This is a genomic window from Vibrio hannami, from assembly GCF_029589055.1.
GTDB classification, from domain to species: domain Bacteria; phylum Pseudomonadota; class Gammaproteobacteria; order Enterobacterales; family Vibrionaceae; genus Vibrio; species Vibrio hannami.
This window is the reverse complement of sequence record NZ_JARQZP010000003.1, coordinates 1,267,437-1,498,122: the sequence shown is the minus strand read 5'-3', so window position 1 is coordinate 1,498,122 and position 230,686 is coordinate 1,267,437. Positions and strand designations below refer to the sequence as shown.

The following is a 230,686-nucleotide window of genomic DNA, read 5'->3' as shown; positions in this document are numbered from 1 at the left end:
AAAGGGTGAGACCCTGGCTGAAATTGCCAGAAGTTACGATGTTGGCTTCTTGTCTCTGATGGCGGCAAATAAAGGAGTGGATCCATTTCTTCCTGATGACGGAACCATTCTTACCATTCCTTCGCAGTTCATTCTTCCAACGGAAGACAGAGAAGGCATCGTCATTAACCTGGCTGAACTTCGGCTTTATTATTTTGATAAGAATGAACCTGTCGTGCATATATTTCCCGTCGGCATCGGACGTATCGGGCGAGATACTCCAGTGATGACAACGTATGTTAACGAGAAAATAGAACATCCGACCTGGACGCCAACCCAGAATATCCGCAACGAATATCTTCAAAAGGGTATCGAGTTGCCTAGGGTAGTACCTGCTGGACCAGAAAATCCTCTGGGAGAGTATGCGATGAGGCTGGCTCATGGTGTTGGTGAGTATTTAATTCACGGAACCAATAAGGATTTTGGCATTGGGCTTAGGGTCAGTTCTGGTTGTATACGTATGGAGCCAGAGGATATCGAGTGGCTTTTTCAGCATGCAAAAAGAGGCGAGAAGGTTAGGGTGGTCAATAACCCAATTAAGATAGCTCTTGAACCTGACAGAACGGTATTTATTGAGGTTCATGAACCACTAACAGACAGCGAAGGTAATAAAGAAGTTTTACAAGCACCACAAGAGCTAGAGTGGTGGATGAGCGAATTTGGCCACCCGATGACAAAAGCCAGAGCAGCAATATTAGTCCAGAGCGGTGTGCCTACTGAGATAGCAAGTCCTGCTTTATAAACCCAGGAAACAAAATAAGCCTTCGGATGAAGGCTTATTTAATCTGTATGAACAGCAATGATTACTTAGTATAAGACTGAGCAATATTGTCGATACGTTCGTTTGCACGGTCAGCTTCAGCTTGAGCTGCCATCGCCGCTTCTTTAGCTTGCTCAGCTGCCATAGCTGCATCTTTGTTTGCTTTTAGTGCATCTACTTCTTTGCTTAGTTCTTCAACTTGTGCACTAAGCGCGCTGATTTGACTTGTTGTTTCTTCTGGAGTTGAGCTACAACCCGCTAATAGTGCAACTGAACTTAGGCCCAAAGTAAGCATTAACTTTTTGTTCATATGAACTCCTTGTTTTAATAACCAGTAACGTCTGGCAACACCACTACTACCTGTATACTCATGGGATTTTAAGGTGATACTTTAAGAACAACACCTTAAGGTCACTTCAGCACATGTGCTAGTGTAGCGCGAAAATCATTAAAGATCAGTTATATCAATAATTGATAACAAAAAAAGTCCCGTTTATTCAAACTTGGGACTTTTGTCTTAAAGTTTTGTATCAATGTTCTCAGAACTAGCTGGAAGCTGTTGCGTCTATCTTAAATTGTCCTTTTGTTCTATTGGCATAAGCAACCAGAGATAACATGACAGGTACTTCTACCAACACACCTACCACTGTTGCCAGAGCTGCGCCCGAGTGAATACCGAATAGGCTTATAGCAACCGCGACCGCAAGTTCGAAGAAGTTAGATGCACCAATCATTGCACCCGGAGCAGCAACGCTGTGTGGCTGTCCCCACTTTTTCATCCAAACATACGCAACAGCGAAAATCAGATAAGTCTGGATAAGTAGCGGTACCGCGATTAAAACGATATCCGATGGATTAGCAACGATCGTTTCTGCCTGGAAACCAAACAGCAGAATGACAGTACCGACCAGACCTATAATAGAGAGTGGCTTCATTTTCGCAGCCAGAGAGTCAATTTTGTTCTGGCTCTTAATCGTATGGCGTGTTACTGCACCTGCGACAAGTGGAATGACAACAAATAATGAAACTGATAGCAGCAGCGTATCCCAAGGTACAGTGATATTGGTTACACCGAGTAGAAACGCAGCGATCGGAGCGAATGCAACTACCATGATTAAGTCGTTAATTGCTACCTGAACCACTGTGTAGTTTGCATCACCTTTGGTTAGCTGGCTCCATACAAATACCATTGCTGTATATGGCGCAACACCCAATAGAATCATACCGGCGATATATTGTTCGCCCATTTCTGGCGAGATCCATGCACCGAAGATGTGGCGCATAAACAGCATCGCGAGGAGTGCCATAGTGAAAGGTTTTATCAGCCAGTTAATCACAATAGTGATCACCAAACCTTTCGGGCGCTTGTGAATTTGGCTGACTGACGCGAAATCAACCTGAAGCATCATCGGATAGATCATCAGCCAGATAAGTACAGCAATAACCATATTTATCTGTGCATATTGAAGATCACCCAGAAAAGTAAATAGCCCCGGGAATGCTAGTCCTCCGGCAATACCAATCGCCATGCCTAGGCCCACCCAGATACTTAAAAAACGTTCGAATATACCCATTTTGTTACCTTAGATTTTTATTATCTTGATTTATTATTTATTGACACACCTGGCCCTGAACATCACAAGACTCATCATCCTGATTGACGCAGCACTCTTCTGTTAAGTAATCGATCAATGAATTCATCTTAGGAATGTTGGCTCTGTAGCGTTGAAAGCGGCCTTCCTGCTCAACAGAAACTAAGTTCGCATGGAGTAATGCTTTTAGGTGAAAGGACACAGAGTTTGGCGCTATGTCTAACTCTCTTGCCAGTTCACCAGCCACTTTGCCCGATTGACCTTCTTTGATCAGACTTCTCCAGATATCCAAACGGACACCAGAGGATAAACAGTCGAAAATTTGTGTTGCGTTATCACGATTCACAATGAGCCTCATTTGTTATTAGTTCAATATTTCAAGAATTATTGAAATGTTGTGGTCGATTATATTCCTAAAAGCGAATATAGCAATAGGCGGGTTAAAAATTGTTCTATTATTTTTTATGTGATCTATATCTATCCGATAGTGTTCAGGTTAAAATACCGCGCTATTTTTTCCCCGATATATACGAATAATTCCTGGAGAGTCCATTGCAATTTAAAGATTTAGGCCTTGATAACCGCTTACTAAAAAACCTTAGTCACTATGATTTTAAGCAGGCAACTGATATCCAGCAACAGGCAATTCCTGTTGCAATGGCGGGGAAAGATCTGCTGGCTTCATCGAAGACGGGTTCTGGTAAGACGCTAGCCTTTGTTCTGCCTATGTTGCATAAGGCGCTAAAAACCAAATCATTTTCAGCGCGTGACCCTCGCGGAATTATTCTTGCGCCGACTCGTGAGTTAGCAAAACAGGTATATGGTGAGCTTAGAACCATGCTTGGTGGCTTGTCTTACACAGCGACGTTGATCCTGGGTGGTGAGAACTTCAATGATCAGGTTAAAGCCCTTCGTCGTTACCCTAAGTTTATTGTTGCTACTCCGGGACGCCTGGCTGACCATCTAGAGCATCGTTCTCTGTTTTTGGACGGCGTAGAAACACTGATTCTTGATGAAGCAGACCGAATGCTGGATCTTGGCTTCGCGCCCGAACTACGTCGTATTTCAAATGCAGCGAAACACAGACGTCGTCAGACTCTGATGTTTTCTGCAACGCTGGATCACGCTGAAGTTAATGACATTGCATCAGAAATGCTGGATGCGCCTAAGCGTATTTCCATCGGCGTTTCCAACGAAGAACACAAAGATATCACTCAGTCTTTTTACCTGTGTGACCATTTGGATCACAAAGAAGCTATCCTGAACCGAATCATTAGCGAAGCCGAGTATCGCCAAATCATTATCTTTACGGCGACTCGAGTCGACACTGAAAGGTTGACGAAAGAGCTAAACGAGAAGAAGCTTAAGGCGGTTGCACTAAGCGGTAACCTAAACCAGACTCAACGTAATACCATTATGAGTCAGTTCGAGCGCGCTGTATTTAAGATTCTGGTAACTACGGATGTTGCCTCTCGCGGTCTGGATATCGCGAACGTTACCCACGTTATTAACTTCGATATGCCAAAGCATACAGAAGAATACGTTCACCGTGTGGGCCGTACGGGGCGTGCTGGCAATAAAGGTACCGCGATTTCTCTAGTCGGCCCTAAAGACTGGGATAGCTTTAAGCGCGTTGAAAACTTCTTGCAACAATCGATAGAGTTCTCGGTTCTTGATGGACTGAAGGGTAAGTTCAAAGGTCTGAAACCGAAAAATCCGGGATTCAAGAAGGGCAAACCAGATTCAAAACGTCGCCAGTCCAACGTTAAGCGTACGCCTAAGAAGCCGGTTAAACGTGACAAGGGTTTCTACCAGAATGTCGCTGTGGGTGATTCAGTGTTTATCCCTAAGAAAAAGAAGCCTGCAAAGCCTGAGTCTGATAGCGAGTAATTGTAATTTGTTGTCTCTCTTCTCTATTTTGTGAGAAGAGAGACCAGCTCATTTCGACTCTGCCCCTCTCTTCACAGAAAATTAACCAAATAAAGTCCAAACTTTCACCTACTTATATCGTACAGTAGGAGATCTCATATGTATCGTCAGCTAACCGAAGAGAAGCGTTTGCAGATCTGGGCGATGCGTAAAGAAGGAAAAAACCAGTCTGAGATAGCCCGCCTGCTCGATATTCATCGTTCCACCATTAGTCGAGAACTAAATCGAAATTCCGGCCCTTATGGCTATGAGCCGCTTCTCGCTCAACAAATGGCCTCCTACAGAAAAAAATTCCATCAGCAAATTGTCGAAAAGCAATATGAAGAACTCGTTGGCGAGTTAGTCCATATGGGGCTTAGCCGAGAGCAGTGTATGGAATTTGTTTTACACCATCATCCTGAACTGACTATTGAGCACCTAAACGAATTACTCGACTCTTTTTCCGTTAAATGACGCTAATCCACCCAATATTGTCTATAAAGTTACGGAAATGTGGTGCAAGTCACGTGTTGCACTTGCCCTCTCAGAGTTGTTTTCCTCGAAAAATGCATTTGTTGCACTTGCTGTTAGAAAACATGAAAAGCATAGGAAAAATGCCCCTTAGTGTGTTGCACTTGCTCTATTTTGGGTTTTATTAAGTTTTGTTGCACTTGCCTATTGGATTGGAATGGTGTGGTTGTAACTTGCTGATATATAAGGTTATTACCCTAATCTTTCAATGTGACACGTGTCACAAAAAAGTTTACTAAAGCTCTTTATATTTAATTCACCACTTAGACAGAGGTAAACAAGCAAGGAGCATCAAATGAAAAAATTTAACCATGTCGGCATTCCTACTACCGCTGAACATGATGGTGAAGTGTATTCGGAGGATATGAAACTCTACCTGACAGACTTTACTGAAAATGAAAATCGCATCGAATGGCTGCGTTTCGCAGAAGATAGCCCTATGCCTGAAGAGTTGAAGAAAACCGCTCACATCGCTTATGAAGTTGATGACTTGGAAGAAGCGATAAAAGGCAAAACGGTTTTGATGGAACCTTTCAATGCTAACGAAAACTTGAAGATTGCTTTCGTTATGGATGATGAAGCACCCATAGAGTTGATGCAGTTCGTATAAAAACAGAGAAAGAAGAACAACTAATAATGGCCAATAACGAACATATAAAGGCCAGACTAATAACGTGGATAGGACCTAAATTATGAAAAAGTTTATCAATAACCCTGAAAACCTGACTGTTGAACTGCTTCAAGGCTATGCAATGACTTACCCACAGAAGGTTAAAGTCATTTCAGAAAAAATTGTTGCCCGTGTAACACCTAAAGATCCAAACAAAGTTGCAATTGTGACCCTCGGTGGCGCTGGTCATGAGCCTGCGTTAAGCGGCTATGTTGGTGAAGGTATGCTTGATTACTCTGTTGTAGGTGACATCTTCGCAGCCCCGGGAGCTCCTAAGGTATTTGAAGCACTAAAAATGGCTGATTGTCCGGCTGGTGTACTTTTCATCGTTCTTAACCATGAAGGCGATGTCATGGCTGCGAATATGGCGATGGAGATGGCGAAGCGTGAAGGCATCAATGTGAAAATGTTGCTGACTCATGAGGATATCAGTGCTGGTCTGGATGCAGATATCAAAGACCGCCGTGGTCTTGCTGGTTGTGTACCGGTTTATAAGATTGCTGGTGGTGCCGCTGAAGCTGGTTTGCCTCTGGATGAAGTCTATCGTATTGCAGATAAGTTTAATCAAAATATGGCAACACTGGCTGTTGCTATGAGCAACGCAACTCATCCTCAATCTGGCATGATCATCGGTGATCTGGCGGCAGATGAGATGGAAATTGGCATGGGTCAGCACGGTGAAGGTGGCGGTGGCCGCATGAAGATCCAAAGTGCAGATGATACCGCTAATATCATGCTGGAGCAGGTTTGCAAAGCTATTGAATTGCAGGCTGGTGATGATGTGATGCTTATGATTAATGGTTCAGGTGCCACTACCTTGATGGAGATGTTCGTTGTTGCCAGAGCGTGTCACTTATCTCTTCAGGAAAAACAGGCAACAGTTGCCCGCTCTAAAGTAGAAGAAATTCTAACCGTTCAAGAAATGGCAGGTTTCCAGATGTGTATCGGCAAGTTCGATAGCGAGACACTCAAATATTGGGACGAGCCATGTAACGCTCCTTACTGGACTCAGCAGTAAGTTGTAGGGCACCACGTCACCTGATGTGGTGCATTTAAATCCCTACCGCAAATAGCCACGCGCACAACCTAGCTTATGCGTGTAGGGATTCTTTTTGCCTAAATTCAGCAAATAGGCAGGTTTGAGATGAAAAAGTCAGGAGATGGATCATGACAATTTTTAATCAGGATTTGTTGTTCGGAATGTTTGAAGCGGCGTCGAAAAACATAGAGGCTCAGGTTCCTCTTCTCAATGAGTTGGACGGAAAAACCGGCGATGGTGACCATGGTACAACCATGTTGCGAGTATGCCATTGCATTGATGCCGCATTGGAAAAAGAGCCAGATGACTGGAATCAGCAGGTCGACGCGTTGGGCTGGGACATCATGAGTCAAGATGGAGGCTCCGCCGGAATGTTGGTGGGAAACCTATTCCTGGGCATCGGTTCTGGATTGATAGAACAAGAGCTGGAACCAAAGCAGGCGGCAGCGGCGATCCGCTGTGGTGTAGATAGAGTTCTGCAGTTTAGTGGTGCTCATCAGGGGGACAAAACTATGTTGGACGCACTGATACCTGCAACTGAAGCTCTGGAAAAAGAAGCAGAAAACGGAGCGGATATAGAGGCCATGTTTGAGTCTGCAGCTAAAGCAGCGCGAGAGGGAGCGGAAGCGACTAAGGCGATGGTGCCTACTCGTGGACGCGCAAAGAACATGGGAGAAAAGGCCGTTGGGTACATAGACCCTGGGGCGACAAGTATGGCGATTCTGTTTGAATCGTTTAATCAGGCTATTCATGAAAAGCATTAAGGAGCAAAACGATGGCAGATAAAGATGGATTAAAGATGGCAAAAGATTACGGCCTGGATAAACCGGTTGAGCATCAGGCTTTTCATGTCAAAGGTATGGATCATGTTGATTGGGGCATGAAAGACAGGCTAAGCCGGATTTTCAATCCGAATACAGGTAAAACCGTCATGTTGGCTTTTGACCATGGTTATATGGCTGGCGCTATGTCAGGTCTGGAAAGAATGGACCTCTCGATTGAACCGCTAGCACCTTATGCCGACGCACTAATGGCAACTCGTGGTGCACTGCGAAGTTGTATCCAACCGATTCACAACAAACCTGTAATCTTGCGGGCAAGTGCGGGTAGCACGGTTCTTAAAGATGATATGAGCCATGAAGTTGTGGGTGTTGATATTGATGATGCGGTTCGAATCAACGCTGCATGTCAGGCCGTTCAGGTATTTGTTGGTGCGGATGGTGAATGTTCCAGCTTGCAGAACCTTGTAAATACTGTTGATGCTGGTGCGCGTCTAGGAATCCCAACCCTGGGTGTAACCGCAGTTGGTAAGCAGATGGAACGGACACCTCGTTACTTCTTACTGGCTACCAGGGTAATTGCTGAGCTAGGGGCTCAAATTGTCAAAACCTATTACTGCGATGACTTCGAAAAAGTGGTTGCAGCTTGTCCGGTACCTATTGTGGTAGCTGGTGGTAAAAAGCTACCTGAGCCAGAAGCGTTTGAGCTTGCCTACAAATCGATACAGTCAGGTGCTGCAGGTGTCGATATGGGACGAAACGTATTCCAGGCAGAAGACCCGGTTGCAATGATTAAGGCTATCCGTGGAGTGGTTCATGAAGGACTGACACCACCACAGGCATTGGACCTATACCAAACAGAGAAAAGCGCTAAAGCTTAAGGAAGGCGAATATGAAATTTTCACAGTTTATTGTTATACCGGTCATCGTTGCATTTCTGGCCTTCACGATTCAGATACTGGATCAGATACTCGCTCCAATGATGCCCGTCGCCGGTAATGTCGGTTTTGGTTGGATAGCTTTCATTGCATGGGCCATGTATTTTATGGCTGGTTGTACAGTAGAAGGCGGTCAGAAAACACTGTTTGGTTACATTGCTGGTATTATCGCCTCCGTTGCTATTATGGAGTTTGGGGCTGCGTATAGTGCTGCGGGATTTTTCGCATTCCCTATCGCTATCTTTATCGTAGTAATACCATGTATCTGCCTTGAAAGGGTTCCTTTGTTTGACTTTGTTCCTGCGTTGTTTGTAGGGGCGGGTACTTTCTTTGGATTTATGTCTTACGTTGATGGGGCAACTTATGTGACAGCGACAGTAACCGAAATGACTTATTGTGCGATTGGTTTAGCATACGGTTGGGTGACTATTCAGTTGAGAAGTCGATACGAACATTACGTAGAAACTCACGATCATTCTCACGATATGCATGCTAGTCACTAGGTTGCAGAATCTAGAGTAAATACTTTGCGCAGGGCCGCTTATGTAGCTGATACATAAGCGGCTTTTTTTCGTTATAAAAGTGTCATACAAGCAAAATTTCGCCTTTAATTTTGACAGAGGCTTGTAATTCTGTAGTTGCTTTGTATATACGCTTTTCTTTAGTTTTCAAGGCTATAGGAAATACCTATATGCGGGATTTAACATATATGCACTGTCATAGAGTGTTCAACATTGTGTAACAATATCGTCATATACGATCCCTAAAGTGGGCACCGTTCAAGTGAAACGGCAAAGAATGCCAGCAAAGGAAAATTGTAATGAAAAAGACAGTATTCGGTGCAATCGCTCTTCTAGGTGCACTAGCAGTAACTCCAGTATCAGCTAAAGAAACAATCTCAGCTGTAGGTTCTTCAAGTGTAACACCTCTAATGGAAGTGTTTGGTGAGACTTACATGAAGTCTAACTCAAACGTTTTTGTTGAAGTGCAGGGCCCAGGTTCTTCTGCAGGTGTTAAAGCTGCGAAGAACGGCAGTGCTGATCTTGGTATGTCTTCTCGTAACCTTAAGGCTGAGGAAAAAGAAGATACACTGGTTGAAATGGTTGTAGCTCGCGATGGTATCGCAGTAGTTGTAAACCCTAAGAACGAACTTAAAGGTCTGACTGCAGAGCAAGTAACTGCAATCTACAAAGGCGAAATCACTAACTGGAAAGATGTTGGTGGCGCAGATAAGCCAATCGTAGCAATCACTCGTGATACAGCGTCTGGTACTCGTGGTGCTTTCGAAGACATCATGAAGCTTAAGCGTAAGATCTCTGGCAAGAAAGTGACAGCTATCTCTGCACGTGCTCAGGTTGCTAACGGTAACGGTGCTCTGAAGACTATGGTTGCTTCTAACCCATACGCTATCGGCTACATCTCTCTTGGTACTGTAGATGAGTCTGTTACAGCGCTTTCAGTTGACGGCACTCCAGCAACTGTAGACAACGTGAAGAACGGTTCTTACAAAGTAGCTCGCCCATTCCTTGTTCTTTACAAAGAAGGCAAGCCATCTGCTGAAACTCAGAAGTTCCTTGACTGGATGCTAACTGCTGACGCTCAGGCTCTTGTAGACGGCAAAGGCTACATCTCTGTTAACTAAGTTAACCCCAACTTTATATTTTGCTCAGCCTACCATTGGGCTGAGCTCTTTACTTTACATCCCTGCTATACATTCCCTGGTATGTGAGTTTAATTATGTCCATCGTAAATAGTGAAATGCCTATGACACGCGAAAAATCAACAGGTCTGCGTCAGCAAAAGCGCGTTGACTGGAAAGAACGCATCTTTCATGGCTTATTTCTTACAAGTGCAGTGATTGGTATCGTTTCGTTGTCGATCATTGCGTACTTTATTGTTAAAGAGAGTATTCCTGCGTTTCAGGAGGCGGGTGTTGCTGGCATCGTTTTAGGCCAGGACTGGATTCCACCTGCGCTTTATGGTGTTTACACCATGATTGTCGCTTCTCTTGTTTCTACCCTTGGTGCTGTATTAGTTGGTGTGCCAATTGGTGTACTAACCGCGATTTTTATCGCAGAGATTGCGCCAAAACAGGTAGCCAATATTATCCGTCCTGCGGTTGAGCTTCTGGCGGGTATTCCTTCTGTGGTATACGGCTTCTTCGGCCTTGTAATTATCGTTCCTCTTATTCAGAACATCTTCAATGTCCCGGCGGGTAACACCATTCTGGCAGGTATTATTGTTCTGGGTGTGATGATTCTTCCGACGGTAATTACAGTATCTGAGACCTCTATTCGTGCAGTACCTCGCACTTATAAAGAAGGCTCTCTGGCACTGGGTGCTTCAAAAATCTATACCATCTTTAAGCTGCTGGTTCCGGCTGCTCGCTCAGGCATCATGACAGGTGTGATTCTGGGTATCGGTCGTGCTCTTGGTGAAACCATGGCCATTATCATGGTAATGGGTAACGCGCCTGCAATGCCGCGAGGTATTCTGGATTCTGCTCGTACCCTTACAGCAAACATCGCGATTGAAATGTCATACGCAAGTGGTGTTCATGCCAATGCACTGTATGCGACAGGCGTAGTTCTGCTGGCCTTTATTATGGTGCTTAACGGTGCTCTGCTTTACCTGAATCGTCAGAAGGCTAAATAAAGATGGATAAAGTAAAACTGAAAAAAGCGCGTCAGAATAAAGACGCCATCTTAAATGTATTTGTATGGGCAGCAGCTGCATTAACAGTAGGCTTCCTGTTCTGGATTATCTGGTACATCCTTTCTAACGGTCTTAAGTTTGTTGACTGGAACTTCATCACCGACAAGTACACAGCGACAGGTGAAGAGAAGGGTATCTTCCCGATGATCATCTCAACCATTTATATGGTTATTGCGTCTATTGCCGTGGCTGCGCCACTTGGCATTATGACGGCAATCTACCTGACAGAATATGCGAAGGTGGGAAGTAAGCTGGTTAAAGTGATTCGTTTCTGTACCGAATCTCTGGCTGGTATCCCTTCGATCATCTTTGGTCTGTTTGGTATGACCTTCTTCGTTGCGATTCTTGGCCTTGGCTTCTCGATTCTTTCTGGTGCACTGACACTGAGTATCCTGATTCTACCGGTAATCATTCGTACAACAGAAGAAGCGTTAATGGCGGTTCCACAGACATACCGTGAAGGTTCATATGGTCTGGGTGCTTCCAAAATTTACACAATCTGGCGTCTTATCCTGCCAAGTGCAATGCCAGGCATCTTAACTTCGGTCATTCTAAGTATTGGTCGTGTAATTGGTGAATCTGCTCCGGTGTTCCTAACTGCGGGTATGGTTGCGCGTATTCCTGAATCTCTGTTGGATTCTGGACGTACGCTTACGGTTCACCTATATAAGCTGACAACCGAGCTATTCACTATCGAAGAGTGGAACCAGGCTTATGGTACAGCGACAGTACTTATTGTAGTGGTGCTACTGATCAACATGGTAACTAAGTTGATTGCCAGCCGCTTTAACACTGCAACTTACTAGGCCTACAGGTCCTAATTACAGACAGAATTTAAGAATTAAGAGATAAATACCATGAGTAATAAATTTAATATTGAAAATCTGGACCTGTTCTATGGTGAGAATCAGGCGCTAAAAGCAATCAATCTTCCAATTCCAACTCAGCAGGTAACAGCACTGATCGGTCCTTCTGGTTGTGGTAAATCGACACTACTTCGTTGTCTTAACCGCATGAACGACCTTATTGAAGGTGTGAAAATCACTGGCGGTCTGACAATGGATGGTGAAGATATCTACGGCAACATCGACGTAGCAGATCTGCGCATCAAAGTTGGTATGGTATTCCAGAAACCAAACCCATTCCCAATGAGCATCTACGAGAACGTAGCATATGGTCTTCGTGCTCAGGGCATCAAAGATAAAAAACACATCGACTCAGTAGTAGAGAACTCGCTACGTGGCGCGGCACTTTGGGACGAAGTGAAGGATCGTTTGAAGTCACACGCATTTGGTCTATCGGGTGGTCAGCAACAGCGTCTGTGTATTGCACGTACGATTGCAATGGAACCGGATGTCATTCTGATGGACGAACCAACTTCGGCACTTGACCCAATTGCGACTCACAAAATTGAAGAGTTGATGGAAGAGCTGAAGAAAAACTACACCATCGTTATCGTTACTCACTCAATGCAGCAGGCGCGTCGTATATCAGACCGTACCGCATTCTTCCTAATGGGAGAACTGGTGGAGCATGATGAAACAGCAAACATCTTTGCTAACCCGCAAGATGACCGCACTAAAGGTTACGTTAATGGTGATTTCGGTTAATTAACCGGAAGAGAGATATTCACTACAATAATAAGTGATGGACCTATTGCCCCTCTGTTTGAGGGGCTTTTTTCTTTTTGGATTTAATTCACAATATATAAACGATCCTTCATTTTTCATTGATATAACAAATGATTAAGGGTAGTTTTGACTCTCCTGGCCGCCTTTTTTGAACCTGGTTTATTATGTGGCTAAGGAGATAATATGGCGAAATATCAATTTTTTGTTGTTTCAGGTGAAGAGAGAACCAAGTTTACTTTTCTTGAAATGGGTACTCAGTCATTTCTCAGGGAAAAAGATCAACTACTGAGATCTGGTTTTGAAGTGGATGGCGATGTTATCTATGCGGATAGTCCAGAAGAAGCGGTTGAACACTTCAAGTCAAACTTCACTTATGTGATGCACGACTACAACAATAACAACCTGCTGACGTCTTTGGTTCAGTACGTTGTTGATATGTTTAGCATCAGAAGGCAAAAAGAAGTTAAGCCCCCAAAGCCCCTGTTCATGGGGCTTTTGTTTTCACAGCATCTGAATCAAATTAACGAATTATCAAAAGGTTGCTCATAAATTTTGATGTGAAGCAGCCATCAATTAGCTATGATAAATCAGCTGATCGGCGTGTAATAGGCTAAAATAAGGCGATAAAACCGGATTAAGTTTGGAGCTGATTACATATGCGGGGACGATGGTATCAAGTGCTTTTGGCTACGACGATAATACACCTTTCTGCGTCCGCAAATGCTCAGTTAACCCACAGATTTATTACCCACTATATTCCTCCCTTTACTTATGAAGAAGAGGGTGAGTTTCATGGTTTCGCAATCGACATAGTAAAAGAAATGATGAGGGAACTTGGGCATCCTGTCGAATTTGAAATGTTTCCTTTTAGCCGGGGTTTACTAAAGGTTCAGACAGCGCCCAATATCGCCTTTTTTATCGTTGCCTGGCGAGAGGAAAGAGACAAAACCATTAAATGGGTTGGCCCGCTGATAACTAGCGGCGTCTATATGTATATTCACAAAGGCAATCCGGCCTCAATCAGGACGCTCGAAGACCTGCATAAGCTACCTTTCATTGGAGTAGGTCGTGGTAATTCTGACCATACTTACCTTGAAGAGCTAGGTTTTACGAACATCTACCCTACAAACGATCACCTTATTTCTTTACAAATGTTGGCCAGCGACAGGCTCGATGGCACGCCTATGAGCGAGTTGGTCATGCCGGAGTTGGCTAAAAAAGCCAAAATTGATGTGACTGAAATAAAGAAAACGGAACTTAAGTTGTATGACTCAACCCTTTATCTTGGTTTTTCTCTAAGCACGTCGGATGAAGAAGTGGAAAGGTGGCAAGCGGCATTAGATAAGATGAAAGCAGATGGGCGATACCAGGAATTGTATCGTAGGTATGTCCATCACTAATTGTGAGCAACTTTAAACTTGTACCAAAACCACTCTGCAACTAGACTAGCGCCCACTCATATCAGCCATTAGAGATAACCATGTCATTTTCTAAACTTGGATTAAGCGACCCTATCGTTAAAGCAGTAACCGAAGCAGGTTACGAGTCTCCGACTAACATCCAGAAAAAGGCGATTCCGGTTGTCTTGAAAGGCGAGGATCTAATTGCTGCTGCTCAGACTGGTACGGGCAAAACCGCTAGCTTTGTTTTGCCAATTCTGGAGATGCTTAGTAAAGGTGAAACCCAACGTAAAAAACGTGTTCGCGCTGTAATTCTTGTTCCTACCAGAGAGTTGGCTATTCAGGTTGAGAAGAGTATTGAGGTATATGGTAAACACCTTGGTCTTAAAGCTATGGCGATATTTGGTGGTGTGGATGATGCGCCGCAAAAAGCGCGCCTGATTGAAGGTATCGATATTCTGGTTGCGACACCTGGGCGTCTGATTGACCTCTATGGGCAGCGCGCTGTTCATTTTGATGAAGCTGAAATTCTGGTTCTGGACGAAGCAGACAGAATGCTGGATATGGGCTTTATCGAAGACATTAATAAGATCATCGCCCGCTTACCTGAAGATATTCAAAACCTGCTATTTTCTGCGACTTTGTCGAATCCGGTTCGAGATCTTGCGAGATCGGCTATCAACGATCCGCATGAGATCAGTATTACCAAACACTCAGCATCTAAAGCCAATATTGAACAGTGGCTGATCACAGTTGATAAAGATATGAAGTCTTCTCTTCTTAGTCATCTGTTAAAAGAGGAACGCTGGGAGCAGGCTCTTATCTTTATAGAAACCAAGCATGGTGCAGCCAAACTGGTCTCTCAGCTCGAGAAGCGTGGTATCGCAGCTGATGCCATTCATGGTGGGCGAAATCAGGCGTCTCGTAACAAAGTTTTGGAATCATTCAAATCTGGTGAACTAAAGTACCTGATTGCAACAGGCGTTGCTGCTCGTGGTATTGATATCGATAACCTGCCGTGTGTGATTAACTACGATTTGCCTTATCCTGCAGATGAATATGTTCACCGAATTGGTCGTACTGGACGCGCTGATGCAGCAGGTGAAGCAGTATCTCTGGTATCTAAAGATAACTTTAAGAATCTGTGTATGATTGAAAGCCGCCTGGGGCATCTTATAGAGCGGCGCACAATTGAAGGATTTACTCCAAAGAAAGAAGTTCCGATTTCAATTCTAAACTATGTACCTAAGCATAAGCGCAAAGAATAAAGGTAATAACCAAATCTATTAACGGCTCGTTAGTTCTTCAGCTTTCTCTTTTGAGCCGTTAATAAGCCCAACCTCTTTTAGGTATCGAAGTTTCATTCTTTCAACTTTAGCAAGTAGCTCGTCTGCTTTCTTTTGAGTTTTGATAACCTTGCGCATGTTGTCACGGCCAGCTTTGTAGTCGTCATAATGATCTTCGTCGTAGCAGTAATCAGCCAGTTTTTCCCATAGCTCTTTGGCCGTTTTAAGCTTTTTCATTGTCGCCAGAATTTTACTTCTGAGTTTATTTAGCGTGAGAACTTCGTTCATAAAGAGCTCTTTTTGCGCAATAAGAGCTTTTTTAGCGTTTTCATTCTTTCCTACCCAGACCTTAAGCAGCGTATCAGAGTCATAATGATCCTGAAGAAACTCATAATCGTTATAGATAACAACGGCTTCGTTTACTAGGCTAACATTGCCGTTGTACCTCTTCTCTTGCTTCTTGTAGTACTCGGTAGAGGTTTCCCAGTTTTTAGTAGTACAGTATCTTGCTGCTACTAATTCTGAATAAAACATAAACAGGCAAGAAATGATAATCAGCAATGATTTATTCATATAGCTACCCGGTTTGTTGAATTGCTTTTATACAGTTCTTACCGGCGTCTTTAGCCAGATAAACAGATTTATCTGCCGCTTTTATTAGCGCACTGGCATCGCTCATAGCAGAATCAAGTTCTGCAACACCTACGCTGATGCTTCCCTCCCAACAAAAACCATCGTATTGAACTTTGATTGCTTGAACCTTTGTCAGAACAACATTCGCAAGCCTGATAGCACTTTTTAAATCCAGCCCGGGACAAATGACAAGGAATTCGTCACCACCAAGTCTGCATACCTCATCCTCTTCCCGGTATCTTGATATAAAAGTTTCTGCAAGTAGTTTTAGAAGATCATCTCCGGCATCATGTCCCACGGTATCATTTACCTGCTTAAAAAGGTCGACATCTAGCAGCATACACGCAAGTGGAGTGTCTTCTTTGATAGCCTGCTGCCAATGGTTATTGATCGATCTCATCGCATAACGACGGTTTGGGAGCTTGGTGAGCGTATCGGTCAGTGATAGCTTTTCTAATTGACGATTAGCGTCAGAAAGTTCTTTGGTACGCTGATCCACCTTATCTTCCAGAGATTGATTCAGCAGAATAAGTTCTCTGTTTCTGTCAGAGACCTGCTCAAACATTCCTTTTAGCGCTTTAAGTAGTGGTCCTACGGCACTATCTTGTTCCCGCTCTTCATCCCGGTAAGCCTGTTCTGGAGATTGGCCGTTACGAATAGCGTTTGCTTGTCTCGCCATATTCTGATCACACCCCAATATATGGTAAACAAGCCAGTTGATGAGAAACTCAAGTAATTGGGCGGAGTGTTCCTCGTTGTGACAATCAAAAGAGTCTGTGAGCTCTTTAAGATCGAGGATAAACTTCTGATGAATGGTAATGTGTTCTTCCAGGTGATCTTCGGAAAGGCCAGCTTTTGCCATCATGTGCTCTTCTTGATCAAAGTGATAAAGCGTATATTCCGTCAGCTCGTTTAAGACTTGCGCGCTTTCTTCTGCAGTGTTTCTTTGCTCCGCAGCCATAGCACTGTATTTGTTTATCAGAGAGACCAGATATTTGTGTTGGTCGTCAACATCTTTAATACCCGTTTCGAAGCTTTTATCCCATTGAAATGATTTCATTTACAAACCTAGCCTTATAATTTTCTCTATATTATAGATTAGTAATATTTATATAAAAGCGAGCTAGTTATCGGGAGCACAAAAAAACGGCTAACATCTGCCAGCCGTTTGATTGATATTTACTCAACAATGGTTAATTGTAGTACTCCAGTTCGCACTCACTTTCTATGGAGGTGCCGGAGTTGCCTTTAAGAATCTCGTCTAATTCATAAAGAGAACCAATTACAGCTCTGCGGCCAGTCTCTTTAACAAATTTTCGAACAGCATCCACTTTTGGCCCCATAGAACCTGCAGGGAAGTCGTATTTACCAAGTTCTTCATGAGAAATGCGCTTAATGCTTCTTTGTTCTGGTGTGCCAAAGTTCTCGCAAACGTCGCCATCTGTAAGAATGATGAACAAATCAGCATCGATCTTCTCTGAAATAAGCTCTGCGGTGTAATCTTTATCTATGACACATTCAACGCCATTTAGCTGGCCGTTATCATCTCGATAGACAGGGATACCACCACCACCGCCAGCGATAACAATACTACCTGTTTCTAAAAGTGCATTGATCTGCGGGATTTCAAATATATCGACAGGCTTAGGAGAAGCTACCACCTGTCTATAGTATTCGCCATCAGGCTTGTATTGCAGGCTTGGTCGCTCAGCCATGATCTTCTTCGCTTCTTCTTCGCTGTATACCGGACCTACAAACTTAGTCAGGTTTTCGAATGCCGGGTCGGCTTTTTGTACCAATGTTTGCGTAATGATGCTGATTGGAGAGCAAGATTCGTCAGCATTTAGCAGCTCTTGCTGCAATAAGCAGCCAATCATGCCGCAGGTCTCTGCGCTTAGTACGTCCATCGGGTATGGCGTGATTTGCGGTTTCACTTCATGGTAAGTCGCGTTTTGCTCCATTAACATGCCAACTTGGGGGCCGTTGCCATGAACGATAACCAGATCATTACCTTCTGCTATTTTTGCAATGCTAGCTGATGCACGAGTGATGTTCTTTAGCTGGTTTTCCAGTGTTTGATCTTCTTTGCGCTGAAGAAGTGCGTTGCCGCCTAAGGCTAATACGATTTTCATAATTACTTTCCTAATATTTCCAACTTAACGCATACTCATTGATAGATACGCATTGGAAGCAATTCACCATTTTAAGACCCCTATACTTAATCAGTTAGAGGACTGATAAACCGTGATCAGCACTGTTTATCGATTTCTTGCGTCAATAAGGTCAGCTATGTGTGTTCCGCTCCACAAATCATGCCGTAAGTAAGGGGTATTTTTCGATATTTGATTTTCTGCTTAGGATTGTATGCAAAAATCTATACGAACCCTGTTTGAGTAAGATTGCAACAGCACTTAATAGTGGAAGTTTTGATGATGCCAGAAAACGATAAATCATTGGTTGAAAACTCAATTGAACTGCTTATCGATATAGAGCTGGAGCTACGGTTCCATAAACCTGATTCTAGTGACAGCCTTTATATCAGGGATTTGGTGATGTGGTTGAAAACAGGCTTGCCCGCATCCCGATTCTTCTATACCAAAGATGGACAAAGTCTTGCTGAAGTTGCCCGTTTTGTGGTGGATTCATCGTATATACCAGATGAAGCTATGGTGCAAAACGCGATTGACGCCACCGGTTTTAGTATCGAAGGTACGGGGGTTTCTTATCCACCAAATTGGTCAGAAGAGCAGTTAAAAGAAAGTGGAATCAATGAACCTGACAGTATGGTCGTTGTAAGCTACTGGGTTGGTGGGTTTTCCGAGGTATTGATGCCGGAAAGTATCTATTTGTCTGCACTCAAACAGTATCTGTATGAAAAGGAGAATCTTGAGTTGGTTAAGATTTTACTGCAATCGCGGGAATTTGATGTTAAAGCCGATACAGTAAGTGAGCAGTTAAACGCGGTGTATAGATATTTGCCTGAACTACAGGTTGAAATGCGTTATTTACTTAATTCAGATAAAAAACATATAGCGGAAAGGTTGTCTGATCTTCAGGTGAGCTTATCCCGGCTGAACCTTCCAGCAGACAGAAAGTTTGGTCATATCGGTTCATTCGAATTATGGTGACACTGTCAATAGATATAGAAAAGGCTGACAACTCGTCAGCCTTTTTAGTGCCTGATAATCAGTATTTAAATCATAAAGATAAACACAACTGATAGTACAGTAATAACGCCAGCTACAAAGTAACAAGCGATTTTACCTGCTGTACCAACATGCAGTTTCAGGTCATGCATACCGTGATGCAGACGGTGCATCGCATGCCACATTGGCAGTGCCAGTGTGCCGATGATAAACAGCGCACCGATAAAGCTGGTGGCAAAGTCCGCCACGCGCTCATAGCTCAGTGCTTCTGCATCAATGATGCCCAGTGGCGCAAGAATACCCAGTACCAATACGGTGATTGGGGTAATCATCGCAAACCAGGTGCCGCCAGCACCGAACAGTCCCCACCATACCGGCTCGTCTGAACGTTTTGGATTTTTATCAACCACAATAGACTCCTTACACGATGATGAGAACAATCAGGGAAATCGCCGCCACAGCGCCCCATTGAGACAAGACAATCAGCTTCTTATCCAGCAGTTTGCCCTTGATGCGGATTGGCATCACCTGAGGCATCATGCTGAAGAAGGTCTGAGCGTGGAACAGGCTACCCAGTAGTGCCAGGATATTGATGATAATCACCAGCGGGTTACCCATGAAAGACAACCATGCTTCCCAGGACTCTGGTCCCTTCACTAAACTGCCCAGACCCCAGGTCAGAAACAGGGTGAAGAAAATCAACGGCAGTACCGTTGCTTCACGCAACATGTACATACGGTAGAACTTGCTCTTCTGCCACCAGGTGGCCTTCATTTCACGAACATAAGGTTTACGGTTACTCATGTCTTACGCCTCCTGTGGTTTCATCATCGCAATGACAAAGTCTTTTGAAGACTCGACCTTGCCCTGGTTCACCGCTGCTGCCGGGTCTACGTTCTTCGGACACACCTCAGAGCAGAAGCCCACAAAGGTACAGCCCCATACGCCGTTTTCACCGTTCAGTAGCTTCATACGCTCGTCTTTACCGTTGTCACGGCTATCAAGGTTGTAGCGGTGCGCAAGGGTAATGGCTGCAGGGCCTAAGAATTCCGGGTTCAGGCCAAACTGAGGGCAGGCTGCGTAACACAGACCACAGTTGATACAGGCAGAGAACTGCTTGTATTTGGCTAGTTGCTCAGGGGTCTGGTTGTTCGGCCCATCTTCTGGTGTACGGTCGTTACCTAAGATGTATGGCTTCAGCGCTTCTAAGCGTTCAATGAACGGCGTCATGTCCACAATCAGGTCTTTCTCAATCGGGAAGTTCGCCAGAGGCTCGATGAGCATGCCATCCGGGTAGTCACGCAAGAAGGTCTTACACGCCAGCTTCGGATAGTTGTTCACCATCATGCCGCAAGAGCCACAAATCGCCATACGGCAAGACCAGCGGAACGACAGGTTTTTATCCAGGTTGTCTTTGATGTAACCCAGTGCATCCAAAAGAGACATGGTCTCATCAAACGGCACTTCAAAGGTTTGTACGTACGGCTCTGCATCTTTCTCAGGGTCATAACGCAGAATGTCGATTTTTTGTACTCGGTTCGCCATTATTTCTGCTCCTCTGGTTCGCCAGCCGCTGCCGCTTCCGCCGCTTCTTTTGCTGCTGCCTCTTCCGCCGCTGCGCCATACAGACGTGCTTTTGGCTGAGACTTAGTGATGATGACATCGCTGTAATCAATCGATGGCGCCGCATCTTCATTGAAGTGCGCCAGTGAGTGCTTCAGGAAGTCCTTATCGTCACGTTCAGTACAACCCTCATCTAAACGCTGGTGCGCCCCACGGGATTCACGACGAAGGATAGCCGAGTGCGCCATCGCTTCCGCCACTTCCAGGCCATAGCCCACTTCAATGGCGTACAGAAGGTCTGTGTTAAACACCTTACCTTTGTCTTTAATGCCGATGTTCTTATAACGCTGCTTCAGCTCAGCCAGTTTGTTGATGGTCTCTTCCAGCAGGTCTTCACGGCGGTAGATACCACAACCTGACTCCATGGTTTTACCCATTTCAGTGCGAATCTCTGCCCAGTTCTCATCGCCTTGCTGATTCAGCAGAGCATTGATGCGCTCTTCTACCGCTTGCACTTGCTTCTCAATCGATGCGTCGTTCCAGCCTTTGAACTCTTCGGCACGTTTCACCGCGTTCTCACCCGCTACGCGGCCAAACACCACAAACTCTGCCAGAGAGTTAGAGCCCAGGCGGTTAGCACCGTGCAGACCAGAGGATGCACATTCACCCACCGCAAACAGACCTTTAATCTTGGTTTCACAGTTCGGGTCACACTCAATGCCGCCCATGGTGTAGTGCACCGTTGGACGAATTGGAATCGGCTCTTTGGCAGGGTCGACGTTCACGTACGCTTTTGCCAGCTCACAGATGAACGGCAGACGCTCTTGCAGGTACTCTTCACCTAGATGCGTCAGGTCAAGATGCACCACATCACCAAGAGGATGCTCAATGGTGTTGCCTTTTTGCTGCTCATGCCAGAATGCCTGAGACACTTTGTCACGAGGGCCCAGTTCCATGTATTTGTTCTTAGGCTCGCCAACCGGGGTCTCCGGTCCCATGCCATAATCCTGGAGGTAACGGTAGCCGTTCTTGTTAACGATGATACCGCCTTCACCACGACAGCCTTCGGTCATCAGGATACCCGTGCCCGGTAGACCCGTTGGGTGATACTGAACGAACTCCATATCACGCAGTGGCACGCCATGACGATACGCCATCGCCATACCATCACCGGTTACGATACCGCCGTTGGTGTTGGTGTTGTACACACGACCTGCGCCGCCCGTTGCCAATACTACCGACTTGGCTTTAATCGTCACCAGCTCGCCTTCGGACATATGAATCGCCACCAGACCCTGCACTTCGTCGTCTTCAACCAGAAGGTCGACCACGAAGTATTCGTCAAAGCGTTTGATGGAATCGTACTTGATAGACGTCTGGAACAGGGTGTGCAGCATGTGGAAGCCAGTCTTATCGGCTGCAAACCAGGTGCGCTCGACCTTCATACCACCAAAACGGCGCACGTTGACGTCACCATTTTCTTTACGGCTCCATGGGCAGCCCCATTGCTCCATCTGAATCATTTCGCGGGTCGCGTTTTCCACGAAATACTCTACGACATTCTGCTCACACAGCCAGTCACCACCGCCAACGGTATCGTTGAAGTGGTTATCTAAGCTGTCTTCATCTTTGATGACCGCTGCTGACCCACCCTCTGCGGCCACGGTGTGTGAACGCATTGGGTAGACTTTAGAAATCAGAGCGACTTCTAAGTCAGGGTTGGCTTCAGCCGCTGCGATTGCAGTACGAAGACCGGCGCCGCCAGCGCCGATGACTGCGATATCTGTGGTTATGGTTTTCACAGCTATCCTCCAGGGTAATTTATAATATTAGAGTTATGAAATAGATATTGAGTTGGGACGAAAGTCTCATCTCAATTCAATATTTATCTCTATCGGAAATTCAGATTGCTCGACCTGATAATATTAGATATTCGAATGGTAGATTATTCTCTTAATCAATTAATAGCGCAGGAACCGTATGGTAACTAAATGAACCTTTTGTACCTTTTGTTCTCAAACTTTTACTCAAGTTTAAATATAATTACCACAATAAAGTTGCGGTCAAACATTGTAAAATGCGAATCTAAGTTAGCTTAATGTCTAAAATGCATGAAATAAATTTTAACTTTGTGATCTTAATTAAAGACTTAAGCTAAATAGTCTGCTTCGAAAGCTGGCAAATGTGGTTTCGCCTATATTAATAGTATGTTGTTCTGGTTGAGCTATGATAGATAACACAAAAGTTCATTCTTTATGTCATAAGAACACAAGTATGCTTGAAACAACAAAAAATTAATGGTTTCATATGCGCCATTGATTTTGCAAGGAATCTATTGGTAGCAAGGAAAGCTTATTCAAGGTTCATTTAGTGATAACTTTGGGGGCTGTCGATGAATAACATTGAAACTAAGTGGTTACGTGATTTTATAACTCTTGCTGAACTAGGGAGTTTCTCACAAGCTGCTTCCGCTAGGAACATTACTCAGCCAGCATTTAGCCGCCGTATAAAATCCCTTGAATCCGAACTGAATCTTGTGCTGATCGACAGAAGCAAGACTCCCATTGAACTGACCACATCCGGCAAACAGTTTAAGACTACCGCAGAATCCATTTTATTTCAGCTAGACGAAGAAGTTGGTCGTTTGTCTGGCAGCTCAGTACGGGGTCGTCATACTGTTAGGTTAAATGCTGCGCATTCCATCGCTATCGGTATATTGCCACAGATACATGAAGGTATTTTTAACCCAGCCTTAAACACAAACCTATCTATAGTTGCAAGTGAAGTGGATACTTCGATCGAGCGGTTGATCGATGGTAAAAGTGACTTTCTCTTCTCTTTTTATGACGACAGACTGCAGGTTGCACCTTATCAGTCCATCTACCTGGGACGCAGTTTTCTTTATTGTGTATCAGTTGCAGATAGTGAAGGTAAGCCGTTATTTGATATCAGCGAAAATGATGATGTTCCTAGCTTGGCCTATACGTCTGATAGCTACATGGGCCGCGCTCTGAACAAGGCGCAGCAAGCATTGACGAAGAATATAGTCTCTACCTCTTCGATGAGCGATCTCAACAAAGAATTTGTTTTGCAAGGAAAGGGAATCAGTTGGCTACCAGATTATACTATAAAAAAAGAGCTGGAATCCGGGCAGCTTGTGATTCTTAAAGAGAAAGAGCCGGTGCCACTTGATCTATATGTGTATCGTTACGTATCAAAACTACATCCGACTTGTGAAGCTATCTGGAGTCAGTTGATTAAAATAAGCCCAATCAAAGAGCTTAGCGGTTTGAACCCGAGGTTTTTTTCATAGGGCTGACAAATGAATTCATAAACTTCATACACTAACTTTGGAGTCATTAAAGAGAATTTAATCACATTTGCAGAAAGTTAGGTGATGCTATTTTGCTATACGGTCATCAAACGAAACATTTCTCAATTTAGAGATAAAAAAGTATTCTGCTTATAAATTATTAGATTGATCAAATTCATTTGACTTTTTAGTTGCTGTTTTGTTAAACGGCAAGAGTGATTATAAATAGATTGTATATCAATTATACCGCTGAATTTTTATTCATTGTGGTTGGGTTATGTTTGTCTTAATAAATGGTTTTTATATTTATAAGAATTATATCTGACTATCAATGCCAAAGTTTAAATTTATAAAATTAACCGTTATTAAGGAAACATAATATGGTAATTGTCGAGTTATTAGTTGTTCTCCTCTTTATATTTTTAGGGGCAAGAATAGGTGGTATAGGCATCGGTTTTGCCGGTGGTGCAGGTGTGATTGCACTAACTATGCTTTTGGGTTTGGATGCCGGTAGTATTCCTGTTGACGTAATCCTGATTATTATGTCGGTTATCACAGCAATTGCAGCAATGCAGGTAGCGGGTGGTATGGATTGGCTGGTTGATCTGGCTGAGCAGTTCCTTCGTAAAAATCCAAAGCGTATTACCTTTTATGCTCCTATCGTGACTTACTTTATGACCATTCTGGCAGGTACAGGGCATACCGCTTTCTCAACACTTCCGGTAATAGCAGAAGTAGCGAAAGAGCAGGGCATTCGCCCATCCCGTCCGCTTTCCATTGCTGTTGTTGCTTCTCAAATCGCAATCACAGCGTCACCAATTTCAGCAGCTGTGGTATTCTTCTCAGGCATTCTTGAGCCACTAGGTGTTGGTTACATCACGCTACTAGCAGTATGTATCCCTACAACGTTTGTTGCTTGTATGATTGGTGCGTTTGTTGCCAATATGATGGGCGGTGAGCTTAAGGATGATCCTGTGTATCAGGAGCGTATGGCAAAAGGCCTTATCAAGCTTCAAGGTAGCGCAAAGAGAAATATTCTTCCTTCTGCAAAAATGTCGGTATACATCTTCCTTGTTGCGATTATCGCTGTTGTGTCATACGCGACAATGATCAGTGGTGCGGTTGGCCTAATTGAGCATCCAACCATCGGTCGTAACCAGGCGATTATGGCAATCATGCTAATGGCTGCAACTGCAATCGTGATGATCACCAAAATTGACGCATCAAAGATTGCGAATGCTGCGACATTTAAATCAGGTATGAGTGCTTGTGTTTGTGTACTAGGTGTAGCCTGGTTAGGTGATACATTTGTATCAAGCCATATCAACGAAATTAAAGAGTTCTCTGCACACATTCTAGAACAACACCCTTGGATGCTGGCGATTACTCTGTTCTTTGCTTCAATGCTTCTATACTCCCAGGGCGCAACAACTTCGGCTCTAATGCCAGCAGCACTTGCGATTGGTGTTGCACCTCTGACAGCGGTTGCTTCATTTGCTGCGGTTAGCGCTCTGTTTGTGCTACCAACCTATCCAACACTGCTAGCAGCGGTTGAAATGGATGATACTGGCTCGACGCGAATCGGTAAGTACGTATTTAACCACCCATTCTTTATTCCGGGTGTTGTTACGATTGCCAGTGCTGTAGCTTTGGGCTTCGCTTTTGGTGGTGTATTAATCTAACTTATTAATATTTAAAATATTATAGTAAAAAGATAGGGAGCGTTGCTCCCTATTTTTTTACGTGACATACCCCAACTTTTTCGAACTTTCCTGTATGCCGAAACTGCATCAATTCATACTTTTCGGCATTGTACTTTTTTTAAATAAATAAGATTATGACTGTGTACTTCAAATGCCAACAAAGGTAGCTGTCATGATTAATAATTCAAATGGTTTTCGTATCGAAGAAGATTTACTAGGGAAATTGGAAGTTCCACAGAATGCTTATTATGGAATTCATTCTCTACGTGCGAAAAATAACTTTTCGATCTCGTCAAAAACTATTTCAGATGTGCCTGAACTTGTTAAAGGTATGATTTACACGAAGAAGGCAGCTGCTCGTGCAAATATGGAATTAGGTACTATTCCAGCCGATGTTGGTGGATATATTATCCAGGCCTGTGACCTTATTCTGGAGACAGGTAAATGCATGGATCAGTTTATCTCTGATGTGTATCAGGGAGGCGCCGGTACTTCTGTTAATATGAATGCAAATGAGGTGGTTGCTAACGTTGCGCTAGAACTTAAAGGCCACCAGAAAGGCGAATATCACATCATTAATCCAAATGATCATGTGAACAAAAGCCAATCTACAAACTGTGCTTATCCAACAGGTTTCCGTGTGGCTGTATACAACAGCATCATGCAAATGATCGCATCAATTGAGCAGCTAAAGGCTTCTTTTGATAAGAAGAGTGTAGAGTACAAAGACACAATCAAGATGGGTCGTACTCAGCTGCAAGATGCGGTACCAATGACCGTAGGTCAGGAGTTTGGCGCTTTCAGTATCTTGTTGAAAGAAGAGATCAAAAACCTAAAATACGCAGCAAACTTACTGTTGGAAGTTAACCTTGGTGCTACTGCTATCGGTACTGGTCTGAACGCTGCAGAAGGGTATCAGCAGCTAGCCGTTAAATATCTTGCTGAAGCGACAGGTCTTGATTGTGTACCTTCTGAAGATCTTATCGAAGCGACTTCTGACTGTGGTGCATACGTTACTGTTCATGGTGCGTTTAAGCGTCTAGCGGTAAAACTTTCTAAAGTATGTAACGATTTACGTCTGCTTTCTTCTGGCCCTCGTGCTGGTTTGAATGAAATCAACCTACCAGAAATGCAGGCTGGCTCATCAATTATGCCAGCAAAAGTTAACCCGGTTATTCCAGAGGTTGTAAATCAGGTCTGTTTTAAAGTTATTGGTAATGACACAACGGTAACTTTTGCCGCTGAAGCAGGTCAGCTTCAATTAAATGTAATGGAGCCTGTAATTGGTCAGGCAATATTTGAGTCGATTGAACTACTAAGTAATGCTTGTATTAATCTTGCTGAAAAATGTATCGATGGAATAACAGTTAACGAAACTGTTTGCGAGGACTTTGTATATAACTCAATCGGTATTGTTACTTACTTAAATCCATTCATTGGTCACCATGAAGGGGATATTGTTGGTAAGATCTGCGCTGAAACGGGTAAAGATGTAAAACAAGTTGTTTTAGAAAGAGGCTTGTTAAATGAAGACCAGGTAAACGAAATATTTTCTTCAAGCAACCTGATGGCACCAAAATATACTGCGGAACTGTTTAAATAACATAGGTACTCAGCGGCGGCTAAGCAATTGAGAAAGGGGGAGATCTGTCGATCTCCCCCTTTTTGTACTCCCTTATATTCCTCCTTCTTTTCCTGTCTACAGGATGAGCAAGGAAGCGTTTACATTGACTAGAATTGTGCCTGTTATGGGACATTATGTCGCAAGGAGGACAATGTGAACCCACGCCAATTAGAGCAGTTACGATTTGATGAAAGCGGTCAAAACCTAATTGTTGGAAAGGAAGATAACTGCCCGATCCCACCTGTTCAGCTTTCCGAGTTAACTGCAGATTCCCCTTTTGTATTAGAAACTTTTAGCAATGGATTAACCGCGGAAGTCTTTCACTTAAGAATCGAAGGAAAGGAGTATACGCTTAAGAAAAGAAGAGCCGTTGCGAAGGTTAACAATCTTGATGGGAGATTTTCGTTTTTAAACGAGGTTCAAAGACGATATGACCTGCAAAAGTTAAAGGATTCCCCGGATACGTCGGAATCATTCGAAAATATAGTGACAACAAATTATGCCGATTATCGATTAGGGATCATTTTGTCTCCCTGGCTGGAAGGTAACCTGCTAAATAAAGTGGACATATCTATCGTATCTCAACTGTTCTCAACCCTGCTTTCATGCGAACAATCGGGATTGTTTGAATGGGATTTGTGTGCCGGTAATATTATTGTTGATGAAAAGCAGCATTTATGGCTGTTTGATTTCGGTTATATGTATCGATTTAATCCTTTGGTTGAATTCAATAGCAACGGTACTAGTGACCCTCTCTTCAATTTCTGTGAACGATTTGAAACGCGCTACCTTTCTGGTTGGTTACTGTCCAATGCGATGGACTATTCTGAACAGATACAAATTTACCGTATGGTTAAACAAGAAGCTTTGAATACGCTGGTACGGAAGAAAGCCTGGTTGTTGTCTCAAGAGGCCAGCGATTTGGTGATTCGCCAGACAGTAAGCCTGATTGAGGAGTATCAACTCGTTCTCAGCAGCGCAGAAGAGTTGGAAACAAGGTTTGTTGTAGAGATGTTTCGTTCTCATGTGCTTGATATTGAAGACGATCTAGACGGAAAATCTTGCACGCCAGTGACAAAACAGAGAGTTAAAGAAGTCATTAAACTTCTTGATAAGCGCTATGACCTACTTAATGAAAGTGGTGCGCTTTTCTACGGTAATAGTGGTAAGAAGCGTTCTGAGTTGATCAGAAAATATATGGAAATAGAACAGCTGGTTATTGAATATCAGGTATAAAAAACGGCTGAGGATGACTCAGCCGTTGTGTATCAAAGTTGTATTATCTGTATAGGCTCTCATTAGCCTTTATGGCGTTTAGCGACCAGAGTAAACTTGTAATCTGTTGATTTAAAATAGTTTCGGCTGTACTCAAATACTGTTCCATCCATCAGATAACTCCGGGTTCTCTTCTCGATGATTGGCTGACTTGGATCAATACCTAAAAGATCAGATACTTTATTAGGCGGCAACACAGGAACGATCTCCTGTTCACTGCGGTCAATAACCATACCTTTTTGATTCTCGATATAGTCGTATTTCGAGTTTCTCATTACCTCGTAAGTCAAATCCGGGAACAGAGCCAGAGGCATCCAGGTTTCTTCAACTGTAATCGGGTTTTCATCTATAAATCGAACGCGTTTTATATAAAAGATGCGTTCGTCTTCGGTCACATTAAGGTGCTCTGCCATGGTGAGACTTGGAAGCGTAATTTCAAACGCCAGTACTTCGCTACGGGTGACGACATTCAGATGGGCCCATTTTTCGTTAAAGCTTGTCTGTTGATAAATATCGTAATTTACCTTACTTGCTTTAACGTAGGTGCCACTTCCCTGTACACTTTCCAGCTCTCCATTTTCGATCAGAAGCTTCAGTGCCTGCCTAACGGTTACACGGCTAACTGAGAACTCTTCTCTAAGTTGAGCTTCTGTTGGTAATGCTTCTCCAACCTTATATTCACCAGTACCAATTTTCTCTCGTATGGCATCGGCGATTTGTCTGTACATAGGGAGTCTGGCCATCTGTACCTCTTTATTCTGGTGTTGTTTCTCAGTTCTTATATTGCTACATGATACAAATTACCAGGTTTAAGACAATAACAATCTGAGTTAAATTTTGTATACCTAATACAAAAGAAATACAAATGTGTATTAAATGAGATATAGATCACAGTAGATTTGTATGGTTTGTGTATTATTAAGCTATAGTTGTACTGAAATAGCGTACAAATTACCAAATACATCAATAGGGGCCCGGTTTATGAATCTTACAACTCTGACAAATCCAGCACTGATTAACCTGCAAACTACTTTCGCAAGCCGTGACGAAGCAATTAAAGCGTTGGCTGAGCAACTAGACCAGCAGGGCAAACTGAATGATAAAGAAGAGTACCTTGCAGCAGTATTTGCTCGTGAAGAACACGGCGCAACTGCGCTTGGTGAAGGTCTTGCAGTACCACACGGTAAAACAGATGCGGTTAAAGAAGCGGCATTTGCAGTTGCAACACTGAAAGAAGATGTTCAGTGGCCAGGCATTGACGAAGACGAGATGGAAGACGTAAACCTGATTTTCCTTATTGCAATTCCAAACGCTGAAGCAGGTTCCACTCACATGCACCTTCTAACGGCTCTGACTTCTACATTAATTGATGATGAAGTTCGTGAAGCGGCGCTTAACGCAACAACTGCAGACGAAATTCTGGCGATTTTTGATGAGCAAAGTGAAGAAGAAGCGCCTGCACCAGCAGTTGAGCCTGTAGCTGAACCTGTTCCGGCAGCGGCTGCACCAGTTGCAAAAGAAGAACCTCAGGGTTTCTTCGGAAAAGTTGCTAGCTGGTTTAAAGGCTAATTAACCCGAATACGAAGAGCCGGTAAGCCGGCTCAACTAACAACAGTCATGTTGGCATACAAATTTTTGGCTATACACAATTTAAATTTCGCTGGCTTTTAGTAGCGATAAACTCAGGTACTTTACAATGACTATATCTCGCGTTCATATCACTCCCCATATGCACTGGGACCGTGAGTGGTATTTCACAACTGAAGAGTCTCGTATCCTTCTTGTTAACAACATGGAAGAGATCATGACTCGTCTAGAGAATGATCCAGAATATAAATACTACGTTCTTGACGGTCAGACAGCAGTTCTTGAAGACTACTTCGCTATCAAGCCAGAAAATCTAGATCGTGTTAAATCACTTGTAGAAGCAGGCAAGCTAATCGTTGGTCCATGGTACTCTCAGACAGATACAATGCAGGTGTCTGGCGAGTCTATCGTACGTAACATGATGTACGGTTTGCGTGATGCTCTGCAGCTAGGTGAACCAATGAAGATTGGTTACCTGCCTGACTCATTCTCGATGAGTTCTCAGCTTCCAATGATCTATAACGGTTTTGGCTTTAACCGAACTATGTTCTGGCGTGGTTGTTCAGAGCGTCACGGCACTGATAAAACTGAGTTCCTATGGCAGTCGAACGATGGAAGTGAAGTAACCGCACAGGTTCTTCCACTTGGTTACGCTATCGGTAAATACCTTCCTCAAGATGAAGAAGGTCTGCGTGGTCGCCTGGACAAATACTTCCCGGTTCTTGAAAACGCATCAGTAACTAAAGATATCCTGCTTCCTAACGGTCACGACCAGATGCCTATTCAGAAAGACATCTTTGAAGTTATGGATAGCCTGCGTGAAATCTACCCAGAGCGTGAGTTTGTAATGAGCCGCTACGAAGAGGTGTTTGAGCGTATCGAAGCAATGCGTGACCAGCTTGACACTATCAAAGGTGAGTTCAACGACGGTAAATACATGCGTGTTCACCGTACCATTTCTTCAACTCGTATGGATATCAAGATTATCCACGCTGAAGTTGAGAACAAGATTGTTAACATCCTTGAGCCGCTTGCATCTATCGCTTACGACCTTGGTTTTGAATACCACCACGGCCTGATTGAGAAAATGTGGAAAGAGAGCATGAAGAACCACGCTCACGACTCTATCGGTTGTTGTTGTTCAGATAAGGTTCACGCTGAAATTCTTGCTCGTTACATCCTCGCCGATGATATGGCAACTAACCTTATCAACTTCTACAAGCGTAAGATTGTTGACCACATGCCAGAGCGTGAAGGCTGTGACAAGCTAGCATTCTTCAACCTGATGCCTTATGCACGTGAAGAAGTAGTGAACACTATGATCACTATCCGTGCGAACGAATTCAAAATCTTTGACGAAGCGGGTAACGATGTTGAGTACTTCATAGAAGACTCTCGCGTTATCGACCCGGGCAAGATTGACCGTCAGATCGTTCACTACGGAAACTACGACCCATTTGTAGAGTACGACATTCAGCTGAAGATCAAAGTACCAGCGATGGGTTACACAACTTTGCATATTCAGTGTAACGAATCAGGTGCTCAGAAAGCAGTCGCTAACGAAGGCAATGTACTTGAAAATGAATTCTACTCTATCACTGTAAACGCGAACGGTACGCTAACGATTCTTGATAAAGAAACCAAGCATGAGTATGACCAGGTTCTGCGTTTGGAAGATGGTTCTGATGACGGTGATGAGTACGATTACTCTCCTTCTCGTAAAGAGTGGTTAATCTACTCTGACGAGTTTGATGTAGAAACAAGCGTTGAACAGCAGGCATTCCAGTCTGTAGCAAATATCGCTTTCCGCATGAATGTTCCGACTGACCTTGAAGCTCGTGAAGAGCGTACCAATCAGGATGGTTTTGTAGATGTTAAAGCTCAGGTAATCCTGCGTGAAGGTTCTCGTCGGATCGACGTGAGTATGGAACTGGACAACCAGGCTGATGATCACCGTGTACGTGTGCTTATCCCGACTCCGTGGGTATCTGAAACGGTCGTTGCTGACAACCAGTTCGGTGTTATCACTCGTCCTACTCAAGACCCGGCAATGGCTCAATGGGAAGAAGAGAAGTGGAAAGAAGCTCCGGTACCTGTATACCAGCTAATGAACTTTGCTGCAGTAGAAAATCAGGCAGGTGGTATAGCACTATTCAGTAACGGTCTACGTGAGTTTGAAGTGATTTCCTCTCAGGGTAACGAGAAGCGCGATACGTTCGCTCTGACTCTGCTACGTGGTGTTGGCGTTCTTGGTAAAGAGAACCTGCTACTTCGCCCTGGTCGTCCTTCAGGTATCAAGATTCCTGCTCCGGATTCTCAGACTCGTGGCAAACTGGCTTGTAACTTCTCTATCTGTGGCTTTGCGGGTGACCATATCTCTGCAGACGTTATGTCTCAGGCTCGTGAGTACGTTACTCCAATCGCTTGTTACAACAAGATTCCTTACAACGCAATGAAGCTGAACGTTGGCGAGCAGAATCTACCAATGACTTACAGCATGCTTAAGGAAGATATGAAGGGCGTGGTACTGAGCGTACTGAAGAAGGCCGAAGATGAAGACGCGCTAATTCTGCGTGTATACAACCCATCTGAAACGGCAATGTCTGAAGGCAGCATCGCATTTGATAAACCTGTTACTGACTGGGTGGAAGTACAGATGGATGAACAGCCTCGTCCGGGCGTTGAAGCGGTTGAAGCTGGTTCGTTTGGTACACTGGCACAATGTCAGGCCAAGACATTCAAAGTTAAGTTTTAAGTAAGTAGCAATAAATAACGATAGTGAGATGTCGATTCCCTCTTTTCTAGCGAAGAGGGTTGGAGCCAAACTCCCCCTTTACAGGCTCCACCTCCCTCAATTTTGAGGGAGGTAAATTTCACCATTGTTATGTTGGGAACATATACAGATTAAGGAACTCATGCTGACATTGTTTGAGAGAAGGTTATCGAGGGGGCATCTGACTGGATTGAAATCAAAGCAGCGTGAGTTCTTTAACTTTTTCTGATGAAAAATATTACCGATTGGTGCTGGTAGATGGAATCCCCTATATCAGCCCACTTATGACATTAGGGCTCGTGCAAACAAGTCTCACCCCCGTAGACACATGTTTCGCATTAATGTCATATGACTGGTAAATTGAGGCACGACCAAACAATCGATCGTCAAACAGCAATTGTGCCTGATACCCATCCGAACGGATGGGTTTTTTTTGGCAATATTTAAGGCAGTCAAGGTTTTGTATGTTGATTGCTGTTTTTTCTAGGTTAGTTCCAAGTCTATTACTAAAATATAAATTACGTAGTTCGTATGTGAGGCAGTAATGAAGGCACTACTCTATTACAATCGCAGGGATATACGATTCGAAGAACTTTCAGTTCCGAAAGTTGAACCACATCAGGTGCTTATAAAGGTCACGGATGCCGGACTAAGTCAGACTCAGGTTAATGAGTTTATCGAAGGACCTTTTATCCTATCTCCTGAGCCAAATGCGCTTACAGGGATGGGGTTACCTTTGATCCCTTGTCAGGAATATGGCGGGGATATTGTTGAAGTCGGTGACCAGGTTTCAAAACAGTGGATAGGTAAAACCGTCGCAGTCTTACCACTTGTATCGTGCGGCATGTGTGAACATTGTGAAGCCGGGAACGTTCATTTTTGTACCCATAAAGCCTATTACGGTCTTGCTGGGGCTCACGGTGGATTTTGCGAATACTCTGCCGTGAATTCAGACAATGTCATTGAGGTTGAAAACAAATCGTTGCTGACCTTTGTTGAGCCACTTCTTGTTGCTGCCCACTCCTACCATCGTTATGGCGAATCCCTGGAAAATAAAAAGGTTCTGGTTCTTGGTGCCGGGGCTGTGGGGCTTTCCTGTGCTGCAGTTTGGCGAAAATTGGGAGCACAGGCTCTGACGATGTATGATCATCTTCCCAATCGACTCGCAAAAGCAGAAAGCCTTGGATTTAATGTCGTCGATACGCAGGCACAACTTGTCAGTGAGTTTGATGTTGTTGTCGATGCAGCAGGAAAAGATCCCCTTCACGAGAGGCAAGCTTTTGAAGAGGCACCAACCTTTTTAAAGCCGGGTGGTACCGTTATTTCTATCGGCACCTACTTCTTTCCTATATCTGTCACGCCTGTTGAGTCTTTGGTTGAAGAAAAGTCTTACGTGCCATCGTATATGTACAATATGGAAGATGTCGAGCTGTTAAAGGATATATTGCCCGATCTTGGCGTAAACTTTGACAGTCTGATTACCAGAGTTCCCTTTGATAAGCTTGTGGAAGAAGGTTATTACCAGGCAGAATTGGACAGAGATACTTTTGTGAGGATAGTAACGAGTGTTGAATAAGCAGAAGACAACGCTACAAGAGCTGATATCAGCGATAGGGGATGCCGGAGGGGTGTCGCTGAGTGATTCTGCTGATAAGTTTCCAGATGGTTATACAGTGTACCCGCTCAGTTCTACAGGGCTGTTTTTTGGTGTTCCGGATACAGCAACACCGAAACAGCAGCTAGAGGTTCGGGAGCAAGTGGTTCAGATGCTGGAAAGCGTAGAACATTTTGATGAGCTTTCCCGTAAATATAAGCTGATAAAAAGAGACTTTCGCAGCATCGCAGAAAGCAGTGGTCAGCAAGATTTCGAAAAGCTGCTTTGTTCCAATCTTATGCACTTTCTTGGCGATACTGAGCAGTATGGCGTGTTAAATGGCGAAGAGGTCGTCATTTCGAAACAGCTAAGTCAACATACCATTCAGATTGCTAGGCTCAAACTGCTTAAGTCCGATGAATATTCGGTAAAGGTCTCTACGGGTGAGTTATATGTATGTCAGTATCAGAATTATATAGTCGTGGTTGAACGAGCTACCCCTCTATCCTGTACAGAAAAAAATCATATCAAACTTACTCTGAGATATATCTCGTTACTGCAGATGCAACACTCGATTGGCCATGCAATGAGTATGCTGGCAGAGCGGAATTCCGACTCGGGTGCAGCGCTGTTACAGGGAACTGAGTACCTACAGGAGTGTATTGATAACCTGGTAAAAGAAGCCAATGTCGATCCACTTACCCTAGCGTATAACCGGCGATACGCTACCAGATATGTAAAAGATCTTTATGCGCGCAACGTCCGCTTTTCTGTGGTGCTTATCGATATAGACCATTTTAAGCAGGTGAACGATACCTGTGGTCATGACATCGGTGACGATGTATTAAGAGAATTGGTGGAACTATTTAAACTCAACTGCAGAGATACCGATGTTGTCTCAAGATGGGGCGGGGAGGAATTTCTTATCGTCTTAAATGAGATGGACCTGGAAAGCAGTGTAAAAAAAGCAGAGTTACTGAGAGAGCAGATAGCGTCGAAAGAATTTAAATCACAGGTTAAGATCACTGCCAGTTTTGGCGTTAGCGTAAGCTCATCCCTGCCTGTAGAAGATCTGAATATGTTAGTCCGGCTGGTGGATAAGGCGCTGTATAAAGCCAAGCAAACAGGGCGGAATAGGGTCGAGTTCCATTCGATACCTTAAATTCGACACCTGAACCTGTTGAAGGTAAAAATAGCCATACAGCTTATGATGTATACTCAAGTAACCTCAAGATGCATTTTCAGCGAGAATTTATTCGCTTTTAATCAAGGCACTGATTTGAAGGTATAGTGGTTCTACATCAAAAATCAGTAACGTAGAGTAGAAGCGAATAAAACTCACCCTTCGGGAGCTCATCAGAAGCGTGATTTCTTCGTCAAATATTTTTGAAAGGGAATGCCATTCCTACAAATATTTTCCTTGAACTAACGCTTCTGATGTAGCTCTGAATCCTGCATCTTGAGGTCACTTGAGTATATGGCTATTTTTTCGATTTTGTCTGAGGGGTTAGCAACCAACAGACATCAGATGGTTGATATCATCTTCGGTATTGAAGAGTGAAGGTGTTTTATCGCTCTGAAATAACTTCATAGGGCTTCCATTTGAGCTGTGGTAGGTGAGTGTATCGCCACTTACCTGCAGCATTGTCCCTTCGCAAATGCCGACGACAAGTTCGTACGGATTCTGAATCAAAAACTCCTCAATTCGTTCGTCGCGTGACTCTCCCATATGGCCGGAAATGGTCGCATCTACGTAGTGCGGATTAATCTGAAACGGAACCAGATTAAGCGCAGTTAAAATCGATGCAGATACGATCGGCATATCATTGGTAGTTCGAATTGTCGGACAGGCAATGTTCGTCCCCGCACTCCAACCAATATAAAGTTTATCTTCAGAAAGGATTGCCTTTCTGAGCGGTCTTACCAACCCAAGGTCATGCAATTGCTTGTTAAGAACCCATGTATTGCCGCCGCTAACAATATACCCATCAGCTTCTTCTATCGCGATAACAGGATCGTCGTGTTGGTGAATCCCCGAGATGGATACACCATAACGGTCAAACTCTTTTTGCAATAGTTTTAGCCTATCGTCATATTCCCCTCTGAGCATGGCATAGGGGATAAAGAGCAGCCGTTTTGCGTCTGTTTTTTTGATAGCAGGAGCGATCCAGTCCGAGCCATATTCCAGTAAAGCCTGGTCTGGGTTTGCTTTGCCGTTACTAAATAGAAGTACGTTCATTCTTGATCCTTACTGCTTAGTTAAATCATCAACTGAGAAGTTGCAAGGACAGTGATCAGGCCACCTGCCATAGGTATAACAGTTCTCTTTGCCAGCTCGATAGGAGATACGTTGGCAACGCTCGCACAAGCGATAATAACGCCAGCTACCGGGGAAGCCGAACGCATTAGACCCGAGGCTAGCTGCATTGGCAGTGCTACTGCTGCTGTGTGAGCACCTACCTGTGCAGCTACATCCGGAGCAAGGTTAGAGAAGCTAAAGAATGAAGCGTTACCTGAACCAGATAGCAGGGTTACGATGGTAATAATACCGACTAACACGAGTACCATTGCCAGGTAACCAAAGCCAAGGTTTGACGCAGAACCAAGTAACATATCGATAAACCCAATAGTACTCAGGCCAGATACAAATACTTTTGCAGAAATGATCAGGCTTACAACGCTCGCAAAAACAGCTCCCATACCATTCAGATAAACTTTAAGGGAGTCTGATACCCACTTGCCATCACGAGTAAAGATGAAGTCACATAACATAGAGATAAACAGCGAGATAAACATTGCAGTGACAACATTAATCTTGATTGAAGCGATACCGAACTTGCTAAATGTGAGTAGAAGGAATAGTGGAAGTACGGGTAAAAAAGCGAACCATTTAGGCACATCGCGCTGTTTTTCTGATTTCAGATTAAACTCATGAGTAACGCCCTTTTCTTGATCTTTTTTATCGAAGTAGCGCTGACTGAAGAAATGTAGCGTTGCAATAACCAACATTGCGATAACAGAAACCATTAGCTGGTAGCTAACAAAATAGGTAGCAACATCAATTCCGGAAACTTCCGCTGCTTTGTTCGCCGCTGAAGAAGCTGGACCTAAATCCAGACAGCCAGTGGTTGCTACTACTGCAGCCGCTGCCGCTGGGTTACAACCCACACCTACCAGAATCGGGTACATTGCAACCAAAAGTAATAAGGCAAGTCCAGTGGCACTAGGCAGGAACACGTTAATCAACTGACCGATGATATAAGCCATTGCCAGTACTAAATAAGGGTTCTGAATATGAGACAGAGGTTTCGTTGCGACCTGAACCATTGCATTAGCAGCGCCAATGTGGCTCATGTACTTGGAAAAGCCACCCACTGCCATGATTATCAGGCCAAGCTTAGCCAGTGTTGAAGATGCGATAACTTTGATCACCTCAAAAAAATCGACAATAACCGAACCGGTAGGTTTGCCTCCTTTGGGCAGGAACTCTTCTGCTCCACCGACCACACCCAGCGCGATCATTGTCAGACCCGCTGCGAGTAGAACGGCTTGAGTGTTATATTTTTTGACTATGAAATATCCAACTAAGAATATTATAGGTATAGCTAAGTATGTGATCATGACTCACCTCTAAAATGAATATTGATAAATTAAATTGATTTTTAAATTATTAATTAATTGTTTTTGAAGATATTAAATTCGTTAAATGTGTTTTCTATTTTGGCAAACCGATCTTCACTATTTATACGGGATGACATTCCCTTTATTAATGCTTCGATTAAAAAGAAACCAGAAGTACGGTTATTAAAGATGCTTTCGCTTTGGCTATCTACGGTAAATAATATGTCAGAATAAGATACTAGAGGGTTAACTTGTTGATCGGTAATCGCAATAATTCGTCCCCCATATTTATTAAACCAACGGGTGCACTGAATCGTGTTATTGGAAAATCGATGATAAGTGATCGTTAGAAGCGTGTCGTTTTCGTTGACATCAACCAGTTGGTGCGGGAGTGTAGAGGTATCGGCCTTAAGCAACTCGACATCTTTTCTTAAATATCTTGCGAGTAAAAAGAAGTAGTTCGCAAGTGCTTCTGCAGAGGCACTTCCCAGTACATACAGCTTTCCTTTCTGGTCTAGAAGGTGGTCTATAGCAGCATTGAAATCCGACTGAGAAAGCAGATTGTATGTGGCTTCAAGGTTTTTTTGTGTTTCTTGAAGATGTTCATTGAGCAACGAATCTGTTTTACCGCCTTTTTCGTTTTCTTTACAGCGCTCGATTGGTATTGCCAGATCGATAACAAGATCATCGGACACTTTTTTCTTAAATTCTAAAAAGCCTGTAAAACCAAGGCGGTTAAGAAAACGACCTAGGGTTGCTTTCCCTATGCCTATTTTTTCGCATAACTCTTCAACTTTAGCGTAGGGTAGTACAGTAAAATTATTTACGAAATAGTTTGCAATGACTTTTTCCGTAGGAGTTAAAGAATTCATTTGCTTTAATTTTGTTATAAATTCATCGCGAGTCATTATATTTACCAACTTTATAGTGCATTTAGATTTTCAAATACATTGGATGAGTGATTCAAGGGAATAAGAATTTCCCAGGTCAAAACTGTGACTGATCGAGGGTATTAAGTATATTTAGATGATGTAAGTTGGTGATTCTATTGGTAACAGAATGTAATATTTATATTTAATTGTCTAAATTTAATATAAATATTTTAATTGAGTTTTTATTGAGAAGATTAAAATGGGTATTACCAGAAATGCTAAAAAGCCACCTGAAAATCAGATGGCTTTGTAAGTCAGAATCGAAGGGAGTTGAGTAGAACTACAAAGATGCCAGGGATGAGGCAGAGTTTTTTTGGCCTCGCTGTTTGCTGGCGTTTATTAATAACTTCAGTACTCGTTTCTCAGACCAGTTGGTTTGCTTATCATCAAACAGCGACTGATGCATAAGGGCTATTTCAGCTTTTATATCATCGGTTAATGCGCCTGATAATTCGGGGTTCTCTGAAAGCCATTTGTTCAGTAGCGCGTTGGTCTTAAAACCATCTCTGCTTTTTATTGCTTCCACAAGCGCATGTAATGAATCACTGTTTTCCGCTAAAAAAGAAACGTCATTGTTAGCCTGCTTCGTGTTTCTTGCTTTGATAAGCAGGGCTAAAGTGATAACCCAAAGCAGAGCAAACAGGCCAGCAATATATGGCCAGTAACCTGCGTCCTTTATGGTTTCAGTTTTGGTTACTACTTTTGCTTCCGGACTTTCGTTTACAGGAGCCGGAGCAACAACAGCCTGGGGTGAGTTTTCGCTTTGAGAGACTTGAAGCATTAAACCAGGGATAACAGAGTGATCCTGCTTTTTATCACTGGTATTCCACCAACTGATTGCTACTTCAGGTAGCGGTATCTCTCCAGCGTTGCGGGCAATAAGAACCTGATTCAGCGTCAAGGTGGCCGTGTCCCCTTGCTGTTTAATCTGAGGAGAATCTTCGTAAACTCGTACGCTTTCAGGGTAATCAACTTTCAAGTTAGGAAGTTGTTCTGTTGCTACGCCTTTGACGGTAAGTTCTATCTGGCGTGTTATCGGTGAACCTGTTACCAGATTTGCAGGGTTTGCAGTTATCTCGCTTCCTGATTCATCCAACCATTTTTGCTTAAGGGTAAGGTTGGAGCTCGGTAGCCAGTTGCCCTGAAAATCGTCTGGTCTATTAAGAACTGAAAGTACCAGAGTTTCAGGTTTGGTGTTGATAGGAATGACTCGTGAGTTGCCCGAGCGTCGGTTGCTGTCAAGAATAGCGCCCTTTAACGATGGTCCGTTGATGACAAACTTACCCGACTGCGTGGCAGTAATTTTATAGTCCTGATCCACGACGATAACTTCCATACCATCGATAACCGCCTGATACTGTTTTTGTTCACCAATCGGTTCCATGTTTATTGCACCGGAGTCAGTCCCCTGTAAAGCGGGAGGCACGATATTGGCACTCTGTATTTGTCGGGAGTCAGCTTTGATGATTAGACGAGTTGTTAGAGTATTTAGCTCACCGGGATAAAGCTCAGACTTCTCCAGTTTTACCTGAACATCAACCAGGTCTTGCTCCGTTTTGGCGCTAGGATCCACTGTTACGGTAATAGAAATAGGTTGGGTTTTCTGCTTACCTACCTGAAATGAAGGGATGGTGAGTATACCGGACCGTAGTGGAGCCAGCGCAAGTGTCCACTCACTTTTTACGGTCTTTTTGCCGTTAGTAATGTTGGTATAAAACCCAAACCTTGGTTTTCCTGTGAAGAAATCATCCTCCAGCACAGAAAAATCGATGTCGTCGGCATCCAAGTTTTCATTGGCAACGATTTTAAGCTGAAAGACTTCTGATTTAGCCAGCTTATTGCTGGAAACACTCGCAGTTGCCGCTATAGAAAGCTGGCTGAAAAAAACAAGGCTCAGGGACAGGAGAGCCCAGATAGTAGATGTAAATGGTTTTCTGTATCGCTTAATCATTACCATGTTTTCCCTGAGTTGTTCGGTGCTTCTTTTTCTCTTGCCTGAAGTAACATCTGCGCTCTTAGCAGGCGGGATGGATCCCGTGCGTTTTCAACCTGTTCCAGTTTTCTCAATTCGGGATCAATTTGTTGGCTATTATCAGCCTGAGCTACTTTTGCTTGCTTATCGCTTTCATTATCGCCCTTATGCTCTTTAGATGATTTCGGTTGAGCATTTTGGGGTTGCGTAGCGTCAGTATCTTTTGATTGCTCAGTGTTTTGGTTATTCGCCGGATCTGTCTTGTTTTCCTCTGAGCCGCTTTTTTCTGATTGGCTTTCATCTGGGCGACTTTCTTCCTGCTGACCTTCACTCTGTTGCTGATTATTTTGAGTGGGTTGCTTACTCTGAGAGTCGTTGGCTTGACTTCCTTTGCCCTTGTCTTCAGATGATTGGTTATCCGATGAATCCTGATTTTGTGATGAGTTATTCTGGTTGTCAGAAGAGCTCTGATTAGAATCCTGCTGTTGCTGTTGCTGTTGCTGTTGCTGTTGCTGTTGCTGTTGCTGTTGCTGTTGCTGTTGCTGTTGCTGTTGCTGTTGCTGTTGCTGTTGCTGTTGCTTTTCGGCTTGTTCTACAACTTGCAGGTTCTTTTTTGCCGATTTATGTTCGGGGTTATTCGCCAGTATCTCCTGATACAGTGATTTTGCTTTCTCTAAATCACCACTCTGAGCATAGGCATTTGCCAGATTGTATTTGGCTGACTCTCCAGCTCCCGACTTTAAGTTCTCAACTGCATTTTTGTAGTCACCAGCCTTATATTGAGAAAGACCTTTCCAGTACTTGTCCACAAAAGCAGTAGCGGCTTCAGCGTAGTTTCCCTGCTCGAAAAGCTGATAGCCTAACTGGTCGTCATTCAACCACGGTGATGCCTGCGCATCATTCGCTACGAATGGTTGAGATAAGGCAAACAGAGCCAGGAAAACAGCGCCTCGCCTGAATAGCATCAGCGCAGGTAGCAGGACAAAAGGAATGAGCCAAAAGCCATTATTTACCCGCTCTTCAAAACTTTGGTCGCCTTTTTTTCAGCGTCGAGATTGATCTTAGAAGTATATTTACCAATAGCTTCAACATCGGAATTGTTGTTTTGAATAGTAGCAAATAGTCCATCGCTGGCTTTGGCGACTTCTTTCATATTGTCGAAGTCTGGTTTTGCCACAACCGGGCTACCGGCATTGTTGGTTAACATAATCCCATCGGCAAGTCTTATTGGTGCACCATCTCTTGTTCCTACACCAAGGATTGAAACCTTCCAGTCACCGCTGTTGATTAGGTTCAGTAGCACATCCTTTTCCTGATCATCGATATCGTCAGTGATAAGGATAATCTCACCTTTACTGAAACCAGATTGCTTGAAGGTATCTATCGCCAGTTTCACCGCAGCATCTGCCTGTGCGCCGGGGTAGGGCATAATTTCCGGAGAGAGGTTAGCGATCAGATTTTTTAGAGTCGCTGAATCTGATGTCAGAGGGCTAATGGTATAGGCGTCACCTGCGTATGCGATAAGCCCTGTGCTACCTTCTTTCCAGAAAGGTAAAAGATCCATTGCCTTGTATCTGACATGAGTCAGACGGTTTGGCTTAATATCATTGGCATACATTGAGCGCGACATATCCAGAACCAGCATGCGTGCGCTGTCCGAACTGTATGAAGGCAAGGGTGCTTTTTCAAAGCTTGGGCCAGCCAAAGCGATGGTCATCAGCAGCCAACAGCTAGCGAGGATATAAGTTACCGACTTTGTCTGCTTACGCTGTTTAAGCCCCAGTTTTACTGCAATATGTGATGCAATGAGTCCGCTTGAGGCTTGTCTTTTAGAGTACCAATAAAGAACACCCGCTAAAGGAACTAATGCCAGTAACCAAAGAGGGTATAGAAACACAAAATCAGCCATGATGACGCCTCATAATGGTAATAGTCACCCATAAAACAAGAGCCATTGCGAGAGGGTATTTAAACCACTCTGACTGTGGTCGCCATACTTCACTTGTGCTACTGATAGGTTCAAGTTTATCAATCGTGTCGTAGATGTTTTGCAGTTCATCCTGATTTCGGGCTCTGAAGTATTGTCCGCCAGTCATTTCTGCAATCTGCGTTAGTGTCTTTTCATCAAGATCTTTGGCTGTATTTACATTGCGGGTAAAGAAAAACTCTTTAACCTGCATCTGTCCCGCGCCAACACCAACCGTATATATAGTGGCGTTATACTTTTTGGCTATCTCTGCTGCTTCAATCGGGTCGAGAACGCCGGCTGTATTAGCGCCGTCACTCAGCAATATCATCACTCGCTGAGGAGCATCACTATCGACAAACGTTTTTGTGGCCAGACCAATCCCTTCACCAATAGCTGTCTGTTCTCCGACCAGACCAAGAACTGTTCTATTTAGTTGAGAAGAGACGGTATTTGTGTCCATAGTAAGTGGTGTCTGAAGATAGGCGTTATCACCAAATAAGATCAGTCCAAGTCGATCGCCTTTACGCCTTTCAAGAAAGTTTGTAAGTACTTGCTTAACTGCGGTTAACCTGTCTATGTAATCGCCGTTCGTTTCCATGTCTGCGATTTGCATTGAGCCTGAAAGATCCACCACTAGCATCAAATCCCGGTGTCTTGGGTGATTTTCGACAGGGTCGCCAAAATATACTGGCCGGGCTGATGCAATAACCAATGCAACCCAAAGTAAAACAGTCAGAACTTTTAAAGCGATATTAGCAGGTGCGGTTGCAGAGCCATTCTCTGGAATAAAGGGCAGATGTATAGCCGCACTTTCGCTCTCGCCTGGCGCAAAAAAGTGTACTAATAGCGGTAGTGGTAATAAAAACAACATCCACCACCATACAAACTCAAAATGAATCAACGTCCCCCCTTTTTGGTGGAAGTGCAGATTGAATCCATAACTGACATTGTTCAACCAGTTGTTCTCGATCAAACTGTGCATTCTTCTCGTAAAGTGCGGCTAACCAGGTATCGACGTGCTCTGAGAAAATAGGCTGTTTAACCTGACTGTCTAAAAACTTCAGCCAACTTGCTCCGGATAAATTGGCGACTTTTGTTCTCGGGTAGTAGCTAAGAACCGCTTGTCTGACGATTTCCATCGCTCCTGAAGGTGATATCGTTGATCGCTCCAGATTAAGCAAGGATAGTGCAGCCTTTTTTGCAGCATGCCTTTTCTTCTGCCATTTCCAGACGCCATAAATGATGAGTATTGTGACGACTATGGAGCCAAGCAGGCTCCACCAACCCCAGGCGAATGGCCAGAAACCGGGAGGTTCTGGAATTTGAAGGGCATCTAAAGGTAATGGGTGATTGGCTGTCGTTGTTTCGGTCATTATTGCTTCCCGGCAATTTGATAAATTAATGGCTCTGCACTAGAGATAGAATAGTAAGGTATTGCCAGAGAACGGCTTACCTTTTTTATAGTTTCCTGTTTGTTTTCAAACAGCTCTTGCAGTTGTTTCTTAGTGGACTTAGCCGAAAAGTTTAACCAGGAAGTATTCTGCCCGTTGGTTACCTTTTCGGTTCCTTTATATTTTGTTTGCCCTCTCTCAAGAGGATCATAGAAATGGATCAGCTGTATTCTGTTATGTTGTCTTAACTGAGATAAGCGAGCGATATCTTGTTCTTCAAACCGGACAAAGTCGCTGAGGAAGATGATCTCACTGCCTTTAGGACAAAGTCGTTTCAGGGCATTAAAGCCCTTGTCCATAGGCTGAGGAGTGACTTCTGGTTTTGTCAGTTCGCTGTTATGCAGCTCAACGAGCTGATGCAGTAGTTGTAATGGCCCCCGGTTTCTGGATGTCGGTTTTATATCAATCAGTGAAGAACCGGTATCAATGACTGCACCAATACGATCTCTCTGTTCGACCGCTATCCAGCCGATCAAGCTTGCCATATGGGCCATTTGGACAGACTTCAGCATCAGAGTGGAACCAAACCGCATGCTATTACTGATGTCGGCATAGATAACAACCGGTGTCTCGCGCTCTTCGGTAAACAGCTTGGTATGTGGTTTTCCGGTACGAGCGGTAACCCGCCAGTCTATAGTGCGTATATCGTCTCCAGCCTGATACTTACGCACTTCAGAAAAGTCCATACCCCGTCCAAGCTGACGGCTCTGATGCTGACCATTTATCTGAGACCATAGGCTTTTTGCTGGTGGAAGCCAGCGTACAGTCTGAGACTTATACTGGAGCAGCTCATTGAGGTTGAGCGTTACGCCATCGCTGTATTTTGGTAGTTGGTGGTTCATAAGCAAATCTGCTACGCAGCGCCAACCAGAGTTATCAGTTGCTGCACGATCTGATTCTTATGGATGCCTTCAGCCTGCGCCTGATAGCTTAAAAGCAGGCGATGCCTCAATACAGGGAAGGCCATCGTCTGCACATCTTCTGGTGTGACGAAATCTCGCCCGTTTAGCCAGGCATGCGCCCTTGCGCAGCGATCAAGTGCTATGGTTGCCCTTGGGCTCACTCCCATTTCCAGCCATTCGGTTAGCTGTGGGCTGTAGTTATCCGGATTACGCGTTGCCATGATAAGACGGACAATGTACTTCTCGATAGATTCAGACATATGTACAGCGAGCGCTGACTGGCGAGCTTCAAATATCTCTGACTGGGAAACGGTTACATGTTCATGAACCTGTTCTCCCATCGCCTCACCACGGTTAAGTCTGAGAATGGCAAGTTCATTTTCTTCGTTGGGATAACTGACATCAAGGTGAAGCAGAAAACGGTCCAGCTGGGCTTCAGGAAGTGGATATGTACCTTCCTGCTCTATCGGGTTCTGGGTTGCCATAACCAGAAAAAGGTCTGGCAATGGGTAGGTTTTCTGGCCCGCAGTGATCTGCTTTTCAGCCATCGCTTCCAGCATTGCAGCCTGAACCTTTGCCGGTGCGCGGTTGATTTCATCTGCTAGGATCAAAGAGTTAAAAATCGGCCCCTGTTGAAAGGTAAACTCGCCTGTTTCCGGACGATAGATATCGGTACCTGTTAGGTCGGCTGGCAACAAGTCTGGGGTAAACTGGATACGATGAAAGTCGCCTTCAATGCAGTCGGACAGAGTTTTTACGGCTCTTGTTTTTGCAAGGCCGGGAGGCCCTTCAACCAGAATATGCCCATCAGCTAATAGTGCTACAAGAAGCTGCTTTACCAGCTCTTCCTGACCAATTACTTGAGATTCCAAATATTGTTGAAGCTTTTTAAAGGTTTGGGAATGCATGAACGAAAATCTCCTTTTTACGCTACTTTGGTCTCTAAATTCGGGAAAAGTTCATTGTTAACTTAATAGAGTTAATATTGGGGCTATGCTTTACGAATCAAGAGCATAAATGTCAGAGTTTTAACAGCTGAGTTTCAGAGAATTATCCAAAATTGACTCTATGCTGGTATACCTGCTCTGAAATGGGTAAAATTTACCGAGTTTATATTGAGTCAGGTAATAATGATGAGCGACTTTGAAAAAGAACTTGAACAGATTTCTCAGGAAGTAGGTAACGAAGAAGAAGTTAAGCTGCCTTCGTTGGAAGAACAGAAAGAGATCGTAGCAGAGCTAAAAAGACTGGAAGCAGAAGGGAAATTGACGCCTGAAGTGATGGAGCAGTATTTTGGTAAGTTCAATCAAAAGAATGAAGTGCCAATTCACTAACCATATGTTAATTATAAAAAAGCACCTGTTTGGTGCTTTTTTTACAACCAAATTCACCTGTTTTGATTAGTCTTAAAAATGAACTAAAATACCGGCTAAATCTTCTCATTTATTAGAACTTACTATTATATCAACTAAATTAACCTTGCTTTACCTAAGAGATTAAATTTCTCTGATATGCTTAAAATATCCACTTCTGGCTGGTTCTATCATGGTTTTTAGGGAAGATGTTGTATATGGGGAATAGAGATAATGCTCAAGAAATAGCAATTATTACTGACTGTAGTATGCAAAGTTCCATGCTAAAAGATGCATTGGAAGAGAACCTACATACCATTATCCATACGTTTTCAATCAATAACCTTTCTGATGAAATGGCGACGCATCGGGAGGCTATACCCGAAACAATAATTATTGATTTGAGCCATTTATCGGCTGAAAAAGAAGTTTACCATACCTGCCGAAACCTCTACTTTAATAGCGCAACTGAAATACTGATTAACTGCCCTGAGGACGTGAAGTGTTCAGACTTGATGGCCTGGTCGAACCTCAACGGTGTCTTCTATGTTACCGACGACATAAACATGTTGCTTCAAGGGGTTAATCAAATCTTGCAGGGAGAGCTTTGGTTTAGTCGTAAGCTGGCGCAAGAGTATATTATGTTTTACCGGCGAAGAAACAAATCCCGACCTTCTCCAGGTTTGAATAAACTTACAAAACGTGAACAACAGATTATCACCTTGCTCGGAAATGGTGATTCAAATACTCAAATAGCAGACAAACTATTTGTCAGTGAAAATACTGTCAAAACCCACCTTCATAACGTGTTTAAAAAGATTAATGCCAGGAACCGCCTTCAAGCTCTTTTGTGGGTAAAAGATAATATAGTAGAGTAAATACTCATATTAACTTTCATTGTTTTGATTCTAAACTTTTTTGCCAAATTAAAGATCTATCTGGTTGAACGTCAAAATATTTATTCCGAGAATTCCCAATTCTAAGATTAAATCCGCTTGCTAATATCTTAATTAATAATCTTATAATTAAGAGTGAGTTTGCTTTAATATATACTCAAGTGACCTCAAGATGCAGGATTCAGAGCTACATCAGAAGCGTTAGTTCAAGGAAAATATTTGTAGGAATGGCATTCCCTTTCAAAAATATTTGACGAAGAAATCACGCTTCTGATGAGCTCCCGAAGGGCGAGTTTTATTCGCTTCTATTCTGCGTTACTGATTTTTGATGTAGAGCCACTATACCTTCAAATCAGTGCCTTGATTAAAAGCGAATAAATTCTCGCTGAAAATGCATCTTGAGGTTACTTGAGTATAGTAAACTGTTTCAGTGACTAAATTTGCCAGCGGGATGTTTATATGATTGAGAACAAAGGCATAGTCATAGATTGCTCTGCGTTAAATCAGCAGGTTCATCTATTTATTACCTCTGAGAATAGTCAAGGTATGCTCAAGATAATGACAGATTCAGGAGGGCGTTTATCTAGCACCGTTACGCTGGGGTCTTCAATAAGTTACAGCATTAATAAGACAGAGTGCCCACTAACCATCGTCTATGATGCTCAGAACGGTCATATGGAGTATACCGTTGGTTCAGACGGTGTTTTAAACTAATAAAAAACCCTCTTATCGTTATGAATAAGAGGGCTTTGATCCTGGTCTTTAGGGATAGAATTAATTCTGCTGATCTTCAAGCATTTGTTCGTAGTTAACACCATTTTCACGGTATAGACGACGACAAGCCGTACCATCACTATGGAATAGGTGACAACGGTGAGCAGCCAGGCCAATCTTGAACTTATCTCCTGGCTCAACACCGATAGTATCTGGCACACGGTAGATAACGTCTGCATCTGCGCCATCAAGGTGTAGGTAAACTTGAGTCTCGTTACCAAGCTTCTCTACGATTTGAACATCACCTTCGATGGTCGCATCTGCTTCTTCTGCACTTAGCAGATGCTCAGGGCGGATACCAAGAGACATGCGATCGCCTTTGTTTACTGTCTTACCTTCAACCTGAATCCAGAACGTTTCTCCGTTAGAAAGCTGAACCAGTACGCGCTCGTCTTCTACATCTTCAATATGAACACTCATAAAGTTCATCTTAGGAGAACCGATGAAGCCAGCAACAAAGCGGTTGATTGGGTAGTGGTATAGCTCAAGTGGGCGACCAACCTGTGATACCCAGCCAGCATCAAGAACAACGATCTTATCGGCCATTGTCATCGCTTCTACCTGATCGTGCGTTACGTAGATCATGGTACAGCCAAGCTGGCGCTGAAGTTTGGTGATTTCACTACGCATGTTCACACGAAGTGCGGCATCAAGGTTAGATAGAGGTTCATCCAGAAGGAATACGTCTGGCTGAGAAACAAGAGTACGGCCGATAGCAACACGCTGACGCTGACCACCAGAAAGTGCTTTTGGCTGACGCTCTAGCAGGTGACCAAGCTGAAGAATTTCTGCAGCGTGAGAAACACGTTTATCGACTTCACCTTTGTCTGCCTTTGCTAGCTTAAGGCCAAATGACATGTTGTCATACAGGTTTAGGTGTGGGTAAAGCGCATATGACTGGAATACCATACCAACGCGACGTTTTGATGGCTCAACATCATTCATTCGCTCTTCGCCGATGTATAGGTCACCAGAAGTAATATCTTCAAGACCTGCGATACAGCGTAGAAGTGTAGATTTACCACAGCCAGATGGACCAACGAAAACAACAAACTCGCCTTCTTTGATCTCAAGATCGACATTCTTTGAAATTAGTACGTCGCCATAAGCTTTACATACATTCTTTAACGTGACGCTCGCCATGTAGCTTGTCCTCGAATTTAATTTTTATAAGTACTTATCACAACATTGTATTGTGACGAGTAATAATAGGAAACAGATAAGGGGATGTTTATTTTTCAAAACTAGATGAGTTCTTTAACACGACATCAAACCTGGAAATTTTGAAAAATAATCAAACTCTCTTTGTAGTGTCCAAAACGGAATAGCAAAAAGAAAATGGGTGATGCCTTTATATCAGGTATCCATCACCCATCAAAGCCAATGGCAGGTCAGTATTCCCCCTCACCAGATTGTCCGCTTCCCCCGTAAACAAATACCATAATGCGAACAATTGATGACTACTAACCCACTCGGCATTGCAAGCCAGCGATTTACAGTACTAGTGAGGCTATTCACATGTATCACGCTGAAAAGGGTTCTTACCATCCACTCTTGGATGACTGCAGTTTCGGGGATCTGTGTCTGTTATACATCCTCCCGAATGAATTATTTGTAGGGGGAGTAGTGGGGGATGAGCCCTTGGGGGAGTAGAATTGCAAAGTAAGATCAAGTTCAAAAAAACTGTGCATTTATCGTGCGGTCGATCACGTTAAATGTATTTTTTGTGATTTTGATCGCTAACACTTGTCGATGGAGATCACGAAACTATTTCATAATAACAGGGGCGTAGAAACTGGGATGATGATAAGCGCTACTATTTTATAGATTATAGTCGTCGAAATATGGCTTACCCGATGGATAGCCCTACATCATCAAATATAAAAAGGATATAAACATGAAAAAAGCCCTAAGCACGATTGCTGTTTGTACTATGGCTGCTCTTGGTTCGCTGAGCGCTAATGCTGCGATCGAAGAAGGTCAACTGACAATCTGGATTAACGGCGACAAAGGCTATAACGGTCTTGCAGAAGTTGGTAAGAAATTCGAAGAAGATACAGGCATCAAAGTGACAGTTGCTCACCCAGACGCACTTCAGGATAAGTTCCCACAAACAGCTGCAACAGGTGACGGTCCGGATATCGTATTCTGGGCGCACGACCGTTTTGGTGGTTATGCAGAAGCGGGTCTGCTTGCAGAAGTTAAACCTTCTAAAGAAGTTAAAGATGGTATCGTAGATTTTGCATGGGACGCGGTTAAGTATGACGGCAAACTGATTGGCTATCCTGTCGCGATTGAAGCTCTATCTCTTATCTACAACAAAGATCTAGTTCCAAACCCACCTAAAAACTGGGAGGAAGTTGAAGCACTAAACGCGAAACTTCAGAAAGATGGCAAGAAAGCAATCATGTGGAACCTGAAAGAACCATACTTCACATGGCCGCTAATGGCTGCTGATGGCGGTTACGCGTTTAAGTACACTGCTAACGGCTATGATGTGAAAGATGCTGGTATCAACAATGCTGGTGTTAAAGGTTCTATGAACTTTGTGAAAGACCTGGTTGAAAAGAAAATTATCTCTCCTGACATGGACTACTCTGTATCTGAGTCTGAGTTCACTAAAGGTAACGTAGCGATGACTATCAATGGTCCTTGGTCTTGGGGTAACGTTGAGAAAGCTGGCATCAACTACGGTGTAACTACTCTGCCTAAGTTCAACGGTCAGTCTTCTAAGCCATTCGTTGGTGTTCTAACTGCTGGTATCAGCACTGCTTCTCCTAACCAGGATCTTGCAGTTGAGTTCATCGAGAACTACCTACTGACTAACGACGGTCTACGTAAAGTAAACGATGACAAGCCACTAGGTGCGGTTGCTCTTAACTCTTTCCAGCGTGAGCTAGATGCGGACAAGCGTATTGCGGCGACAATGGATAACGCGATGAACGGTGAAATCATGCCAAACATTCCTCAGATGGGTGCATTCTGGGGTAGCGCTAAGAACGCAATCGTAAACATCGTTGATGGTCGTCAAACTGTAGATGCAGCTCTTGCAGACGCAGAAAAGCAGATGATTAAGTAATATTTACTCCCTGAGGCTATGCTTGTGAGAGCCTGGCCTCAAACAATTCCTTTTGGGGAGGGGGTAACCCCTCCTTAGTTTTTATTTTCCGCTAGCAGGTTTTTTTATGCAGTCAGTTCAAGGCACAGACGCGTTAGCTACATCTACAATGCCTTCCAGCAAGACCGCTTTTATTAAGTGGGCACTACTGGCAACGGTGGGCATTGTAAATGGCTACGCCACAATTCTAATGTACTCTCGCGGCGAGACAGCGTTCGCGCTTCTAACAATCGTGTTAACCGCTCTGGCACTTTACATTTTTGGAAGTAAGAAGACTTACGCACACCGTTATATCTACCCGGGTATTGCGGGGATGATACTGTTTATCCTTTTCCCGCTTCTATATACAGTGAGTCTGGCATTTACTAACTACAGTGCCAAAAACCAGCTGTCGTTTGACCGTGCTCAATCGGTATTGCTGGACAGAACATTCCAAAGTGGTGAAAGCTACCCGTTTAATCTGTATAAGACGGAAAATGGCCATCGCCTTGTTATAAGCGACGGTGATCAAACGCTTGCAACAGAAGAGTTTATTATGGGCTCTGCAGTTGCTGATCTGGACCTGGTCCCGGTTTCTGAAGTTGCAGGTGAAAAAGAAGCAATTAAGGCGATTATTAAAAATCGTCCAGGCCTAAGCAATATCGACCTGCATAAGCAGGACGGCAAAATCATTCGCATGAGTGGTCTGCGTAAGTTTGCTGCGGTTCAGCCTCTGTATACGCTGCAAGAAGATGGCGAAACACTGGTGAACAATGAAACTGGTGCAGTTCTAAAACCCAATATGGAAGTGGGCTACTACCAGGCGGTAGAAAATGGTGAGTTTGTGGGTAACACCATCTCTCCTGGATTTATCGTTTCAGTAGATACCGCGAACTTTGAACGTGTATGGCAAGACGAAGGTATCAAAGAACCATTTATCGGTATCTTTATCTGGACAATTGTATTCTCTGCACTGACGGTATTGTTCACTCTGGTTATCGGTCTGGTACTAGCGAGTGTGGTTCAGTGGGAAGAGCTAAAAGGTCGCGCGGTTTACCGAGTGTTACTGATTCTTCCATACGCGGTTCCTGCATTCATCTCTATCCTGATCTTTAAAGGTTTGTTCAACCAGAGCTTTGGTGAAATCAACATGGTTCTGGAAGCGTTGTTCGGTATAAGCCCTGCATGGTTCTCTGACCCTGTAATGGCTCGTTCGATGGTGCTTATTGTTAACACCTGGCTTGGCTTCCCTTACATGATGATTCTATGTATGGGTCTACTGAAAGCGATTCCGGATGACCTGTATGAAGCATCTGCAATCGATGGTGCAGGTCCAATCCAGAACTTTATGAAGATTACTGTGCCACTGATGATTAAACCGCTGACTCCGCTATTGATTGCGAGCTTCGCGTTTAACTTCAACAACTTTGTAATGATTTACCTATTGACGAGCGGTGGTCCGAACATGATCGGTACTTCTGAGCCGGCTGGTTACACAGACTTGCTTGTGAGCTATACATACCGTATCGCATTCGAAGGTGGCGGTGGTCAGGACTTCGGTCTGGCAAGTGCAATCGCAACGCTTATCTTCCTATTGGTTGGTGCTCTGGCACTACTAAACCTACGCTTTACTAAGCTAGAGCAGGACTAAGGAGTAATAATTATGGCAATGGTACAAGGTAAAAACCTGAAATACCGTGTATGGGGTACTCATATTGCTCTTTGGGTATTCCTGTCACTAATCATCTTCCCACTGTTGATGATTGTAGCTATCTCATTCCGTGAAGGTAACTTCGCAACAGGTAGCCTGATTCCAGAGAACCCATCTCTGGAGCACTGGAAACTGGCTCTGGGCTTCTCTGTTACTAACGCAGATGGAACAGTAACACCGCCTCCATTCCCAGTACTAACATGGCTATGGAACTCGATTAAAGTAGCGGGTATTTCATCGATATTGATTGTGGCTCTGTCTACGACTTCAGCTTACGCATTTGCTCGTATGAAGTTTGGTGGCAAGAGTACTATCCTGAAAGCGATGATGATCTTCCAGATGTTCCCAGCGGTACTGGCTCTGGTTGCTATGTACGCGCTATTCGACAAGTTAGGTCAGTACATTCCATTCCTGGGTCTGAATACCCACGGAGGTTTGATATTCTCCTACCTTGGTGGTATCGCACTGCACGTATGGACGATTAAGGGTTACTTCGAGACAATCGACAGCTCGCTAGAAGAAGCGGCAGCTCTGGATGGCGCGACACCTTGGCAAGCATTCCGTCTGGTACTGCTTCCGCTATCGGTGCCAATTCTGGCGGTAGTATTTATTCTGGCCTTTATCGGTGTAGTTGGTGAAGTTCCAGTCGCCTCTCTATTGCTATCTGATGTAGACAAGTATACGCTAGCAGTAGGTATGCAGCAGTATCTGTACCCTCAGAACTATTTGTGGGGTGACTTCGCGGCGGCAGCGGTACTATCTGCATTACCAATTACCGCAGTATTCTTATTAGCACAGCGTTGGCTGGTGGGTGGCCTCACCGCTGGTGGTGTGAAAGGATAAAAATAATAAGAGCGGCCAATTGGCCGCTCATTTGTTTTGTTGCCCTTAACTAACTACTGGTTTGGCCGCCGACAGGTTAAGCGACATCAAATAATTAGGTAAGCATAGCTGGCTGTTAGGAATCTAATAGTTTTGTTACCAAAGCCCGGGCATGAAACTCCCGGGCTTTTTATTTATTGGTGATCCGTAATTCCGTATAACGAGGCACGAGTGTAGTACGGAATCTGGTTCTTCGAATGGTGTTAACCGTGAGAAGAGAAGTTAGAACTCTCGATTAGAGGGTGCACAGCCTACATACTGCATTAAGACGTAGATGCTCTCTTCATGCAGGGCTACTTTTCTGAACAAGTCGACAAAAATCTCATCGCCACCAAAGCAAGTTTGGATATAGTGGTTGATCTCTGCGTTCTTATAACCTTCCACATACATCGTTCGTACCCATTGATACTCGACAGCATCTGGATCACTGATGGTTTTTGTATTTAATGTGGTTGGTGTTTGCACTTAATCTACCGTTGGAAATTCTGACAGCGAGCATTAGAGCAAAATTTCATTAAAGAAAGATTACAGAATACGCACTTCTTTACTCAAAGCCCCATTTTTTACGTGCCATTAAAATCAAAAATAAAATCAAGAAAATAAATAGTCGTGGATTATATGTTGTTGAATGTTTGTTGTTTTCTACACGAGATATAAATTTATAATTTTTTACTGCACACTTGTATAATTATGGTCCATTCTGAATACATGAACTCGAAATAGGGTTCTAAATAACAACATCTATCAATTCGACAAAAATGTTTATTCAGGTGAGGCTATTATGAAAAAACTAACAGTCCTGGCTACAGCACTACTGCTATCTGCAACAGCTTACGCATCAAGTGATACTTACTATAACCATACTACGTTGCACGGCGAAGGATACTCTTCTCAGGAGCAAGCGTATAACGCAGGCTTTGATTTGGTGGAAAGCCTTCAGACCATGTCTGACAACCAACTGAAGTGGAATCTTGCCGTAAATAAAGATATGGCACATGATTTCAGCATTGATAATACAGAAGTAACCATCGAAGAGTATGCGAAGAATCGAGGTGAAGTACTTTATCGTGCTAATGTTGATGTGGCTTACCACTATACTGCCGCACGTGATAACGACTAAATCCAGAAAAGTCAGGCTTTGCTGAAAAGAAAGGCCTGACTTTTATTCCTCGGGCCTCCAGATGCTAACAGGCTCCGCGCATCCGGCGCTTACTTGAGCCCAGTCATCAATGTTGAGATTTAACAGAATATTGTGGGCGGTTTTCAGGTTTACTGATGAGTCAGTTAAGTAGCATGCTAGCACTTCCAAAGCAGGGTTGTGTCCTAACAAAGCGATATGCTTTAGGGTTCCGCCACCTTTTAATATTTGAATGAGTTGTTCTGCACTTGCTTCATAAATGCTACTGGTAAGGACAAGTTTATCCCCCAGTTCGGGCCTGTCTCTCAGGATGCATTTAGCGGTAGTATACGCACGAACTGCGGGAGAGCACCATATAGCATCAACATCAGTTGGAAAGCCTTCAGCAAGTCGTTGTCCCTGCCTGTAGCCGCGACGATTCAGAGGCCGTAGGAAGTCATCAAGTTCCGGGTAAGCCCAACTTGATTTTGCATGTCGCAATAAGGTGAGCTTAAGCATGCGCTATCCCCCGTACCCGATAAGCTTATTTGAGCATTTTTACGTGCATCTCCATCTCTTCGCCGATCTCTTTTCGCATGTTCATCAGCTTAATTGCAGATTCGCGCAGCTTGATATCTTCTTCGGTTTCCGGGACCCATTCAGGAACCTTGGTTGGTTTGCCGTTACCATCAACAGCTACCATGATCACGATACAATGAGTAGTAAGAGATTTGTTGAGTTCTTTTGGATCGCTTGCCTGAACATCAATGGCGATATGCATAGAAGAGCTTCCGGTATAGATAACCTTTGCGCTAACCTCTACCAGATTTCCTACATGGATTGGGGCTACAAAACGAATACCTCCGGCATAAGCGGTGATGCAGTATTTCCCACTCCAACCTGCTGAACAGGCGTAAGCAGCTAAGTCTATCCATTTCATTACTGCGCCACCATGGACTTTGCCACCAAAATTCACGTCGCCCGGCTCAGCCAGGAATCTCAAAGTGACATCACGTTGTCTTTCAGACATAGAACTTCCTTTTTCTTTTTTGCAGTGATACAGTTATTTTCTATTAGGTGCCTATCTAATATGGCACAATCAGATTAACTATCCAATAAATTGAGTTATCAGTAACTTATATATTATGCGTATTCTCCATACTTCTGACTGGCATCTGGGACAAAGCTTTTTCACCAAGAGCAGGAAAAACGAACATCAGGCATTTATCTTGTGGCTGTTGGAACTGGTTGAGTCTGAAGAGATAGATGCCGTCATCATTGCTGGAGATGTATTTGATACAGGTACGCCCCCAAGTTACGCCCGCGAAATGTATAACCAGTTTGTGGTTGATCTTAATACGCTTGGCTGCACTCTGGTTGTACTTGGCGGGAACCACGATTCTGTATCTACTCTGAATGAGTCGAAACAACTTCTGTCATGCCTGAATACATACGTAGTCTCAAACAGCTCCGAGAACCTAGATGAGCAACTGATTCAGCTGAAATCAACAGAAGGAGAGATTGGTGCGTTGCTTTGTGCCGTTCCTTTTATCCGAGCCAGAGACGTTTTGCAAAGCTACGCCGGTGACTCGGGGAGTGATAAACAGAAGAAACTGGGAGAAGCGATAAAAGAACACTACCGCAATTTGCATCAACACGCTGAGTCTTACCGAGCAGTAAATAAATTAGAGGTGCCAATTGTTGCAACCGGGCATTTAACTGCCCTTGGAGTAACTAAAGCTGAGTCTGAACGCGACATATATATTGGTACGCTGGAAGGTTTCGCGGCTGATGGATTTCCTCCGGCCGATTATATTGCACTTGGCCATATTCATCGACCACAACTGGTTGCCAAGAAAGAACACATTCGATATAGCGGCTCCCCCATTGCGTTGAGCTTCGATGAGCTTAAGTCTCAAAAACAGGTGGTAATTGTCGAGTTTGAAGGAAGTAGCACTAAATCTATTACCCCTATTGATGTCCCAGTTTTTCAGCCTATGCGGGTATTGAAAGGCAGCCTGGAAGAGATAGATGCTCAGCTAAAAGCGCTTCCTGAAACTGAGCAATCGCAATGGCTTTCTATTGTTGTCCGCGTGCAGGATTTCTTGTCTGATCTTCAGCAAAGGGTGCAGGCGATGACAGAAGGAATGAATGTAGAAGTGATCCAACTACAGAGAGAAAGGGGCGTTCAGAATCACTCGATGAATCGCGAGCAGAATGAAACGCTATCTGAGCTATCTGCTTTTGAAGTGTTCGACAGAAGGCTAGCCATTGAGTTGTTTGAATCTGACGACGAGAAAGAAAGGCAAAAACGGATAACTCAAACCTTTCACGAGATAGTCCATGATGTTGAAGTAGGAGGAGAAGAGTAATGAAGATTCTTAGCCTTCGATTTAAAAATCTTAACTCACTAAAGGGTGAATGGAAGATTGATTTTACTCAGCCTCCGTTCTCAGAGAATGGCCTCTTTGCGATTACAGGGCCTACAGGCGCGGGTAAAACCACTATCCTGGATGCTATCTGTGTAGGCCTTTATCATAAAACGCCACGGCTAGAGAATATTTCGGCGTCTACGAATGAGCTAATGACGCGCGGGACGGCAGATTGTGAATCTGAAGTCGAGTTTGAGGTTAAAGGGAAGGCGTACAGAGCCTTCTGGTATATGCGTCGTTCTCGAGGCAAAGTGGACGGAAACCTGCAAGCGGCGCAGGTTGAACTGGCTGAGGTTGAGTCGGGCAAGGTACTTGCCAATCAGGTTAAGAAAAAATCAGAGTTGGTTGAGAGTATAACAGGGCTGGATTTTAGTCGCTTTACTAAATCGATGTTGTTGTCTCAGGGACAGTTTGCTGCTTTCCTGAATGCAAAAGAGTCTGAACGGGCGGAGCTTTTAGAAGAACTTACGGGTACAGAAATATACAGCCAGATCTCGGCAAAGGTATATGAGAGGTTCACGCAGGCAAAACTGACTATGACTGAACTGGAAGCTAAGGCTCAAGGGGTTCAGTTACTGAGTGAAGAGGCAGTTCAACAACTGGATGAAGAGCGCGGGGCAGTGCGGAAAAGCCAGTCAGACTATAAGAAGCAATCTGAAGAGCTGGCTGCTCATCTTAGCTGGTGGGAAAAAGTGCTTAAGCTACAGAATGACAAACACCACTTCTTACTTGATGCTGAGCAAGCAAAAGCAGATCTTGAAAAAGCACGTCCGGATCTCGATAGACTGGTTAACAGTGAACCAGCAGAAAAACTACGCTCACCTTATCTACTGAAACAGTTAGCGGATACCCAACTGAAATCAGAGCAGGAAAAGCTTGATGAAAAACAAAAGGCATCTGCTGAGCTTCAGGAGCGCTCGGTTGTATTTGAGCAACAGGTAAATAAGTTCGCGGAATCTTATAAAGCTTCCAGGCAAAAACATGATGAATTAGAAGAGCTGCTAAATTCCAAAATCCAGCCACTGGATATTGAGATAAAAGGCCTTCACCAACGTGTCTCTGAGTTAAATGAGCAGCGCAATGGGTTAGAAAAAGATCAAACTCAGAGCCAGTCATTGCATGATGCAAACGATAAACAGTTAAAGAGCACTGAGCAAGAGTTACAAGCAGTTCAGCAGTACCTCAATGACAACAAAGCAGATAGTGCGCTTGCCGGTAGTTTACAGAAGTGGATTGAACAGCAGGCGCAGATCATTAGAGCGCATCAGCAGTCTGATGATATTGAATATCAGGCGCAGAACCAACGTAAGCTACTGGAACAGAAACAGTTGGTCCTGAAAGGTGCTGAGGCAAAATCCAGAGAAGCGGTTCAGCAATTGACTCACAAGCAAGCTGAAGTGGTCACGGTTGAAAATGAGCTAGAGGCACTGAAGGTAAAAGCGTCAGAAAGTCAGGCAGATGATGCGTTTGAGTTGAGTCAGCTGGAAGTGCAGCTTCAATCAATCAACCAGAACCAAGCTTCAGCTCATGAACTTCAACTCATTCAGAATCAATGGTTGGCCAGTCAGCAAGAACTGGCTGAGCAACAGAATCAAAATAAAGCGCTGAATGAACAACAGGTTGCTACGCAAACGGATCACACCCGTTTACGAGAGTCATACAAAAAGCAGAAAGAGTACATAACCGCCTTAGATAAGCTCGTCAGTCAGGAGGCGCTTCTTGTTCAGTATCGTGCAGAGCTTAATACAGGAGAAGCTTGCCCTTTATGTGGTTCTAAAGAGCACCCGCTAATCGAGCAGAGCAACGCAATAAGTGTCTCTGAGGAGTTGGATAACAAGCAACGTGCTGAAACGGAATTAAAACAGATAGAGGCAGAAGGAAAAGAAGCCAAAATCAATTTAGACTCGCTGGCAAACAGGATTAATGAAGCTGAAAAACGTCAGGAACGTCTTAAAAGTGATCTGACCGAGCTTAGTGCTCAGTGGCAGCAGAAATCGCCATCAATACGGTGCTCCTCTGAGATCAGTGATCAGCCGTCATTTGCTCGTTTTGTGCAGCAGTTGGAGCAGCAGAGGATCGATAAAACAGAAACCTTTACTGCGTATCGTGAGTTAAGAGAGAAGCTACAACGCGCCAAGGATGATTTCCAAAACGCCACGCAGATAACTCAACAAGCCGACAGTGAACTGCAGTTACAACGTCAGCAAATCGAGCACGACAGCAAGGCGTTAAAGTTGTTAGAGGAGAGACTGACATCGACGCTAAAGGAGAAACAAGAGTTATCAAATCAGTTAAGGCAGCAGATTGTTGAACAGGGATTTGAACCTTCTGAAGATATAAGGCTTTGGCTGAACAAGAAGCAAGAGCACCTTAAAGCCTGGCAACAGATGGAATCCAAAAAGAACGAGTTGCTTCCGTCTCTTTCGGCTCTGAGCGAGTCGGTAAGTGCTTCGGAGGTTCGCCTTAATGATTTAACGAAACAGCTGGAAGAGATTAACCAGACGTATGAAAAAGCGAATCAATCTCTTACTGCTGCCAGTGATACCAGAACGAGCCTGTTTGGGGACAAGAACCCTCAACAGGAAAGAGAGCGTAGCCAGAAGTACCTGAAAGAGAGTGAAGCAGAACTCAATGAAGCGCAAAAGGCTCTAGTGCAGGTACAGGGTGATATTAAAGCCGTTTCTGGTGAAATAAACGCACTCGAATCGTCGGCTAAAGAGCTAGATACAACAGCCAAAGAACGAAATTCTGAGTGGAACCTAGCACTATCTGAAAGTCAGTTTAACTCGGTGACTGAGTTTGAATCAGCGTTATTGGATCCAGAAGAAAAGCTACAGCTGACAGAGCAGAAGCAAAGGCTGGAATCTTCGATTGAAAAAGCGCAGACACTTGTCGATTCAGCAACTAAAAACCTTGAAACCCTGATGTCATTTTCAGTGGCTGAAGAATACCAACAGAAATCGCTTGAGAAAGTAAAACAGGACGCAGATGAGCTATCAAAGGCTCTGGAAGTGGTTACCAAACGTCTTGGCGAGATAGACAATGAACTTCAATCCGACAAGGCCAGAAGAGAAGGCCAGAAAGCCTTGTTTAAAGAGATTGAAGAGTTTAGGACGGTATACGACGATCTGCAGTACCTGAACTCTTTGATAGGCTCGGCTGATGGTAATAAGTTCCGCAAATTTGCCCAGGGGCTGACGCTAGATAATCTGGTTTATCTTGCCAACAAGCAACTTGGCCGACTTCATGCCAGATATGAGCTTAAACGAAGTGCTGGTGAAGGGTTAGAGCTAGCAGTACTGGATACATGGCAGGGAGACGTTGTACGAGACACCAAAACGCTCTCCGGTGGTGAAAGCTTTCTGGTTAGCCTGGCGTTAGCGCTTGGTTTGTCTGATCTTGTCAGCCATAAAACCAGCATTGATTCTCTGTTCCTTGACGAAGGTTTTGGCACCCTGGATGCAGAGACCCTGGATCTCGCCCTGGATGCTCTTGATAGCCTGAACGCTTCCGGGAAAATGATTGGTGTAATCAGTCATATTGAGGCAATGAAAGAGCGAATTCCGGTACAACTTAAGGTGATGAAAAAGAGTGGTCTTGGAGTGAGCGAGCTGGAAACTCAGTATAGAGTTTGATACTCCGACTAATAATTTTGAATCTGATATGCATTCCCACAGGGGACCGTGGGAACGATCGATACCGCGCTACTAGTTAGTGCATGCCATTCCATCGCTTCAGAATCGCAGTGTATTCATCGGTATGCTTGAATTCAGCTCATCCTTAAAGTTCAAAACACATCTCTTACAAATGCAAGCTTTGCCTTTCATATTATCAGGAATTGTCGACAGTAACTCTTTTGGAAACTTGATTGAAGGGTCACTGCACCAGCAGGTTTGAGTGGTATTTTTAAGGATACATTCAAACAATCATTAGGCTTTCCACAAAGCGGACAAATGTTGGGATCTGGTTTTATATCCGTAATATTCAATAGTTTTACTCCGATATTCTCAAAAGTTATCCAATAACTTCCTGATCTTTTTAGTATTGTACTAGTATAACTCTGATTGGAATATAAGATCCCCGGTAGCAATACCAGAACACAGGACGTTCAAATGGCAGGTAAAGTGAAACGAACCGTTACCATTCGGGTAACCGTAGTATTTATCTTTGTATTGGGAACGCTGATTACAGCGTCTATTGCTATTGGGCTTCAATACTACTTTTCCAGTAAAATCGCGACCGAAGCGGTAACCAGATCGTCAAGTCAGACCGCCATTAATACCCAGGAGAAGCTTTCGCAGATTGATCAAAAAGCCGGGCATACAGTTGAACTATTGTCACGTAATGAGTCGTTGGTTGAAAATGGGCGTATAGACGAAGACGCCACCTTCGAGTTATTTCGCAATTTGCTGACTAATAATAATGGGCTTTACGCCGCGTATATCGGGCTGGAAAACGGCGATTTTTATGAGTTAATCAATCTTGAATCGAGCCCGGTTGTCCGCTCTCAAATTGGGGCATCTCTCAGTGACCGCTTTGCCAAAATAATAATCCGTGATGAACAAGAGCAGCGCGTCAAACAGACAGTTTTTCTTAACGAGTTATTTAATCCTACTTTCTCTAAAAAGGAGCCTACAGAATACAGGGCGACATCACGCCCCTGGTTTCGAAATACTACCCATATAATGGCAAGCAAAACGGAGCCTTACCTGTTCCAGCACCTGCAAGCGCCGGGGCAGACTTACTCCATGAAGCTTGAGAACTCAGATGCGGTTATTGCTGTAGACATCGCTTTATCCACGCTTTCCGGGTTTTTGTCGGAAGAAGTAAACAGGCGTAATGAGCTTTCTAGTGGTGAAGCTTATATCTTCGACCGTGAAGGGACGTTAATCGCCACGAGCATAGCGTCGCAAAGCCGGGGCTGGCGTCATACAGTCCCCTTAAACCTATCCAGAGAACAGCAGAAATATATTAATAGTCTGAACACGATAAGAGTTTCCAATGAGAGAGACTGGGCGCCTATGGATTACTCAATATCTGGTGAACCAAGAGGGTATGTTGTTGAGCTAACCCGCCTTATTGCAGATAAGCTTGGTCTATCTATCGAGTATGTAAATGGGGTGACCTGGTCTTTGCTTGTTGAGCAGTTTCAGGATCGGCATATAGAAATTTTGACTCCGGTTTACCGAACTGCCACCAACGAGAACTGGGGGGTATTTTCCAACCCCTCCTTGATATGACAATGGTGTTGGCGACGAAAGAAGAGGAGAGTGATTTTCAGACGCTCGGTCAACTCAGTGGCAAGATCATTGCGATTCCCGAAGGGTGGTCTGTTATCCCAGAAATTAAAAAAGCATACCCTGATATCCAAGTCCTAGAAGTGAGCTCTATTTACGAAGCTCTACGTGCGGTAGAGCAGAATCGTGCTAAGGGAGCATTGGGTAGCAATACTATCTTCGATTACAACATCAATACCTATCATATCAACGGGCTAAGAGTTCAACCGGAAATCGATATCACACCAGTGCAATTTGATTCCGGCCTTAGGTATGTGTTTCATCCCGAGCAAAAACAGCTAATGGAGTTGTTTAACATCGCTCTGGAAAGTATGTCTGTAGAAGAGCGCTTATCTCTTCATAATAGATGGCTGAATAAGTCTGCAGCAACAGCTGCGAATCACTCAAGAGTGGTGCCCTATAAAGAACTGCTCTTGGGTGATTCTCATGAGTTAGCGTTAAACAAACTGCATCGTATAACCATGCAAGGAACAGAGCGGTTCCTCTACATTGCTCCGGTTAATGGCGATGAAGGGAAATATCTAGCCATTGTACTTAGTGCCGATGAGGTTCTTAGCAGCAGCCGGGAAAAGGTATATATATCCATTTTGATTACCATAGCGGTTATTTTGCTGTTATTGCCGTTTTCCTGGCTTATGGCTAATCCGATTGTTAGACCTATCAGGCAACTGGCGCTAGAGAATCAAAAAATCATGCGCAGACAGTACGACGAAGTCGAGAAAAGAGATTACTTTATTAAGGAAATAGATGAGCTATCGATATCTCTTGTTGATATGTCGGAAGCTATCTCTGAGCATGAGCTAAGACAACAGCGGCTGATGGATTCGTTTGTTGAGTTAATCGCCCAGGCCATTGATGATAAATCGCCATACACAGGAGGTCATTGCCACCGGGTACCGGAGTTAGCGCTTAGGTTAGCGGAACAAGCGAGTGCGATTAAAGATGGTTGGTTTAAAGAGTTCTCCATTGACGATAAAGATAAGTATCGGGAATTTAAGCTTGCAGCCTGGCTACACGACTGCGGAAAAATTACTACGCCTGAGCATGTCGTCGATAAAGGCAGCAAACTTGAGACTAACTATAACCGTATTCATGAAATTCGTACTCGATTCGAAGTGTTGTGGCGTGATGCTCAGATAACCTGTTTGCAAGAGGTGATACAAAACCCAACGAACCGAGCACAACTGGAAGCGGAATTAGAGCACAAGTTTGAACAACTTAAAGCGGATTATGAGTTTGTTGCGACCAGTAATGTTGGTGGAGAGGCAATGGACGATGCCAACATCGCAAGGCTGGAGGAGATAGCTAAGCAAACCTGGGTTCGTCACTTCAATGACCGGTTAGGGCTGTCTCCAGTAGAAGAAAAGCGTATAACACAATCTGCTCAACCTTTGCCAGTGATAGAGAGATTGCTTGCCGACAAGCCAGAGCACCTTATTGCCTGGGAGCGTGAGCCTGATTACGACCCGAGCTATGAAATTAAACTTGAGCCAACTCAGTGGCAAAACAATCAGGGTGAGTTGTACAACCTGAAAACGCGTAAGGGGACACTCAATACGGAAGAGCGTTTCAGGATCAATGAGCATACAGTAAGTACGATAAAGATTCTGGAAGGGCTGCCTTTCCCGCCTGAGTTGGCTAATGTGCCGAGATTTGCATCTACCCACCATGAAACACTTAAGGGCACTGGCTATCCAAGAAAATTAAGTTCTGAAGACCTTTCTATCGGGGAGAGAATACTGGTACTGGCTGATATATTCGAGGCTCTCACAGCTGACGACAGACCTTATAAAAAAGCGAAATCCTTGAGTGTCGCGATAAGTATTCTGCACGAGTTTGTAAAAGATCAGCATATCGACCCTCAGGTATTTAAGCTGTTTTTGACCAGTGGTATTTACCTCGAATATGCGCAAGAGTTTTTACTCCCTGATCAGATAGATGAAGTCGACCTAAACTTGTACTTATAGAAATGATTAAGAGTGAGGAGCTATGGATCTGTTTATTCTTAAAAAATTTATTACTGTATTTGTGATGCCAATAAATTTGGTTATGTTTTTCCTCATCCTGGCGATTGCATTGCACTGGAAGAAACCTAAAGTCAGCTATCGTTGCCTGTTGCTGGCAACCGTCATGCTCCTGTTGGCTACGCTGCCTCCGGTTTCGGATAAATTTATGTATCAGTTGGAAAAGAACTATTCAGCCTATAATAAACATGACGAAAAGTTCGACTACATTGTCGTGTTAGGGTGTCGACATACTGATAATCTCTCTCTTCCTGTAACCAGTCAGCTTGGGGACTGTTCATTAGAGCGAATGGTGGAAGCACTGCGCATCTACAACCTTCATCCAGAAGCCACTATTATAACTTCTGGCTACGCTGAAGACGTAAACAAGAGTAATGCAGTAAAAGTGAAACAAGCTTTAATGCTGCTTGGTGTCCCGGAGAACAAAATAGTTACGGAACCTTCGGGAAGAGATACTGAAGAAGAGGCGTATTACATTACGTCACTGATTGAAGGCAAAAAAGCGATTCTGATCACCAACGCGGATTCTATGCCACGTGCAATGAAGTACTTTATTGCACAAGGCGTCCACCTGAGGCCAGCACCGACAGGCTATTGGATAAAAAATGCAGCAGCAGTAACCGATTGGAAATACTACCTGCCAAGTGGGCAGAAGTTATATCAAACGACGGTGGCCTGGTATGAAAGCCTTGGGTTATTAGTCCAATCGTTCAAGGAGGGCTAATCATATGGAGCCCTGGATGGACAGAAAACTTGCTTCCTTTCGGATAGATATCTTCAAGCAAGAAGGCTCCGAAAAGCCAATAGTTACCTATGAAGGAACAGGGAAAGAGTGGAGAGAGTTCCTGTCTATAAGAGTAACGACTGAATTTGATTACGCGAATGCGGATCTTACAGAAACCTGGAAAGGCCTGTTTGCCTCGAAAGAGTGCAAATTTAGCCAAAACGTTGAATTTCTGGAATGTATTGTTAAATGGGGAGATACCATGTTGATGAGGTGGCCTTATTATGTGGCCATCAAGGTAACTTACAAAGATTCTCCATGCACTTAGGCTACTTATAAAAAATCTAGGTGTTTAGATACTACGGAAAGCAGTAACAATTCTGATATAAATTAGTTCAATATAACGGAAAGCTAAAAAGAAGATAGTGGTATGCCAAGGAAGCTAAAACACGACTACGATTTCGACCCAGGTTACGGTTACACGCTAGGAAGTTTATTGAAAGTTCCTCCAGGTAAAACACCAGCAGGTTTTGTCAGATTCTGGCGCGATAAATACCAGCAAGCTTTACAAGTTAAGCCTTACCTAAACCTGCAGGATACAGGAGTAACGCAGAACAACTGGCGCATTTTCAACTGCTATTATGATTCAACAGATAACACTCGTATTGGTGGGTGGTTGCTTTTACCTGATAGTGGTCGAGTAAATGGCGCTGTTGTTTTTGCTCACGGTTACGGAGGTATTGAGGAACCAGATACCAGCTGGAACCTAGAGAATACAGCTATTTTGTTTCCTTGCAGCAGAGGCATTGGAAGGAGCGAAAAACAACCAATATCAGACGAACCAAAGTGGCATGTTCTGCACGATATTCAGGACAAGGATCGCTACATCATTGGTGGGTGTGTGCAGGATTTATGGTGTGGTGTCTCGGCGCTTCTTAGCCTGTTCCCGCAACTTGGTGCAAGTATAGGACTAGCCGGTAGTAGTTTTGGTGGTGGGCTTGGCGTTTTTGCTACCGCTTTTGATGAGCGAATCTCCAGAGCGCATTTTCATGTGCCTACTTTTGGCAATCTAAACATCAGGATGAAACTTCCGTCACATGGTAGTACAGAGTCACTGCGGGAGTTTAGTGTTGAACACCCGGATTTAATCAAAACAACTCTGCCTTATTTTGATGCCTCGTGCGCAGCAAAATATATCACTAAGCCAAGTCATTGGGGACTGGCGTATTTTGATCCATTTGTTGCGCCTCCGGGGCAGTACAGCATCTATAACAACTGTCAGGGTGATAAGCTGCTTTTTAAGTTGAAAGCAGGGCACTTTGTTTATGTTGGTGAGGGCAAGCAGCGCAGGGAAATGCGCAGAGAAGTGGAAAGCTTCTTTTCTGTTTTAGGAGCGAGCAATGCATCGTGAATACCACAATTGGTGGAGCCCTAATTTAGGCCGTAATATGGAGCTGCTTATATTTGGTCACGCAGGTGCAAAAGTATTGGTGTTTCCAACACGAGGGGCCAGGTTTTATGAGTATGAAAACCTGAGAATCGTAGATTCTATTGCCGACAAAATTAAAGCAGGACATATGCAGCTCTATTGTGTAGACAGCATTGATACCGAAAGCATGTACTGTTATTGGGCGCACCCTCATGGGCGAATTAACCGACACAAACAGTATGAAGAGTACATCCTACAAGAAGTGATGCCATTAATGGCAATGAAAAACGATCACCCCTGTACGATTTCTCACGGTTGTTCCCTTGGTGCTTATCATGCTGCGAATATCTTCTTCAGGCACCCGCATCTATTTGCAAAGCTGGCCGCTTTTTCCGGACGATATGATTTGACCTGGGGGATAGAGTCATTCGGTGATTTGTTTGACGGATTTTATTGTGAAGATATCTACTACCACACACCCACCCATTTTCTTCAGAACCTGAATTGTCCAGACAGGCTACGAAACATCGCTAACAGCGATATTGTTTTTACGATTGGTAAAGAAGATCCATTTCTGCAAAACAACCATTTGATCAGCGAAATTCTGAATCAAAAAGGGATCGGGCACCAGATGCATGAATGGGATGGCAGAGCGCATCGAGGGCGCTACTGGCGGCAAATGGCGCCGCTTTACTTGTAAGCAATAAGAGTGCTTTTCTTAATATATAGAAAAGCACTCTTGTATATCAGGGTTACACATTGAATTGTGCGATCTGAGATTCGAGGGAGGCAACAATATTACTTAGGTTGCTGCTGGTGGATAGGGTATTGTCTGCATGGGTATTTGTGGTCGATGCTTTTTGAGAGATATTACTGATCTTTGCGTTTACATCGTTCACAATTTCTACTTCTTGCTCTACCGACTCGGCTATTTCTATACTCATTTGCGTAATCTGGCCTATAGAGTCGGTAATAGAGGCGAGCACTGCGCGTACTTCAGATATTTGTTCAATGCTTTGGGTACTTCTCGACTGACTACCAGCCATAACCTCTACTGCTTCTTCTACCGTTGAGTGTAGTCTTTGTAACATATTCTGTATGGTTTGGGTCGAATCATGGGTTCTCAATGCCAGGCTTCTCACTTCATCTGCGACGACGGCGAACCCTCGCCCTTGCTCACCAGCACGAGCAGCTTCGATCGCGGCATTGAGTGCGAGTAAGTTCGTTTGCTCAGCTATCTCCTCAATCACGTTTAATACGCTATCGATCTCTTTGCTTTGTCCTTCAAGTTTTTCGACGGTTCCGGATACGGTATTGATGTCTTCAACCAGAGTCTCAATATTTTGAATGGTTCTATTGATGGTTTGGTTACCAGCATCTGTCGTCGCAGTTGCGTTATTAGCTGAATCTTTTGCCTTGTCCGAACTCTCGGAGACTCGATCTACCACGGCTGACAGCTCAACCATATCTAATTCAATGTTGGTCGATTCTGAATTGATGTCAATTACTTCTCTGGTAGTGAGTTCTGCCAAGTTCTGGCTCTCGCTAGAGGCGGAAGAAAGTGATTCTGTTTCTTGTCCAACTTTGATTAAAATCTGTTGTATCTTACTTACAAATATATTGAAGCTACTGGCAAATTTGGACAGTTCATCTTTTCTGCTCTCGTCCAATCTTGCGGTTAAATCACCTTCTCCATTGGCAATATCATCCATAAGTAGATTCAGAGAGTGAATCGGCTTCAATATAGACCGAATGATGAATGAAACGAGTAGAATCAGTACAACCGCAAAGAGTATAACAATAGAGATTAATTGAGTTTCCAGATTGTGAATAGACCCGAGAGACTTTTGGTCAAGCTCCTCTGAAATATTATCTAGCAGCTCTTCTGTATCATGAGCCGATGAGCGCATGACTCCCTCAATCCTTCTGAAGGAGTAAAGCCGAACTCTTTATATTTTGCTCCAACTTTCGCAAAGCTATTCTGGTACTGGTTGAGCAATCCAATGATAAGCTGCTGCTTGTCTGCTGGCAGTGCTATGGACTCTATGGCGCTAATCAGAATATCTGTATTTGATGCATGTTTGCTCAGGTACTTTGGATCGTAACGTTGAAAGAAGTCTTTCTCGTTTCTTCTTAGTGTAAGCATGTGTTTTATCAGTGTGTCATCTGCAACGTCTGTAAGCGCGGATTCAGCGTTATGTATGATATCGCGTAGCTCGCCATGCAATCCGCTTTTATGATCCAGCCCTATTACAGTTAGAATCGAAGTAATATCAATGAAAGACTTAGCGTAAGCTTCTACTTCTCCTCTAACTTCTTGCAACTGTCTTCCGTTGATCCCATGACTACTTAATAGTGATGCCAGCTCTTCTAGTTGGCGGTCAATCTTATCGACACTCTCTTCATGGCGTTTTACATATTTGACATCTTTTCGCATTAAGAAGTCTTTTTCGTGTCTTCTCAGTTCAAGTATCCCACTTTTTACTTCGCTTAAAAGTAAACGGTCGTCTTCCAGACTTTCTATCCGGGTTACACCATAGATACCGATAGCACAGATGGTAGACAGTGTTAAAACTATCAAGAAGATTAAAATTAGTAGTTTCGATTTTATAGATTGCATCATACAGACACCTTAGAAAGCTGTAGATAGATCATTGGAATGAGTCACAAGGGGAATAACGGCAACCAATATGAGAATTAGGTAATATGCTTATTTTGTATGAATCTATCAATATGCATGAGTACGGTATATGAAAATCGTTTTGTATATTTGAATTTTGTGCGTTAGAACAGGCAAGTAAAACTAGTGAGACTATTTTGCAATTTGTTAGTTGCGTGATTGTAACTGGAGTGTTTATTAGCTCTACCTAATTAGTATTATTACGATATCTGTTTACGATGAGAATTGGCTTGCAGAGAGTTTCTGTGTTTCGTGAAAAATAATCAGTTTGAGGCTACATTGAACTAAATAGCTTATTCTTAAAGCAATATTCTTTAAAACAATCTTCTTCAAAGAAAAAGTTCAGGGGGTCACAATGGAGTTCGACTGGGTTGAGTGGTTTGGTTATCTTGCCTCGTTAGTTGTACTGGTCTCTTTGACCATGACATCGATAATTAAGCTTAGGGTGATAAACTTTATTGGTTGTATACTTTTCGCGATGTTCGCTTATTTCATCGATTCTTATCCAACCATGTTTATGAACCTTGGCATTGCTGGAATCAATATCTACTTCCTGTGGCAGATCTATTCAACTAAAGAGCAATTTAAGCTGATAGCGGCATCTGTTCATTCTGAGTACTTTGAACATTTTGTTTCTTCCTACAGTAAAGAGATAGAGCGTCAGACAACAACCGATAAACTCAAAGATGCAGATACGGCATTCTATATGCTGCGAAACAACAGCATTGCCGGGGTATTAGTCGGTAACAAAGATAAAGAGGGAACGCTTTCAGTATTGTTGGATTACGTCACACCGGAATACAGGGACATGAAAATAGCTAATTACTACTTTGAGGCGCATCCAGAAGTAATGAAGCAAAAAGGGATCCGGACACTGGTGGCAAAATCTGACGCTCCGGAACATGTTGATTACCTGAAAAAGGTTGGATTTGAACTCACATCTGATGGAGAATTCCGTAAAAGCTTATAACCTAGAACCGATTACGGAAAAAATACAATGAAAACCGATCAAAGCGCGCATATAGCGATACTGGGCATCTCCGATAAACCGGAACGTTTTGCCTATAAGGCTCACCAGAAATTACTTAACTACGGCTTTGCGAATCAAACAGGGATTTCACCCAAGAAGAACCTGAACCTCACTGATATAGAGTTGGTAACGTCGTTAGAAGAGGTTGAAGGTGATATCCATACCCTTACACTCTACGTTGGTCCGGAACGACAGCAATCGATTGTGGACAACATCATCAATTTAGGACCTAAAAGAATCATCTTTAACCCAGGAACTGAAAACCCTCAGTTAATGGATATGGCAAAAGCGGAAGGGATTGAAGTCGTCCAGAAGTGCACGTTGATTATGCTTGATGCAGATGAGTTTTAGAATATTTTATAAATTAAAAATTATTTGCATATATATCTATGCGATAAATAACGTTATCAAAAATTAGTTTTGTTATAAATTTCTCATTGTTATATAAGACCGCATGTTTGATTAGAATCAAATATGCGGTTTTTCTGTTTCATCTACCTTATTTTTGACTAATAGGTCACAAATATAGCTAGTTTTTCCCAGAAAAGACCGATATTCCGTTTTAAAGGTGGATGATAAAGGAAGTGTATTATAACTTATTGAATTATAGTCTTTTTGTGTTATTTTTGTCGACGTAATCTTGAAGAGTAAGCCAAGCATCTATAACAACAATAGAGATAAAAAAATGACCAGAATCAATATTTGCGATAGTTAGGTTATTTCTGTATTCGAATGGTACTTATATTCTGTTTTATTAACTACCAGACAGTGGCCTGCCGATATTCTATTCAAGTCAACCATTCCTAATTAAATACTAATTAATATATCTGCACATTCTAGATGCACACTTAAAGTATTTAATTAAGGAATACGCTATGAGTAATGAACAACAAGGTAAAATGGGAGTCACCAGTATAGCACTATTTACATTATGTGCTGTGTTGGTGGTAGATACATTAACCGCATCAGCCAGTATAGGGGTGAGCTCTATTGGTTGGTGGGTCGTTATGTTGGTATTTTTTGTAATTCCATACGGTCTTATCACATCTGAACTAAGTACCACTTACCCGGGTGACGGTGGTATTTACGACTGGGTAAAAGAGGCTTTCAACTTTAAATGGGCAGTGCGAACTACCTGGTTCTACTGGATTAACGTTGGGCTTTGGATGCCTGCGGTATACATCATGTTTGCAGGTATGTTTGCCGAACTGTTTATGCCAGATCTTTCTCTATGGGGACAGATCGCCATTTGTGTTGCGCTTACCTGGTTTACCGTCTGGATCTGTAATGTTTCAGCAGATATCGGTGTATGGGTAACCAATGTCGGCGCGATTCTAAAGATCATCGTTATTGGTACGCTTGGTGTTGGTGGCTTTATTTACGCGATGAAGAACGGTGTTGCGAATGAGTTCTCACTCCCTGCAATGGTGCCTTCTCTGGACTCAGCGGTAGCCTTCCTTCCAGCGATCGTGTTCAACCTAATGGGTTTCGAACTGGTTGCAACCATGACCAAAGAGATGAAAGACGTCCGCGATATGCCTAAGGCGGTGTTCCTTTCTATCGGTGTGACTGCATTCCTGTATATCTTCGGTACCGTTGGCATTTTGATGGCACTTCCAGTAGAAAGCATCGGTCTGGTTGCGGGTCTTATCGATACATTTAAAACACTATTTGGTGACGGACCATTTGGTACTGCGATGGTATACCTATTTGGTGTGTTCGCTCTGCTAACGCTTATCGGTAACATGGTGAGCTGGACAATGGGTGCAAGCCGCGCAGCAGCAGAAGCAGCGCAAGAAGGCGAACTACCTGCTCCAGTTGCGAAGATGTCTGAAAGAGGTTCTCCAGTTGGTGCAAACAACATCACAGGTATTGTATCAACGGTTGTGATTGTCTCTTATGCACTGTTTGCGCAAGGTAACGACGATTTGTTCTGGTCTATCTTCGCGTTCTCTAGCTGTATTTTCTTATTGCCTTACCTATTTATGTTCCCTGCGTACCTGAAGCTACGCCTGGTTGATGGTGACCGCGAGCGCCCATTCAAAGTACCTGGCGGTATCGGCGCTCAGTGGGTGATGTCACTGGTTTGTTTCTTCGTGATTTTCCAGGCAGTTGTGTTGTTTATCTTCCCAGAAGCGCTGGATCTGACAGTAGCAGACTGGAACTACACCGGACCTGTGTTAATTGGTGTCATCGTAACCATTCTGATTGGTGAATGGATCCTGATGGGCGCACTAAAAAGGAAGCAAGCTGAACAGCAGCATCAGCATGAACATCAAGAAGCTTAATCGAATTGGAGAAAATAAAATGAAAAAGCTATTAGAAACCACTCCTAAGCAAGATGGATTCAGAATGCCAGGCGAGCATGAGCCACATAGCGAAGTATGGATGGCGTGGCCTGAAAGAACAGACAACTGGCGTGATGGTGCAAAACCGGCTCAACGTGTATTTGTAGAAGTAGCTAAGCAGATAAGCAAAACAACACCAGTTACTATGCTGGTTAATCCAGGCCAGTACGACAACGCAGTATCTCGTCTACCAGACAACATTCGAGTTCTTGAAACGGTGACAGACGATTCATGGATGCGTGATATCGGTGCTAGTTATGTAGTTAACGACAATGGTGAACGCCGTGGTGTTGACTGGAAATTCAACGCATGGGGTGGCTTTGTAGATGGTTTGTACTCACCATGGAACCGTGACGATCAGGTTGCTCAAAAGATGTGTGAAGTCACTGCAGACTCCCGCTATAGAGCACCAATCGTACTTGAAGGTGGTTCTATTCATGTTGATGGTGAAGGAACCCTGTACACAACGGAAGAGTGTCTTCTGCACGAAAGCCGTAATCCGGATTTGAGCAAAGAAGAACTGACAGAAGTCCTTTGTGATCACCTGAATGTGGAGAAGATCATTTGGCTACCTCGTGGTTTATACAATGATGAAACCAACGGACACGTAGACAACATCATCCATGTTGTTAAGCCGGGTGAAGTGGTTCTGACATGGTGTGACGACGAGAACGATCCACAGTATGAGATCAGCCGTGAAGCGTACGACTATCTGACTAGTCAAAAAGACGCAAAAGGTCGTCAGATCAAGGTTCACAAGCTTCCAATGCCAGGACCACTGTTCATGGCAGAAAACGAAGCGGCTGGTATCGATATCGCAGAAGGTATGGAGCGTGAAGCTGGTGAGCGCTTAGCTGCCTCTTATGCAAACTACCTGGTGACCAACAACCAGATTGTATTGCCACTTCTTGATGAGCGTTATGACATCGAAGTGAAATCGATTCTGGAAAGGTTGTACCCGGGGTACGAAGTAAATGGCGTGGATGCTCGCGAGATCCTTCTTGGCGGCGGCAACATTCACTGCATTACCCAGCAAGTGCCTAAAGTCTGATTTAACAACAACTTACTAATATTCAATTAAACCTACAAATCCATTCGCCTTTGATAACTGTTAAGTGCGGGCGAATGGCTAATGCCTAAATTTTATAAGGAACAAAAACATGAAACTGCCATCTTCCAGCGCAACTGAACTTAAAAAGCCTAACATGGAGCACATGGTTTCTATGAAGGACTTCTCTGTAGAAGAGATGGACAACATGATGGAACTGATGACTTACCTGAAAGAAGCGCGCCGCGACAACGCGATTCCTCAGCTATTCAAAGGTAAGTCTGTCGGTATGATTTTCGAAGCTGGCTCAACTCGTACTCGCGTATCGTTTGAAGTTGCAGCAACGCTACTTGGTGGCCACGCACTGTTCTTATCACCAAAAGATATCCATTTGGGTGGTAAAGAATCCATCGATGACACTTCTCGCGTTCTTTCTCGTATGTGTGACGTGATCATGGCTCGCACTAACAGCCCTGAAACTCTGGATGGCCTGTTGGAAATGTCTACTGTACCAGTAATCAACGGCCTGGATACTCGCTTCCACCCGACTCAGATGCTGGCTGACCTGTACACGATTAAAGAGCACATCACAGATGGTCGTAAGCTGTCTGAACTAACGCTTGCATTTATGGGGGACGCAACTGATGTGTGTCGTTCACTGATGCTGACTTGTGCTAAGTACGGCATGGGCTTTAAGCAAATCGGTCCTAAGAAATACCAGATGGAACCAGAGTGGGTAGAGTTGGCGGAGTCTTTCTGTAAGGAATCTGGCGGTCATATCGAGATTACTGACGACGTAGAAAGAATCAGTGAGTGTGATGTGGTTTACGGCGACAGCTTCTACTGGGTAACTCAGATGGATGAGAAAGAAGAGCGTCTTGCTGCCTTTATGCCTGACTACGTGATCACTGAAGAGCTGATGGCGAAGGCTAAGCCTGGCGCAATGCTGCTTCACTGCCTGCCTGCAAATGACAAAGAAGAAGTGACTCGTGGCGCGCTTGAAAGTGAATACTCTGTTGCATTCGATGAAGCAGAAAACCGCCTGACAGCGCAGATGGCTATTCTGGTTTACTTCACTCATAAAGACGCGGTCATCCCTTCTGAAGAGACCATCCGCCGTCATGAAGATAAAATCCAGACTTTCCTAAGTACTCTATAAGTCAACATTCAAACTATTTGCGTCAATCCCTGGCGCAAATAACTTCTTAATTTAATACACGGTCTGATGTACAGGCCTTAAGCCAAACCAGTTTTCCTGTGAAATATCTGGTTTGGCTAACTTTTGTCGTCTGTAAGGAGAAATATCGACATGAGCGGTATCATTAAAGTATCAAGAAACACCGAAAATGCACCGGTAAGTTCCGTCTCTACACAATCAGTGGCGTTTTCCCACTACAACAATATTTCAGCTCAACTACCTGTGGATCCTAAAACCGGTGAACTTGTTACTGGTGGCGTAGAAGCGCAGGCAGCACAGTGCCTGAATAACATCAAAGCGATTGTCGAGAGTATCGATCACGGTATGTATGATGTGGTTCGAGTGAATGTATATCTTAAAAACATCATGGACTACGATGTAGTCAGTGAAGTGTATGCTTCATTCTTCCAGAACTACCTGCCAACTCGCACTGTATTGTCTGTTGCTGCTCTTCCTATGGAAGGCGCATTGGTGCAGATGGATGCGGTTATCTCTAACGGTGAGGGCACACACCCTCAGGAGCCTTGTGACCTGATTAAACTGATACGCAACACTGAAAACGCACCATTAAGCTCATCGTCAACTCAGACCGTGGCGTTCTCACACTACAACCATATCTCTGCACAATTACCAGTCGATCCGAAAACGGGCAATATCGTTGTTGGTGGAGTAAAAGAGCAGGCGGCTCAATGCCTGAAAAATATCAAAGCGATCATGGAAGGTGTTGATGTCCCATTTGATGACATCGTGAAGGTGAATATTCACGTTCGTAATCTGGATGATGTCGAGGCCATTAACGAGGCTTACACCACCTTCTTCCCGGATTCTTCTATCGCAAGAACCGTAGGTTACATGCCGGCACGTTCAGTAGTGGTTGCTGAAGGTTTGCCGATGGATGCGCTTGTACAGATGGATGCAACCGTATCTCATGGCGACGGCACACCACCGCAGGAAGTGGAAGACAGACACGGTATCGTTATCAGGCCAAATAACACAGATAAAGCGCCGATGGATTCGCTATCGACTCAGACAGTCGCTTTCTCGCACTACAACAATATCTCTGCTCAACTTCCTATTGAGCCGACAAACGGCGAAGTGGTTGCTGTTGGTGCGAAAGAGCAGGCGATGCAGTGTTTGAACAATATCAAAGCAATCGTCGAGAGTGTTGACCATGTGATGGATGATATTGTGAAGGTCAATATCCAGTTGAGAGACATGGCAGATCTGGAAGCAGTTAACGAAGTGTATCCCCGCTACTTTGAAGGCGCTCTTCCGGCAAGAACCGTGATTGGCGTATCTGATATTCCGATGAATGCGCTGGTTCAGATGGATGCTATCGTTTCAAATGGTGAAGGCACTCCTCCACAAGCCTAAAACCATTTGTAGTTTCTGATGAAAACCAAAGAGGCAGCGACTTCGCTGCCTCTTTTCAAAAGTGATTTTTTAATAACCGATTAAATATCTCGTTTTTTTACTATCACGAAACAGTTTTTTCGTCGTTAATGCTATTAACACTGATAGCCCTACAACAACGATAACACTGGTGCAATATAGAAGCATATTGTTTTCTCCTATCTTAGGATATATATCTAATATGTTATATATCTTCTCTAGAACAAGTGTTACCCATGGATGAATGAAAAAAATCGCAAAGCTAGTATTGGATATTGTATCTAATAGTTTAGATTCGAATTGATTTTTTTCGAAGAACATATACAAAGCAAATATTAGAAAGAACTTTTGGATATACATCAGGTCCACGCCTGCGTAGACAAAAATTTGCTTATGATAATTACCACTATGCCCAGAGAGGTACTCGATTGTGGATGTTAAGAGAACCATAAAAAATAAAAGACCAACTTTGTTATTTAGGTAGTTTTTCACTTCTGAGGAGTACATAGAAACCAGAGCTCCTATCAAATATACTGGGGTGAAGTATAGTAGGTCTTGCAATGGATTGAGACAATTAATAGCTCTGTGGCTAAAAAGGGATATTATTGACAATAATGAAATGATCAACAGCTGGTATCGTAGATCTAATTTGATGAACTTTATATGAAGCGGAGCAGAAGCAAATAGTAACATGGCGAAAGGTATATACCAGTAAGCACCTAAGAATCCACCTGTTATATAATATTTTATAGTGGTTGCTATATCTGAATCTTCTGGGTTAAATATAATCCCTTTACCATACAATAGATTATACTTTTCAATGGTGAGCGTTCTAATAGGTGCAAAATAGTCTCTAGATAATAAAAATGACATGAATATTGCCATGCTCCCTAGTATCAGATAGGGAATGCCGACATTTTTTACTTTACCAGATATGAACTTTTTGTATTCATATCTTTTATAAAATACATAGTGAAACATAAACCCAGAGATAAAGACAAAAAGTGCAGTACCTCCAGTGATGATATTTTTAATTACGGCTGAGGAATAGCCTGTACTAGTGAAGCCTGTAATATATAAATGACCAGCAACGATCATGATTATGGCCAATCCTCTAAAATTGCCTATTGATTTTAAAAACATGTAAAATTTTCCATAAGTAACGCAAACGTTTAATCCTGTTAATTAAACGCACACATCATATGCATCATAAATCCTTATGAAGTAAGGGGTTAATCAGAGTTTTGTAAAGATACAATCAAGTGCGCATGACTTTGGTTTAAGACTAGCTATCTGTTATAAAAGAACTTTGATCTAATTTGGCGGCCGCTATGCATATCTGTTTCTCTATTACTGCTCATGGGTTTGGTCATGGTGCTATTTCTTGCTCTGTGATTAACCAGTTTATTAACAAGATTCCTGACTGCCGGATAACGGTGTTAAGTAAACTGCCATCCAGTTATCTCCAAGACCGTATTGTCCGCGAGTTTACCCATATCTCTGAAGGGCATGACTTTGGTATGATGATGCATTCTCCTATCGAAGTGGACGTGTCAGCAAGTCACGATAAATATATGCATCTGTTAGAGGACTGGGATAGTTGTGTTGAGCGGGAAAAGCAGTGCCTTGCTGAAATCAAACCGGATCTTCTAATCAGTAATATTTCGCCTATCTCACTGACAGCGGCTATGCAGCTTGGGATAAAAACTGCCTCGGTTGCCCCATTTAACTGGGCGCAGATTTATCAGGCTTACAGCCTGGATGAACAAAACCCTTCCACCCAAAAGCTGCATCAAAAGATGTGCGATGTATATCAAAGAGTGGACTTCGTCTTTAAACCGTTGCCAAGTGTGCCTGATAACAACAATGACGAAATAAATATTGCCAGTATCGCCAGTCATCCTGTGAAACCAGCTGCTGAACTAATAAGCGCGAATCAACTGGATGACAAAAAGCAAATTTTGTTTGCTTTGGGTGGGATTCCTATGCCGATTGAGTTGCCTCAGCTACCTGAGCTAGAGGGCTGGCATTGGCTGGTGGATCAAAAGACGCCAGAAAACCGTACCGATATGCGACATATCGCTGACTTATCGCTCTCTTTTTTACAGCTATTAGCCAGCAGTGATGTGATTATCACAAAACCAGGTTATGGCAGTTATTGTGAAATTGCGGCTTTGGCAAAGCATAAGCAGGTGAGGGTGCTGAGCTTAGTTCGGCCCGACTGGCCGGAAACGCCTTATTTAAATGCGTTTTTAAGAGCACGAGTGCCGTTTATGGAGATAGAGTTAGCAGATTTAGAAGGGGATAAGTTAACAGAACTTATCGATGAGTTACTTCAGTTACCATATCCCGAAGCCATGTCATGTGATGATGGTTCTGAGCAGTTAATGGCTTATCTGCAAAAAGAACTAAGTATATTGACTGAATCGTAATCAGTCCCAAATATAAAAAATCCGACTTTGGCTCTCCAAAATCGGATTTTATTAAGCTTGCGATACGCTATTTTTTATTTTACTTCGTCAGCTGCTGCGAAGATTGCTGGCAGCACCTTGTAGAAGATAGCGATAGCCATGCGTGGTGTTTCAGTTTGAGGGTAACCACCGTTCATTGCTACAACAGTGCCAGTTTTGTGGTCCATTGCTACAACCTGACCGAGGATACCAACCATAGCCATGATCTGACGGCCATTGATGTTAAGAGAGCGGAACTGGTCTTTGTACCAACCTTCAGCAAGAGCAGACTCTTTACCTTTCAGCCATGCAGTACGTACTTCGTCGTTACCTTCCAGGATGCTGTTGATGAACTCAGCAGGAACAACTTGCTCACCTTTGTAGTTTTTACCGCCGTTCATTAGCATGCGACCAACGCGTGCAAGGTCTTTAGTTGCGGCATTTAGGCCGCCAGACGCTACAGGGTTACCAGCGAAGTCAGCCTGGTAGTGTGCGTTTTCTCCCATACCAACTTTACCCCAGATTTGCTTCTCTAGAAGGTCAGCCAGTTTTTCACCAGTTGCTGCTTCTACAACTTTACCCAGAACTTCAGTGTTGATGCACTGGTAAGAGTACTTAGAACCCATTGGTGCAGATACTTCTTTAACCATTGGGAAGTAGTCTTTGATGCCATTCGGGTAAGTTTCAGAGAAGTCACCGTTCCAGCCCTGAGAGTCAGTCATACGAGTATCCCAGGATTTGTGCTTCTGGATCTCCTGGATTACTGAAGTACGCATATCAGCAGTTTCCTGAACGGTCGCACCATCCCATGCCGAGCCTTTTAGCTCAGGAAGGTAGTCAGTGACTTGCTTAGACATGTCCAGTTTGCCTTCAGCCGCAGCGATACCAGCCAGCATAGCCGTAAAAGACTTAGTTACAGACATGTCCAGATGAGTTGAGTGCTCATCCATGTTGTTCCAGTAGTGCTCGTGAAGCATCTGGTCGCCTTTAAGTACAACCATAGAGTGGTTCTTAACACGGTCACGCAGGAAGTCGTTCAGAGACATCTCACCGTCGATAGCAGGAACCATGATCTTATTGAAGTCTAGAGACTTGTCGGTTTTGAACTGCTCAGGAGCTAAACCTGAACGCTCAATCTCGTAAGATGGAGTAAATTTATAAGCATTTGGGAAAGAAGACGCAGCGTATTCAGCAGAGTCCCAAAGTTCAACAGGCATACCAGATGCTGCTGCACCCTCAAGGAATGCTGTGTCAGGCTTGCTGAAAGTCGCTGCGTTAGCTACAAAAGCGCTGCTTAGTAATACTGCTAGAGATAGAGTTTTAAGTTTCATGTTTGTTTCCTAATATCTAATCTTTGTATGACGACCGGGCAGTGGAATGTCATGTGCAATTTGTGTTTCTGATAAAGACTTTAACCAAGGACTAGATAAAGGCATAATTGCTGAGCGTGCGCATTATGCATGCTTATCGGTTTTTGAGAGGGTATATGAGTATTAATTTGGATTACTTATCGGCATTTGTAGAGGTGTACGAATCGGGCAGTTTTGCTCAGGCAGCCAGCTCGTCTAAACGTCATGCATCTACATTTAGTCGTAAAATCAGTGCATTAGAAGATGATTTGGGTTTCGAGTTGTTTGTGCGGCATAGCCGATCACTTGAGCCAACCGTGCAGGCTAAGGCATTGTATGACCATGCAAAAGGTTTTCTTACGGAAGCGAATTTATTTGAAGGAAAAGTTGATAGTATTTATCAGGGGCACCCTGGTGAGACCATCATAATGATTGATACTGCTGTCGTTGGGCTGGGAGTAATGGATGCTATTGGCGACCTGATGAAAGAGATGCCAGCTTTAAAGGTTACGCTTAAAACCGGGGACACAGAGTCTGTGCGAGATGCGCTCAGCAAAAATAAAGCTGATATGGCGTTTGCATTAAGCACTTTTTCCATGCCAGCAGACATCAATAGTTTCCGTTTTATGGACTTTGAATTTGTGCGGGTTGCAACAGAGAATTATTTGAAACAGCATAACTACCAGCCAGGGAAACCTATTACTCCAAGTACAGTGCGTGGTATGACTCAGGTTATTATGTCTCCTCTAAGAAGGTTAGGCGTAGAGAGTCAGGTCTATAGCCACCGCATTGTTAATGCAGACAGCTTTCATATAGCGTTGGCGCTGGCAAAACAAGGAGCGGGTTGGTGTAACGTACCTAAAAGATTGCTAACTGATGAAGTCGAATCTGGATCTCTGACATTTTTTGAAGTTGAAGATGACTTTCGCCTTAACTGGTCAGTCGAGCTGATGTGGCCGACCGAAAAAGTGTACGACCCCATCAGAGAGCGGATTATAGATAAACTTCAGTGAGCAAATTTTTAGTTTATCCTGGTTAGATTATTTCCGGCTTATGTATGCCGTACCCCTGACCATAGTCAACGCCAATATCTCGCAAGATAGAGATGATTTCATCATTCTCAACGAACTCAGCAACGGTTCTGATTCCTACGCTGTGTGCTATTTCATTAATGGATTTTACGATTGTTTGGTCCATTTTTTCGGTTGCAATGGATTTAATCAGGCTGCCATCGATTTTGAGGTAGTCGACAGGTAACGTCTTTAAGTAACCATAAGAAGAAGATCCACTTCCAAAGTCGTCTAATGAGAACTTACAGCCATACTTTTTCAACTCCTGAATAAAACGCTGGGCTGGCTGGATATGGGAAATCACTGCGGTTTCAGTTATCTCAAAGCAGACTTTACGCATATCAAGCGATGCGGATTCTACTACCTGGATAACATTTTGAGTGAACTCTTCAGAGCTTAGGCTTATGCCCGAAATATTAATTGACACTACGGGCTGCTCACCTTTAAAGAGATCGTCATAATGAGTGATGACTGTACGTATCACCCATAAATCTACTAAGGTAATTACCCCGTACTTTTCTGCTGCAGGGATAAACATTCCTGGTGGTATCGGATTGCCTTCTTTGTCGTTATATCGCAATAAAATCTCGTAGTGACCAGCACCACCAGTATCTGACAAAGGCTTAATTAACTGCTTAGCGAAAAAGAACTGATTATCCTCCAGTGCGTGATTAATGTTTGCGATGTATCCGAGTTGCATTTGCTCTTCAAGCAACGAGGAGTCATCGTCTGAGGAGAAAAACAGGCGTCCACGTCCTTGTTCTTTCGCTTTGTAACAAGCGATATCGGCGTGGCTGAGCATCTCCTGATACGAAAGAGACGCGTCTACCTTTACCATTCCGATACTAACGCCAACACTATAAAAGCTATTATTCCAGTACAGACGGTATTCACTAACACTGTTGATAATATTGGTGCAAATGTCCTGGGCACGTTCTGGTGATTTACTCTTTAGTATCAAACCAAACTCATCACCACCAATTCTCCCTAATATGTCATTAGCTTCGACCTGGTTTTTTATTACCCGAGCTAACTCAGCAAGCATCCCATCACCGGCCATATGCCCTATAGTATCATTCACCATCTTAAAACGATCGAGGTCTAGGAAACAGATAAAAGAATACTGTCCAGGGAATTCGGTAATAGCACTAATTTCTCGGCATCGTTCATTAAAAGAACGTCTGTTTATCAATCCGGTAAGTGAGTCATGGCTGGCTTCATAAGCGATTTTTTCTGTTAGCCTGTGTTCATCGGTAATTTCTTTGATGATTCCTCGATATCCCATAAATTGATTGTTGTCGGAATAAAGAGGCTTCCCGCTAATTGCTATTATTTTTTGTGCCTTGTCTTGAGTTGTATAACGAGCAACGACATTTTTAAGTGGCTTACGCTCTTTTAGTGACAAGAAATAAGACGTTAACGGAAACTGAATAGAACGCTGTTTTTGTATCACTTCTGCGATGGTTTTTTCTTGCATATATTCATTTTCAATTGCGAGAATCGAGACAGTGTCACCTGAAATGTACTTGACCTTGTCTTCGGTGTCGGTTTCCCAAAATACGTGTGCCCCCTCCAGTGCTAAATCTCGGTAACGGCTTTCATTTTCTTTCAGAATTTTCTGTGTTTGTTTTGATCGGCGCACTAGCTCTAACAGAAGAACAATGATGACCAGAGCAACTAAAAGTGTAATCGAGAATCCAATCACCAGCTTTTGGTTCTGTTCATAGAAGGATTCGTCTTCGAACATTAGGAGTGAGCCTTTAGGTAACGCTTTTTTTGGCAAGCTGTGCTGTTTCATCTCTTGCCAGTTAAAATACCAGGTGCTGATCTCTTTGGTTATTGGCTTAATTTGCTCTACAGGTTTACCTTCCAGAATCTGAAGTAAAAGGTCTGCGGCCTTCAGGGCATGCTGTTGTCCACTTAATTCATGTGCACCTATTGCCCCGTGCTCTAGAGATACAATTCCAATACTGATCAAAGGATTGGGTATTTTGGATGAAAGAAGCGCAACACCTTCTGTCCACTTCATTAGAGAGTTATTGGATTGATCGTTGATTAACTGACCAACGATAAACACAGGTATATCAGAGCTATAGGATTTAAAAACGCCTGATATTTCACTGATGTTTAGAGAAGTGATGATTTCAACATGCTTTGGAATATTTGGCTTCCCGAGTGCATCCTGAACTTTTTTTAGGTTGGCAACGCCTGTCGAGGATTGATCAGAAATGACAATGATGTTGTCGGTATCGAATATACGCTTGATATCTACCATCGTACTTTCGAGGTCGCGATTCTCGAAAACACCTGTGGCGTTTGGTAAATCCAATACCTGCTGGGATACCCGATTTACCCCCATATAGACTAGTGGAACAGAATGAAAAATATCGTCTTCATGTCTGAGCATTAAGTTCATTGCTGGATCATCGGATACAACAACCGCTTTGATATCTAAATCCTGATATTTTTCAAGTAAATGCTTATAAAACAGCTCTTGATTTTCGCCTTTTGGAAAGCGTTTGGCATCCATATACTCAGTAAAGATATTAACATCTGTGTTGCCTGAGAGGCCACGTTCAAAACCTTCAGAGATAAACTGGACCCACTTATGGTTGGTATCATAAGAGTGAATAAACAACACATTTTGATTTGCTTGAATCGTGTTAGAGAAAATAAGCAGGAAAAAAATCATTAAGAACTGTTTAGTCACTGGCATACCTTTGGTTTTAGTAAATCGTATGTACATAAAAAATATAGAATACAATCAGTTGTAGGGTTTAGTTATTTTTATCGAAACATCAGAAACGTTGGGATGCTCCTGTAACGTATACTGATTTCGGCCGTTATGCTTGCTATTGTAGAGTGCCTTATCGGCTATTGAGATGATATCGGTAGGTGTAGAGCTTTGATCGGGAGTCACCACAGCGACACCGATACTAATCGTAATCCGGTCTGCTACAGAAGAACTGGTATGCGGAATATTCGTGTCATAAAGATTGGAACAAATTTTCTCTGCAATGTTGTGTGCACTGTCTGTATCGGTCATAGGGAGTATGATGGCAAACTCTTCTCCGCCATATCTCGCCACTGTGTCATTGGTTCTCATGCATTGTGACTGAAGTAGCTTTGCTACCTGCTTTATGCAGTTATCACCCTCGATATGGCCATAGGTATCGTTATAGTTTTTGAAAAAATCGATATCACACATCATCAGAACCAGAGGGTGTTTGCTCCGTTGGTGCCGTTGTAATTCATCACTCAGGGTCTTATCAAAGTAGCGACGATTATATAGCTGACTCAGTCCATCAACTTCAGAGAGTCGTTGTAACTGTTCATTAGCCTCTTTGAGCTTCTCTGTTCTCTGTTTCACCTTTTCTTCAAGGTGATTGGCGTACTCAGCTTGAAGGCGATTTTGTTTCTGGGTGTTAAAATAGAGAATAATCAGGACAGTCATAAACAGAAAAATGAAGATATTCAGCAGGGTGGTTTTGTTTCGTTCAAGCCAGCCTGGAGGTTTGTTGATTATGATACTTGATTTAGGGAGGAGTTCTTCATTAACCCGATATTTGCTTACATAGGCATAATCGAACATAAACTGAGTCGGGCTGTTTTTTAGTATTTCGATACTATTAGGGCTCTGGCCATTCAGGATTCTTAATGCTATTTCGCCAGCTGTTTTTCCTTGCAGTTTTCCTGTGGTTAACTTTCCACCAACGATACCTTTATCTAAATAAAATCCCCATGAGCCATACAACGGTGCTTTCGTGTGGCGGACAATCATCTCAATGCCTTCCGTATAGGAGATAAAATTGTTCGCACTGTCTCTGTTGAATGTGAGGAGGTATAACAGCTCATCTTCGTGAAAATTCCTGACTATCTGTGGTATGTCGGTGAGTAAAAAATTTCTTAAATATTGGAAGGTTACGTCTGGGTAGTATTTTTCGAACTTTCTAAAGTCTTTATAGATCTGGTTTCCGGTAGGTGTTTGGTCGAGTATAACCGTTATATTTTTCGAATTTGGATGCAGCGTGAGCATCAAATCGATAGTACTTTTATGATCGGTTGTCTCAACAATACCTGTCACTTGCTCGATGTTGGATATGAGTTCGGGTTTATAGTTGTTAAGCCCTGTAAATATAACGGGAGGGTTGCCATGAAAGTTAACTATCCCCTGATTCAGAACGGATAGCGCATTGTTATCAACGGTGATAATCAGCTCATACTGAACGTTGCTGTTTTTAAGGTTGATGTAGTTGGCTATCTTGGCTAAGTACTCTGAACCAGCATTTCTTTTACTGTCCAGATATTCGTAGTAAACCTCGTATTCAGTTTGCAGCGGAGCGAAGATCTCCTGAATGCCAGCGCTTACATTGTCAGACCATTCGAGCCCCTGATGATATGACTGAAGCACCAGAATTTTTTTCTTTCTCTCGGCATAGGCTGGTTGAAGAGCAAGTGAACAGAGTAATGTGGTAAATAAGAGGGCACGGCTAAGTACAGACAAAAAATCTGCAAAAATAAAAGTCTTCGTGCCTTCTGTTTTAACCAATAATTCCATATCTCACATCAATGAGTTAAGTAATCATTATGAGTATACGTTATTTTGATTTTTATAACGTGATACTGCTCTATACCTTAAACTGCTCTAACTTTTTCGACAGATCCTCACTGATTTCATTTAATGATTCGCAAGTATCCAATGTTTGTGATACCTGGATAGAAGTGTGATTCGAAAGTTCATTCACTTGTGTAATTCTCTGATTCAAAAGCTCGGTGACGCCTTTCTGTTCATTTGCTGAACCAGATATCTGTGCATTCATGGCAATCACGGTATGCATTGCCTCAGTAATTGAATCTAAAGCTTCGCGTGCAGAGTTCGCTCCTTCAAGGGTTTCGTTACTCACCACTTGGCTCGATTGCATCACAGTTACGGCTTTTTCCGTCATTGCCATCATTTCATCAATGATATTGCGAATGTCAGAAGTACTGCTTTCTACTTTTGAGGCTAGAGTACGCACTTCGTCAGCAACCACGGCAAATCCGCGCCCGTGTTCGCCTGCTCGAGCTGCTTCGATTGCGGCGTTAAGCGCCAATAGGTTGGTCTGCTCAGATACCGACTGAATGACGTCAACAACTGAGTTCACCGATGTTGATTTTTCGCTCAACGATCCAATGACTGTTACAGCGTTTTCCACTTCATCGACTAGCTTAGAGACAGAAGTTACCGCTTCCCCAACCACAGCCTGACCGGACTCTGTATGTTGATTTACTTCTAATGAAGACTTTTCAGCGGAATCAGCATTGTGAGCCACATCTAAAGAACTAGAGCTTAGTTGCCCTACGGCAGCAGCGATCTGCTCTACTTCTTGCTGCTGGTTTCGCATTGCCTGATCCCCTTCTTGCATAGCCTGAAGGGTGCTTACCGATGCTTCTCTTAACTGAGTTGTAGACTCAGTAATATCCTGGATCAAGTGTTGGATCCTGCTGACAAAATGGTTAAAGGCGATGGAGATCTGAGCCATCTCATCTTTACCGTTTACCTCCAGGCGTTGTGTTAAGTCGCCTTCACCTTCACCTATATTTTTCATCAGTTTAACGGTTTTGTTGATTGGTGTGACGATAACCTTAACGATGACAAAGGTAAGAAGCAGGCCAGAGATTGCCATTAATACCAGAGCCGTAACAATGAACTGTTCCTGCCAGGCTACGTCCTTGAGAGGATTGATGGGCCTGGTCCTGAATTTGCTCACTATTAGCCTGACTCGACTGACTGATATCTACCTGACTTTTCAGCAAAGTATTAAGTTCGGCGACCTCTGCTGCTTTGGACGCAATTTGATCACTAAATGAATTTAGAGTTTTTGAAGACTCTATTATATTCACCAAAGCTTCACGCTTGAGGCTTTCACTGATATCACTGACCTCGTCGCTCACTTCCTCCAGAATCGCCAATGCCTCTTCATCGGCTACGTCTTCCGAAAGCTCTTCAATGGTTTCAATGAGCTCTTCCAGCGTATCGCTAATTTCATCCACTTTTTTGCTTATAAGTTTAGTACGCTGATTAGAGCTTTTAATACCATCAACGATAGCAAGCATATCTGCGTTGATCGAAGCTGCTTTTTGACTGCCGTTGCTTGCACCTTGCGTGGCTAATTTTGCACTATCGGCGTTTTCAATGGCGCCCTGAACCACTTGCTCAAAACTTGCTGACAGTTGGTTAAATGAGAGCATGGCACCAATACTAATACCGATGAGTGCTACGAATAAAAAACAGCCAATAGCGACTAACTTGGTTCTTATAAGCATAAAATATCCCTAACCATATCAAGTATCTGCTTGTTGAAGCTTTGAGTTATTTTGCTGCTTCTGCTTCATAAAGCTGAACGGCTGCGTTCATTTCCTTTAAAAGAGGCAAGTTCAGATTTGCGATTTGAGTAACCTGCTCAGGAGTGATACCAGAACTGTTATGTGAAGAGCCTGCCTCTACCAGAGGTTTAAAGTCTTGCCACAAGCCATTTACCACATCAAGCTGCTTGCGAATGTGCTCAGGTTCTGTCCCTGGAAGTCCCAGAGTTTCGTCACCATCTTTTAGTCCCTTCAAAGTTCGGTCAAACAGTGAATATGTTTCCAGCAGGTTTAGTTTGTTGTCTTCAACCTCATAACCAAGTGCAATCAAGAAGAACTCTTTACTCATCTTCTGAGATAACATTCTTTGCTTGCCTGACAAGTTCAGTGTTGCAGCAAGGCCGGGAGCAGAACTTAAACCTGTTTTCTTCGCATCTTTTTCATAAAGGCCAACCGCTTTATTCATCTGCTTAAGAAGAGGAAGGTTATTTTTGGCGATGGTATCCAGCTGTTCTTTTGAAACGGCTTTAGAAGCAATTACATCTTGTATTACCGGGTAGAAACCAGTCCAAATTTCTGCAACTTTGTCTAGCTGGCGAAGAATTCGCTTACTTTCTGTTGGAGGAAGTCCTAGGGAGGCATCACCGTCTCTCAGACCTTTTAGGGTTTTATCAAACAGGGCAGAAGTAGCGGCAAGATTTTTGATGTTATTTTCCACATCAACGTTTAAAGCAACAAGTGTCACCTCTTTAGACATCTTTTGGGACAACATCCTTTGTTTGCCTGAAAGATTAAGTACAACACCATATTCTGCAGGTGTAGGCCCTGCAAAAGCAGATTGTGATAACCCTAGCACTAACCCTGACAGAGCAGCCAAATAAGAGAAAATTCGCAGTAATTTCATGATAAAGCCTTTTTTGTTTATTCGCATAATATACGTATCGGTAAGTATAGGATTTACTAAATATGTTTTTCAAAAAGACATCAAGATTAGTGGGATATGGATAAGTTGATCACAGATCTCTTAGGAAATTTATATTGCGTTGGTCAACTTCTATGGGGAATTTCATTCTTGTATGTGAGAATGCTAGCAAAAATGGTACTTTGCGTTTATTGCTGTGATGGTGAATTGTGTATCTCCCTGATTCATAGATTATATTTTTCTTAGGGTATTTTTAGGGAAATAAAAATGAGAAAAATAATATTAGGGTTGGCAGTGGTTGTTTCTTTTTCCTCGTTCGCAAATGAAGAGGTGTATAGCTATACACAAGATGTCTATTTAGCTGCGGAAGTGGGAAGGCACACTTTAGAAGTGGAAAATTACAGTCAGGATATTGATGGGGGAAAGTTTTCACTGTTGTTTGGTGGGCGTAATATTCTAAAAAATGGGCTGTTCTTTGGTGGAGAGTTCGAAGGTTCTTTGTATAACAACAAAGGCACAATCTCTGGTGCTTATTTAGATGTGCAATATGGCTACGGTGCAAGTGCTTCAATAGGTAAGCAGTGGAGTATGTCAGATGCAAATACATTCTCAATTTATGGTCTGATTGGCTACTCGGCGATTCATGTAGAAGAAAACCATGATGCAGATGCTACTCTAGATGGTTTTAAATGGGGAGGAGGAGCAGATTTTAGCTTTTCTGACTGGATGGTTGGAGCTAGATATACCTACACTAACCTTGATGATTACTTTGACGAACAGAATATTTCACTCATCGTTGGTCGCAAGTTTAATTTCTAAGATTTATGTGAGTATAAGAGCTAACTATAAAAGTTAGCTCTTTGGCAATAAAGGATTATCTAGTTTAAAGGTCTTCCTTGTATTTAGTTCTAGCCTAACTATGTCGTCGCCATAAAACTGGTTAAATAGCTTAGTGTACTCTCCATTTGCAATAATGATTTCAAGCCCTTTTTCTACTCGAGTAGCTAATGCTCTGTTTACCGGATGCACGTAAAAAACTAGAGGGAAGGGATAATATAGTTTTAACGTAGACTCTATCATCAAGCCACCTAAAGGCCTGGCCATATCGTAGTATATTGATTCAATCTCGTTCGCGCCTAAAGAGACATAATCAAACTCATTGTTTTTAAGCCGCTGAAATACTTCTTCGAATAATCCTTTTTCAACCACGTTATAACCGTTGTAGCGAAACAGATCGGCATCTGCCCAAGTAGAGGGAATACCAGCTCTTAGTGTTTTCAACTCTGTTTCTGTGATGGTTGAAAACACTTCCTGATCTTGTTCTCTGATAATAAGAATACGATTTCCCAGAATTCCGTTTGCAATTGGAACATTTACTGGAATGAATGCTTTACCTTCAAACTTTTTGTTTCCGGCTACGGTAACCAATAGATCTGCCCCTTTGTTGAAGATGTCACCTTCATCCTCGGCATTTGGGTAATCAGTTGGATCATTGATAAGTTGGTACTCAGTATCATCGCTGGTGGCCTCTAATATGGTTTCCAGTAACTTTAACTCATGCTCCTGACGAACCTGAGACTTATTTCCGTTCCAAAACGTGATGGTTTGCTGGTTTTCTATGTTCATTTTTGTTTCTGGTGACTGTTATCACAGTTCATAGATGAACTGTTCGGCATCAATATATCCATACTGTTACATTAAAAATAGCAAAAAGAAAGCGCTTTCTTTTCTCTTTTAGAGATAGATTTAAGAGATAGCTTTTCGGAATTGTTTTATGAACAGATATTAGGGTGTCTTATGTACAAAATAAAAAAATCAGGTCAATTCGCTGTGGTTACCGTGCTTGTTGGACTGAGTGGTGTCAGTTTGCCAATAACATCTTATGCTCAGAACGACTCTGACTCTCCCGAGGCTGATGGCTGGGAGTTAGTCTGGAGTGATGAGTTTACTGGTGAAGTTATCGATCAAGGTAAATGGAATTTTGATCAGAATTGCTGGGGTGGTGGTAACGAAGAAGCCCAGTGTTATACGAACAGAGCAGAGAATGCCTTTGTCGAAGAGGGTGTATTGGTAATCAAAGCCCAAAAAGAAACGTATACAGGCTCGGCGCTTCCAGAAGAACATCCAAACTATGATGTAAGCAATACTCAATCTAAGCCTTATACTTCTGCTCGTTTGCAGACGAAAAACAAAGGGGACTGGAAATACGCCAAAGTGGATGTTCGTGCCAAACTCCCGGCGGGACAGGGAACCTGGCCTGCTATCTGGATGTTACCGACAGACAATGTTTACGAAACATGGGCGGCGTCTGGTGAAATAGATATCGTTGAGTCGGTTAACCTGAAAGTTAAAGGGGAGTCGAAGATACATGGCACACTCCATTATGGTCGCAAATGGCCGGATAACGTTTATTCAGGAACAAGTTATGAGTTGCCTGATGGCGTTAATCCTGCTGATGATTTCCATGTCTACTCAGTAGAGTGGAGTGAAGGCAAGATCCGTTGGCTGATTGATGGTATCCATTACGCTACTCAAAACTCCGACGGCTGGTATACCCAGTACCAGAACTCAAATGGAGAAATGGTGACAGGTAAATCAGATGCTCCTTTTAATGAACGTTTTCATCTGATTCTTAACCTTGCGGTCGGTGGCTCCTGGGCTGCTAGTCAAAACGACAAAGGGATTGATGAGTCAGCGTTTCCAGCAAGATTTGAAGTCGATTATGTACGGGTTTATCAGTGCCCTGAGAGCGTATCTGCAAGTGGTGAATGTTCTGCGAGAGATGATTCAGGGAAAGTGGTAAAAGGTAAAAAAGCCCCTGATTTATCCAGCAAAAAAACGACTGTAATAGATGCTAAAAAGGTGACGATTTTTGATAAGCAAATGGCAGATGGCATTGAACCGGGGACTTATAAGCACTCTGGTAACAGTACTTACTCCATATATCCTTTAGGTGACGAGAGTTATATTGAGGTTGTACGTACCGGGCCGGATGGAAACTTCTATCTGACTTTGCCTAAGAGTACGGATTTATCCTCATTTATGGATAATGGAAGGGTGCTATTTGACTTAAAAGTGATTAGTGCTGCAAGCAATGCACAGTTACTGGTTAAAATTGATAGCGGCTGGCCCGCGACCAGTGATTATAAGCTTTCTCTTCCTGAAAGCGGTGTCTGGAAGGAAGTAAGCTTGCCTGTTAAGGAGGTTATGGCTGGTGGGAACAGTCTTGCACCGGGGAACTTTGCCAACATTCAGTCGGTATCAAACATTCTTGTACTGGAACCAACTAATGAGATGACGTATCAGATCAAAAATATCCGCTGGGAGCACTAAGCTTCACATAAACAAAACACTCACAAAAGTGTGACCCAGGTAGCTTAATTTGACATTGTTTTGGTGGATTAAGCTACAGTTTCCTACCTAACTAACTGTTTTAAAGTGTTTTTAACTTCCAATCTTCCTTCGTATAGCGATCTGTGATCGATGTAGAGTTTCAGTTCACTACTCGTTGCTGATATGGAAAACCAGAAGTAATATTTACACAAAAGAAAGCGCTTTCTTTTGTGGGTTTCCCCCTCACCAGGTTGAAGAGAAATATTTTTTGACAGTAAAAGAAAGCGCTTTCTCGAATTGAGGAATGCTGAAACAAGCAGAACCAATTTGTTAAAGAGCTGAATAAAACATTCAAATTAAGGAAAAGCGTGATGCAAAACAAAACTGTACTGGCTTCGCTTCTGTGCGGCGCAATGTTCGCTTCTTTCGCACAGGCGGAAGAGATCAAGCAAGGTGGCACACTAACAGTTCCAATTATCAACACTGGTTTCGTTGAAAACTTCAACCCTTACACCACTAAAGACCTTCTTCACGGAATCATGTTTGAGCCACTAGTTGTATTTAACAACATGACTGGTAAAGCAGATTTCCGCCTTGCAGAAACCATCGATTATTCTGATGACCTGAAATCAATCACAGTGAAACTTCGTGATGGACTTAAATGGTCTGACGGCACAGCGCTTACTGCAGAAGATGTTGCATTCAGCTTCCTGTTAACGAAAGAAGCAGCAGCATTCGATCAGAAAGGCATCTGGTCGGGTAAGAACCTGCAGGAAATCAAAGTTGTTGATGACAAGACGGTTGTATTTGAGCTGAACGAAGCTGACTCAACGTTTGCATGGAACCTTGAGCGTTACCACATCGTACCTAAGCACATCTGGTCAAAAGTTGAAGACCTGACGACTTTCACTAACCCTAACCCGGTTGGTAGCGGTCCGATGACAACAGTTAAGTATCTGAAGCCACAGCAGATGCAACTTTGCCGTAACGAAAACTACTACCTGGAAAATCGCCCATACCTTGATTGTGTGACGTTCCGTTCTTACAACGATAACTCTCAGATTCAGCCAGCACTTATCAAAGGCGAAATCGATTGGGGTTCAAACTTCATCGCTGATATCGATGCAACATTTGTAGCAGCGGATGCTAAGAGCAACCACTACTGGTACCCGGCGAACGATGCTATCCACCTTTATGTGAACACTAAAGAAGCACCATTCAGCGACCTTCGTGTACGTCAGGCACTTTCAATGGCTCTGGATCGTGAAGCAATCGTGGATATTGCAGCATATGGTTACCCAACAGCTAACTTCAACGCTGGTGGTATCGGTGAGCTATACAAAACAAGCATCAACCAGGATATCTCTGCTAAGTACAGCGGCCTGACTGAATACAACCCAGAAAAAGCAAAAGCACTTCTTGATGAAGCTGGCATTGTTGATAAGAACGGTGATGGATTCCGAGACGGTGCTGACGGCAAAACGGTTGAGTTTGATATCGAAGTTGTAAACGGCTGGACAGACTGGATTCAGGTTGTACAGATGGCGACTGAGTTCTTTGAAGAAGTAGGCATCAAAGCAAACGTGAAAACGGTTGACTGGGCGGTTTACGATAAGAACCTGAAAGAGAGCAACTACAAGATGTCCATCAACTGGTCAATGGTTGCGACTAACCCAATCCTTGCTTACCAGGAGTACTACCACACAGCACGTATCGGTAAGACATGGCACGCGGGTCACGGCGTAAACGATCCTAAGATCGACGCACTTATCGACAGCTTCGGTAAAACAGGTGATGCAGCAGAGCAGCAGAAGATTCTAGATGAGCTACAAGCGTTCACTGCTGAACAACTACCGTTTATCCCACTGTTCTCTAACCCAACATGGTTCCAGTACCGCAACGAGAAAATCGTTGGCTGGCCAAGTGCAGAGAACCCATACGTTCAGCCAGTATGGTACGACGGTGGTAAGCGCGTAATCATCCTGAACAACTTACACCTGAAATAAGCTAGCGCTCAAATCATTTAAATAGATAAGGGGGACAGGAAACTGTTCCCCTGGGTTGAAAGAGTTATATGTCGTTTTTACTTCGCCGGTTTGGCTTTTACTTCACTGCATTCCTGATTGCAATTTCGTTCAACTTTATGTTGCCACGACTAATGCCAGGGGATCCGGTTGAAGCACTTTTCGCAGCTGCGCAGGGTCGTATGGACCCGGCACAAATGGACGCTGTACGTGAGATGTACGGTTTCTTAGATGGCAACATTTTTGAGCAATACCTGGCTTACATTAAGAGTGTGTTCACTCTGGATTTAGGCCCTTCTGTTCTGATGTTCCCTGTTAACGTATCTGATGTTATCGCAATGGCACTGCCATGGACCATGTTCCTTGCTCTTGGTTCATTGATCGTTGCGCTGATTATTGGTGTGAGTATTGGTACTTATGCTTCGTACCACCGCACTGGTTTTGTTGGTCAGGTTGTTCCACCTGTTCTGGCGTTTATCAGTAACTTCCCTTACATCGTTACTGCCCTGCTGCTCTTTTACATCTTCGGTCTGAAGTTAGACATGTTACCTCTGGCTTACACATACGACCCGGAATTATCTCCAGCTTTCACGCTTGAGTTTATTGGCAGCGTCGCAAAACATGCCGTACTCCCAGTAGGTTCAATGGTTGTAGTTGGTATCGCAACATGGGTGTTCAACATGCGTAACGCCATGATTAACGTGCTTGGTGAAGATTACGTGACTATGGCTGAAGCAAAAGGCCTAAGCAGCTTCCGAGTGATGTACCGTTACGCGGGTCGTAACGCAATCCTTCCGGTTGCAACGGCTATCGCAATGGCGATTGGTTTCTCATTCGCTGGTTCAATTATGACTGAGGTGGTGTTCAACTATCAGGGGCTGGGTAACATCCTGCTAAAAGGCATTATTGCCCGTGATTACCCTCTGATTCAGGCCATTCTTCTTATCCTGGTTACCGCAGTATTGACTGCGAACTTTATAGCCGACTTGCTTTATGTCTGGCTGGACCCTCGTATTTCTAACTAAGGTGCATCATGGATAATCTTATGCAAACGAATAAAACAAATGGCGTAGCTTCTTGTGAAGTAGCAGAGCAGCCAAGCTCCCTTAAAAGGTAAAGAATACACTGGGTAAACTGTATGCATTCTTCTACGGAAACCCACCTGCGATTATCGGTGGTTTCCTGTTAACCATCATCTTATGTGGTGCCCTGTTCGCACCAGTACTGGCAACGCACAATCCGGAAAAACGAGTTGCACGCCCACATCAGGCGCCAAGTGAGCAGCACATTATGGGTACAACCCGTAGCGGTCGGGACGTTTACAGCCAGGTGCTACACGGAGCGCGTAAATCGCTGACCGTTGCTATCTGTGCGGGTGCTATCGCGATGACACTGGCGGTAATCGTTGGTGTATCTTCGGGTTATTTTGGCGGCAAGATTGACGACCGTCTGAACTTCCTGACTAACGTATTTCTGGTTTTCCCTCAGCTCCCCTTGTTGATTGTATTAGCGGCCTTCCTCGGTCAAGTTGGGTCGCTGGTGATAACCGTCTTGCTCGGGATAACCTCCTGGCCTTGGGGCGCCAGGGTAATACGCTCCCAGACAATGGCAATTCGAAACAAAGAGTTCATCATCTCAGCAGAGGTTATGGGTGAATCAAAAGTTCGAATCATCTTAGTTGAGATTCTGCCAAACCTTATCTCAATCGTATTTGGTGGTTTCCTTGGTGCGGTTATCTACGCGATGGGCGCAGAAGCTGGCCTTGGTATCCTTGGTCTGGGTGATGCGACAGAAGTGAGCTGGGGCTCAATGCTTTATTGGGCGCAGACTTCATCTGCGCTATACACAGGCGCATGGTGGGAAATGATGGTTCCTGCAATTGCACTGGCAGTAACAGGTGGTGCACTGGCACTTATCAACATGTCGATTGACCAGGTAAGTAACCCGAAACTGAAAACCGGTCCACATATCAAACTTTGGCACAAACTTAAGAAAGAAGCTGATATCCGCAGAGGTCTGAGATGAGCAACTTATTAGAAATTAAAAATCTCTGTGTAGATTATGTATCACCAAACGGTGTAGCGCGTGCGGTAAATAATGTAAGCGTGAACATTGCACCAGGTGAAACCCTTGGTATTGCAGGCGAGTCTGGCTGCGGTAAGAGTACCTTGGCGTTTGCTATCTCTCGTCTTCACAAAGCTCCGGCTCTGATTTCAGAAGGTGAGATCCTGTACAAAGGTCAGGACGTTCTGAAGATGAACGAAAAGCAGCTGCGCGATTTCCGCTGGAATGACGTTTCTGTTGTATTCCAGAGTGCGATGAACTCGCTAAACCCGGTTATCACCATCGGTGAGCAGCTTACAGACGTTATTCTTGCTCACAAGCCAGTAACTAAGCAGCAGGCGTACGATAAAGCCGCTGAACTGTTGGAAGTAGTGGGTATTCACCCGGACCGTCTGGCAAGTTTCCCTCACCAGTTAAGTGGTGGTATGCGTCAGCGTGTGGTTATCGCTGTTGCACTGGCCCTTGAGCCTAAGCTAATCATCATGGATGAACCAACAACCGCTCTTGATGTGGTGGTTGAGCGTGAAATCCTGAACGAGCTTTACGACCTTAAAACTAAGTTTGGTTTCTCGATTCTGTTTATCAGTCACGACCTTAGCTTGATGGGTGAAATCGCAGACCGCATCGGTGTGATGTACGCGGGTAACCTGATTGAGCTTGGTGATGCCAAGACCGTATTCGGTCAGCCAGAGCATCCATATACCAAAGGTTTGATCGCTTCATTCCCGACGATCCACGGTCCGAAAGAGCGCTTATACGGTATTCCTGGTAACCCGGTTAACCTGCTTAAGATTCCTCAGGGTTGTAACTTCCAGGAGCGTTGTACAGAGTGCTTTGCTCCATGTAAGCAAGCGGATCCAACACTGAAAATGCTTAAACCTGGGCATCAGGTTTCTTGTCATCTGGTTTAAGAGGGTACTGAGATGGAAATGATGAAAAATGGCGATGTGATTCTGTCTGTAAACAATCTTGTAAAAGATTTTCCTATCGGTCAGTCATCCTCAAAAAACAAGTTTATGCGAGCAATGAACGATGTGTCGTTTGAGCTGAAAAAGGGTGAAGCGCTAGCAATCGTAGGCGAGTCTGGCTCTGGTAAAAGTACTGGTGCCCGTATCTTGACTCAGATTTACGACAAAACAGACGGTGAAATCCTGTTTAAGGGTGAGCCAATTGCAGACTACATCAAGAAAAATGGTGAGTTGGAGTACGCACGTCAGGTGCAGATGATTTTCCAGGACCCGTTTGGTTCTCTGAATCCGGTTCACTCGATCTACCACCATATTTCTCGTCCACTACTGATTCACAAGCGTGCAGATAAGAAAAACGTACGCAAGCTGGTTTATGAGTTGCTTGAGCTGGTGGGTCTGTCTCCGGTTAAAGAGACTGCTGAGAAGTTCCCGCACGAACTGAGTGGTGGTCAGCGTCAGCGCGTCGCTATCGCACGAGCTATCGCGGTTGATCCTGAAGTGATTCTGGCGGATGAGCCAATTTCGATGCTGGACGTATCGGTTCGTCTGGGCATCCTGAACCTGATGTCTGATCTGAAAGATAAACACGGCATTTCGTTTATGTACATCACACACGATATCGCAACGGCGCGTTATTTTGCTGAGAAAACCGCGGTAATGTATGTCGGTCATATGGTGGAGTGGGGTGAGAGCGACAGCGTAACTCAGAACCCGCAGCATCCATACTCTCAGTTACTGCTATCCGCAGTTCCGGAAGTAGGCAATGCAGGCCGACGCGATCTGGCTGCGAAGAAGGGCGAGATTCCGCTATGGAAGCCAAGCAGTGTTGGTTGCCCGTTCGCATCACGTTGTCTTAAGGCAACGGAGAAATGTACCAAAGAGATGCCGGAAGCAACGCAAATCTCAGAGAAGCACTTTGCAAGGTGTCACCACCTTTAAAAAACAACCCAGATTCCGGCCCTCGCCTAGGCTCGGCCGGAATGACGAAGTGGTGGTGTTAGATAACCATACTCGTTCCTCACGCTCCGCGTGGGAATGCATACGATACTCATGGTGCCTCATTAAGTTGAGGTTGACTCATTTGCTCAGGTAGGCGTTACCACGCAGAGCGTGGGAACGAGAGAAATTGCCAGCACCATGAAAAGAAAAGAATAACTCGTTCCCACGGTCCCCCGTGGGAATGCATACGGTACTTCATGGTGCTTCATTAAGTTGAAGCAGACTCGTTTGCTCAGGTAGGCGTTACCACGCAGAGCGTGGGTACGAGAACAGGTTCCGGCCCTCGCTTAGGCTCGGCCGGAATGACAAAGAAGTAAGAATTTAATTTAAAAAAATTAGCGCCAAGAAAGCGCTTTCACGAAATTGGTAATAACGATGGAATTTAAATCTCACACAGAGCTTGAAGCAGTAAAAGGTCAGTTTGTTGACCTTGATGGTGAGCGTTTTTATAAGATTGAAAACGTTGACCAGATGCCTCCGTTCTTTATCAGCGTTGTATCCGCGAGCAACCACTGGTTGTTTATCTCATCAACAGGCAGCTTGTCTGCTGGTCGTGTTCGTCCAGAGAATGCACTGTTCCCGTATAAGTCTGTGGATCATATCCACGAGAGTGCAGAGAACACTGGCTCCAAAACCATTATCAAGGTGAAAACAGACAACGGTTACGCGATTTGGGAACCGTTTAACGAACACCACAATGGTATGTACACAGTTCAGCGCAACCTATACAAAAATGCAGTTGGTGACAAAATCACTTTTGAAGAGATTAACCACTGTCTGAGCCTGAAGTTCCAATACAGCTGGAATACATCAGAGAAGTTTGGTTTTGTGCGTAAATCTGCTCTCCAGGATCTGTCTTCTGCTAACCGTGAAATTGAGCTTCTGGATGGTCTGCAGAACCTTCTTCCTTCAGGTGCGCCGTTAGGTGCTCTTCAAACTCGTAGCGCCCTTGTAGACGCTTACAAGTGGAATGAGCAGGTAGAAGAGACACCACTAGCCCTATTCACCATGTACGCGACGTTAAGTGACAAAGCGGAACCTGCAGAATCTCTGCGTGCGACAACGGTATTTAATGTTGATTCAGACGACTCAACTATCCTGCTTTCAAGCCAGCAGGTAAATAACTTCCGCAAAGGCCGAGAGCTGACCAATGAGTCGCTGACTAAAGGTCTGCGTGGTGCTTACATGATTAACAAATCACTCGCGCTTAAGCCGGGTGAGACAAACAGCTGGGTAATCGTTGCAGATATCGATAAAACTCACGCTGATATTGAGAACATGAAGCGGGTTGTTTTGGGAGAGGACAACCTTGCTTCCCTTATTGAGCAGAGCATTGCTGATAATCACAATGAGCTGAAGAGCCTGATGTCTGGCGCAGATGCGTGGCAGCTGACCTCTGAGGAGAACACCAGTGTTCACCATTATGCTAACGTTCTGTTTAACAACATGCGTGGCGGTATTTTTGAGAACAACTACGATCTTGAAAAAGCAGATGTTTGCAAAACTCTGGCGAACTACAACAAGCGAGTTGCAGAACGTCATGCAGCCTTCTTCGAAGCTTTGCCTGATGTATTTACTAACAGTGAACTGATGGAGAAAGCGAAAGAGGTGAACGATCCTCAGCTGATTCGTCTGTGTTACGAATATCTGCCACTGACGTTTGGTCGTCGTCACGGTGACCCAAGCCGCCCATGGAACCACTATGAAATTAAGGTTCGTGACGAAGAAGGCGATCGCCTGCTTTCTTATCAGGGCAACTGGCGCGATATCTTCCAGAACTGGGAAGCGTCAGCACTGAGCTACCCTGAGTTTGTGAAGTCATTTATCGCTAAGTTCGTAAACGCCTCGACGGCTGATGGTTACAACCCTTACCGTATCACTAAAGACGGTATCGACTGGGAAGTTATTGAGCCAGATGACCCGTGGAGCAACATCGGTTACTGGGGTGACCACCAGATTATTTATCTGCTGAAATTCCTTGAGCTTGCAGACAAATATGAGCCAGAAGAGCTGATCAAACTACTTTCTGATGAAGTGTTCTGTTATGCGAACGTTCCATACGAGTTATGTGGTGTTGAAGCGCTATTCAACAACCCGAAAGACACGGTTGACTTTAACGATGACAAGCAAGCTGCTATCGAACGTAAAGTTGCTGAAATTGGCAGCGATGGCCGTTTGATCCTGAACTCTGACAACGAAGTTTACCTGGTTAACCTACTTGAAAAAGTGCTGGTTCCTCTACTGTCTAAGCTAAGTAACCTGGTGCTTGATGGTGGTATTTGGCTAAACACTCAGCGCCCTGAATGGAACGATGCGAACAACGCGATTGTTGGTAACGGCCTATCGATGGTTACGCTGTACTACATGCGTCGTTACGTGGCATTTATGCAGAAGATTCTGGAGAAAGCACCTGCAAGCGTTCAACTTTCAAACGAAGTTGCAGACTGGATGGTAGCAACTACCTCTGTGCTTAACCGTGCAGCGCAAGAAATTCGTCAGAAGACGGTTACTCGCCAAACTCGTCACTCTATCCTGGTTCAGCTAGAGAAGGCTGCAGAAGAGTACCGCAACAAGGTTTACCGTAATGGATTCTCGGGTAAAACGGCCATTGAACTTGCTGAAGTAGCAAAACTGATGGATGTGAGCCATGAAGTGCTTGAAGAGAGCATCGCCAATAACAAGCGTGAAGATGGCTTGTTTAACGCTTACAACATCATCAACTACAACTCAGAACAGGTTTCTGTCGATGAGCTTTACCCAATGCTTGAAGGTCAGGTTTCAATCCTGAGCGCGGGTTCACTTTCTCCGGCTGAAGCGGTTGAACTGCTGGATAACCTGTTTGCTAGCGATATGTACCGCGACGACCAGAAGAGCTTAATGCTTTACCCGGATCGTGACCTGACTGCATTCGTGAACAAGAACTCGATTCCTGCTGAGCTGGTGGAAGGTAACGCACTTCTGTCTGCGATGGTAGCTAAAGGTGATAAGCGTGTTGTAAACCAGGATGTTGAAGGTAAGTACCACTTTAACCCTGATTTTGAAAACAGTGGTTATCTAGAGCCTGTTTTAAAAGCGGCGGCGAAAGAGTATGCGCAATCGTCTGAAGAGCTGGTTCAAAACGTAATAGAAAGCTACGAAACGGTATTTAACCACAGAGCGTTTACTGGTCGTTCTGGCACAATGTTTGGCTATGAAGGTCTTGGTTGTATCTACTGGCACATGGTTTCTAAGCTTCTTCTTGCTGTTCAAGAAAACTATCAGGTAGCTCTGGCGCAAGATCCACAAGGTGAAGTAACGGCGAAACTGGCTGATTACTACTACCGTGTTCGTGAAGGTATTGGCTTCAACAAAACACCAGAAAACTATGGTGCGTTCCCGACTGACCCATACTCACACACGCCTAAGCACGCAGGTGCCCAGCAGCCAGGTATGACAGGTCAGGTGAAGGAAGAGATCATTACTCGCTTTGGCGAATTAGGTTTGAATGTTAAGGATGGCGAAATTGTTATTGAGCCAACGCTTCTGAACCGAGCTGAGTTTATTTCTGAGTCTACAGCGTTCCGCTTCGAAAATGTGTTTGGTGATACTCAAACTAAGGTCGTTCCTAAAGATGGCCTTGCGTTTACTTACTGTCAGGTGCCGTTTATCTACCAGTTGTCAGATGATGCTGAAATTAAAGTAGTGATCACTTCGAAGGAAGGGGAGCAGACTGAGGTCGCTGGTAATGTTCTTCCTAAAGATCTGAGTAAAGGTATCTTTGCTCGCGAAGGCAAACTTGAAAAAGTTGAGGTTTATCTTCCTCGATAACTCCAAAGACAGATTCCGTACTACGCTCGTCCCTCGCTATACGGAATGACGGCTAAAAAAAACGTCATTCCGGATGAGTCTAAACTAAGTCCGGAATCTTAAGAAAAATCAGGCATTAAGTGTCTGATTTTTTTATTTTTATTCTCTGGAAAAAGCTATTTGCCGAAGTCTCTGTGTTTACCGGGTGTGCTTGCTGTAACGGACATGCCAGAATGACAAACTATCCTTTGTCTAGTTCCCATGCTCTGCGTGGGAATTCATATTTAACTCAATTAATCCCAATGCATCAAACAGATCAAGTGGTTAAATTAGGTTAAGGTATGCATTCCAACGCAGAGCGTTGGAACGAGGAAAACACTGAACTCAAAGAATATCTGTCAAATCCTTCACCGAGCCGCGCTCAATTAACTTCGGACTTAACTTGGTCTCGATATGCTCAATTTCTTTCCCAGCCAAAATACTTAGCACACCTTCAGCGCCCTGAATGGCCATCTCCTTTACCGGGAAATCAATGGTAGTGAGGCCTGGGTTCATATGTTGCGAGTAACTCACATTATCGTAGCCAACAATAGAAATGTCCTGACCGATTTTCATGCCTCGCTCAAGACAGGTACTGTAGGCAGTAACCGCAATATTGTCGTTCATGCAGAAAATGGCGGTCATCTCTAGATCTCGATCTAGCAAGCGAGTAATCGCCTCATTATTGCCTTTATGATCAAAACGACCTTCAACCACCAGGTTTGGGTCGTACTCGATACCATGTTTTGCCAATGCATTGCGATAGCCCTGAAGACGGTCGCGACTATCCACTTTACTTAGCTGACCAGTGATACAACCGATTTTTGTATGCCCTTTTTCGATAAGGTGTTCAACCGCTAAGAAGCCGCCAAGCTCATTGTCAATGGTGATACATTTATTTGAAATTTCAGGGATATATCGGTTAAGGACCATGGTTGCTGGTGTTTTCTCGCAGATATTGAGGATATCCCCGTCTGAGAGCATATCCGACACCAGGATCAGACCGTCAACTTTTTTAGAACACAGAAACTGGATAGAGTCCTGCTCCTGATCATAGAGTTCGTTACCACTGGTGATTATTAGGTGATAGTTCTCTTTTCGAACCGCTTTCTCCGCATTGTGCATCATCGGCCCATAAAAGGGGCCATCTAGCGTACCAACCAGCATACCTATACTGAACGATTTATTAGAAGCCAGTGCCTGTGCAAAAGCATTTGGCTGATAGCCAAGTTTTTCGATAGCTTCAAAAACCTTTACCCGGTTGGCTTCTTTTACTGATTTATGTCCATTCAGAGCTCTTGATACGGTTGATTGAGAAACCTTTGCAAACTCTGCTACTTCTTTAATTGTGATCAATTTGCTTTCCTCTGCAAAAAGACGGATTTCATTCTTTTCTGTCACCATGTTACCTGTATCAATTCCATCAGTGTAAATTTCTTTTGAAAAAGGGTTTCTATTTGTAGATGTCTGTCAACTCTTACCCCTTTAAAGATAAGAAGTTCATTTAATTCTCTAAAGATCATTTGAAATGTGATCTATACATAAGAAAGCGCTTTCTTTGGTGAGTTTGGTCACTGTTTAACGACCAGTTGGCGAATATAATGCTCCCACTGACATAGAGAAGAGCAATGAATCCCCACTTTTATTGGCTAATTTGGCCGATATTTGCACTCTCATTCGCTCCAAATGTAAATTATGTCAGATTTTTTTGATTTTAAAAGAAAGCGCTTTCTTTTTCGGGAGAGAAAAAGCAAAAGTGTCTGAACATGGAGTTAATAATGAAACTGTCCAAAGTATCCCTTGCCTGTCTACTTGCTACTGTGGGTTTATCCGCATCACCAGCTGCTCTGGCAGAAAAAAGTGATGGATTTGAATTCCACGGCTATTTTCGTGCAGGCGCGCTATACAGTAAGAACGATGATTTTAAGCGTTCAAAATTCCCTGCCTCTAAAGAGCGTTTAGGTCGTTTAGGTCTTGAGTCGGACAACCACTTTGAACTTGCACTACAAAAGAACTTTGAAAACGAGGATGGTCAGAAGATTCGTATCAAATCTCGTCTTGGTGCCGATAATGCAAGTTCAGAAGGTAAAAACCAGCTGAGTACCAGTGCCGATGCAGCGAATGGCAACGTTGGTCTGGTTGAGACTTTTGTTGAGATGGAAGGGGTTACAGATACCGGTGTTTTATGGGGCGGTAAGCGCTTCTACGGTAAAGATAACTACATCTTTATGACCGATTTCTTCTACACCGATATGTCTGGTACTGGTGTTGGTATTGAAGGCATGGAAATTGGCGACAACAAGTGGGACTTCGCTTACATCGCAAGTGATGATGCAGAAGGTGGTTTCTGGGGTACTGATACCAACAACCCTATGCACTCGGTACACGTAGGTGTGAACTTCGGTAGCGTAGAACTACACACAATGGCTAAGTACCTGCCAGACAACATGGTTGATGATGTTAAATATGCATCAAATGGTATTGAAGCTACTGCTATAGTGAACACTGATTCTGTATTTGGTGTATCTGACAAAGGCTTTACCAAGTATATCGCTCAGGTTGGTAAAGGTTTGGGGTCAGGTCAGCTATTGGGTGGTTCAATCACGACTTATAACGCATGGAAACCGGGTAACGGCGCTCTGGAAGGTCCAAGCAACATGAAGAAGGTAGAAAGTGGGGATGTATCTGCTCGTGCATTGGTATGGGGTGGTTACTTCTTTGAAAACGGTGTGAGCATCTTCCACTCTATCCAGGGTCAGTACAATGATCTGGATGCTGGTGGTAAAGATAGCTGGGCTTCTGCAATGATTCGCCCAAGCTTCCCGGTAACTAAGAACTTCTTTATCGCAACAGAAGCTGGTTACCAGTACAACAAGTGGGAAGATGCAGCAGGTGTTGGTGATGACCAGACTAACTACAAACTTACAGTAGCTCCAACGGTTATCGTTCCAACTGGCTTTGGTCCGGCTCCAGAAATCCGTTTCCTAACGACTTACCTGGATGGTTCAGCACGTGATAAAGCAGACTTGCTTGTAGGTATTCAAGCAGATATGTGGTGGTAATCACATAAAAGTAGGGGCCCAGTATGAGGGCTCCTACATTTTAAATTGGCTATGAATGAGATCATCTAAGTACTTATTCATAGCGGATTTATCCGCCTCAGTCGACGAGGAAATTTAAATGACCTGTTTTAAGAAATTATTAGCACTGAGTGTCAGTGCATTATTAATAGGTTGCAGTACTACTGATGTGCAACCGATGGTAAGTGCAGAACAAAGTATGCAACTGCTTCAGAAAGCAGAGGTATGCTGTACTTCTTTTGGCCAGCTTGATTACGAAAGCATCGAGCAACCAGGGCTTTATGATTTCGCCCTAACACCGGATAGTCAGGCGCTTGAGTTAAGCACTGGTAAGTCATTTGTTCAGGGAGTGCGCTTGCCGTCCAATGCGGTGGAAGGCATTAAAGTAAAGGTTATCTCAACATTTAACGATTCGGTATATGTCCCAAATGTGATGTTGCTGGATGAGCATTTTAATCCGGTTACGACATTCGGCAGTGAAGATATTGATTATGATTCGGGATCGATATTTAACGGGGATCAGTTTGAGCGGGAAATAAAGATATCCGAAGCGCACCTGCACAGCGGGCGAGTGGAGTATCTATTGGTTTATACGACTAAAAAAGATATGGAAGAGGTCACTATACTGCCTAAGCTGGATCAGGGGACGATCAGAGTTGGAAGGCACAATGAACCGCGTATGTTTGATGATGTTGTGATAGAACACTCGGCTCTAGGTAGTTTTCAGATCAAGTTTAGTTATTCAAAGCTAACGGAAGTGAAGCTGGCATCTGACAACGCGCCATCAATAGAAAATGCGGTTGTGGCAGCTCCGGTAGTATTGCCATTAGCAACTAAGTCAGAGGTGAGTAGCCCTGTTGATACTATCCAGCTGGAAACCGAGGCTATGTATATAGAGCTTGTAGAGAAAGCAGTGCGTGAGAACCAGATAGATAAAGCGCTTAGATTTGTTGAAGAGGGAGAAAAGGCCGGTTCCTCTAAACTAAGAGATGTGTTTTTTGATGCCCTTAAACAGGGGCGATAAGCGAGTTTCGCAGCGAGTAGAGTCGACGACGAAAGTATTCTTCGGGGGAAGAATGGGGGGCAGTGTAAGTACTGCACAATTAGCGATATTCAGTAGCCACTTGATGCAGCCACAGAGGGTGAATTGATCGCGAGTTCAATTAATTTGATTGAGTGCCACTGAGAAATCAGTGGCTATTTTTTATCTATTTACAACGGATTCTCTGGTTACCAAATTACCGGGAACTAAACTGTTGTCCTTACCGGGTCTGCCACATAGGTAGTCATCCAGCTCTTTCATTGCTGCTTCAACCAGTTTTTCTGAAGGATAACTGATACAGGTAAGCGGAGGGGTAAGCTGTGCTGCAAGAGATGAATCTTCAAGTGACATGATAGAAACTTCTTGTGGCGTCGAAAGGTTGAAGTCCTTCAGTAGCTTCATGGCAACCGCAGCCTGACTATCGCGCATTACTATAATTGCTGTAAATGGAGAGTAGCTGTTAAGCAGTGTCATCATTGCCTGCTCGGTACTTTCCCCTGCATTGACAATGAGCTGGCGGTTCACCGGCATTGCCATGTTTTGTAACGAGGTTTTATAACCTTCAAGTACCTGCTGCGACGCGTAATTATCATCGTCTAAAACGATAGCAACAGAAGTGTGTCCTTTACTGAACAAGAACCGGCATGCGCTCTCACTGGCAAATCGATAGTCGTAACCAATATTGCGCATCTCAGAAGATGCCTTGCTATCAATAGCAATGACATTCTCTTTAGAAGAAGAAGGTACTTGTCCACCAAGTGCGATAATCGCATCACAATGGCCACTATTTAACTCTTCAACCACCCTTTGGTACTCAGCCGGAGTATCGGCAAAGTTGACCAGCATATGCTTACCTTTACTTCGTAGAGCTTTTGAAAGGAGAGGTAGGTAGGTTGAGACTTGTCCAGCATCAGTTGTTGATAAGATTACTCCAATGTAGTCGGTTCTCTGGTTCGCGAGATTTTGAGCAGCAGCATTAGGGCGGTAGTTCAGTTCTTCCGCTGCTTTTAAAACTGCTTCTCGACTTGCTTCTTTTACCCCTCGACTTCCACTCATGACTCGTGACACAGTGGCCTTTGAGACGTTTGCTAGCCTGGATACATCTGTAATTGTTACCATTGAAGTTAAACTCTAAAATCCTGTTCTGGTTACCGTAATATGGAAATCGGTTCCCATATCAACTTTCCATTTTATCTGAGGTGACTGAATCCACAAGTGATAGTTGAAAAAAAGGCCACAAAATGCGGCCTAATGATACAAAAGGTTCAGAATCGTTGGTTAGCGCCCTCTTCTGATACCTGGCTATATCCAAATACGTTTAGGTTGAAACAAAATTCCGCTTATGCTGCGACACGTTTGTGTAGTTCGATCAGTTCAGTAACTAGCTCTTTTGCTAGCATAGAGGTCATAAGGTGATCCTGTGCGTGAACCATAATCAGGGTCATCTTTGTTTTGCCTTCACCTTCATCTGCCTCGATGAGTTTGGTCTGAACTAGGTGTGCTTCATTGGCTGCTGCCTGAGCTTCTTTTAATAGCCCTTCAGCCTCTTCAAACTCACCGTTTTTTGCATGACGCAACGCTTCGTAACATAGGCTACGTGATTGACCGGCATTAATGATGATGCCCATTACCTGTTCTTCTAAATCCATAATTCTCTCCCGAAAAAATAAAACTGTTACCAGTAAAAACTATTGAGTTTGCTTACGATATTGAGCTTTTCATTAGTCTGAATAGCTTTTAAAAACCATTGTTTTTAGATACTTCGGCAAACCACTCACCACTTTTCTTCACGCTGCGCTTTTGTGTTTTCAGGTCAAGCTGATAGAAGCCGTAGCGGTTTTTGTATGCGTTTGACCATGACCAGTTGTCGATAAAGGTCCATAGGTGATAGCCAATACAGTTTGCACCCTCAGAAACACCTTGATGAAGCCATGAAAGGTGACCTTTGATAAAGTCGATTCGGTAATCGTCCTGTATCTGGCCGTCTACAAGAAACTTCTCTTCACCCTCTACACCCATACCGTTTTCTGAGATGTAACAAGGAAGGTTTCCATAGTTATCACGCAGGTTGATCAGAATGTCGTAGATGCCTTTTTCATAGATTTCCCATCCACGGTGAGGGTTCATCTTTCTTCCCGGCATTTCATAATGATCGAAGAACCATTCAGGCATGAAAGGTGATTCTGGGTTAACGGCATTGGCACGAACTTTTACGCGACGAGGCATGTAGTAGTTCACGCCAAGCAGGTCGATCTTACCGCTTGCCAGAAGTTCACAGTCGCCTTCTGCAATGTCTGGCAGCTGATCGTGTTTTTTAAGCAGCTCTACCAACTCTTGTGGGTACTCGCCTTTAACCGCAGGGTCGAGGAAGCTTCGGTTAAACATTAGGTCACAGATATTTGCCGCTTTTAAGTCTGCCGGATTCTGAGAGCGAGGGTAAGACGGTGTTAAGTTCAGGATAATACCGATTTTCCCATCTTGCTCAGACGCTCTGAACTTCTGAACGGCTTTCGCGTGAGCCAGCATCGTGTGGTAAGCAACCGTTGCAGCGCGGCGGAAATCCACAACATTTGGGTAATGGAAATCGTAAAGGTAGCCACCTTCAACTGGTACGATTGGTTCGTTGAAAGTGAACCAGTGTTTAACTCTGTCACCAAACAGCTTGAAGCAGGTATCGGCAAAGTTTGCGTAAGCATCCAGCACTTCACGGTTTTCGAAGCCACCAATTTCCTGCATTGCCATTGGCATATCGAAGTGGAATAGGCAGATAAAAGGTTCAATCTCTTTAGCAACGAGTTCGTCGATAACATTGTTGTAGAACTCAACTGCTTCCTGGTTAACCTCTCCTGTACCTTCTGGGATCAAACGTGACCAGGAGATTGAAGTGCGGAAGCTGTTGTGACCGATATCCTTCATCAACTCAATATCTGATTGGTAGTTCTGATAGAAAGTGGAAGCGTCGGTAGCAGACACACCATTGTGGAATCGATTTGGTTCAGTTTTGAACCAGTGATCCCAGATGTTATCGCCTTTACCACCATCGAAAGCTGCGCCTTCAGTCTGAGTTGCGGATGCTGCGCTTCCCCAAAAGAAGTTGTCAGGAAATTTTTTATTCATGATTAAATCCTTGAGGCGGGTAGTTACTGCCTTGTGATACCACCCGCATAAGTTAGTAATATTGTTTGTTGTTTAAGCGGTTACTGGCTGTGCGTTCTCAGCTTGTTTTTCGTTTTCTGCTTCCTGATCTAGTAGCTGTTTCTCATAAGCTTTCAGGAATGGGAAGTACATCGCCGCCGACATCGCCATGCAGATAAAGCACATGATGACTGGCGAGAACGCCCAGTTAGCTGCCCACGAAGCACCAATAGGGCCAGGTGTTGTCCATGGAGTTAGAGATACCACGCGTTCGATAAGCCCAAGATCCAGTGCAAACCATGCTAGTGTTGCGTTGATCATAGGAACCAGAATGAATGGCAGGAAGAACACTGGGTTCATGATAATTGGAGCACCAAATAGGATTGGTTCGTTGATGTTAAACAGCCCCGGTACCACACCCATCTTACCGATACTTCTCAGGTGTACGGCTTTTGAGCGCAATAGCAAGAATGCAAGCGGTAGCGTTGAACCTACACCACCAATCAACAGGTAGTGATCCCAGAAGCCCTGAACAAAGATATGCGGAATGGCTTCACCTGCCGCCATTGCTGCCTGGTTAACAGATAGGTTAGCCATCCAGAATGGATTCATAATACCTGTGACGATAAGTGCGCCGTGAATACCTGCGAACCAAAGGATCTGGCAGACAAGAACAGCCAGCAGCACTGCTGGTAGTGTGTCAGAGGCTGAAACCAGTGGCTGAACCAATGCCATTATTGCGGCAGGGATGATCATGCCAGTTTGTGCTTCAATAAATAGGTTTAGCGGGTGTAGCGTCGCGATGATGCACATTACAGGAATTAGAATTTCAAACGATCGGGCAACGCCTGTAGGTACTTCTGGCGGAAGTTTTATCGTAATGTTGTTTCTCTTCAGGTAGGCGTACACCTCAGTTGAATAAATGGCGGTAATCAGAGCAGTAAAGATCCCCTGACCAGAGAAATACTGCATCGACAGCTGACCATTTTCGACTGGAGCCGCAACCAGCAGAAAAGACATTAGCGATAGCAGGCCAGTGGTAACAGGATCAAGATCGTGGTGTTTTGCCAAACTGGAAGCGATACCAACAGATATGAATATGGTCATAATGCCCATACTCAGGTTGAATGGAAGCATTAGTGCTTCACGATGAGTTGCTGAGAAATCCAGCCATGCACGAGCAAAGCCAAACGTCGTATCTTCTGAGAACGGTGGAAAGATCAGTACCAGCATAAATGAACCGACAATCATAAACGGCAGTGCCGCGATAAAACCGTCTCGGATGGATGTTACGTATTTTTGCTGGCCTACTTTGCCAGCGATTGGAGTCACTTTTTGCTCGATGATTCCAACCATTTTGTTGTATAGAGAACTCATATTGTTTTTTCCTGATTGTTAGTCAGATTAGCCGATTAATTCCAGAGCGAAATCCAGTACCTTGTCACCTTTTTGCATGCCGTAATCCATCATGTTGATTGGCTCAACCTTGATTCCGTGTTTATCGGCTTCTTTTTGTAGATCGGCTTGCATGTATTTCACCTGTGGACCAAGCAGAACAACCTCGTAGTTTCCTACCTGATTGCTGAACTCAGAAGCACCGTATGCCTGGATCTGAGCTTCAATTCCGCGTTCTTTAGCAGACGCTTCCATCTTCTTAACCAGCATGGAAGTTGACATACCTGCCGAGCAGCAAAGCATAATTTTTTTCATCGTATTTACCCCTATGAGTTGTTTTTGTGCTTTTTAATATGCACTTTTTGGAAATTAATGGAAACCGGTTTCCATTAATTTCCAAATGAAGTGTGAAAAGGATCGTTATATTTGGATCTAAATCGACTATATGTGTGACTAAGTTCGCGAAATTTTCGCTTTAAGGAAACATCGAATCAGTTTAATGAATAGTAGGGATGTTCCAGATTTTTCTATTTAGGCTTTTATAAATAAGGGAGCGTGGAGGTGAAAAGTTTCAGGGGTATTAACCAAAATGTGCCCTGAGCAACATATTTAGATAACCGGTTTCCGAACGCTAGATGTTTTAGTTATTCTTACGCGGTCTACAACACCGAGAAAAATCATGAACGACTCCCTAGCAAGGATTATCACATCTAACATTGAGCACTATATGCTGCCCCTTGCTAGAGTGTTGATGAGGAACCCTCACTTAACTGCGATGAGGGATGGATTTCAGCTTGCGATGCCGTTTGTTTTTATCGGTTGTATGTTTGTTCCGATTTTGTTTCCTCCATTCTCTGAAGTGACCACTGGGCCTGCAGCCTGGTGGTTATCAATGGCAAATACGCTTAGGCCGTTTTTGCTACCCAGTTACCAACTAACGTTGGGAGTCATGGGCCTGATGATTGCCTTTGGTGTTTCATCAAGCCTGGCAAAACAGTATCAGCTACCTGAAAGGTTGTCGGGGTTAACGGGGTGCATGGCGTTTCTGATGCTTGCCGGTATGCATGAGCAAAATGAAGAGACGCTCCGCTTTCTTGGAGGGGCTGGCCTTTTTACCGCACTGATAGCCAGTGTTTATTCTGTCGAAATAATTCGGTTTTTCTTTAAGCGAGGATGGTATATCTCCATGCCAGAAGATGTGCCTGTTTTAACCGTTCAGAGCTTTAAGTTTCTAATCCCTATCCTTGTGGTTCTGTTATCAATATCCAGTTTTGATTTGGCTCTGCATAATAATTTTGGTGTTCACTTTCCTCAGTTGATTGAAAAGATATTCCGGCCACTCGTATTAGCATCCGATAGTTTGCTGGCGGTGCTGATCTCGATTTTAGTGTGTCAGCTACTCTGGTTTATGGGTATACATGGGGCGTTAATTGTTACCGGAATAATGAACCCATTCTGGATGTCTAACCTGATTGAAAACCAGGATGCTTTGGAAGCAGGTTTAGATGTATTACCACACATATATCTACCTGCATTTTGGGACTTTTTTATCTTGATTGGTGGTGTTGGTTCAACGTTGCCGCTGGTTTACTTAGCGATGAAGAGCCGGGTTAGTCAGCTAAGAACTGTTGGGAAGATTTCGCTCATTCCTTCGATCTTTAATATTAATGAGCCGATACTATTTGGGTTTCCAGTCATAATGAACCCGCTGTTTTTGTTGCCGTTTGTTTTTGTACCCATGTTGAACGCCTCTATCGCCTGGTTTCTTACCTCGGCTGGTATCCTTGAGAATGTGGTGTTGTTGATCCCGTGGTCTGTACCTGCTCCGATAGGTGCTGCCTGGGCTGCAAACGGCAGTATCACTAATGTGCTTATGGTTATTCTGGCGATGGTTAACTCCTATTTTATCTATCTGCCATTCTTCCGAGCTCATGAGAAAATCCTTAGCGCGCAGCAAGAAGAGAGGATGAATGCTCAGAGAGCGAGCTGATTTATATTTGTCATAAATAAAATTAATTGCCAGAATAATAGTTATTTTTGGCAATAATCTAACTCTTATGCAAACTCGCTCTGATGATCTTGAAATTCTTCTCGCTGTTGTGGATACAGGTGGTTTTTCTGCTGCTGCTCAGGCGCTCGATATTCAGGTCGCAAAAGTATCCCGCGCAGTAACAAGGCTCGAAACTCAACTTGGTGTCTCCCTTCTTAACCGGACCACAAGGCGTGTTGATGTCACTGAAGAGGGCAAAGCCTTTGTTGATTGTGTACGAAAAGCCTTGTCTGTTATTCAGAATGCTGAGGAAGATATCAGTAGCCGAAGCGAGTGTCCTAAGGGGCGGCTGAGGGTAGATGCGGCAAGCCCATTTGTTCTGCATCAGCTGGTTCCGTTAGTAAAACCGTTTCGTGACGAGTTTCCTGATATCGAACTCGAAATCACATCCAATGAAGGCTATGTCGATCTGCTAGAAAAACGGACTGATGTTGCGATTCGAATAGGTAAGTTAGCGGACTCTACACTGCACGCACGTTTGTTGGGACAAAGTCAGCTATTTATTGTGGCTTCCCCTGAGTATCTTGAATCTAACGGCATGCCTAAAGCACCTGACGATCTTTTGGAGCATCAACTGATTGGCTTTACTGAGCCAAGAGTTCTGAATGAATGGCCTTTATCCGGAATTACTGCAATAACACCTTCAATCTCGTCCAGTAGCGGAGAAACAGTCAGGCAGCTTGCCCTCAATGGAAATGGCATCTCATGTCTTTCGGGCTTTATGGTGAAAGAGGATATCTCCGCAGGCAAGTTAGTCTCTTTGTTTGAACAAGAACTTTCTGGCAAAAGTGAGCGAAGACAAGTTAACGCGGTTTACTATAAATCTTCCGCTGTCTCAAAAAGGGTCTCTGTTTTTCTGGATTTTATTCAGCCTCGTTTAACCTTATAAATCGAGTTTTATTTTTACAAAAACTACAAAAGTATCTTGTCGTTATTGCTCTAAATGATCATATAGCCCTTTGCTATGATGCTTCCCGTTCACTAATTTCGGGAAAACATTATGAGCAATCGTCTATTTGAATCAGTACAGCTAGGTACGCTTACCCTTGAAAATCGAATTGTTATGCCACCAATGACTCGCTCTCGTGCAAGTCAACCGGGCGATGTGGCTAACGATATGATGGCAGAGTATTACGCACAGCGTGCTTCAGCGGGTCTTATTGTTGCGGAAGGTACACAAATCTCTCCAATGGGCCAGGGTTATGCCTGGACACCGGGTATCTATAGTCAGGAACAGATCGCTGGCTGGAGAAAAGTTACCGACGCTGTACATGAGAAAAACGGCGCTATCTTCGCTCAGCTTTGGCATGTAGGCCGTGTAACTCACCCAGATAATATCGGTGGTCAGCAGCCGATCTCCTCTTCCGCAATCAAAGCGGAAAACGTGAAAGTCTTTATCGACAACGGCACCGATGAGCCGGGTTTTGTCGATGTTGTCGAGCCGCGTGAAATGACCAAAGAAGATATTCAAAAAGTGATTGGCGAATATCGTCAGGCTGCACTAAATGCTATCGAAGCGGGCTTTGATGGTATCGAGCTGCATGCTGCTAACGGCTATCTGGTCAATCAGTTCATTGATTCTGAATCGAACAATCGTACCGATGAATATGGCGGTTCTTTAGAAAACCGTCTGCGTTTTCTAGATGAAGTGGTTGCTTCGATGGTGGAAGCCATTGGTGCAGATCGCGTAGGTGTGCGTCTTGCCCCATTAACAACGCTAAACGGCACGGTAGATAAGAATCCTGTAGAAACATACACTGCGGCGGCGGCTCTGCTAAATCGGCACAAGATTGTTTACCTGCATATTGCAGAAGTGGACTGGGACGACGCACCAGACACACCAAAATCTTTCAAACAAGCACTTCGCGATGCCTATCATGGGGTATTGATTTACGCAGGCCGTTACAACGCTGAAAAAGCTAATCAGGCTATTGAAGAAGGTCTTGCAGATATGATCGGTTTTGGCCGTCCATTTGTTGCTAACCCCGATTTACCAGAGCGTATTAAAAACGGTTACCCACTGGCGCAGCACGACCCTGCAACACTGTTTGGTGGTGCGGAAAAAGGTCTTACTGATTATCCAACATTCGAACAACAATAAGGACACAGACATGCTTTTTAGTTCTTTCAAGATTGGCGATACTAACTACACAAACCGTATTGCTATGGCTCCAATGACTCGCTCCCGTACCTCTCAGCCGGGTGATGTACCTAACGATATAATGGCTACATATTACAAACAGCGAGCAAATGCTGGCCTGGTGGTAACCGAAGGGGCTCCAATTTCAGCGGTTGGTCGTGGCTACTCTATGACTCCGGGGATCTATACTCAGGACCATATCGATGGCTGGAAGAAAGTCACTCAGGCTATTCATGAAGAAGGCGGTAAGGTTTTCATTCAGTTGTGGCATGTAGGGCGTCGTAGCCACTCAACCATTTCAGGTGAACAACCGGTAGCACCTTCAGCAATCAAAGTTCCGGATCAGGTCTTTGGTCCATTGCCTGAGGGTGGTTTTGGTATGATAGAAACTGAAACACCAAGGGAAATGAGCCTGGAAGATATCCAGAACACCATCGCTGACTTTGTTCAGGCAGCTCGTAATGCTGTTGAAGCTGGCTTTGATGGTGTTGAAATTCACGCTGCGCATGGTTATCTGTTTGACACCTTTATGCGTCTGGAAAGCAACCAGCGTCAGGATCAGTATGGCGGAAGTCAGGAAAACCGCATGCGCTTTATGCTTGAAACCCTTCAGGTAGTCGCAGATGAAATTGGCAGCGATAAGGTGGCGGTTCGTGTATCACCGCATGTTATCGAAGGCTTTGCAGATGAAGATCCTGAAATTGTTGAAGTGATTCTGAAGGCTCTTGAGAAAATGGCTCCAATGAATTTGGCTTATGTACATTTCTCTGAGCGTATTTCACGCTATGTGGAAGTACCGGAGTTATTCCGTAAGCAGGTTCGTGAGGTTTACCCGAATCCGTTAATGATCGCAGGTAAACTAACCAAAGAGAGTGCACAAGAGCTGCTTGAAAAAGAGTATTGTAACTTTGTTGCATTCGGAACGCCGTACGTGACAAACCCCGATCTAGTAGCCCGATTTGAAAACAACTGGCCTTTAGCTGAGTTTGATGCTGACGCGCGTTTAACACTATACGGTGGCGATGAAAAAGGCTATATCGACTATCCGGAATACGCTATTTAGTTTCGCGTATTTAAATATACTCAAGTAACCTCAAGATGCATTTTCAGCGAGAATTTATTCGCTTTTAATCAAGGCACTGATTTGAAGGTATAGTGGTTCTACATCAAAAATCAGTAACGCAGAGTAGAAGCGAATAAAACTCGCCCTTCGGGAGCTCATCAGAAGTGTGATTTCTTCGTCAAATATTTTTGAAAGGGAATGCCATTCCTACCAATATTTTCCTTAAACTAACACTTCTGATGCAGCTCTGAATCCTGCACCTTGAGGTCACTTGAGTATAATTGAGCATGCAATAAGCAACCTTAGTGTCTGGTTGCTTATTGTTTCATCATATTTTGCTTATTAACGTTTTACTTATATATGACAATTTTATTACACTAACTTAATCGATATCGTTTAAGGAATATGTCTGATGAGATACCAGGTTAAGGAAGCGTTAGAGCAAATATCTTCTATTACCCATTTTCACCCTAATAGCCTCCAATTACTGCAAGCCATTCCAAATCAAATTCAGGTTAAGTGTACGGATGAATGTAATAATGAGCACAGGTTCATGTATTCTGATGGAAAGGTTTTAATGTGGGATAAGGTAGAGCATCATTGGGTCAATGTGCCTGATATTCACCTTTAAAAACTTTGTCATGAAAAGCCACCTTTTTACGCCAATAGTACTTCTAACTTCCAGTGTTGTACTCACGGGATGTTCATCCAAGCCTGTTGAGCCAAACACTCAGATACTGCGACATTCAAAAGTGGTCACGCATGATTATTACTATATTAACGTCAGTGACCCGGCATCACTTTTTATCATGGAAGATATTGTGGGTGGCGAGCACGAAAACCACTATCAGGTTCTCGGCTTTTTTGGTGACGAATTTCTGATTAATTTTGAATCCACAGATGATAGTTTTAGTTACGGGATTGGTGGTGATGGTTTCGAATTTAGAAACACACCGGATGGTAACCTGGTCACGATAGTCGATGAAACAACTTGGGTTGATGTTTTTACCTGGTCTTACCCTGAAACCTCAAGGTATTCACTCAAGATTCAAAAGCTATCCGAGTAACTGAAAAAATCAGCTATCCTTTACTCTGAGGTTACTCGAGTATAAGTGCTGTTTCCTGAATTCTCTGGGGCTTAACTCATTCTTTTCCTTAAAGCACTTCGCAAAGTAGTTGCTATCGGTAAAACCTGCTTCATCTGCGATGGTTTGAATACTCAGAGTCGTTTCTGACAATAATAGTTTTTCCGCGTATTTGATTCTAAGGCTACGAAGATACTGATTAGGAGAAACCTGAAGGTAGCTTTTAAACAACCTTTCTAATTGTCGTATACCAATAAATGCTGACTTCGCAATGTCTTCAGTTTTGAGTTCGCAGTTTCTGTACTGTTGTTCAATGAATACCAGCGCCCGGCTTAACACCAGGGTTGAACAATTTGTTTTTATTTCTTCGCCCTGATAGAAGCGCGCTAGGGTAACAACAAACTGACTGAGCAGCGATTTCAGCATTGTCTCAAAACCGGGTGGGGCGTTTGTATATTCGTCTTCTATATTCTTAAGCAGGGATAAAACTATTTTGGTTTGTACTGCATCCAGAGTGAGCTTTGAAGAGTAATCGGATTTCTGACGAGCAATAGGATCGATGTTGAACAGTGCCTGATAGCCAGGAATCAACTTCAATTCTGGAGATTCGAATATCGGTGAAGAGTGGTCGTACATAAGGTTAATCAGCTCCAGATTATCAACCTCGATAAACGCGTGCTCGGTTTCGCCATGGATTACAAACACATCACCAGAATTTATGGGGTAGCGGAAATCACCAACCACGTGTATTGCTGTCCCACTGGTAACGATAAATAGTTCTGCAAAATCATGTTTGTGCGTGGGGAAGTCTTCAGCGTGATCCCCCCAAATCAACGCGAAACGGATATGCGGATGTTTAAGGTGAGGTTCTAGCGAAAATGTGGTGGTCATGTCGTAATTTTCCTTATTTATGTCGTAATGCTAGCAGAAAATCACCAGAGTTAACCGTAGGATGTATCTATAAACCGAATAAAATTTGTTATGGGACCAAAAATGAGCTCAGAATTTAAAACACCTTACTACTCTGACTGGCCGAAAATAGAATCAGCTATTGCGAAAGACGATGCGATTGAGTCTGCGATAGTGGAAATCGTGAGTCAGATGACGATTCAAGAGAAGGTGGGGCAGATGATTCAGCCTGACCTTAGAGGTATTTCTGCACAAGAGATCATTGAATTTAAGATTGGTTCGATTCTTAACGGTGGCGGAGCATGGCCAAACGAGAACAAACGTTCCATGACGAAAGATTGGGTGGAAAAAGCCGACGAGTTTTGGCTGGCGACAGAAAAGGCATTTGAAGAGAGACCATTTCGAATTCCGTTTATGTGGGCGACAGATGCGGTGCATGGTCACAATAACGTTTTTGGGGCGACTGTATTTCCACACAATATCGGACTGGGGTGTGCAAGAGATCCTGAGCTTATCCGAAACATAGGCCGTATTACCGCTATTGAAATAGCCGCAACCGGACTCGACTGGACATTTGCTCCTACAGTAGCGACACCAAGAGATCTTCGCTGGGGGCGCGTTTATGAAGGTTACTCTGAAGACCCGGAGATTGTATACGCTTATTCTTCAGAGGTAGTAAAAGGGCTTCAGGGCACTCAGGAAGAGTTAAAAGGCGAGCACCATGTCATATCGAATGTGAAGCATTGGGTAGGAGATGGCGGTACATCTGCGGGTATCGATCGCGGTGTAAATAGCTACAGTGAAGAGCTGTTAAGAAATATTCATGCGATGGGCTATTTCAGTGGCCTTAACGCTGGTGCACAGGTTGTTATGTCATCGTTTAATAGCTGGGATAAATCAGCTAACTACGATCATTCTCCTCAAGTGGAAGGTGATTATAACTACAAAATCCACGGTAGTAAGTACCTGCTTACTGATGTGCTCAAAGAAAAAATGGGCTTTGACGGACTTATTGTGACTGATTGGCATGGTCACGCAGAAGTCAGCAAATGTTCTGACAGCGATGCTACCTATGTGATTAATGCAGGCAACGATATTCTCATGGTTCCCGTCCACAAACACTGGCGCGCCGTTTATCAGAAAACGTTGGAGGATGTTGAGTCAGGACTCATTCCAATAAGCCGGATTGATGATGCTGTTATCCGTATTCTTCGTGTGAAAATGCGTGCGGGCCTTTGGGATAAGCCGCGCCCTTCAGAGCGAGCGCTGGCAGCGAACCAATCCTTATTGGGGAAAAAGAACACCGGGAAGTTGCAAGGAGGCGGTGCGCAAGTCGTTAGTGTTGCTAAAAAATAAACAGGACATATTACCACTTCCACGCAATCAAAAAGTTATCCTGACCGGGAGTGCGGCAGATGATTTACAAAAGCAATCTGGTGGCTGGAATTTGACCTGGCAGGGCGATGAAAACTGCCTGGATGACTTCCCTGGTGCAACAACGGTCAAAATGGCGTTAGAAGCTGAGCTTGGAAAAGATAACGTAGTTTATGACCCAAATCTTGCTCAAGAACTAAAGTCTGGTGACATTGCGGTAGTGGTTTTTGGAGAAGATCCGTACGCAGAGATGATGGGCGATATTAAAGCCTGGCAAACTTTGGAGTTTGCTTCTTTAAAAAGAAGTTATAAGTCGGACGTTGATAAGGTTAGAAAACTGCACGATGTCGGGGTGAAAGTTATTTCTATCTTCTTTAGCGGGCGACCTTTATACGTCAATGAAGAGATTTCGAAGTCGGATGCGTTTATTGCGGCATTCCTTCCGGGGAGTGAAGGTGAAGGAATAACGGATCTGATTATTGCTGATAGTAATGGTAATAAACGTTTTGATTTCGAAGGGCGACTCTCCTATAGCTGGCCGAACAAAAAACGCAGTGCTACTGTAAATCGAATACCCGAACATATCAAAAACTACGTATTGCCAGGTCATGAACAGGATCCTGATGGTGAACACGCCCCATTATTTCCTTACGGTTATGGGTTAAATTACACCAGCAATAAGCAATGCGAAGATCTCGATAACCTTCTACTCGATGTTGACGATTTAACCGGAAAGCAGGCGGCAGCTTTTGCTACCCATATGTATGGTATCAACGCGACTATTGGTGACTACCAATTAAAAGTGGCTGACAGTGAGCACCTTATGGGGGTGGATGTATCCAGAAATAATAGCTTGATGATAGATACCATCGAGACTAAACCATTTAACTATCAGCAACAGCAAGATGCTGTTGAAATATCGTTTAATGGCGAAGGTGTGCTTTATGTTCAGCCAAGTGATGGCAGTGTTGATGATTTGAGCCACTACGATAACGAAAATGGTTATATTGCGTTCGATGCGAACGTTTCTGTTCAGCCTAGCTCACCTGTCTTTATCTGCTTGCAGAGAGCCTCGGAGATTAGAGGAATGTCGGAGCTGCCGAAGGTTGATATCACGTCTCAACTGACTACGTCCGATAAAGGGTTTATTACGGTAAAAGTACCAACGTCTACGCTAAAAGAAGTTGGTGTCGATTTCAGGTATCTGGATACCCAGTTTGTGTTGTACACCCAGGGTGAGCTGAAAACTGTAGTAGCGAATATCCGCTGGGATACTGACTAGATATTGCCACACACCATTAATTATCAACTTGTTGTTGGATTGTCAGAATTCTGTCGATTTTCTCCGTTCATAACGAAAACTGAAGTTCCATTTATGGTCTTCAGTTTTTTTGTTATTTATTCATTATAAATCAATGGTTTAATTGATTTTTTGTTTCCATAGTCCTGGTGTATTTGTCCTAGTATCACCTGAGAATGTATAAGGCTAATTCACAATAAAATATAACTATGGAAACACAACACAAATGACAACAAACCCGAATCAAGAGTATTTTGGGCACCCGCGGGGCCTGATTTTATTGTTCAGTACCGAACTATGGGAGCGATTCTCTTTCTATGCGATGCGTGCCATTTTGGTGCTTTATTTAACAGACGTGACTCAAAACGGTGGTATGGGGTGGTCTACTAAGGACGCATTGGATCTTTACGGTATATATACCGGTCTGGTTTATATTACGCCACTTATTGGTGGTTACGTTGCCGATTGCTATCTTGGTCAAAGGCGAGCCGTGATGATTGGTGGTGTAATGATGGCTATTGCCCAGTTTCTACTCGCTCTTCCGGTAAATGATTACATCCAGTCTGATACAAGTTTCTACTTAGGTTTAGCATTTCTTATTCTGGGTAATGGCCTGTTTAAGCCGAATATTTCTACTATGGTGGGGGATTTATACCAGCAGGGCGATAATCGTCGTGATGGTGCGTTCACTATTTTCTACATGGGTATCAACCTAGGTGCTTTGCTTGCAGGTGTTTTGTCAGGTATTGCAACGTCAGCATATGGCTGGAAAGCTGGTTTTTTCTGTGCGGGTGTAGGCATGATCATCAGCATTATTCTTCAGATGGTATTAGCTCCATCCTGGTTAGGAGAGATCGGTACGGTACCTGCCAAATTGCGGGCTCAGGGCTTGTCCAAAAATCAAAAAAGCGCGCTTACTAGAGAAGAAGTGGATCGCTTAAAGGTGATTATGGTGATGGGCTTGTTTGTCGTGGTTTTTTGGGCTGGATTCGAACAGGCTGGTGGTCTGATGAATATCTATACGCAACAATACACGGACAGAATGATTGGTGGTTTTGAAGTACCAGCGGCCTGGTTCCAGTCTCTGAACCCGTTCTTTATTATCACTATCGCACCGTTACTGGCTGCTTTTTGGAGCAAATTAGGTCCCAAAGAGCCAAGCTCTCCAATTAAGTTTGTTCTGGCGCTACTGTTCCTTGCTGTAGGTTTCTTGTTTATGGTTGGCGCTGTACTAGAGCAAGGTGGTGATACCACAATAAAAACTTCCATGATGTGGCTTGTAGGGGCTTATCTGTTCCATACCCTTGGTGAACTTTGCCTTTCTCCAATTGGTTTATCCATGGTGACTAAGCTGGCTCCGATGCGCTTAGCTTCCCTGATGATGGGTGTGTGGTTTGGTTTCACTGCAGTAGCAAACTACTGTGCGGGTCTTATTGGCTCTCATGTAGGCGAATTTGGCGCATTTTCTATTTTCAGTGGTATCGCGGTTACGGCAACATTTTCCGCAACCCTATTGTTTATGTTCTCTGACAAGTTGATTTATTGGATGCATGGCGCAGAAAAGTCAGCGCCAGTAGTCGAACATAGCTCAGAGATACAACCTGCTTAACTCCTAATAGAGAAAACGCTTGTCCGCAAGGGCAAGCGTTTTACTTACGTGTTATTCCAGAAAGAATTAAAACTCGTAGAACAGACGGATACGTGCACCAAAGTCATCTTCTTCGTTGAACGAAGCGTTTGAATGGCTGGCTTTAAGCTTGTTGTCCACTGTCGTGTAGTAAGTACCTAGCAGAACAGAGAAGTCTTCAACCTGTAGTACATCATTGAATGCATATGATGCATACCATGTTTGTACGTCCACATCGCCCTCAGCCCAGTTAGAGAACTTCTTATTCTCGTACTCGTTGGTCGCATGGATATAGCCTACACCGAAGTTTTTGTACAGAGCGTTCAGACCTGCTGACATATTGTTTTCGTCAACCGCATCCATATATGCGAAGTTAGCATTTACAGACCAGTCGCCACTTGTCCAGTTACCAGTCAGGCCATAACCAGTACGATCTGAGATATCTACTCCGCTTTCAGTAACAACCGCATCAGATACCAGGTTAGTTTCAACCGATGCAGCGACACTAAAGTCACCCATCTGATATGCAACAACTGGGCGGACTAGGAATGCGTCTTTGGTAGAAGTGATTTTTTCACCGTGATACTTCTGGTCTTCGCCAAACAGTCCTGAACGGTCACCCAACATAGCACCAACTTCTACATACAGGTTGCCAAAAGTCTGGTTGTACATGATCTGGCCATCAGAACCTCGGCCTCGGCCTTCTTTAGATTGGTAAGTATAGGCAGAACCATCGGAATAAAGATCGTTAGCAGTATCACCGGAGTACTCAAGGAATACATCAAGGCCTACTGGGAACATGTCGTATGCTTCAAAGCGGCCAGCTTTAACGGCCCAACCGTCAACTTTACCAAACTCAAAGTAAGCATCATCCATTTCAACAGCACCGGTACTTTCAAAAAGTGGCTGTGCTACTACGCCAACAAAGTGACCATTTTCTGAGTACTTCTGACCAGCAAACTCAATCAGTACTCGGCCATCCTGGTTGAACTCTGAGTTACCGCTATCGTTTGAATCGCGGTCCTGATAGTTAAAGTTTAGCTCTACGTTACCACCAATAGAGAAATTGCCTTCTTCGCTATCAACAATGCTAATACCTGCATGAGCTGCCATCGCAGAAGATACCAGAATCGCCGCTATCGATAAGTTAAATGCTTTTTTCATTATTACACTCGATTATTTAGTTATTATTCTGCCCTAAGGGCTGTTAATACAAATTTGGGAACTACCAGGTTCCTAATGAGTATCTTAATAGGAGCGCCAGTAGTTCCGGATTTCTGGGAAAGAATGATTACGCAACTCTGAACACGGAACAATTTTGGAAAAATAGTTTTGCAGGGCTAAATCACTTTTTTATAAAAAACATAAAAGTTCTTTAAAATCATTGAGATGAATGTAAAAATAGATAAATTTAACAATGTTTTATTGTTATTTTGAAGTATTGTGAAATTTTGAGCTCGAAAAGAAAAATGAAACAAAACTTATGATTTTGAGGTATTAGTTGCATCAATAGAAATGGCGCTGTATGTGTTTTTCTAGTGAATAAAAAAGCCCGGCAGAATAATTTGCCGGGCTTTTACTTAAGCGATAGGTATTGGAAGTTTAACTTCCAGAAATTTCTTTCTTCAACGCTTCTTTATTGATACGGTTTCTGTCGCTCTGAAGCAGAGGTAATAGCTTTTTGTACACTATCTTGCTTGGAATCATGTAAGAAGCCAGATGCTTGTTCAGTTCGAACAGGATCTCCTCTTCAGGGATTTGGCTAGGGGCGGAGTAAACCATCACGATCTCTTCTTCAATGGCTTCATTCTCCATACCAAATACGGCGCATCGCTCGATATCAGGAATGTTTTTCTCAACCACTGACTCTACCTCGAATGGTGATACACGGAAGCCACGGGTCTTAATCATGTTGTCCTGACGAGATACGAAGTAGAAGTAGCCTTCTTCGTCTTTATATACATAGTCACCGGTAGCAACCACAATTTCATCGACTAGCTGTCCTTCAAGCTCAATAACGTCTTTAAGAATAGATATAGACTTAAAGCGCTCCGCAGTCTCTTCTGGTGCATTCCAGTAGCCTTTATAGATGTAGCCACCACGATGGATGAGTTCACCTACTTCGCGTGGCGCACACTCTTTGCCTTCCTTGTTGATCACATAAAGCTCTACATCCGGGATAGGCTTACCAATCGATGTAGGTCTTATCTGTAACTGTGAAGGATCAAGATAGGTTGAACGGAATGCTTCTGTTAGGCCGTGCATTGAGAAGAAGTCTGCGTTACGGAAAGTGCGCTTGCAGTCATCGATCATCTTCGCAGTCACGTTACCACCAGAGGATGTGATGGTTTTGATACCGTCAAACAGTTCTGCACTCGGTATACGGGTGGTTTCATCATCAAACATCTGAGAGATGTTTACCGGCATTACCGGCAGAACCGTGACTTCATCGTCAATCAGGTGATTGAAGAAGTCTTCTGGCAGGATAAAGCGGTGCAGCGCCAGAGTCGCCTTCTTGTATAGGCTACAGAACACCTGGTTCAGACCATAATCCAGGTTAAAGTAAAGCACGCCAGAGATAACGTCATTCTGTTCAAGTTTCAGATACTGCGAAACAACACGAGCAGAGTCGATCAAATTGCGGTGCGAAATCACAATCCCTTTTGGAGTGCCGGTTAAACCAAATGAGTAGGTGATCAAGGCTGAATCGTGGCCGTTGATATTACAGTCATAAGGTTTGTTGTAGTACTTATAGATCTCTTTAAACGCTGCGATTTCATTGCTTACAGAGTCGTATGAGATGACGTGACCTCCAAACTCAATCTCCTCAATGCTTTCAAGTTTGAGTTTGTCCGTGATGATACATTTAATATCACAGTCTTTGATGATGTACTGAACCTGTTCGGGTTTCAGCATCTTAGTCATCGGAACCAGAATATAATTGGTAGAAAGAATCGCTAGTTGAGCGATTACCTGTTCAATTCGCTTAAACGAATAGATACCAATACGAGAATTCTTCGGCAGATCCAGCTCCGTCAGATACAGTGCTACCTGATTTACTTTTTTCAGCAATTCAGCGTAAGTCACCGACTCTTCGCCATAAATAACAGCGGTTTTGTCCGGATGGGTTTTCGCGGCGTTTTCCAGCAGGATACGGATACAGTTTATTGACATTCTAATTTTCCTTTAGCCCCTAGAGTCCATATTGCGTAGTTACTATCCATGATAGTCACAGGCTTATGATCTGAAGTCAGAATCTTCTTATAGAAGAAGGCGATAATATCTTCCACTTCTTCTATCGAGAGTACTTTAGTAATACCACCGGTAATTACGATGGAGTTCAGCGTTAGTAACTTTAGATTAATATACTCTTTCTTGTAGTGAGAGATCTTGCAAAGTACCAAAAAGATAGCTAGTTGCATCAGTATCTTAGTCGCTTTATCGCTGGTCTCTTCAAAGATATTTTCGGTCACTTTCAGGTGCATCAACAGCTCGTATACAAACTCGTTGTTCTTAGCTGCGAAGATAAGAGATTGCTTAGACTTATATACACCAAGCTTCTTGAACACCATTCGATCGTACTCGTTCTCGGTGACGATATTCTCGTTCATCACAAGATCTTTCGAGTAATGGATATCTGTTGTCGCACCGCCAATATCCAGTACGATAAACGGGTCGACTACAGAATAGCTTGCGTCTACATGCGGCAGCGCCTGATTCACAATGTAAGGTGTTGAGTAGATCTGATTTGAAGTGATCTGATAAAGGCTCTTAATGTCCTCTTTCCCTTCAATGTCCTGCTGGTACAGGTTAGTCAGGTACTCTTTCAGGTGCTCTTCGATAATATGCAGGCGGTCATCAATGATGTTTGGTAGCGTAACCAGATTTTCTATTTTTGAACCAACAGATTCGGCATCAATTTCATTGCCCACGTAGACGATATTGGAATAACTAACCTGATCCAGATAGTTGAATAGTTTCTCATCAAAGATGTTGCCGTTGCTGTTAATGCCTCCAACCACGATAACCACATCGATCAGGTCACTTGGTATCGAGTACTCTTCAATATTCTGGAACAGAATAGTATCAATGATGTTGATGCCTGAGTTAAAAGCAATGTTGGTTGCGTATTTTAGTGAGAAGGAGTTAGTAACCCCAATAATCAGCGTGCTCAAACCGCCATTAGCAGAAGAGCAGACGTAGATGTCTTCTTTTTCATACTGGCTGACAATCGAGCCACACTTTTGTGTCAGATCGTCAAGAATATCTTTATTGAAGTCGCGGAAATGTTGCTCGATACGTTGCGAGTTACTCACTTTAAAGTAGGTACTGCCAATATCTATAAATAGTTTGTCGTGGTTCTGGCTCATTGCATAATACCTATATCGTGAATGATGTCGTTAACAATGCTGGTGGTGTCTTTGTTTAAGTCGCACTTCGCGCGTTCGTATTCATAGCAGCGATCAGGGATAGGCACATTGCCACGTTCAATGATTCGGATGTTTTTGTTTGCATCACGAATGGTGATCATCTTGTTATGGTTGATGATGTGCGGAGAGAAAGGTACGTCTATGATGCCGCTCTTAATGCAGTTGAAGACTTTTCGCCACAAGGTGTCAGCCGGGTCGTTAAATACTGCTTCCATAATCGCCATCACTTCCTGAGTCAGAATCTCTTCTTCCTCTTCATCTCGGATTGCCGGAAGACCATTCAGAATTCGTAACGTGTACTGAGTATCGGCAACAGTTTTTGCGTTGGCTTCCTTAGTCGGGATGCCAGATGCTTCTTCACGAGTCTTAGTGATTATCTTGTCTGCACCAACCATTGAGGCGATAACGGTAGACATATTGATAAGCTGCTCGGCAAAACTCTTGTCGGTAGGGAAGGCACCCATCCACTGGTGGTACACCAGATGAATAGCCGCGTCACCACAACCAATTTGGTCTGCATAGTATCGAGCCAGTTTCTTGATTACTGCGCCTGTTACTATGTCCTGATTCATTGAACCTTGCTGAGAGAAAGATACCGAGAAGGACTTCACGCCCTCTTCCAGTGCCAGCAGCATCTCTAATAGCTGAATCACGATGGTGATTGATGGTGGAACCAGTGTCGCTGTTAATGGGCCAAAGGACTCACGGTTAATTGGCTCGTTTAGTTCTGAGTAGTTTGCACAGACACGCTCCACGTACTTCCAGTACATAAACGCTTTATCCAATGGGAAGTTCTTTGAATAAGGCAGCAGATAGGTGATAGGACCGCCTTCAATTTCGAAAATCCCGGAAGCGATAGCGGTTTCAATCAGCAGGCGCGCATCTGGCGTGCCATGACGCAGACTTACTGGCTTATTAAAGTGGGTGACCATTTTTCGCGTGGTTCGGTAGCCATGGTTTACCAGTGGGTAACCATTTAGCATGTCGACATCGTTCTCTTCACTAAGGCGCAGCATTTTCTTAGCCGTGCCGTAGTCGTTAAGGCGCGTGTTTGAATCGATAGTTAACGGCAGTACATCAACATTGGCGTTTACGAAAAATTCATTCAGCGCAAATTGTTTCTTATAGGTTGGGAAGCCACCACGTGGCTGCACTAACATCTTCTCTTTATTTTTAAAATGGTGAGAGATAAACAGCTCTTTGCTTGCTCCTGCAACAAATTCTTTCACCTCTTCGAAATCAAATGCGTCAACGTACTCGTTGCTTAAAATGATTTCTCTTTCTTCCTGAAGCAGACTCATGCTTGGTTTCTCTCCTTGATAAACTCTTCCAGTTGATCGAGACCAACATTTAGATCGACCTGATGGCAAACCAGATCAAAACCGTACCGTTTGTATTTTTTGCTGATTTCGTCCGGGTCTCCGGTACCTACGGTAAGGTTGCCTCCAATCATCATGATTAGATCGTCAAGGCCTTTATACTTGGATTTAATCGCACGAACCTCACGGCTCCAGCCTTCTGCCTCACCATTAAGCGAAGAGATAAGAAGGACTTCTGCGCCAGTTTCTACTGCTGCATCAAAGAATTCTTCCAGATGGGTATTTACCCCTAAATTGAACACCTCATATCCTCGCGCATCGAGGGAGAGTTCGATCAGTCGGTTGGCTACAACGTGAATATCGTTACCGACAACTCCTGTCACTACTTTCATAAATTTATTACTTACCTGATTTTTGGCGTCTGTCTGGTGGAGTATGGCGCTGACCATGAACGGCGAGGTTAGAGACATACTCAACATACTTAACTGGAAAAAGTGTGTTAATTATTTTTTATGGCTGATTAGCCTTTTGACGGTGATATTTTGTGTTGCAGTTATCTATATTCTGCTTATTTGAAATCAGGCGTCTGGACATCTTTTCAGTTGAGTATCACTGAGCATACCATACTAAAAAAAGATGTAAAAAGATTATACTTGGGTTATTTTTAGACCCCAGTAGGTTAAATATTGAAAGATAATCCCGTCAGGGAAGATATACAAAAGAGATAAGGATTCGATATGGAATTTTTTACAGCAGATATTTGCGATGATCACCCAGAAAAAACTAATGTTTTAGGCCCAGGATATAAGAATTACGGTGGTGCAGATAAATGTCAGGGTGAAGTGGTTACCGTCAAGCTGGATAAGAACAACCTGGAGCTGATAAAAGTGCTTCGTGACGAAGACGGCACAGGTAAAGTGGTCGTTGTAGACGTTGATCGTGAATACTACGCAGTCGTAGGTGAAAACCTGATGAAGTTTGCTAACAATAATAATTACTCAGGAATTATTGTTAACGGCTATATTAGAGATACATTCCAAATTAAAGATATCCCTGTTGCTTTATATGCTATTGGTACGTGTTCACGTAAATATATCCCGGTAACGGAAGGGCAGAAAGATGTGCCATTATCATTCGGTGGTATAGAAGTTAAAAGTGGCGATTATATTTATGCTGATACCGATGGTGTAATTATTACCCAGGAAAAATCGTATAACAGAACAAAATACCATATGTGAATTTTGGAGCCGAACATTATTATGTTCGGCTTTTTCTGTTTTAGCAGGTGAAAATCTCATTAATCAATATGGTGAATATTAAATCTATTTAATTAAAAACAAATTGTTTATAGTCATTCAACGCTTAACTTATTTATTCCCTGTCTGTTTCTTACTAAATTAATCACATCAAACGAGAACAATTGTTATTTCAGTTTAACGAAGTAACGTTGATATTAATTAGGAATTGAGACGAGCAATCCATGACTTCGAATGTAAACAACTACAACCTGATCTCCAGAATCGTGCATTGGATTACAGCTTTGGCGGTTGTAGGTATGTTTGCTCTGGGACTGTGGATGATGGAACTGACCTACTACAGCGAATGGTATAAGACGGCACCATACTGGCATAAATCTGTAGGTATCATCATAGCGGCCTTAACGGTATTCAGGGTAATCTGGAAGCTGGCGACAAAAGCGCCGAAGACAGAGGGAAAGCCTTATGAAGTGGTCGCAGCAAAATCCGGCATCTAGCGATGTACTTTCTTCTGTTTATCTTGTTTTTCTCGGCTATCTGATCTCTACATCAGATGGTAGAGGTATCGAGGTATTTAACTGGTTCGTAATTCCGGGGGCGAGGTGAGTTGTTCCCCAATCAGTCGGATATCGCCGCAGGTTCATTATTATGTAGCTATTACTCTTATCGGTCTTGCTTCAATACACGCTTTAGCAGCACTAAAGCATCACTTTATCGATAAAGATAATACTCTACGCAAAATGGTAGGAAACGCAAAATGAAAAAGGTTTTACTGACAACAGGACTTCGCATTCTCAATGGCATTGCCATTTGGTGTAGCAGCAGCAGATTATGCGATTGATTCTTCGGGCGCTCACGCTTCTATTAACTTTAAGATTAGCCACCTGGGTTATAGCTTTATCAAAGGACGTTTTAACACCTTTGAAGGTGATTTTTCTTATGATGCTAATGACATAGAATCTTCTAAAGTCAACGTAACGGTTGATACGTCTAGCTTAGACACAAACCATGCGGAGCGAGATAAGCATATTCGTAGTGGTGACTTTATCTATGCCAGCAAATTTCCTGAAGCTAAATTCACAAGTACCAAAGTAATGGATAAAGGTGATGGTAAGTTTTCTATAGAGGGTGACCTGACACTTCATGGTAAAACACAGCCAATTACTATTGATGCAGATTTCATTGGTGAAGGTCAGGACCCTTGGGGTGGCTATCGCGCCGGTTTTGTCGGTACAACCCGGCTAGAACTAGCAGATTTTGATATTGCTGTAATGGGTGCTTCTAGTTATGTAGATATGGAGCTGCATATCGAAGGCATCCGGAAATAGCATTAGCATACAACTAAACAACCCTTAAAAATCCTTCGTTATTGAAGGATTTTTATATGCTTTGCTTATATTCACTATGTTGTAATATGCGTTGAATCAATAACTTTTTATTAAGCAAGTAGTTACATAAATAGTGTGTTCTGTTCACACTTCTGCATAATTAGCTGTTTATTCGAATATTTTATACACACCATTATCACTTCGATAAACTATAAATATAGTAAGCTACATTTCCACTGTTCTCATCAATAATTAAGAACGACCAATATAGTGAATACTCTCGGAGAACGTTCATGAAACTTCTAAAACGTACCTTTTTCGCGCTGTTAGTGATAAGCCTCAATTCGCCGGCAAGCGCTCAGGAAATAAGAGTAATGGAGGCGAAAGATCCCAGAAACGCACTTGCACTTAGTGTTCTGGAGCTTGCATTGAGTAAAGTGGACAAGAGCCTTACCACTACTCAGGTGGATGATACGGATAACGAAGCAAGAAACATTAGTGAAGTTGAAGCCGGTAACCTGGATGTTATGTGGGCAGGCGCTGCTCAGGAGAAAGACGAAAGGTTAATGGCTGTAAGAATCCCTATCTTAAAGGGAATGTTGGGGCATCGAATTTTTATTATTCGGAATGGAGATCAATATCGATTCGACAATATCAACTCATTGAATGATCTGAAAACGTTAAATGCGGGGCAGGGAACTTTCTGGGGAGACACGCGTGTCTTAAAAGCGGCGGGTATCCCTACATTAACTACAATTAAGTATCCGAACTTATTCAAAATGCTGGAAGGGGAACGATTTGATTACTTCCCTCGCGCGGTACATGAGCCCTGGCCCGAAGTAGCGAGCCGACCAGAGCTTAATCTGACGGTAGAAAAGAACTTAATGCTGATCTATCCATTTGCGATGTTCTTCTATGTTAATAAAAGCGATCACGAACTGTACGACAAGATTTATCGTGGGTTTGAGATGGCGATTAAAGATGGCAGTTTTGATGAACTGTTCTTCAATAACCCTTCAATAAAAGATGTTCTGGAAAAAGCCAATATGGGGGGAAGGAAGATTTTTCGAATAGACAATCCGTATATGCATCCGGATACACCTTTTGACAGAAAAGAGTTTTGGCTGGATATCAGTCAGTTATAAACACAAAGCTAAGATTGATATTCATCTCGGGGGGACATATGAACTCAATTAAATACAAATCAATGATATTTCTTTCTGCCATTACACTGTTAGTAATGGTGGTAATAATGACAGCCAGTTACCAACTGGTGACCAACTATTACGACGAAGCCTTTGAGAAACAAGCGGTAGAAGCTGACAATACGCTTTCGGTCGTGCTTCAAGAACCCATTTTTGCTTATGACTCAGAATTGGCCGGAGATATCTTAACTTCATTCGTAGCATTCCCTTATATCCACGCGATTAAAGCCTATGATCATCGTGACAAACTTATTGCGGAAGCGACAGAAAGCAGTGCGAAGCCAGCGGATTCACAGTTAGTCAGTCACTCTAAAGAAGTCGTTTGGGGTGGTTCGAAGGTTGTCGGTAAGATCGAAGTGACCTATCGCCTCGACAGTAACGATGGAGCACTCTCGGCAGCCAGAACCATGTTTATGCTGATAGCTGTACTAGTGCTTTTGGCGCTAGGCGTAACAAACTGGTTTATCTTAGGGCGTTATGTCGTTAAACCGATCGAAATTGTTGCCGATGCAATGTCTGAAATTGCTCAAGGTGGTGGGGATCTTACCCAAAGGTTAGACATTAAATCCGATGATGAAGTCGGTCGATTAGCTAAGAGCTTTGATACCTTCTTGTCAAACCTACATGGCCTGGTTCAGAGAATTGTAAACTCGGCAGATGAGCTTGCAGTATGTGCTTCAGAGATTAAGGGTGGAGCAGGAAAGAATGCAGCGGCAACGCAGGATCAGCTTAAAGAGATAGAGCAGGTAGCTACAGCACTGAATGAGATGTCCTCTACGACTCAGGAAGTATCTAACAATGCGAATACTACGGCAGATAAGACCCATAGCTGCAATGAATTAGCGGATAAAGGCCACGGTATCGTTAAGAAGACGGTTGATGAGATCTATGTACTTGGTGACGATTTAATGGGCACCAGTAAGAAGATCAGTGAGCTGAGAGACCGAAGTGAACATATCAATACTGTACTTGTTGTGATCAAAGAGATTGCAGAACAAACTAACTTGCTTGCTCTGAATGCTGCGATTGAAGCTGCACGTGCAGGCGAGCATGGCCGTGGCTTTGCAGTGGTTGCTGATGAAGTACGAGGTCTAGCGCAGAGGACACAGGACTCTACTCAAGAGATCGAAGGCATTATTAAAGATCTCCAGACATCATCAGAAGAAGCCAATCAGCTGATGTCCGCGACCAGTGAAACGCTCGCAAACACGATTGAAGAGTCTGCGGATGCTATTGATGCGCTCGAAGATATCATTCGTGATGTTAATGAAATCAACGATATGAACACCCATATCGCAACAGCAACAGAAGAGCAAAATGTTGTGACAGCGGAAGTAAGTGAGAAAGTGGAAATCAATAAACACCCTAACTTCTGAAATCACAACTAACGCGGTCAGGGTGGGAGAGTTGAGTAACTCGCTGGATAGTGTCAGCTCAAGTATTAAGAACGACTTATCCAAGTTTAAATTGTAGAAATACAGTTTAAGTTGCAGAAATAAACAGAAGCCCGCACCTAAGTTGCGGGCTTCTGTTTTAAGTGTGATTTCTTTTATGCTTTTCCCTGACTCTCAAGGTATAGCACGGTCGCTGCTACGCGAGACTTCACGCGCAGTTTCTTCAACAGGCTCTTAATATGTACTTTTACCGTTGACTCAGAGATAAACAAACGGTCTGCTATTTGGCGGTTACTAAACCCTCTGGCTACTTCGATCAAAATTTCATTTTCACGGTCAGTCAGCGTCGAGAACATATCGTCTGTCTCAGCTTTCTCTTTCAGCACTTCCAATACAGTTTCGCTAAAGGCACTGCCGGTTGTCATTGCTTTCTTAATCAGATTGATTAGCTCATCCGGTTCTGTGTCTTTCAGCAGGTAACCATCAGCGCCAGCATCAATCAGTGCCCGGATATCCTGACTACTGTCGGAAACCGTCAATACGATAACTGTGGCAGTAACCCCTTCTTCACGCATGACTTTAAGGGTATCCAGTCCAGACATCCCTTTCATATTCAAATCGAGAAGGATAAGATCTGGTTCCTGATTAGTAGCAACAGCCACGGCATCCGCGCCGTTACTAGCTTCAGCGACAACATTAAACTCTTCTTCAAAAGAGAGTAGCTGGATGATTCCTCGTCTCATCAGAGGGTGGTCATCGACAATAAGTACGTTCCAGTTTGACATGTTTGTTTCCGGTTATTTATGAAGCGGGAACTGGAGCTGAACGGTACAACCCTCACCCGGCTTGCTTTCAATATTAAGGTCACCTTCCAATCGGTCTGCACGTTCTGTCATTATGGTTAAACCATAGTGATTGAGTTTTTCAACACTTGTACAGAATCCCGTTCCATCATCGGTGACGGTTATGTTCACCAGGTTATTTGTTTCCTGGCAGGTTATTTTTATTGTATTTGGTGATGCATGTTTAATCGCGTTGAGAATCGCTTCCTAATCAACTGAATAACATGTACCTGATGATTTGCTCGTAATGAGATAGAAGCGATCTGATTGTCCAGTATTATCTCAGCATCGGTTTGTTCTTCCAGCGGTTTTATCAGTTCTTGTAGCGCTTCCCCTAAGTTGGCTTTACCAATCGTTAAGCGGAATGTACTCAATAACTCCCTTAACTGAGTATAGGTTGCACTAAGCTGCTTATCAATTTCTTTAGCAGTTTCAGTGGCTTGTTCTATTTTATTCGCTTTAATTCCCGGTTGAGAAGCGTTGTTTGAATTTTAAGATAAGAAAGAGATTGGGCAATGGAATCGTGAAGTTCCCGTGCAATGGTTGCTCGCTCTTCCATTAAGAGTAACTGCTGAGTCTGTTTTTGTGAACGATTGTAATAGATACCGCGCGCTAGAATCTTGGAAACGTTAATAATAAGCTCTTGATCGGGGCAGGGTAAAGTATAGTGCCACTCCAGGCGTCCTAGCTCATCTTCGTCTAACACTAAAGGTTCGCAGTGAATGATGGAATCTCTACATGGTTCTCCAACTTCGATACTCCACTCTGCACCTGATTCAACAACAACCATTTTTACAGATGTGATACCTTCGGTTTCTAACAGGGCCTCAAGAATACTCTTGAAGTTCTGCTCGCTTAGATGGCTAACTCCCAATTGTTGTTGACAGCTATACAGAGTTTCTAGTGAGTTTTTCGCGTGTTCCAGGCGATGTGTCTTTTCAGTTACTTTTTGTTCCAACCCGACATAGAGCTTCTCAAGCTCCGTTGCCATACCGTTAAAAGCGGTTGCCATTACACCAAGTTCATTTTGGCTATTGATTCGCAACTTAAAACCAAAATTACCGGACTGTACTTCTTTACTGGCGACCATTAACTGTCTGAGTGGGCTTACAACTTTTTTCTGTGAAAAGTAAATCACATACATGGCAACAAGAAGGATCAATGTAAACCCGAGTCCATATGAGAAGAACAACAAAGACATTTTTTGTTGCGAGAATTTTTGCAGCTCAAAAACGAAGATGTCGATCTCGTCTACATAGGCAGCAACTTGCTGAATATAATGTGCTTTATTGTCTGTTCGCAACGCTGGCTGCAGCTCATTCCACATTAGCGTGAGGTTGTAGTAACGATTAATCAACGATTGAGGTGTTGCCCAATTATTGATTGAGCGTAACGCTGGGGAATGTAAAGAGCGTTCATAAGCAACCAGGTGCTCTATAAACTCATCTGAACGGGTTTCGATATCAAACGCCAGGCGATAACTCTGCATTCGCAATGAGCCTGCCACATTGATCGCTTCTGCATCGTTCATGCTCGAAAAAACCGCAGAAAGGGTAACAACCGCAGTAGTAATTGACAGCAACAAAATACACAGCATCGCCCAGGCTATTGTCTTTGTTATTGATACTTGTGGTCTACGCAACTGCAAGCTTTTCTCCTGATGAAATTATCAACATTGGCTATTTGTACATCTCTCTATTGTGTGAAGTAAACCGTATGGATTAATTGATCTTGCGCAATTGTGATATCCATTTACCTATTAAGGGTTATTTATAAGAAAAGTGCAAATCTTAGACTACAGTTAATTCAGAATATTTAGAGATATTAATGACGTATGAATGATTTTAATAATAATCGTTCTCAATAAAGTCATTAAATTAGTAGCAAAATATAGAGGAAAAAGTTGGTAGATATAGCAAGGCGTCGCCTGTTTACCCGCGCTCCCAAAGCAGAAATTGTTACCGAGGCACCGCAGAGATCGCCGTGGCTTGTTGGTGAACAAGCCTTTGTTGATGGTTGTACCCGGTGTGGGAAATGTATCGAAGCGTGTGAGACATCTATCATCATTAAAGGGGAAGCAGGTTTTCCCGAAGTAGACTTTCATGTTGATGAGTGCACGTTTTGTGGACGATGTGCAGAAGTCTGCCCCGAACCTCTATTTCAGCCAAAAGAGCAAGAGCCTTGGCAACAGGTGGCGGTTATCGGAAGTAATTGCCTTTCTCTTAACGGAGTGGAGTGCAGAAGTTGCGGTGATATGTGCGAATACGCTGCAATTAAGTTTCGGTTGCAATTAGGTGGCACAGCCAAGCCAATGCTGAATGAGAAAGACTGTACAGGATGTGGCGCTTGTATCAAACCATGTCCGGCAAATGCCATACAGATGAAGCGCGATACTAGTATCAAAACAGGAAACGCAGATGAGTTATCACGTTAGCAGCTTAGCGGTTCACGCCGCAGCTGACCAACTAGAAGCAGTAAAAGCTGCGATTGAAGCAATGCCTGGTGCGGAAGTACCGGGAACCAGCGAAGCGGGAAAGCTGGTTGTGGTTATCGAAGGCGATAGCCGTGACAGCCTGGCTGACCAATTCGAAGAAATAAAGCAATTGCCAGGGGTGCTCGCTGCAACTCTGGTGTTCCACCAAATGGATGAGCAAGTTGAGCTTGATTGAGGAAGCAAACATGAGTGTCAGTAGACGATCTTTCTTGAAGGCAAACGCGGCGGTAGCGGCAGCATCGGTAACGGGAGTTATTCTTCCTACATCGGTTGCTAAAGCTGCTGGTAAAGACAACGAAGTACACTGGGATAAGGCTCCGTGCCGATTCTGTGGTACGGGTTGTAGTGTTCTGGTTGGTACCCAGAATGGTCGTGTTGTAGCCTCCCAGGGTGACCCGGATGCACCAGTAAACCGTGGTCTTAACTGTATTAAGGGTTATTTCCTACCTAAGATTATGTACGGTAAGGACCGCCTAACCCAACCTTTACTTCGTAAAACCGATGGTGTTTACGACAAAGAGGGTGAATTCACACCAGTTAGCTGGGATGAAGCCTTTGATGTAATGGCAGACAAATTTAAAGCTGCACTGAAAGAGAAAGGTCCTACTTCTGTAGGTATGTTCGGTTCAGGTCAGTGGACGGTTTGGGAAGGTTACGCTGCTGCTAAACTTTACAAAGCTGGTTTCCGTTCTAATAACATCGACCCTAACGCACGTCACTGTATGGCGTCTGCGGTAGTTGGTTTTGGCCGTACGTTTGGTATGGACGAACCAATGGGTTGTTACGATGACCTAGAGTACGCTGATGCGTTCGTACTTTGGGGATCGAACATGGCGGAAATGCACCCAATTCTTTGGTCGCGTCTAACTGACCGTCGTCTGTCTGAAAAACACGTTAAAGTAGCGGTTCTTTCTACTTATGAGCACCGTTCTTACGAGCTTGCAGATAACCCAATTATCTTTACACCACAAACCGATCTTGCGATCCTGAACTTCATCGCTCACTACATTATCTCGAATAATAAAGTGAACCAGGACTTCATGGATAAGCACGTTAACATCCGTAAGGGTGAAACGGATATCGGTTACGGTCTGCGTCCTACGCACCCACTAGAAAAAGCAGCGAAGAACCCAGGTAGTAAGAAGTCAACTCCAATGAGCTTCGAAGACTACGCTAAGTTCGTTTCCAAGTACGATGTGAAGTACACATCTGAGCTTTCTGGTGTGCCTGAAGATCAGCTAATTGAACTGGCGGAAATGTACGCAGATCCAAACGTGAAAGTTGTTTCTTACTGGACAATGGGCTTCAACCAGCACACTCGTGGTGTATGGGCGAACAACCTGATGTACAACGTGCACCTACTAACTGGCAAGATCTCTAAGCCGGGCTGTGGTCCATTCTCACTAACGGGTCAGCCATCTGCTTGTGGTACTGCTCGTGAAGTAGGTACATTCGCACACCGTCTGCCTGCAGATATGGTGGTAATGAATCCTAAGCACCGTGAATTTGCTGAGAAGCACTGGAACATCCCAGAAGGTACTATCCCAGCGAAGCCAGGTTACCACGCTGTACTTCAAGACCGCATGCTTAAAGACCGCAAGCTGAATGCTTACTGGGTTCAGTGTAACAACAACATGCAGGCTGGTCCGAACATCAACGAAGAGCGTTACCCTGGTTACCGCGATCCAGCTAACTTCATTGTTGTATCTGATCCGTACCCAACAGTTACCGCTATGGCGGCTGACCTTATCCTTCCAACAGCAATGTGGGTTGAGAAAGAAGGTGCTTACGGTAACGCAGAGCGTCGTACACAGTTCTGGCGTCAGCAGATTCAAGCTCCAGGCGAAGCTAAGTCTGATATGTGGCAGGTGATGGAATTCTCCAAGCGCTTCACAGTTGAAGAAGTGTGGCCAGCAGATCTGATCGCTAAGAAACCAGAACTAGCAGGTAAGACTCTATTCGAAGTGCTATTTACCAACGGTAAGGTAGATAAGTTTGGTCTTGATGAGCTAGCTGAAGGTCAGTTGAACGATGAGTCTCGTGACTTTGGCTTCTATGTTCAGAAAGGTCTGTTCGAAGAGTACGCATACTTTGGCCGTGGTCACCACCATGACCTTGGTACATTTGAACAATACCATGCATCACGCGGTCTTCGCTGGCCTGTGGTAGATGGTAAAGAAACACTATGGCGTTATGCAGAAGGCTATGACCCATATGTAGAAAAAGGCGAAGAGTTCTCGTTCTACGGTAAAAAAGATAAGAAAGCGGTTATCTTTGCGCTTCCTTATGAACCAGCAGCAGAAGCACCAGATGATGATTACGATCTATGGTTCTGTACTGGCCGTGTTCTTGAGCACTGGCACACTGGCTCTATGACACGTCGTGTACCTGAGCTATATCGTTCGTTCCCGGATGCGGTTGTTTACATGCACCCACTGGATGCGAAGAAGCGTGGTCTACGCCGTGGTGATGCGATTAAAGTATCTTCACGCCGTGGTGAAGTGTTGAGCCACGTTGAAACACGCGGACGTAACAAAGTGCCACAAGGTCTTATCTTCATGCCATTCTTTGATGCTGGACAACTGACCAACAAGCTAACGCTTGATGCGACTGACCCGCTATCGAAAGAGACTGACTTTAAGAAATGTGCAGTTAAGGTAGAGAAGGCGTAAAGCCTTGTTTGGAGAGTGAAGAATGAAAATTAACCATTCTTTACCATCTGCCAGTAGGCGGCGTTTTATGAGAGACGCCGCTCGTACAGCGGTTGGGGCTGGTGCCGCAGCGACGGTGCTTGGATTACAGACACAGCAGAGCAAGGCTGATACGGGTAGCGTGCCTATTCGTCCACCGGGTGCTCTGGCGGAGCAGGAGTTTTTAATGCCTGTCTGCGTTGTGGCTTGTGTGTTCAGGCATGCCCCTACGACACATTGAAACTAGCGACGATGCTTTCTCCGGTTGCAACGGGTACACCATATTTCAGTGCAAGGGATATCCCTTGTGAAATGTGTGATGACATCCCTTGTGTACCGGTATGCCCAAGCGGTGCGCTTGATCATTCATTAACAGATATTGCAGAAGCAAGAATGGGAACCGCGGTTCTTATTGACCACGAAAACTGCCTGAACTGGCAAGGTCTGCGTTGTGATGTATGTTACCGGGTCTGCCCATTGATTGATGAAGCTATCACCCTTGAGCCGATTCGAAACCAGCGTACTGGTGTGCATGCAATGTTTATCCCGACAGTGGTCACTGATAAGTGTACGGGTTGTGGTAAGTGTGAAGAAGCGTGTGTGCTTGAAACGACAGCGATTAAGGTTGTGCCTACCGCACTAGCGAGAGGCGAGCTTGGTCACCACTATCGTTTAGGCTGGGAAGAGAAAGAGAAGCATGGTGGCGAAAGCTTGATTCCTAAGCAGCTGGATTTACCAAATCGAGCACCTCTCGGAAACCCTGATGGTGTTAAAGAGGGAGGTTTGTGATGGCAATAAAACCTAAAGCGAAAAAGAATCTGGCAAAAGATGCCGGTAAAGAGTCAGCGAAGACGAACGGACTGTGGTTCGCAAATCGCTTTCTGATCCTTCGCAGGCTGATGCAAGTTTCAGTAATTGTCGCGTTTATGATGGGGCCAACATGGGGAATTTTGACAGGGAATCTCTCTTCTAGTGAGCTGCTAGGGACGATTCCGATGACAGACCCTCTGTTGCTGATGCAAACGTTAGCAACCGGCTTCTGGCCTGAAACGACAGCCATTATTGGTGGCTTAGTAGTAGCAGGCTTTTACGCAATCGCTGGACCAAGAATGTTCTGTGCCTGGATTTGTCCTGTAAACCTCGTGACAGATTTGGCTGCATGGATCAGACGAAAAACCGGACTAAAAGCAAGTTATCAGTGGTCTTCATCGATTCGCTACTGGTTACTCGCTGCCATCCTGGTTGGTAGTGCTGCTTCAGGCACGCTGCTATGGACCTGGCTGGATCTGGTTGCCGCCCTTCACCGTGGATTGGTTTTCGGTTTTGGTGCGGGCTGGGTACTGATTTTGATGGTATTCCTTATCGACCTGCTGCTTGTTGAGCATGGTTGGTGTGGACACTTATGCCCATTAGGGGCCACCTATGGCGCTATCGGTCGTTACAGCTTATTAAGAGTAACTGCGACTGACAGGGAAAAATGTAACAACTGTATGGACTGTTATAACGTCTGTCCTGAACCCAAAATCCTACGACAACCACTGAAGGAAGGGGACAGAAAAGTTATGAGTCAGGATTGCATTAGTTGCGGTCGCTGTATCGACGTCTGTGCTGAAAAAGTATTCGAATTTAGAATAAGAACTGGAGCTAAATATGAAGATTAAGTTTGTCGTGTCTGCGCTGCTGGCAGCAATAGTAAGTACGGCAGCAATCGCTGAAGTGACATCACTTCGGGGCGCTCAGGGAATAGCTGATACTAACGAAGTACCAACTTTGAAGAAGGTACCGAAGAGCCAGGATGTACTGGCGCTGGATTACGTGAACCAGCCTCCATTGATTCCACACGAAACGGGTCAGGTTCAACTTAACCCAAGTAATAATGGTTGTCTGGAATGTCATGATGTGAGTACTTACCGTAAGGCAAAGGCTCCGCGTGTAAGCCCAACTCACTATATGGATCGTGATAACAAGATCCTTACTGATGTAGCGCCTCGTCGTTACTTCTGTTTGCAGTGTCACGTTACTCAGGTTGATGCAGAGCCACTGGTACTAAATGAATTTGCACCAGCTGGTAAGTTCGGCCAGTAAGGGGGAGCTATGGGACTATTAAAGCGCTTTTGGGCGTGGTTTAGAAAGCCGAGTCACCTGGCGTTAGGTACTCTTCTTGTGGGCGGTTTCTTCGCTGGTATCATTTTCTGGGGTGGTTTTAACACCGGCATGGAAATGAGTAACCAGGAAGAGTTCTGTATCGGCTGTCACGAGATGGAGAACAACGTATACCAGGAGTATATCGGTACTATCCACTATACAAACCGCTCTGGTGTACGTGCTACCTGTCCGGATTGTCACGTGCCTAAAGAGTGGGGCCCTAAAATGGTTCGTAAGATCCAGGCGAGTAAAGAGCTTTGGGGTAAGCTAACAGGTAAAGTGGATACTGCTAAGAAGTTTGAAGAACATCGCTTCGAGATGGCATCCCGTGAATGGGATAGAATGAAGGCCAATGACTCACAAGAGTGTCGTAACTGTCACAACTTTGAATACATGGACTTTGTTTCTCAGAAGCCAGTTGCAGCTGAAATCCATGACCGTGCAGAAGATGCAGGCCAGACTTGTATCGACTGTCACAAAGGTATCGCTCACAAGCTACCTAAAGAGCATACGATCAACAAAGAGCTATAATTTAAGATTATATTTATTATCGAAAACACCTCGCTTTTTAGTGAGGTGTTTTTTTATACCCCATTGAAAATTAAACCAATATCCCGTCGTCGAATTAGAGTAGATGACGATCAATTAAGGATCAGGCTATAATTTAAAGGAGGAGATTGGAAAGGGAACTGAGTAATGGCACTTCAGCGAAGGCATAGCGATCCGGGAAAGCCGTATAATCCGGATATAGAGCTCACCAATAATCAGAGAAAGAAGTTTTCTGAAACAGCGAACAAAGCGGAAGCCAGACGAAAACAGAGAGATCTGTATAAGGCCGTATTGAACCCTAGGCAGGCGAGAGCTGAAGCGATTGCTAAAGCACGCGAGAAGTTGAATGCTCAATTAAACCAAAATGCAGAAGAACAGCCGAAAAATAAAGGAAAACTGCCTGAGCTTACGTTCTTGAGGGTGCTTATCTGGTCGATTGTTTTGGGATCATTTTGGGTTTGGATACTGTTTATGTTTCCAAGTAATTAAAGAAAGCCTTAGGCTTGTGACTGGTAGAACTTGTAGCGGTTTTTGCCAGAATGTTTAGCTTCATACATCGCTTTATCTGCACATCTTATTAGCTCACGAAGGTCATCGGCATCCTGTCGATAAATTGAAATGCCGATACTAAATGTTAGCAAACCAATACTTCCTTTCTTATCGAGGTCATCTGAGAACAGAACACTAATACGTTGAATGATGCCTTCCAGATCTTTCATGCTTGGGATGTCGTGCAGTAGAAGCATAAACTCATCGCCCGCGTATCTGGCTACGCAAAACTCATGCTTGTTCGTCTCTCTGTTTACGCCACGAATACAGTTAGATAGCCGCTGAGCAAAATGCTTAAGCACCTGATCTCCTGCATGGTGCCCGTGGGTGTCATTGATAGGTTTAAAGTTATCTATATCCAGAAAAATCAGTGCGGTGATGTTTTCACTGTTTTTGTTTTCTTGCAGTGTCTTCTTTGCCCAGGTTTCGAATGTCCAACGATTTGCCAGGCCAGTTAATCTATCCTTATACGCCAACTCCTGTATTCCTGAACGATAGAGCTCCTGCATATAGCTCATAGATTTGGAGTAATAATAGTTTGATAACAGGCACAAGGCGCAAGTCACTATCAGAGCGACCAGCAGTCGATTTTCAAAAGCAGAGTTGAGGTTTAGTGATGCGCTAACATCGGTATAAGACGTGTAAAGAGCCGTGAAGGCACAGAACGTAATGCTAATAGCTAAACTGGTTTTAAACTCATTTAAGTATATTGCACTGGCCAGTAGTGGAAATACCCAAAACATGTGAGAAATATTTCCGTCGAGGACTGTCAGATTGGTGAATGCGTGAACAAGCAAAACAGAAGTGAGTAAAACTTTGCTGTTTGAAGGATTTTTTCGGCGTTTGATTTGCCAGATATTAATCAGGCACAGAGCGCTTCCTAGCAGGTTAATAGCGGCGTTGATAGTGTGCCCTGTAAAGAGGTTAGTTGTTCCGAACCCCCAAGCAAAAACGCAGCGGTAGCTGCAAACAATACCACTATTTTGCTTTTTCTCTGGCTGTAAATATCAGCCATATCTGCTAACCGAGTACCGGAGAGTTCTTGCATGTTACTGTGATATTGAGCCAGAGTTAAATGTCATTATGTGTGCAATTGTATTATTTCTGAGATGGATGTGTATGTGACTTAGGTTCCATGTTTCATATTTGTTTCTATCCCAAGGGAGTTACTGAGTCTCCGGTTTTTATGTTGTTTTGGCTATCTTTCGAGCAGTTAGACCCAAATACTGCATAAATCACTAAAACGTAAAGAAAATATAACTACACTGGAGTTATGAGCTTTTATTTATGCTGAGGTATTAATGCCAGTTACTCCTTTATCTTCCAAAGATCTTTATCGTAAGTTGCAGAGCTGAATAAGCTTGATTGCAAATCAACAAAAGAATTATCACCGATCGACGAAATTGTAGGGCAGGAACGCGCAGAAGGCGGTAGAGTTTGCTATGTCCATCAAGGAGAAAGGCTATAACATCTATGCCATTGGCCAAAATGGTTTAGGCAAGCGCACCATGATCCTGAGATATCTCAGTAGACATCAGTACGAGGTGGACTCCCTGTATGATTGGTGTTACGTCGCTAACTTCGAAGATATCAGAACACCAAAGGTTCTTAAGCTACCTGCTGGTATGGGCAGCAAGCTTAAGCAGGATATAGAAAAGTTAATGGTGAAGCTGGTAAAGGCTATTCCCTTAGCGTTTGACAATGAAATGTACTACAGCAGGGCGGAAAAGCTCAAAGGTCAGTTAACTCAAAAGCAGCAAACAGAGCTTGAAGAGATAAGCAAAGACGCAAAAGAGAAAGGCATTAGTCTTACTTTGACCACTCAGGGTGACTACCAGTTTATCGCCATGAACGGTGAGGAGCAGCATACCGAAGAAACTTTCGAGAGCTTACCTAAAGCAGAACAGGAACGCTTTGGCAAAAATATCGATGAGCTGGAGATCCAGCTGAGAACTATGGTTCGCCAGCTTACGGAATGGGAAGAAGCTACAGTGAAAAAATTCAAAAGCTGAATGATGAAGTTACTCTTGAAGTGATTACTCACTTTATCAAGGAGCTCAAGAAAAGCTATCTTGGCTACGGTGAGATTAAGAAATACTTGACTGAACTTCAGAAGGATATTGTTGAGAATGTTGAGATCTTCCTTGAAGAAAGTGGAGAGCAAGGTGAGATTGCAGCTGCGTCGCTAGATAAAAAGTTACCACGACGATACAAAGTCAATGTCCTGGTGAGCCAGAAGTCGGATGATTTTCCTATCGTGGTTGAAGAGAGCCCTAACTACCATACTCTATTTGGTTACACCGAGACCGCAACATACAAGGGCACGGTGTTTACTGATTTCTCATTGATTCGCTCGGGTGCATTGCACAAAGCTAATGGTGGTGTGTTGCTGATCGATGCAATTAAAGTATTGGAACAGCCATATGTCTGGGATGGTTTAAAGCGCGCTCTTCGCTCCCTGCCAGCTAAGCCTAACAGCACTTGAAAAAGAGGTAACTCTTACCGGTGCGGTTTTCATTGGATCCAGAGCCGATTCCACTAGATGTAAAAATCATTCTTTTCGGTGACTACCGGACTTATCAGCTTCTGCAACACTATGATCCGGAGTTTGGTGAGCTATTCAGGGTTACAGCGGATTTTGAAGACGAAATGAATCGAAACGACGATTCTGAGCTGAACTACGCCCGTTTTATTTCCAGCATCGTTCATGATAGCAAGATGCTTCACTGTGACAGGAAAGCCATCGCCAGAATCATTGAGTACAGTTCCAGAATGGCGGGTGATCAGAACAAGCTTTCGTTGCACTCTGCCTATATCGCCAACCTGTTGCGTGAATCAAATTATGTGGCAAGGAATGCACGTTCTAACCTCATCAGAACGAGATCATGTTGATCAGGCGCTTAAGAATCAGGAGATGCGTGTAAATCGCCTTCAGGATAACGTGATGGAGTCGTTTACCAATGGTACTACGCTTATCCATACTACAGGGTCGGCTATTGGTCAGGTTAACGCCTTATCCGTGTTGAGTACCAGTGACCATATGTTTGGTGCGCCGAATAGAATTACAGCGACTACCTCATATGGTGATGGTGAAGTGATTGATATCGAGAGAAATGTGGATCTGGGTGGCAGTCTTCACTCAAAAGGTGTGATGATCCTTTCCTCATATATTGCTTCAGTGTTTGGAAAAACCGCGAAAATTCCTCTTACAACCAATATTACCTTTGAGCAATCATATGGTGGTGTCGATGGTGATAGCGCCAGCATGGCTGAGTTGTGTGCCGTTGTTTCAGCGTTTTCTAAGCAGCCAAACCGCCAGGATATAGCCATTACTGGCTCAATGAACCAGTTTGGTGAAGCGCAGCCAATCGGTGGAGTTAACGAAAAAATTGAAGGTTTTTACGATGTGTGTGTAATCAAAGGCCGTCATCATGAGCAAGGTGTCATTATCCCGTGTTCCAACGTGCATAATCTGATGCTACGCCAGGATATTGTTAAAGCCGTGGAGAAAGGTGAATTCCATATCTGGGCGATAGATCATGTATCCGAGGCTATCGAGCTCTTCACGGGTAAGCCTGCAGGTGAAGTTAGTGAAGAAGGGAGCTATCCGATTAATACCATATTTGGAATCGCTCAAGCGAAGCTGAATGCGTTGAGGAAGTAGTTTCATCAATAATTGTCATCCCGGATGAGCCTAAGCGAAGTCCGGGATCTATTTTTACTATAGCGAGCTTTATTTAGATTCCGTACTACACTCGTTCCTCGTTATACGGAATGACTATCTTCGGTTTGGCTTAGTCGTCTCTACTATATTTTCAGTGCCAACTTGGTACCATCAAACTTAAGGTGGCTTAGCAGTACTTTAACGTTAGTTAAACCATCTTCATCAAACTTAATACCGTATTTAGCGTAGTGAATAGATCCTTGTAAGTTACAAATATTGCCACTTAGGGGCAGAAGCCTCACACTGGATTTAGAGCTGGTAATAACAGAGAGTTTAACCGTATCGCCAATATTAAAACTGTTTGCCAGAGAGCTGGTTACAAAGCGACAGCCACCTTTTGAAAGATCCCTGATTTCACACTCAATTTTTCGTTCGCCAACAATCGCTCTGGCAATCAGGTTTACATCATAGCGAGGCTCTTTACGAAGCTGGTTGATTTTCATCATGCCAGGGATGTTGATCATCACCATTCTTAAAGGCTCTTCGGTGATGTGCTCTATCTGGCTTTTAAAGTGAATTATCGCGCCTTCACCTTTTTGAGATATGGCGCGAACAACGATCCAGAATCCTTCCTGAAAGAAGTATTCAAAGTCGTCATCTGATATTTCGGGTGGCTCTATAAGCATCAGGTTATCTGTGTGGGTACCAATTAGCTTTGCCTTACCCATGTACTTAATACCGACAGGTGTGGTGATATTGATGGTAAGCTCGCTACCATGGCTCATCATATCTATCGCGTCTGTGCTATTTATCGTCGACTCTGTGGTTCTTTCTTGAACCATTGATTTTACCCTCTGCTTTGCCATCGAAGCGGACATTGCTGTTACACTCATACTGCCAACTCCTTGAGTGATATTTTATACTTTTTATTTTGTTAACGATTCTGCGAGGAATCATATAATCCGATTTTATGGTCTATTACTTATGATTTAAATAGTGATTGCTAAATTATGAGTGATACTACGGAATTTGGTTGCATAAGTGTATAGCTAATGAACTTAACGCACTTCTACTGATACTGTGACAATCGCGTGGTCGCTCGCTAGCCTGTCCAGCTCATGTCTTGGGTTAACGATATGATTATCAATCACTGAGTAGTTCCTTACGATAAAGTGCCCATGGCTGTTCTCACTATCGAATTCCCCCGATAACAAAACGTAATCTAATGTATTACCTACCGCACCATAATAGTGAGTCGGAGTCCGCGACCACTGCAAAAAGTCTTTATCTTTACCAAATTGTTTACAATACTGTTGCCAGGAATCAAAAAGCATTGGCATTCCAGTTATATCTTCACTTGTTCTTTGTTCATCAGGAGAGAGTAGTACCGCGTTTTCGAGGCTCTTGAGCGATTGGTTAAAATCGCCGAGTAGCACTACAGGGCGTACATCAGAGAGCCTAAGTTGAGAGATATAATGATATAAGAAATGAGTCTCAAATCCCCTCTGAACGGTAGAAAGCCAACTGCCAAAATTTTTCGCTCCGACCTGGCTATGATCTTCTTTATCCTCAGCTGTAGGCATGTTACCAACGATAGGGCGCTGAGACTTAAGATGGACATTGATGACCTCTATTTCACCAACGCCTTCGACACATATCGTTGCGTGTATGGGCATCCGGCTAAAAGAGAACGGCTCTGAAAGAGGATAGTGTTCTACTAATGTACGGTCAGGTTTCACCTCTCTGGCGGATTGAATAGGATACCGTGAAGCGATGGCAAGTGGCGGCTTAGAGTACAGGTAGCCTTTTTCTACCTCTGGTGTATCAATAGCAGTGAAATACGGATATCCACACTGCTCTGATAATATTCGTAGCGAGTCTGGTGAAAATACTTCTTGAAATCCTATGATGTCCGCGTTTGCTTCTCTTAATTTGTCCGCAATCCAGCCTTGCTTTTTATCCCACTGTTCGTTGGTATAAATATTCTCTAAATCATAATAAGCATTGGGTGGCTCTAGGTAATTAAGTAAATTGAAGGTCGCTATCTTTATGGCTTTACGCATCACTTCTATGGTTTGGTTGTTTTATCTAAGAGTAAGCTATTCCTGGCAAAAGTAAAAAGGGTGCCGAAGCACCCAGTTAAACTGATAAAGTCTGTCATCCCGGATGAGCCATAGCGAAGTCCGGGACCTTTAGCTAGATACCGTACTACGCTCGTTCCTCACCATACGGAATGACCGGGTTTGCGTTATTCAATTTCAAATATACACGCCTGATATGGACTTAGAGTTAGCTCGCGCACATCAGAGATGTCATCAGCATAGTTGTTTAATACCACTTTTTTCAGCTGGTGATCATAGGCTCGGCTTTGTACTTCACCACTAAAGTTCGCTACAACTAACAGTGTTTTGCCATCGTAGAAGCGAAGATACGCGTAGACCTTAGAATCTTCGGGATCAAGTAACTGATGTTTACCATAAACCACCACATCGCCATATTCGTCTCCCTGACGCAGCTCAACTAACTTTCTGTAATGATGGTAGACAGAGCCTTGATCTGAAACCGCTTGTGCGGCGTTTATCTCTGTGTAATTCGGGTTGACTGGCAGCCATGGTGTTCCGGAAGTGAACCCTGCATTATCTGAAGCGTCCCAGTGAACCGGTACTCGGGCATGATCGCGAGAGAAATGATTCAGGAAGTCGATCGCTTCGGCTGGCTCGATGCCTCTATCCATCATTTTTTGATAGTGGAATTTAGCCATCAGGTCATTGAACTCTTCGATGTTGTTAAAGTGTTTGTTGGTCATGGCCAACTCTTCACCTTGATAGATGTATGGTGTACCACTCATCATATGCAGCACTGTCCCCAGCATTTTGGCACTGATCACACGATATTCATCGCCGTCATTACCGTAGCGAGAAACGGTTCGCGGTTGGTCGTGGTTACTCCAGTAGACACTATTCCAACCTTTTTGATAAAGGTCATCCTGCCATTTAGACATGATGGACTTGTACTGAAGCAAATCAAACGGTTTGCGCACTGCGTTATGTTCTTCACGGTCGATACTTACATGTTCGAACTGGAAGATCATACTGATCTCTTTGCGGCCTGGGTCTGAGTAGAAGCGACCATCCATTGTATTGGTAAACGGAGTTTCTCCAACTGTAAGGACGTCATAATGAGAAAGCACTTTTTCGTTCATTTCACGAAGATACTGGTGGCATAGCATGTTATTTGCCCAGTGCTCCCAGCCTGCAACTCCTTCGTCAAAAATGGAGGCATCAGGAAAATCTGAAGGTTTACCTATCATATTGATAACGTCCATGCGGAAACCACCCAACCCTTTCTTGAGCCAGAAGTGCATCATCTCATATACGGCTTCGCGAACTTCTGGGTTAGCCCAGTTCAGGTCGGGCTGCTTGTTACTAAATAGGTGTAGGTAGTACTGGCCTGATTCCTCATCCAAAGTCCAGGCCTTTGGTTTAAAGAAAGACTCCCAGTTATTGGGCTCGCTGCCATCTTCCTTTGGATCTTTCCAGATGTACCAGTCACGTTTCGGGTTGTCTTTACCTTTTTTGGACTCTTTAAACCATGGATGTTCGTCGGAAGTATGATTCACCACCAGGTCCATCACGATTTTTATGCCACGCGCATCAGCTTGTTTGATCAGCTCATCCATGTCATCCATGGTGCCGAATTCAGGAGCAATTTCGTAGTAATCGGAGATGTCATAACCATTGTCATCCATCGGAGATTGATACACCGGGCTCAACCAAATCACATTGGCACCCAACCCCTTGATATGATCCAGTTTCTCAATAATTCCAGGGATATCACCAACCCCATCACCATTTGAATCGTTAAAGCTGCGAGGGTAGATTTGATAAACAACGGCGTTGTGCCACCAACGTCTTTCCAATTGTTCGTTACTCATTTGAGTGCTCCTGTTGGCATAGCGGTCTATAAAGTGTAGTTACAGTCATGTTGTTTTTCTGATTATCAATTCAGAGGGTAGATTAATAGATTCATATGGAATCAGGCCCAGAGCCATTTGCGCTGCGATACGGCCTTTCTCGGTTAATGGTTGATTCACTGTTGTTAAATCATGAACTGCAGCGTCTGGGATATTATCGAATCCGACAATTTTGAGTTCTTCCGGCACTTTGATGCCTAGCTCTTTAGTGACTTCAAGCGCGGCAAGGGCGATTTTGTCGCTCATACAAAGCATTGCACCAACTTTATCGGGTGCGGTTAGCGCTCCCCTTAAAACGGTTTTTAGCGCTTCAGGCTCTAACTGATGAATTTGCCAGATATTTTGTGAAGAGATTTCGATTCCTGCCTCTTCCATCGCATCCTGGTAGCCATCAAAACGGCAGCGAGAGATGGATTCTTCACTACTGTAAAGCTTGTCATGATGAAGCAAAGTAATTGCTGTAGAAGGTTCCAGCTTAAGTCCAAGTATAAGCACTTTTCCCTTTAGGCCCTGAAGCGCATGTTTTGCAACTTCATAAGATGCTTCACGGTTATTGATATTGATGGAGGGCGCACCATCCAACTTAAAGTCGACTGCGATTAGAGGCTTACCTTGTCTTTGAATTCTTTCTACTACTGATGAATCCACGGGCTTTCCGTAAACAATAAAGCTGTCCGGTATTGTTTCGACCTGGGTGTTTTGGTAGTTCTCGGCGCTAGAAGGAAGCAACAACATATTGACGTGTTGTGCATCTAGTGTAGAAGAGATTCCAGCCAGAAATCGCGTCGCTACAGGGTCTGAAAAGTTGTAAGAGAGGTTGTCAGCTAATAAGACACCGATGACACCGGTTTTACCAGTTCTAAGGCTGCGAGCGGTCAGGCTTGGGCCAGTATATCCTAGTTCGTGGCACTGTTTTAGAATCTTATCTCTGAGTGAAACAGAAAGTTGATCAGGTCTGTTAAAGGCATTAGAAACCGTGGCTGTAGAAACCCCTAATTTTGCAGCGACATCTTTCAGAGTTGGCTTTTTATTTTCTCTTTTCATTACTGGATTCTTCTTGCTCGTAAGCCACTTTGGAATTCTAGAACGATTAAGTTGAATAAAGAAATGGATCCAGCCATGAAAAATATCAGAGTTTGAGGTAACTCACTTATTTGTGTTTTTATTGCTCGGTTTATTGATGAGCTACGCATCTTTAGATTCTTTTTTAGTCAAATTTAGATTTCATGACTAATGTATTTAGAAGGACTTAACCGATTAAGTCGCTAAGACGACAAGTCCTTAACGAATTAAAATAAACAAGTACCCTATACATGGAGTCTACCAATGAATAAAGCTCTACTTACCAGTGCTATTGCTCTTGCTATATCCTCCACCTCTGCACTAGCCGCTGACCTTAAGTACGCACCAGGTGAAGATAGTCGCTTCAACTGGGACAGCTATGAAATGTTGAAGAAAACGGATTTGAAAGGCGAAACCATTACCGTGTTTGGCCCGTGGCTTGGTCCAGATAAGGCATTAATTGAAAGTGTTATCGCGTATTTTGAAGAAGCGACTGGCGCAGATGTGCAATATGCTGGCTCCGACTCGTTTGAACAACAAATCGCAATCGATGTGCAAGCAGGTAGTGCACCTAACGTGGCGATTTTCCCTCAACCAGGTCTTGCAGCTAACCTTGCGGCAAAAGGTTACTTAACACCGTTAAGCAGTGATTGGAAAGGTTGGATCAACGACAACTATGCAGCAGGTTCATCATGGGTAGACCTGGGTACATTTGCTGATGAGAAAGGCAAAGATCAACTATTCGGTTTCTTCTACAAAGTGGATTTGAAATCACTGGTTTGGTATGTGCCTGAAAACTTTGAAGATGCGGGCTATGAAGTGCCTGAAACGATGGAAGAGTTGAAAGCTCTGACAGAACAAATTGTTAAAGATGGCGAAACTCCATGGTGTGTTGGTTTAGGTAGTGGCGGTGCAACTGGCTGGCCAGCAACAGACTGGGTTGAAGATATGATGCTACGTACGCAGTCTCCACAAGACTACGACAAGTGGGTATCTAACGAGCTTAAGTTCAATGACCCTAAAGTGAAGGCGGCCATTGATGAGTTTGGCTGGTTCCTGAAAGATGATTTCGTGGATGGTGGTTCTCGCGCGGTAGCTGCAACGGACTTCCGTGACAGCCCTAAAGGCATGTTCTCATCACCTGCTAAGTGTTATATGCACAGACAAGCTTCATTTATCCCGTCTTTCTTCCCGGAAGGTACGGTGTTGGGTGAAGATGCTGACTTCTTCTACTTCCCAGCTTATGAATCTAAAGATTTAGGTAAGCCAGTTCTTGGTGCCGGTACTATGTGGAGTGTCACTAAAGATTCTAAAGCAACTCGTGAGTTTATGAAGTTCCTACAGTCTCCAATCGCTCATGAAATCTGGATGGCTCAATCTGGCTTCCTTACTCCGTTCAAGGGCGCAAATGTTGATGCTTACGCGAATGACACTTTGAAGAAACAGGGTCAAATTCTGCTTAATGCGACAACCTTCCGCTTTGATGGTTCTGATTTGATGCCAGGTAAGATCGGCGCTGGTGCGTTCTGGACTGGCATGGTGAACTACAGTGGTGGTCAGTCTTCGCAGCAGGTTGCTGATGAAATTCAGAAAACCTGGGATGCTCTAAAATAATAACAAGGAAATATGCAAGGCTGACGTGTGTCAGCCTTGCATTTGTTTACTATTCTTTTGATTGGTCAAGTTTTTTGATGTGAGGTTAACATGGGACAACTCTATTCATCCCTCTTTATCGTGTTCCTCGGTGTCGCTGGCTGTGTTATCTACTTTTGGGGTAGTAACTGGGTTCTGAAACTTATCTTCCCTTCTCATGGTGTTTCCAACGAGCAGATGGCGAAAAACATTAGCCGTGCAGCGGCTGTTCGCCCGTGGTTATTCCTGGGACCAGCATTAACCTTTCTAGGATTGTATCTAGTTTACCCGGTGTTTGATTCGGTCATTTTGTCTCTGCATGACAAAAACGGCGAACATTTTGTAGGGCTAGATAACTACTCATGGTTATTCGCTGATAGAGAATTTAGAGAGTCGCTCTTTAACAACATGCTATGGCTGTTGGTTGTTCCAGCTGCCTCGACATTTTTTGGACTCGTTATTGCTGCAATGACTGACAAGGTCAGCTGGGGCAATATAGCGAAAAGTCTGGTATTTATGCCGATGGCGATTTCATTTATAGGTGCTTCGATTATATGGAAGTTTGTTTACGATTACCGCTCAGAGGGCACCGAACAGATAGGTGTGTTGAATGCTCTGGTAGAGTATTTTGGTGGTACACCAGAAGCCTGGATCACCATTCCATTCTGGAACAACTTCTTCCTGATGGTGATTCTTATCTGGATTCAGACGGGTTTCGCTATGGTCATTCTTTCTGCTGCACTTCGTGGTATCCCTGAAGAAACGGTGGAAGCTGCGGTATTGGATGGTGCTAACGGCATACAGATCTTTTTCAAGATCTTAATTCCTCAGATATGGGGAACAATAGCCGTGGTATGGACAACTATTACCATCACCGTACTGAAAGTATTCGATATTGTACTTGCAATGACTAATGGTCAGTGGAGTACGCAAGTACTCGCTAACATGATGTTCGACTGGATGTTCCGCGGGGGCGGTGATTTCGGTCGTGGCGCTGCAATTGCGGTAATCATCATGGTCGCGGTTATTCCGGTAATGATCTGGAATATTCGTCAGGCAAACAAACAGATGGAGGGACGCTAGATGTCTGAAGATGCTAAGTTTAGCTTTAGTAAAATGCGCCGTTCTCCATTAACGTTATTGGTGCACGCGTCGGTTCTGTTAATTGTCATTATGTGGACGTTTCCGACGGCAGGACTTTTAATTTCATCTTTCCGTGACAAAGAGCAATTGGCAATTTCTGGTTGGTGGACTGCACTTTCTTCATCAGAACAAAACCTGATTGCGCGTACGGAACATCCAGATACTCAAGTCAATCGTGACGGTGTTTATATTCTAGAAGGGAAGATTCTTGATGATGACGGCGCTGCTGTCGATGTCATTCAGTTTGGCTGGTCTTCTAAAGCGCCAACTGAGTTTGCACCGGGTGATACAGCCCCGATGAGAAAGGGTGGAACATTAACGGTTCAGGAAGATGGCAGTTATGTGATGACCTCACAGGAACCATTTAAGGGTTCCCGAGGAAAGCGGATCTTCTATACAGCGGAGGTTCCACCTAAGTTCAGTTTGGATAATTACCGAGAGGTATTAACCGCTGAAGGTATAGGGCAGTCATTTATTAACTCATTAACGGTGACGATCCCGGCGACCATTATTCCGATTCTTATTGCTGCTTTTGCTGCATACGCATTGTCCTGGATGAAAATGCCCGGACGTGGCTTATTGATTGCGCTCGTGGTTGGCTTGTTGGTAGTGCCGTTGCAGATGTCACTGATTCCTCTGCTTAGGTTGTATAACGATATAGGGTCATTCTTTGGTGTCGGAGCTAAGACTTATCTGGGGATATGGCTCGCACATACCGGGTTTGGTTTGCCGTTGGCAATATACTTGCTACGCAATTATATCTCTAACCTGCCTAAAGAGATTATTGAATCTGCACAGGTGGATGGGGCGACTCATTTTGAGATATTCGTCCGAATCGTATTACCTCTTTCATTCCCTGCACTGGCTTCATTTGCCATCTTCCAGTTCTTGTGGGTATGGAATGACTTATTGGTTGCGACAGTATTTCTTGGTGTTGGCGAGAATGAAATGGTACTGACTGCACGTTTGAGAGAGCTACTTGGTTCCCGTGGTGGTAACTGGGAAATTCTGACTGCTTCTGCATTTGTATCTATTGCAGTACCGCTAGGCGTGTTCTTTAGCCTGCAACGTTATTTAGTTCGTGGCCTGTTAGCTGGCTCTGTTAAGTAAGACGGAGAACGGAGAAAAGTATTCAATGAAAGGTTTAAAGCTTACAAATATTAAAAAAGCCTACGGTGAAACCAAGGTGATTCACGGTGTGGATTTGGATATCGATATCGGCGAGTTTATCGTCTTTGTTGGACCATCAGGCTGTGGTAAATCTACGTTACTCCGAATGATTGCCGGGCTGGAAGATATAACCAGTGGTGACCTGGAGATCGAAGGGGTACGCGTAAACGATATGCCAGCCGCGATGCGTGGAATCGCTATGGTGTTCCAGACCTATGCGCTTTATCCGCATATGACGGTTTATGACAATATGGCGTTTGCTATGCGTATCGCTAAAGAGTCAAAGGAAAACATCGATAAGCGAGTCAGAGAAGCGGCAGCAATGCTGCAACTAGAACCGTATCTGGATCGCTTACCAAAAGCACTATCTGGTGGTCAGCGTCAGCGCGTAGCGATTGGTCGTGCGATTGTTCGTAATCCAAAAGTGTTCCTGTTCGATGAGCCATTGTCTAACCTTGATGCAGCACTTCGTGTTCAGACACGTATAGAAATCGCGAACCTGAAAGAGAAGATGGACAAAACCACCATGATCTATGTAACACATGATCAGGTGGAAGCGATGACGCTTGCTGACCGCATTGTGGTGCTTTCTGCGGGTTATATTGAGCAGGTAGGTACACCGCTTGAGTTGTATACCAATCCAAGAAATATCTTTGTTGCGCGTTTTATTGGTTCGCCAGCAATGAACATTATGGATGTGGATATTACAGAGGCAGGTGAACAAGGTAGCATCAAGTTTGAAAATGGTGTTGAATCCGCTTTCCCGTTTGCTGTTCCTGAGCAACTTAAAGGGACTAAGGGTAAGGCGGGTATTCGCCCAGAAGATTTCTTGATTGCTGAGGAATCCGAAGCTTATCTGTCGGGTAAAGTGCTGTTTGTTGAGTCTCTTGGTGAAGTAACATTGCTTCATATTGATGTTCCACATCACGAAGAAGCAATAGTGGCGAAGATCCCAGGTATCATTGACCTTCACAAAGGTGAGATGGTTCATTTGAAAGCATCTCCAGAGAAACTGCATCTGTTTAATCAGGATGATATTTCAGTTAAGCATATGGATTAATTTACAATCAATGCCTTATTTGGAGCCTCTTTCCTATCGGGTAAGAGGCTTTCTTAGTTCTGGATAGTTGCTCGGTTTGTGACAGCTTGTCAGAAAAAATGTAAGAAATGATTTAAGTTTAGGAGAAATATTGTTTCAGCATATCTAGCTGGGCTAGGATATCAATAAGACTCATTTATAACTGAGGAAGTATGGCTGATTCGCGTTCGTCGTTCCGTGGGCAGGACAATAGTAACAATTTGAGTGGACTAAGACGGCCGGTACCTTATGGACGGTATTTGTGGCTATTTATGATCTCAATTACCCTGTTCAGCATTATCTATATATCTATCGAGAGTTACGCAAAATATACAGATAAGAGCCGCGTTTATGGAATGTGGACGGAGATAGGGGCTCCTTCTCACGCGACAGATGTCTTTTTCCTGAGAGAAGATGGTGTGCGCGTAGATAACCGCTTTGTGGCTACGTCATTTGAGTTTGACGGTGCGACCGTGTCGTTTTACAAAGGTGACACGCTATACGAGTATCAGGTGTTTGGAGATAACGATGAACGCCTCAGAAGAATTACTGGTGGTGGACATGCTGCTTCATTTATCAAAAAAGGCTACGAACATACTGTTCCAACAGACAAAGGTGTTGGCCCGGCAAGACGTGTATCTTTAGCGGAGCACTTTCAGCAGAAATAGGCAATAGACAAAGATAATGGGTAACAGGTAACAGGTAACAGGTAACAGGTAACAGGTAACAGGTAACAGGTAACAGAGGCGATGGCTACCTCGCAATGCTCAGGTTAAGTTGTAGGTCAAATGGCAGTGCAGAAAGTTTGCGAGTGATCGAGCTGCGAGTTCGTTCGATATCATCTACCGCAATAATCGCGCTGGTATCAATTTTAATATCCACATCCACTCGTAACTCGCGACCAATTTTGGTTACGCCTGCCAATGCAATATTCTGGCTGGATACACTATCAACGGCTTGAATACTTTCATCTACCTGACTGCATATCTCTTTGTCCGGACTCATCATCAGAAGTTCACGAGCTGCTTCTCTAAGCATATCGAAAGGAACCTTAATAAAGTAACCCGACATCAGACACATCATCATAGGGTCGGCATACACAGACAAACTGGCCCACGGAGTGAATGTTACCCCCCAGGCGGTAACAAAACCTAAGGTAACGGCAACACTTAAAAGCGTGTCCATTTGCCACTGCTTGGATTCTGCTTCAATTAGACCAGAGGAAAAAGTTCGACTTTTATTGGCGATATACCACCACGCATACCCACAACCAACAACATTAACCACACCAAATAGAGTTGCGATAGAGGCATCAACATCACGCCCACCAGTAAACATCGCGATAACCGCAGAATGAAGTGAGTAACCTACAATGCCAAGAATAACGATCGCTTTAATGGAAATTACTATTGGCTCAAGTATCGCTTTGCCAAAAGGAAAGTTGTTTTTAGAGGGGGTCTGGATATATTTAGATACCGCCAGTGACAATAATGTTAACAGCAGGCTGACTGAAGAATAGACACCGTCGAACACGATAACCAGAGAACCAACCAGTAGACCTAGTACCAGGCCACCAATGGCAAAGCCAGATGCCAAAAGGGCTGAGAAGATTAAGACACGATTTTCATTCTGACTAACTCTGGCACACATAAAATAATCCGCTAACAAACATGCTTCTATTCTTTTCTAGCGGAGGATAATTATCAAATGTTAAGTGTTGAAATGAAATGGATTACATTGTCGGTGTAAACTTAAAAATCAATTAAAACAATCAATTATGAACGAAATCTGGTGTCATTAAAATTGACGCTGACTGAGTGAACAAAAAGTCTAAAAATCGAACAGATAATCACTGAGTTTATCATTTAACCAGGCCATTCCGGGATGTTCAGCCATACCGGCGGCGCTAAACATACAGTAGTCCTCTTGTGTCAGACCATAGGTATGTTTGATCACGGCCAGCTCTTCCTTTCTTAACAGGTGACGAATTAGCGGCTCTGGCATAACACCCCAGGCATCTTCTTGCAGGATGGTGTTTAGCATGTAGTCGAAGCTTGAAAATCCTATGTATCTTAAAGAAAAGGGTTGCAACTCAGGGTTATCCTTCTCGTTCAGATAAGCCATTGACGCTTGCATCTCGTTCCTCAGTACTTCATCAGAAACCCTTCGCAGCTTAGTAAGTGGGTGCCCGGAACGGCACACCGACATCATTCGAATTTTGCCCAGTGGATTGTAGTTTATGCGAGGATCATCAAGGCGTTCATAGTCGACACCAAAGGCAAAATCGACCTGCTTAGTTTCAACGAGATTGGAAAGGTCACCACTTGAGGCCAGCACAATATTAAACGAGGTGGCGGGATATTTGTTATTGAGCCTATGAGCAAGATCTTGCCATAAATCATCAGGAAGAGAATCATCGCGTGCTATCCAAATCTCTGCGTTGAACTCGCCAGATGCCTGACTGCAGGTTTGTTTAATCCTTTCGGCGGTAACAAGCATACTTTCACAATCTTTGTAGATTGCCTTTCCAGCTTCAGACAAAGAAACATGATTCCCTGTCCTTACGAGTAACTCAATATCAAGCTCTCTCTCCAATGCCTTGATCGCCATACTTAATTTTGTGCGGTTACACTCGAGTTGCCTGGCTGCTTCTGATACAGAGCCAAGGTCAGCAACAGCACAAAATGCCTCGATATGGGAAAGGTTCATAGCACTCCAGAAATGCTTCGTCGTTTATTGGTAATATTCAAACCGTATTGTGCATACGTTGAACACCTAAGTCCAGACTGGCTAAGTCGTAGCCAAATATGAGAAAAGTCGTGAGCTTTGTTAATAATTTGCGAGAATTTTTCGTGAAGCGAAGAGAGATTTTGTTTAACATGGGCTCAGATAGGGATGTATGAACGGAGGCCGAATGGCACACGATTGGGATAAGTTAGCTACGGAGTGGGAAAGTGATCAATCTGTCCGTAACTATTCCGAGCAAGCATTTAAAGAGCTTGAGAAAATCATCAACCTGAAAGGTAAGCGTGTATTTGATTTTGGCTGTGGAACCGGCCTTTTAAGCGAAAAAATTGCGCCATTTGCAAAAGATATTGTTGCTCTGGATGCGTCTGAAGAGATGATCGAGGAGCTGGATAAAAAGTTACTGGAAAATGTTGAACCCGTGGTGGATCACCTCAGCCGAGGACTGGTCGCTCAGCACCCAGCATTCCGCGGCCAGTTTGACTGCGTGGTTGCGTCATCTGTATGCGGCTTTCTTGAGGATTTCGATACTGCAGCATACATCATTTACACCCTTCTGGAAGAAGATGGTGTATTTGTGCACTGGGACTGGCTTGCTAGTGAAGGTGAAGACGGGCTCACAGAAGCCTCAGTTGAAAAAGTACTGGTTAAGGCTGGGTTTGACACTGTGACCGTATCGGTTCCATTTGAAGTCGATACTGAGCAGGGCCCAATGTCTGTGGTCATGGGGATCGGAGAGAAATAAGCCTATTCCAGCTTATTTCTACGCTTTGAATTCATAAAAGAGCTATGGACTTAATAAGGAGCCTCGAACTCATACGGAGTGGTATAGGTTACGAACTCGAAACCGTATTTTTCTACAATTGGGCGACTCATATCAGAGGCATCAATAATCAGATATTTGATGCCTCTTTGTTTTGCTTCAAGCACTCTTGCTGCAAGTAAATCGGTGTAATACCCCTTACCTCGATAGTCTTGTAATGTTGAACCACCCCAAAGCCCGGCAAAACGGCTATTTCCGTTGAAAGTGATACGAGCAGAAGATACCACTTTTCCATCTACGTAAACGTTGTAAATAGATACCGAGCCTGGCTCTGCGGTAAATTGATCAATAAGCGCCTGTTCCTGATGAGAGAAATCTCCTCCCCATACCTGCGGGTGAATACTCATTGTGTCTTTGATTTGATCTGCCGAAGTAACTTTTGTACACCTGTGCTGGTAGTTGCTAAATCTATGATGGTGTTTTTCAATATCAAACACCATAAACGACTCTCTTTCTCCGGCGGTGAAACCATGGTGAACTAACCGTTCCCCCATATCTGATGGGGTATCAGTATCATAGACTTTCCATTCGAAGCCTTTATTCTGCCGGGTAAAAAATTCTATTTCTTGTTCGATACGAATATCGGCTTGTTCAGAGCTAAGATCAAAGTAATTGATGTAACTGCCATGTTTACCGGGCGATACGATCTTTACGACTTGATTATCCTGTATTTTTTGACAGCCGGGTACTGATTCGCCGATACGTTCAAACCGATTGTATTCTTGAAGGATGGTTTGGATGTCCAATATCTCTATAGCCTTAGTAGGTGTATGAATCTTGAACTATAGCAGAATGTAATATCAATATGGGTAAGAAGTTTTAGAGTTAGTGGTGCAGGAAGAATACTTATAACAGCTGGTTACCTGATTTAGTTTTCCCTGATCGGGAAATTATCCAGCCGAAAAAATGATAGAGGGATTGTAAAACCCTTCCATGTGAATGCTTAAATGACAGTTGATTCATTCAATTCCATACGGAGTCACATACGGGTTTCATTACATCAGTGTTGGTAGTGAATTAAACAGCCCACTGAAGACTTAGAACAAGAATAATTGCTGCTGTTACTGAGAACATCGTAAATGTTGCAGCTAGTTCAGATAGTGCTTCTTTAAGGTTAGATTTGTTTTCTGCTACTTCTACTTGTGATGCTAGGATTGAGCTCATTTTATTACCTTATTTTGATTTGTATGACTAAATTCTGATCACATTATTGCCATAAATGTGATGCATGTCAATGTTTGATTGGTAATAAAATTACATTAATGAAAGTAATGTTACATATTTTGATTGTATTCAGTCATGGGACGAAGGTAACTCAATGACATTTATTGTTTTTTCTCAATATCACCTTTTAGCTGGTGCCATTTCAAACTGCCATTGGTTTCAAAGCTATTGGCTTTATCACAGATAATATAGTGCTCGCCTATTTGTAAAACGGCCCCTTCTGAATATGCTTTGTCCTGGTAGTAACAGACGCGCTTACCGATATCGTCACCTCCAAGCACAATTGCCTTATCCGGTGTCGAAATGGTTTTTGCTGAAAGTGAGGCTGGTATGGAGACTAACAAGAACATCAATCGAAAGTTTATCATATCAACCTTCCTGGTGAGTAAAGGGCATAAGTTCTGAGATTTAATAGCAGTAATTGTTGCAATAACGTCGCTGACAACCATTACACATGTTTGTGTATAAAATAAACAGTTTCAATCTGTTTACACAGTGTTATTGTTAACTTGCTTCCATTAAAGGTTCACTCATATCGGTCTAATGTCTATAATTGTGATGTTTGTCACTATATATCGATATCTAAATGTAATGTCTCGTTTTTGATACTTCTAAAGTATAATACACTTAATTAAATAGTCACTATTGATAAATTATAGAACCTCTACTACTAAACATTATTAACTATTTTATATAATAGTGCGTAACTATTTGTTTTATCTTGTATTATTCGAATTTTTAGTACTTTTGTACTAGGAAATTGTTAATTTTCAATACGAAAGAACTAAATTCAATGGAAACATGTAGATATAATAACTAATTTATTAATTGCTAATTAATTTTAGAATATCTGCTAACTTTGTATTGGTATCGTGTCTTACTTCACGTGTTTGTTTTATATTTTTAATTAAGTTATTGGTTATTAATTAAAGTTTGTTTTCATCAATAAACTGACCAATAATTAATTGGAAGGCTGGGTACGTCTATTCAACTTGCTAAAAACTTAAGTAAGACTCGTAATTTCAGCTCTATTTTGTATTAACCTTAAAATGAAAAGTTGGTGTAAACCACAGGGAGTTAATTATGCTTTTATCAACATATGTTAAAGCGAAACTAGCGCTGGAAAAATTTAAAAATGATGAGCGCGGCGTAACTGCAATTGAATATGCCGTAATTGGTGGTGCTATTGCCGCTGTACTATTAGTATTCTTTGTTAATGAAGGGGGCATTCAAGACGGGCTAACGGATGCTTTTGAGAAACTACAGTCAGCCTTAGGAACTGCTACTGAAGATACGGGTACAGGTGATGCTGGCTAATAGTACGGTATATCATAAAGCTCTTGTATGAATATGGATGGTTATTACTTACTATATGGTATTTTTATTTTAGTAATAACCATTTGTATTATTGATTTTAGAATTAGAACAATACCCAATAAACTTTTAGCACTAGTTGCGCTATTGGTTGTTAGCCACTGTTTTTTATATGGGCAAGTGTCAAATCTTATTTTTTTTATCCCGTCTATAATCGTTGGTGGCATAGTTTGGTACATTGGCCTTTGGGGGGCTGGTGATGCGAAGCTAATGGCAATTTTAGCTCCTCTCATAGACCTAGATTATTATTTGACTACAGTTATATTGATTTTAATGGCAGGGGGAATTCAAGCGATTATTAGTTTAGTTGCTCTGAAGTTAAGTGATACAAAACAGCCTGCTGGTATCGCATATGGCGTATCGATAGCTTTCGGGTGCTTTCTTGGAATTTTAATGACAATAGCTGAGGTATAAATGAACTTAAAAATAATCGTACCTATAGCACTTATAGCCATTAGCGCAGGCATATATGGGCTTACTCAAAATAAACAACAAGAACCCGTAAAGGTAGTTGCTGCCACACCGCAAAAAGAAGAAATAAAGATTAAGGTTTGGAAGAGTAAGCAGGAGCTGGTACCAGGGCAGGAAGTGACTCAGGCCGACCTAAAAATAGAGTTACTATCTGAACAGCAAGCCCATGAAATGGGGATTGCTAAAAATGTCTCTCTACAATTTATTCCCCATATGGTCGCGGGTCTAAAAATTGAACCCAACGAACTTGTTCACCAGTCCAGTTTTGTCTCGCCGGACGATGCCGAATATATTGATCTTACTATTGGCGAAGGGATGGTTCCCTATGCGATTAAAGTTGACCCTGAAACCATTGTTGGTGGTTTAATAAAACATGGCTCTCTGGTTGATATTATTGCGCTCTCATCGACAAATCAAAACCTTGCGATTGAATCTAATGTTGATGCTTATCAGTCTGTCTCCATATCTCCTGTTTTGATGGCGGTTAGAGTTATTAAAGTTCAGAAAGAAGAATTGTTAGATGAAGTGAAAGGTAGACAAAATCAATCTGATGTAAGTTTAATTATCGAGTTATCCAGAAAGCAGCTTGCTCGCTTACTGGTGGCGAAAAACATTGCCCAGTTAGAAGTACATAAGTCTATGGGCAAAGACCAGGCAGAATTATTAAAAGCTAACTCTGGTGATGTATTACCAAGTTATAAAGCAATTAGAGAGTATCGTTCAAGCGATGCCAAAATAAGATAAGGCATGTATATGGATGTACAAATTAAAAGAGTTTTTACCTGGCTAGGTTTTACTCTTTTGCTGGCTAGCCAAAATGCATTTTCAGCAAAAATTGTTAACCTTTCTGAAGGAGACGCACAGACGCTGCGTACCTCTCAGGAGATTGGCTCAGTATTTATTTCTAATCCAGAAGTTGCAGACTATCAGGTAATTGAAGATAACAAGGTGGTCTTTTTCGGTAAAAAAATTGGTAACGCAACACTGCTTATATTTGGGGAGCAGGGTGAGACTCTGGTTAACCGAAAGTTAGTAGTCAATAAGAGCCTCGTTCATATTCAGCAACAGATACAGCTCAGGTACCCAAATGCCGATGTTACGATTTATAACCTGGGAGAACAGGCAGTGCTAAGTGGCACGGTTTCCACTGATCAGGAACGGGAAGACATTTATAATCTCGCGGGTGAGTTATTGGGCAAAGATGCAGAAGTCACAACGGTTGAGTGGGATTTAGGCGATGAGAACTATGAAATGGATTTTATGCGTAAGTATAAGTTCCAGGGTCTCGTAAATAATATCGAAGTGGTTGCTACCAAACAGGTGAATGTAAAACTTACTGTTGCGGAAGTCTCGCACTCTTTTCTGGAAAGTTTTGGTATCCAGCTTGGCAGCGAAGGTCAGGCATCAGGGGTTTTTGTAGACTATCTTACCAACTTTAGCGCCGATGATATTGTTTCGGTGATTACGGCCACGGGTAATGATAATGTTGGCCAGGTTCTGGCTGAGCCCAATCTATCGGTGATTTCTGGTGAAACAGCTAGCTTTCTCGCTGGGGGTGAGATACCAGTTGTTACCGTAATAGATGGTGGTACCAGTGTAGAATACCGAGAATACGGTATTCGCCTAGAGTTAATGGCAAAAGTACTGCGCGACGACAAAATCAAACTATCGATGATGCCAGAGGTGAGTGCTCTGGATAATACCTACAGTAACGAATCTTACGACCTGCCTGCTTTAACAACTAGAAGAGCAAGAACTACGGTAGAGCTTGGTGATGGTCAAAGCTTTGTCTTAGGTGGCTTACTTAGCACGGAAGAGCAAGAGACCCTGCAGCGTATCCCTTATATTGGTGATATTCCCATTCTTGGAGCTCTATTCCGACATACGGAAACTTTGCGTTACAAAACTGAATTAATCATTGTCGCAACAGTGAACCTGGTTCAACCCGTTCACCCTTCAACTGTTCAACTACCTACCATGCATAAAACCACTAACCTGCAACGCTTCTTTGGGCTTGATAGTAAGTACGAGAAAGCGAAAAGTCAGTGGGCCGAACAAGTGTTAGCAACTGGAGGGTTTAAACAATGAAAAAACTATTACTTCCTCTTATCTGCTTAGGTTTGGTCGCTTGCGCTGAACGTGTTGCTGAGCGGCATGGTACCAATATACAAGTAGTGCCAATTACCTATTCGATTGATGTTGAGATCAAGAACAACAAAAACCAAATAGCCTGGAACGAACTGGATGAGTACGTAAGAAAACACTGGGATTTGGTGGCAACCCAGAACGTGAGTATTTACTGGAACAGCAAATCAGGAAAAGCACTAGCAGACAAATATGCCGACTATCTCCTAAGCCAGGGGATAGACAGCCACAAATTACTCGTTCTTAAATCCAGAGAAGATGGCTCTACACCACAATTTAAGCAAGACCTAAGGCTGGAAACCGTTGTTAATAAGGCGGTTGTTAGCACTTGTGGTTACGAGGCTATTGGAGGATTTGGCGTCGAGAGTAATGGGTGTTATGCCGAGGGTGCCAGATGGCAGTCAATGGTAAATCCTGAAAAAATGCTTATTCAAAAATAGGACATCTGTATGTTTGATTTAGTAGATATCCTCAAAAGTGATTCCAAATCCAGCTCTGCTTCAGGTGAGCTTGGTCATGACTCTTCTACGGTTCTGTTTTTTCAGACCGACGAGTGCCGCTCCCTGGTTTTAGAGGCATTTCGGTTTGAAGGTATGCCTGAACCTGCCATACAGTCAAATAAAGAGGCAGATATAAAGCAGCATGTACGTGATACTAACGTCGAAATCGTGATTTTGGAACTTAATCAGAGTGATAATGTTGTAGCCGACGCAGAGAAAGTGAATCATCTGTTGCCAAACGATGCCTCAGTGATTGTTGTGGGTAGTGAAGATGCTATATCTACCATACGGAACCTAAAGCAACTGGGTTTTTACTATCTGTTCTGGCCAATTACTAAACAAGAACTTACCGAATTTGTAAAAGGTGTTGCTGAAAACCGAAACCGAAATAAAGGATTAGGCAAGAAGCGTATAGCCAAGCAAATTAGCTTTGTCGGTTGTAAGGGCGGGGTCGGAACCACGTTTTTATCATCTGAGATCGGTTATGTGCTTTCAGAAGCGAAAAGCTCTTCATGTGTTGTTGTCGATAACGATTATCAGGGCGGTAACCTGGATATTATGCTTGGCGTAGAAAAGTTTGAAAAACGTCAGATACGTTCGGGTAACTTTATCAGTAGCCTTGATAGCACCACCTCGCAGAGCCTGCTTAACCGCCAGTCTAAAATGTTATCGGTTTTGTCGCTCTCGTCGGCAGAGCTGCCTGATAATGAAGTCTACGGTTACACCAAAACTGTTTCTGAGTTTCTTGCGGAGGAAGTGAACTTTATTCTCGATGATATCTCCTCCTCTTGTACCCAGACGATTACTTATGAAATGGTTGCTGAGCGCTCGGATTGCGTTGTGCTGGTCTTCTCTCCAACCGTTTCTGCTGTAAGAGAAGCTGCAAAAATACGCAAACGTATCCTGGATGCCAGCAACAACGATAAGCTTCGATTAATTTTGGTGTTAAATCGTACTATTCCTGATGCGTCTTCGACAGTGGAGTTAAATGAAATGGATAAGTTTCTCCGTCAACCTGTCGATGTTGAAATCCCGTACATAAAAAAACTTGATACGCTTTTGTTAGATAATAAACGCATCTGGAAACAGCGAGGTAAACCTGCGCGAGCAATAGAGAAGCTGGCATCTTTGATAGTCGGTGAAGAGAAAAAGAAAAAAGGGCTGTTTTTCTCCAGAAATCGTAGGAGCTAGCCATGAGTGATGCAAAAGAAATTTATAAAGGCATCCGAAAACAGATATTTGATGCGCTTGACCCAGAGGCGATCAATACCTTAACCAGTGAACAGCTTGGCCAACAGCTTTCTAAAGCGGTTGATATGCTAGTGGATAAGGATGCCCTTTCTATTCCTGTGATTTTGCGTAATGAGTACGTAAAAAGCCTGGTAGATGAGTTGCATGGTCTGGGGCCTCTTCAGCCTCTGATGGAAGATGAATCGATTACAGATATTATGATCAATGGTGCTGAGAATGTATTTATTGAACGTAACGGTCTGGTTGAAAAGGCGAATATCAGCTTTATTGATGAAGGACAATTGCTGGAGATCGCCAAACGAATCGCTACCAGAATTGGCCGCCGTGTCGATGATTCCCGCCCGCTTTGTGATGCCCGCCTTGCAGATGGCAGCCGGGTAAATATTGTTATCCCTCCGATTGCTTTAGATGGCACCTCTATCTCTATTCGTAAGTTTAAAAAGCAGTCGATTGATATCCCCAAGCTAGTTGAGTTTGGTGCCATGAGTCAGGAAATCGCTCAGGTTCTTATGATTGCAGCTCGCTGTCGTTTGAATATTCTTATCTCTGGCGGTACTGGCTCAGGTAAAACCACCATGCTCAATGCTTTGTCTCAGTTTATCTCGCCAAAAGAAAGGGTTGTGACTATTGAGGATGCGGCTGAATTAAGGTTACTACAGCCCCATGTGGTGCGTCTGGAAACCCGAACTGCAGGTATTGAGAACACCGGTATGATTACCCAGCGGGATCTGGTGATTAATGCCCTTCGTATGCGCCCTGACAGAATCGTCGTCGGGGAGTGTCGTGGTGGTGAAGCGTTTGAGATGCTGCAGGCTATGAACACCGGGCACGATGGTTCAATGTCTACTCTTCACGCAAACTCGCCGCGCGATGCACTGGCGCGTGTCGAATCCATGGTGATGATGGCAACCAATAACCTGCCGCTAGAAGCGATTCGGCGCAGTATCGTTAGCGCGGTCGATATTGTTATCCAGATTAGCCGTCTACACGATGGTAGCCGTAAGGTGATGAGTATTTCTGAGGTGGTTGGCATAGAAGGTACCAATGTAGTGATGGAGGAGATATTCCGCTTTCAGCCAAACCAAGTTTCAGCAGATGCGGAACATGTGGAAGGTAACTTTGTTACTGCCGGATTAATGAAGAGATCGGTATTGGTTGAAAAAGCTCGCTACTTTGGTCTTGAGCAACAGCTTGATAGTCTGTTTGCTGGACGCGAGGTAAACTTATGATCTATATAGCTTTGATCTGTTTTGGTGTTGCACTTATTGTTTTTGGTCTTTTGACCAGAAAGCCAACTCATGGCTATTTTAAAGAGTATAACCGAACGGTCAAAGTCTACAGTATGGCCGATATCGACTCTGCGGTGGATTTTGAGTCACTCTCCGGGCTGACATACCGCCAGAGGTTTAAGCGATACCTTGAAAACCTAAGAAAGCAGCTAGGCAGCTTTGCACTAATTAAGTTGGTACTGTTTTATATCCTAGTATTATTTGTCGGTTATGAAGTTAATGACGGTTTTTTCAAGGGCAATATATTATTTGTTGAGATCTTTTTCCTATTTTTTGGCTCTGTGATTGGAATGCTGTGGTTGCAACGGCGAGAGGAAAAAGAGTTTGAAGCTGCATTCCCTGATGCGCTTAATATATTAGCTAGTGCGGTTTCATCTGGCGAAAGTATTATGCATGCCATTATCTATGTGGGAAAAACTCTGGATGGCAGTGTTGGTGCTGAATTTAAATCTATGGGAGATAGGTTGCAGATGGGGGAGCATCCCGACGAGGTGTTTAGTAAAGCAGCACAGCGTTTTCCTTATCCATCTTTTCAGTTCTTTGTTATTACCCTGCGTGCCAATATGCAGCGCGGTGGTCAGCTTAAAGAGGTAATGAATAAACTTAACCGGGTGATGGCCAATGCTAAAGCAATAGAGAAAAAGAAGTATGCGCTTACTGCCGAAGCTCGAACATCCGCCAAGATTGTCGGCGCTCTTCCGTTTATATTTTTATTATTGCTGCAATATATTGCACCAGAAAACTACGAGTTTGTCATGTTTGACCCTGATGGGCGCCCGATACTCTATTATCTGTTGATCAGTGAAGCAGTAGGGTTATCGATAGTCTGGGGCCTAATGAGAGGAGTAAGATAATGAACTCCTACCAAGTATTGTTCGCTATTTATGCATTGTTAGCTGTTGGAATTCTTCTATTGATGTGGACTTTAGTTTCTGGTTTTAAGCGTAAGAAAAAGCTAGAAAAAATAGGTCTATCTAAAGAAGATGTCAAATCAGAAGATGATGATCTGTTACATAATATAGGTGGCACGCTTTCTGGGCTATTGGCGGCATCCGAAGATGATATCGAGGCTAAGTTTACCGCAGCTGGTTTTTATAATGTTCGCTGGGCTTATCTGTTCTTACCTATTAAATATACGCTCTTAGCTATGGGGGTGTTAGTTGCGTCGCTACTCTATTTTTATAGTAGTGTAGTTCCGTCGAATATATTATTGGGGTGTTTGTTTTGGATTATAGGTGTGATAATTGTCCCCGATGCCTACCTTTCTATTCGTGCAAGAAGAATCAGAGAGAGGGTATCCGGTCAACTACCATATCTGCTTGATCTTATGGCAGTGTGTGTGCAAACCGGTATGACCATTGAGTCAACCATGGCCTACCTTGCCGTAGAGATGATCGCATTTGATAAAGATCTGGCCTATTTGCTAAAGAAAACCAACGACAGAGCACGAATTGTTGGATTAGAAAAGGCCTTAGAAGAGCTTTATGAAAGAATGCCATCGGCAGAGATACGTAGTTTTGTTATGACCATAAACCAAAGCCTTCAGTATGGCTCATCCATCTATAAAGTATTAACCACACTTGCTGCCGATATTCGGGAAACCCATATGCTGACTCTGGAAGAAAAGGTCGGTAAGCTTTCCGCCAAAATGTCCGCTCCACTGGTGCTATTTATTATGTTTCCTATCGTTATTTTGATTATAGCCCCAGGTATTGCGAGGTTGATGTAATGATCAAACAAATAGTTTTACTGGTTGCGATTTTTTCTTTAGTGGGCTGTGTAACCAAAACAACGCAAAGCCAGCAGGAACTTGCGGATAATGCTAGCTTTGAATCCAGAGAAGAGTTACTGGTTAGCACTAACAATAGTGAAAAGCTGATTGAGTTTTATAGAGAGTCGTTAAGAAACAGAGAGTCAACAGAGATAAGAGTTAAGTTAGTTTCGGCATATGTTGATATGAAAGATTATGACTCAGCTGCTTTTCACGTTGAACAGATCACTCCCGACAAAGCTCAATTAGCCAGCATATCATTCCTTAAGGCCAAGATTTATTTTGCAAAGGGATCGGTTGATGATGCTTTGGTCTACGCTGATCAGGCTCTGAAATCGCAACCAGAGATGGCCGAGACCGAGAATTTATTGGGGCTTATCTGGGCAGAGAAGGGGGATTATCAGAAGTCTCGTAACTATTTTCTTTTGGCGAGGAAGCACTTTTTTGATGATGTTATTATCAAAAATAACCTGGCTGTACTGGATCTGATTGAAGGCAACTATATGGACGTTGTTGGTCGCCTTTATCCTATCTATGAAAAGGGTAATGAAGATCCGCAAGTCTTATCCAATTTAGCTTTGGCCTACGCAAAACTGGATATGTATAAGCCTTTAGAAGTAGTGCTGAAAGATCAGGGGTATACCAAGGAACAAGCTCAGCAAATCTACGTTACTCTGCGCTTGATGGAAAGTGACTTGAACCAGGATGATCTCTCTCACTTGAATGCCGTTGATAGCACTGATCTTCAGGGAAAAGCGATACCAACGAATACTCAAGCAATAGCTGCTAAACTTGTAGAGGAGGCTGAACAATGAAAAGCCGAAAACGAAAAATAGCAGGTGTGGTAAGTATCGAATTTGCTCTGGGATTTATGGTGTTCTGGACCATGTTGATGGGTTGGGTTGAAGCTAACTATATCTCATATATCTCTTCGCTTTGCGATTACGCAATAACAGAAGCGTCGCGGAAGGCAAAGAAAGAAGACTCGGACTATCTTACCGAGTTTAAAACCGTGCTAAATAAACAAGATGAAAGTGCGTTATGGAGCAAATTAATTGACAAGGATAATTTTAAGATTCGGGTAAGTTATGTAGACGATCTGGGTGATCTGGAGATGGTAGTGGCTCCCTGCCAGGATCCTACATTGGAAGGAGCAGTTGTAGAAGCTGAGTGTGGCAATGAGACACAGCAGGCGATGGCAATTTACTATATAACATACGACTACAACGGCATTTTCACCTTCCTGACTGGCGGCAATACCGTGTTTGCCAGAGAAGTGATTGTTATTCAGGAATACGAAAGGTCTCAGTTTTATAATGCGTAAATTGAGTAAAAAGCAAAAGGGAGCATTTGTGGTTGAGTTTGCCATACTCAGCTTGTTCCTCGGTACGCTTTTTTTATTCTCAATAGATGTCGCAATTAAGCTTTCTGTAAAAGGGAAATTAGATAGGCTTTCTTATTCTATCGTTAGTTTAGTAAAAGAACGCACTCAGCTATACGGTGGTGATTTTAATATTACCCAGGCGCAGGCGGATCAATTACTAATTATCGCGAATAATTCATTGGCCCGTACATTTAATGAGTTTGATGAAGACGGTAATGGTGTTGAAGAGCGTTTCGGCATGGTGATCGAGGAACTAGTAGACTCGGGGACCGGGCAGGAATATGCGGTGTTTAACCTCGGAAATAGAATAGAGGGTACAGTCACTGGTTGTGTGTTAGACCAGACGTTGCAGGATCTTGAGCAAGATGATGCGCTTCGTCTCAGTGTAGAAACTACCTGGAATCGGACCAGTCCCATGTACCGGGTAACACTCTGTTGGGATACTGAAGACCTTGTTTCTACGGTTTTAGATAATGGTTTCTCAACGGTGGTATCCAGCTCTTCGGTTTCGGGGAGGTAAATATGAAAAGTATTCGCAGACAACAAGGTCACGCGGCGCTGGTTGTAGCGATAGTGGTGCCTGCGTTGTGGGGCTTGATGAGCCTCTCAATAGATGGTTCAAGAGCTATTCAGGACAAAGCCAGAATCGATGATGCTCTTGAAGCAGCTACGTTAGCTGTGGCGGCGAAAAATGACCCCAATGAAGATGAGCCTAGTGACCCTGATACCGGGTATATTTCTTTAGGGCAGGGCAGTAAAACTAACCAGACGATAACAAAAGCGTACCTTACACATTATCTGACCGATCTTGAATCTATCAAATCAATCGATATTGAGAAAAAAGACTGTGATTCGATACCAGAATGTGTCGATGGGGTAAAAAATGGTGAGCCTAGATATTATCGCTACACCATTTCAGCAACCACCAAGCATGACACATGGCTTCCCAATAACGCAGCTATGGGTGATAGCTTTGAAGTAAGTTCATCTGGTTCTTCAATCAAATATCAGAGTACTGCTATTGATGTCATTCTTGTATCCGATTTTTCAGGTTCTATGCAGGATTATTGGAGTGGAACCAAGAGAAAATATCTAAATATCATCGATATAATCAAAGCTGTGACGGATGAACTGGCGATATACAATAGCTACCAGAATATGGATACCAGCAAGGTCGCATTTGTTGGCTATAACGACAGCACTTACCAGTTTACCAGTACTGGTGAGTATTGGCAGGGCCCCTGGTGGTGGAGGCGTTTCTATAACCAAAAATATTGCAGACAGCAGTTAGCTAATTTCTCGATAGTCAGTACTTATAATATTTTTGATAGATCAGTTGGCTGTGTCGCTGATCATTATGTTTATATTGATGATGACGGTGATTTCATCAGAGCTACTCCTAGGAGCAACTATTTTTATGATCTGGCGTTAACGTCGGACTATACAACATTTAATGCTCAAATATCGCGCTTCTACCCTGCCAGTGGTACCGCATCCTATCAGGGATTGGTACGTGGCGCCCGAATTGCTGCGCAGGGAGATAATCCTAAACGGCTGATTATAATATTATCCGATGGTAAGGATAATGACCCCACAAAGACCGCCACGCTCGTTAACAATGGTTTATGTACGGAAATTACCGATTATCTGGATAGCCAAACCACTTCAGAAGGTAAAGAGGTACAGTCAACCATCGCTGTAATCGGATTTGACTATACCGTGAGTGAAAACCAGGCGTTAGAGGACTGTGTCGGCTCTTCAAATATCTACGAAGCGAAGAATGAGAAGGAAATTCTAAAACGAATCCTTGAGCTTATCAGCGACGAATTTGGCTATCTAGCAAACTAGTAATAGAAAGGAACATAAAATGTCAGAAAGGAACTTAAAATTAATACCGATACTGCTGATTGCAGCCTCTTCTGTTACTGGCGCATATGCAGATGAAATGAAAAGGGTAGATGACTCTATTAGCTTCTTCTGTGCCAAGAAAGAGGTGAACACTCAGGAGACGATGAAAGTAGGGCAGGCAACTCAGGTTAACCTGAATGCCGGCCCATTCGCTTTGCTGCAGTCAGAAAGCGACTATCAGGGAGCGTTAAATCTGGTGTCTGAAGAGATGCTTAAGATGGGAGTTACCTCTGAATGTGCGGAGTACTTGCTTTCCAAAGGGAATGTCAAAACCTATCAGGATGGTGACGTATTTGCTCGTGTCTACTTTGATTTCGATAAAGCGAATTTGACCCGTGAATCTCAGTACGTCCTTAACACTGTGATTCAGACTCTAGACAGTTCACCATCAGACCTTCTTTTAGAGGGGCACACGGACAGTACCGGTAGCAATGAATATAACTTCTCGCTGGGTTTGAAACGCTCAGAGGCTGCTAAGAGCTACCTTGCTAATGGTGGTGTCGATAAGTCGCGTATCACGGCAGTATCGAAAGGTGAAACCACGCCGATTGCCAGCAATAACACTGCCGATGGAAGAAAGCAGAACAGGCGGGTCGAGATAATTAAAGACACAAATAGTGAGTAACAATCAAACAAAAGGCTCGACCTGTCGAGCCTTTCTAAAACCAGCCTATATACTTTCTAACTTCAGTTTTTACATATATTTACATTTTCCATATTCTTATCACTAAATTTCGTTATATAACTCTAAAATATAATCTTTAGAATACTGCACCTAATTGAAGTAAATCTTTTAATGTGAATAATTAAATTTAGTGGTAACAACCGCTGGATTTATATTAATTCGAACTTAACACCGTATATTTCACTCTGTCTTAGCTACGTTGTTTAAAGTTGTTTAACTGTATGCGATTTGGTTAGATGGAGAGTTTTATATTGGGTTGATATAAATTTAAGGAACTTTCTGATAGCAGCTTTAGTATCATGCATTCTATTTGTGTGAATTGATTACCGATGATAAGCCTGTCTGAAATATATTAATCTATCTTTATTGATTTATTAGGGGTAAATAATGTTATTTTCAATTTGCGTTAAAGCAAGAGTAGCGTTGGAAAAATTTAAAAATGATGAGCGCGGCGTTACTGCAATTGAATATGCAGTAATCGGTGGTGCTATTGCTGGCGTACTTTTACTATTCTTTGGTACAGGAGGTGGAGATACAGGCATTACTGCTCAATTAACTGCAGCCTATGATAACTTGTTAAGTGCGCTTGGTGGTTCGCGGAGCAACTAAAATACAATATGGACATTATACTAAGAATAATTATTTTACTTGTATTAGTGTCCATCTGTATTTCTGACCTAAAAACCAACATTATTTCCAATAAGAAAATTATTGTTCTTATATTTGCTGTTTTTCTACATTGTCATATTAGTGAAAGTTATATTAATTTGATCTGGTTTCTTCCAGTGATTTTTTTTGGCATGCTCACTTGGTCTTTGGGATGTTGGGGGGCAGGAGATGCTAAATTAATGGCAGCACTATCGCCATTAATTAATCATGAAAATTATATTTTTACATTAGTTTTGGTATTGGCTTTGGGTTGTGTTCAAGTATTATTGATGATTGCTGTTTGTAAATTATCTGGCATGAATTTTCCAAAAAAAATTGCCTATGGTGTTCCTATATCTCTGGGATGCATGACAGTGTTTTTTTTACAGTAGCCGAGGTATAAATGAATTTAAAAATAATCCTACCAGCGGCTCTTATTGCTATTGGTTCAGGTCTATATGGCCTTAACCAAAGTCGGCAGCCACCACCTGAGCCAGCAGTTGTTTCAGCACCAATAAAAAAAGAAAACAAAATACGAGTTTGGACAAGCAAGCAGCAATTGGTTTCAGGTCAGAAAGTCATGCGCTCTGACTTAAAGGTCGAGCTATTGCCAGAAGAAACAGCCCATGCGCTAGGTGTAATCGAAAATATCTCGCTTGAGTTTATTCCATATATGGTCGCAGGGACAGATATAGAAGCGGGCGAGGTTGTCCGGCAGTCCAGTTTTGTTGGTCCGGATGATAATGACTATATTGATTTAACCATCTCAGATGGGATGGTTCCTTACGCGATAGAGGTGGATCCGCAAACCATCGTTGGTGGTTTAATCAAAAATGACTCTCTAGTAGACATTATCGCGCTGTCTTCAACCAACCAAAACCTGGCTATTGAATCAAGTGTTAACGGATACGAGTCGGTATCTATTTCTCCGGTGTTAATAGCTGTCCGGGTAATAAAAATTCAAAGCAAAGAAGCTGCCGATGAGTTAAAGGTTATTAACGACAGTTCTGGTGTCACTCTCATCATAGAACTGACCAGAAAGCAATTGGCAAGGTTACTTATTGCCAAAAACATCGCTCAACTGGAAGTTCATAAATCCGTAGGCAAAGCTCAGGCAGAGCTACTCAAAGCCAACTCTGGCGACGTATTACCAAGTTATAAAGCGATAAGAGAATATCGCTCCAGCGATTCAAAAATCAGATAAGGCGAACTATATGGATTCACGACTAAAGGGACTTCTGACCTGGGTGAGTGCAGTACTCATGTTGGTTAGTCAGCAGGCTCTCGCTGCAAAAATTGTCAATTTATCCGAGGGAGAGGCGCAGACCCTGAGCACATCTCAGGAGATTGGCTCAGTGTTCATATCGAATCCGGATGTGGCCGATTATCAGGTCATTGAGGACAACAAGGTTGTCTTTTTTGGGAAAAAAATAGGCAGCGCTTCCCTTCTGATTTTTGGCGAACAAGGCGAAACACTGATCAGCCGAAAACTGCTGGTGAACAAAAGCCTGGAGCATATTCAACAGCAAATACAGTTAAAGCACCCTAATGCGGATGTCGTCATTTATAACCTAGGTGAGCAAGCCGTGCTTAGCGGGATTGTTTCAACAGATCAGGAGCGTGAAGATATTTATAACCTGGCTGGTGAGTTGTTAGGCAAAAACGCTGAAGTTACAACCGTTGAGTGGGATCTTGGCGAAGAGAACTATGAAATGGACTTTATGCGAAAGTATAAGTTTGAAGGGCTAGTTAACAATATAGAAGTTGTTGCGACCAAGCAGGTCAATGTAAAACTCACGGTAGCAGAGGTTTCTCATTCGTTCCTAGAGAGCTTTGGTATACAACTGGGCAGTGAAGGGCAGGCTCCCGGTGTTTTTGTTGATTACCTAACTAACTTTAGCGCTGACGATATCCTCTCTGTTATTTCTGCTACTGGCAACGATAATGTAGGGCAGGTCCTAGCTGAGCCAAATCTTTCGGTAATTTCCGGTGAGACAGCAAGCTTTTTGGCTGGTGGGGAGTTACCTGTAGTCACCGTTTTAGACGGTGCTACAAGCGTTGAATACCGTGAATATGGTATTCGTCTCGAGTTGATGGCAAAAGTGCTAAGTGATGACAAAATAAAATTATCCATGATGCCAGAGGTAAGCGCTCTGGATAACACCTACAGTAACGCTTCTTATGACCTTCCTGCACTTACCACAAGAAGAGCGAGAACAACCGTTGAGCTTGGCGATGGTCAGAGCTTTGTATTAGGTGGCTTGCTGAGCACAGAAGAGCAAGAGACACTACAACGAATTCCTTATATCGGCGATATCCCTATCTTTGGTGCGCTTTTCAGACATACAGAAACAAAGCGTTATAAAACTGAGCTAATTATTGTCGCTACAGTGAACCTGGTACAGCCAGTTCAACCATCTAGCATACAGCTTCCAACCATGCATAAAACACATAATCTAAGGCGCTTCTTTGCAATTGAGCACCGCTATAAGCGGGCTGGCGACAAGTGGGCTGATCAAATCCTGGCAACAGGAGGATTCAAACAATGAGAAAACTATTACTTCCTCTAATCTGCATTGGACTGACGGCTTGTGCTGAGCGTGTGGACGAGCGCCGTGGTACTGAGCTGAAGGTAGTTCCAATTACTTATTCCATTGATATTGATATAAAAAGCAACAAGACCAGGCAAGCCTGGGATGAGCTGGATAAGTACGTGAACAAACACTGGGACATCATTGCTACTCAGGCCGTGAATATCTATTGGAGCAGTAAATCGGGTAAAAAACTGGCAGATAAATACGCCAACTATCTGCTAAGTAAGGGCATTGACAGCGAAAAGCTTTATGTAACTAAATCACCGGATCGGGGGACCGACCTGGAGTTTCCTGAGGACTTAAGGTTAGAAACCGTAGTGAACAAAGTGATAGTGAGTGCATGTGGTTATGAAGCCATTGGTAACTTTGGCAGAGAGGCCAATGGTTGTTATGTACAGAATGCCAGGTGGCAGTCAATGGTCAATCCAGAAAAAATGCTGATTAAAAAGTAAGTTACTCCAATGTTCGATTTAGCAGATATTCTTAAAACCGACCCAAATTCATCTTCCTCGTCGAAGCAGTCGGCTACGGACTCCTCGACGGTACTGTTTTATCAAACCGAAGACTGTCGTTCTCTTGTACTGGAGGCTCACCGTTTTGAAGGTATGCCTGAACCCGCGATACAACCTAACCATGAAGAAGATATCAAACAATATGTAAGAGATCGGAAGGTCGAAATCGTAATTCTCGAACTTAATGATAGCGAAGATGTTATCAAAGATGCGGAGAAGGTAAATCACCTATTACCAAACGATGCATCAGTCATAGTTGTGGGAAGTGAGGACGCCATTTCGACCATTCGAAATCTCAAACAGTTAGGGTTCTATTACCTTTTTTGGCCGATAACCAAGCAGGAATTGACCGAGTTTGTTAAAGGCGTTGCTGAAAACAGAAACCGTAATAAAGGTCTGGGTAAAAAAAGGATCGCCAAGCAGATCAGCTTTGTCGGCTGTAAAGGCGGAGTAGGTACTACGTTTCTTGCATCTGAAATCGGTTATGTGCTTTCTGAAGATAAAAGCTCTTCCTGTGTTATGGTGGATAACGCCTACCACGGCGGTAACCTGGATATCATGCTTGGCATAGAAAAATTCGAGAAACGTCAAGTTCGTTCGGGCAATTTTATCAGTAGCCTGGACAGTACGACATCGCAAAGCATGCTTACGCGCCAGTCAAAATTTCTTTCTGTGTTGTCATTGGCATCAGAAGATCTTCCGGATGAAGAGGTTCATTGTTATACCAAAACGGTAACTGAGTTCTTAGCTGAGGATGTCAACTTTATTCTTGATGATATCTCTTCATCATGTAGCCAGACGATCACCTATGAGATGGTAGCAGAACGCTCAGATTGTATCGTTTTGGTATTTAGTCCAACTGTTTCAGCGGTTAGAGAAGCAGCCAAAATACGTAAGCGTATTCTGGATGCCAGTAACAATGAAAAATTAAGACTGATCTTTGTATTAAACAGAACGATTCCTGACAGTTGTGCCACGGTGAGTCAGGAGGAGATCGACAAATTTTTGCGCCAACCTGTTGATGTGGAAATACCGTATGTAAAAAAACTAGATGCGCTTCTTCTTGATAATAAGCGGATTTGGCAACAGCGAGGAAAACCCGCAAAAGCCATAGAAAGGCTGGCATCCAAGATCATTGGTAAAGAAAAGAAAACCTCAGGTAGCTTTTTACCCTCATGGCTTAGGAGTTAGCCATGAGTGATGCAAAGGAGATCTATAAGCGTATTCGAAAACAGATTTTTGATGCGCTAGCACCTGAAGCAATAACCACGCTAACAAGCGCTCAGCTGGCTCAACAACTATCGAAAGCGGTTGACGTTCTGGTCGACAAAGATGGTTTATCTGTACCCACTATTTTACGCAACGAGTTTGTAAAAAGTCTTGTCGACGAACTTCAGGGGCTGGGGCCTTTACAGCCTTTGATGGAAGATGAATCCATTACCGACATTATGATCAATGGTGCGGAAAATGTGTTTATAGAGCGAAACGGCCTGGTAGACAAAGCTAACATTAGCTTTATCGATGAAGCCCAGTTGTTGGAAATCGCTAAACGAATCGCTAGCCGTATCGGCCGAAGGGTCGATGATTCACGTCCACTTTGTGATGCTAGGTTGTTGGACGGTAGCCGTGTGAATATCGTTATTCCACCAATCGCATTGGATGGCACCTCTATTTCAATTCGAAAATTTAAAAAGCAGTCGATTGATCTGCCTAAGCTAGTCGAATTTGGTGCAATGAGTCAGGAAATTGCTCAGCTGTTAATGATCGCTGCTCGGTGTCGCCTGAACATTCTGATATCCGGTGGTACTGGTTCCGGTAAAACCACCATGCTCAACGCTTTGTCTCAGTTTATCTCGCCTAAAGAAAGGATAGTGACTATTGAGGATGCGGCCGAATTAAGATTACTCCAACCCCATGTGGTGCGCCTGGAAACCAGAACCGCAGGTATTGAAAATACGGGCATGATCACCCAGAGAGATTTGGTTATTAACGCCCTGCGTATGCGGCCAGATCGAATCGTTGTAGGGGAGTGTCGTGGTGCTGAAGCGTTCGAAATGTTGCAGGCAATGAACACGGGTCACGATGGCTCTATGTCTACTCTCCATGCAAACACGCCACGAGATGCACTTGCGCGTGTGGAATCAATGGTAATGATGGCGACTAATAACCTACCCCTGGAAGCGATCAGAAGGAGTATTGTCAGCGCAGTGGATTTAGTGATTCAGGTTAGTCGACTGCATGATGGTAGCCGGAAAATTATGAGTATTTCAGAAGTGGTGGGGCTGGAAGGTTCAAACGTGGTTATGGAAGAAATTTTCCGCTTTAAGCCCAATCAGATTACTGCTGATGCTGAGCGTGTAGAAGGTAATTTCGTGACAGCTGGCTTAATGAAGCGTTCAGTTCTGGTCGAAAAATCCCGCTATTTTGGTTTAGAAAAACAATTGGATTCACTGTTTGCAGCACATGAGGTTCATACATGATCTATGTGTTGCTAGTTTGCTTCGGTGTCTTTCTGATTGTATTTGGCTTGTACACCCGGAAGCCAAAGCACAATTTTTTCGAGGAGTATAACCAAACCGTCAAGGTCTACAGCATGGCTGACGTTGACTCTGCAGTTGATCTCGATTCCTTATCAGGGCTGACTGCTCAAAAGAGGCTAAAACGATTTGTGAGCAACTTGATGACGCAGATCGGCAGTCTTGCTGTGATTAAACTAGGGCTTTTTTATTCAATAGTTGTAGTCATCGGTATTGAGGTGAATGAACGTTTTTTTCGGAGCAATATCTACCTGGTACTAACGTTGTGCCTGATAGCGTCGACGATAGCCGGGATTACCTGGCTGCAAAACCGAGAGAGAAAGAAATTTGAAGAGGCCTTTCCTGACGCGTTAAACATCCTTGCCAGTGCGGTTTCCTCTGGTGAAAGTATTATGCATGCCATTATTTATGTTGGAAAAAACCTGGATGGAGCGGTTGGCGCTGAGTTTAAGAAAATGGGAGACAGGCTACAGATGGGGGAACACCCTGAAGACGTGTTTCGAAAATCAGTGCAGCGATTCCCTTACCCTGCTTTCCAGTTTTTTGTCATTACATTGCGTGCCAATATGCAAAGAGGGGGACAGCTTAAAGAAATAATGACTAAACTAAATCGGGTCATGGCAAATGCTAAGGCTTTGGAAAAAAAGAAATATGCGTTAACGGCCGAAGCTCGGACATCAGCCAAAATTGTTGGAGTTATACCGTTTATCTTTCTGATTATTTTGCAGTACATATCCCCCCAAAACTACGAATTCATAATGTTTGATCCTGATGGTCGGCCCATTCTTTTCTACATGTTAATAAGTGAAGCAATCGGGTTAGTTATTGTATGGGGATTAATGCGAGGGGTTAGATAATGAACGCTTCTTACGCTCAATTAGCCTTTCTACTCCTACTCGTCCTGGGTGTTTTTTTGATGGCTATTTCTTCGATATCAGCTCTAAAAAGAAGAAAAAACTGAATAACCTTGGTCTGATAACGGAAGATTCCAAAAAACAAAGACACAACTTACTTCATAAGTACAGTTTAGCGGTCACCGGGCTGGTTGCTGCTTCAAAGGATGAAATTGAGGCTAAACTTTGGGCCGCAGGAATATACAACACGCGTTGGTCGTACCTGTTTCTTCCGTTGAAGTACACTCTATTGGCACTGGGTGTTGTTGCATCAGTTGCCCTATTCTTACACGGCAGTAATGAGCCTAGGAAAGTTATCCTAGGAGGCTTGTTTTGGATTATTGCGGTGATCATTCTGCCGGATATGTACCTATCTGCTCGTGCAAACAAAATCAGAACCCAAATTTCCAACCAATTACCCTATCTTCTTGACCTTATGGCGGTGTGTGTTCAAACCGGAATGACGATTGAGTCTACTATGGGGTATCTATCTGGCGAGATTGCGGGCTTTGATAAAAACCTGGCTTACTTGCTTAAGAAAACCAATGATAGAGCCAGAATTGTTGGATTGGGTACCGCATTAGATGAATTATATGAAAGAGTTCCTACTCCTGAAGTAAGAAGCTTTGTCATGACCATTAACCAAAGCCTGCAGTATGGCTCATCTATCTATCAGGTTTTGACAACACTAGCGACCGATATTCGTGAAGCTCAGATGTTAGGGTTGGAAGAGAAGGTCGGAAAGCTGTCAGCAAAGATGTCGGTCCCGCTGGTGCTGTTTATTATGTTTCCGATCGTCATTCTGATCATTGCTCCAAGTGTGGTGAGGTTAATGTGATGAGATGGTTATTTATACTGCCTGTGGTGTTATTACTGTGTGGATGCGTTACCTCTACGACTCAAACTCAGCAGGAGCTTGCGGACAATGCCAGTTTTAAATCTCGCGAAGAGCTTCTGTTAAGTACCAATAATACAGGCAAGCTGATTGAGTTCTATAAAGAATCACTTCGCAAGCAAGAGTCCTCAGATATCCGAATTAAGTTGATCTCAGCTTATGTTGATGCTAAGGATTATGACTCTGCTGCGTTTCATGTAGAGCAAATTATCCCTGACTCTGCACAACAAACTAAGGTGTTATTTCTTAGGGCGAAAATAGACTTTTCTAAGGGCAAGGTTGAGTCTGCTTATCGCCATGCAGTGAAAGCCTTACAGTTAGAACCTAGGATGGCTGAGGCAGAAAACTTACTAGGTCTAATATGGGCAGAAAAAGGCGATTACCAAAAATCTCGCTACTATTTTCTACAAGCAAGAAAGCACTTCTACGATGATATAACCATAAAAAACAACCTGGCAGTTCTTGACCTGATTGAGGGCAACTATCAAGAAGCTGTCGGTCGGCTTTATTCTATCTATGAAAAGGGTAATGAAGATACCGAGGTGCTATCCAACCTGGTACTGGCATACGCAAAATTGGGGATGTACAAGCCCCTGGAGGAAGTACTAAAAACGAAAGGCTATACGACAAATCAGGCTCAGAAAATTTATATTGCACTTCGAAAAACGAATAGCGAAATCAATCACCAGGAAGTATCACTGCGAAATGATCGTAAGCCTGCAAAAGGCGAAATCAGGCATTCAGAAGCAAGAGCAATAGATACGATTGTTTTAGAAGAGGTTGAGCAATGAGACGTCAAAAAAGAAAAATTGCAGGCGTTGTCAGTATCGAGTTTGCTCTAAGCTTCATGGCTTTTTGGACCCTATTAATGGGGTGGTTTGAAGCTAACTATATCTCTTATATCTCTTCGGTATGTGATTACGCCATCGCTCAATCCTCACGCAAGGCAAAGAAAGAGGGGGAAGACTACCTGACGGTGTTTAAAGAAACTTTATACGGTGTCGGCGAAGGTGGCGATGGTGCGTTTTGGGGTAAGTTGCTTGAAAAAGAAAAGTTCAAGATCAGAGTGAGTTATGTGAATGATCTACCTACCCTTGAGATGCAAATGGCTCCATGCAAGTCCCCAACTATTTCTGGTGCAGCAGCAGAGGCTATATGCGGCGAGGAGACTTTGCAGGCCATCGCTATTTATTACATCACCTACGACTATGGCGGTCTTTTTACCTTCTTGACTAGTGGGAACACGGTGTTTGCCAGAGAAGTGATTGTTATTCAAGAATATCAAAGGTCTGCGTTTTGATTAGCTCAGTAAAACGGAAGCAAAAAGGCGCATTTGTGGTTGAATTTGCCATCCTAAGCTTAGTTTTAGGCGCGCTTTTTCTGTTTTCAATCGATGTGACTATAAAGTTATCGATTAAAGGCAAATTGGACAGGCTCTCTTTTTCAGTGGCGAGTTTGGCCAAGGAAAGAACTCAGTTATACGGTGGGAACTTTAACCTGACGCAAGCACAAGCAGATCAGTTATTTATTATCGCGTCTAATTCCCTAAAACGAACAGTAGCAGATTTTGATCGTGATAATGATGGTGTCGAACCACGATTTGGGATGGTTATCGAAGAGGTTGTCGATTTAGGGTTTGGCCCGATTTACACCCCGTTTCATTATAAGCAATCGGCAGTTGGCAGTGATACTGGTTGCCCGCTTCCCCTGACATTGGAGCAAATAGAACAAGATGAGACAAGCCGATTAAGTGTTGAGACCACCTGGAATCGCATTAGTCCAATATACAGAGTGACACTCTGCTGGGATACCGAGGATTTTGTTTCGTCTGTTTTAGGTGTTGGCTTTTCAACGGTCGTTTCCGGTTCTTCGATTCCGGGGAGGTAAATATGAGAAACATCCGAAAACAGAAGGGACATGCAGCCTTGATTGTGGCTATTGTATTCCCTGCCTTATGGATGATGATGAGTTTGGCTACCGATGGCTCCAGAGCACTACAAAGCAAAGCAAGGTTGGATGATGCTATTGAAGCGGCAACCTTAGCTGTAGCTGCGAGAAATGACCCCAATGTTGATGATAGTGCTGACAACAGTGATTTTACTTATCTTGGGAAAGGCAGTAAATCAAATCAGACCATCGCTAAGGCGTATGTAAGTCACTATATGACGGATATGAGTAACATTATTTCTCTGGATATAGAAAAAGAAGAATGTAAAGACATAGACGAATGTGTGAAAGGACTCGCAAAGGGGGCCCACAATATTATCAATTTACTATTAAGGCCCGCACCAAACATGATACATGGTTGCCAATAGAAACCACATTTGGCGACGACTTTCAGGTTGCTTCTTCTGGTTCTGCGATTAAATACCAGAGCTCTGCAATCGATGTTGTACTGGTTTCTGACTATTCCGGCTCTATGTACAATTACTGGAGCGGTACAAAAAGAAAGTACCTAAACCTGGTCGACATCATCAAAGGTATTACAGATGAACTCGAGCGTTATAATAGTTTCGACTATATGGGGGATAGTTACGTGGCCTTTGTGGGGTATAACCATAAAACCAGCCATTTAGCTTACTCTGGGAGATTTTACTACAACGAGGAAATTTACAATCGAATTCTTTGTTTAAAGAAACCCGTTTGGTTTAATGAGAATAGTTTTACGGAAGCCCAGATTTTTCAGGAGCAAACAGGCTGTAGTGACCTAATAAGACTTTATATAGATAATCATGGAAGAATAATAAAGGCGCAGCATGATTTTGATGATCTATATGAGGATTATCCGTTTTATTTTTACGATTTACCCTTAACCAAAGATTATGCGACATTTAATAAACATATATCAGATTTTTACCCCGAACACGGTACTTCTTCTTATCAGGGCCTGGTCAGAGGGGCGCAGTTGGCTGCAAAAGGATCCAACCCGAGGCGTTTAATCATCCTGTTATCAGATGGTTTAGACAACTCTAGATATACCTCTTCGTTACTGGTTAATAACGGGCTTTGTACCAAGATTACGAGTTACCTGAACAAGTTAGAGGTAGACCCTGATGGTGATGGTCGATATGAAAATGTGTCTTCTACCATAGCGGTTATTGGCTTTAATTACGAGGTCTCGAAAAATACAGCACTTAGAGATTGTGCTGGAGAATCTAATGTATACAAAGCTCTGAATCAGGATGAGGTTTTACAACGAATCCTGGAGCTTATCAGTGATGAATTTGGCTACTTGAAAAACTAGTAATAGAAAGGAACAAAACATGTCAGAAAGGAACTTAAAATTAATACCGATACTGCTGATTGCAGCCTCTTCTGTTACTGGCGCGTATGCGGACGAGATGCAAAGAGTAGATGACTCTATTAGCTTCTTCTGTGCAAAGAAAGAGGTGAACACTCAGGAAACGATGAAAGTAGGGCAGGCTACCCAGGTTAATCTGAATGCCGGGCCTTTTGCTTTGTTGCAGTCAGAAAGTGATTATCAGGGAGCGTTAAATCTGGTGTCTGAAGAGATGCTAAAAATGGGGGTGACATCAGAGTGTGCGGAATACCTGTTATCAAAAGGCAGCGTGAAGATGTATCAGGATGGCCATGTATTTGCCAGGGTCTACTTTGACTTCGATAAAGCGAATTTGACCCGTGAATCACAGTATGTCCTTAACTCAGTGATTCAGACTCTAGACAGTTCACCATCAGACCTTCTTTTAGAGGGGCACACGGACAATATCGGTAGCAACGAATATAACTTCTCTCTGGGTTTGAAGCGCTCAGAGGCTGCTAAGAGCTACCTTGCCAACGGTGGTGTCGAAAAGTCGCGTATCACGGCAGTATCGAAAGGTGAAACCACGCCGATAGCCAGCAATAACACTGCCGATGGAAGAAAGCAGAACAGGCGGGTCGAGATAATTAAGGCTACTGAAGCTGAGTAGCTAGATGTCTAGCGGCTCTTTGATAGAGCTGGACTGGAGTTATAACAAGGTCTATCATCCCGCTAGCCGCGGGCCTGCTAAATCAGGGATCCACATTATTATTAATCCAGATTCCCGCCTTCGCGGGAATGGCGGTGCAAAGAGCCGTCATCAGTAGTGAAATGGCTATTCTTAATAAAGTGATCTATCTGCTTTATCGCTTCAGAGCTAAAATAAAATCTCGAGTGGCTATTTTTAGTTTCAACATGATCCGTCATCCCATCTATCTTTGTCTCTTCGACGGTGACGGTTCCGTCACAGCTGTCACTACCAATTAATATAGGGCGAACCCCCACGGATACGTTGCCGGTAATGCTTCCAAGCAATTGTGGATAGTCCCAGGTATCTTCATGAAGCTCTAACCCGTGCTCTACAGAGTTGCCGAGCATCGCTCCCAATCCTAACCCCTGAAGCTTCTCGGCAATTGAAGCGCCTTTAATAGGGAGGCGAGGGCAATGACATGGGAAATTTTCTCGACCGGAGGTTTACGTGAGGCTAAATAACGTTTAATCATAATGCCACCGAGGCTATGCCCTAATAGCACGTTTTCCGAATCTTCCAGTGCGTTGTCTATATCCTGAAATAGTTCTTCTTCATTGATCGAGACAGTGTTATAGCTGACGATTTGAGTAGAATAACCCAGAGCCTGTAGCTTCTGGCTTAAAGGCTGCATTACCACACCGTGCATATAGAGACCATGTAAGATAACTATGTTCACACTACTTCCTTCTTTAGCATAACCCTGAAATTATTATATGGTGATTTGATAGCGGGGCAATGGAGTCACGGAAAAAATTCGTAGAGGGACAAGTTTTAGTATGAAAAAATGGCCTCCAATGGAGGCCAAAGAGCAAAACATCGAGGGGGTACAGTTTTTAGTTTTGCGTTAAAAATCAGCTTAATGCTTCTGCAATAAGGCTAATCGGGTGGATACAGTCTAGTTTCGTGTTTTCTTCTATCTGCCATTTACAGGTTTCGCAATCGGTGATGGCATAATCGGCATCTGAGCTGTTTATTTGCTCAAACAGACTTGCGCCAATTCTCATAGAAACGTCGTAGTTTTCTTCTTTAAAGCCATACGTTCCAGCAAGACCACAGCACTCACTGTCGAGTACAACGACATTTAAGCCAGGAATCATCTTAAGCAGTTCGATGGTAAACACGTTTTCACCGCTACGCTCGAGGTGACAAGGCGTGTGATAAACAATAGTCTTATTCAAAGGCTTCATCTTAGGTATGTTTCCATTCATAAATTCCTGAAGTAAGAAACGGCTGAAGAAGCTGATTTTGTTGACGACTTTATCGTTGTTCACACCTAGAACGTGCGGATATTCGTCCTGTAGCGTAAAACAACAGGTTGAAGAGGTTGAAAGGATCGCCTGAGTTTCACCTTCCACTGCTTTTTCCAGGTTCTTAACGTTAAACTCTGCGTTCTTCTTCGCTTTAGCATGGAAGCCGTTAGCGATTAACGGAACACCACAACACTTTTCCTTATCCAGCAGCTGAACGCCATAGTCCATTGCGTTCATTACTTTTAGGAAGTCCTTACCAAGCTGTGGGTGGTTATAATTAACATAACAGCCATGGAAGTAGCTCACGTGTTTTTGGTATATCGACTGGTCTGGTGCTTTTTTCTTATACCAGCCGCGGAATGTTCCGTGAGAGTACTTAGGTAGTGACTTATGGTCGTGAACCCCAATGGTTTTATGCATCACCTTTTTAACAAGAGGAATTTCAGTCATCTTGTTAACGATAGAGCCAACTGGCGTTGCTATTGAGCCAAACAGATCGGTATGACTTAATACAAAGTCCCGAACGGTTTTAGGGTTCACTGGTTTTTTGCCATGCTCACCACGAGCAACGGCAATAATGTCACCAATGCGAACGCCTGAAGGACATGCAGTTTCACAGCGTTTGCAGTTGGTACATAGTTTTAAAATATCATCGTAAAAATCCGGGCTCTTAATACGCAGACGTTCGCCGTCTGGTCCACATTGTTTAGGTCCTGGATATTCAGGGTTTGCTTTGGCGACAGGGCAGTACACGGTACAAACGGTACACTTGATACAGTGATCAAACGTAGTATCGCGATTGTCGACAGGATCTATTGATCTGGTTGGGATTCTTTGGGCGATGTTCATGCTGTCGCCTCCTTCATATGCATTTCTTGTTGTAACTCCTGAAGGATATTGTCTACGGCATTGCACGCAGTACTAATAGCAACACCGCTACCGCAGCCGTGTGCGACAGGGTTGTAATCAGCCAGAATGGAACCTGCACAGAACAGGTTGTTCACCTTCTTGCCTTCAACAAAAGGTAAGAACCTTTCATCTGTCTTTACGCCGAATCCTAGGAATGCATGAGGACTCTGACTGAAGAAGTCGTTCTGGTGCCATTCTGAGCGTTTACCGATATCACACATATCAAGATTGAATACCGGCTCAATGATGTTTTGCTGGTGGGCGACTAATCCTTTGCTGAAGAAGCTACCCGTTGCGAATATAAAGTGGTCTGCTCCCAAAGTAAGGTCACCCATTTTCTTGGTGTGGATTCTGGTCAGTTTCAGTTCGCCATCGCGCTCTTCGAAATTACCTTTTAGTACTTCGTCACCCTTATGTAGGCTACCGCCATTCTTAATAAACGAGCGCATCAGCACATCTTCAATTCTTATACCTAACAGTGAAGGAGGCATAGTAGGAACTTCATGGAACTGAAGGTTAGTGTACTCTTTCAGCTTGCCCATCAGCCTGAGCCCATCGCCATTACCCATAATGGAAGGCAGTACAACCAGATCATCAGGGTTAGCAGCGTTGGTTAGCTGATTAGCGAACTCTTTAAATTGGACTTCGTCTCTCAATATTCTTGAAATATCAATGGAGCGAAAATCGCATGGGTTACGGTTAAGTTGTCCAAACGCTGTCAGACTAATACTGGCGTTTCGAATCTCAATACCATTAAACTCTGCGTATCTTCCGATATTATCCTTCGCGATTTGAGGCTGGAAATCTCTGAATCCATCCATAGAGATCATGATGATTCGCTTGATGCCTTCCAGAGCCTTAAAGTCAAAGTCGATTTGCTTAACAAAAGGTTGTGACAACCAGGTTGGCTTAAGTGTGCCCATCGTCGAGATACGGTAATGATTATCACCGTTATCCTGCTTATACAATGGTAAGCCTTGCTGCTCCATTTTCTGTTGGAACCAGTTAAGTGCTTCTTCTACTTTTGTTGCACCAAGCTTTGCATACGGGTGAGAAGGAAGCTCGCTTTCCAACTTTTTAATCGTTTTAAGCGGCTTTCTTATCGGCTTGTTTGTTACAGGCGAATGTGTAAGTAGGTCAATCGAGCCTGACGAGAAGTGCAGAGCACTCTGTCCACTACTGATTACCGCTGTTTTAAGGCCGTTTTCCAGACATTTAAGAGCTGCTGAGTAGCCTGCAACACCACCGCCAATAATTATTACGTCGTAGTTCATCATAGTGTTATTCTTCCTCTACATGGCTGAGCATTGAAGTTTGCTCAGGCGGCACATCGCCTGCGCCAAATAGACCTTCGTAGATCCAGTAGCTGAATTCGGCTTCCCTAAGAGCATCGCCCCAGAAGATTGGTTTAATGCCTTTCCATCGTTCTTCTAGGAAATCAACCAGTAGCTGGCCTGATTCGTGTCCGCTGATATCGCCATACTCTTTAAACAGGCTCGCAGCACGGTATGTACATAGTTCACCCTGACATGGTCCCATGCCTAAACGTGTACGACGGCGCAGATCGACCAGATTGTGTACGTCTAGTTTCTTAATCGCGTACTCGATCTCACCGGCAGTAACCATTTCGCATTCGCAGATAATGGCCTGGCTTTTTGGTTGTTCAGATAAGAAAGACATAGCGCGCTCGCCGTGTCTGTATATAGCAGACTCATAAACAGGCTTGGCGATACTTGCTGTTCGTTTCACTTGCTTAGGTGTTTCATTTGAGCCTGGAAGTGGCTTGATATGAGTTTCACACTCTTTGGTGTTACCCAGTTTCTTAGCAACAGTGTCCGTCGCCATTTCAGCCATTAAGCGGTAGGTCATTAACTTACCACCGGTAATGGTTGTCAGGCCTTTCAGTCCATCGCGCTCCTGATGGTCAAGAAGGACGATACCACGGCTGATATTTCGGCCACTGCCGTCATCATCTACGGCTACCAATGGTCTTACACCTGCATAGGCGCGAAGTACCCTGGTGTTGTTCATGATCGGGGCCAGTTTGGCACCTTCTTCCAGTAGAACATCAACTTCATCAGCAGTTACGTGCAGGTCATCAATCTGGTCATAATCAATGTGTTCGGAAGTGGTTCCAATAAGCGCAATCGTATCGCCTGGAACCAAGATATCTGCGTCTGCCGGTTTACGACAGCGGTTGATAACCAGATTGTTGATTCGGTAATCCAGAATAAGTAGTGAGCCTTTAGCAGGGAACATCTTAATGTTCAGATCCGCGTACTCGCAGATATTTTGTCCCCAAATGCCCGCTGCGTTGATCACTTCATGAGCGAATACCTGAAAAGGAAGCTTGGTGCGGACATTCATACAGTTCACGCCAATAACCTGATCACCTTCTCGGATAAGCGAGGTCACTATTGAATGACTAAAGAGACGAGCGCCGTGTTCTTTTGCATCAAGAACGTTAGAAGCACAGAGTCTGAAAGGGTCTAGTGTGCCGTCAGGTACTTTTACCGCACCAAGTAACTCTGGGTTGGTGTTTGGTTCGAGCATTAACGCTTCTTTAGGCGTTAGTCTCTGAGTTTCGATTCCCGCTGACTGACATGACTCTACAAAAGTGTCTTGAAAATTAATGTCATCTTCTGGCAGCGTGATAAATAAGCCTTCGGTGTCTTCTACGCAGTGTCTCGCGATTTTTTTGAGAATCATGTTTTCCTGAATACACTCTTTCGCTGAGTGTTGATCAGTAACCGCATAACGCGCACCTGAGTGTAAAAGACCATGGTTTCGACCAGTAGTGCCGGAAGCTAAATCATCTTTTTCCAGCAAGATGCAGTCAATGCCCCGCAAGGCACAGTCTCGCATGATGCCTGTTCCTGTCGCACCACCGCCTATAATAATGACTTCGGTTTCGTATCGAGCTGTAGGTTTCATTGCCATCTCACAAAAATAATTTACGCACGAATAGTGTGCCATTTATTTGCGATCTAATTAGCGATTTTGCTCACAAATGTTCGTTCGAGCATTAATACTGAATGGTTAATGTGACAATAATTGCGGATAGGAATCCATTTATTAAGCACTTATGGGGATAAACGAAAAAAACCAGCCGGTTAAAGCTGGTTTTCTGAATGATTCTTTTGGAAGTAATTACGCTATTTCAAGCTGAATCTCATTTTCTTTTAGCGCCGTGCAGATTTCTTCTGGTGGCGTTTCGTCGGTAATCACCAGGTCGACCTCTTCTATACCACCGAGTTTAACCATAGCGTTTCTTCCGAACTTACTGTGGTCAACACCTAATAGAACACAGCGACTATTTTCGATAATGGATTTCTTAACACGAACTTCATGGTAGTCGAAATCAAGGAGAGAACCGTCGAAGTCAATACCACTAATACCGAGAATGCCGAAATCCAATCGGAACTGGGAGATAAAGTCCATCGTAGCTTCGCCGGTCACACCACCATCGCGGCTTCGTACCTCGCCACCTGCTAGAATTACCTTAAAATCTTGTTTTACCATAAGAATAGCGGCGGCGTTAATATTGTTGGTGACAATTCGGAGATTACTGTGATTAACCAGAAGCGCCTTCGAGATAGCTTCAGGAGTCGTACCTATATCTATAAAGAGGGTTGCACCGTTGGGGATATGTTCGACAAGCTTAGCAGCGATACGCTCCTTTTCACCTTGGTTCGAAACTTTTCGGGTTTGATAAGAAGAGTTCTCTGAACTGGTTACAATGGTCGCGCCACCATGATTTCGCTTTATTTTGTTAGCATCTGCTAGTTCATTAAGGTCTCGCCTGATGGTTTGAGGGCTAACATCAAACTTCTCTACTAAATCTTCCGTGCTCACATAACCTTGTGTTTTTACCAGCTCTATAATTTCCTGGTGCCGTTTTACTGCTTTCAAGAGCTACTCTCCAGTTTTTGCTTACTGCTAACTTAATTGATTTTACTGTTTATTGGCAAAATTGAAAACGATAAATGAAGTTATATAGAATTATTGCAAATGTTGCTCGATTGTGAACATTTAAAGTTCTTATTCAGTCTTATATAGTGTTTTAGCGCTAATTATATTCTCCTAAAGGGGCATTTATAGGAAACTGTGCTTCATTTAACAAATTTGAACATAGTTTGAACATTTTTAATGTTCGTACGCACATTTGCGATCTGAGCGCATTTTCGTATTCGCTCTTTTGGATATCATTATCCCCACACTATCATCGTGGGATAGTGAAAAAACGTTCAAAGGGAAATAATTATGGCTAATAAAAAAGACCATACACTGATGGGACAGTGTATTTCGGAATTCATCGGTACCGGTTTACTTATATTCTGGGGTGCTGGTTGTGTTGCAGCTCTAGTTCTTGCAGGCGCTCCTCTGGGGCATTGGGAAATCTGCATTATCTGGGGTTTAGCAGTTGCACTGGCGGTTTATGCTACAGCGGGTGTATCCGGCGCGCATATTAACCCAGCGGTAACCATCGCATTAGCAGCGTTCCATGGCTTTGAGAAGCACAAAGTAGTTCCATACATTGTTTCTCAGGTTGCGGGGGCGTTCTGTGCAGCAGCATTAGTTTACGCATTATATGCAAACTTATTTGTTGAATGGGAAGTGGCTAACGGCGTTGCCAGAAACACTCCTGAAGCATTAGCAACAGCAGGTGTATTCTCCACATACCCTAACCCTTCTCTATCATTTGGTGGTGCTGTACTTGTTGAGTTTGTAATCACTGCGGTTCTAATGTTCGGTATCCTTGCTCTTGTTGATGAGAAAAATGGTGGACCGAACGGTGCAATGGTTCCTCTACTAATCGGCCTATTGGTTGCGACTATTGGTGGCGCAATGGGTCCTCTAACAGGTTTTGCAATGAACCCTGCTCGTGACTTTGGCCCTAAACTGTTCGCATTCCTTGCTGGATGGGACTACGCACTGACTGGTGCGAAAGATATTCCTTACTTTATTGTTCCTATTCTTGCTCCTATCGGCGGTGCACTACTTGGCGGATGGCTATATCCGAACATGGTAGGTAAATACGCTCCAGGTGTAGCACCTGAAGAGGAAGAAGTAAGTGCAAAAAAAGAAGCCGCTGCTGAAGAAAAAGCAAACGCTTAACTAATCAAATAACGTGAAATTAAAGAATTATACTTCTAATAAAAGTGAAACGAAGGACTCACCTATGACTAAGAAATATATTGTTGCTCTGGATCAGGGAACCACAAGCTCCCGTGCGGTTGTTCTGGATCATGATGCGAACATTGTAAGTGTTGCACAGCGTGAATTTACTCAAATCTATCCTGAAGCAGGTTGGGTTGAGCACGATCCAATGGAAATCTGGGCAACTCAGAGCTCAACTCTTGTAGAAGCTCTAGGTCAAAAAGGTATTCGCTCTGACGAAATCGCTGGTATCGGTATTACTAACCAGCGTGAAACCACTATCGTGTGGAACAAAGAGACTGGTGAACCTGTATATAATGCGATTGTATGGCAGTGTCGTCGTACTGCATCTATGTGTGATGAGCTGAAGACTCGCGAAGGTCTTGAAGCTTACATCAAAGAAAACACAGGTCTGGTTCTTGACCCATACTTCTCTGGTACAAAAGTTAAGTGGATTCTGGATAACGTTGAAGGTGCACGTGAACTAGCTGAAGAAGGTAAACTGCTATTCGGTACAGTTGATACCTGGCTAGTTTGGAAGATGACTCAGGGACGTGTACACGTTACTGATTACACTAACGCATCTCGTACTATGCTATTTAACATCAATACTCTTCAGTGGGATGAGAAGATCCTTAAAGAGTACGACATCCCATTGTCTATGATGCCAGAAGTTAAGAATTCTTCTGAAGTATACGGCGAAACTAACATCGGTGGTAAAGGCGGTACTCGTATCCCTGTTGCTGGTATTGCTGGTGACCAGCAAGCTGCACTATTCGGTCAGATGTGTGTAGAACCAGGTCAGGCTAAGAACACATACGGTACTGGTTGTTTCCTACTAATGAACACTGGTAAAGAGAAAGTAACGTCTCAGAATGGCTTGCTTACTACTCTTGCTTGTGGTCCTAAAGGTGAAGTTGCATACGCACTTGAAGGTTCAGTATTCATGGGTGGTGCGTCTATCCAGTGGCTACGTGATGAAATGAGACTTCTGAACGATGCGAAAGACTCAGAGTACTTCGCAACTAAGATCGATTCTTGTAATGGTGTTTACGTTGTTCCTGCATTTGCTGGCCTTGGTGCTCCTTACTGGGATGCATACGCTCGCGGTACTATCGTAGGTATGACGCGTGGTACAGGTCGCAACCATATCATTCGTGCGACTCTAGAAAGTATTGCTTACCAAAGCCGCGATGTTATCGACGCTATGCAGGCTGACTCTAACATCAAACTAGAAATCCTACGTGTTGATGGTGGTGCAGTAGCGAACAGCTTCCTGATGCAGTTCCAGTCTGACATTCTGGATACTAAGGTACTTCGTCCGAAAGTAACGGAAGTTACAGCGCTTGGTGCGGCATATCTTGCGGGTCTGGCTGTAGGTTTCTGGGATAGCATCGATGATGTATCTGACAAAGCTGAAATCGATAAGACGTTCGAGCCTTCACACGATGAAGAAAAACGCGCAGAGCGTTATAACGGTTGGAAACGTGCGGTACGCGGTGTACGCGCATGGTCTGAAGCAGAATAATAATCTAAACCTTTGTTCCTAAGCTTAATTGCCCCGCTGAGCGGGGCTTTTTTTGTTCTATGGGAATCACCTGCTCCTCGCTCCTCCTGCCTTTCTAGATTTTAATCTACCTTGGGATATCACCTGGTGATTACCGTGCAGTAGATAGCAACCAGTGAGCCACACTTCGCCAAAGGAAATATGTGATTTATGCCATAACACTGAAAAGTCATGATGAAGTTATTGGTGCAGTTAGCTTCCCAGCGTTAGAAGATGGACTTGGAACTCTTGGCTACTGGTTAGGGAAGGATAATGAAAGGTCAAATAGTAGAATGGAATGATAAAAAAGGTTACGGATTTATTTCTGCATTGAATGGTGAACTAATAGCCTTTATCCACGTATCGTCTGTAAAAAATATAAATCGACGTCCTAAATTAAATGATGCAGTTACCTTTGATATTGTTGAAACAGAAAAAGGGCGATTCAATGCTGAAAACGTAGAAATACTAGGTTTAGGTGGTTTTCCTATGAACGTATTATTTGCTACGACATTTTTGGTGTTCGCTAGTGGGTCCGTGCTGGTGCTTGACGGAGAAGTAATACTTATACCTTTGTACCTAGCTTTAAGCTTACTCACATATTTGATGTATGCTTGGGATAAGCAAGCGGCGTTAGATGGCAAGCGGAGGACGCCGGAAAATACCCTTCATATATTGTCACTGATAGGTGGTTGGCCGGGGGCATTGTTGGCCCAATTTCTATTGCGCCATAAGTCGAGGAAGCAGCCGTTTAAGTTTGTCTTGTGGGTTACTATCGTAATGAATATTTGCATGTTTATATGGCTATTCACTGATTCAGGAAGGAATCTTGTTCAAAGCGTATTGAACAGTATTTAACTTAAGGAACTTTCCAAGTAGGTTTTTACGAAAAACGAATAATTGCTTACAACCCCAAATCTAACTAAGTTTTAGCGTGGGCTACCGAACAAGGAAGGTGTGAATGTACAAACAAATTATCGACTTTTGGTTTTCCGAGCTTGAACCAAAACAGTGGTGGATAAAGGATCTGGGGTTTGACCAAATGATCCTATCGCGATTTGGTGAACTCCATAATCAGGCTAAAGCGGGTGAACTGTTTCAGTGGCGCGAAACCGCGCTAGGAAGCCTTGCTGAAGTTATCGTTCTCGATCAGTTTTCTCGCAATATCTATCGTGATAAGCCAGAATCTTTCGCGTGTGATGCAATGGCATTAGCACTGTCTCAGATCGCTGTTTCCAAAGGTTTAGATTCGGAACTACCACAAACGCAAAGAGTATTTCTCACATGCCGTTCATGCATAGTGAATCAAAGCTCATCCACACTGAGGCGGTGAAGCTATTCGAATCGCTTGGGTCGGAAGGTAAAGGAAACCTCGATTTTGAGCATAAGCACAAAGCGATTATCGACCGCTTTGGTCGTTACCCTCATCGAAATCGAATCCTTTGTCGAGAATCCACAGAAGAAGAGATAGAGTTTCTGAAATTACCCAACTCAGGGTTTTAGATGTGTTTTTCTGCGCAGAAAATGCGTACAAGGATAAGGGAAGGGCCTTCCGAAGAAGGCCCTATTTATTAGCACAAAGAAAAAAGGATATGGCTAAAAATACCGGTTGGGAACCTCTGCTTTTATCCAACTACCGGGCGTTCAACCCCGGCAATTGCGTTTTTCAGAGACCAGTATCATCGTGGGATAGCTGATATCTATTTCAATATGGCTAAATTTTTGAAATCTGGCTTATAAATTCAGCGTTGTCTGATTGTTTACGATAGAAAACCGCTGGCTGACCAATCGGTGCGTCTATTTCAATCCATCCGCCTGTAAACGTTTCCCCAGTCCAAACGTGAACCCATTCGTCTTCAGGCAGGTACAATTTTTTAACAACTTCCCCTTGATTGTAGACTGGTGCGACGAGAATGTCACGCCCAAATAGGTATTGAAACTTAATTTCGTAAGCTTCCTGATCGTTCTCATAGTGCATGAATAAAGGTCTCTGGACTGGCATACCAACTTCAGAGTTTTCTTTAACAGCCGCTTTGATGTATGGCTTAAGGTGTTTAAAGATCTTCGTCATACGCGCAAGGTGGGCTAGAGTCTCTGGATCTGAGTCGAACTGGTGGTTGTCTCCAGGGCGATTTCCTCGTGGCTACGCATGATTGGTGTAAACGCTGCCATCTCTGCCCAGCGCTGGAATAGCTCTTTTGGTCGCTTACAACCGTGTAGAGTTGTGTAACCTCCAATATCAGAGTGGTGGATACCATTACCCATCAAACCAGATGAGAGCGCTGCTGGGATTACAGAAGCTAGACCGTCGTCAATACACCAGTCTACAAGCTGATCACCGCCCCAAAGGGTGTGACAGTATCCCTGAATACCTGTACCACCTGCGCGCATAAAGAACAGGATGTCATCTGTCTTGCCTGCTTCTTCAATCGCTTCGTGTTGTACTTTCGCCCAGCGGTAAGGCCATTTGTTGTGTTCGATCTCTGCACTAACGCCATTGCTCAGCGAACAGTCAGTTGGTAAGTACTCACCGAAGTCACCCATCCAGCCATCAAGGCCGAAGTCGATCATGTTCTTCTTGATAACGCCCTTGTACCATTCGCAAGCTTCAGGGTTAGTAAAGTCAACCACACCACAGTAGAACTCGCCAAAGTCTACAACGTATTTAGAACCATCTTCTTTAGTCGCCAGATAGCCGTTTGCTTCTGCTTCTTTGTATAGTGGGAAGTCTTCCAGTACATATGGGTTGATGTAGCCAAGGAAGCGAACACCTTCTTCTTTCAGCTCATGGATCTTAGTATCTAGGCCAGGGTATAGATCTTTGTTCCACTGCCAGTCCCATTGCAGACGCTTACCAAAGGAAGTCATCTTGATACCTTGCCAGTCTTGACACCACGCACCAGCAACCTCTACACCAGCGGCTTTCGCGTTTGCTACTTTGTCCAGCATGATCTCTGTGCCACCCTGGATACCCAGGATAACACCGTCCAGTACCCAGTCAGGTAGCTCTGGCTGGCGGCCAAATACGTCAGTAATGTTTTTCACAAGGGCAGGGAAGGACTCTTCAGCGTCAAAAAGGACGTACTCAGGGATGTCCCATGCCTGAAGTTCGTGGAAATCTGCGTTGGTGAAGTCGAAATCAGCATACGCCGTTGTTTCCAGGTGACAGAAGTACTTCTTATCAGAAACAAAAGTTGGCTGAGGGTAGTTGGTGTTGTAGTAGTCGCCGCCTGCTTTATCTTTAGTGTCAGCAAGGAAGGTAACATAAGAGTTCTTGTTACGGCCTACACCTGGCTCAGAAGACCATAGAGGGAAGTTTTTACCACGCAGGTTGAAGTATGTTAACTGCTCACCACAACCATATACTTTCTCTTCTTCTGTTGCGTTTATACGCATCCAGAAACGGTTGAATTTCTTATCGATTGCTTCAAATTCTGCTTTCAGGCGGCCTTCAGCGGTTTCGCCAACGGTCATTGCAATTGCTGGTTCACCGTCAAACTTAAAAGTCACAACAGTTTTGTCTTCAGCCTGTTCAACAGAGAACTTACGCATTGGCAGTCTTTCAGTCACGTAGTCGGTGATTTTGAAGTTACCACGATACATATCGTAGTTAGCGTCACCAACGCCTAAAAATAGTGAAGGGTTCTCTTCTGTATGGGTAAAAACAATTCTGTCTTTGTGTTTAATTACTAGTGAACTGTTGTCGTAGGATACGTTCATTTTTTAAAGCTCCACATAGGGTAAGTGGTTATTTATAAGTGATATTTGTGTGTGACCTTTCTCTGTCTTTGAGTAAGGTCAGGCAGAAATATACTTAGGTAGGATTTGTTTAACTTATGCGTTCCCACGCGGAGCGTGGGAACGAGGGTTAAACGCTTCCTGTAGAGGAAGCGCTAACTTACGACTTACTTGAACTGTACTGAGTAATCAGCAGCAATCTTAGTTTCACATGTCTTGATTTCGTTTTGGAAACGCTCAAGCCATGCTTTACCTTCGTCACCAGCTGTGCTTAGGAAATAATCTTTAACCGGAGCAGTTTTAGCCTGGAACTTCGCTTTTTCTTCTGCTGTTGGGTTGTAGATTGTACCGTCAGCTTTGCGGAACTCTTCGTAAGCAGAGAACTCACGGTGCTTAGGATATGCACGTAGGTACTGGTTCTGAGCATCGATACCGTCAACAAGTACTTGCTTCAGCTCGTTTGGCATAGACTTGAACTTCATGTCGTTGAATACCCAAGCACCACCCATGTATGCGTGACCATCAAGGATTAGGTAATTTAGGCTCTCGTGGAATTTGTTCTGTACGATATCAACGATGCCGTTCTTAGTACCATCTACTACGCCTGTGGAAAGTGCTGTGTAAACTTCTGGCCATGCGATAGGAGTTGGTGAACCGCCAAGTTCTTTAACAAGTTCTTGCTGGATCTTAGCTGGTACTGTACGTAGTTTCAGACCTTTAACATCATCTGGAGACATTACCTGCTTCTTAGTAGTCGCGATGTTACGCCAGCCACCAGAGTTAGATACCATCATCAGACGTACGTTTGGAGCGCGCTTGATAAGTTCGCCACGAACGTCACCTAAGAACTCTTCGTTGTCGTAAACACACTCAGCAACACGGTCGTTTGGCAGCATGTATGGAAGGTCAAACGCACCTACTGGTTTCCAGAAGTTAGCTAGCTCAGGGATAGTCGTCTGGAAGTAGTCAAACATACCTGCCTGTACCCCAGCGATACACTCTTTAGCGTTGCTACATAGCTGACCTGATGGGTAAATATCAACTTCGATAGCACCGTTAGAACGAGACTCAACATAGTTCTTAAACACTAACAATGACTGGTGGTTGTAGCTTTCCAGGTTTGACACGTGTGGCACAGTCAGCTTGTAATCCGCCGCGTTGGCTGCTGATGTTGCAAATAGGGCTGTAGTTGCAAGTGCCAGTAGTGATTTTTTCATGTTATGTTCCTTATAGTATTTTGCTTTATGTTTCACGATTTGTTTTGTAGTTTCACAAACTGTTTTGTAATAGTTACTGCATCACGCCTAACAGTTTCGGTAGGCCGATAACTAGATCAGGGAAGAACGAAATTAGGAAGATGATTAGGAACTCCACGATAATGAATGGAATAATCGCCTTCGAAATCTTCTGCAATGGCTGACCCGATACGCCCGACGCTACGAACAGCACCAGTCCCATCGGTGGGGTTGCCAGACCAATTGACAGGTTGATACACATCACCACACCAAAGTGCACTGGGTCGACGCCCGCATTGATCATGATTGGCGCGATGATAGGTGCGAAGATAAGAATCGCAGGACCTGCATCTAAGAACATGCCAACAATGAACAAGAACACGTTGATGATGAAGAACAGCATCAATGGATCACGAGTAATTCCGTTGAAGAACTCAGTCACCATGTTTGAGATACCAGAGAAGCTGATTGCCGAAGCAAATCCACTTGCCGCCGCTACGATGATCAATACCGCTGCTGCGTTCACTGCTACCTTAGTAAACAATACGTAAGTTGCTTTCAGGTCTGTTACTTTGATTACGTAAACCGACAGGAAGATAGCGTATGCCACCGCAACCGCAGCTGCTTCTGTTGGAGTAAAGATACCGCCGTAGATACCACCAAGAATGATAACTGGCGTAAGCAGTGGCAGAATCGCAAGCTTAAGGCTTTCACGACGATCCAACTTGCTCGCTCGTGGCAACGTTTGCACATCAGGGTATTTACGAATCTGTACGCGGTTAACAAGCATGAGGCCAAGACAGAAGATAAGACCCGGTACAATACCCGCGATAAACATTGCTGCAACCGAGGTGTTCATTACAAATGCGTACAGCAGCATCAGACCTGATGGTGGAATGATATTACCAATGATAGTTGCTGCCGCGGTTAGTGCCGCTGAGTAACTTGTGTCGTACTTAAACTTCTTCATCTCTGGTAACAACATGTTACCGATTGCTGATGTCGCTGCTACCGCTGAACCTGTAAGGGCACCAAACAGAGTCGAAGTCAGGATTACAACGTGTCCCAGACCACCGCTTAGGTGCTGAACGCGAGCCTGAGCAAATGCGATGATTCGAGGTGTGATACCACCACTCGACATACATTCACCTGCCAGCATAAAGAATGGCAGCGCGAGAAGAAGGAAGTTATCCAAACCAGAGTAAAGGCGCTGGTAAAGCATGTTAATGAACAGTACCTGATCGTTCTGGAAGAAGGTAATGATCGGAGCCAGACCCAGAGCGAATAGTACAGGCACACCAATAAGCAGGAATGCCATAAAGTAGAGAACGAAAATAGGAGAAACCATGATAAGACCTCTACTCTGCCGCTTGAGCAGCTACTTTCTTCTGCTCTTCATTAAAATAGATAAGCTTGTGCAGCGCACCAGCCAGTTTTTGCAGCGCAAACGAACAAGAAATCGCAAGCATCACCGGAGGTACTGCATATATCGTGTACATTGGAATAGGCAGGCTATCTGCCATCACTGAGCCAGTTTGGTAGAATGCGTAACCAAAATAAATCCAAACTGCAAACAGAAGTAGACTTGCAATGTGTGCGACTACCATCAGCAGCTCAAATACGCGAGTGCCTTTTAGCTTGTCTGTCACGAAGGTCATTGCGATGTTTTTATCATCAAGATAAATGATCGGTAGGCACAGGTAGGTCATGTAGATCATCAAAAAGCGCGACGATTCATCTGTCCAGCCAAGTGGTGTATTCAGAAGGTATCTGAATGCTACCTGGACGATGACGATCACTGTCATAACCAGCAGGAAGAAACCAGCTATATTGGCCGTCCAGCGAGCGATTGGCGCATTGACTGTGTTTAATGCTCTTTCTATTGCTTTCAGCATAGAATCACCAAAATAATTATTATCTGTATAGTTGTTTAAACAACACATTGTTCACTAAGTGCTATTGATAACCTAGTTACACAATTGGTTCTTTGAACCTATTCACAGCAGTGGACAATGTGTCGTTTTTTGTAGGGTTTATGTCACATAAATGACATTAAGCTTTGCCGTTTGAACCAAATAGACGAATTTTGTGTTTAACAACTTCCATCATTGAAGCGATACCAGAGTTGTTTGCATCCGCCAAAATTACATCTTCAGGATTTGCTTCCCAGTACGCTTTAACACCTGCAATAAAGCCCTGACGTAGCTCTGTATCAACGTTGATCTTAGCTACACCGCGCTTAACTGCTTCTACAACCTGGTCGTCTGGCACACCTGAACCACCGTGTAGCACGATAGGCTTCTTAACGGCTTCTTTGATTTCAGATAAACGATCGAACTTCAGTTCTGGTGTTGTTTTGTATACACCGTGAGCGGTACCGATAGAAACAGCTAAATAATCAACACCTGTACGCTCAGAGAAATCCAGAGCTTCTTCAACAGTAGTGACCATTGCATCTTTTTCATCAACGGTGATGTCATCTTCTGTACCACCGATCTTGCCGATTTCACCTTCAGCACCTAAACCTAGAGCGTTTGCTACTTCAACAACGGCTTTCGTGATGCGGATGTTGTCTTCAAACGGAAGCGCAGAACCATCAAACATCAGAGATTGGAAGTCGCGAGTTGCCGCTTCCATGCACTGCTCAAATTTACGGCTGTGGTCAAGGTGAATACAGATAGGTACTGTGATTTCATGGTGTTGAATAAGAGAATCAACGGCGTCACGTAGAGGCTTCATGCCCATTTCGTTGATAGCTTTCTGACCGATCTGAATCATGATTGGGGATTGCTCTTCCTGCGCTGCAAGAAGTACAGCTTTGATAGTTTCCAGGTTGTGAGCAGTGAATGCACCGATAGCGTAGCTGTTATCCCACGCTTCTTTGATCATAGTTTTACCGGACATGTAAGGCATTTTGAGTATTCCTCTTGATTTGTTTGTTACTGTAGAAATTACCAATAGAGTAAGATTATTTCTGTTAGTTATGTATCATTAATTACAAAAACTACCATAAATGGACAAAAGTGAGTGCTGGGGCACATCTTTTGGACAAAGTTTGTTGTTTGTTTTTGACTCAGGTATGCATTCCCACGTAGAGCATGGGAACGATCAAGAAACCCTCGTTCCCACGGTCCCTGTGGGAATGCAGACAGATCTCGAATATTTGAGAAGGCGCAGTATGTGTCGGGAACAATGAAGTAAGAACGTAAAGTGTTGAAACGTGTCAGAAAAGCATTCCCACGCATGTGCGTGGGAATGATAGAGATAGGTGCGTGAGAAGGTTTACTTCACATCCTGATCCAGAAGACCTGCAGCAACAGCCGGTGCCAGACCCGGAGTCAGAGGAAGGCGAGGAATCACCAGGCAGTGCATTAGGTGATAGATATCCTGCTTACCGTCCCAAACCACGCTTGTACCAGCCTGGTTGTTTACGTCTAGTTCCTGCCACCATGAGCAACCTTCATAGTCGATCAGGTAAGTACGACAGTAATCCCACCATGTCTGGTACCAGTCTTCGTACTTTTTCTCACCAGTTACAGCGTAAAGCGCATAAGCAGTACCGATAGCTTCTACTGGAGCCCAACGAATACGTTCACGAACAACAGGTTTACCGTCCCAGTCAACCGAGTAAACAAAACCAGGTGCGCCATCTACATACCATGCGTCACGTACCGTTGCATCGAATAGACCAATGGCATCTTCTAGCATCCACTCAGGTGCATCAGCGCCAATTTCTAGGAGCGTTGCACGTAGGTGACAGATCAAACGACCCCACTCAATCCAGTGACCAGGTGTACCGCCGTATGCACGGAAGTGACTTGCTGGTGTCTCTTTATTGTAGTCTGGTAGTGGATTCCAGTCTGAATCGAAGTGCTCATTTACACGATAGCTCAGGCCTTTTGCTGTCTTGTGAACCATGAATTCAGTAATGTTCAGTGCGCGGTCAAGCCACTTTTTGTCTTTAGTTACATCATAAACAATCAGGAATGCTTCCACAGAGTGCATTGCCATATTACCACCGCGGTAATCTTCTGTTTCAGTCCAGGCACGATCCCATGACTCGTAACACATCTGCTTCTCTTCAACCCAGAAGTGTTTCTCATAAACAGCGATAGCTTCTTCCAGAAGAGCTTGTGCGCGAGGGTGACCAGTAGTAACAGCACTTGCTGCGCCTAGCAGTGCGAATGCATGCTGGTAGCCTTGTTTAGACTCATCCATGATGCCTTCGCCTTCATTATCTATAGTAGCGAACCAACCGCCGTGCTCTTTGTCTTTTAGTGGGCCTTCAAGAGCAGTGATACCATGCTCAACCAGGTCCATTGCTCCAGGGCGACCCATCAACGCAGCCAGAGAGTAACAATGTAGCATTCTTGCTGTGATCCAAAGGCGTGTACCCATCTCTTCACGAACATTACCGTTGTTACCAATCCAGCCAAAGCCATTAGGTACAACAGCGTTTCTGCCAAATTCGAAGATGCGGTCTGTTTCGGTTTCTAACCAAGAAATATGGGATCGGGTATTAATCCACTTCATACATTGTTTCCTCTGGAATTATTGGATAATCGTCATTATTGTTTGTTGCGACTAAAATTATCAGTCTGTTCAGTTTATTTCTGTTAGTTATGTATCACTTTTCAACATAAATAAACAATAACGGACATTTTTGAGCGTTGGAGCACAATCTTTACTGGAAAATTAAGGCCTAAAAAAGCGCTCATGTGAGCGCTTGTTGTAAAACTTACTTCACTCCAAACCTGTGTATGGTCTTCTCTTCGAATACTTCGCCTGGATTCAGACGAACAGAAGGGAAGTGAGACTGGTTTGGACTGTCTGGGAAGTGCTGGGTTTCCAGGCACATTCCACCCCAGGATTCGTACTTAAAGCCATTACGACCAAACCACGGTTTGTTGGATAGCTTAAAACCGCTGTAGAACTGAACCGCAGGCTGAGTGGTTAGTACCGTCATAAAGCGTCCCGTTTTAGGATCGTACAGTTCTGCTGCGTAACCATAATCATCCTCTACATCGCGGTGATGGAGTATGTAGTTATGGTCGAAACCATCTTCTTCAAGCTTTTGTTTGTTTTCACCAATAACAGAAGAAGCGGTGAAATCCAGTCCAGTCCCGTTTACGGAAAGGATTTCACCAGTAGGAATCATGTTCTCTGCGACTGGCGTGTAGAAATCAGCAAACAGCTTCAGTTCATGGCCTTCAACAGAGCCAGAATCATGGCCACCAAGGTTGTAGTAACTGTGGTTGCATAGGTTCAAAACGGTTGGCTTGTCAGTGGTGGCTTTAAAGTTGTAATGAACCTGATTCGATTCATCCAAACCAATCGTATGAACAACGTTTAGTGTACCGCCATAACCAGATTCTCCATCTGGAGATACTCGGTTAAAATGAATGAAGATACCCGTTTCGGTTTCTTCTACCGAGTAGTTCCAGACATACTTGTCGAACCCTTTTGTACCGCCATGCAAATGTTGAGTCGTTGGGGGCTCATTGGTTTCAAGTTGGTAATTGATGCCATCGAGACTGTATTTGCCATCTTTGATGCGGTTTGCATAGCGACCAGCAATCGCACCAAAGAAAGGGTGTCCGACTAAGTATTTTTCCAGGCTTTCGTAGCCCAGAACGACATCAGCAAGTTCACAGTTGCGGTCTGGTGTTTCAATCGACGTCACTATGCAGCCATAGTTGGTGACCGAAAGCTTCATTCCACTCTGGTTTTCCAGCGTAAATAGCTGGACTGGTGTGTTCTGACCTTCTACTTCGCCCCATGGGGTAGTAGTGAGTTTCACGTTAATGCCTTTTTGTATTGAAGTTCTTATTTAATTTTAGGTTCAAGACCAGAGGTTACACGAAGTTGCTCTAGTACCGCCGTCCAGTCCTGACGACCACGACCTGCTGCGCGTGCAATGCTGTACATCTCACGAGATGCGGCGCCACAAGGCATTGGAACGTTAACCTGGTTTGCAAGGTCAAGGGCGATACCCAGGTCTTTATGTGCAAGGTCGATCATAAATGCAGGATCAAGGTTGCCAGCCAGTACTTTTCCTGGCCATGTTGTAGTGAAGTGTCCTTTACCAGCAGGCGTACCATTCATTACTTTCAGAGCAGCATCGAACTCCAGGCCAATTGCTTCAGCAAGTGTTGCGGCTTCAGCAGACAGCGCATTAAGTGCGATACTCATGTAGTTGTTGATGATTTTTACGCGAATGCCTTTACCCTGACCGCCGCAATCAACCGTTTCGTTACCCATGCAATCAAACAGAGGTTGAGCTTTTTCAATCTGCTCTTTAGTACCACCTGCCATGATTAGAAGTTCACCACGAATAGCGTGGTCTGAAGTACGACCAACCGGTGCTTCCATCATCTGGAATCCAGCATCAGCCATCTCTTTAACTAGAGCATCTGTTTCCATTGGATGAATAGTCGACATGTCGATATGAAGAGCATCTTTACTCATTGTTGTTGTAATGCCGTTTTCGCCAAACAGAGTTGCACGAACTAGTGCGCCATTTGGAAGCATAGTAACGATGAACTCAACGTCGTTTGCAGCTTCAGCTGGAGATATAGCGGCAGTTGCGCCTTGCTCAACAAGCTTAGATACAGCTTCTTCGTTAATATCGAAGACCTTAAGAGAGTTTCCGCCTTTGATAAGGTTTGCCGCCATTGGGCTGCCCATTTGTCCAAGACCGATAAAGCCGATAGTTGACATGAATTAATCCTTCTTAACGTATGATTTGGTTTGGTAGTGTCGCCAATATAACGATTTCTACAAATACAACCGTAATCGCTGTCACATTTTGTTGTTTTGTGTACATTTGGTGTTGTTTTGTGATTGTCATCTCATCCAAAAAGATGAATATTCATATAATGGAAACATAACCCTACATATACAAAAAGAGAATTAACTAATGGCAATAGCGTGTCTTGGAATTACCGTACTCGACAGAATCCAGCGAGTCGCTCAACTACCTACTACCGGCGGCAAGTTTGTTGCAACCGACTATTTTGAAGTTGGCGGTGGGCCAGCGGCAACGGCTTCAGTTGCTGTGGCTAGACTCGGAAAGGATGTTGATTTTATCGGACGTGTTGGTGGTGATTCTGTGGCAGACACTATGTTGTCTGAGTTATCTGGATACGGTGTTGGTGTAGACAATGCTGTTCATATATCTGAAGCGTCATCGGCTTTCTCTGCGGTGCTGGTGGATGATGAAGGTGAGCGCATGATCATCAACTACCAGGACAAGTCTCTAAGCCGAGATATTGAACCTCTTAAATCTGTTGATTTCTCTACATACGAAACCATTTTATGTGATGTACGATGGATAGAAGGTGCCAAATACGCGCTTGAACAGGCGAAAAAATTCGGTATTCCTTCTGTACTGGATGCCGATATTTGTCCGGATCCTATTGATGAGCTTGTAGAACTTTCCGATCATATTGCATTCTCAGAACCTGGTCTGGCTAAATTTAGTGCGACAGATGATCCAATTGAAGGTCTAAAAATCGCTCAGAAAAGGACAAAAGGGAAAGTATATGTTACTGTCGGCGCAAAGGGTTGCTACTGGTTAGAAGACGACGAACTGATGCATCAGCCGGGTAAAGTTGTTGATGTGGTGGATACTACAGGTGCTGGTGATGTTTTCCATGGAGCACTTGCTGTTGCGGTCGCTGAAGGAATGGAAACCCGTCAGGCAGTTATATTTTCAAATACAGTAGCAGCGATAAAATGCACCCGAAGAGGTGGCCGCGAAGGCATTCCTGACCGTGCAACGGTTGAAGCAGATATTGCAGATTAATAACAAATTTAAGCAAAGGTTATCATGACTAATCCAAGACAAGACAAACTATTACAATTAGTTATTGATAAAGGTTACTGTACCGTCGAAGAACTTGCAGAAATTCTGCAAGTTTCGACACAAACGATCAGAAGAGATATCAAGAAACTCAGCGACGAGCGCTTGTTAGTGCGTCACCACGGTGGTGCAAGTTCTCCTTCCAGTACAGTTAACCTTGATTACGAAATTCGTAAAGTCTCAGAAACTGAAGAAAAGAATGCTATCGGTGAACGCATTACTCAGATGATTCCCGATAACTCAACCGTGTTCCTGACGATAGGCACAACAACAGAAATCATAGCAACGCATCTTCTTAAGAAAAGCAATTTGCAGGTGATCACCAACTCGCTTCGGGTTGCAAATGTACTGCATAGCAATAAAAGCTTTGATGTGTTGATCCCAAGCGGAAAAATCAGAGCGAAGAATGGCGGAATTGTCGGTACTGAGGCTCTTGATTTTATTAATAACTTCCGTTTCGATTACATGATTACTAGTGCAGGCTCTATTGATGAAGATGGAACATTGCTTGAGTATGATCTTAACGAAACAGCCATTGCTCAGGCTGTAATGAAGTCCGCAAGGAATGTATTTGTGGCTCTGGACTCAACCAAATACACGCCTAAAGGTTCTATCGAACTGGGTAATATTAAGGATGCGACGGTGTTCTTCACCGACGAGCAACCACCAGAAGATATTCAGGATGTTCTGAATACCGGCAGTGTTAAAGTCGAAATTTGCAAATAACTAATCTTGATAAACGGCACTCACAGGGTGCCGTTTTGATTCCATGCTTCCCTTCTAATCAATAACTCATTTTTGGCGAATTATTTAGCTTTCTTTCTTCGTTAAATAGACCAAGTATAAAATATCTAAAAGTTTCATTGTTGAATAATTGTTTTGCTTTATCTTTTAGTTTAAACCGAATAATATACCGACCGTGCGGTTTATTTTGAGTTGAATTAGATTCGTGGCAGAAGAAAAACAAGGTACGAAACACCGATCCGAACAGGAAAGAAAGAATCAGATACTGGATTGTGCTCTGGATATCTTTCTTGAAAAAGGGTATTCGAGAACAACCATGAAAGACATAATGGTTGCAACTCAGCTTTCAAAAGGCGCGATATATCATTACTTTACAAGTAAGGAAGATATTTTTGTCTCTATTATCCATGGGGTGGGTGGACGTTTCGAGGAAGAGATAGAGAGCTTCAGGTCTGACGCTCAGCCATTCGATTTCCTCAGAGTGTTTATGTATGAAAACCTTGAATACATCGTAAAACTAAATCGCCTGAATATGGTTTGCCACGAAATGATGGAGAGCGAACTTGTTCAATCAAGCTTGAATAGCTGTCTGGATATGTATAAAAACGCCATTGCCGATGCGGTAAATAACTGCCCGGGCCGTACAAAAGAACTCAGTGTTGAAGAGCTAACAATAGCTGTTTTTCTTATGCTTGAGGGTTTGCTTTCGATGGCTGCTACTTCCAACACGTTTGATGTGCATACTGAGTTCGAGAAAGTGCTTAAAACGATTGAAGTTTTAACCCGTCGTTAACCGATGACCAGATAAAATAATAAGCTTAGCTTTGGGGAGAGCCATTAATGAAACATAAATCTTGTCCATTTTGCGGTAGCAATACATTGTCTATTGAATATCTTTATCCTGCATGGGGCGGGGATGAGAAAGAAGCACACGTTGTTTGTGATGAGTGTGCTGCGTCTTCTCCAATGTACATCTGGGACAATAGGGGGAAGTCGAGCGGTGCTGTTGAGAAGCGAGATTTAGACAGACAAGCCTAGCGGGCTAAGTTTGTCTGTCTCGAGTATATATTACAGGCTAGAATTCTATCTGGAAGACGGACGTCGTACCGCTAACTTCATTGCCCACCGCAAGATAGTGTTTTCCATTACGCTGGAAATAGTTGATAGACTCGGGGCCTAAATCTCCCGCACCAGGGTTGTATGCGCCATTATCACAATCACCATCATCGGTTTCAGTGCAAACATCTGTACCAAAGCTACGGTTGTTTGCAAATGTTACAAACTGACTTCTGCTTGGTTGAGTAACATCAAACACCATAATACCACCGTGTCTTTCTAGTCCAACAAATACATACTGTTGACCGTTTATACTTGCAGTTTCGATAGCTTCAGGTTCTGTTCCTTTGTCATCACTCCGGTCATCACCACTGTTGTTGTTATCGTTGGTACTATTGAAGTATTTACCATCGGAAGCAAAAGCCACTTTGCCTATTGTGTCACCACTATCGAAAATAAGGTTGCCTTTCTCGTCCCAGATAGAGAATGAACGAGCTCCATACGCGTAAACAGGCTCATCTTTTCTTACCATCTTATCGTTAACCACTTTAAGACGGCCTAGTGCCTTTTTGTCTTGAAGTTGTTCTGCAAGTGGGTGTTCGGGGGCGATTTTCAGCTTCTTACCGCGAGTCTCATCAACGTAAGCGATACAGAATCCTTCCTCGGTAAAGTATTTTTCGGTACCAGATAAATCATCCTCGTCCCAGTCAAAACCGCGTTCATTACATACACTCTGAGTGGTATCGAAGCCATACTCGCGGCCATCACCTTCATTAGCAGAGATTATATAAGACTGACCATTGATGGTGAAACTGTCTATCGTATCAGGCATATAGAGCCCTTCTAACATTGGATAGCTCTTGAAGTTCCCAATCTTCTTATCTTTGTTTGATGCATCTAATTCATACGTCGCCCAGGGTTTCCCGCCTAAACCATAGATGGACTCAACCCTCTTTGTCTCTAGATCAATCGCCGCTAGCGCGTTGTTTTCCTGAAGAGCAACGTAGAGCTTTCCGTTGTCTGTAAATGTCAGGTATTCTGGCTCGAGATCTTGAGCCACGCTTGCGTTAGGTCCGGAAATTCGAACGTTTGGGTCTAGTTCGTAATGACGAGCTTCGCCTTCATTGAACTCCTTGAAACCAATTTGATGCACTTTCCCGTTCATAACACTTTTTGATATATCGACAATAGTGATACTGCCTTCTGGATCGACGGTGTAATCACTGTTTGGCTCACCTTCGTTGGCTGTCGCGATGTACTTTCCATCTTTGGAGATACCAACCATATCGGGTAGCGCACCCGCAGGGTAAGTTGCAAGCAATTCAAGCGTATCAGACCGATATAGAGCAATAATGCCATCTTGTTGCTTTTCAGCGTTTTCTATAGCGACGGCGATCAGTCCATTGTGTGTAGCGACACTGTTTGCGGCACCGATAGGAACTCCAGCAGCGTTTCCGGCAGCTTCAAGGGCAATAGAGCCCGTATGCGCAGGCATCCCGCGTTCATCTAGTGATAACACGTCTACCCGGCTCGCTTGAGAATTGACTACATAAATCTTATCTGTACAGCTATCGTAGCTAACAATTTCTGCAGCTGAAGAATCAAATTCAGCGTCAGCGATGGACGTTCCGACGAGTTTTAGCCCTGAAATTTCTTTATCGGATTGCCCCGTAATAGGTGAAGCTTGGCATTTAATTCCCAGCTCTGTGTAACTGGAGTTATTTGTGGAGCAGGCGGTTAAAGCTACTACAGAAGCCAGAATCGCCAAATGAATTTTCTGAGTGATAGACATTGTCTTCCCTGTACTATTTTATTATCGATGAAATCGATTACTTTATTCGCAGTTTGTTACAGGTTATTGACTTTTTATTTGCATTAAATGATTGATAGTGGATTCAATTATTTGTGCCTTGCTTGCTTTCAATACGCAATCTTTCCAGTTCTTCTAGTACATCTGGCAGCGTCTCGACATTGGAAACAAAGCGGGAAAACTGCTCAATACCTTTCGACGCAATAGGTTGTAGGGTATCTCTATCGAAAAACTGAGAACTACCATCAGCCTTCGCTAATAGTTCATAGGCTCTATTAATGAAATAGTCATTTGATGCTTTATGAGTTGGACTAGGAGCTATCATCCCTATAGCACTATTAAGTTCTTCCTGAACTTGCGGTTCAGCTAGATACTCCATTAACGTTATAGCTCCCTCTTTATTTTGAGTGTTGTCAGGGATCATCCATACATTCGTAGGCGCTTCTTCATATACGGGGAGAGAGCTATCAATAATAGGGAAGCGAATCATTCCTATGTCGTCGTATAAAGAGGGAGGGATTTGTGAAGTCCAGAAGTTGCCCATAAGCATTATTCCACCTTTGTTCCGGTAGAGAAAAGGTAGCGCTTCTCGCCATGTTAGATTTTGATGTCCTGCCAGGAAGTAATTTTGTGTTGCCAGAGAACTCCATACCTCGAATACTTTAATGACCCTGTTATCTTTGTAGCTAACGTCCCCGTTCATGAGTTTTAGATGGAACTCTAACCCATTGAGTCTGAGGTTCAAGTAGTCAAACCATGCGGCAAGAGTCCAATGGTTTTTACTGCCCACTACAATAGGGGTTATTTGGTTCTCTTTCAGTTTGTTGCTGGTGGATATAAATTCCTCCCAGGTCGTTGGTGGTACGATACCTAAACGTTCAAAAAGAGACTTCTTATAATACATCGCCCACGGATAGTAATGTACGGGAAGGCCATACTTTTGGTCTTCAAACGAAACACTAGATTTTGCAGCAGTAGTGAAGCTTTCATCCCAATTATTGCTTTGCCATGTTTCGTCCAGATTTTTCACTAATCCTTGTTTTACAAAGCTACGTAATCTCTCTCCACCAAACCAATACATTATGTCGCTATGCTTGTCGGTCTGCAGCCAGTCTCCAATCTCAGACTTGTATTTTTCAGCTTCATAATTGGTTACTACAAGATTGATATTCGTGTGCTTTTGGGAAAATTGTTCAAATATGGTGTCATATGCTTCTCGTTGTGCGCCATTGAATGAAAGTAGAGATACACGTAGGTCTTGAGCAGAATAGGCGTGAAAAGAAGCAACTAAAAAAAGCAATGGAAGAGCTTTATTCATTAATATACTCAAAGGCTATGGTTTGATAATTTAATATTATAGCCATTTATCGGTCTCAGGCTGTACAACTTTAGGCGTTTTAAGTACGTAACAGTAGCCACATAAAGTTGCTGTTGATACGCTGAGAAAAACTCTTTGATTCAACTATGAGGGAATAAAATGAAATTCTGTCCGGACTGCGGAGCCGAAGCTCTGCAAACTAATTATCTACCTACAAAACAGTTTGTATGTTCCGAATGTAATTTCACACTGTTTCAGAATACGGCAGCGGCTGTTATGGTCGCAATAGTCTGTAAGGATGAAATACTAATTGCGATACGTGGCCGAGAGCCAGGCAAGGGGATGTGGGATCTTCCTGGAGGGTTTGTTGATCCGGATGAATCTCTCGAGCAGGCGGCGATAAGAGAGCTAAAAGAGGAGCTCAGTTTTTCGTTTGAGTCCCCGAAATATGTTGCTTCCAACCCTAATACTTATCTGTACAAAAACGTTGAATACAAAACTTTAGATGCATTCTTCCTGGTTGAACTCGACGAGAAACCTCACCTTGTCGCCGATGATGATGTTGAGTCCATCCAATGGACTAAACTAAAAGATATCGAGTTGGAAAACTTTGCGTTTGAGTCGGCAAAAAGGGCAATCGATAAACTTGTATCTCATTTGTCTTGTTAGATGTATGTCTTGAAGTTGTATTTGTTCCTCTATAAGAAGATGCTCTGCTAGCTGAATACGCATAATTTCCCTGTTTGTCTCTAATTTGTGTATTTGGGTTTCTGATTTATGCATTTACATGTGTTTAGTTTATTCTTTCCTGATTAACTTATTGTAAAGTATGAATTTATTTGTTCGTGTGTAAATGGTTTTCGAATGAATAATTGTGGTTTTTGGTGTTTGTATGGCAATTTGTTTATTTATGTATGGTACCAATTTAATACAAAAGTTTTCTGATTGTGAGATCTGTCACGGATGATTAGGACAAATTGGGTAACAATATAGTCATTGAGTGATTCATCTGTTGCTCATACGACTAGAGACGGAACAAAGGGGCAGAACATGAAAATCTTAGCTATTACTGCATGTACCGCCGGTGTGGCTCACACCTACATGGCGGCTAAGAATTTAGAAAACAAAGCTGCAGCACGCGGCTGGCAAATCAAGGTAGAAAAACAAGGTGCTAACGGTATCGATGGCCGTATCACTGCGCAAGACGTGGCAGAAGCTGACGGTATCATCTACGCAACAGATGTTGGTGTAGCGGAAATCGAACGCTTTGAAAGCCTTCCTTCAATTCAGGGTAAAGTTAAAGATGGCATCAAGAAAGCTGATGAAATGTTTGACGCTCTTGAAGCAAAAGTAAAAGCGGGTGGCGCGGCTCCTAAAGCAGCGGCTACAGCACCTTTTGAAGAAGCAACAGAAGAAAGCAACGACAACATCGTTGTTAAGTTCCTGAAAGATTGGTACAAAGGCGCACTATCAGGCGTATCTCACATCATTCCTCTTGTAATAATCGGTGGTCTTTGTGTAGGTCTACTTAACCTATTCTTTGGTTACGATTACACCCACCTTTATGATGAAGCTATCCTGACAGAGTACACTGGTAAAACTTACGCTGACCTAGGTATTCTTAATGCCGCTGAAGGTCTGAAAAACAGTGAAATCGGTGCAATCAAGAAAGAAGTTTATGCTGCAATAGGTACCGCTGAAGGTAAAGCGCAGTTCGAAACCTCTTTCCAGGGTATCGTCCACTTCATTTACTACAGTACGTTGAAAGCATTCAACCCACTACTGATCTGTGTTCTGGCAGCGTTTACTGCTTACGGCATGGTTGGTAAGCCAGGTCTTGCTCCGGGCTTTGTAGGTGGCTACGTTGCAGTAGGTGGCGGCTTCGGTAAGATCTCCATTATGACAGGTGGTTTCCTGGGTGGTCTGGTAGCAGGTGCAGCAGCAGCGTTGTTTGTAATGCTTGTCCGTAAGATTAAGGTTCCGGCAGTATTGGAATCCGTGAAGATGATTATCATCACTCCGCTTCTTGCAGGTGTGCTAACCATTATCTTCATGTACGTTGGTCCTGGTAAATTCTTCGCAGAACTGAACTCTGGTCTGGTTGAGTGGCTAACATCAATGGGTACAAACAACCTACTGATTCTTGGCTTCATCCTTGGTGCAATGGCATGTTTCGACATGGGTGGCCCTGTAAACAAAGCGGCTTACATGTTCTGTATCGGTGTGGGTACAAGTGGTAGCTTCGACGGTGATGCATCTATCTTCTACGCAGCGTTTACTGCAGCGAAATGTATCCCAGGTATGTCTCTAGGTATCATGGCATTCCTATTCAAGCGTTACTTCGACGAGGAAGACCGTCTGGCTGGTCCTTCAACAGCAATCCTGGGCTTCTGTGGTATCACTGAAGGTGCAATCCCTTACGCTGTTAAAGACCCAATGCGTATCATCCCGGCTCACATGATTGGTGGTGGTGTAGCAGCAGGCCTGATTCTTTCATCTAAGATTACAATCGGTACAGTTGCAGGTGGTGCGGTGTTCATGCTACCAGTAATAAGCCAGCCTCTAACATGGCTAACATACTTCGTAATCGGTATCGCAGTATCAATGGCAATCACGATTGGTCTGAAGATGATGAACAAAGAGAGCAAGACTGCAGCAACAAAAGCACAAGCTTAATTAAGTTCTCGAACTAAAAACTAAAAAAGAGATGTCGAAAGGCATCTTTTTTTTAACCTATCCATGGAGCCTGATTCGGTTCTTTTCATACTTTTAGGCATACCATATTTAGTTATACTCTGGTCATAACATTATATTGGAGTTATGATGTGGAAGGTATTGATGTTTTACTGAGTATGCACGGTGAACAAGTACATAGGGATGATGGTTACTGGTGGAAAATAGAAGCTTGGAGCGTCCCACCTACAAAAGAGCGTCCTCACGGTATTCGCTATAATTTAACTCTGCATAACAAGTTTAATAAAAGGATATTTGGGCATGATAATGCTCATGCGGTAAAGCCACCGAAGAGTAAAAGATTTAGTGGTAAACGCTATGAGTACGATCACTTGCATAAATCGGCGATAGACCATGGTACACCATATGAATTTTCTGACTGTTATTCGTTGCTTCAGGATTTCTTTGAGGGTGTAGACAGAACCATTGCAGCAATAGAAGGTAGGTAATATGAAAGCAAGAATTGGTATTATGTCTGAAAAGTTGATTCGCGTTCGGTTACTGGCGATTGCACAAGGTAAGTACAAGCCACAAACAGGTGAACCTAAAGTTTGGTACACCTCGATTAATGCTATTTCACAAATCCTTCGGCCAGAAAATATTGATCTTCTTCGTTTAATAGACTCAGAGAGACCGGAAAGTTTAACTCAGTTATCAGAGTTAACGGGTAGGGCAAAATCCAACTTATCCAACACACTCAAAATATTGAGTGAGAAAGGGTTTGTTAGGTTGGAGCAGGGAAGGGGCAAAGCTGTCAAACCAGTCGCGTTATATACTGACTTTGAAATTGTGACTGACTCTGAACTCGAATATTATCTGTTGCAACTATCTGTGGAACCATCAGTGGCTTAGATTTTATAAGAGATGCTTTTCATAGAATGTTACTACGGCATCATGATTATTAATGCCGTAGCTCTCTAGGTTGTATGTTAGCAATGCTATTGTTGAATAAGCTTCGGCCAGTTCTTATCACCAGTTGCAATAAAGCCCGGTACATCTTTTAGCCAGCGGTTTTGTATATCTGCGTTGTAGTTAAGGTATAGCTTTCCGTCTACAATCTTCCACTGCTCAGGATCCCCGGGTGCAAAATCACTTTTTCTGCAATTGCCCAGGCGCAGTAACCGCCGTATTGAGGAGCAAAAGCTTCTGGGTCTGCTGTGAATTTGTCTAGGTTTTCCTTAGAGGCAAAATACCAGTCTGCCCCCATGTATTCTGTTTTGAACTCTTTAGAGCCCTTAACTGGTTTTCCTTCAGTAAAATAAGCAACGGTATCGTAGCCATCTACTGCCTTATTACTAAATATGCCTGTGTATACCGGGTCTTCTGCGTGAGCACTAAGAGAGAACATCAACTGGCTTAAAGCCAGGGTAATAAGCATAACAATCTTTTTCATAACAAAATCTCCTGAGTCGGTATTCATAAGGAAAGGCCAACTCACGGAAATCTTTCAGATTATTTGTGTTTTATTTCAGAGACACCTGAACCATCTTTTCAGTGTGGCGACGTTTAAGCTGTTTATGCTGATAGGGATTTTGCAGGCATGGTGCCCCTTCCTGATAACTCATGCTTACATTGTCATAAGACACTTTGATCAAGGTGAAGCTTACTGTATGAGCGTCTTCTCTATGCATACAGGGCGATAAATGTCCCTGTTCCGGATGATGACTGTGGTGAAATGCTAGGCGTGATTCTACAGTATCTCCTTCTGCCTGATAGGTGTGAAACAGCTCACTGCGTGTGTGATGAACAGTTTCGGCATCGACGGCACTTGAGATCATCGGTGGCTGGGCAAGAAATTCAATGATGCTGTTCCCATCCCAGCGAAGCGCCTTCACGTGTCCATTATGCTTGCTCAATGCACTGTCGAAAACCATAAAAGTAAAAGGTGCATACTTTGAAAAATCGATCTGAGTGAACTCTTTAATCAGTGATTCGCTGCTTTGATGAGAAGAGAAATTCTTAACAAGCTGTCCTCGACTTATCAGTTCACCTTTAGGAACCTCTCCCTGATAGTAGTTAAGTAGGCAGACAGCCAGACCAAACTCATTGACCGCAATCCAACTACCGCCACCTTGTGGATCAACAGGCATCAGGAAGCTAGCATGGTTGTTGTCCGGGTCAATATCGAATAACTGTGGAGGGGTTGCCAGAACTCTTCCTACCTGTTCGTCACGATTAAAAAATAGCTGGAAACCGTCTTCCTCAAGAAGCCATGATGCTGTACACATTATGCTTGTTTCCTTAGATAAGTTGCTGTAGCAGGTGCGTAACCGAATCGTTCGTCAGTATCCAGTTTAAGATGCTTTGCGATGACATTAATTAATGCAAAGTGATGGATAGTATGACTGCCAACAAACAGTAGTTCACGTTGAAGAGTTGAAGTCATTTCACAAACTTGCTGGGTAGAAATCGAGGCTTCAGAAAGAATAATAACGTTTCGGTTTAATTCGGACTCGCTTAGTTTTGTCAGCCAGATTTTTATCTCGGTTAACTCTTTGATGCCGACCATACGTTCGCGTTCTACATGAGCGCCACGTCTGCGATGATCGTAATCGATGACTCCGGTTTCTGACTCATTAATTACAGCGTGATAGAGATCTAAGATATGTCTTAAATGTTCCCCCATAGAACTGTCTACGTAAGGTTTAGCCTTGTACACGTAGTTTTCATTGGATAGAACAGAGAAAAGCTCCAGTCCCTGGTCAATTGCTTCAATATTTCCCGATATCGATGGGCATAGATGCATAGGTGGTTGTGTTGTCATTATTCTTCTCCGCTTTAATCTGTTTCTGGATATTGTTTTACTAGCGCTTTCTCTTCTTTTAACGTCCTGAAAAGAGTCATCAGAGAAGGAGGCTTATGCCCTGCTTTTTTTTGCAGGTAACCAATCTTATATAGTGTTTTATATTGAAAAAGCAGCGTATTAAAAATCTCTGAAAGTGGTGTTTTACTATCCCAGATATGAGTCGCCTCACTGCTTGCCCCATTTATTTCGATAATTTGAAAGTCCTCACCTTTCATCAGGCTATCGATTTCTTTGAACTTGATATCTAATCTTCCATAATGAAAACCTTCAAAATCATCAAATATTTCATCCAGCTTTCTGGTTAAACCATCAGAGATATATTGATTGCCATTTTTGAATATCGAACCACGACTGTGGCTACCGGCAAAAGCAAGCTGAAATTTTTGTCCAATAGGAATGACGGTGTTTAGTTTCTCTGTGTGTCTGGAGCGGTAGAGATGTGATATCTGGCTTGCTCTTTCATCTATATCAATCAGTTCGCTTAAGGTGTTCTTTCCATCTCCTACAACAAACGGTGCGTACTTTAAGGTTATAGAAAATATCTGTCCTTTAGATTCGCCCGGATAACGCATCCAAAAGACACCGGCTTCAGCTTCGTAGTCTGACTTTTTCTGAAGCAAATAATCTGCACCAGCAGGAAAGCTCTTAATATAGTTTTTAAGCTGCAGGTCGTTTTTAATCAGTTTTACTCCTGCACCACGGCAACCTCTGTCGGGTTTAGCAACCAGGGGTAGGTTAGTTTGCTTTCTGCTATCGCATCTTTGGCATCTCGATACTGTAGCTCTGTATCACTATTGTTTCGTCTTTGCGTGGTGAAAGGAAGAATCCATTCTTTTGCGTCAGTTCCAGCAAGCTCGAGGATCTCTTTTTTGGATTCACCGACCATACCACTTAACCAAATAGAAGGATTAGCGACTAAAGGTAAGCAAATGCCTCGGTAACGTAGACTGTGCCACAAACTTTGCACCAGAACGGGTGCATAGAAAAACCAGGTGGGCCAGAACTCGTATTTTGAAACCGCAGGTCCTGAGGTGTCCATTTTAGGCATGCCTGAGTTGACGGCTGGAGTTAGTTGGAAAGGTATCACGTTGTTGGTATCTCTGGTGGTTTGAGAATTGTTTTTAGTTAATGCTCTCACGCGGACACTCCTTGTCTGTTGTTAGCACGTTTTGAAATTGAAGTCCGGGCGGTTGTTCGATTCAGCAGCCAGAGCAAAACAAGCGCTACTGGGGCGATGACCCACTTCCATTGGCTGTCTTGTAACCAGCTGACGGAACCTAACTGGTAGATACAAAAGAAGATGATGACAGTCCAAACTGCGGTAGCTACCAGAACTGAAAACAGAAAATAAACAAAGTTAACTTTAAACAAACCGCTAAGTGTGAAACCCAAAGTCCGGAGTCCTGGTATAAAGCGAATGATGGCTATGTTTATGAAAGGCCGGGTAAGCAGTTTTTTTCTGACATAACGCATCTGCTTATTAGTCAGTAGTTTTAATCGTAGAGCACGCCACTTAGAAGCTATCATTCCAGCGCCATATAAAGCGGCGTCTCCACTGGCGATTCCGATGAAAATAGCGATAAGAGCGTACTCGGCCGGAAGCGCGTTGTCGGCGGCAAGCAGAGCTGCGGTTATGATGGCGAGATCTTCTAGAAGATAAGAAAGTAAAATAATAGTCACCATCAGGCTGAAAGTGCCAGATACTCCTAACCAGTTATTTACGTTTGCTATCCATTCCATAATTACACTCAATCATTTTATTTGCCCTACAGTAGACCCAGCGTTTCGGATAAATCTTTCAACTAAATTGAAAAGTTTAAAAAATCTTTATTCCTGGTGTTAAAAACAAGCAAATAGAGTTACCTTAACAACTTCAGTATAAACAACGGTAAATAAAGGCTAGGCGCTAAGTCTTCTAGGAAAACAGTTAAATGAATTTTTCGCTTCTCGGTGTATTTATTCCGACTTTCTTTTTTGTATCTATTACTCCAGGCATGTGTATGACCCTGGCACTTAGCCTCGGTATGAGTATTGGATATAGGCGTACATTGTGGATGATGGCGGGGGAGGTAGTCGGTGTTGCATTAGTCTCGGTTGCCGCGGTACTGGGAATTGCCGCTGTCATGCTTAATTACCCATGGCTGTTTGTTGCTTTTAAAGCCATTGGGGCTAGTTATCTGTTTTTTCTCGGGGTTCAAATGTGGCTATCAAGAGGGAAACTAGCGATAACAGAAGAGACCACGCAGGTAGAGTCTGGAAGCGACTGGGAATTGGTCGTGCAGGGTTTTGTCACTGCGATTGCTAATCCGAAGGGCTGGGCGTTCATGATTTCTCTTTTGCCACCATTTATCGATCATAGTAAGCCAATAACACTGCAGTTGGTGTTACTAGTTGGCATTATTATGATCTCTGAGTTTATCTGTATGACACTCTATGCCACTGGCGGTAAAGGTCTGAAAAGGGTGCTTGGCCACTCAAAGAATGTGCGCTTTATGAATAGAATTTCTGGCACGCTTATGATGGGTGTAGGTGTGTGGCTGTTTGTTTCTTAAACTTTACTCCTTAGCTCGATTAATTCTCTAATTAATGATGAATGTCATCACTATGTACTTGCATTGTGTATCTGGTGATTATACTATGTATATACATTTTGATTTTGGGGAGAGTGTTTATGAAACCAGAAAAAATAGAATATCAAGTATTTGGCCTTCTAGAGCGTATTTGCTTGTTCTCATTAACAGTAATAGGCCTTGTTTTCACACTAGCTTAAGTCTGAAGCGCAAAAAAACCGCCATTTGGCGGTTTGCTTGTTTTAGAAGGGGCTGTCTTTATCAAGTTGGCTGCATATATCCACGATAGCCAACGACATTCCTGACTTTATTACCTGTCTTTGTCTTTGCATCTGTAGCTGATAGAACTCCTGGTCATCATCTTCTTCTGGTTCAGTAATCGTCACCATGGAGATTCCCATCTTTTGTGCGGACTTAAGCTTTTTCAGTGGTTCCAGAACATTCACATCCGTGAACTCATATTCTGTAGCATCGTTATTAAGCGTATTCCTGAGTTTGATGATGTCTTCGATATCATGGTATACGTCATCAGGTAACACACCTAATCCGAAAAGTAATTTGAGTCTTACTGAGAGGTTTCCGAGAGGACCGGAGTCATGAAGAAGAGGGCCGACAACTGATTGAACCGCAAAATCGTCTTTACGGAATACACGTTGTATCAACGCGTCTAAAGATTCATTAAAGACATCCACCGCTGCTATGAAAAAGCCTCTAACGTTTGGTGCGGCGTTAAGTCTTTCAATTATCTCTGATTCGCTGATTGTATCTGTCATATATATTACGTTTAAAAGTCAATCCGAAGAGGCCGGTGAAACCTCTCCGGACTGCTTCTTTAGTTTATGTGACAGTACAGGGCTTCAACCTGAATTGCTTCCTTACTGTCTTCACTTAACCCAGTATACTTAGCAAGTGTCTTTCTGATTCCTGCTTCTTCTAAAGACTGCTGCAGTTCAACTGCTTGTGGGTCATCTTCATTTTTATATTTTAGCGCAGCCGCGACACCTTTTAACAGTGTATCGTTAGACGTACCATACTCGATTGTACCGTTAAGTGGTTTGATCAAACGATCGTTTTCGCTAAGTTTTCGAATTGGTTGTCTTCCAACACGATCTACCTCATCAACAAGGTATGGGTTTGCGAAGCGGCCAAGAATCTTTTCAATATAAGCGGCATGAGCTTCGCGGTCAAAGCCATAGCGGTTAATTAATACTTCACCACTCTCTTCCATCGCAGTTTTCACTTCACTGCGGATTTCTGGGTTTTCAATGGCTTCGCGAATTGTCTCGTGACCCTTTAGGCAGCCAAGGTATGCTGTAACACAGTGACCCGTGTTAAGAGTAAACAGTTTGCGCTCAACAAATGCCATTAGATTGTCAGTTTTTTCCATCCCAGCAATCTCTGGAATGTCACCTTTAAACTGAGTTTCATCTACGATCCACTCACTAAAGGTTTCAACGGTTACAGCCAGAGGATTCTCTTCGCCTTCTTCTGCTGGTGGAACAATGCGGTCTACCGCAGAGTCAACAAATCCTACTAACTCCTCTGCTTGCGCTTTAATATCATCAGTTAATAGTTCAAATACTGCCGCTTTTAACTGACTGGTTCCACGAACCATGTTTTCACAAGCAATAATGTTTAAGGGTGTATTGATACCATTTTCAAGACGTTTTTCAATACCTTGAGCAACAGTTTTAGCAATTATTTTCAAAACCGTAGGACCAACAGCTGTGGTCACTAAATCTGACTCGGCTATAAGGTTAACGACCTCTGGAGAAGTAGAGTTAATTGCTGTAACACCAGTTACCATTTCAACTACGCACTCTTCGCCTACCACTTTAACCGGATATTCGTTCTTTTCTATTAGTCCGTTAACAACAACTTCGTTTACATCCGCAAATGTTACTTCGATACCAGCGTCTGCAAGTAATTTACCAATAAAACCACGGCCGATGTTGCCTGCGCCAAAATGTAGAGCTTTCATGAGTTTTTTCCTACAAAAATTTTAAAAAAAGGTCAGCCGACATGGGGGAGGAACTGACCTTATTCACTTAAGGAGCTATGATGAACTAATCAGTTGATTAGCTGTTTAGGATTCGCAGCACATCTTCCGGATTCGATGTTGTCTGCAAACAGTTAACCGCCTCTTCATCATCAAGTGAATTCGTTATTGCGGTGATTACCTGAATATGTTCGTCACCTTGTGCAGCGATACCGATTACCATCTTCGCTACATCGTCTTCGTCTTCACCCCACTGAACGCCTTCAGGGAACTGACAGAAAACGATACCCGTCTTTTGAACATATTGTTTGGCTTCAATCGTGCCGTGTGGAACAGCGATTGATTCACCTAAGTAAGTTGAAACAAGTTCTTCACGAGCTAGCATGCCTTCAACATACTCTGGAGCTACATTTCCAAGCTTTACAAGCTGTTCACCAGCAAACCTGATTACCTCTTCCTTGGTTTCAGCTTTCATTCCTAGAAAGATGTTCTCATTAGAAAGCTTTAGCGTTTTTTCCTCGTCGCTAGAGCTTACGGTTGCGTCTACTGGTGCATCAGGCTTTTTTGCAGATACCAGCTCAGCAACAAGATTGTCGTACAGCGCATTATCCAGGAAGTTAGATAATGAGATGTGCTTTGCTTGCCCTGCGTGTTGACGTGCACGGTCAGTTAGATCCTGGTGTGTAACAACGATATCTACGTCACCTGGAAGGTTGTTGATTGCAAGGTTAGTTACTTCAATACCAAGGTTAGCAGCGTCTACTTTCTTACGAAGAAGGCTTGCACCCATTGCGCTTGAACCCATACCAGCGTCACACGCTACGATTATTTTCTTAACCGCACCCATGTCTACTGCTGCTTCTGAAGCTGCCGCAGCACCTTTAGAGCTTGCTTTCATGTCAGCCATTTGAGCTGAAGCCGCTTCTAGAGAATCTTCTTCGTCGTCAGTTTGTTTCTGAGTCTTCATCAGTAGAGAAGCTACGAAGAAGGTTACTGCTGCAGATGCGATTACCGATAGGATTACACCGACAAATGCTGCTTTAGGAGTCATCAGTAATACTGCGAAGATAGAACCAGGTGATGCTGGAGATACAAGACCTGCATCAAACATTACGTTTACAGCTACACCAGTCGCGCCACCAGCAATCATTGCAAGGATTAGGCGTGGGTTCATAAGTACGTATGGGAAGTAAATTTCGTGGATACCGCCCAGGAAGTGGATGATCGCTGCGCCAGGTGCTGACTGCTTAGCGTTACCTTTACCAAACATCATGTAAGCAAGTAGAAGACCTAAACCAGGACCTGGGTTTGCTTCGATTAGGAAGAAGATAGATTTACCAAGCTCTTCAGACTGCTGGATACCCAGTGGAGAGAAGATACCGTGGTTGATTGCGTTGTTCAGGAACAGGATTTTCGCAGGCTCTACAAAAAGTGATGTTAGAGGAAGGATGCCTGTTTCAACTAGAACGTTTACGCCTGCTGCTAAACCGTTAGACAGTACTTTTACTGCTGGGCCAACAACTACGTATGCGATGATCGCACAGATCATACCGATGATACCGGCAGAGAAGTTGTTAACTAGCATTTCGAAGCCGCTCTTCACTTTACCGTGAACTGCTTCGTCAAATTTCTTGATTGCCCAGCCACCAGCAGGACCAACAATCATTGCTCCCATAAACATTGGGATGTCCGTACCAACGATAACACCCATTGTTGTGATAGCACCTACAACCGCACCGCGGTCGCCGCCAACCATTTTACCACCGGTGTAACCGATAAGTAGTGGAAGCAGGAATTTGATCATTGGGCCAACCATGCTTGCTAGTGTTTCATTTGGTAGCCAGCCAGTTGGGATGAATAGTGCAGTAATGAAACCCCACGCAATGAATGCGCCGATGTTTGGCATTACCATGTTTGATAGAAAACGACCAAAGCTTTGGACTTTGACCTTCGCTCCAGGTGTTAGCATAAGAGTACCCCGTTCGATGTTCTGAAATTGTGTTTAGTTGATGTATTGCGAGTTATTTGGCTCGCTGATTAATTAGTACAATTTCAATCTAACACATCATTTTCAGAACGCACGAGCTGGAGCTTTAATGTGACATTTATCACCTTAATTAATATTGGCCTGGTATTTTAAAGTGATCCGTGTCACATAAATGACAGGTTAATTTATTACAAATTGTATAAAATCAAAATGTCAACAAAAATAAAGCGCTTGATATCACAGAATGGAATCGATTAAATTGTATTCTTATGGTGATCATTGTCACATAAACGCAAAGACAATAAATTTTACAAAATAATAATGTGATCGAAATCACTATGTTTTATTTATTTTATAGTGTGAAATAAATAAGGCATGATTTAGAGGCTGTTTCTGTAATTAAATTACAATAGTGACATAGATCACGCTAGGCATATTGACGAAGTTTGGAATAGCGCTGCTTTAATTGTATTATTAAATGAGGTGCTAAGGGGCAAAAAAACGCCATACCAATCTTGTGAAATAAAGGGAAGTGCTCACAAGCTGGCTATGGCGCTAAACGCAAATAGAGTGTCTATTCAAAATGAAAAGTGAGTGAAATGGTTGGGCTTTCACTCGGGTACAAAGTTAGTACTTAAATAAGGAGTAAATATGGAGAAAATTAGGAGAAGGGTGCGTGAGTACTCATATTAACGATCTGGTCGATATTAATTACAAGTAGTTACATCTACAATAATTATCAGTCTTAAGGTATACAAGGAAGAGACATAAATATGCTAAGTCCTTCTATCAAGCTTAAAGTTCAGAGCTTTGGTCGATTTTTAACAAACATGTTCTTGCCTAATATAGGTGCTTTTATTATTTGGGGCTTTATTGCTGCTCTGTTCCAGGATCAAGGCTGGCTTCCAAATGAAGCATTAGCTCAGCTCGTCGATCCTATGATCATCTATTTACTTCCATTACTTATTGGCTATTCTGGAGGAAAGTTGGTTGGTGGAGAGCGCGGTGCTATCGTAGGAGCAGCAACAACCATGGGGGCGATCGTTGGTACTGATATACCGATGTTCCTCGGTGCTATGGTCGTTGGCCCTGCTGGTGGTTATGCGATTAAACAGGTTGATAAGCTACTTGAAGGCAAAATCAAAAGTGGCTTTGAAATGTTGGTCAACAACCTTACCGCCGGAGTGGTTGGCCTTTTATGTACCATATTCGCTTTCTATCTGGTTGGGCCGTTTATTGCTATTATCGCTGGCTTTATCACAATGTCACTCAAGTTCTTGATTGAAATGGGGTTACTACCTCTGACTTCAATCTTTGTTGAGCCAGCAAAAGTGATGTTCCTAAACAATGCTATTAACCACGGTATCTTCTCTCCACTAGGTATCCAGCAATCGGTAGAAGAAGGCAAATCGATATTCTTTCTTATCGAAGCCAATCCAGGGCCAGGCATAGGTATGTTGCTAGCCTATATCGTGTTTGGACAGCGAACCATGCAGAGAAGCGGTGCAGGGGCCGCCGTTATTCATTTCTTCGGTGGGATACATGAGGTTTACTTCCCCTATGTATTTATGTACCCAAGGATGATACTTGCGCTTATTGCTGGTGGTATGACGGGCGTTTTTGTTCTTAGTTTCTTTGATGCCGGTTTAGTTAGCCCCGCTTCGCCAGGTTCTATCTTTGCCGTAATGCTAATGGCACCACAGTCATCAATGTTTGGAGTGTTACTGGCTGTTGTCTCTTCTGCAGCAGTTTCATTTGCTGTCGCTTCTACCTTGATTAAGACTAAAAAACCAGACCCGGAGGAGTAATCCCTTTCTTCTTCACACTCTCTGCATACTTTCTGCTTATTGTCTGAGTAATCTAAAATAGAACTTATGCAGGGGGTGATATGAAATCCAGCAATTCTTTTTTTCAAAATTATTTAAACCGTTGGCTTATATGCTAACGGCTTTCTCGTTTGCTGCCTCTGTGCAGGCCGCACTGCAACCTCAAAATCTATCTTATCCGGTGATAGACACAAACCAGACCCGATGTCTTGGTTTAAAAGATACTCTTTCCAGTTGTCCGGTTCCCGGAGGTGAAACTTATGGGCAGGATTCGCAATATTTGGGGTTTCAGCCGAGTTATTCCGACAACCAAAATGGCACGGTTACCGACAACATTACTCAATTAGTTTGGGCTCAAACCATTGATATCAATAGTGATGGCAAGATTACTGCCGCCGATAAGCTTAACTATGGTGATGCTCTTGCTTATGCCAGAACCCTAGAGCTAGCGGGCTATAGCGACTGGCGACTACCCACGATAAAAGAGCTCTATTCTTTGATGATGTTTGATGGCCAGGATCCAAGTGGTATTGCTGGTAAAAAGGGTAATGTGTCAATTATGCCTTTTATCAACCACCAATACTTTGGGTTTAACTCCGGCGATACAGAAGCCGGAGAGCGCCTGATTGACTCGCAATATGTCAGCAGTACCAAGTATGTTTCCACTACAATGAAAGGTGATGAAACCGTATTTGGAGTCAACTTTATTGACGGAAGAATTAAGGGATATGGAACAAGTTCACCGAGGGGAGGAGATAAGACGTTTTATGTCTTAGTAGTTCGTGGCAATACGGACTACGGTATCAATGATTACAAGGATAACGGAAACGGCACCATTACAGATAAGGCAACGGGGCTGACATGGCAGCAAAATGACAGTGAAATGAGTATGGATTGGCCTACGGCGCTTTCTTATTGTGAAAATCTAAATCTGGCAGGCCGATCAAATTGGCGCTTACCTAACGCTAAAGAGCTACAGTCGATAGTTAATTATACAAAATCTCCTGACACTTCTAACAGCGCAGCTATCGATCCTCTATTCACAACAACATCAATCGTAAACGAAGCCGGGAAGCTGGATTATGCAAATTATTGGAGCAGTACTACTCACCAAAATCTCAATAATTCTAAAAATGCTGTCTATATTGCTTTTGGGCGCTCACTTGGTTACATGGGTAATAGTTGGATGGATGTTCATGGCGCAGGGTCGCAGCGCAGTGACCCGAAAGTGAGCGATGGAAAAGACTACTCACAAGGCCACGGCCCACAAGGGGATGCGGTTCGAACTCAGAACTATGCCAGGTGTGTAACGGACTCAAACACCCATTTTGTACAAAATCCACAACCTCAAACCAGAGAGTCAAAGGTCTATACACTTACAGGCAAAGAAACCAGAACATCGTCTAAGCCAAATCGTAAATCCAGTTCTCTGCCCGATATGGGCGTTAAAAGAGAGATGCCTTCTGGAAAGCATTCTTCGTCAGATCTGATTTCGAAAATGGATAGAAACGGTGATGGTAAGCTCTCTAAAAGCGAAGCTAAAGGACCAATTGCCAGGGACTTTGACCGCTTCGACATAAACAATGATGGATATTTAGACGCTTCTGAAATTCCTGAACCACCAGAAAGAGGGCGGAGATAGCGTGGCGCTCTTTGTTCTTATACTTTAACGGAGAGTCACTAGAGTATAGAATACGTGCCTCAATTTTTTGATGAGCATGAATCATGGATACCAGTAAATTTGAAATACTCGCGCCCGGTGGCGATGCAGACTCAATAAAAGCAGCGATTGTCGCAGGTGCGGACGCTGTTTATTGTGGTCTGGATAGGTTTAACGCCAGAAATCGCGCGACTAACTTGTCCATGGATCAGCTTAATGAAGTCGTGAATCTTGCTCATCAGCACGAGTGCAAGATATTCGTTACGCTCAACATCATGATTTTAGAGCCAGAAATAGCAGCTGTTATTGCAATGCTAAACCGCTTGCTGAATACCGAAATCGATGGCGTGATTGTTCAGGATCTTGGTTTGGCTTATATCATCAAGCAGTTCTATCCTCAGCTTGATATGCATGCTTCGACTCAGATGAACACCCACAACGAAGGCCAGATAAAGTTCCTGCATAAGTTTGGTGTTAGCAGAGTTAACTTGTCTCGTGAGCTCAGCCAGCCGGAGATAAAACGCCTGGCGACATTTGGTAAAAAGCTAAATGTATTGATGGAAGTATTTGTACATGGTTCATATTGCATAGGTTTCTCTGGGTTGTGCTATGTAAGCTCAGTTCGAAATGGGGCATCTGGCAACCGTGGACGATGCAGTCAGCCATGTAGAGATGAGTATCAGATTACAGAAACCGGTTCTCGTTACCCGCTGAATATGAAAGATAACTCTGCTTATCTCGATCTGGAGGCACTCGCGGATGCTGGAGTTTACTCACTCAAAATTGAAGGCAGGATAAAAGGTTCACACTACGTTTATACAACAGTGAACAACTGGCGAAATCAGGTCGATCGTTATTGTAATTCTGAGGAATTATCTGAAGACCGTTCAGAGCTTTATACTGTATACAATCGCGACTTCTCAGATGGGTACCTGAAGGGGGACATCAGTGAAGATATGTTCATTGAAAACCCTAGAGATCACTCTACGGATCACTTTGTCTCTCTCAAAGGAGATACAAGCCCGCAAGCCAGAGAAGAAGTTAAACAGCAGCTCTACGATGCTAAAACTAGCATTATTGATACAACAGAGCGAAAAATCGCAGAGTTGAATACAACCGCGCCAGTCGTCAGTGAAGAATTCCTGTCAAGAAAGGGAATAGATAAAACCCGGGTGCTGCGCACTTTGCTAGGGGCTAGTGAACCTAAGCAGGAGCAAGCTCGTTTGTCTGTACTTATCTCTGATACAGATAGTATTCCACAAGCAGAAGACGTTGATCTGTTTTTCCAACTGCCGTCAAACCTATCTCGGTTCTTAGATTCAATGATGAACTGTTTTGCTGCCAACCCTTCAATGACAGCGGTTTTTCCTGCGATATTGATCGATCAAGACTATGACGCAGCACTGGAATTTTTAAAACTGGCTCAGCCTAAGCAGGTTATATTGAACAATACTGGTCTGGTAGAGGCGGTTAATGAATTAGGTATTTCATGGATTGCCGGGCCACAACTCAATATTGCCAACTCGTTCGCGTTAAAAGCTTTAACAGAGGAGTTTCACTGCTCAGGTGCATTTATCTCAAACGAGATTAATGCGACACAAATGAAGAAGCTTGTTGCTCCTGAAGGTTTCAGGCTTTTCTATAGCTTATATCACCCTTCATCGATTATGGTGAGTCGTCAGTGCCTGTTCCAGCAAAGCACTGGCTGTAAGAAGATGCGTATCAACAAAGGCTGTTTACCTCGCTGTAGCAAGCACACGTCTATCATCAATCTAAAAGATTCGCCTTATATCGTGGATAAGCAGAAAGGTGATTACAACCACCTGTATAGCCAGTATCACAAACTGAATACGGATATAGTGACTGATATGAAAGATCTGTACTCAGACTTTATGATCGACCTGAGGGATATCCAAACAGAAACTAAGGTGGATATCAATAACGAAGAGCTTATTACCCGCTTCAAACAGCTTCTGAGTGGCGATGAAAATGCCGCCGAGAATATTCGACGGCATGTATACCCAACGGCAAACTCTCAGTACCGTAAGGGGCTCTAAATCATTTGTCTGCCGGAAAGACGACACCTGTCTGCTTACGAATCTCTGTAATGACCTCAGACACTTCCAGAGAGCGCTGAACAGCTGCGTCTTGCATCTCTCCTGTCTGTATTTGCTCGGCAAACTCAATCGCTTCATAGAGCATTGAGTTTTCAGCTTGTTCCAGAGAGATGAAATCGTGCTCGCGTCCTTTTTTCTTTATCATGAATCCAGTGCACTCAGAGAAGTGGTCTATGATAATTGCCCCGTCTTCTCCCTGAATCTCACTTGGGATCACACCATCTGAGACTTTGGAGTGCTGGATAGTAACCACAAAGTTTTCGTAAGTCAGCACCGCTGTGCCGTGGGCATCTACACCAGAATCAAGCAGCTTAGCCGAAGACACAATCGAATCAGGTTTGCCAAACAGAGATACCGCTGTTGCAACACAGTAGTAACCGATATCCATGATCGAGCCATTGGAAAAATCAGGGTTGAATGTGTTTGGATTTTGTCCGGATAGGTACTTCT

General features: G+C 43.5%; 205 protein-coding genes and 13 pseudogenes (2 of these 218 only partly in view). 131 read left to right on the top strand and 87 right to left on the bottom strand.

Annotation, left to right across the window (positions count from 1 at the left end; all coding sequences use genetic code 11):
* On the top strand, window positions 1-781 hold the 3' portion of the coding sequence (locus tag P7F88_RS08475) for a L,D-transpeptidase family protein (RefSeq protein WP_277823678.1). 125 nt of this gene lie to the left of the window's left edge; only the last 781 of its 906 coding nucleotides appear in the window; its start codon lies beyond the left edge, outside the window; its stop codon occupies window positions 779-781.
* Between the two features lie 61 nt (window positions 782-842).
* Here P7F88_RS08475 and P7F88_RS08470 read toward each other — a convergent pair whose 3' ends face one another.
* The 3 genes from P7F88_RS08470 to P7F88_RS08460 form a co-directional block, all read right to left on the bottom strand.
* Window positions 843-1,109 (bottom strand): Lpp/OprI family alanine-zipper lipoprotein, encoded by a 267-nt coding sequence (locus P7F88_RS08470; RefSeq protein ID WP_277823676.1) that lies wholly within the window; start codon window positions 1,107-1,109, stop codon window positions 843-845.
* A 235-nt stretch (window positions 1,110-1,344) separates the two neighbouring features.
* A complete protein-coding gene (gene arsB / locus P7F88_RS08465; protein ID WP_277823674.1) occupies window positions 1,345-2,373 on the bottom strand; it encodes an ACR3 family arsenite efflux transporter in 1,029 nt (342 codons plus the stop codon).
* A 37-nt stretch (window positions 2,374-2,410) separates the two neighbouring features.
* Entirely contained in the window at window positions 2,411-2,737 is a 327-nt protein-coding gene (locus P7F88_RS08460; RefSeq protein ID WP_277823672.1) for an ArsR/SmtB family transcription factor, read from the bottom strand.
* 206 nt (window positions 2,738-2,943) lie between these two features.
* Here P7F88_RS08460 and P7F88_RS08455 point away from each other — a divergent pair, with 206 nt between their 5' ends.
* The 14 genes from P7F88_RS08455 to P7F88_RS08390 all read left to right on the top strand — a co-directional run bounded on the left by P7F88_RS08455 (window position 2,944) and on the right by P7F88_RS08390 (window position 15,270).
* On the top strand, window positions 2,944-4,281 hold the full coding sequence (locus P7F88_RS08455) for a DEAD/DEAH box helicase (RefSeq protein ID WP_277823670.1): 1,338 nt from the start codon (window positions 2,944-2,946) through the stop codon (window positions 4,279-4,281).
* 138 nt (window positions 4,282-4,419) lie between these two features.
* A complete protein-coding gene (locus P7F88_RS08450) occupies window positions 4,420-4,773 on the top strand; it encodes a helix-turn-helix domain-containing protein (protein WP_277823668.1) in 354 nt (117 codons plus the stop codon).
* A gap of 352 nt (window positions 4,774-5,125) precedes the next feature.
* On the top strand, window positions 5,126-5,440 hold the full coding sequence (locus P7F88_RS08445; RefSeq protein WP_277823666.1) for a VOC family protein: 315 nt from the start codon (window positions 5,126-5,128) through the stop codon (window positions 5,438-5,440).
* Window positions 5,441-5,522: 82 nt separating this feature from the next.
* Window positions 5,523-6,518, top strand: a complete 996-nt coding sequence (locus P7F88_RS08440) for a dihydroxyacetone kinase subunit DhaK (protein ID WP_277823664.1) — start codon at window positions 5,523-5,525, stop codon at window positions 6,516-6,518.
* A 149-nt stretch (window positions 6,519-6,667) separates the two neighbouring features.
* Window positions 6,668-7,303, top strand: coding sequence for a DAK2 domain-containing protein (locus P7F88_RS08435; protein ID WP_277823663.1), 636 nt, complete (start codon window positions 6,668-6,670; stop codon window positions 7,301-7,303).
* Window positions 7,304-7,314: 11 nt separating this feature from the next.
* Window positions 7,315-8,199, top strand: coding sequence for a 3-hydroxy-5-phosphonooxypentane-2,4-dione thiolase (gene lsrF, locus P7F88_RS08430; protein WP_277823661.1), 885 nt, complete (start codon window positions 7,315-7,317; stop codon window positions 8,197-8,199).
* A gap of 11 nt (window positions 8,200-8,210) precedes the next feature.
* Complete coding sequence (locus P7F88_RS08425) at window positions 8,211-8,759, top strand: DUF1097 domain-containing protein (protein WP_277823659.1); 549 nt, start codon at window positions 8,211-8,213, stop codon at window positions 8,757-8,759.
* Between the two features lie 317 nt (window positions 8,760-9,076).
* On the top strand, window positions 9,077-9,898 hold the full coding sequence (locus tag P7F88_RS08420; protein ID WP_277823657.1) for a phosphate ABC transporter substrate-binding protein: 822 nt from the start codon (window positions 9,077-9,079) through the stop codon (window positions 9,896-9,898).
* Between the two features lie 95 nt (window positions 9,899-9,993).
* On the top strand, window positions 9,994-10,911 hold the full coding sequence (gene pstC, locus P7F88_RS08415; protein WP_277823656.1) for a phosphate ABC transporter permease subunit PstC: 918 nt from the start codon (window positions 9,994-9,996) through the stop codon (window positions 10,909-10,911).
* A gap of 2 nt (window positions 10,912-10,913) precedes the next feature.
* Window positions 10,914-11,777 (top strand): phosphate ABC transporter permease PstA, encoded by an 864-nt coding sequence (gene pstA / locus P7F88_RS08410; protein ID WP_277823654.1) that lies wholly within the window; start codon window positions 10,914-10,916, stop codon window positions 11,775-11,777.
* A 51-nt stretch (window positions 11,778-11,828) separates the two neighbouring features.
* On the top strand, window positions 11,829-12,581 hold the full coding sequence (pstB, locus tag P7F88_RS08405; RefSeq protein ID WP_277823652.1) for a phosphate ABC transporter ATP-binding protein PstB: 753 nt from the start codon (window positions 11,829-11,831) through the stop codon (window positions 12,579-12,581).
* Window positions 12,582-12,785: 204 nt separating this feature from the next.
* Window positions 12,786-13,151 (top strand): hypothetical protein, encoded by a 366-nt coding sequence (locus P7F88_RS08400; RefSeq protein WP_277823649.1) that lies wholly within the window; start codon window positions 12,786-12,788, stop codon window positions 13,149-13,151.
* A gap of 134 nt (window positions 13,152-13,285) precedes the next feature.
* Entirely contained in the window at window positions 13,286-14,002 is a 717-nt protein-coding gene (locus P7F88_RS08395) for a substrate-binding periplasmic protein (protein ID WP_277823647.1), read from the top strand.
* 80 nt (window positions 14,003-14,082) lie between these two features.
* A complete protein-coding gene (locus tag P7F88_RS08390) occupies window positions 14,083-15,270 on the top strand; it encodes a DEAD/DEAH box helicase (protein ID WP_277823645.1) in 1,188 nt (395 codons plus the stop codon).
* Window positions 15,271-15,288: 18 nt separating this feature from the next.
* On the opposite strand, the gene P7F88_RS08385 is transcribed toward P7F88_RS08390, so the two are convergent.
* The 3 genes from P7F88_RS08385 to P7F88_RS08375 all read right to left on the bottom strand — a co-directional run bounded on the left by P7F88_RS08385 (window position 15,289) and on the right by P7F88_RS08375 (window position 18,053).
* A complete protein-coding gene (locus P7F88_RS08385; protein ID WP_277823643.1) occupies window positions 15,289-15,861 on the bottom strand; it encodes a hypothetical protein in 573 nt (190 codons plus the stop codon).
* Between the two features lie 4 nt (window positions 15,862-15,865).
* Window positions 15,866-16,981, bottom strand: a complete 1,116-nt coding sequence (locus tag P7F88_RS08380; RefSeq protein WP_277823641.1) for a GGDEF domain-containing protein — start codon at window positions 16,979-16,981, stop codon at window positions 15,866-15,868.
* 133 nt (window positions 16,982-17,114) lie between these two features.
* Window positions 17,115-18,053 (bottom strand): carbamate kinase, encoded by a 939-nt coding sequence (locus tag P7F88_RS08375; protein WP_277823639.1) that lies wholly within the window; start codon window positions 18,051-18,053, stop codon window positions 17,115-17,117.
* Between the two features lie 297 nt (window positions 18,054-18,350).
* Between P7F88_RS08375 and P7F88_RS08370 the strand changes: the two genes are divergently transcribed.
* Window positions 18,351-19,049 (top strand): hypothetical protein, encoded by a 699-nt coding sequence (locus P7F88_RS08370; protein WP_277823637.1) that lies wholly within the window; start codon window positions 18,351-18,353, stop codon window positions 19,047-19,049.
* 65 nt (window positions 19,050-19,114) lie between these two features.
* Here P7F88_RS08370 and frdD read toward each other — a convergent pair whose 3' ends face one another.
* The 4 genes from frdD to frdA are packed head-to-tail and all read right to left on the bottom strand — an operon-like array spanning window position 19,115 to window position 22,432.
* Window positions 19,115-19,477, bottom strand: coding sequence for a fumarate reductase subunit FrdD (gene frdD, locus P7F88_RS08365; protein ID WP_338405549.1), 363 nt, complete (start codon window positions 19,475-19,477; stop codon window positions 19,115-19,117).
* 10 nt (window positions 19,478-19,487) lie between these two features.
* Window positions 19,488-19,871 (bottom strand): fumarate reductase subunit FrdC, encoded by a 384-nt coding sequence (gene frdC, locus P7F88_RS08360; protein WP_277821440.1) that lies wholly within the window; start codon window positions 19,869-19,871, stop codon window positions 19,488-19,490.
* Window positions 19,872-19,874: 3 nt separating this feature from the next.
* Window positions 19,875-20,615: a succinate dehydrogenase/fumarate reductase iron-sulfur subunit gene (locus P7F88_RS08355; RefSeq protein WP_277821494.1), complete on the bottom strand. Its 741-nt coding sequence runs from the start codon at window positions 20,613-20,615 to the stop codon at window positions 19,875-19,877.
* Window positions 20,612-22,432: a fumarate reductase (quinol) flavoprotein subunit gene (frdA, locus tag P7F88_RS08350; protein WP_277821441.1), complete on the bottom strand. Its 1,821-nt coding sequence runs from the start codon at window positions 22,430-22,432 to the stop codon at window positions 20,612-20,614. Before frdA ends, P7F88_RS08355 begins: the two co-directional genes overlap by 4 nt.
* Before the next feature lie 590 nt (window positions 22,433-23,022).
* Here frdA and P7F88_RS08345 point away from each other — a divergent pair.
* The 4 genes from P7F88_RS08345 (at window position 23,023) to P7F88_RS08330 (ending at window position 28,506) form a co-directional block, all read left to right on the top strand.
* A complete protein-coding gene (locus tag P7F88_RS08345; RefSeq protein WP_277823633.1) occupies window positions 23,023-23,943 on the top strand; it encodes a LysR family transcriptional regulator in 921 nt (306 codons plus the stop codon).
* A gap of 380 nt (window positions 23,944-24,323) precedes the next feature.
* The gene (locus tag P7F88_RS08340; protein ID WP_277823631.1) at window positions 24,324-25,625 is read left to right on the top strand and encodes an anaerobic C4-dicarboxylate transporter; all 1,302 of its coding nucleotides are present in this window, start codon (window positions 24,324-24,326) and stop codon (window positions 25,623-25,625) included.
* Window positions 25,626-25,818: 193 nt separating this feature from the next.
* Window positions 25,819-27,249, top strand: coding sequence for an aspartate ammonia-lyase (gene aspA, locus P7F88_RS08335; protein WP_277823629.1), 1,431 nt, complete (start codon window positions 25,819-25,821; stop codon window positions 27,247-27,249).
* A gap of 174 nt (window positions 27,250-27,423) precedes the next feature.
* Window positions 27,424-28,506 (top strand): protein kinase family protein, encoded by a 1,083-nt coding sequence (locus tag P7F88_RS08330; protein ID WP_277823627.1) that lies wholly within the window; start codon window positions 27,424-27,426, stop codon window positions 28,504-28,506.
* A 62-nt stretch (window positions 28,507-28,568) separates the two neighbouring features.
* Here P7F88_RS08330 and P7F88_RS08325 read toward each other — a convergent pair whose 3' ends face one another.
* A complete protein-coding gene (locus P7F88_RS08325; RefSeq protein WP_277823625.1) occupies window positions 28,569-29,288 on the bottom strand; it encodes a GntR family transcriptional regulator in 720 nt (239 codons plus the stop codon).
* A 238-nt stretch (window positions 29,289-29,526) separates the two neighbouring features.
* Here P7F88_RS08325 and P7F88_RS08320 point away from each other — a divergent pair.
* From P7F88_RS08320 to P7F88_RS08305, 4 genes and pseudogenes are all read left to right on the top strand, one after another.
* Window positions 29,527-29,997, top strand: a pseudogene (locus P7F88_RS08320) (fructose PTS transporter subunit IIA); the annotation flags it as partial.
* A 244-nt stretch (window positions 29,998-30,241) separates the two neighbouring features.
* Entirely contained in the window at window positions 30,242-32,887 is a 2,646-nt protein-coding gene (gene mngB / locus P7F88_RS08315; RefSeq protein WP_277823623.1) for a mannosylglycerate hydrolase, read from the top strand.
* Between the two features lie 562 nt (window positions 32,888-33,449).
* Complete coding sequence (locus P7F88_RS08310) at window positions 33,450-34,481, top strand: alcohol dehydrogenase catalytic domain-containing protein (protein ID WP_277823621.1); 1,032 nt, start codon at window positions 33,450-33,452, stop codon at window positions 34,479-34,481.
* Window positions 34,471-35,661: a GGDEF domain-containing protein gene (locus P7F88_RS08305; protein ID WP_277823619.1), complete on the top strand. Its 1,191-nt coding sequence runs from the start codon at window positions 34,471-34,473 to the stop codon at window positions 35,659-35,661. The genes P7F88_RS08310 and P7F88_RS08305 overlap by 11 nt, the downstream gene beginning before the upstream one ends.
* A 345-nt stretch (window positions 35,662-36,006) precedes the next feature.
* Here the strand turns inward: P7F88_RS08305 and pepE are convergent, their stop codons facing one another.
* The 10 genes from pepE to P7F88_RS08260 form a co-directional block, all read right to left on the bottom strand.
* Window positions 36,007-36,738, bottom strand: a complete 732-nt coding sequence (gene pepE, locus P7F88_RS08300) for a dipeptidase PepE (RefSeq protein ID WP_277823617.1) — start codon at window positions 36,736-36,738, stop codon at window positions 36,007-36,009.
* A gap of 20 nt (window positions 36,739-36,758) precedes the next feature.
* Window positions 36,759-38,120: a C4-dicarboxylate transporter DcuC gene (dcuC, locus tag P7F88_RS08295; RefSeq protein WP_277823615.1), complete on the bottom strand. Its 1,362-nt coding sequence runs from the start codon at window positions 38,118-38,120 to the stop codon at window positions 36,759-36,761.
* A 53-nt stretch (window positions 38,121-38,173) separates the two neighbouring features.
* Complete coding sequence (locus tag P7F88_RS08290; RefSeq protein ID WP_277823613.1) at window positions 38,174-38,992, bottom strand: MurR/RpiR family transcriptional regulator; 819 nt, start codon at window positions 38,990-38,992, stop codon at window positions 38,174-38,176.
* Window positions 38,993-39,332: 340 nt separating this feature from the next.
* Entirely contained in the window at window positions 39,333-41,003 is a 1,671-nt protein-coding gene (locus P7F88_RS08285) for a BatD family protein (protein WP_277823611.1), read from the bottom strand.
* Complete coding sequence (locus P7F88_RS25655) at window positions 41,003-41,989, bottom strand: tetratricopeptide repeat protein (RefSeq protein WP_338405548.1); 987 nt, start codon at window positions 41,987-41,989, stop codon at window positions 41,003-41,005. The genes P7F88_RS08285 and P7F88_RS25655 overlap by 1 nt, the downstream gene beginning before the upstream one ends.
* Window positions 41,990-42,033: 44 nt before the next feature.
* The gene (locus P7F88_RS25650) at window positions 42,034-42,933 is read right to left on the bottom strand and encodes a VWA domain-containing protein (RefSeq protein ID WP_338405547.1); all 900 of its coding nucleotides are present in this window, start codon (window positions 42,931-42,933) and stop codon (window positions 42,034-42,036) included.
* Window positions 42,926-43,864 (bottom strand): vWA domain-containing protein, encoded by a 939-nt coding sequence (locus tag P7F88_RS08275; RefSeq protein ID WP_277824579.1) that lies wholly within the window; start codon window positions 43,862-43,864, stop codon window positions 42,926-42,928. Before P7F88_RS08275 ends, P7F88_RS25650 begins: the two co-directional genes overlap by 8 nt.
* A 16-nt stretch (window positions 43,865-43,880) precedes the next feature.
* A complete protein-coding gene (locus tag P7F88_RS08270; RefSeq protein WP_277823609.1) occupies window positions 43,881-44,366 on the bottom strand; it encodes a DUF4381 domain-containing protein in 486 nt (161 codons plus the stop codon).
* Entirely contained in the window at window positions 44,366-45,286 is a 921-nt protein-coding gene (locus P7F88_RS08265) for a DUF58 domain-containing protein (RefSeq protein WP_277823607.1), read from the bottom strand. The genes P7F88_RS08270 and P7F88_RS08265 overlap by 1 nt, the downstream gene beginning before the upstream one ends.
* Before the next feature lie 11 nt (window positions 45,287-45,297).
* Window positions 45,298-46,254 (bottom strand): AAA family ATPase, encoded by a 957-nt coding sequence (locus P7F88_RS08260; RefSeq protein ID WP_277823605.1) that lies wholly within the window; start codon window positions 46,252-46,254, stop codon window positions 45,298-45,300.
* 225 nt (window positions 46,255-46,479) lie between these two features.
* On the opposite strand from P7F88_RS08260, the gene P7F88_RS08255 reads away from it, so the two are divergent.
* The 3 genes from P7F88_RS08255 (at window position 46,480) to P7F88_RS08245 (ending at window position 48,308) form a co-directional block, all read left to right on the top strand.
* Window positions 46,480-46,680 carry a restriction endonuclease subunit S domain-containing protein gene (locus P7F88_RS08255; protein ID WP_277823603.1) on the top strand — a complete coding sequence of 67 codons (201 nt, stop codon included), beginning with the start codon at window positions 46,480-46,482 and terminating at the stop codon, window positions 46,678-46,680.
* A gap of 227 nt (window positions 46,681-46,907) precedes the next feature.
* Complete coding sequence (locus P7F88_RS08250) at window positions 46,908-47,576, top strand: LuxR C-terminal-related transcriptional regulator (RefSeq protein ID WP_277823601.1); 669 nt, start codon at window positions 46,908-46,910, stop codon at window positions 47,574-47,576.
* Between the two features lie 477 nt (window positions 47,577-48,053).
* Window positions 48,054-48,308 (top strand): hypothetical protein, encoded by a 255-nt coding sequence (locus P7F88_RS08245; RefSeq protein WP_277823599.1) that lies wholly within the window; start codon window positions 48,054-48,056, stop codon window positions 48,306-48,308.
* Between the two features lie 60 nt (window positions 48,309-48,368).
* On the opposite strand, the gene malK is transcribed toward P7F88_RS08245, so the two are convergent.
* A complete protein-coding gene (malK, locus tag P7F88_RS08240) occupies window positions 48,369-49,511 on the bottom strand; it encodes a maltose/maltodextrin ABC transporter ATP-binding protein MalK (RefSeq protein ID WP_277823597.1) in 1,143 nt (380 codons plus the stop codon).
* Between the two features lie 754 nt (window positions 49,512-50,265).
* Here malK and malE point away from each other — a divergent pair.
* From malE to malG, 3 genes are all read left to right on the top strand, one after another.
* Window positions 50,266-51,447 carry a maltose/maltodextrin ABC transporter substrate-binding protein MalE gene (gene malE, locus P7F88_RS08235; RefSeq protein ID WP_277823595.1) on the top strand — a complete coding sequence of 394 codons (1,182 nt, stop codon included), beginning with the start codon at window positions 50,266-50,268 and terminating at the stop codon, window positions 51,445-51,447.
* A gap of 106 nt (window positions 51,448-51,553) precedes the next feature.
* Complete coding sequence (gene malF, locus P7F88_RS08230) at window positions 51,554-53,116, top strand: maltose ABC transporter permease MalF (protein WP_277823593.1); 1,563 nt, start codon at window positions 51,554-51,556, stop codon at window positions 53,114-53,116.
* Between the two features lie 12 nt (window positions 53,117-53,128).
* Window positions 53,129-54,019: a maltose ABC transporter permease MalG gene (gene malG, locus P7F88_RS08225; protein ID WP_277823591.1), complete on the top strand. Its 891-nt coding sequence runs from the start codon at window positions 53,129-53,131 to the stop codon at window positions 54,017-54,019.
* A 261-nt stretch (window positions 54,020-54,280) separates the two neighbouring features.
* On the opposite strand, the gene P7F88_RS08220 is transcribed toward malG, so the two are convergent.
* Window positions 54,281-54,523 (bottom strand): hypothetical protein, encoded by a 243-nt coding sequence (locus P7F88_RS08220; RefSeq protein WP_277823589.1) that lies wholly within the window; start codon window positions 54,521-54,523, stop codon window positions 54,281-54,283.
* 316 nt (window positions 54,524-54,839) lie between these two features.
* Here P7F88_RS08220 and P7F88_RS08215 point away from each other — a divergent pair, with 316 nt between their 5' ends.
* Window positions 54,840-55,178 carry a DUF3316 domain-containing protein gene (locus P7F88_RS08215; protein WP_277823587.1) on the top strand — a complete coding sequence of 113 codons (339 nt, stop codon included), beginning with the start codon at window positions 54,840-54,842 and terminating at the stop codon, window positions 55,176-55,178.
* 42 nt (window positions 55,179-55,220) lie between these two features.
* Here P7F88_RS08215 and P7F88_RS08210 read toward each other — a convergent pair whose 3' ends face one another.
* Together P7F88_RS08210 and P7F88_RS08205 are read right to left on the bottom strand one after the other, a co-directional pair.
* A complete protein-coding gene (locus P7F88_RS08210; protein WP_277823585.1) occupies window positions 55,221-55,694 on the bottom strand; it encodes a SixA phosphatase family protein in 474 nt (157 codons plus the stop codon).
* Between the two features lie 25 nt (window positions 55,695-55,719).
* Window positions 55,720-56,205: an acyl-CoA thioesterase gene (locus tag P7F88_RS08205; protein WP_277823583.1), complete on the bottom strand. Its 486-nt coding sequence runs from the start codon at window positions 56,203-56,205 to the stop codon at window positions 55,720-55,722.
* A gap of 115 nt (window positions 56,206-56,320) precedes the next feature.
* Here P7F88_RS08205 and sbcD point away from each other — a divergent pair, with 115 nt between their 5' ends.
* Both sbcD and P7F88_RS08195 read left to right on the top strand, forming a co-directional pair.
* Entirely contained in the window at window positions 56,321-57,547 is a 1,227-nt protein-coding gene (gene sbcD / locus P7F88_RS08200) for an exonuclease subunit SbcD (protein WP_277823581.1), read from the top strand.
* On the top strand, window positions 57,547-61,242 hold the full coding sequence (locus P7F88_RS08195) for an AAA family ATPase (protein WP_277823579.1): 3,696 nt from the start codon (window positions 57,547-57,549) through the stop codon (window positions 61,240-61,242). Before sbcD ends, P7F88_RS08195 begins: the two co-directional genes overlap by 1 nt.
* A gap of 99 nt (window positions 61,243-61,341) precedes the next feature.
* On the opposite strand, the gene P7F88_RS25795 is transcribed toward P7F88_RS08195, so the two are convergent.
* Window positions 61,342-61,533 carry a cysteine-rich CWC family protein gene (locus P7F88_RS25795; RefSeq protein WP_422127660.1) on the bottom strand — a complete coding sequence of 64 codons (192 nt, stop codon included), beginning with the start codon at window positions 61,531-61,533 and terminating at the stop codon, window positions 61,342-61,344.
* 186 nt (window positions 61,534-61,719) lie between these two features.
* Here P7F88_RS25795 and P7F88_RS08190 point away from each other — a divergent pair, with 186 nt between their 5' ends.
* The 6 genes from P7F88_RS08190 to P7F88_RS08165 all read left to right on the top strand — a co-directional run bounded on the left by P7F88_RS08190 (window position 61,720) and on the right by P7F88_RS08165 (window position 67,781).
* Complete coding sequence (locus P7F88_RS08190) at window positions 61,720-62,847, top strand: transporter substrate-binding domain-containing protein (protein ID WP_277823577.1); 1,128 nt, start codon at window positions 61,720-61,722, stop codon at window positions 62,845-62,847.
* A gap of 2 nt (window positions 62,848-62,849) precedes the next feature.
* A complete protein-coding gene (locus P7F88_RS08185) occupies window positions 62,850-64,871 on the top strand; it encodes an HD domain-containing phosphohydrolase (RefSeq protein WP_277823575.1) in 2,022 nt (673 codons plus the stop codon).
* Window positions 64,872-64,893: 22 nt separating this feature from the next.
* On the top strand, window positions 64,894-65,652 hold the full coding sequence (locus P7F88_RS08180) for an ElyC/SanA/YdcF family protein (RefSeq protein ID WP_277823573.1): 759 nt from the start codon (window positions 64,894-64,896) through the stop codon (window positions 65,650-65,652).
* 16 nt (window positions 65,653-65,668) lie between these two features.
* Window positions 65,669-65,980 (top strand): hypothetical protein, encoded by a 312-nt coding sequence (locus P7F88_RS08175; RefSeq protein WP_277823571.1) that lies wholly within the window; start codon window positions 65,669-65,671, stop codon window positions 65,978-65,980.
* A 102-nt stretch (window positions 65,981-66,082) separates the two neighbouring features.
* Entirely contained in the window at window positions 66,083-67,063 is a 981-nt protein-coding gene (locus P7F88_RS08170) for an acetylxylan esterase (RefSeq protein WP_277823569.1), read from the top strand.
* Window positions 67,053-67,781 carry an esterase family protein gene (locus tag P7F88_RS08165; RefSeq protein WP_277823567.1) on the top strand — a complete coding sequence of 243 codons (729 nt, stop codon included), beginning with the start codon at window positions 67,053-67,055 and terminating at the stop codon, window positions 67,779-67,781. Before P7F88_RS08170 ends, P7F88_RS08165 begins: the two co-directional genes overlap by 11 nt.
* Before the next feature lie 52 nt (window positions 67,782-67,833).
* Here the strand turns inward: P7F88_RS08165 and P7F88_RS08160 are convergent, their stop codons facing one another.
* Both P7F88_RS08160 and P7F88_RS08155 read right to left on the bottom strand, forming a co-directional pair.
* Window positions 67,834-68,991 carry a methyl-accepting chemotaxis protein gene (locus P7F88_RS08160; protein ID WP_277823565.1) on the bottom strand — a complete coding sequence of 386 codons (1,158 nt, stop codon included), beginning with the start codon at window positions 68,989-68,991 and terminating at the stop codon, window positions 67,834-67,836.
* The gene (locus P7F88_RS08155) at window positions 68,955-69,704 is read right to left on the bottom strand and encodes a hypothetical protein (RefSeq protein ID WP_277823564.1); all 750 of its coding nucleotides are present in this window, start codon (window positions 69,702-69,704) and stop codon (window positions 68,955-68,957) included. Before P7F88_RS08155 ends, P7F88_RS08160 begins: the two co-directional genes overlap by 37 nt.
* Before the next feature lie 412 nt (window positions 69,705-70,116).
* Between P7F88_RS08155 and P7F88_RS08150 the strand changes: the two genes are divergently transcribed.
* The 6 genes from P7F88_RS08150 to P7F88_RS08125 all read left to right on the top strand — a co-directional run bounded on the left by P7F88_RS08150 (window position 70,117) and on the right by P7F88_RS08125 (window position 76,759).
* Window positions 70,117-70,731: a hypothetical protein gene (locus P7F88_RS08150; protein ID WP_277823562.1), complete on the top strand. Its 615-nt coding sequence runs from the start codon at window positions 70,117-70,119 to the stop codon at window positions 70,729-70,731.
* A gap of 27 nt (window positions 70,732-70,758) precedes the next feature.
* The gene (locus tag P7F88_RS08145) at window positions 70,759-71,142 is read left to right on the top strand and encodes a CoA-binding protein (protein ID WP_277823560.1); all 384 of its coding nucleotides are present in this window, start codon (window positions 70,759-70,761) and stop codon (window positions 71,140-71,142) included.
* A gap of 524 nt (window positions 71,143-71,666) precedes the next feature.
* On the top strand, window positions 71,667-73,079 hold the full coding sequence (locus P7F88_RS08140; protein ID WP_277823558.1) for an APC family permease: 1,413 nt from the start codon (window positions 71,667-71,669) through the stop codon (window positions 73,077-73,079).
* Between the two features lie 19 nt (window positions 73,080-73,098).
* Window positions 73,099-74,190 (top strand): agmatine deiminase, encoded by a 1,092-nt coding sequence (aguA, locus tag P7F88_RS08135; RefSeq protein ID WP_277823556.1) that lies wholly within the window; start codon window positions 73,099-73,101, stop codon window positions 74,188-74,190.
* A gap of 109 nt (window positions 74,191-74,299) precedes the next feature.
* Window positions 74,300-75,346, top strand: coding sequence for an ornithine carbamoyltransferase (gene argF / locus P7F88_RS08130; protein WP_277823554.1), 1,047 nt, complete (start codon window positions 74,300-74,302; stop codon window positions 75,344-75,346).
* A gap of 150 nt (window positions 75,347-75,496) precedes the next feature.
* Entirely contained in the window at window positions 75,497-76,759 is a 1,263-nt protein-coding gene (locus P7F88_RS08125; RefSeq protein WP_277823552.1) for a RidA family protein, read from the top strand.
* A gap of 69 nt (window positions 76,760-76,828) precedes the next feature.
* Here the strand turns inward: P7F88_RS08125 and P7F88_RS08120 are convergent, their stop codons facing one another.
* Window positions 76,829-77,920, bottom strand: a complete 1,092-nt coding sequence (locus P7F88_RS08120) for an acyltransferase family protein (RefSeq protein ID WP_277823550.1) — start codon at window positions 77,918-77,920, stop codon at window positions 76,829-76,831.
* A 188-nt stretch (window positions 77,921-78,108) separates the two neighbouring features.
* On the opposite strand from P7F88_RS08120, the gene P7F88_RS08115 reads away from it, so the two are divergent.
* On the top strand, window positions 78,109-79,209 hold the full coding sequence (locus P7F88_RS08115; protein WP_277823548.1) for a hypothetical protein: 1,101 nt from the start codon (window positions 78,109-78,111) through the stop codon (window positions 79,207-79,209).
* A 74-nt stretch (window positions 79,210-79,283) separates the two neighbouring features.
* Here the strand turns inward: P7F88_RS08115 and P7F88_RS08110 are convergent, their stop codons facing one another.
* Entirely contained in the window at window positions 79,284-80,558 is a 1,275-nt protein-coding gene (locus P7F88_RS08110) for a serine hydrolase domain-containing protein (protein ID WP_277823546.1), read from the bottom strand.
* 155 nt (window positions 80,559-80,713) lie between these two features.
* Between P7F88_RS08110 and P7F88_RS08105 the strand changes: the two genes are divergently transcribed.
* Window positions 80,714-81,589, top strand: a complete 876-nt coding sequence (locus P7F88_RS08105) for a LysR family transcriptional regulator (protein ID WP_277823544.1) — start codon at window positions 80,714-80,716, stop codon at window positions 81,587-81,589.
* Between the two features lie 22 nt (window positions 81,590-81,611).
* On the opposite strand, the gene P7F88_RS08100 is transcribed toward P7F88_RS08105, so the two are convergent.
* The 5 genes from P7F88_RS08100 to P7F88_RS08080 form a co-directional block, all read right to left on the bottom strand.
* Window positions 81,612-84,356, bottom strand: coding sequence for an EAL domain-containing protein (locus P7F88_RS08100; protein WP_277823542.1), 2,745 nt, complete (start codon window positions 84,354-84,356; stop codon window positions 81,612-81,614).
* Between the two features lie 54 nt (window positions 84,357-84,410).
* Window positions 84,411-86,204 (bottom strand): ABC transporter substrate binding protein, encoded by a 1,794-nt coding sequence (locus P7F88_RS08095; protein ID WP_277823540.1) that lies wholly within the window; start codon window positions 86,202-86,204, stop codon window positions 84,411-84,413.
* A gap of 70 nt (window positions 86,205-86,274) precedes the next feature.
* Window positions 86,275-87,312: a methyl-accepting chemotaxis protein gene (locus P7F88_RS08090; RefSeq protein ID WP_277823538.1), complete on the bottom strand. Its 1,038-nt coding sequence runs from the start codon at window positions 87,310-87,312 to the stop codon at window positions 86,275-86,277.
* Window positions 87,272-87,952: a hypothetical protein gene (locus tag P7F88_RS08085; RefSeq protein ID WP_277823536.1), complete on the bottom strand. Its 681-nt coding sequence runs from the start codon at window positions 87,950-87,952 to the stop codon at window positions 87,272-87,274. The genes P7F88_RS08090 and P7F88_RS08085 overlap by 41 nt, the downstream gene beginning before the upstream one ends.
* Window positions 87,953-87,998: 46 nt before the next feature.
* On the bottom strand, window positions 87,999-88,895 hold the full coding sequence (locus P7F88_RS08080) for a type IV pili methyl-accepting chemotaxis transducer N-terminal domain-containing protein (RefSeq protein WP_277823534.1): 897 nt from the start codon (window positions 88,893-88,895) through the stop codon (window positions 87,999-88,001).
* A 285-nt stretch (window positions 88,896-89,180) separates the two neighbouring features.
* Here P7F88_RS08080 and P7F88_RS08075 point away from each other — a divergent pair, with 285 nt between their 5' ends.
* A complete protein-coding gene (locus P7F88_RS08075) occupies window positions 89,181-89,732 on the top strand; it encodes a porin family protein (protein ID WP_277823532.1) in 552 nt (183 codons plus the stop codon).
* Window positions 89,733-89,765: 33 nt separating this feature from the next.
* On the opposite strand, the gene P7F88_RS08070 is transcribed toward P7F88_RS08075, so the two are convergent.
* On the bottom strand, window positions 89,766-90,539 hold the full coding sequence (locus P7F88_RS08070) for a type 2 periplasmic-binding domain-containing protein (protein ID WP_277823530.1): 774 nt from the start codon (window positions 90,537-90,539) through the stop codon (window positions 89,766-89,768).
* Between the two features lie 171 nt (window positions 90,540-90,710).
* On the opposite strand from P7F88_RS08070, the gene P7F88_RS08065 reads away from it, so the two are divergent.
* The 7 genes and pseudogenes from P7F88_RS08065 (at window position 90,711) to P7F88_RS08035 (ending at window position 102,108) form a co-directional block, all read left to right on the top strand.
* Window positions 90,711-92,246: a glycoside hydrolase family 16 protein gene (locus P7F88_RS08065; protein ID WP_277823528.1), complete on the top strand. Its 1,536-nt coding sequence runs from the start codon at window positions 90,711-90,713 to the stop codon at window positions 92,244-92,246.
* 371 nt (window positions 92,247-92,617) lie between these two features.
* The gene (locus tag P7F88_RS08060; protein ID WP_277823526.1) at window positions 92,618-94,252 is read left to right on the top strand and encodes an ABC transporter substrate-binding protein; all 1,635 of its coding nucleotides are present in this window, start codon (window positions 92,618-92,620) and stop codon (window positions 94,250-94,252) included.
* A 68-nt stretch (window positions 94,253-94,320) separates the two neighbouring features.
* Complete coding sequence (locus P7F88_RS08055) at window positions 94,321-95,295, top strand: ABC transporter permease (protein WP_277823524.1); 975 nt, start codon at window positions 94,321-94,323, stop codon at window positions 95,293-95,295.
* Window positions 95,296-95,380: 85 nt separating this feature from the next.
* Window positions 95,381-96,295, top strand: a pseudogene (locus P7F88_RS08050) (ABC transporter permease); the annotation flags it as partial.
* On the top strand, window positions 96,292-97,245 hold the full coding sequence (locus P7F88_RS08045; RefSeq protein WP_277823522.1) for an ABC transporter ATP-binding protein: 954 nt from the start codon (window positions 96,292-96,294) through the stop codon (window positions 97,243-97,245). The pseudogene P7F88_RS08050 and the gene P7F88_RS08045, both read left to right, overlap by 4 nt.
* A gap of 12 nt (window positions 97,246-97,257) precedes the next feature.
* Complete coding sequence (locus P7F88_RS08040) at window positions 97,258-98,241, top strand: ABC transporter ATP-binding protein (RefSeq protein ID WP_277823520.1); 984 nt, start codon at window positions 97,258-97,260, stop codon at window positions 98,239-98,241.
* 435 nt (window positions 98,242-98,676) lie between these two features.
* A complete protein-coding gene (locus P7F88_RS08035) occupies window positions 98,677-102,108 on the top strand; it encodes a hypothetical protein (protein ID WP_277823518.1) in 3,432 nt (1,143 codons plus the stop codon).
* Window positions 102,109-102,471: 363 nt separating this feature from the next.
* On the opposite strand, the gene P7F88_RS08030 is transcribed toward P7F88_RS08035, so the two are convergent.
* Window positions 102,472-103,482 (bottom strand): LacI family DNA-binding transcriptional regulator, encoded by a 1,011-nt coding sequence (locus P7F88_RS08030; protein ID WP_277823515.1) that lies wholly within the window; start codon window positions 103,480-103,482, stop codon window positions 102,472-102,474.
* A 422-nt stretch (window positions 103,483-103,904) separates the two neighbouring features.
* Between P7F88_RS08030 and P7F88_RS08025 the strand changes: the two genes are divergently transcribed.
* Both P7F88_RS08025 and P7F88_RS08020 read left to right on the top strand, forming a co-directional pair.
* Window positions 103,905-105,188, top strand: a complete 1,284-nt coding sequence (locus P7F88_RS08025) for a carbohydrate porin (protein WP_277823513.1) — start codon at window positions 103,905-103,907, stop codon at window positions 105,186-105,188.
* Between the two features lie 118 nt (window positions 105,189-105,306).
* Window positions 105,307-106,230 carry a MalM family protein gene (locus P7F88_RS08020; protein WP_277823511.1) on the top strand — a complete coding sequence of 308 codons (924 nt, stop codon included), beginning with the start codon at window positions 105,307-105,309 and terminating at the stop codon, window positions 106,228-106,230.
* A 180-nt stretch (window positions 106,231-106,410) separates the two neighbouring features.
* On the opposite strand, the gene P7F88_RS08015 is transcribed toward P7F88_RS08020, so the two are convergent.
* The 5 genes from P7F88_RS08015 to P7F88_RS07995 form a co-directional block, all read right to left on the bottom strand.
* Window positions 106,411-107,367, bottom strand: a complete 957-nt coding sequence (locus P7F88_RS08015; protein ID WP_277823509.1) for a LacI family DNA-binding transcriptional regulator — start codon at window positions 107,365-107,367, stop codon at window positions 106,411-106,413.
* 221 nt (window positions 107,368-107,588) lie between these two features.
* Window positions 107,589-107,897 carry a PTS N,N'-diacetylchitobiose transporter subunit IIA gene (chbA, locus tag P7F88_RS08010; protein ID WP_277823507.1) on the bottom strand — a complete coding sequence of 103 codons (309 nt, stop codon included), beginning with the start codon at window positions 107,895-107,897 and terminating at the stop codon, window positions 107,589-107,591.
* 88 nt (window positions 107,898-107,985) lie between these two features.
* On the bottom strand, window positions 107,986-109,365 hold the full coding sequence (locus P7F88_RS08005) for a glycoside hydrolase family 1 protein (RefSeq protein ID WP_277823505.1): 1,380 nt from the start codon (window positions 109,363-109,365) through the stop codon (window positions 107,986-107,988).
* 72 nt (window positions 109,366-109,437) lie between these two features.
* Complete coding sequence (locus P7F88_RS08000; protein WP_277823503.1) at window positions 109,438-110,760, bottom strand: PTS sugar transporter subunit IIC; 1,323 nt, start codon at window positions 110,758-110,760, stop codon at window positions 109,438-109,440.
* 27 nt (window positions 110,761-110,787) lie between these two features.
* Window positions 110,788-111,093 (bottom strand): PTS sugar transporter subunit IIB, encoded by a 306-nt coding sequence (locus P7F88_RS07995; protein WP_277823501.1) that lies wholly within the window; start codon window positions 111,091-111,093, stop codon window positions 110,788-110,790.
* A 364-nt stretch (window positions 111,094-111,457) separates the two neighbouring features.
* Here P7F88_RS07995 and P7F88_RS07990 point away from each other — a divergent pair, with 364 nt between their 5' ends.
* The 6 genes from P7F88_RS07990 (at window position 111,458) to P7F88_RS07965 (ending at window position 117,098) form a co-directional block, all read left to right on the top strand.
* Complete coding sequence (locus P7F88_RS07990) at window positions 111,458-112,768, top strand: PTS sugar transporter subunit IIC (protein WP_277823499.1); 1,311 nt, start codon at window positions 111,458-111,460, stop codon at window positions 112,766-112,768.
* A gap of 67 nt (window positions 112,769-112,835) precedes the next feature.
* On the top strand, window positions 112,836-113,717 hold the full coding sequence (locus P7F88_RS07985) for a LysR family transcriptional regulator (RefSeq protein ID WP_277823497.1): 882 nt from the start codon (window positions 112,836-112,838) through the stop codon (window positions 113,715-113,717).
* Between the two features lie 111 nt (window positions 113,718-113,828).
* The gene (locus P7F88_RS07980; protein ID WP_277823495.1) at window positions 113,829-114,929 is read left to right on the top strand and encodes an alkene reductase; all 1,101 of its coding nucleotides are present in this window, start codon (window positions 113,829-113,831) and stop codon (window positions 114,927-114,929) included.
* Between the two features lie 10 nt (window positions 114,930-114,939).
* The gene (locus tag P7F88_RS07975) at window positions 114,940-116,031 is read left to right on the top strand and encodes an alkene reductase (RefSeq protein ID WP_277823493.1); all 1,092 of its coding nucleotides are present in this window, start codon (window positions 114,940-114,942) and stop codon (window positions 116,029-116,031) included.
* A gap of 412 nt (window positions 116,032-116,443) precedes the next feature.
* Window positions 116,444-116,662, top strand: a complete 219-nt coding sequence (locus tag P7F88_RS07970; RefSeq protein ID WP_277823491.1) for a hypothetical protein — start codon at window positions 116,444-116,446, stop codon at window positions 116,660-116,662.
* A gap of 10 nt (window positions 116,663-116,672) precedes the next feature.
* On the top strand, window positions 116,673-117,098 hold the full coding sequence (locus P7F88_RS07965; RefSeq protein WP_277823489.1) for a hypothetical protein: 426 nt from the start codon (window positions 116,673-116,675) through the stop codon (window positions 117,096-117,098).
* Window positions 117,099-117,107: 9 nt separating this feature from the next.
* Here P7F88_RS07965 and P7F88_RS07960 read toward each other — a convergent pair whose 3' ends face one another.
* Window positions 117,108-118,007, bottom strand: a complete 900-nt coding sequence (locus tag P7F88_RS07960; RefSeq protein ID WP_277823487.1) for a helix-turn-helix transcriptional regulator — start codon at window positions 118,005-118,007, stop codon at window positions 117,108-117,110.
* Window positions 118,008-118,109: 102 nt separating this feature from the next.
* On the opposite strand from P7F88_RS07960, the pseudogene P7F88_RS25790 reads away from it, so the two are divergent.
* Together P7F88_RS25790 and P7F88_RS07945 are read left to right on the top strand one after the other, a co-directional pair.
* Window positions 118,110-120,681: pseudogene (locus P7F88_RS25790) on the top strand (glycoside hydrolase family 3 protein).
* A gap of 244 nt (window positions 120,682-120,925) precedes the next feature.
* Window positions 120,926-122,308, top strand: a complete 1,383-nt coding sequence (locus P7F88_RS07945) for a peptide MFS transporter (RefSeq protein WP_277823481.1) — start codon at window positions 120,926-120,928, stop codon at window positions 122,306-122,308.
* A 66-nt stretch (window positions 122,309-122,374) separates the two neighbouring features.
* Here P7F88_RS07945 and P7F88_RS07940 read toward each other — a convergent pair whose 3' ends face one another.
* From P7F88_RS07940 to glmS, 5 genes are all read right to left on the bottom strand, one after another.
* Window positions 122,375-123,490 (bottom strand): carbohydrate porin, encoded by a 1,116-nt coding sequence (locus P7F88_RS07940; protein WP_277823479.1) that lies wholly within the window; start codon window positions 123,488-123,490, stop codon window positions 122,375-122,377.
* A 438-nt stretch (window positions 123,491-123,928) separates the two neighbouring features.
* Entirely contained in the window at window positions 123,929-125,500 is a 1,572-nt protein-coding gene (locus P7F88_RS07935) for an AMP-binding protein (RefSeq protein ID WP_277823477.1), read from the bottom strand.
* On the bottom strand, window positions 125,491-126,696 hold the full coding sequence (locus tag P7F88_RS07930; RefSeq protein ID WP_277823475.1) for a glutamate mutase L: 1,206 nt from the start codon (window positions 126,694-126,696) through the stop codon (window positions 125,491-125,493). Before P7F88_RS07930 ends, P7F88_RS07935 begins: the two co-directional genes overlap by 10 nt.
* Entirely contained in the window at window positions 126,693-128,057 is a 1,365-nt protein-coding gene (locus P7F88_RS07925; protein WP_277823473.1) for a hypothetical protein, read from the bottom strand. The genes P7F88_RS07930 and P7F88_RS07925 overlap by 4 nt, the downstream gene beginning before the upstream one ends.
* On the bottom strand, window positions 128,054-128,467 hold the full coding sequence (gene glmS, locus P7F88_RS07920) for a methylaspartate mutase subunit S (RefSeq protein WP_277823471.1): 414 nt from the start codon (window positions 128,465-128,467) through the stop codon (window positions 128,054-128,056). The genes P7F88_RS07925 and glmS overlap by 4 nt, the downstream gene beginning before the upstream one ends.
* A 345-nt stretch (window positions 128,468-128,812) precedes the next feature.
* Between glmS and rraA the strand changes: the two genes are divergently transcribed.
* The 5 genes and pseudogenes from rraA to P7F88_RS07895 all read left to right on the top strand — a co-directional run bounded on the left by rraA (window position 128,813) and on the right by P7F88_RS07895 (window position 133,240).
* Window positions 128,813-129,313, top strand: coding sequence for a ribonuclease E activity regulator RraA (gene rraA / locus P7F88_RS07915; protein ID WP_277823469.1), 501 nt, complete (start codon window positions 128,813-128,815; stop codon window positions 129,311-129,313).
* Between the two features lie 242 nt (window positions 129,314-129,555).
* Window positions 129,556-130,092: pseudogene (locus P7F88_RS07910) on the top strand (cytochrome b).
* Window positions 130,089-130,659, top strand: a pseudogene (locus tag P7F88_RS07905) (YceI family protein). Before P7F88_RS07910 ends, P7F88_RS07905 begins: the two co-directional pseudogenes overlap by 4 nt.
* A 293-nt stretch (window positions 130,660-130,952) precedes the next feature.
* Window positions 130,953-131,804, top strand: coding sequence for a type 2 periplasmic-binding domain-containing protein (locus P7F88_RS07900; RefSeq protein WP_277823467.1), 852 nt, complete (start codon window positions 130,953-130,955; stop codon window positions 131,802-131,804).
* A 38-nt stretch (window positions 131,805-131,842) separates the two neighbouring features.
* On the top strand, window positions 131,843-133,240 hold the full coding sequence (locus P7F88_RS07895; RefSeq protein ID WP_277823465.1) for a methyl-accepting chemotaxis protein: 1,398 nt from the start codon (window positions 131,843-131,845) through the stop codon (window positions 133,238-133,240).
* Window positions 133,241-133,413: 173 nt separating this feature from the next.
* Here P7F88_RS07895 and P7F88_RS07890 read toward each other — a convergent pair whose 3' ends face one another.
* The 4 genes from P7F88_RS07890 to P7F88_RS07885 form a co-directional block, all read right to left on the bottom strand.
* Window positions 133,414-134,043, bottom strand: coding sequence for a response regulator (locus tag P7F88_RS07890; RefSeq protein WP_277823463.1), 630 nt, complete (start codon window positions 134,041-134,043; stop codon window positions 133,414-133,416).
* A 12-nt stretch (window positions 134,044-134,055) separates the two neighbouring features.
* Window positions 134,056-134,259 carry an ATP-binding protein gene (locus tag P7F88_RS25645; RefSeq protein ID WP_338405560.1) on the bottom strand — a complete coding sequence of 68 codons (204 nt, stop codon included), beginning with the start codon at window positions 134,257-134,259 and terminating at the stop codon, window positions 134,056-134,058.
* Window positions 134,260-134,261: 2 nt separating this feature from the next.
* Window positions 134,262-134,474, bottom strand: coding sequence for a hypothetical protein (locus P7F88_RS25640; RefSeq protein ID WP_338405546.1), 213 nt, complete (start codon window positions 134,472-134,474; stop codon window positions 134,262-134,264).
* 71 nt (window positions 134,475-134,545) lie between these two features.
* Window positions 134,546-135,748: a type IV pili methyl-accepting chemotaxis transducer N-terminal domain-containing protein gene (locus tag P7F88_RS07885; protein ID WP_338405545.1), complete on the bottom strand. Its 1,203-nt coding sequence runs from the start codon at window positions 135,746-135,748 to the stop codon at window positions 134,546-134,548.
* Between the two features lie 255 nt (window positions 135,749-136,003).
* Between P7F88_RS07885 and napF the strand changes: the two genes are divergently transcribed.
* The 8 genes and pseudogenes from napF (at window position 136,004) to P7F88_RS07845 (ending at window position 142,467) form a co-directional block, all read left to right on the top strand.
* Window positions 136,004-136,534 (top strand): ferredoxin-type protein NapF, encoded by a 531-nt coding sequence (gene napF, locus P7F88_RS07880; RefSeq protein WP_277823462.1) that lies wholly within the window; start codon window positions 136,004-136,006, stop codon window positions 136,532-136,534.
* Entirely contained in the window at window positions 136,518-136,769 is a 252-nt protein-coding gene (locus tag P7F88_RS07875; protein WP_277823460.1) for a chaperone NapD, read from the top strand. Before napF ends, P7F88_RS07875 begins: the two co-directional genes overlap by 17 nt.
* A gap of 10 nt (window positions 136,770-136,779) precedes the next feature.
* Window positions 136,780-139,266 carry a nitrate reductase catalytic subunit NapA gene (gene napA / locus P7F88_RS07870; protein ID WP_277823458.1) on the top strand — a complete coding sequence of 829 codons (2,487 nt, stop codon included), beginning with the start codon at window positions 136,780-136,782 and terminating at the stop codon, window positions 139,264-139,266.
* Window positions 139,267-139,288: 22 nt separating this feature from the next.
* Window positions 139,289-140,073 (top strand): annotated as a pseudogene (napG, locus tag P7F88_RS07865) (ferredoxin-type protein NapG).
* Window positions 140,073-140,945 (top strand): quinol dehydrogenase ferredoxin subunit NapH, encoded by an 873-nt coding sequence (gene napH, locus P7F88_RS07860; RefSeq protein WP_277823456.1) that lies wholly within the window; start codon window positions 140,073-140,075, stop codon window positions 140,943-140,945. Before napG ends, napH begins: the two are co-directional and overlap by 1 nt.
* Complete coding sequence (locus P7F88_RS07855) at window positions 140,935-141,369, top strand: nitrate reductase cytochrome c-type subunit (protein ID WP_277823454.1); 435 nt, start codon at window positions 140,935-140,937, stop codon at window positions 141,367-141,369. The genes napH and P7F88_RS07855 overlap by 11 nt, the downstream gene beginning before the upstream one ends.
* 9 nt (window positions 141,370-141,378) lie before the next feature.
* Window positions 141,379-141,960 (top strand): cytochrome c-type protein NapC, encoded by a 582-nt coding sequence (gene napC, locus P7F88_RS07850; RefSeq protein WP_277823452.1) that lies wholly within the window; start codon window positions 141,379-141,381, stop codon window positions 141,958-141,960.
* Window positions 141,961-142,125: 165 nt separating this feature from the next.
* Window positions 142,126-142,467, top strand: coding sequence for a hypothetical protein (locus P7F88_RS07845; RefSeq protein WP_277823450.1), 342 nt, complete (start codon window positions 142,126-142,128; stop codon window positions 142,465-142,467).
* Window positions 142,468-142,475: 8 nt separating this feature from the next.
* On the opposite strand, the gene P7F88_RS07840 is transcribed toward P7F88_RS07845, so the two are convergent.
* Window positions 142,476-143,270 carry a GGDEF domain-containing protein gene (locus P7F88_RS07840; RefSeq protein ID WP_277823448.1) on the bottom strand — a complete coding sequence of 265 codons (795 nt, stop codon included), beginning with the start codon at window positions 143,268-143,270 and terminating at the stop codon, window positions 142,476-142,478.
* Between the two features lie 558 nt (window positions 143,271-143,828).
* On the opposite strand from P7F88_RS07840, the pseudogene P7F88_RS07835 reads away from it, so the two are divergent.
* Window positions 143,829-146,191, top strand: a pseudogene (locus P7F88_RS07835) (Lon protease family protein).
* A gap of 143 nt (window positions 146,192-146,334) precedes the next feature.
* On the opposite strand, the gene P7F88_RS07830 reads toward P7F88_RS07835, so the two are convergent.
* The 4 genes from P7F88_RS07830 to P7F88_RS07815 form a co-directional block, all read right to left on the bottom strand.
* The gene (locus P7F88_RS07830; RefSeq protein ID WP_422127641.1) at window positions 146,335-147,084 is read right to left on the bottom strand and encodes a PilZ domain-containing protein; all 750 of its coding nucleotides are present in this window, start codon (window positions 147,082-147,084) and stop codon (window positions 146,335-146,337) included.
* A 165-nt stretch (window positions 147,085-147,249) separates the two neighbouring features.
* Window positions 147,250-148,254, bottom strand: coding sequence for an endonuclease/exonuclease/phosphatase family protein (locus tag P7F88_RS07825; protein ID WP_277823446.1), 1,005 nt, complete (start codon window positions 148,252-148,254; stop codon window positions 147,250-147,252).
* 185 nt (window positions 148,255-148,439) lie between these two features.
* Entirely contained in the window at window positions 148,440-150,125 is a 1,686-nt protein-coding gene (locus tag P7F88_RS07820; protein WP_277823445.1) for a glycoside hydrolase family 13 protein, read from the bottom strand.
* A 45-nt stretch (window positions 150,126-150,170) separates the two neighbouring features.
* On the bottom strand, window positions 150,171-151,208 hold the full coding sequence (locus tag P7F88_RS07815) for a LacI family DNA-binding transcriptional regulator (RefSeq protein WP_277823443.1): 1,038 nt from the start codon (window positions 151,206-151,208) through the stop codon (window positions 150,171-150,173).
* Window positions 151,209-151,490: 282 nt separating this feature from the next.
* Here P7F88_RS07815 and P7F88_RS07810 point away from each other — a divergent pair, with 282 nt between their 5' ends.
* From P7F88_RS07810 to P7F88_RS07790, 5 genes are all read left to right on the top strand, one after another.
* Window positions 151,491-152,840: an ABC transporter substrate-binding protein gene (locus tag P7F88_RS07810; RefSeq protein WP_277823441.1), complete on the top strand. Its 1,350-nt coding sequence runs from the start codon at window positions 151,491-151,493 to the stop codon at window positions 152,838-152,840.
* A 90-nt stretch (window positions 152,841-152,930) separates the two neighbouring features.
* Window positions 152,931-153,941 carry a carbohydrate ABC transporter permease gene (locus tag P7F88_RS07805; RefSeq protein WP_277823439.1) on the top strand — a complete coding sequence of 337 codons (1,011 nt, stop codon included), beginning with the start codon at window positions 152,931-152,933 and terminating at the stop codon, window positions 153,939-153,941.
* Window positions 153,942-155,111, top strand: coding sequence for a carbohydrate ABC transporter permease (locus P7F88_RS07800; protein ID WP_277823437.1), 1,170 nt, complete (start codon window positions 153,942-153,944; stop codon window positions 155,109-155,111).
* Between the two features lie 25 nt (window positions 155,112-155,136).
* Complete coding sequence (locus P7F88_RS07795) at window positions 155,137-156,231, top strand: ABC transporter ATP-binding protein (protein WP_277823435.1); 1,095 nt, start codon at window positions 155,137-155,139, stop codon at window positions 156,229-156,231.
* Window positions 156,232-156,521: 290 nt separating this feature from the next.
* On the top strand, window positions 156,522-156,917 hold the full coding sequence (locus tag P7F88_RS07790; protein ID WP_277823433.1) for a DUF2850 domain-containing protein: 396 nt from the start codon (window positions 156,522-156,524) through the stop codon (window positions 156,915-156,917).
* 85 nt (window positions 156,918-157,002) lie between these two features.
* Here the strand turns inward: P7F88_RS07790 and P7F88_RS07785 are convergent, their stop codons facing one another.
* Window positions 157,003-157,899, bottom strand: a complete 897-nt coding sequence (locus P7F88_RS07785) for a cation efflux transmembrane domain-containing protein (protein WP_277823431.1) — start codon at window positions 157,897-157,899, stop codon at window positions 157,003-157,005.
* A 180-nt stretch (window positions 157,900-158,079) separates the two neighbouring features.
* On the bottom strand, window positions 158,080-158,958 hold the full coding sequence (locus P7F88_RS07780; protein ID WP_277823429.1) for a LysR family transcriptional regulator: 879 nt from the start codon (window positions 158,956-158,958) through the stop codon (window positions 158,080-158,082).
* Window positions 158,959-159,163: 205 nt separating this feature from the next.
* On the opposite strand from P7F88_RS07780, the gene P7F88_RS07775 reads away from it, so the two are divergent.
* Window positions 159,164-159,739, top strand: a complete 576-nt coding sequence (locus P7F88_RS07775; protein WP_277823427.1) for a class I SAM-dependent DNA methyltransferase — start codon at window positions 159,164-159,166, stop codon at window positions 159,737-159,739.
* A 50-nt stretch (window positions 159,740-159,789) separates the two neighbouring features.
* On the opposite strand, the gene P7F88_RS07770 is transcribed toward P7F88_RS07775, so the two are convergent.
* From P7F88_RS07770 to P7F88_RS07760, 3 genes are all read right to left on the bottom strand, one after another.
* The gene (locus tag P7F88_RS07770; protein ID WP_277823425.1) at window positions 159,790-160,563 is read right to left on the bottom strand and encodes a GNAT family N-acetyltransferase; all 774 of its coding nucleotides are present in this window, start codon (window positions 160,561-160,563) and stop codon (window positions 159,790-159,792) included.
* A 271-nt stretch (window positions 160,564-160,834) separates the two neighbouring features.
* On the bottom strand, window positions 160,835-160,981 hold the full coding sequence (locus tag P7F88_RS07765; protein ID WP_277823423.1) for a hypothetical protein: 147 nt from the start codon (window positions 160,979-160,981) through the stop codon (window positions 160,835-160,837).
* Window positions 160,982-161,142: 161 nt separating this feature from the next.
* A complete protein-coding gene (locus P7F88_RS07760; protein ID WP_277823421.1) occupies window positions 161,143-161,409 on the bottom strand; it encodes a DUF1496 domain-containing protein in 267 nt (88 codons plus the stop codon).
* Window positions 161,410-162,124: 715 nt separating this feature from the next.
* On the opposite strand from P7F88_RS07760, the gene P7F88_RS07755 reads away from it, so the two are divergent.
* The 29 genes from P7F88_RS07755 to P7F88_RS07615 all read left to right on the top strand — a co-directional run bounded on the left by P7F88_RS07755 (window position 162,125) and on the right by P7F88_RS07615 (window position 185,827).
* Entirely contained in the window at window positions 162,125-162,358 is a 234-nt protein-coding gene (locus P7F88_RS07755; RefSeq protein WP_277823419.1) for a Flp family type IVb pilin, read from the top strand.
* Between the two features lie 33 nt (window positions 162,359-162,391).
* Window positions 162,392-162,829, top strand: coding sequence for a prepilin peptidase (locus P7F88_RS07750; RefSeq protein ID WP_277823417.1), 438 nt, complete (start codon window positions 162,392-162,394; stop codon window positions 162,827-162,829).
* Window positions 162,830-163,630, top strand: a complete 801-nt coding sequence (gene cpaB, locus P7F88_RS07745) for a Flp pilus assembly protein CpaB (RefSeq protein ID WP_277823415.1) — start codon at window positions 162,830-162,832, stop codon at window positions 163,628-163,630.
* A 9-nt stretch (window positions 163,631-163,639) separates the two neighbouring features.
* Complete coding sequence (locus P7F88_RS07740; RefSeq protein ID WP_277823413.1) at window positions 163,640-164,974, top strand: type II and III secretion system protein family protein; 1,335 nt, start codon at window positions 163,640-163,642, stop codon at window positions 164,972-164,974.
* Window positions 164,971-165,471, top strand: a complete 501-nt coding sequence (locus tag P7F88_RS07735; protein ID WP_277823411.1) for a hypothetical protein — start codon at window positions 164,971-164,973, stop codon at window positions 165,469-165,471. The genes P7F88_RS07740 and P7F88_RS07735 overlap by 4 nt, the downstream gene beginning before the upstream one ends.
* A gap of 9 nt (window positions 165,472-165,480) precedes the next feature.
* Window positions 165,481-166,722, top strand: a complete 1,242-nt coding sequence (locus tag P7F88_RS07730; RefSeq protein ID WP_277823409.1) for a CpaE/TadZ family protein — start codon at window positions 165,481-165,483, stop codon at window positions 166,720-166,722.
* 2 nt (window positions 166,723-166,724) lie between these two features.
* On the top strand, window positions 166,725-168,011 hold the full coding sequence (locus P7F88_RS07725) for a TadA family conjugal transfer-associated ATPase (protein WP_277823407.1): 1,287 nt from the start codon (window positions 166,725-166,727) through the stop codon (window positions 168,009-168,011).
* Window positions 168,008-168,925, top strand: a complete 918-nt coding sequence (locus P7F88_RS07720) for a type II secretion system F family protein (protein WP_277823405.1) — start codon at window positions 168,008-168,010, stop codon at window positions 168,923-168,925. The genes P7F88_RS07725 and P7F88_RS07720 overlap by 4 nt, the downstream gene beginning before the upstream one ends.
* Entirely contained in the window at window positions 168,925-169,800 is an 876-nt protein-coding gene (locus tag P7F88_RS07715; RefSeq protein ID WP_277823403.1) for a type II secretion system F family protein, read from the top strand. The genes P7F88_RS07720 and P7F88_RS07715 overlap by 1 nt, the downstream gene beginning before the upstream one ends.
* Entirely contained in the window at window positions 169,800-170,657 is an 858-nt protein-coding gene (locus P7F88_RS07710; protein ID WP_277823401.1) for a tetratricopeptide repeat protein, read from the top strand. Before P7F88_RS07715 ends, P7F88_RS07710 begins: the two co-directional genes overlap by 1 nt.
* Window positions 170,654-171,166 carry a TadE family protein gene (locus tag P7F88_RS07705; RefSeq protein ID WP_277823399.1) on the top strand — a complete coding sequence of 171 codons (513 nt, stop codon included), beginning with the start codon at window positions 170,654-170,656 and terminating at the stop codon, window positions 171,164-171,166. Before P7F88_RS07710 ends, P7F88_RS07705 begins: the two co-directional genes overlap by 4 nt.
* A complete protein-coding gene (tadF, locus tag P7F88_RS07700; protein ID WP_277823397.1) occupies window positions 171,159-171,746 on the top strand; it encodes a tight adherence pilus pseudopilin TadF in 588 nt (195 codons plus the stop codon). The genes P7F88_RS07705 and tadF (P7F88_RS07700) overlap by 8 nt, the downstream gene beginning before the upstream one ends.
* Before the next feature lie 2 nt (window positions 171,747-171,748).
* Window positions 171,749-173,074 (top strand): TadE/TadG family type IV pilus assembly protein, encoded by a 1,326-nt coding sequence (locus tag P7F88_RS07695; RefSeq protein WP_277823395.1) that lies wholly within the window; start codon window positions 171,749-171,751, stop codon window positions 173,072-173,074.
* A 19-nt stretch (window positions 173,075-173,093) separates the two neighbouring features.
* Complete coding sequence (locus P7F88_RS07690; protein WP_277823392.1) at window positions 173,094-173,759, top strand: OmpA family protein; 666 nt, start codon at window positions 173,094-173,096, stop codon at window positions 173,757-173,759.
* Window positions 173,760-174,206: 447 nt separating this feature from the next.
* Entirely contained in the window at window positions 174,207-174,428 is a 222-nt protein-coding gene (locus P7F88_RS07685; RefSeq protein WP_277823391.1) for a Flp family type IVb pilin, read from the top strand.
* Between the two features lie 8 nt (window positions 174,429-174,436).
* Window positions 174,437-174,859, top strand: coding sequence for a prepilin peptidase (locus P7F88_RS07680; protein ID WP_277823389.1), 423 nt, complete (start codon window positions 174,437-174,439; stop codon window positions 174,857-174,859).
* An 11-nt stretch (window positions 174,860-174,870) separates the two neighbouring features.
* Entirely contained in the window at window positions 174,871-175,671 is an 801-nt protein-coding gene (cpaB, locus tag P7F88_RS07675) for a Flp pilus assembly protein CpaB (RefSeq protein ID WP_277823388.1), read from the top strand.
* 10 nt (window positions 175,672-175,681) lie between these two features.
* The gene (locus P7F88_RS07670) at window positions 175,682-177,016 is read left to right on the top strand and encodes a type II and III secretion system protein family protein (protein ID WP_422127631.1); all 1,335 of its coding nucleotides are present in this window, start codon (window positions 175,682-175,684) and stop codon (window positions 177,014-177,016) included.
* Window positions 177,013-177,513: a hypothetical protein gene (locus P7F88_RS07665; RefSeq protein WP_277823386.1), complete on the top strand. Its 501-nt coding sequence runs from the start codon at window positions 177,013-177,015 to the stop codon at window positions 177,511-177,513. Before P7F88_RS07670 ends, P7F88_RS07665 begins: the two co-directional genes overlap by 4 nt.
* Window positions 177,514-177,522: 9 nt before the next feature.
* Complete coding sequence (locus P7F88_RS07660) at window positions 177,523-178,764, top strand: CpaE/TadZ family protein (RefSeq protein WP_277823385.1); 1,242 nt, start codon at window positions 177,523-177,525, stop codon at window positions 178,762-178,764.
* 2 nt (window positions 178,765-178,766) lie between these two features.
* Window positions 178,767-180,053 carry a TadA family conjugal transfer-associated ATPase gene (locus tag P7F88_RS07655; protein WP_277823383.1) on the top strand — a complete coding sequence of 429 codons (1,287 nt, stop codon included), beginning with the start codon at window positions 178,767-178,769 and terminating at the stop codon, window positions 180,051-180,053.
* Entirely contained in the window at window positions 180,050-180,967 is a 918-nt protein-coding gene (locus P7F88_RS07650) for a type II secretion system F family protein (protein ID WP_277823381.1), read from the top strand. The genes P7F88_RS07655 and P7F88_RS07650 overlap by 4 nt, the downstream gene beginning before the upstream one ends.
* A gap of 271 nt (window positions 180,968-181,238) precedes the next feature.
* The gene (locus tag P7F88_RS07645; protein ID WP_277823379.1) at window positions 181,239-181,841 is read left to right on the top strand and encodes a type II secretion system F family protein; all 603 of its coding nucleotides are present in this window, start codon (window positions 181,239-181,241) and stop codon (window positions 181,839-181,841) included.
* Window positions 181,841-182,689 (top strand): tetratricopeptide repeat protein, encoded by an 849-nt coding sequence (locus tag P7F88_RS07640; protein ID WP_277823377.1) that lies wholly within the window; start codon window positions 181,841-181,843, stop codon window positions 182,687-182,689. The genes P7F88_RS07645 and P7F88_RS07640 overlap by 1 nt, the downstream gene beginning before the upstream one ends.
* Window positions 182,686-183,198: a TadE family protein gene (locus P7F88_RS07635; protein ID WP_277823375.1), complete on the top strand. Its 513-nt coding sequence runs from the start codon at window positions 182,686-182,688 to the stop codon at window positions 183,196-183,198. The genes P7F88_RS07640 and P7F88_RS07635 overlap by 4 nt, the downstream gene beginning before the upstream one ends.
* Window positions 183,195-183,785: a tight adherence pilus pseudopilin TadF gene (gene tadF / locus P7F88_RS07630; protein ID WP_277823373.1), complete on the top strand. Its 591-nt coding sequence runs from the start codon at window positions 183,195-183,197 to the stop codon at window positions 183,783-183,785. The genes P7F88_RS07635 and tadF (P7F88_RS07630) overlap by 4 nt, the downstream gene beginning before the upstream one ends.
* Before the next feature lie 2 nt (window positions 183,786-183,787).
* Window positions 183,788-184,213: a TadE/TadG family type IV pilus assembly protein gene (locus tag P7F88_RS07625; protein ID WP_277823371.1), complete on the top strand. Its 426-nt coding sequence runs from the start codon at window positions 183,788-183,790 to the stop codon at window positions 184,211-184,213.
* Window positions 184,204-185,142, top strand: a complete 939-nt coding sequence (locus P7F88_RS07620) for a vWA domain-containing protein (protein ID WP_277823369.1) — start codon at window positions 184,204-184,206, stop codon at window positions 185,140-185,142. Before P7F88_RS07625 ends, P7F88_RS07620 begins: the two co-directional genes overlap by 10 nt.
* 19 nt (window positions 185,143-185,161) lie before the next feature.
* Window positions 185,162-185,827, top strand: a complete 666-nt coding sequence (locus tag P7F88_RS07615) for an OmpA family protein (RefSeq protein ID WP_277823367.1) — start codon at window positions 185,162-185,164, stop codon at window positions 185,825-185,827.
* 101 nt (window positions 185,828-185,928) lie between these two features.
* On the opposite strand, the pseudogene P7F88_RS07610 reads toward P7F88_RS07615, so the two are convergent.
* The 5 genes and pseudogenes from P7F88_RS07610 to P7F88_RS07590 form a co-directional block, all read right to left on the bottom strand.
* Window positions 185,929-186,584: pseudogene (locus tag P7F88_RS07610) on the bottom strand (esterase/lipase family protein).
* A gap of 175 nt (window positions 186,585-186,759) precedes the next feature.
* Window positions 186,760-188,007: an anaerobic glycerol-3-phosphate dehydrogenase subunit GlpC gene (gene glpC, locus P7F88_RS07605; RefSeq protein WP_277823365.1), complete on the bottom strand. Its 1,248-nt coding sequence runs from the start codon at window positions 188,005-188,007 to the stop codon at window positions 186,760-186,762.
* The gene (gene glpB, locus P7F88_RS07600) at window positions 188,004-189,344 is read right to left on the bottom strand and encodes a glycerol-3-phosphate dehydrogenase subunit GlpB (protein ID WP_277823363.1); all 1,341 of its coding nucleotides are present in this window, start codon (window positions 189,342-189,344) and stop codon (window positions 188,004-188,006) included. The genes glpC and glpB overlap by 4 nt, the downstream gene beginning before the upstream one ends.
* A gap of 4 nt (window positions 189,345-189,348) precedes the next feature.
* A complete protein-coding gene (gene glpA, locus P7F88_RS07595; RefSeq protein WP_277823361.1) occupies window positions 189,349-191,001 on the bottom strand; it encodes an anaerobic glycerol-3-phosphate dehydrogenase subunit A in 1,653 nt (550 codons plus the stop codon).
* 216 nt (window positions 191,002-191,217) lie between these two features.
* Window positions 191,218-191,979 (bottom strand): DeoR/GlpR family transcriptional regulator, encoded by a 762-nt coding sequence (locus P7F88_RS07590; RefSeq protein WP_277823359.1) that lies wholly within the window; start codon window positions 191,977-191,979, stop codon window positions 191,218-191,220.
* A gap of 351 nt (window positions 191,980-192,330) precedes the next feature.
* Between P7F88_RS07590 and P7F88_RS07585 the strand changes: the two genes are divergently transcribed.
* The 5 genes and pseudogenes from P7F88_RS07585 to P7F88_RS07565 all read left to right on the top strand — a co-directional run bounded on the left by P7F88_RS07585 (window position 192,331) and on the right by P7F88_RS07565 (window position 196,276).
* Entirely contained in the window at window positions 192,331-193,185 is an 855-nt protein-coding gene (locus P7F88_RS07585) for an MIP/aquaporin family protein (RefSeq protein WP_422127624.1), read from the top strand.
* A 64-nt stretch (window positions 193,186-193,249) separates the two neighbouring features.
* Window positions 193,250-194,755 (top strand): glycerol kinase GlpK, encoded by a 1,506-nt coding sequence (glpK, locus tag P7F88_RS07580; protein WP_277823357.1) that lies wholly within the window; start codon window positions 193,250-193,252, stop codon window positions 194,753-194,755.
* 176 nt (window positions 194,756-194,931) lie between these two features.
* Window positions 194,932-195,039: pseudogene (locus P7F88_RS25785) on the top strand (GNAT family N-acetyltransferase); the annotation flags it as partial.
* Between the two features lie 7 nt (window positions 195,040-195,046).
* Entirely contained in the window at window positions 195,047-195,631 is a 585-nt protein-coding gene (locus P7F88_RS07570) for a DUF1294 domain-containing protein (protein ID WP_277823355.1), read from the top strand.
* Window positions 195,632-195,734: 103 nt separating this feature from the next.
* Window positions 195,735-196,276, top strand: a pseudogene (locus P7F88_RS07565) (DUF924 family protein).
* Between the two features lie 211 nt (window positions 196,277-196,487).
* Here the strand turns inward: P7F88_RS07565 and P7F88_RS07560 are convergent.
* The 9 genes from P7F88_RS07560 to yihU form a co-directional block, all read right to left on the bottom strand.
* Entirely contained in the window at window positions 196,488-196,844 is a 357-nt protein-coding gene (locus tag P7F88_RS07560; RefSeq protein ID WP_277823353.1) for a TIM-barrel domain-containing protein, read from the bottom strand.
* 14 nt (window positions 196,845-196,858) lie between these two features.
* Window positions 196,859-198,493, bottom strand: coding sequence for an alpha-glucosidase (locus tag P7F88_RS07555; RefSeq protein ID WP_277823351.1), 1,635 nt, complete (start codon window positions 198,491-198,493; stop codon window positions 196,859-196,861).
* A gap of 185 nt (window positions 198,494-198,678) precedes the next feature.
* Complete coding sequence (locus P7F88_RS07550) at window positions 198,679-199,728, bottom strand: TRAP transporter substrate-binding protein (protein ID WP_277823349.1); 1,050 nt, start codon at window positions 199,726-199,728, stop codon at window positions 198,679-198,681.
* Window positions 199,729-199,801: 73 nt separating this feature from the next.
* Window positions 199,802-201,094: a TRAP transporter large permease gene (locus tag P7F88_RS07545; protein ID WP_277823347.1), complete on the bottom strand. Its 1,293-nt coding sequence runs from the start codon at window positions 201,092-201,094 to the stop codon at window positions 199,802-199,804.
* Between the two features lie 10 nt (window positions 201,095-201,104).
* Entirely contained in the window at window positions 201,105-201,641 is a 537-nt protein-coding gene (locus P7F88_RS07540; RefSeq protein ID WP_277823345.1) for a TRAP transporter small permease, read from the bottom strand.
* Between the two features lie 157 nt (window positions 201,642-201,798).
* On the bottom strand, window positions 201,799-202,659 hold the full coding sequence (locus P7F88_RS07535; RefSeq protein WP_277823343.1) for a class II fructose-bisphosphate aldolase: 861 nt from the start codon (window positions 202,657-202,659) through the stop codon (window positions 201,799-201,801).
* 369 nt (window positions 202,660-203,028) lie between these two features.
* Window positions 203,029-204,279, bottom strand: a complete 1,251-nt coding sequence (locus tag P7F88_RS07530; protein WP_277823341.1) for an AGE family epimerase/isomerase — start codon at window positions 204,277-204,279, stop codon at window positions 203,029-203,031.
* Between the two features lie 205 nt (window positions 204,280-204,484).
* Entirely contained in the window at window positions 204,485-205,546 is a 1,062-nt protein-coding gene (locus P7F88_RS07525; protein ID WP_277823339.1) for an aldose epimerase family protein, read from the bottom strand.
* Window positions 205,547-205,572: 26 nt separating this feature from the next.
* Entirely contained in the window at window positions 205,573-206,466 is an 894-nt protein-coding gene (gene yihU / locus P7F88_RS07520; protein ID WP_277823337.1) for a sulfolactaldehyde 3-reductase, read from the bottom strand.
* Window positions 206,467-206,665: 199 nt separating this feature from the next.
* On the opposite strand from yihU, the gene P7F88_RS07515 reads away from it, so the two are divergent.
* The 4 genes from P7F88_RS07515 (at window position 206,666) to P7F88_RS07500 (ending at window position 209,392) form a co-directional block, all read left to right on the top strand.
* Window positions 206,666-207,553 carry a PfkB family carbohydrate kinase gene (locus P7F88_RS07515; protein WP_277823335.1) on the top strand — a complete coding sequence of 296 codons (888 nt, stop codon included), beginning with the start codon at window positions 206,666-206,668 and terminating at the stop codon, window positions 207,551-207,553.
* Window positions 207,554-207,577: 24 nt separating this feature from the next.
* The gene (locus P7F88_RS07510) at window positions 207,578-208,336 is read left to right on the top strand and encodes a DeoR/GlpR family DNA-binding transcription regulator (protein WP_277823333.1); all 759 of its coding nucleotides are present in this window, start codon (window positions 207,578-207,580) and stop codon (window positions 208,334-208,336) included.
* 223 nt (window positions 208,337-208,559) lie between these two features.
* Window positions 208,560-209,147: a TetR/AcrR family transcriptional regulator gene (locus tag P7F88_RS07505; RefSeq protein WP_277823331.1), complete on the top strand. Its 588-nt coding sequence runs from the start codon at window positions 208,560-208,562 to the stop codon at window positions 209,145-209,147.
* A 47-nt stretch (window positions 209,148-209,194) separates the two neighbouring features.
* The gene (locus P7F88_RS07500; protein ID WP_277823329.1) at window positions 209,195-209,392 is read left to right on the top strand and encodes a Lar family restriction alleviation protein; all 198 of its coding nucleotides are present in this window, start codon (window positions 209,195-209,197) and stop codon (window positions 209,390-209,392) included.
* Between the two features lie 37 nt (window positions 209,393-209,429).
* Here P7F88_RS07500 and P7F88_RS07495 read toward each other — a convergent pair whose 3' ends face one another.
* Window positions 209,430-211,202, bottom strand: coding sequence for a choice-of-anchor I family protein (locus P7F88_RS07495; RefSeq protein WP_277823327.1), 1,773 nt, complete (start codon window positions 211,200-211,202; stop codon window positions 209,430-209,432).
* Between the two features lie 103 nt (window positions 211,203-211,305).
* Window positions 211,306-212,538, bottom strand: a complete 1,233-nt coding sequence (locus P7F88_RS07490) for an ABC transporter substrate-binding protein (RefSeq protein ID WP_277823325.1) — start codon at window positions 212,536-212,538, stop codon at window positions 211,306-211,308.
* 159 nt (window positions 212,539-212,697) lie between these two features.
* Between P7F88_RS07490 and P7F88_RS07485 the strand changes: the two genes are divergently transcribed.
* The 4 genes from P7F88_RS07485 to P7F88_RS07470 all read left to right on the top strand — a co-directional run bounded on the left by P7F88_RS07485 (window position 212,698) and on the right by P7F88_RS07470 (window position 216,123).
* Window positions 212,698-213,207 (top strand): NUDIX hydrolase, encoded by a 510-nt coding sequence (locus P7F88_RS07485; protein WP_277823323.1) that lies wholly within the window; start codon window positions 212,698-212,700, stop codon window positions 213,205-213,207.
* Window positions 213,208-213,588: 381 nt separating this feature from the next.
* Entirely contained in the window at window positions 213,589-215,214 is a 1,626-nt protein-coding gene (locus P7F88_RS07480; RefSeq protein WP_277823321.1) for a PTS fructose transporter subunit IIC, read from the top strand.
* Between the two features lie 149 nt (window positions 215,215-215,363).
* Window positions 215,364-215,720, top strand: coding sequence for a toxin-antitoxin system TumE family protein (locus tag P7F88_RS07475; RefSeq protein ID WP_277823319.1), 357 nt, complete (start codon window positions 215,364-215,366; stop codon window positions 215,718-215,720).
* Window position 215,721: 1 nt separating this feature from the next.
* Window positions 215,722-216,123, top strand: coding sequence for an HVO_A0114 family putative DNA-binding protein (locus P7F88_RS07470; protein ID WP_277823317.1), 402 nt, complete (start codon window positions 215,722-215,724; stop codon window positions 216,121-216,123).
* A gap of 86 nt (window positions 216,124-216,209) precedes the next feature.
* On the opposite strand, the pseudogene P7F88_RS07465 reads toward P7F88_RS07470, so the two are convergent.
* From P7F88_RS07465 to P7F88_RS07445, 5 genes and pseudogenes are all read right to left on the bottom strand, one after another.
* A pseudogene (locus tag P7F88_RS07465) lies at window positions 216,210-216,664 on the bottom strand (YHS domain-containing (seleno)protein).
* Between the two features lie 70 nt (window positions 216,665-216,734).
* Complete coding sequence (locus tag P7F88_RS07460; protein WP_277823315.1) at window positions 216,735-217,499, bottom strand: NRDE family protein; 765 nt, start codon at window positions 217,497-217,499, stop codon at window positions 216,735-216,737.
* Window positions 217,499-218,035 carry a DinB family protein gene (locus P7F88_RS07455; protein ID WP_277823313.1) on the bottom strand — a complete coding sequence of 179 codons (537 nt, stop codon included), beginning with the start codon at window positions 218,033-218,035 and terminating at the stop codon, window positions 217,499-217,501. Before P7F88_RS07455 ends, P7F88_RS07460 begins: the two co-directional genes overlap by 1 nt.
* Window positions 218,036-218,049: 14 nt before the next feature.
* Window positions 218,050-219,125 (bottom strand): annotated as a pseudogene (locus P7F88_RS07450) (D-alanine--D-alanine ligase).
* Window positions 219,126-219,211: 86 nt separating this feature from the next.
* A complete protein-coding gene (locus tag P7F88_RS07445) occupies window positions 219,212-219,817 on the bottom strand; it encodes a DedA family protein (protein ID WP_277823311.1) in 606 nt (201 codons plus the stop codon).
* Between the two features lie 191 nt (window positions 219,818-220,008).
* Between P7F88_RS07445 and P7F88_RS07440 the strand changes: the two genes are divergently transcribed.
* The gene (locus P7F88_RS07440) at window positions 220,009-220,629 is read left to right on the top strand and encodes a LysE family translocator (protein ID WP_277823309.1); all 621 of its coding nucleotides are present in this window, start codon (window positions 220,009-220,011) and stop codon (window positions 220,627-220,629) included.
* A 260-nt stretch (window positions 220,630-220,889) separates the two neighbouring features.
* Here P7F88_RS07440 and P7F88_RS07435 read toward each other — a convergent pair whose 3' ends face one another.
* The 3 genes from P7F88_RS07435 to P7F88_RS07425 all read right to left on the bottom strand — a co-directional run bounded on the left by P7F88_RS07435 (window position 220,890) and on the right by P7F88_RS07425 (window position 224,615).
* The gene (locus P7F88_RS07435; protein ID WP_277823307.1) at window positions 220,890-221,420 is read right to left on the bottom strand and encodes an MltR family transcriptional regulator; all 531 of its coding nucleotides are present in this window, start codon (window positions 221,418-221,420) and stop codon (window positions 220,890-220,892) included.
* Between the two features lie 59 nt (window positions 221,421-221,479).
* On the bottom strand, window positions 221,480-222,628 hold the full coding sequence (locus tag P7F88_RS07430) for a mannitol-1-phosphate 5-dehydrogenase (RefSeq protein ID WP_277823305.1): 1,149 nt from the start codon (window positions 222,626-222,628) through the stop codon (window positions 221,480-221,482).
* 97 nt (window positions 222,629-222,725) lie between these two features.
* On the bottom strand, window positions 222,726-224,615 hold the full coding sequence (locus tag P7F88_RS07425; RefSeq protein ID WP_277823303.1) for a PTS mannitol transporter subunit IICBA: 1,890 nt from the start codon (window positions 224,613-224,615) through the stop codon (window positions 222,726-222,728).
* Between the two features lie 791 nt (window positions 224,616-225,406).
* Between P7F88_RS07425 and mtlA the strand changes: the two are divergent.
* The 3 genes and pseudogenes from mtlA to P7F88_RS07410 all read left to right on the top strand — a co-directional run.
* A pseudogene (mtlA, locus tag P7F88_RS07420) lies at window positions 225,407-226,438 on the top strand (mannitol-specific PTS transporter subunit IIC); the annotation flags it as partial.
* 133 nt (window positions 226,439-226,571) lie between these two features.
* The gene (locus tag P7F88_RS07415) at window positions 226,572-228,101 is read left to right on the top strand and encodes an Lcl domain-containing protein (protein ID WP_277823301.1); all 1,530 of its coding nucleotides are present in this window, start codon (window positions 226,572-226,574) and stop codon (window positions 228,099-228,101) included.
* An 83-nt stretch (window positions 228,102-228,184) separates the two neighbouring features.
* Entirely contained in the window at window positions 228,185-230,176 is a 1,992-nt protein-coding gene (locus tag P7F88_RS07410) for a peptidase U32 family protein (protein WP_277823299.1), read from the top strand.
* A gap of 1 nt (window position 230,177) precedes the next feature.
* On the opposite strand, the gene P7F88_RS07405 is transcribed toward P7F88_RS07410, so the two are convergent.
* Window positions 230,178-230,686: the 3' portion of a Gfo/Idh/MocA family protein gene (locus P7F88_RS07405; RefSeq protein WP_277823297.1), read on the bottom strand. 475 nt of this gene lie beyond the right edge of the window; only the last 509 of its 984 coding nucleotides appear in the window; its start codon lies off the right edge, out of view — the gene reads right to left on this strand; its stop codon occupies window positions 230,178-230,180.

Excerpts from the sequence above, each read along its gene's own strand:
- P7F88_RS08245 (WP_277823599.1), top strand. The coding sequence starts at position 48,054 with ATGATTGAGAACAAAGGCATAGTCATAGATTGCTCTGCGTTAAATCAG.
- P7F88_RS08015 (WP_277823509.1), bottom strand. The coding sequence starts at position 107,367 with ATGGTAACAATTACAGATGTATCCAGGCTAGCAAACGTCTCAAAGGCC.
- napC (WP_277823452.1), top strand. The coding sequence starts at position 141,379 with ATGGGACTATTAAAGCGCTTTTGGGCGTGGTTTAGAAAGCCGAGTCAC.
- P7F88_RS07875 (WP_277823460.1), top strand. The coding sequence starts at position 136,518 with ATGAGTTATCACGTTAGCAGCTTAGCGGTTCACGCCGCAGCTGACCAA.
- P7F88_RS07570 (WP_277823355.1), top strand. The coding sequence starts at position 195,047 with ATGAAAGGTCAAATAGTAGAATGGAATGATAAAAAAGGTTACGGATTT.
- P7F88_RS08160 (WP_277823565.1), bottom strand. The coding sequence starts at position 68,991 with ATGCGCTCATCGGCTCATGATACAGAAGAGCTGCTAGATAATATTTCA.
- P7F88_RS07810 (WP_277823441.1), top strand. The coding sequence starts at position 151,491 with ATGAATAAAGCTCTACTTACCAGTGCTATTGCTCTTGCTATATCCTCC.
- P7F88_RS07825 (WP_277823446.1), bottom strand. The coding sequence starts at position 148,254 with ATGCGTAAAGCCATAAAGATAGCGACCTTCAATTTACTTAATTACCTA.
- P7F88_RS08255 (WP_277823603.1), top strand. The coding sequence starts at position 46,480 with ATGAGCGACTTTGAAAAAGAACTTGAACAGATTTCTCAGGAAGTAGGT.
- P7F88_RS08170 (WP_277823569.1), top strand. The coding sequence starts at position 66,083 with ATGCCAAGGAAGCTAAAACACGACTACGATTTCGACCCAGGTTACGGT.
- P7F88_RS08210 (WP_277823585.1), bottom strand. The coding sequence starts at position 55,694 with ATGCTTAAGCTCACCTTATTGCGACATGCAAAATCAAGTTGGGCTTAC.
- P7F88_RS07890 (WP_277823463.1), bottom strand. The coding sequence starts at position 134,043 with ATGTCAAACTGGAACGTACTTATTGTCGATGACCACCCTCTGATGAGA.
- P7F88_RS07750 (WP_277823417.1), top strand. The coding sequence starts at position 162,392 with ATGGATGGTTATTACTTACTATATGGTATTTTTATTTTAGTAATAACC.
- arsB (WP_277823674.1), bottom strand. The coding sequence starts at position 2,373 with ATGGGTATATTCGAACGTTTTTTAAGTATCTGGGTGGGCCTAGGCATG.
- P7F88_RS07840 (WP_277823448.1), bottom strand. The coding sequence starts at position 143,270 with ATGTTTTGGGTATTTCCACTACTGGCCAGTGCAATATACTTAAATGAG.
- P7F88_RS08095 (WP_277823540.1), bottom strand. The coding sequence starts at position 86,204 with ATGGAATTATTGGTTAAAACAGAAGGCACGAAGACTTTTATTTTTGCA.
- P7F88_RS07515 (WP_277823335.1), top strand. The coding sequence starts at position 206,666 with ATGGCAATAGCGTGTCTTGGAATTACCGTACTCGACAGAATCCAGCGA.
- frdC (WP_277821440.1), bottom strand. The coding sequence starts at position 19,871 with ATGAGTAACCGTAAACCTTATGTTCGTGAAATGAAGGCCACCTGGTGG.
- P7F88_RS08125 (WP_277823552.1), top strand. The coding sequence starts at position 75,497 with ATGAGCGGTATCATTAAAGTATCAAGAAACACCGAAAATGCACCGGTA.
- P7F88_RS07635 (WP_277823375.1), top strand. The coding sequence starts at position 182,686 with ATGAGACGTCAAAAAAGAAAAATTGCAGGCGTTGTCAGTATCGAGTTT.
- P7F88_RS08075 (WP_277823532.1), top strand. The coding sequence starts at position 89,181 with ATGAGAAAAATAATATTAGGGTTGGCAGTGGTTGTTTCTTTTTCCTCG.
- P7F88_RS08110 (WP_277823546.1), bottom strand. The coding sequence starts at position 80,558 with ATGAAACTTAAAACTCTATCTCTAGCAGTATTACTAAGCAGCGCTTTT.
- P7F88_RS07680 (WP_277823389.1), top strand. The coding sequence starts at position 174,437 with ATGGACATTATACTAAGAATAATTATTTTACTTGTATTAGTGTCCATC.
- P7F88_RS07500 (WP_277823329.1), top strand. The coding sequence starts at position 209,195 with ATGAAACATAAATCTTGTCCATTTTGCGGTAGCAATACATTGTCTATT.
- malG (WP_277823591.1), top strand. The coding sequence starts at position 53,129 with ATGGCAATGGTACAAGGTAAAAACCTGAAATACCGTGTATGGGGTACT.
- P7F88_RS08290 (WP_277823613.1), bottom strand. The coding sequence starts at position 38,992 with ATGAATTCTTTAACTCCTACGGAAAAAGTCATTGCAAACTATTTCGTA.
- P7F88_RS07785 (WP_277823431.1), bottom strand. The coding sequence starts at position 157,899 with ATGTGTGCCAGAGTTAGTCAGAATGAAAATCGTGTCTTAATCTTCTCA.
- P7F88_RS07445 (WP_277823311.1), bottom strand. The coding sequence starts at position 219,817 with ATGGAATGGATAGCAAACGTAAATAACTGGTTAGGAGTATCTGGCACT.
- P7F88_RS07990 (WP_277823499.1), top strand. The coding sequence starts at position 111,458 with ATGAACGACTCCCTAGCAAGGATTATCACATCTAACATTGAGCACTAT.
- P7F88_RS07945 (WP_277823481.1), top strand. The coding sequence starts at position 120,926 with ATGACAACAAACCCGAATCAAGAGTATTTTGGGCACCCGCGGGGCCTG.
- glpB (WP_277823363.1), bottom strand. The coding sequence starts at position 189,344 with ATGATGAACTACGACGTAATAATTATTGGCGGTGGTGTTGCAGGCTAC.
- P7F88_RS07730 (WP_277823409.1), top strand. The coding sequence starts at position 165,481 with ATGTTTGATTTAGTAGATATCCTCAAAAGTGATTCCAAATCCAGCTCT.
- P7F88_RS07820 (WP_277823445.1), bottom strand. The coding sequence starts at position 150,125 with ATGAGTAACGAACAATTGGAAAGACGTTGGTGGCACAACGCCGTTGTT.
- P7F88_RS08120 (WP_277823550.1), bottom strand. The coding sequence starts at position 77,920 with ATGTTTTTAAAATCAATAGGCAATTTTAGAGGATTGGCCATAATCATG.
- P7F88_RS07925 (WP_277823473.1), bottom strand. The coding sequence starts at position 128,057 with ATGAGTCTGCTTCAGGAAGAAAGAGAAATCATTTTAAGCAACGAGTAC.
- P7F88_RS08020 (WP_277823511.1), top strand. The coding sequence starts at position 105,307 with ATGACCTGTTTTAAGAAATTATTAGCACTGAGTGTCAGTGCATTATTA.
- pstA (WP_277823654.1), top strand. The coding sequence starts at position 10,914 with ATGGATAAAGTAAAACTGAAAAAAGCGCGTCAGAATAAAGACGCCATC.
- P7F88_RS07780 (WP_277823429.1), bottom strand. The coding sequence starts at position 158,958 with ATGAACCTTTCCCATATCGAGGCATTTTGTGCTGTTGCTGACCTTGGC.
- P7F88_RS08185 (WP_277823575.1), top strand. The coding sequence starts at position 62,850 with ATGGTGTTGGCGACGAAAGAAGAGGAGAGTGATTTTCAGACGCTCGGT.
- P7F88_RS07710 (WP_277823401.1), top strand. The coding sequence starts at position 169,800 with ATGATCAAACAAATAGTTTTACTGGTTGCGATTTTTTCTTTAGTGGGC.
- P7F88_RS08025 (WP_277823513.1), top strand. The coding sequence starts at position 103,905 with ATGAAACTGTCCAAAGTATCCCTTGCCTGTCTACTTGCTACTGTGGGT.
- P7F88_RS07895 (WP_277823465.1), top strand. The coding sequence starts at position 131,843 with ATGAACTCAATTAAATACAAATCAATGATATTTCTTTCTGCCATTACA.
- P7F88_RS07830 (WP_422127641.1), bottom strand. The coding sequence starts at position 147,084 with ATGAGTGTAACAGCAATGTCCGCTTCGATGGCAAAGCAGAGGGTAAAA.
- P7F88_RS08065 (WP_277823528.1), top strand. The coding sequence starts at position 90,711 with ATGTACAAAATAAAAAAATCAGGTCAATTCGCTGTGGTTACCGTGCTT.
- malK (WP_277823597.1), bottom strand. The coding sequence starts at position 49,511 with ATGGCGAGCGTCACGTTAAAGAATGTATGTAAAGCTTATGGCGACGTA.
- P7F88_RS08470 (WP_277823676.1), bottom strand. The coding sequence starts at position 1,109 with ATGAACAAAAAGTTAATGCTTACTTTGGGCCTAAGTTCAGTTGCACTA.
- P7F88_RS07800 (WP_277823437.1), top strand. The coding sequence starts at position 153,942 with ATGTCTGAAGATGCTAAGTTTAGCTTTAGTAAAATGCGCCGTTCTCCA.
- P7F88_RS07855 (WP_277823454.1), top strand. The coding sequence starts at position 140,935 with ATGAAGATTAAGTTTGTCGTGTCTGCGCTGCTGGCAGCAATAGTAAGT.
- P7F88_RS07410 (WP_277823299.1), top strand. The coding sequence starts at position 228,185 with ATGGATACCAGTAAATTTGAAATACTCGCGCCCGGTGGCGATGCAGAC.
- mngB (WP_277823623.1), top strand. The coding sequence starts at position 30,242 with ATGACTATATCTCGCGTTCATATCACTCCCCATATGCACTGGGACCGT.
- P7F88_RS08310 (WP_277823621.1), top strand. The coding sequence starts at position 33,450 with ATGAAGGCACTACTCTATTACAATCGCAGGGATATACGATTCGAAGAA.
- P7F88_RS08275 (WP_277824579.1), bottom strand. The coding sequence starts at position 43,864 with ATGTTGTTTTTATTACCACTACCGCTATTAGTACACTTTTTTGCGCCA.
- P7F88_RS08145 (WP_277823560.1), top strand. The coding sequence starts at position 70,759 with ATGAAAACCGATCAAAGCGCGCATATAGCGATACTGGGCATCTCCGAT.
- P7F88_RS07685 (WP_277823391.1), top strand. The coding sequence starts at position 174,207 with ATGTTATTTTCAATTTGCGTTAAAGCAAGAGTAGCGTTGGAAAAATTT.
- P7F88_RS07625 (WP_277823371.1), top strand. The coding sequence starts at position 183,788 with ATGAGAAACATCCGAAAACAGAAGGGACATGCAGCCTTGATTGTGGCT.
- glmS (WP_277823471.1), bottom strand. The coding sequence starts at position 128,467 with ATGAAAGTAGTGACAGGAGTTGTCGGTAACGATATTCACGTTGTAGCC.
- glpA (WP_277823361.1), bottom strand. The coding sequence starts at position 191,001 with ATGAAACCTACAGCTCGATACGAAACCGAAGTCATTATTATAGGCGGT.
- P7F88_RS08180 (WP_277823573.1), top strand. The coding sequence starts at position 64,894 with ATGGATCTGTTTATTCTTAAAAAATTTATTACTGTATTTGTGATGCCA.
- P7F88_RS08390 (WP_277823645.1), top strand. The coding sequence starts at position 14,083 with ATGTCATTTTCTAAACTTGGATTAAGCGACCCTATCGTTAAAGCAGTA.
- P7F88_RS08445 (WP_277823666.1), top strand. The coding sequence starts at position 5,126 with ATGAAAAAATTTAACCATGTCGGCATTCCTACTACCGCTGAACATGAT.
- P7F88_RS08085 (WP_277823536.1), bottom strand. The coding sequence starts at position 87,952 with ATGCTTATAAGAACCAAGTTAGTCGCTATTGGCTGTTTTTTATTCGTA.
- P7F88_RS08165 (WP_277823567.1), top strand. The coding sequence starts at position 67,053 with ATGCATCGTGAATACCACAATTGGTGGAGCCCTAATTTAGGCCGTAAT.
- P7F88_RS08045 (WP_277823522.1), top strand. The coding sequence starts at position 96,292 with ATGAGCAACTTATTAGAAATTAAAAATCTCTGTGTAGATTATGTATCA.
- glpC (WP_277823365.1), bottom strand. The coding sequence starts at position 188,007 with ATGAACATCGCCCAAAGAATCCCAACCAGATCAATAGATCCTGTCGAC.
- P7F88_RS08265 (WP_277823607.1), bottom strand. The coding sequence starts at position 45,286 with ATGAACCACCAACTACCAAAATACAGCGATGGCGTAACGCTCAACCTC.
- P7F88_RS08195 (WP_277823579.1), top strand. The coding sequence starts at position 57,547 with ATGAAGATTCTTAGCCTTCGATTTAAAAATCTTAACTCACTAAAGGGT.
- P7F88_RS08380 (WP_277823641.1), bottom strand. The coding sequence starts at position 16,981 with ATGAAATCATTTCAATGGGATAAAAGCTTCGAAACGGGTATTAAAGAT.
- aspA (WP_277823629.1), top strand. The coding sequence starts at position 25,819 with ATGATTAATAATTCAAATGGTTTTCGTATCGAAGAAGATTTACTAGGG.
- P7F88_RS07775 (WP_277823427.1), top strand. The coding sequence starts at position 159,164 with ATGGCACACGATTGGGATAAGTTAGCTACGGAGTGGGAAAGTGATCAA.
- P7F88_RS08005 (WP_277823505.1), bottom strand. The coding sequence starts at position 109,365 with ATGAATAAAAAATTTCCTGACAACTTCTTTTGGGGAAGCGCAGCATCC.
- cpaB (WP_277823388.1), top strand. The coding sequence starts at position 174,871 with ATGAATTTAAAAATAATCCTACCAGCGGCTCTTATTGCTATTGGTTCA.
- P7F88_RS08105 (WP_277823544.1), top strand. The coding sequence starts at position 80,714 with ATGAGTATTAATTTGGATTACTTATCGGCATTTGTAGAGGTGTACGAA.
- P7F88_RS08285 (WP_277823611.1), bottom strand. The coding sequence starts at position 41,003 with ATGATTAAGCGATACAGAAAACCATTTACATCTACTATCTGGGCTCTC.
- P7F88_RS08215 (WP_277823587.1), top strand. The coding sequence starts at position 54,840 with ATGAAAAAACTAACAGTCCTGGCTACAGCACTACTGCTATCTGCAACA.
- P7F88_RS07975 (WP_277823493.1), top strand. The coding sequence starts at position 114,940 with ATGCTTTTTAGTTCTTTCAAGATTGGCGATACTAACTACACAAACCGT.
- P7F88_RS07425 (WP_277823303.1), bottom strand. The coding sequence starts at position 224,615 with ATGCTAACACCTGGAGCGAAGGTCAAAGTCCAAAGCTTTGGTCGTTTT.
- P7F88_RS07690 (WP_277823392.1), top strand. The coding sequence starts at position 173,094 with ATGTCAGAAAGGAACTTAAAATTAATACCGATACTGCTGATTGCAGCC.
- P7F88_RS07980 (WP_277823495.1), top strand. The coding sequence starts at position 113,829 with ATGAGCAATCGTCTATTTGAATCAGTACAGCTAGGTACGCTTACCCTT.
- P7F88_RS07960 (WP_277823487.1), bottom strand. The coding sequence starts at position 118,007 with ATGACCACCACATTTTCGCTAGAACCTCACCTTAAACATCCGCATATC.
- P7F88_RS07755 (WP_277823419.1), top strand. The coding sequence starts at position 162,125 with ATGCTTTTATCAACATATGTTAAAGCGAAACTAGCGCTGGAAAAATTT.
- P7F88_RS07615 (WP_277823367.1), top strand. The coding sequence starts at position 185,162 with ATGTCAGAAAGGAACTTAAAATTAATACCGATACTGCTGATTGCAGCC.
- P7F88_RS08260 (WP_277823605.1), bottom strand. The coding sequence starts at position 46,254 with ATGCATTCCCAAACCTTTAAAAAGCTTCAACAATATTTGGAATCTCAA.
- P7F88_RS07585 (WP_422127624.1), top strand. The coding sequence starts at position 192,331 with ATGGCTAATAAAAAAGACCATACACTGATGGGACAGTGTATTTCGGAA.
- P7F88_RS07435 (WP_277823307.1), bottom strand. The coding sequence starts at position 221,420 with ATGACAGATACAATCAGCGAATCAGAGATAATTGAAAGACTTAACGCC.
- P7F88_RS07455 (WP_277823313.1), bottom strand. The coding sequence starts at position 218,035 with ATGACAACACAACCACCTATGCATCTATGCCCATCGATATCGGGAAAT.
- P7F88_RS07490 (WP_277823325.1), bottom strand. The coding sequence starts at position 212,538 with ATGAATAAAGCTCTTCCATTGCTTTTTTTAGTTGCTTCTTTTCACGCC.
- P7F88_RS07560 (WP_277823353.1), bottom strand. The coding sequence starts at position 196,844 with ATGACGAAGATCTTTAAACACCTTAAGCCATACATCAAAGCGGCTGTT.
- P7F88_RS07935 (WP_277823477.1), bottom strand. The coding sequence starts at position 125,500 with ATGTCAATAAACTGTATCCGTATCCTGCTGGAAAACGCCGCGAAAACC.
- P7F88_RS08070 (WP_277823530.1), bottom strand. The coding sequence starts at position 90,539 with ATGAACATAGAAAACCAGCAAACCATCACGTTTTGGAACGGAAATAAG.
- P7F88_RS08345 (WP_277823633.1), top strand. The coding sequence starts at position 23,023 with ATGAATAACATTGAAACTAAGTGGTTACGTGATTTTATAACTCTTGCT.
- malF (WP_277823593.1), top strand. The coding sequence starts at position 51,554 with ATGCAGTCAGTTCAAGGCACAGACGCGTTAGCTACATCTACAATGCCT.
- P7F88_RS08250 (WP_277823601.1), top strand. The coding sequence starts at position 46,908 with ATGTTGTATATGGGGAATAGAGATAATGCTCAAGAAATAGCAATTATT.
- P7F88_RS07970 (WP_277823491.1), top strand. The coding sequence starts at position 116,444 with ATGAGATACCAGGTTAAGGAAGCGTTAGAGCAAATATCTTCTATTACC.
- P7F88_RS08425 (WP_277823659.1), top strand. The coding sequence starts at position 8,211 with ATGAAATTTTCACAGTTTATTGTTATACCGGTCATCGTTGCATTTCTG.
- P7F88_RS07760 (WP_277823421.1), bottom strand. The coding sequence starts at position 161,409 with ATGATAAACTTTCGATTGATGTTCTTGTTAGTCTCCATACCAGCCTCA.
- P7F88_RS07815 (WP_277823443.1), bottom strand. The coding sequence starts at position 151,208 with ATGAAAAGAGAAAATAAAAAGCCAACTCTGAAAGATGTCGCTGCAAAA.
- P7F88_RS08270 (WP_277823609.1), bottom strand. The coding sequence starts at position 44,366 with ATGACCGAAACAACGACAGCCAATCACCCATTACCTTTAGATGCCCTT.
- P7F88_RS08190 (WP_277823577.1), top strand. The coding sequence starts at position 61,720 with ATGGCAGGTAAAGTGAAACGAACCGTTACCATTCGGGTAACCGTAGTA.
- P7F88_RS07655 (WP_277823383.1), top strand. The coding sequence starts at position 178,767 with ATGAGTGATGCAAAGGAGATCTATAAGCGTATTCGAAAACAGATTTTT.
- P7F88_RS08450 (WP_277823668.1), top strand. The coding sequence starts at position 4,420 with ATGTATCGTCAGCTAACCGAAGAGAAGCGTTTGCAGATCTGGGCGATG.
- P7F88_RS08205 (WP_277823583.1), bottom strand. The coding sequence starts at position 56,205 with ATGTCTGAAAGACAACGTGATGTCACTTTGAGATTCCTGGCTGAGCCG.
- P7F88_RS07545 (WP_277823347.1), bottom strand. The coding sequence starts at position 201,094 with ATGGTTTCTCCTATTTTCGTTCTCTACTTTATGGCATTCCTGCTTATT.
- P7F88_RS08440 (WP_277823664.1), top strand. The coding sequence starts at position 5,523 with ATGAAAAAGTTTATCAATAACCCTGAAAACCTGACTGTTGAACTGCTT.
- dcuC (WP_277823615.1), bottom strand. The coding sequence starts at position 38,120 with ATGATCACATACTTAGCTATACCTATAATATTCTTAGTTGGATATTTC.
- P7F88_RS07495 (WP_277823327.1), bottom strand. The coding sequence starts at position 211,202 with ATGTCTATCACTCAGAAAATTCATTTGGCGATTCTGGCTTCTGTAGTA.
- P7F88_RS07765 (WP_277823423.1), bottom strand. The coding sequence starts at position 160,981 with ATGAGCTCAATCCTAGCATCACAAGTAGAAGTAGCAGAAAACAAATCT.
- argF (WP_277823554.1), top strand. The coding sequence starts at position 74,300 with ATGAAACTGCCATCTTCCAGCGCAACTGAACTTAAAAAGCCTAACATG.
- P7F88_RS08370 (WP_277823637.1), top strand. The coding sequence starts at position 18,351 with ATGATGCCAGAAAACGATAAATCATTGGTTGAAAACTCAATTGAACTG.
- pepE (WP_277823617.1), bottom strand. The coding sequence starts at position 36,738 with ATGAACGTACTTCTATTTAGTAACGGCAAAGCAAACCCAGACCAGGCT.
- P7F88_RS07550 (WP_277823349.1), bottom strand. The coding sequence starts at position 199,728 with ATGAAAAAATCACTACTGGCACTTGCAACTACAGCCCTATTTGCAACA.
- P7F88_RS07640 (WP_277823377.1), top strand. The coding sequence starts at position 181,841 with ATGAGATGGTTATTTATACTGCCTGTGGTGTTATTACTGTGTGGATGC.
- P7F88_RS07995 (WP_277823501.1), bottom strand. The coding sequence starts at position 111,093 with ATGAAAAAAATTATGCTTTGCTGCTCGGCAGGTATGTCAACTTCCATG.
- P7F88_RS07715 (WP_277823403.1), top strand. The coding sequence starts at position 168,925 with ATGAACTCCTACCAAGTATTGTTCGCTATTTATGCATTGTTAGCTGTT.
- P7F88_RS08090 (WP_277823538.1), bottom strand. The coding sequence starts at position 87,312 with ATGGCAATCTCTGGCCTGCTTCTTACCTTTGTCATCGTTAAGGTTATC.
- P7F88_RS08140 (WP_277823558.1), top strand. The coding sequence starts at position 71,667 with ATGAGTAATGAACAACAAGGTAAAATGGGAGTCACCAGTATAGCACTA.
- P7F88_RS08325 (WP_277823625.1), bottom strand. The coding sequence starts at position 29,288 with ATGGCCAGACTCCCTATGTACAGACAAATCGCCGATGCCATACGAGAG.
- P7F88_RS07660 (WP_277823385.1), top strand. The coding sequence starts at position 177,523 with ATGTTCGATTTAGCAGATATTCTTAAAACCGACCCAAATTCATCTTCC.
- P7F88_RS07790 (WP_277823433.1), top strand. The coding sequence starts at position 156,522 with ATGATCTCAATTACCCTGTTCAGCATTATCTATATATCTATCGAGAGT.
- P7F88_RS08035 (WP_277823518.1), top strand. The coding sequence starts at position 98,677 with ATGGAATTTAAATCTCACACAGAGCTTGAAGCAGTAAAAGGTCAGTTT.
- P7F88_RS08155 (WP_277823564.1), bottom strand. The coding sequence starts at position 69,704 with ATGATGCAATCTATAAAATCGAAACTACTAATTTTAATCTTCTTGATA.
- P7F88_RS08055 (WP_277823524.1), top strand. The coding sequence starts at position 94,321 with ATGTCGTTTTTACTTCGCCGGTTTGGCTTTTACTTCACTGCATTCCTG.
- P7F88_RS07900 (WP_277823467.1), top strand. The coding sequence starts at position 130,953 with ATGAAACTTCTAAAACGTACCTTTTTCGCGCTGTTAGTGATAAGCCTC.
- P7F88_RS07965 (WP_277823489.1), top strand. The coding sequence starts at position 116,673 with ATGAAAAGCCACCTTTTTACGCCAATAGTACTTCTAACTTCCAGTGTT.
- P7F88_RS07795 (WP_277823435.1), top strand. The coding sequence starts at position 155,137 with ATGAAAGGTTTAAAGCTTACAAATATTAAAAAAGCCTACGGTGAAACC.
- P7F88_RS07555 (WP_277823351.1), bottom strand. The coding sequence starts at position 198,493 with ATGAACGTATCCTACGACAACAGTTCACTAGTAATTAAACACAAAGAC.
- tadF (WP_277823397.1), top strand. The coding sequence starts at position 171,159 with ATGCGTAAATTGAGTAAAAAGCAAAAGGGAGCATTTGTGGTTGAGTTT.
- P7F88_RS07485 (WP_277823323.1), top strand. The coding sequence starts at position 212,698 with ATGAAATTCTGTCCGGACTGCGGAGCCGAAGCTCTGCAAACTAATTAT.
- P7F88_RS07665 (WP_277823386.1), top strand. The coding sequence starts at position 177,013 with ATGAGAAAACTATTACTTCCTCTAATCTGCATTGGACTGACGGCTTGT.
- P7F88_RS07530 (WP_277823341.1), bottom strand. The coding sequence starts at position 204,279 with ATGAAGTGGATTAATACCCGATCCCATATTTCTTGGTTAGAAACCGAA.
- P7F88_RS07480 (WP_277823321.1), top strand. The coding sequence starts at position 213,589 with ATGAAAATCTTAGCTATTACTGCATGTACCGCCGGTGTGGCTCACACC.
- P7F88_RS07650 (WP_277823381.1), top strand. The coding sequence starts at position 180,050 with ATGATCTATGTGTTGCTAGTTTGCTTCGGTGTCTTTCTGATTGTATTT.
- P7F88_RS08000 (WP_277823503.1), bottom strand. The coding sequence starts at position 110,760 with ATGAGTTCTCTATACAACAAAATGGTTGGAATCATCGAGCAAAAAGTG.
- P7F88_RS07510 (WP_277823333.1), top strand. The coding sequence starts at position 207,578 with ATGACTAATCCAAGACAAGACAAACTATTACAATTAGTTATTGATAAA.
- P7F88_RS07440 (WP_277823309.1), top strand. The coding sequence starts at position 220,009 with ATGAATTTTTCGCTTCTCGGTGTATTTATTCCGACTTTCTTTTTTGTA.
- P7F88_RS08420 (WP_277823657.1), top strand. The coding sequence starts at position 9,077 with ATGAAAAAGACAGTATTCGGTGCAATCGCTCTTCTAGGTGCACTAGCA.
- P7F88_RS08040 (WP_277823520.1), top strand. The coding sequence starts at position 97,258 with ATGGAAATGATGAAAAATGGCGATGTGATTCTGTCTGTAAACAATCTT.
- napA (WP_277823458.1), top strand. The coding sequence starts at position 136,780 with ATGAGTGTCAGTAGACGATCTTTCTTGAAGGCAAACGCGGCGGTAGCG.
- P7F88_RS08080 (WP_277823534.1), bottom strand. The coding sequence starts at position 88,895 with ATGAAATTACTGCGAATTTTCTCTTATTTGGCTGCTCTGTCAGGGTTA.
- P7F88_RS08435 (WP_277823663.1), top strand. The coding sequence starts at position 6,668 with ATGACAATTTTTAATCAGGATTTGTTGTTCGGAATGTTTGAAGCGGCG.
- lsrF (WP_277823661.1), top strand. The coding sequence starts at position 7,315 with ATGGCAGATAAAGATGGATTAAAGATGGCAAAAGATTACGGCCTGGAT.
- P7F88_RS07720 (WP_277823405.1), top strand. The coding sequence starts at position 168,008 with ATGATCTATATAGCTTTGATCTGTTTTGGTGTTGCACTTATTGTTTTT.
- P7F88_RS07740 (WP_277823413.1), top strand. The coding sequence starts at position 163,640 with ATGGATGTACAAATTAAAAGAGTTTTTACCTGGCTAGGTTTTACTCTT.
- rraA (WP_277823469.1), top strand. The coding sequence starts at position 128,813 with ATGGAATTTTTTACAGCAGATATTTGCGATGATCACCCAGAAAAAACT.
- P7F88_RS08340 (WP_277823631.1), top strand. The coding sequence starts at position 24,324 with ATGGTAATTGTCGAGTTATTAGTTGTTCTCCTCTTTATATTTTTAGGG.
- P7F88_RS07460 (WP_277823315.1), bottom strand. The coding sequence starts at position 217,499 with ATGTGTACAGCATCATGGCTTCTTGAGGAAGACGGTTTCCAGCTATTT.
- aguA (WP_277823556.1), top strand. The coding sequence starts at position 73,099 with ATGAAAAAGCTATTAGAAACCACTCCTAAGCAAGATGGATTCAGAATG.
- yihU (WP_277823337.1), bottom strand. The coding sequence starts at position 206,466 with ATGTCAACTATCGGCTTTATCGGTCTTGGACAAATGGGCAGCCCAATG.
- P7F88_RS07470 (WP_277823317.1), top strand. The coding sequence starts at position 215,722 with ATGAAAGCAAGAATTGGTATTATGTCTGAAAAGTTGATTCGCGTTCGG.
- napH (WP_277823456.1), top strand. The coding sequence starts at position 140,073 with ATGGCAATAAAACCTAAAGCGAAAAAGAATCTGGCAAAAGATGCCGGT.
- sbcD (WP_277823581.1), top strand. The coding sequence starts at position 56,321 with ATGCGTATTCTCCATACTTCTGACTGGCATCTGGGACAAAGCTTTTTC.
- P7F88_RS07985 (WP_277823497.1), top strand. The coding sequence starts at position 112,836 with ATGCAAACTCGCTCTGATGATCTTGAAATTCTTCTCGCTGTTGTGGAT.
- P7F88_RS07845 (WP_277823450.1), top strand. The coding sequence starts at position 142,126 with ATGGCACTTCAGCGAAGGCATAGCGATCCGGGAAAGCCGTATAATCCG.
- P7F88_RS07540 (WP_277823345.1), bottom strand. The coding sequence starts at position 201,641 with ATGCTGAAAGCAATAGAAAGAGCATTAAACACAGTCAATGCGCCAATC.
- P7F88_RS07415 (WP_277823301.1), top strand. The coding sequence starts at position 226,572 with ATGCTAACGGCTTTCTCGTTTGCTGCCTCTGTGCAGGCCGCACTGCAA.
- P7F88_RS07805 (WP_277823439.1), top strand. The coding sequence starts at position 152,931 with ATGGGACAACTCTATTCATCCCTCTTTATCGTGTTCCTCGGTGTCGCT.
- cpaB (WP_277823415.1), top strand. The coding sequence starts at position 162,830 with ATGAACTTAAAAATAATCGTACCTATAGCACTTATAGCCATTAGCGCA.
- pstB (WP_277823652.1), top strand. The coding sequence starts at position 11,829 with ATGAGTAATAAATTTAATATTGAAAATCTGGACCTGTTCTATGGTGAG.
- glpK (WP_277823357.1), top strand. The coding sequence starts at position 193,250 with ATGACTAAGAAATATATTGTTGCTCTGGATCAGGGAACCACAAGCTCC.
- P7F88_RS25650 (WP_338405547.1), bottom strand. The coding sequence starts at position 42,933 with ATGGCTGATTTTGTGTTTCTATACCCTCTTTGGTTACTGGCATTAGTT.
- pstC (WP_277823656.1), top strand. The coding sequence starts at position 9,994 with ATGTCCATCGTAAATAGTGAAATGCCTATGACACGCGAAAAATCAACA.
- P7F88_RS07930 (WP_277823475.1), bottom strand. The coding sequence starts at position 126,696 with ATGAGCCAGAACCACGACAAACTATTTATAGATATTGGCAGTACCTAC.
- P7F88_RS07430 (WP_277823305.1), bottom strand. The coding sequence starts at position 222,628 with ATGAAAGCTCTACATTTTGGCGCAGGCAACATCGGCCGTGGTTTTATT.
- P7F88_RS08375 (WP_277823639.1), bottom strand. The coding sequence starts at position 18,053 with ATGAAAATCGTATTAGCCTTAGGCGGCAACGCACTTCTTCAGCGCAAA.
- P7F88_RS08385 (WP_277823643.1), bottom strand. The coding sequence starts at position 15,861 with ATGAATAAATCATTGCTGATTATCATTTCTTGCCTGTTTATGTTTTAT.
- P7F88_RS07940 (WP_277823479.1), bottom strand. The coding sequence starts at position 123,490 with ATGAAAAAAGCATTTAACTTATCGATAGCGGCGATTCTGGTATCTTCT.
- P7F88_RS07735 (WP_277823411.1), top strand. The coding sequence starts at position 164,971 with ATGAAAAAACTATTACTTCCTCTTATCTGCTTAGGTTTGGTCGCTTGC.
- P7F88_RS08175 (WP_277823571.1), top strand. The coding sequence starts at position 65,669 with ATGGACAGAAAACTTGCTTCCTTTCGGATAGATATCTTCAAGCAAGAA.
- P7F88_RS08060 (WP_277823526.1), top strand. The coding sequence starts at position 92,618 with ATGCAAAACAAAACTGTACTGGCTTCGCTTCTGTGCGGCGCAATGTTC.
- P7F88_RS07705 (WP_277823399.1), top strand. The coding sequence starts at position 170,654 with ATGAAAAGCCGAAAACGAAAAATAGCAGGTGTGGTAAGTATCGAATTT.
- P7F88_RS08150 (WP_277823562.1), top strand. The coding sequence starts at position 70,117 with ATGGAGTTCGACTGGGTTGAGTGGTTTGGTTATCTTGCCTCGTTAGTT.
- P7F88_RS07725 (WP_277823407.1), top strand. The coding sequence starts at position 166,725 with ATGAGTGATGCAAAAGAAATTTATAAAGGCATCCGAAAACAGATATTT.
- P7F88_RS08115 (WP_277823548.1), top strand. The coding sequence starts at position 78,109 with ATGCATATCTGTTTCTCTATTACTGCTCATGGGTTTGGTCATGGTGCT.
- malE (WP_277823595.1), top strand. The coding sequence starts at position 50,266 with ATGAAAAAAGCCCTAAGCACGATTGCTGTTTGTACTATGGCTGCTCTT.
- P7F88_RS08400 (WP_277823649.1), top strand. The coding sequence starts at position 12,786 with ATGGCGAAATATCAATTTTTTGTTGTTTCAGGTGAAGAGAGAACCAAG.
- P7F88_RS25655 (WP_338405548.1), bottom strand. The coding sequence starts at position 41,989 with ATGCTATTCAGGCGAGGCGCTGTTTTCCTGGCTCTGTTTGCCTTATCT.
- P7F88_RS07535 (WP_277823343.1), bottom strand. The coding sequence starts at position 202,659 with ATGCCTTACATGTCCGGTAAAACTATGATCAAAGAAGCGTGGGATAAC.
- chbA (WP_277823507.1), bottom strand. The coding sequence starts at position 107,897 with ATGGATTTAGAAGAACAGGTAATGGGCATCATCATTAATGCCGGTCAA.
- P7F88_RS07670 (WP_422127631.1), top strand. The coding sequence starts at position 175,682 with ATGGATTCACGACTAAAGGGACTTCTGACCTGGGTGAGTGCAGTACTC.
- P7F88_RS07695 (WP_277823395.1), top strand. The coding sequence starts at position 171,749 with ATGAAAAGTATTCGCAGACAACAAGGTCACGCGGCGCTGGTTGTAGCG.